The following is a 230,686-nucleotide window of genomic DNA, read 5'->3' as shown; positions in this document are numbered from 1 at the left end:
AAAGGTAACACCAGCGAGGCAATCGCCGGGGCAACAAAGTTACTCAGACCCGCAGACAAGTTATAAATCGAGATGGCTGCACCTTTGTGTTCCGGTTCCAATACCGGGAATACCGCGGTCATCGGAACGAAAGCGGCTACGGTTATCCCCAACATTACTGCCGGGATCAGGGCCGCCCAGAAATTATGGCCGAAATGAACCGGAATATAGTAGAACGCCAGACTGGAAAGGGCACAACCGATACAGCCAAACCAACGCACCTGCCGCATCCAACCAATTTTTTCGCCCAAGATCCCCCACATAATATTGGTGAAAATTGTCACGAAGAAGAACACCGCCCAGATTTGCAGCCATTCAGACATGGTAAAACCAAGTCGGCCAACGAACAGGAGCGGCATAATAACGGCAAAACCAAATAATGACAGGGTGTTGATGATGCGGATTAAACAGGATAAGAAGATGTTTTTATTGGTAAACAGAATAGTGACGGCCCGAGACAACTCTTTGATTTTTTCTTTATTTGAGAGTGATGCTTTAGGGCTGGCAGTGCCAACATTGCGCAGTAATATCAACGCCATCATACCGCCGGCCATGACCCAGACAATGGCAAACCACAACGTACCGGTTTCACCCATCACCGGAATGGTAAAACTGGGCAAATAGCTCCCTATGACACCGATACCGACTGAATACATCGCCCAAAACCAACCCATGGCAGAAGAGAGTTGCTGTTTAGGGACGTTTTGGACAATTAACATAACAAATGAATAGATAAATAACGGATAGGCCAACCCACGAATACCATAGAACAGCAACATTAGTGGATAACTTTTAATGCCTAAACCGAATACCATAAATAAGCAGTGCATGACCACCCACAGCACAAAACCAATCCGCATGGCGCGTTGTGGCGTGATGATCTCTGCAACCACACCAGAGCTCCAGGCGGCAATGGCAGCAGCTAGGCCATAGAGTGTAAACACAAAGGCTGATTGTGCCGGAGAAAAGCCCATATCAGTAATATGTTTGGATAAGAAGGCCATTTCAAATCCATCGCCGCTCATAAAAATGGCAATGGCAATGTAACCCCAGAACAAATTCATTGGCAAACCAAACCAGTGGGTAGGTTTTTTTTGCATAGTAAGTTCCTCTGGCGCTTGAGCGCCGGCTGGTTGAGTTGCTGGTAGGAGCAACGGTTATAGGGACAGAGAAAAAGGGCGATAGGCTCGCCCGGGCTTGTTATATCTTTATTTTTTAGATGGTTATTGCGGCAGTTGTTGGCGTAACTGCCGCTGCTGTTGATAGAGCAGTCGATAGCGTTCAAGGCGGGCAAACAAGGCATCTTGCCGGTTAACATCAGGGATGAAGCGTTGGTCGATTTGTGGTTTGCTGCACACCTCCTGCTCATCACCGCCGCTGGCGAGCCACCCTAAACGTGCGGCACCTAAAGCCCCACCAGCCTCCCCACCGCTGTGGGTGACAATTGGCAGGTTAAGGGTGTCAGCCATCAATTGCCCCCACCACACACTGCGTGCACCACCACCAATCAAGGAGGATTGGCTCAGTTGGGTACCGGCCTGCTGTAACACCGCCAGGCCATCAGCAATACCGAAAGTCACCCCCTCCAGCACGGCATATCCCAGCGCCGCACGGTCTGTCGCATGAGTCATGCCATGAAACGCGCCGGTTGCCAGCGGATCGTTATGGGGGGTGCGTTCGCCTGAAAGGTAAGGCAGGAAAACTGGTGCCAGCCGCTGCTCTGACCGACTGAGTTGCGCCACCTCGGATAGAAGGGTGGTTTCATTGGTTCCCAGCAGTTGGCACAACCAGCGCAGGGCGCTGGCTGCGGTCAGCATGACACTCATCTGATGCCAGCGATGCGGCAAAGCATGGCAAAAGGCATGAACGGCAGATTGTGGATTGGGCCGGTAGCAATCATTAACGGCAAACAATACACCGGACGTGCCCAGAGAGATGAAGCCATCACCAGGATTGATGGCACCAATCCCAACGGCACTGGCTGCGTTATCGCCACCACCGCCAGCAATAATCACTTTATCGGCTAAGCCCCACTCGCGCGCAATATCTGCTTTCAGGTAACCACTGGGTTCATTACCTTCAATCAAACGCGGCATCATATCGCGGGATAATCCGCAGGCAGCCAGGAGAGAGTCCGACCAGTCGCGCCTGGCGACATCCAACCATAACGTTCCGGCGGCATCAGACATATCACTGACCTTATCGCCACTCATCATCCAGCGCAGATAATCTTTAGGTAGCAGTACCGTCGCCAGTTGTGCGAACACCTCCGGCTCATGGCGAGCAACCCACAGCAGTTTCGGTGCAGTAAAGCCTGGCATCGCCAGATTTCCGGCAATCTGATGTAACTGTGGGGCATTGCGGGTCAACTCATCACACTCTTCGGCACAGCGCGCATCATTCCACAAAATAGCCGGTCGCAAGATACGATCCTCGCGGCTCAACAGCACCGCGCCATGCATTTGACCGGAAAGGCCAATCGCGAGGATCTCACCCCAGCGCTGGGGTATTTTATGGCGCAGGCGGCCAATAACCCGTTGTGTCGCCTGCCACCAGTCAGTGGGATTTTGCTCCGACCATAAAGGATGTGGGCGCTGCACGGTCAAGGGTTCGCCTTCACTGGCCAGAATCTGGCCCCGGTCATCAATCACCATGGCTTTAATTTCTGACGTCCCTAAATCAAGTCCAAGATACATAGCAATTCCTTGTCGATGATTAACGGTTAGCAACGAGCCAGGTATTTACCCGGTCAATCGATTGGCGCAGCAGCTGTTCAAACTGGCTGTCACTGGCTAGTGGCCCAAATAGCTTGCTGTCGCGAGCGAACAGACCTACCGGATCAGCTGATTGGAACATGGCATGGACGGCGGCGGCGTCCAGTATTCCGTCCTGGTATTCATACGGCAGGGTGTCCTGATGCCAACTTTCCATAAATACGAAGAATAATGCGGGTAGTATCGCGGTTGCTGCTGGGGTATCACCTCGTTGGTAGCACTCCATCAATGTAGGCGTAATAAATCCGGGAATTTTGGAAAAGCCATCTGCCGCCACCCGTTGGTTGGTGTCACGAATATACGGATTACTGAAACGGTCCAGCACCACATCACGGTAATTGGCAAGATCCAGTGGGCTTGGCGACAGTGATGGGATGACATCCTGAGTCACATAGTCATAGGCCATCTGGCGAATAGCGTCAGTCTGGGTACTTTCATGAATGTAACTTTGCCCAAGCAAGGTGCCAGCCCAGGCAATACAACTGTGACTGGCATTGAGGATGCGGATTTTTGCCTCTTCATACGGCAGAACTGATTCCACCATCTCTACACCCACATTCTCCAATGCTGGGCGTCCGGCAATAAAATCGTCCTCAATAACCCACTGGATGAATGATTCCCCCATAACCGGTGCCAGATCAGCGAAACCGGTTTGTTCCAGCACCCGTGGTGCGATGTCATCAGCGGGGCGCGGGGTAATGCGGTCAACCATGGTATTGGGACTACGGGTTTGACTTGTCACCCAACTGAGCAAGCTTTGCTGGTCGCGAAGTGCGAGGAACTCAAGCAGGCAATGGCGGAAACGCTCACCGTTATGACGCAAATTATCGCAGTTCAGCAAGGTCACTGGCCCGTTCTGCATCTGTTGGCGTTGCAGCAAGATACGGCTGATAGCACCGTATATTGTGCGGCAATCACCTTTGAGGTCAGCCTGGATATCCGCATTATCCTGTTGCAGGTTAAATTGGTTATCCAGGTAGTAACCGCCCTCGGTCACGGTAAAGGAGATAACGCGCGTTTCTGGCAGGCTACCTTGTGCTACCAATTGGCTCAGTTCTTTATCCCAAGGGATGATTTTGCGGATTGATGTGATTTTTTCATATTGACGCTCCCCCCCTGGTGTCACGGTTTCCAAGGTGTATTCGCCGTTTTGGGCTTGTAATGCATTGAGCAACGGGGTCGTGTCATCCCGAATATTAGCCAGAGCAATAGACCAACGATTATCGCCTATGGCCCGTAACCGGTGTAGATACCAGGCTTGGTGAGCACGGTGGAAGGAGCCTGCACCAATGTGCAACCACACTGCATGGGGGGTATTTAGAAAACTGTTCATAAATTATCTCCACAATCACGGTAAGTGTTGGCGTTATAATTTGAGCATAAGCTCTAACGTGGGGCATTTGCTCCGATGGCGTTAGGGTAATGTAACTTTTGCCCGAAAGGTGGGCTTTGGCTCACATAACCGTAAGTAGAGATAAAAATCTGTCAAATAGAGGCGTAAGATAATGACCATGGTGGTTTCACCCCCTATCTCTATTTCAAACAATATTGCGCAGATAACTCATGCAGAAGAGTGATAAGAAGCTGGATCAAGCGGCCAGAGCGGCCTGGATGTATTACGTTGCCGGGCAGACGCAACATGAAATTGCTGATGCCCTGGGGGTTTCGCGTCAGGTGGCCCAGCGGCTGGTGGCGTGTGCTATTGATAACGGGCTGGTCAGTGTCAGCATTGCTCACCCGGTTGGCCGCTGTATGGCGCTGGCCGAACAGGTGCAAAAGCAGTATGGCTTGCATCAGTGTCAGGTGGTCCCCAGCTTGGGGATGGACAGCGCGGGTATCCAACGAGCCATTGCTGTGGTGGGGGCTGAAGTGATGTCGCAATTTCTGCGTCAAGAACAGCCACTGGTCATTGGTGTCGGCTCTGGTCGCAGTTTGAAAGCCGCCATTGATGAGTTACCTGATTTCGAACGTCCTCAGCACAGTTGTGTCTCACTTATCGGCGCTATTGCTGCTGATGGTTCCTGTACACGTTATGACGTCCCGCTGTGGATGGCCGAGAAAACACAAGGACGCTACTTTATTTTGCCCGCCCCTTTGTTTGCTGACAGCGCGGCGGATCGTGACCTGTGGTGTAATCACCGGATTTACCGCACTGTCACTGAGAAAGCAGCTCAGGCTGATGTTACGTTTATCGGTATTGGCTCAATGGGGTATCATTGTCCATTGCATAAAGATGGCTTTATTTCTGCACAAGATGTCGATGTGCTCATGGCCGCGAATGTTGTGGCAGAAATGCTGGGTAATTTCATTGATAGCGATGGTCAGCGCGTCGCCTATGAATTGGATCAGCGTTTAACCAGTGCCAGCTTACGTATTCAGCCAGAAAAACCGGTGATTGCTATCGCAGGTGGTAAGGAGAAACATCAGGCTATTAAAGCGGCGCTCAGGGGGCATTGGGTGAATGGTTTGGTTACGGATGAAGAGAGTGCGATGGCGTTACTGGCATAATCACAGAGAAAAAAGCGCGCCGAAAGGCGCGCAATTAACCAATGACACTACTGGGTAACACGAGGGTAATACAAGGTCATTTTCAGTCGCGCATTGACGGAGACACCCACTTCTGCGCGAAAGTTATCAATTAAGCACTGACAACCTGAGCCAGTAACTGTTTGGCATCAGCTTGTGCTTTGGTCGCCACTTCAGGACCATAAGCAATGCCTTCTGCAAACACAAATTCAACATCGGTAATGCCGATAAAGCCCAGGAACAGACGCAAGTAAGGCACCACCAGATCAGTTGGGGTATCTTTATGAATGCCTCCACGGCTGGTCAGAATAATGGCACGTTTGCCAGTTACCAAGCCTTCTGGACCTTTTTCTGTGTAGCGGAAAGTCACGCCAGCACGGGCAATCAGGTCAAAATAGTTTTTCAACTGCGTCGGGATATTGAAGTTGTACATTGGTGCGGCCATAACTATCACGTCATTGGCTTGCAGTTCAGCAATCAGCTCATCAGACAGTGCCAAAGCCTCTTGTTGGCGCGGTGTTAGCGCGGCATCTGAAGGGCGCAGAGCACCCACCAGTTCACCATCTAACACAGGAACCGGTTGAGCGGCCAAGTCACGTACAGTGATTTCGTCGTCAGCATGGGCTGCTTGCCATTGTTCGACAAAAAAGTCAGCTAATTGGTTGGATTGTGAATAAGTTGCCAGAATGCTTGATTTCAGGACCAGTACTTTGCTCATCGTAATTCCTTAACAGGTAACAGAGACTTAGGCGGTTCGCCCTTTCAATGAGATACACTTTATTAATATTTTTCTATTAGTGATAGCGCAATATTTTGCGTTCTTTGTTCGATTTAATTGAATGATGATAATCAGATAGGAAATTTCCGCCGGGTTACAGCGTAATCCGAGGCTGTGTTACCATATCGGGTAAGGGTTTATCTAATAAAAGCTATGGGTCACTCATCTATTTGGCGTCGAAAATGGGTGTATTGGCAGGTTAAAAATTGATACCGATTAATAAAAAATATCGGCCAATCAAACTCATAGCATAAAATCATTGGGCTGATACCGTAGGTTGCAGCCGCATCGTAACAAGGAACACAGAACGTGAAATCTTCGCTCGCAGCATTATCCACCCAACTCGGTGAGTTGATGCTCCGTGACCAACAACGCCTGCGGCGTCGGCTGCAAGGCGCACGAAAAATTAATAATCCACAGGCCGTAGAGGCGATTAGCCTCGAGCTTGAGGCTGATATAGCAACCGCCATGCAGCGGGTTATTCGTCGTCGAGCTGCTTGTCCGGCGATAACTTATCCTGAAAACTTGCCAGTCAGCCAGAAAAAGCAAGATATCTACCATGCTATTCGTGACCATCAGGTGGTGATCGTCGCCGGTGAAACCGGTTCCGGTAAAACCACCCAGTTGCCGAAAATTTGCCTGGAGCTGGGGCGGGGCGTGCAAGGGGTGATCGGCCATACTCAACCACGTCGTCTGGCTGCGCGCACCGTCGCAAACCGTATTGCGGATGAACTGGATACCTCCCTGGGCGGTTGTGTCGGTTATAAAGTGCGTTTTAACGATCAAGTGGGTGAAAACACGCTGGTTAAGTTGATGACCGACGGGATTTTGTTGGCTGAAATTCAGCAAGATCGTCTGTTGATGCAATATGACACGTTGATTATCGATGAAGCCCATGAACGTAGCCTGAACATTGATTTCATCTTGGGCTATTTGCGTGAATTATTACCCAAACGCCCAGATCTAAAAGTGATTATCACTTCGGCGACCATTGATCCGCAGCGTTTCTCCCAGCATTTCAATAATGCCCCTATTATCGAGGTTTCTGGCCGCACCTATCCGGTCGAAGTACGTTATCGCCCTATTGTGGATGATGCCGATGATGTTGAACGTGACCAACTACAGGCTATTTTTGATGCGGTTGATGAGTTAGGCCATGAAAGCCCTGGCGATATTCTGATCTTTATGAGTGGTGAGCGTGAGATTCGTGATACCGCTGATGCATTGATGAAGCAAAATCTGCCTCATACGGAAGTGCTACCACTCTATGCCCGCTTATCAAACAGTGAGCAGAATAGGGTGTTCCAGTCGCATCATGGGCGGCGCATTGTATTGGCGACCAACGTGGCCGAAACCTCGCTCACCGTACCTGGGATTAAGTACGTGATTGACCCCGGTACAGCTCGCATCAGCCGTTATAGCTTCCGTACTAAGGTGCAGCGGTTGCCTATCGAGCCGGTGTCTCAGGCGTCAGCTAATCAGCGTAAAGGCCGTTGTGGCCGTGTGTCAGACGGTATCTGTATCCGTCTTTATTCTGAGCAGGACTTTCTCTCTCGCCCAGAGTTTACTGACCCGGAAATTCTACGAACCAACCTGGCCTCCGTCATTTTGCAAATGACCTCACTCGGTCTGGGTGATATTGCGGCATTCCCGTTTGTGGAAGCCCCCGATAAACGCAATATCCAAGATGGTGTTCGGTTACTGGAAGAACTGGGTGCGATACAAACTGCCGATAATGGTCATCAACAACTGACCCCGCTGGGGCGGCAATTAGCGCAATTGCCCGTCGACCCTCGTCTGGCACGGATGGTGCTGGAAGCACAGAAAAGTGGCAGTGTCCGCGAATTGATGATCATTACCTCGGCGTTGTCGATTCAGGACCCGCGTGAACGGCCAATGGATAAGCAGCAGGCTTCTGATGAAAAACATCGTCGCTTTGCGGATAAGGATTCTGATTTCCTGGCATTTGTTAACTTATGGGATTACCTGAAAGAGCAGCAAAAAGAGTTGTCATCAGCGCAGTTCCGTAAACTGTGCCGCAGTGACTTTCTCAACTATCTGCGGGTGCGCGAATGGCAGGATATCTACACGCAACTGCGCCAGGTGGTGAAAGAACTGGGTATTCCGGTGAATAGTGTTGCAGCCGACTACCGTAGCGTGCATACCGCGATATTGACCGGTTTGTTATCTCATATCGGCCAAAAAGATGTTGAAAAGCAAGAGTATACCGGTGCTCGTAACGCAAGGTTTGCTATCTTCCCCGGTTCCGGCTTATTTAAAAAACCGCCGAAATGGAGCATGGTGGCTGAGCTGGTCGAAACCAGTCGCTTATGGGGCCGCATTGCTGCCCGCATCGAGCCGGAATGGATCGAACCTTTGGCGCAGCATTTGGTGAAACACCATTATAGTGATCCGCATTGGGAGAAAGCACAGGGTGCGGTGATGGCCAGTGAGAAAGTCACCCTATTCGGTTTACCCATAGTTGCTGAGCGCAAAATCAATTACGGCCCGATTGACCCACCGCTATGCCGTGAGCTGTTTATTCGTCATGGCTTGGTGGAGGGGGATTGGCAAACGCGTCACGCTTTTTTCCGTGCCAATCTCAAACTATTGGCTGAAGTTGAAGAGTTGGAGCACAAATCACGTCGGCGCGATATTCTGGTGGATGATGAGACACTGTTTAACTTCTATGACCAGCGAATTGGTCGCGAGGTTATTTCAGCCCGTCATTTTGATAGCTGGTGGAAGAAAACCAGCCAGACACAGCCAGAGTTATTGAACTTTGAAAAAACCATGCTTATCAAAGATGGCGCGAACAAAGTTAACCCGCTCGACTATCCCAACTTTTGGTATCAGGGTTCGCTTAAGTTACGGCTTTCCTACCAATTTGAACCCGGTACTGACGCTGATGGGGTAACCGTACATATTCCGTTGCCCATCCTTAATCAGATCCAAGAGCAGGGTTTTGATTGGCAGATACCGGGGATTCGGCGTGAATTAGTGATTGCACTGATCAAGTCTTTGCCTAAACCGGTGCGGCGCAATTTTGTCCCCGCGCCCAATTATGCTGAGGCGTTTCTGGCTCGCGTTACCCCGATGGAGGTGGGGCTGCTCGATGCATTAGAGCGTGAACTGCGGCGCATGACGGGTGTGACAGTGTCACGTGATAGTTGGCAATGGGACCAAGTGCCAGATCATCTTAAAATAACCTTCCGTGTGCTCGATGATAAAAATCGTATTTTGCGTGAAGGTAAAGACCTTGCTGCCTTGAAGCTACAGTTACAAGAGAAAGTGCAGGAAACATTGTCCGCCGTTGCCGACGATGGTATTGAACAAACTGACTTACATATCTGGAGTTTCGGTGATCTACCGCTGTGCTATGAGCAGCGTCGTGGTGGCTATGAAGTCAAGGCATACCCGGCACTGGTGGATGAAAAAGACAGTGTCGCTATTCGCTTGTTTGATACAGAATCTCAGCAACAACAAGCTATGTGGCAGGGGACAAGACGTTTACTATTATTGAATATCCCATCCCCTATAAAGTATTTACATGAGAAATTGCCGAACAAATCCAAGCTCGGGCTCTATTTCAATCCTTATGGCAAAGTGTTGGACCTGATTGATGACTGCATAGCTTGTGGTGTGGATAAGTTAGTTGCGCAGTATGGTGGCCCCGCATGGCAAGAGGCGGAGTTCGCTCGACTACAGGAAAAGGTTCGTGCTGAACTGAATGACACGGTGGTTGAGATTGCCAAGCAAGTTGAACAAATTCTGACGACGGTATTCAGTATTAATAAGCGACTGAAAGGCCGGATAGATATCTCAATGGCATTGGCTCTCTCTGATATTAAAGCCCAGCTAGGGGGGCTTATTTATCGTGGTTTCGTGACCAATAATGGTTGGAAACGTCTGCCGGATACACTGCGTTATCTGCAAGCGATTGAGCGCCGATTGGAAAAGCTGGCTATGGACCCGCATCGTGATCGTGCCCAAATGCTACGCGTAGAACACGTGCAACAGATGTGGCAGCAATGGCTGCATAAATTGCCGCCAAAACGCCAGCAAGATGAAGAAGTTAAAGAAGTTCGCTGGATGATTGAAGAACTGCGTGTGAGCTTATTTGCTCAGCAATTGGGGACAGCTTACCCTATTTCTGACAAGCGTATTCTGCAAACTATCGAACAGCTTTCTGCCTGATTAGCGATTAATATCACTCCGCGTTCTAAGTATCATTGATTTAGGCGCGGAGTCTCTTACTGACTAAATTCCTTCCTAATATACCGCTATAAAATTCACTATCTTTATGATTCATCTATTTTTATCTGCATGTCAACTATGTAATAGATGAAACTTGCTGATGTTGATGCGAAGCCTCTCGAGAATTGTAAATTAACTGGGCTGCATGGCCGCGGCGTTATTGCCTCCTTTCTTGAACTCCCGCTATATAGATACTGACAAATCAGACCATTGGGTTAAAGTTTGTCTGCTTTAGGGTCACCATATTTGATTACCTATGGTGAGTTTGATAGAGTTTTTCCAGCGCAGGGATTGCTTATGTATCAAATTTGTTTGTTGAGGTTGGCACAGCGCGAGTTGTTTAAATTACCTGTAGGCATTCAGGCGGCTCTGATTAAAGCTATGGATGAGTTAGAGGCTTATGGTCATGAGTTGCGGGAGCCAGAGGTGCGGGATATTGGGCGCGGGCTAAAGGAGTTGCGGGTTAGTGCTAGAGAGGGGGGCGGGCGTGGTTTTTTCTTTTACCACCTGGGTCGGCAGGTTTACATCATTCATATCTTACAAAAGAAGACGCAAAAGACCCCAAGACGAACACTGATGTTGGCTTATCAGCGGATGAAGGAAATCAAACGGAGATTGCAACCATGAAAAAACAAGATGACTTTGACATTATTTCTTTTGCTGAGATTAAAGCAGATGCTTTAAATCATCCTCAGGTCAAAGAAGCTTACACAGACTTGCAGATTCGCGACGCCATGATGACTGAGCTGAAAGCTGCCCGTCAGCAATGTAATTTAACACAAGAGGAAGTGGCGCAACGAGCAGGGCTGAAAAAACAAAATATCAGTCGTATGGAGAAAGGTATCATTTCTCCCAACCTCACCACGTTGAGCCGTTACGCAGCAGCATTAGGTGGGACTTTTGTTTTCAAATTCAACCAAAAGCCCCATTGTGTCAGTAAGAAATAGGGGATATCCCTCACTCTGTGTATCACTGAATAAAGTGGTCACTTTGCTGCATTTTTAGCGAGCGTTTTTAACCGTTCTCTAATCGCCGTTACCGCCAGGGCGCGGTTATCCGCAAGATAGCGGTCTTTGGCGGCCGGTGCAGAACTTTGAATCGCAATTAAAGACCACGCGTCGCCATTTTTTAGTAATAGTGGGGAACCACTGTCACCTGGCAAGGTATCGCATTGGTGTGAGAGTACGCCCTGTTGTGCCCAACCGGTAACCAGACAGTCTTCATGGCTGTATAAAGTTTCAAGATGATCAAGGGGATAACCCGCTTGAGTTATCTTACGATTAACCAATTTAAGCGCTTGTGTCAGCTCACTTGAGGTTCCATCCCAAAGCGGTAACGGCTTAATCGGGATAGGCTTTGTGTTAGTTAACCGAATAAGTGCAAAATCATAAGCGGCGGCGGCGGGTGGAACTATCCAACCATCGCCATCAGGTTTAAGTTTTTTACCTAATTTGGCATCAACCAGCGTTTCCAGTCGGGTAATCTGGTACTTCCAATGACCATCATGAGACATAAAACGTAAGGCAACCGCGCGATCAATTTTCCCCGGTGGGGTAAGAACGCAATGGCCTGCGGTGAGCGCCAGACGAGGGGAGATTAACGTTGCTGTGCAAAGGTTGCCACTGGTTGTTTCAACTTGCCCGATGGCTTGCCACGGCCACTCCGTACTGTTTGTTATCGCTGTACGGTCATCTTTCCCGAAGAACAACGTGGTTTGATCCGCAATGCTGCTTTCGTCATCCGGCTTGTCAGTGGGGGGAAGGGCTAAAGCCATAGAGATGGAAAGTGGCAACAGACTCAATAGCAATAATGAAGATAAACGCATAAATAATTAGCCTTGCCTTTATTTACTGACCAAAGGTTATCCATTAACACACCTGAGACCTGCTGATTAGACGGCTAATCACAGCTCCACTAGCGCTAACTATAGACATAATAAGTTGTGTCATATGTTGTCAGTAATTGATTTTTCGATAATTTTAGAGCGCTATCGGCCGTTGGTACTATAAATAAAAGAATAATGTGATCAGACCGCAAATAACTAATATGGCTAAAGTGATTTCAAATAAATAATGGCGCAGCATTATCAGCACTCCTAATAAAAAACACCCGGTAAACCGGGTGTCGAGTGAATCGCTGTTGCAGGTCAATCGTGAGAGCCTGTTGTGGCTTTCACAAGTTAAATGCTGCCGCTATTTGGTCACTGGCACTGCGGTTGGAGCAGACTTACTGTGTGTCGCTTTTTTATGGTGTTTTTTGGCCGCCTGTGCTTTTTGCACCGGGGCTGCTTTATCCATTTTTTTCATCGAATCAGTTTTTTTAGCTTTCTTGTGGTGCATGGTTTTAGCCGGTGCATTATGAGCTACTGGTGCTGTAACAACGGGTGCCGCCGGTGGTGCAACGGTGTCGGCGGCTATTGCTATAGATGATACACCCAAGGTTGCAGCAACAATCAGAGCTAATACTGTTTTCATAATTTATTCCTCAGTGTTCTGTTTGTATATCGGCCCCGTTGGGTCGTTATAAAGAGAGTAGAGGAAATATATACTGGCTTCCGTGAGTCATTGGTTTCGGCTTGTAACCGATTGTACAACGGTAATAAACCAGATAAATAACCAACTAAACCACTTATTTTAGTTACAACATACAGCAAGCGTTTTAATAAACTTATCGTCTTATGTAACATCAACGTCGCTTGATAGTGGGATGTAATTTGAGTTATGCAGGGAGAGGGGCGCCCAACCCTAATGAGAGGTTAGGCGCAGACCAACACGCAATAAATTACAAATAGCGCCGCTCTAAATGTTGGCGGAAGTAGCGAGGGTTAAGTGTTTCACCGGTAGCCTTGGTCATTAATTCTGCGGTTGAGTAACGGCTGCCATGCTGCCAGATATTCTGTTGTAACCAGGTGAATAGGGCGCTGAGATCGCCACTAGCGATACTCTTATCCAGCCCCGGAATAGCATCACGGGCAGTTTGGAACAGTTGCGCTGCATACATTGCACCCAATGTATACGTTGGGAAATAGCCAAAAGCACCATCGGTCCAATGGATATCTTGCATACATCCATTACGGTAATTACCCTCAGTATTAATACCGAGGTATTGCTGCATTTTCTCATTCCACAGCATAGGGATATCATCTACTTCGATTTCACCACTGATCAACGCTTTTTCGATTTCATAACGCAATATAACATGGGCAGGATAGCTCACTTCATCGGCATCAACTCGAATAAAACCCGTTTTAACCCGTTGATTGAGAGCTATGAAGTTCTGTTGCGCAAAAGCGGGTTGATCGCCAAATTGGTTTGCTACCAGTGGGCGGATCACTTGTAAGAATTCATTACTACGTGCTAATTGCATCTCAAACAGTAAGCTTTGGGACTCATGGATGGCGGTTGACCGTGCATGGGAAATGGGTTGCCCTAACCATTCACGTGGTAGATTTTGCTCATAACGGGCATGGCCTGTTTCATGCACAATACCCATTAATGAACTGAGAAATTCTTGTTCGTTATAACGAGTTGTAATGCGTACGTCTTGAGGAACACCACCGCAGAACGGATGTACACTGACATCGACCCGCCCGCCGTCAAAGTCAAAACCGAGTACTTTCATCACTTGTAACCCAAGCTGACGCTGTTTTTCCACGTCAAAAGGGCCCTGTGGTATCAGGCAGTTTTCATTGGCTTGTTTAGCCGTCACTTTTTGTAATAGGTCAGGTAGCCATTGCTTAAGATCACCAAATATACGGTCTAAATCGGCACTGTTAGTCCCTGGTTCATAGAGATTAAGTAATGCGTCATAACCCGAGATACCAGCCGCCTGAGAACGTATCGAGGCTTCTTCACGGCTGAGTTTGACCACTTCCCGCAAGTTTTTTGCAAAACCATGCCAATCATTAGCGATACGCTGTTGCCGCCATGCATGCTCACATCGCGCACCTGCCAGTGATTTAGCTTCTACCAGTGCTTCTGGCAGCAGGACTGCATTGTCATAATGGCGACGCATTTCGCATAAATTTGCCTGCGCAATATCATCAAGCGTTTCTTGCTCAGCTTGTTTTAACCATTCACCAACCTGGTTGGCCGTTAATATCTGGTGTTGTAAGACATTTAGCTCCGCCATCGCTTCTGAGCGGGCAAGATTACCTTTCGCTGGCATCATAGTCTGCATATCCCATCCGGCAATAGCCGACAGGTGTTCGAAACGTGCAAGACGGGTAAAGGTTGTACGCAGGTGGTGGTAAGCGGTGGTCATAAAACACTCCAAAGTAAAAGTTAGTGCTTAATCTTGATCAACGGACAGTGAGTAAAGGCTTTTTACCGGCCAACAGAACCGGAAACTGGCACCGCCTAATGAACTGGCATCGACGGAGATACTGCCCTGATAAGCCAGTGCGATGGAGTGAACAATCGCCAAGCCCAGGCCACAGCCTCCTGTTGCCCGGTCGCGACTGGGATCGAGGCGAACAAAAGGCTCAAAAACGCGTGCGCGCTCTTCCAAAGGGATACCAGGCCCATCATCTTCAACTTGCAAGCAGGCGTTGTCACCATCAAACCATAATCCGATACGTAGTCGTTGAGTGGAATAGCGTAGCGCGTTATTAACCAGATTATCTAATACACGCTCCATCAGACGCAGGTCAACAGCACCAAAGTCACCGCGATGGGGGATATCGAGTTCGATTTCCCGATCACTATGGATTAAGCGCATATCCACGACTTTTGCTGTTAACCAGGCGGGTAGGTCGATGGGTTCCAGATTAAGGGAAACCTGCGGGCGGTCCAATCGAGCGTAGGTCAGTAACTCATCAATCAGTGCTTCTAACTGGCCAATATCATGATTTAAAGCCAATTGTTCACTTTCTGTCAGGTTGTCACTCATCGCTAAACGATAACGTAAACGCACGAGCGGTGTGCGGAGTTCATGAGCAATACCATCAATGAGTAATTTCTTGCTAACAATCAGAGTATTGATATTGTCAGCCATTTGATTAAACGCCACGCCTAAGCGGTTTAAACTGGACGTAGGATCAAAATGGGTTCGCTCGTCAAGATAGCCAGCCCCCAGTCGCTGAGCCGCATTCTCCAGTTTCAGGAGGTCTTTCCAGTGCGGGCGCATCCACAAGAATACTGGCAGCGCTAAGGACATACCAATCAGGATTAATAAGGCCAAGTCGAGCAGGCGCATTTGATGCAAATAAAATAAATAGGGGACTGGGCCGACAGCAAGAACGTAGTGACTGCGTGGGATACGTTGCAGGAAAGTATATTCATCATCTAACGCAATAATTTCACCGGCACGCAGGCGTTTATTCAAACGCTCGCCGAGATCTCGTTTATCGAGAGGTTCTATATGCAACTGAAAGGAAAGATTTAAATCCAGTGTAGCAATGGTTTTATTCCAATCCTTCAGGGGAATTTCTCGCAATTCACTGCGCATCAACGAAAGTGAACTTTTCATCAGGTCATCTAATGACTGCCGGCCAGCACGCTCTGCGGTGACTTTGTAAACCAAACCGACCAGCATCGCCATCACCATAAAACAGACGAACAGCAATAAGAAAAACTGAATAAATAGCTTCCTCATTGTTGCACGGACTCCCAGGCATTGGGGGCGAATAAATAGCCTTTATTACGCACGGTTTTGATGCGAAATGGCTCGAAAGCATTGTCATAGAGTTTGCGCCGCAAACGCGAGATGGCAACGTCTATACTGCGGTCCATGCCGTCGTAGCTGACTCCGCGTAAATTTTTCAGTAGCGCTTCACGGTCCATTATTATTCCTGCATGGGTAGCTAACTCCCATAACAAATCAAAATCAGACGTGGATAATGTTATCTCTTCATCATTAAGATTAACTTGGCGGTTTACCGGATCGATACAGAGTAAGCCGAAATGAATCGCATTATGACCGGTAAATGGCGGACTAATGATCTCTTTGCTTTGTTGCTGATTATGCTGGCGAAGATGTAGCCGTAGGCGTGCTAGCAGTACTGCGGGTGGTGTGGTTTTGAGAATATAGTCATTTGCGCCCATTTCAAGCGACAGAATATGGTTCATATCACTGTCAAGCGAGGTCAGAAGCACAATCGGCCCCTCATAAACCGGCCGCAAATCACGACATAGCGTCATGCCATCTTTTCCTGGCAACATGATATCAAGCAATACCAAGTCCGGTTGTTGTTGTTCAATCACCTCCTGGGCAGTATCGCCACGGGGTTCTACAAACACATCAATGTCATGCTTACCCAGATAGGCCGCAATCAATTTTCCGACTTCCGGGTCGTCTTCCACAAAAACAATTTTGGTCATGTTTTTCAGTTTATAAAGGTGCCAGAATTCAGCATAGCGCGCAGTTGACAGCAATACTATGCATGTTATTTATTCCGCTTATCATTAATGCTGATGAGTGATTGCTAGACAACAGGCAAATCATTTCATTATATTAATAAAAGTGATTATATCGTCATCTCTATTTTGTTGCGCCTATCGTTTATATATCAATACTTACGATTAATGAATAGCTGTATCGATCAGCTGAGGACTGAGGGATGAGTGGCGAACACATTGGTGCGCCAGCGCACAGTGAAAAGGTTTGTTTCAATTACACGGAATTTTTAGCCGCATCATGCAAAAAACGGTGGAGTTTTATCGATGCGATTTATGGTGTTATGCCGATATTTGGCATGGTAGTAAAATCGCAGACTGAATCGGAAAAAACACCGCAAGAGCGGCTTAACGCATTGGCCTTACAGGTATTATCTACCCAGCTTAATGACCAAACCAATATTGTTCGCTTGATTCGGCTAGCCGAACAACAGGGCATTACGGTGTTGGATATCCAGTTGCCTTACCCTTTGGAGACTGCTCAACTCGGCGAGATTAAACAAAAATTGCCGGAATCGATAAAATTAAGCCAGCAGGGGGAGTGTTTATCGGTGGATTTGGCGGGGGCAACTAATCATTAGTTAACAGACGATACTCAAACGGGCAAACTGAGGTAACGCGGTCAGCCCATTTGAGATCTTATTTTTCGCCGCTTTTATTCGGGCTTAATGCATCGCGAACCAGGTTGCTGGAATAGTTGCAATCAACACCAGGCCGATAGCCGCTCGCTCCACGGTATTGAGTAATTTCAGCCCTTCATGCCCTTTGCGCGCATAAATAAATACCAATAATCCTGGGGCATATAACAGAACGGACAACAGCAGGTACACTAACCCGGCAGCATAAATTAACCACAAACCATACAAGCACGCGCCACTGGCAGCAACAATCAAACGCCAGTCATGACGTTTTAAGGCGACTTTAAATAAGAAGGCTCCCACGAGGAAATAGGGTACCAGAATCATTTCTGACGCAATTGTTAGTAAGGTATTGTAGTTGCTGCCCGTCAGCCAAATCAGAATCAGAGCCACCTGTACTGCGCAGTTGGTTAACCACAAAGATTGTGCCGGTGCATTGTTTTTATTCTGATGGCGGAACATTTTGGGAAAAGCCCCGTGCTTAGCTGCAACCATCGGCACTTCAGCAGCCATAATGGTCCAGCTAAGATAAGCGCCACACACAGAAATAATGAGCCCAGTGGCAATGATGACTTCACCCCAAGGGCCAATCATCTCGACCATAATTCCAGCCATCGACGGATTACGCATGCCTGCTAACTCAGCCCGCGGCACTACGCCAAGAGACAATAGGGTAATGAGCAAATAAACGCACAGGGCAGAAAGCACGGCTAACATGGTTGCCCGACCCACATCTTTTTTATTGCGTGCGCGGGCCGAAACAACGACTGCGCCTTCCACACCAATAAAGACCCAGAGCGTTATTAGCATGGTGTCCTTAACCTGCTGCCAGACCGGGGTATGCAGCGCGACACCACTAAAATCAAAACTGAAAGTATCAAGGCTGAATGCCAGGCCCGCCAACACAATAAAGCCACCGATAGGCAGCAGTTTTGCCAAGGTGGCGGCCAGGTTAATACTGGCGGCGGTTTGGACACCGCGCAGAACCAGTGCATGCACCAACCATAGCAGGAAGGAGGCTCCCAGCAATGCCTGCCAAGTATTCCCTTCACCGAAGATAATGTGACCCGATTTATCAGTAAAGAAGCTTAATGCAGCAAAAACAATTACTAAGTAAGAGACATTAGCAATAACGGCGCATAGCCAGTAACCCCAGGCTGAGAAAAAACCGATAAGATCACCAAAGCCTTCTTTGGCATAGGTGAATATTCCGCCATCGAGATCAGGGCGCAAGCGCGTCAGTAACAGCATGGCAAACGCCAGGAAGATGATCCCCACGCCGGTAATACTCCAGCCGATAAGCAGTGCCGCAGGGCTGGCAACTTCTGCCATATTTTGCGGTAAGCTGAAGACACCTGCTCCCAGCATTGAGCTAAGCACTAGCGCGGTTAGCGCAGTCAGGCCGAGTTTTTTTTCCAATTATGGATCCTGGTTTTGAAAGTATTAATGAATGGTTACTGACTTGTAAGCAGCATTATATGAGGAAAGATTATCGATAATTGACAGATAATAGCCCCAAATTTTTTGGGAGATTTTACGGAGTGGAACGCGATCATGCAATGATTGGTTATGCGATTTGGGCAAAAAATTATTCAGTCCGTACCAATAAGAAGCAGGACAATAGCAGACACATAAAAAAAGGCAGCACATAGCTGCCCTTACAGTAACGATTTAAGCAAACTTATTTGAACAAGTCAGCGCTAACACTCAGGTTACCACCACTTTGGTTCTGCCACTGGCGAGTCACATGGTAATACTTCGCACCTTTTGCCGCAGCACGTTTAGCCACTTCATGAGATACGTCAGTCATGCTGTTGTAGTGACCGCTAAAGGTAATAGAATCAAACGGCACCATCTGTGCGGCTGTCGTGTTATTCAGCTCCTGAATTTGAGTTCCATCATTCAGGGTGACAGTGTAACGTTTGCCGGTTGATGATTGCGTTTCGAAGAAACGGCCCACATCAGCACTTGGCGTACCTGAAGAGGCAACACCTGGGATTTCAACGTTGGCAGCAGCTGCGCCACCGGCAGCCAGTGCCGCACGGCCAGCATCAGAATCGGCAGGAATAACATCCGGGCTCTGAACAACACGTTTTGCCGCATCTGCTTTATAAACATATGCCGTCACAAACTGGTTGCCGCCTTGGTTTGCATCAACCTGACGCACGATAAAGAAGGAGTATGCCCCTTTCTCTTTTGCCGCTTTTGAAATGGCATCGTTGATATCAGGCTGGCTGCGGAAGAAGCCACTAACAGAAACGGTATCATAAGGCTGAAGCGCGTAGGCTTCTGCTTTTGGCAATTCTTTCACATCATTAAAGACGCGATACTGGGTTTCTTTGCTCACTTCCGCTGCATCGTTATGATAAACATCGGCCGTTACACGCCAGTTGCCGCCATTATTGTTGCTGTTGATATCCTGAATATAGAAGGAGTCTGCACCCAATTTGTCAGCACGGCGGGATACCGCATCCGCTGCTTCATTTATTGCATTAAATCGGCCAGTAATAGTAATGCGATCAAATGGCTTAATGGCTGCTGCTTGCTCAGGCGCGAGTTCTTTTGCCGCTTGTGCAGCAGAAAGCGCGGTGAGTGATAGCAATGCCGATGCGATGATCGTGTATTTCAGCTTCATAAAAAATCCTTTCGCCTTGCGCATTAACGTTGATACGTGCGGAACAATTGATGTGTAACAGAATAGCAGATGATTATTACATGTAATAATGGCGGGTGTCTCAGCAATTTATATGACTTAGTATATCAATTCTGAAGATTAGCCCGCCGGTACTTTACAGCAATAATAGGGATAAGCTTTACGAATAATTGCTTTAACGTCATAAGTGCTGATTATTTACATTTTGCTAACCTGCTGCCGCGCCATTACTGGGCTGCCTCATTATTGTCCGGCTTGTTATTTTGGTGCAAAGTTGCAGGACAAGCCGCTGGTAAATATTATTTTTGTAGTGAATTATAGAGAGTTCTTTCCGCCTGCCAGTTTTAGTGCAAAAACTGCACCAGAAGCACACACAGATATGGATCATCAGTCACATTTTCAGTAGGTTATAGGGAGCTGTAGCAAAGCAGGTTTATCAGTAACCAAATAGAACTGAAGCATACCCAAATTAGTGGGTGTTGCCGGTAGGCTGCAAGCAAACGAATCCCACGTCAGTGGTTCGGGTGAGTGTAGGTCGCTAACGTCCCAGCAACGCCGAGTAAGATGGATATGGCAATACTCATCATCAAAGACAGGTAAAAAGGGAACATTATGCGTATTGGTGTACCAAAAGAGCGGTTGGCCAATGAAGCCCGTGTTGCAGCAACGCCGAAAACGGTGGAACAACTGCTGAAATTAGGCTTCACCGTGGCGATTGAAAGTGGAGCTGGTCACTTAGCCAGCTTCGACGATGCGGCGTACCAGGAAGCGGGTGCCACCATTACGGATACCACCGATGTGTGGCAATCCGACCTTATCCTCAAAGTGAATGCGCCCCTTGAGGAAGAAATTAGCCTGATGCGCGCCGGGAGTACGTTAGCCAGTTTTATCTGGCCAGCTCAAAACCCGGAATTACTGCAAAAGTTAGCGGAGCGTCAGGTAACCGTATTGGCCATGGATTCAGTGCCGCGCATATCTCGCGCGCAATCGATGGATGCGCTCAGTTCAATGGCAAATATAGCCGGCTATCGTGCCATTGTTGAAGCTGCCCATGAATTTGGTCGCTTCTTCACTGGGCAAATTACGGCCGCGGGTAAAGTTCCACCGGCGAAAGTGGTGATTATCGGGGCTGGGGTTGCAGGTTTGGCAGCCATCGGGGCGGCAGGGAGTATGGGTGCTATCGTGCGTGCATTCGACACCCGCCCAGAAGTAAAAGAACAAGTTCAGAGTATGGGGGCTGAATTCCTTGAGCTGGACTTTGAGGAAGAAGCGGGCAGTGGTGATGGTTACGCCAAAGTGATGTCTGACGCTTTTATCAAAGCCGAGATGGCACTGTTTGCCGCTCAAGCTGCTGAAGTGGACATCATTGTTACCACTGCACTGATTCCGGGTAAACCTGCTCCTCGGTTGATCACCAAAGAGATGGTGGCATCCATGAAGTCGGGCAGTGTGATTGTTGACCTGGCCGCGCAAACCGGTGGTAACTGTGAACTGACCGTCGCCGATAAAGTGACAGTGACAGACAATGGCGTAAAAATTATCGGTTATACCGATCTACCCAGCCGTTTACCCACACAGTCATCGCAACTTTACGGAACTAACCTGGTTAACTTGCTGAAATTACTCTGTAAAGAGAAAAATGGTGAGATAGATATTGATTTCGAAGATACCGTGATTCGCGGTGTAACCGTGGTCAAAACCGGTGAAATAACGTGGCCAGCACCGCCTATTCAGGTATCAGCACAGCCTCAGGCGGCTAAAGCTGAACCTATTGTGAAAGAAGACGCCAAGCCTGGCTCGCCATGGCCGAAATACATCATTATGGCACTGGTCGTTGTGTTGTTTGGCTGGTTAGCAAATGTTGCTCCGAAAGAGTTTTTATCTCACTTTACGGTGTTTGCACTGGCGTGCGTAGTGGGTTATTACGTGGTGTGGAACGTCAGCCATGCACTACATACACCTTTAATGTCAGTCACTAACGCCATTTCAGGCATTATTGTTGTCGGCGCATTATTGCAGATTGGCCATGGCGGCTGGGTAAGCTTCTTATCCTTTATTGCCGTACTGATTGCCAGTATCAACATTTTTGGTGGCTTTACGGTCACCCAGCGCATGCTGAAAATGTTCCGTAAAAACTGAGTGGTATAAAACTCGGTGGGTATAAAAATAATGTCACACAAAAATATAGGGGTAACTGATGTCTAGTGGTCTCGTTACAGCTGCGTACATAGTTGCTGCGATTTTATTTATTTTCAGTTTGGCTGGGCTGTCGCGCCACGAAACATCCAAACAAGGTAACACTTTCGGTGTGACCGGTATGGCCATCGCGCTTATCGCCACCATCCTTGGGCCGGATTCAGGTAATGTTGGCTGGATTATCATTGCCATGGTGATTGGTGGCGCAATTGGTATCTATCTGGCGAAGAAAGTCGAAATGACTGAAATGCCAGAACTGGTCGCCATTTTGCACAGTTTCGTCGGTCTGGCAGCCGTTCTGGTTGGCTTTAACAGCTATCTGGATCACGGCCCGGTGGTGATGGACGCGGTGATGGTGAATATCCATCTGACCGAAGTCTTCTTAGGTATCTTTATCGGGGCAGTCACATTCACCGGTTCTATTGTCGCCTTTGGTAAGTTACGCGGGATTATCTCATCCAAGCCACTGATGTTGCCACAACGCCATAAGTTGAATCTGGTGGCGCTGGTTGTGTCATTCCTGCTGATGATTCTGTTCGTCAAAACCGACAGCGTTAGCTTACAAGTGGTCGCGTTGTTATTGATGACGGTGATTGCTTTGGGCTTTGGCTGGCACTTGGTGGCATCTATCGGTGGTGCTGACATGCCGGTTGTGGTCTCAATGCTGAACTCCTACTCCGGTTGGGCTGCGGCTGCCGCAGGTTTCATGTTGAGCAATGACCTGTTGATTGTAACGGGGGCCTTGGTCGGTTCTTCCGGTGCTATTCTGTCTTACATCATGTGTAAAGCGATGAATCGCTCATTTATCAGTGTGATCGCCGGTGGCTTTGGTACTGATGGTTCTTCAACCGGTAATGCTGAAGAAATGGGTGAGTACCGTGAAACCACGGCTGAAGAAGTGGCTGACCTGCTGAAAAATGCTAGCTCAGTTATCATCACTCCGGGTTATGGCATGGCAGTGGCACAGGCACAATACCCCGTCGCTGAGATTACTGCAAAACTACAAGCGCGGGGCATCAAAGTCCGCTTTGGTATTCACCCGGTAGCTGGGCGTTTGCCAGGTCATATGAACGTGTTATTGGCTGAAGCTAAGGTCCCTTATGACGTAGTGCTGGAAATGGATGAAATCAATGATGATTTCCCAAGTACTGATGTCGTGTTGGTGATTGGTGCCAACGATACGGTTAACCCAGCAGCACTTGAAGACCCGCGTAGTCCGATTGCCGGCATGCCGGTGTTGGAAGTATGGAAAGCGCAAAGTGTTATTGCCTTTAAACGTTCAATGAATACCGGTTATGCTGGCGTGCAAAACCCATTGTTCTTTAAAGAAAATACCCAAATGTTGTTTGGCGATGCTAAAGACAGCGTAGAAGCAATTTTACGCGCGTTGTAATTCGTTATTACGAATCGCAGATCAAGGGCCACCTATTCGGTGGCCCTTCTTTTTGATTTAATCAATGGGTGATGTCAGACAAGGGTTATTCAATCTCTTCCAGATCTTCATGACCTTCTATCGGACAGGTAAATCCTTCGGGTTTAATTGCCAGTAAGTCACACTTAAGATGGTCGATCACATGTTCGGTAGTATTGCCAATAAAGGCGGCAGATAGCCCAGTACGCCCCAAGGTACCCAGAACAACCACCCCAGCCCGCAAGTGTTCAGCCAAATCAGGAATAACCTCTTCAGGGAGACCTTTTTCAACATGGGTGAATTTTTCATCAATGCCAAATTGCTGGCGTAATGCTTTCATCGCAACCAAATGCTGACCACGAATTGCATCGTTATAGACGCTCGGGTCAAAATCAGGCAATTCAATGGCGATATTAATCGGGGTTACCGGGTAGGCGCTGATCAGATGCACTGGCGTTTGATTGACATGTTCGGCTAACTCTCTGGTCTCTTTGACCAAACGGAGATTTAGTGGGTCATGGAGTGGATCTTCACTTGAGAGGTTAACGGCCACCAGCGCTGTGGCGCCTTCCGGCCAGGGTTGGTCTTTCACCATCCAGACTGGGCATGGGCACTTACGCAATAAATGCCAGTCGGTTGGGGTAAAAATAATCGACTCCAGGCGGTCGTGTTGATGCGCCATTTTTAACAACAAATCGTGCTTGGCGTTCAGGATTTCCTGAATAATGGCCTCATAGGGCCGATTATGCCATACCACTTTGATTTCAATTGGAATACCGGCATCAAGATAAAAGCGGCATTGCTCGCTTATCCATGCGGAACGTTGGCTGATAACCCCTTTACGCATTGCGGTACGCTCATCAGGCGACAGCAGGGTGGTCATATCATATGACAGATCATAAATAGCCAAAAATGCTTTGATGGTGCCGCCATTGCGCTGCACAAGGTAAACAGCACGTCTTAGTGCAGGTTGATCATCCTGATTGGGGTCAATAGCAACCAGAATATTCTGATACTTTGCCATAGAGTCTCCTTACAAACGTGAATTAACAGTATGTTAGTTAAAGAGTAAACCATGAAAGGGAAACAGGATAGGTGGCTGTGGGAAGCAGACCAATAAATTTTCAAGTTGCAGATTTGCTGGCGGCTTGCGTTACCCGGTCGATCCTCAGACCTGGCCTCTACGAGGCCGTTACTTACCGCCTTCCTGCAACTTGAAATCTATCGGGTATTTATTATTCTGGTTTTGATCAGGTTACAGACTTGGTCTTGGATTACCCGCCAGTTTGGCCAGAGCTTCGGTATTCTCGATAGTAATGTACTTACCTTTCACACTCAGAATATCGCTTTTCTGGAAACGGCCCAGTAAACGGCTGATGGTTTCTACCGTCAGACCTAAATAGTTACCAATATCACCACGGGTCATCGTCAGGCGGAACTCACGTGGAGAGAAACCACGTTGAGCAAAACGGCGAGACAGATTATAGATAAAGGCCGCCAGACGCTCTTCTGCATTCTTTTTGGAAAGTAGCAAAATCATATCTTGGTCACCTTTGATCTCACCACTCATCAGGCGCATCATCTGCTGGCGCAGATTTGGCATTTTGCCGGATAAATCGTCCAACGTATCAAACGGGATTTCACAAACCATGGATGTTTCCAGAGCTTGTGCGAAGCTCGGATGCTGCAAATTGCTGATAGCGTCAAAACCGACCAAATCACCCGCCAGATGGAAACCGGTGATTTGCTCATCACCTTCTTCGGTAATGGTGTAACTTTTAATGGTCCCGGAACGGATGGCATACAGGGATTTGAGTTCATCACCTGCTTTAAACAGCGCCTGTCCTTTCTGAATAGGTTTCTTCCTTTCAATGATATTGTCGAGCTGATCCAGCTCGTTTTCATTTAAGGTAAACGGAATACAGAGCTGGCTAATACTGCAATCCTGACAGTGAATTGCACAACCACCAGACTGGATACGTCGGATTACGCGTTTTTCCGGGATCATAGGGTATTCCCATTAATATTGATATGCGTCAATTTTAACATCTTTTCTTGCGTCTGATAAGAGCAACAATAGTTAGCGTGCTAAAAGATAACCCTCATGCATTAATAACCAGCGTTTTCTCTCCACTCCACCGGCATATCCTGTCAATGCACCTTGTTGCCCAATGACCCGATGACAAGGGACAACAATTGAAATAGGGTTCAATCCATTCGCCATCCCGACAGCACGCGAAGCGGTAGGGCGGTTGATTCGTTTGGCTAACTCGCCATAAGTAATCGTTTCGCCACAGGGGATTTTTCGCAGCTCTTGCCAGACTTGACGCTGAAAATCAGTCCCAGCGGTTTTAACCGGTAAATTATCAATAATGCTCAGGTCACCAGCAAAATAGCGTTGCATACTGTCACTTAGCCCACCGGGATTGCGTTGTTCAACCAATGTAAACGCGCCCGGGCCGTAATGGTTGCCTAGCAACTTCATCAGACGCTCGTAGTGGTCAGTCCAATCGATGGCACGTAGCCGGTTTTCTTGGTCTGCGATCAGTAACAGTTCACCTTGTGGAGTTGCCATCCGATCAATAAAAAACGTTTCCATAAGTCTCCGCTATGCTGCTGCCGTTGGTTGTAGACAGTTTTACCGATAATGATTGCCTGAAATATGGCATCAAAAGATACCTACTGTGGCGATAATCGCATAACCAAGAAAATTTAGGTATAAATTCGGGGTGGGCGAACCCAACATTAGCGGCTAGGATGAGAGCTTATTGATTACGAAAGCCCTTGATTGTGAGTATTAACTGTTGTGACGACTGATACTTACGATTGCCACTTCATGCCAGGGACTAACTCCATGTCAAATATCATTTTGTCTCCTTTATTACGTGATGGCGATCCTCAGTCAGCTGTTATCGAGCGCCCGCACAGCCAATCGCCATTTATCTTACTGGCCGACCATGCCGGTCAACGGATACCGGTTCAACTTGGTGATTTGGGGTTACCCTCAGGAGAAATTGACCGCCACATCGGTTGGGATATAGGTTCATTGGCAACGGCGCGGTTACTTAGCCAGTATCTGGATGCAACCTTGATTCATCAGCAATATTCGCGATTGGTGATTGATTGCAATCGCACGCCGGGAATCGCCAGTTCGATCCCTGAAATTTCCGAGCACACTCGGATCCCGCGCAATATTGGTGTCACCGTAGCAGAGGCTGAAGCGCGCCGGGTTGAGGTATTCCAGCCTTATCATGATTTGATTACACAAACGCTGAATCAACGCCGTGATAGCGGCCAGATGAGTGTGATCCTCTCCATGCACAGTTTTACACCGTCGTTTAAAAACATTGCGCGCCCCTGGCAGATTGGTACCTTGTTTCATCGTAATCCTGAGTTTGCTTTGCAACTGGTTTCATTGTTACAGCAAGAAAGTGACTTGCACGTCGGGATTAACGAACCTTATGCCATGACGGATGCAACAGATTTCACGTTACCCTTCCACGCAGAACAGCGGCAGTTACCTTATGTGGGTATTGAGATTCGTCAGGATCTTATTACGCATCAAGCAGGTCAGGCGCTCTGGGCTAGCCGTTTGGCGCGACTGTTGCCGCAGGTGTTAGCGGCATTGAATTATGCAAAATAAGCAGCAATGCCATTTATTGACATGAAAATTATCGGTTCTGCACCAATTATCAACGCACGCTCATGACCAACAGCCATTAATTGGTTATTATCAGCATAATCATCATTTTTTATTCGCTGCATAATATTAAGGCTGATAATTACGTGGAACCAAAACCTGCGCGCATTCTGATCAGTGCCTGTTTAATGGGAAAACCGGTGCGTTATAACGGCAGTGCCCTGTCTGTTAGCGATGAAATTATTCAACGCTGGCAGGATGAGGGGCGACTGGTCCTTATTTGCCCTGAATTATCCGCAGGTATGCCGGTACCGCGTCCGCCAGCCGAAATTCAGCAAGGTAACGGCGAGGCGGTGTTGCAAGGGCTGGCGCGGGTGATCGAGCAGTGGGGCAATGATGTTAGCCGGGAGTTTTTGCAAGGGGCTTATCAGGCTCTGGAGTTGGCGCAAAAGCACTGCTGCACAGTAGCAATTTTGACCGAAGGGAGCCCATCTTGTGGGAGCAGTCGCATCTATGATGGTCATTTTAGCGGCACCCAGCGCACAGGACAGGGAGTCACCACGGCGTTATTGCGCCGCCACGGAATAACCGTTTTCAGCCATCATCAGCTTAAACAGGCAGATGATTTTTTGCGAAGCTCTTCACAAATCAAGGTTGAAAATTAACCGAATGTCATAAAATCTCGCTATACTGTATGAATGTACAGTTGTGGCGTAAAATCGCATTTTTGGTCACTTCATCTTTCTTGAAACCATTAAGTCGAGGTAGCGATATGACATTTAAGATAGTAGAAAAACAACCGCAGCAAATAGTCAGTATTCGGCTGGTCGGCCCTTATCACGAGACTATCCCGCAAGGCTTTAACCAACTTTCTTCACTCTATACTCAGTACCAAACCCCTGGGAAAGAGTGGTTGGCTCTTTACTGGGACAATCCTGAGACTAATCCTCCTGCTGAGCTACGGGCTGACGTATCCTTGTCTGTGGCTGACGATTATGTGTTGCCCGCAGAACTCAGTGATCAACTACAACTACAAGTGATTCCCGGCGGTTTGTATGCGGTGTATCACACCAGGGTAACGGATGATGATTATGCCAAAGCCTGGAGCGAGTTGTATAACCAGCATCTGCCACAAAGTGGTTATCGTTCGGTAGAAGGTGCGTGTTATGAGGTTTACCTCAATGACGGCATAACCGATGGTTATTTTGATATCGATATCTGTCAATCGGTTGAAAAAGCACAATAATGAGTGGCGGCCGTGTCGGTTGGTGCGGCTGCCTATCGTGGCAACATGGATTCAGGATAGGCGTACCGGCGTATTATCACTTTATCTCAGTGGCAAGAAATAACTGGCTCAACCAGTCACTGAAAATACGTACTCGAGGGGAAAGCTGGCGGTTGTGAGGATACAGGAACGAGACTGGCATCGGGGGTGGTGCGTATTTTGGTAGTATCTCAACCAAGGTGCCGGCGATTAAGTCAGATTCGATATGGTAACGAGGCACTTGAATAATACCCAATCCAAGACGTGCGGCTGCTACAAAGCTTTCTGCACCACTGACTGATAGAACCGTCGGTAATTTTATTTGCTGAGTTTTAGTATATGAAGACGAAGCAGAGGGTAGATATGCGCTTTCTGTTATTACCCTGGAGGACGGTGCTTTATTATAACCTGTTGTTTTATCGCGGCTAAGGGTGCTGTCAGTGCCAAATTCCAGTGGCATCAGGCTACCGGTTGCGCTAGAACGAAAACCTACCATCTGATGACCTGATAATTGGTCCAACCGGAGTGGGGTACCCTGTCGTTGTAAATATTGCGGTGCAGCACAGGTGACTTGTGGCAACAGCGCCACTCGGCGGGCGACCATATCGCTGTCTTGTAAATTACCTACACGTAGCACCCCGTCAATACCTTCTCGAATAAGGTCGACCAAGCGGTCACCTTCACTGATAAATAACTCAATGTCAGGATATTGAGCAATAAAATCAGGTAATTGTGGCAAGACGAAATGGCGGGCTAGCGTGCCCTGTACATCAATTCGTAACAAACCCCGTGGTTTAGCATTGGCAAAGGCCATTTCAGCATCTTCAATATCAGCAATAATACGCAGACAGCGCTGGTAGTAAGCGCCACCATCCAGCGTAGGGCTAACATGTCGGGTAGTTCGCTGCAATAAGCGCACATTTAAACGCTTTTCGAGCTGTTTAATAGCATCTGTCACTGTAGATCGCGGTAGATTTAAATCTTGGGCGGTTTGGGTAAAACTGCGTTGTTCCACTACCCTGATAAATACCCGCATTGCATCAATTCGGTCCACGTGATTGTTTGCTTTATTCGGATAGTGTTAACGAATAATAGATGATTATCCGAAACGATAAAAGTGGCATTCTCTGTTTGCGGGCGGTTAAACATAGCATGCTCCACTTGCTGGATAGCAATCAATGCATCGTCACAAACGATAAAATACACGTCGAGGAGAAAATCATGGTGAATACAACCGGGCAGGTTGCCATTGTAACCGGAGCATCACGGGGTATTGGCGCAGCAATTGCTGAGCGTTTGGCTCAGGAGGGGTATACCGTTCTAATCAATTATGCCCGGAGTGACATTGAGGCGGAAACACTGGTGCGCAAAATTCAACAAGCGGGCGGAAATGCAGTGAGTGCGAAGGGGGATATCAGTGATGCCGCAGCGGTTGCACAGTTATTTTCTCAAGCAGAAGCTGCGTTTGGCGGGGTTGATGTCTTGGTCAACAATGCTGGAATTCTATCTCTCAGTGCCATTGCAGACAGTGATGATGAACACTTTGACCGCCAGATCGCCATTAACCTGAAAGGGAGCTTTAACGGGATGCGTGAAGCGGCAAAGCGTTTGAAAGATGGCGGCCGCATCGTAAACTTTTCAACCAGTGTTGTCGGGCTGAAACTGGAAAAATACGGTGTTTATGCTGCAACCAAAGCGGCGGTTGAAACCATGACAGCTATTCTGGCGAAAGAGTTGCGGGGGCGTAATATCACCGTTAATGCTGTGGCTCCTGGGCCGACGGCAACCTCGCTCTTCCTTGATGGTAAATCACCAGAATTAATTGAAAAAATGGCGAAAATGGCGCCACTAGAAAGATTAGGAACGCCAGAGGATATTGCAGCAGCCGTGGCTTTTCTGGTTGGAAAAGACGGTGGCTGGATTAATGGGCAAGTTTTACGCGCCAACGGTGGCCTGATTTAGCCTGTGGTGAACGCATGGAAAGGTCAGGGGAGCCTGCATTGTCAGAGATAACAATTAATCGCGACTGTCATAAAAACGTCATTCGCTTGTTCTAGTATCCGTTGTAACCAATCAATACAAATTGTATTACTGTTTTACAACAAGGAATTATACCGATGCAGAACCGCGTATCCACTTTGTCCGGCATAGCGTTATCCACTCTGATACTCACCAGTTCATTGTTTACACCGAATGCTGTTGCTTCCGCCACTGGCTTATATGACCGTAGCGCCAAGGGAGATGTCACTCAATTTGGTGGGGCACGACGTTTGACCGGTGATCAGACACAGGCTCTTCGTGATTCGCTTTCCAATAAAACCGTAAAGAATGTCATTTTACTGATTGGCGATGGTATGGGCGATTCAGAAATCACCTCAGCACGTAACTATGCTATGGGGGCCGGTGGTTTCTTTAAAGGAATTGATGCGTTACCGCTGACAGGGCAATACACGCACTACTCATTAGATAAGAAAACGCAAAAACCAGACTACGTGACTGACTCGGCTGCCTCCGCAACAGCTTGGTCCTCAGGTGTAAAAACGTATAACGGCGCGCTGGGTGTTGATGTGTTCGGAAAAGATCACGTCACCTTGTTGGAGTTAGCGAAGAAAGCCGGTAAAGCAACCGGTAACGTTTCAACTGCTGAACTGCAAGATGCCACTCCTGCGGCACAGTTTGCTCACGTAACTGGGCGAAAATGCTATGGCCCGGAGGAAACGAGCGAGAAGTGCAGTAGCAATGCGCTGGAAAATGGTGGGCGCGGTTCAATTACTGAGCAGATGATTGCCGGGCGCGCGGATGTCACATTGGGTGGTGGCGCTAAATCATTCAGCCAAGTCGCTAAAGCTGGTGAATGGAAAGATAAATCTCTGCGTGAACAAGCCCTGGCTCGAGGTTATGTTATTGTCGAAAATCTTGATGATCTGAATGCAATAAAGCAGGCAGACCAACAAAAACCGCTATTAGGGTTATTTAGCCCAGGTAACATGCCAGTACGTTGGCAGGGGCCGAAAGCGTCTTATCATGGCAATTTAGATAAGCCGCCGGTAGTTTGTGAAAACAATGCCGAGCGTACTAAAGATATTCCAACCTTGGCAGTGATGACTGAAAAAGCAATTGACCTGCTGAAACATAACGAAAAAGGATTCTTCTTACAGGTTGAAGGGGCATCCATTGATAAACAAGACCATGCGGCGAATCCTTGTGGTCAGTTCGGTGAAACTGTCGATTTGGATGAAGCAGTACAAAAAGCACTGGAGTTTGCGCGTGCAGACGGTAATACCTTGGTTATTGTGACAGCAGACCACGCGCATTCCAGTCAAATTATTGAAGCAGATGCAAAAGCTCCCGGCTTAACACAAGCGTTAACCACGAAAGATGGCGCAGTTATGGCGATAAGCTACGGCAACTCTGAAGATGATTCTCAAGGGCACACGGGTACCCAATTGCGCATAGCAGCTTACGGACCGCATGCGGCAAATGTGGTTGGTCTAACAGACCAGACCGACCTGTTCTTTACCATGCGTGATGCTATGGCGATTAAATAAGCCACGATACACCTGTTACAACACAATTCGCTGAATAATCCCGGTGCAATAATGGCCGGGATTTTTAGTTTCTGTTAGCCACGATTATATCCATCCTCTAAATATCACTGATTTACATTATCATTTCTTACCAATTGTTATAATAATAACATTTTAATTCATACCAAACTCCTGTCTTTCCCATGCTGCGCACTTCAATTGCTGCGATCTTTGTCACACACATAACATTTGTCAGCTGATAATGTTATTGCAATAACATTGTGTGGTGAAAATTAGAATAAAGGGGTTAACAATGGATATTGCAGTAATTGGTTCCAACATGGTTGATCTGATCACCTATATTGATGAAATGCCGCAAGTCGGGGAAACATTGGAGGCACCGAATTTTGAAATTGGGTGCGGCGGTAAAGGGGCCAATCAGGCGGTTGCCGCTGCCAAGTTAGGTGCCAATGTGATGATGGTTACTCGGGTTGGTGATGATCTGTTTGCGGAAAATACCATAAGAAATCTACAAAAAGCTGGGGTTGATACCCAGTATGTAAAAGCAGTTACAGGGGCCTCGAGTGGTGTGGCTCCGATTTTCGTCGATAAATCATCACAAAATCGAATTTTGATTATCAAAGGCGCTAACAATCATTTGTTACCCGCGGATGTCGATGCTGCTGCTGATGCGCTCAAAGCTTGCCAATTGATTATTCTACAACTCGAAATTCCGCTGGAAACGGTCTACGCCGCTATCGACTTTGCGCGCCAGCACCAGATTAAAGTTATTCTTAATCCAGCCCCCGCATCTAAAGCATTGGATATCGGCTATGCATGTCAGTGCGAGTTCTTTATGCCAAATGAAACTGAGCTGGCGATTCTGACCGGAATGCCAGTTGATAGTCTGGATAACATTTACCGTGCGGGGCGCAGCTTATTGGATAAAGGGTTACATAACCTGATCATTACTTTGGGGCATCGCGGCTCATTATGGATGCACGGTGAACACATTGACCATGTGCCACCGGTTAGTGTCCACGCCATCGACACCAGCGGCGCAGGTGATGCTTTCATTGGTTGTTTTGCTCATGAATATGTCCAGCACGGCAATATATTAAAAGCGATGGAAATGGCTTCTGCTTTTGCAGCCTACAGTGTCACAGGAAAGGGAACCCAACGTTCTTATCCTGATGCGTCGCAATTTATTGATTTTTTAAAGACCCTACACCAAGGAAAATAAAATGCGCCTTAATACCGTTCAACTGCCAGATGGCTATTTAAATAAAACGCCGTTATTCCAATTTATTTTGCTTTCCTGCTTATTCCCGCTATGGGGATGTGCAGCCAGTCTGAATGATATTTTAATTACTCAATTTAAAAGCGTATTTGCACTCAGTGATTTTGCCAGTGCACTGGTACAAAGTGCCTTTTATGGCGGTTATTTTCTGATTGCTATTCCTGCCTCTTTGGTCATCAAAAAAAGCAGCTACAAAGTTGCTATATTAATCGGGTTAACACTTTATATTATCGGATGTATGTTGTTTTATCCTGCCTCCCATATGGCAACATATACTATGTTTCTGGCCGCTATTTTTGCCATCGCTATTGGTTTAAGTTTCCTTGAAACTGCGGCTAACACCTACAGCTCCATGATTGGTCATAAAGACTATGCCACTTTACGGCTTAATATCAGCCAAACTTTCTACCCGATCGGCGCATTGATGGGGATAGTACTCGGTAAATACCTGGTATTTCAGGAAGGTGATAGTTTACACAACCAAATGGCCGCGATGACGCCAGATCAGATTCATGCTTTTCGTCTTACGATGTTAGAACATACATTGGAGCCTTATAAATATCTGATTTTTGTTCTGCTGCTGGTTATGCTGTTATTTGTTATTACTCGTTATCCTCATTGCAAACCACAAGGTGATAGCGGTAAAAAAGTGGTTTCACCGTCATTAAAAGAAACCTTGAAATATTTAGCTGGGAACAGTCGTTTTAAAAAAGGCATTGCGGCGCAGTTCCTCTATGTGGGTATGCAAGTCGCAGTATGGTCCTTTACGATTCGCCTGGCCTTAAACCTGGGCGCATCTAATGAACGAGATGCCTCGAACTTTATGATTTACAGTTTTATTTGCTTCTTTATTGGTAAGTTTGTGGCCAACTTCCTGATGACACGATTTAAAGCCGAAAAAGTGTTAATTGCCTATTCTATTTTAGGTGCATTAACGCTGCTTTATGTCGTAACCGTACCCAACTTTACTGCGGTATATGCAGCCGTATTTGTCAGCGTCTTGTTTGGGCCCTGCTGGGCGACTATCTATGCAGGCACCCTGGATACAGTAGACAACAAATATACTGAAGTGGCCGGGGCCATTATTGTGATGTCGATAGTGGGGGCCGCAGTGGTACCAGCATTACAAGGGTTTGTCTCTGACCATCTTGGTTCAATGCAACATGCATTTTTTGTCTCATTATTGTGTTTCGCCTATGTTGGTTTCTATTTTTGGGGTGAACTGCGCAATAAACAACGGACAAGTGCGGCAACATTGGCAAATAATGAGTCTTAATTGAACCGGGAGTAACAATAAATGACCGCCAAAATAACGCTAATCCGTGAACAGTTCAGTCGCCAGGAGCAAGAGATCTATAGCAGTAGTGATTTTACTGTTATCAGTTTTAAATATGCCTCAGGTATTGAAGCTCTGAAAATTGTTAATTCTCGTGGGTACCTGACCGTTTTACCTTATTACGGCCAAATGATTTGGGATGCGGAATTTGATGGACATAACCTGAAAATGGAAAATATGTTCTCTCAACCTAAGCGCGGAGAGAACATTGTTGATACCTACGGTTGTTTTGCTTTCCATTCGGGTTTGCGCCGTAATGGTTGTCCATCGCCTGAGGACGACCATGTATTACACGGCGAGATGCCTTGTGCTGAAATGGACTACGCTTGGCTCCTTATTGACGGCGACACACTTGCCGTCACGGGCAGTGTGGAATATGTGAAAGGGTTCGGTGATCATTATTGTGCGCAACCGCTGGTTAGGCTCAGGGCCGGTAGCGCGCAGTTCGATATTGAGATGAAGGTGACTAACTTATCCAGTATGCCGATGCCTTTGCAATATATGTGTCATATGAACTACACCTATATTCCTGGGGCCACTTTCCGTCAAAATTTACCTGGTTCAGCACTGAAATTGCGTGAGACAGTGCCGGCACATGTACACCCAACCCCGCAATGGTTGCACTACACCCAACAATTACGGGAAAGAACTCAGGGATTAACCGATTTAAATGAATCGGAGTTTTACGATCCGGAAATTGTATTTTTTGCCGATAATCTTGCGCAATATGTTGATAATGCAGAATTCTTTATGTTGTCCCCGCAAGGACATCGTTTTGTGACTCGTTTTTCCACCGCGCAGTTTAATTATGCTACTCGTTGGATTTTACATAATGGCGATCAGAAAGTGGCTGCATTTATTTTACCTGCAACCTGTCGCCCGGAAGGGTATTTGGCGGCGAAAGAAAAGGGGACGTTATTAATGTTATCCCCAGGAGAGAGCCGCCATTTCAGCGTGACCACCGGAGTGGTTTAATAATGTTGTATGCTGGCAGAAAATAGCTATGTTATTAGCGGGCAAGGACGCCCGCAGAGCCGTTAAGTAAATGCAAAACCACTGAAAACTAAATACGACCGTAAAAAGTCATTCTGGCGGTCTCGGATAGCGCAATATCGGGTTGAGCATTATAGGCTAACACTACCAGCATTCGTGTGACATCCCCTTGGGTCGGCGTGACTCGGTGAATCGCATTTCTTCCACGAAATAGCACTAAGTCCCCCGGTTCAATTTGCAATGTTTTAGGTGTGACCTGTTGGTTTAACAATTGTTCCACTCCTGAGTAATTCATCTCTCCTTTATCGGCATCGCGCATCTCTTCAATATATTCAAAGACGCCACCCGCTTGCGGTTTTTGTACTAATAAGGTGATGGCGAATGATGAATTATCAAAATGCCAACCTAACTCTTGGCCTTGACTGGCATAGTGCAAGTTAATTGAAGAAAGCGAATCGGCGTAAGGGTAGAGTTGTTTTTCATCTAATACGGCACACAAGAAGTCTTGGAAATCTTGCGCATTGTACAGCGTTCGTAATGCGGAATCGGTAGGGATCTCTTCGTCAGTAATACAGCCTTTTGATGAGGTAACCAACCGATTACGGGGATGGTCAGCAGGGAAGGCGGGATCGGCTTTGGTCAGATAAACATTATGCTGATTAGCGGCATAGTAAGCTCGATGCTTATGACTGACGCCTTCTTGTTTAATACTACTCAGCGCGCGGGGCTGCAAGAAGCCTGATAGTACCAAGGCACCGTATGTTTCTAACGTGTTCTTGCACTGTGTGATGAACATAACATCGTTGATTGGGTTGGCTTCCATATTAATAATTTCGCTGAGCTGCTGCATATATCCTCCCAGTAATGCTAAATGTTGCTTGGTTTCTGTTCCTAACTGTATAGGATTAGTTGTAACTGGAATAACAATAAAACGTTACTGTTAGGTTAAGTTTGGCTATCGGTATCAATATAATGCGTTATGGATAAGGGAGGCTGTTATGAATAGTTTGAAGGCTGTTCGTTTGCCAAAGTTAACCGCCATTTTAGCATTCGAGACAGCCGCTAATACCGGCAGTCTGGCCAGTGCGGCGGCCCGGTTATCATTAACGCCAGCGGCGGTTAGCCAGCAAATACGTCAGTTAGAGCAACATCTGGGGATTCAATTATTTGCCCGTTCGAAATCAGGCGTTGAACTGACCTCGCAGGGTAGTGCCTATTTAGCTTATGTACAGCAGGCATTTGAAACATTACGGATGGCCCAACAGAGTATGGCGCGGGATAAAGGCAATATATCATTGAATATCTCAGCACTGCCCGCCCTGGCGAGTCGATGGCTTAATCCGCATCTCAAGCAGTGGTTAGCCCAATATCCCGATGTGGATATTCGGATTCATGCTACTCACGGGGTGGTTGATTTCAATCGTACTGCGGCAGATTTTTATCTGGCTTTTGGTGATGAACATTATCCCCAGCAAGAGAAAGAAATGCTATTTCAGGATTGGGTTTTTCCGGTTGCAAGCCCACTGCTATTAACTACCCCTTGGCTTGATGGTAAACACAACATTATCTACCCAATGATACATGTTGATTGGGGCAAAGAAGGGCAGTTCTTACCTGATTGGCATGAATGGCTGCTGTCAGCAAAATTAGATGAGTGTGTTCCCAACCGAGGGCCAATCTACAACTTAACCTCCATGGCGATTGATTCGGCCGTGGCGGGGAACGGTATTTTACTGGGCCAACAACATTTGATTAAAAAAGAATTAGATGAGGGGTGTTTAATTCAGTTGTCTGAACATAAATTACCCGTTACAAAACCTTATTATCTAATTTACCCCAAGCGAACCCTGGACAAACCAAGAGCGGCGGAGTTTATCCAATGGTTGCATAGTCTTTGCTAGCTGAATGCATAATCAACTGGCATAATTGATTTATTGTGCATTCTGGCCTGTTGTTATGGTGGGCAGATGCATTAAATTAAAACACTGACTTATTATTTAACCTGTAAATTGCACTTAAGTTAAATTTACAGGTTTTCTCTACGGCTTTTTGCCGTGGTTTATTTGTGTAAAAACGGTGTGTGAAAAGAGTTATTTATTAAAAATCGCCATTAAAGGCAGAATAAAAATTACTATTTTAAGATAGGGGCATATAAACCATCGTGGCGAAGAGAAAATCTACCGGTACCGGCTGGGTTATCCTACTAATAGTCGTTTTAGGGCTGATTACCGGTATCCCAAGAGAAGTATGGATTGCACTGAGTGCGGCTATCTTATGCATGTATTTTGTCTGGCAAAATCTTAAAGGGACGAAGCGGTCTGTCGCCTCATCTATTAGCGCGGACATGCAGAAAACTGCAGCGATACCTGATCTTGGCGATTATCCTATTACCCCTTCGCAGCTTGAACCCGAACATAGCATTGAAGGTAGCAGCGCAAATCAGACCCCATCAGTTGATGAAATCAAGAAACCCGCGACTAAAAAACCCGAGACCTCGCGAGGATCTTTAGCCCGCGCTTCCTGGTTACGTCCTGGCGAGTTGGCGGTTGTGGCTGGAATAAATTTACCCGATGGCATGATTTACATTGGTAATAAATACAAAAGTAATCGCACTGGTGCGGAACCTGCATTTATTAACCCATCGATGGATGTGGCAGAACAAGAAATAGATATCTCCTTGCCGCTGATTGATAATGCGCCTGATTACTCGACATGTTCGCCGCAAGCGAGAAGAGCTTATTTACAATGGCTTGCAGATGGGCGTAAATCACCTACTGCGCATATTGGTTACGTCTTCCTATTCTTCTATGGTTTGGAACATCGGATTTTAATCGATGCTGCAATTGATCCGGTAGCGAAAAAAGAACTTCCTATTCTTGAAGAAGAAATTAATCGCCTGCTAAATATTTATGGGAAAAATAACGCATTTAATCATTATGCGCAGAACTTGTTGGTTTATATATCTCGAGTGAATATAGAAGAGAAACTCTATCTCTCTCCCCCCCCATTAACCCGCGAGGCATCAACAGAACTTCCGTTGGCGCTACTGGTTGGTTTAGGGCAGTTGGCTGTTGACCAGCAACCTTTGCCTGCCGCCTGGGCGCTCGCCTGGGGCGAGGCTGATCCGGCGATAAATCAGAATATCTCAATGGCACATTGTGCTGATATTTTCTCCTCACTTTTTCAGCAGCGTTATCGTGAGCAGTATGGAGACGGATTTTTATTACCCATAAATAAAACCAAGCTACTGATATTTTATCGCCCTGCATCTGCGGGATTAATGGGGCAAGAGTTCTTTCAGCAGATGGGGGAACTGCCGAATGTGGCTGTGTGTAAAGCGCATAGGGATAAGCTGAGGCCAATATTTGAATCTTGCCAGCATGACCTGGATATCTATAACCGTTTTGCCAGTGTTAATCCAAAGAAAAAAATGTCACTGGAAGGGCAACTATTACTACCGATGCCGTTGTGGTCAGCAGCATTAAAAACAGAGTTAGAAAGTATCAAAGCGAGAGTGGGTTATGGTTTGTTGATGGTAACGCTGGATGAGCTTTTTCTTCGGCTCAGTACGGCGTGCGACACCAAGCCATTAGAGCGTTTATCCCGCAGTCAGGTTATGGCATTAACCTTTGCATTAGCATCACTGCAAGTGGGTATTGAACCTGATGTCAGAGCAGATAACCGCACACCTGTTTTGCAAGATACTGTGGCACTGTTCCCTATTGAGTCAATGGTGGCTGAATCTGCCACCTTTGCCGCATACCGCGTGACCATGCTTGCGGTGGAGTTGGCTTGCGCAGCGGTGATGATCGATGGGCGTATCGGTGAGCCAGAATCCATGATATTGACCCGACATATTGATGCCTGGGGTTATCTTAGCCCCGGTCAGCGTATGCGGTTGAAAGCTTATCTCCAACCCGGTATCAGGAAAAATAATACCCTACTGGCCCTGAAAAATAATCTTGAGCCGCTCTCGCTGGAGAACCGTCGGGCCATTGCTCGCTTTTTGGCACATTTGATTCAGGTAGAGGGAACCATTACGCCACCAGAAGTGAAATTTCTTGAACGGGTATATAAGCGTTTTGCCTTAGACAGCAAATTGGTTTATAGCGATCTTGATAGCCGTGCAACCCCGATGACACTGAGTCTGCCGTCTCAAGCCGCTGAAGTTATTAATGATACAGACCGTATTAATCTGTTAAAAAATGAAAGCCAGCAATTAGTGGTGTTGCTGGAGAGTCTGTTTGTTACTGAAAATACTGAGGTATCGACTCAGGAAGAGATTAATCCACAATCAATAACAGCAATTAGTGCTAATTTGCCCGATAGCATCGTGACTTTCTTGAAATTATTGATTTCCCGCGACTCTTGGGAAAGAGAAAAATTAGCAGATATCGCGTTAGATATGGAAATCAAAATTGACGACGCGCTGATTGAAATAAACCGCAAAGTATTGTCGGCGTTTGATGCCCCCTTAGTAACCGGTGAAGACGTTATCGCAATAAACCGTGATATATCGGCAGCACTATTAATATGATTAGCCAGGTATCGTCGCGGTGTAACTTGAGCTGAACGCTAATAGTCGCTACCATAGCGCGCCTAATAATGTCAGAGAGATAGTCGTGATGAAATACCAATGGATACTGTTCGATGCGGATGAGACACTATTTCACTTTGATGCATATCAAGGGTTAAAGCTGATGTTTTCTCGCTTTAATGTGGATTTTTCCGTGCAGGATTTCGATTATTATCAATTGGTTAATAAACCACTGTGGGTTGATTATCAAGATGGGAAAATATCCGCCAGCGAATTACAAAACACCCGTTTTGAGATGTGGGCAGAGAAACTGGGGGTGGCAGCTACCCGGTTGAACAGTGAGTTTTTAGTCGCCATGGCGGATATCTGTTCACTCCTACCGGGTGCCCGTGAGTTGGTTGATGCCTTGAGTGGTAAAGTGAATATGGGCATTATTACCAATGGTTTTACCGAGCTACAAACGATACGTTTGGAACGTACTGGTCTGAAAAATGTCTTTTCTCCGCTGATCATTTCTGAACAAGTCGGGGTGGCCAAACCGGATGTGGCTATATTTGAGCATGCTTTCAATTTAATGAATAACCCGGCCAAAGAGCATATTCTAATGGTGGGCGATAATCTGCATTCCGATATTCAGGGTGGTATTAATGCAGGGATAGATACTTGCTGGCTTAATATGCACGGCAGTGTACCGGATGATAATATTGCGCCTCGTTACCAAGTCAGTTCGCTGGCAGAGTTACAGAAATTACTCTTGGCCTAATTAACTTCTTATCTAATTTTAAAAGGCCGTTAACGGTATATTATCGATAACAGCCGGTTATCTATGCTCGTATATTAGTTGCAAGCTTGAAGGTCTGCTATCCAACGTAATTCAATGCTAGTGACAACGTCACCGTTGATTGGCAATTAAGTCTTCTACTTGGTCAAAAATAGGCATTTCAGGCCCGAAGCGGCGCACCTGGAGCACATCCTCCAGTTTCTCCAACTGGCTTATCATTTGCAGTAATCGCTGATCATCCAAGACTTGCAGCCAAATGCGACTTTCGTCACCGCCAGCCAACGGCATACATAAAATTCCCTCGACGTTAAATGCGCGCCGGGCAAATAACCCGCAAATATGGGACATCACCCCGGGGTGGTTGCGTACGGTGAGTAACAGTGTCACCTGCGCAGAAGTCGATAGGTTTGGTGTTGGTTGTCCTGCCATTTGTTGAGTCGTCATATTACTCCCCTCCAATCATATCGATATTTGCCGCACCCGGTGGCACCATCGGATACACTTTTTCATCCACATCAATCAGTGCGTGGATCAATACCGGGCCTGGTCGGTTTAAGGCTTCATGCAAGGCAGCATAAGGGTCGCTGGCTGTGTTGAGGTCACATGTGGAGAAACCAAACCCTTCTGCGATATGGATGAAGTTTGTGCGATACGGGTAGTCGGCTGCAAAAATACGTTTACCAAAGAACAGTTCCTGTTGCTGATGGACTAAACCCAATGATTGGTTATTCATCAAAATAATCTTAACGTTCAGCTGTTCTTCAGCGGCGGTCGCCATTTCCTGAATATTCATCATCAGGCTGCCGTCACCAGAAAAACACACTACTTTTGCCTCTGGTTTCGCCAGTGCTGCACCAATGGCAGCGGGCAGACCAAATCCCATGGTGCCCAGTCCGCCAGACGTTAACCACTGTCGCGGGCGATGCAACGGATAAGCCTGCGCTACCCACATCTGGTGTTGTCCCACATCAGTGGTAATGATGGTGTCATCATCCAGCGCTTCGGCCGCCGCGCGAATCAAACCATAGTGGCACAGTGGGTTGGTGCTGTTGGGTTGATTGAACGGAAATTCGCGCTGCATATCACTGACGGTTGAGCGCCATTCGCTGCGTGAACGAGTTTCAACTAAAGGCAACAGGTGGGTTAATACCTGCTTAATGTCGGCATTCATCGCCAGGTGTGGTCGGCGGATTTTGCCTAACTCAGCCGGGTCAATATCAATATGAATGATGCTGGCATCAGGGCAGAATTGTTCTGCTTTTCCGATAGCACGATCATCAAATCTCGCCCCAAGTACGATCAATAAATCAGCTTGTTGCATGATCAGATTGGTTGAGCGTGCTGCATGCATTCCCAACATTCCCAAGGATAATGGGTGGTCAACGGGCATGGTACCCAGTGCCATTAATGTCATGGTAGTTGGCAGTCCAGCCTGTTCAGCCAGTTGTATTGCTTGTTGGTGCGCCTGCGAACTGACGATTCCTCCCCCCAGATAGAGCACAGGCCGTGCCGCACGGTTGATCATTTGAGCGGCGTGCGCGATAGCTTGTGGGTCTATTGGGCAAGGCTCATCGGCAACGCCTGGTAGCGGCAAACTCTCAAGCTCAATTTCTGCTGTTTGCACATCTTTGGGAATATCAATCCATACCGGGCCGGGCCGTCCAGACTGGGCAATGCGAAATGCCGCTGGGATCACCCGGGGCAATTCGCTGATATCGCGAACCAGATAATTATGTTTGGTGATAGGTATCGATATGCCATAGGTATCAACCTCTTGAAAAGCATCGGTGCCAATCATTGAGGAGGAAACCTGACCTGTAATACACACGAGTGGAATAGAGTCGAGTTTGGCATCGGCAATTGCCGTGACCAGATTGGTTGCCCCAGGGCCGCTGGAGGCTAAGCAGACTGCGGTTTGGCCGGTGGCGCGGGCCATGCCTTGAGCCATAAAGCCAGCACCTTGTTCGTGTCGTGCCAGCACATGGCGAATAATACGGCTTTGTCCTAGAGCATCATACAGCGGTAACGCTGCGCCGCCGGGAATGCCTGCGACCGTGGTAATACCTTGCTGCTCGAGCAAGCGAACTATTAATTGGGCGCCTGTATAACGCATGGTTATATCCTTCATCAGGGCCGGCGGTTAACAGAGTGGGGCTAAAAAGAAACCCCGCTCGGCTGGCGCCGGCGGGGTTTGGGAATCTTTCTGGATTCGGTACCCGTTACGGCGCGCTGCCGACCACCACCACTAGCACGCGTACGACTACCACTGCGTTAACATACGCAGTATTTTGTAGACTGAAGGCGGCAATGGAATAGTTCACGAGGTATCTCATCAATAAGTGTAATAAGCCTTAAAAGATAAACACGATTCGCCAAAAGGCACAAGCAATCAGAATGATAACAATGCAAAAATCTGAGGCGGATCACAACGTTACTGGTGTGGCTGGACGCTGTAGTTAAATATTTATTTGTTTAATTATTTGAAAATTAAGGTAATTAATAGATGTTTGGTTAGCGATTTAGCAAGATAAGGTTTTTTATCATATAGCATGAGGTGTCAGCACTCAGATAGCCTATCAACACAGACTAATCTGCTCTTGTTGATACCCTGTTTAAAATTTAAACATTAAAGTAAAACTCTTGGAGTGTATGGAATAGCCGCTTGATAAGGCATAGAAGGGACTTATGCATAAATCGTTATCTTTGGTTCTCATTGCTGTTATCGCAGGATGTGGTGCGAAACAACCCCCTCCCGAAACGGTCAGCATTGATAATTACACCGCAAATCGTATCACCAGTATTATAGAAGCTAAATTAGAAACAGCACCTTATAGCAATAAGGGTGATGCTATTGCGAATATATCTGCTGAGTTTTTAGGTACACCTTATGAGGCAAATGTACTCATTGGTTCGCTAACGCAACCTGAACAGTTAGTGGTCGATTTCCGTGGATTGGACTGTTTCACCTACCTGGATTATGTTGAAGCCTTGCGAAAATCAGGAAGCAAGGCGGAGTTTGTGCAGCAAGTTATCAGAACAAGATATGTTGATGCTGATGTCAGCTACTTGCACCGAAAACATTTCTTTACTGACTGGTCACAGCGATCCCCTTTAAACGCACAAGATGTTACTGCACAAATAAGCACTCATACCCACACTGTTCTCAAAAATCTGAACCAGAAAAAAGAGGGTGGCGAGTTTATCCCCGGGTTGAGTGCTATTGAGCGTAATATTGTTTATATTCCGGCTGAGTTTATTAATGATGCGGTCGTCGCAGAGTTAAAAAATGGGGATTATATCGGCATTTACACCCCTATTTTAGGTCTGGATGTCACCCATACAGGAATATTTATCAGGACAGCAAAAGGCGCGATGTTCCGTAATGCATCATCAATGAAAGGGAACAATAAAGTTGTCGACTCACCTTTCTTGGAATATGTGAAGAAAACCCCAGGCATTGTGGTACTTAGGGCATTGCCGGTCGGAGATAGTGATTTAGAACCAATGGGTTGAGTTCAGTATGGTGGTATCCGTTATTCCCCCGATTCAACAGGGAATAACGGGTATATTACTGATGGTTTACGGCCTGAATTGCGGATTAATCAGCAAGAATATTGCCGCTAATTGTTCACGATTCTGCAAGTTTATTTCGCTGCTGGCAGAATAACCCTGGTTGTGAATAATCATTTCACCTAAGCCAACCAGCCAATCATAAATATAAAATGCAGTATTATTGGTCGGGGTCAATGCCAATTTGGTTAATCGCTGTGATGCTCCCAACGGCGATACTGATTTAGGTGGTTGGGCAAAAATCTTATGTCCCCGATTAATACGGCTATCAGGGCGCTGGTTTTCCTCTATTTGTAAGAAACCAAGCCAGGCAACAAAATCGCCCAATACCGTCAACGCACGCGATACCTGACGATCGGCTTTGGTTTCACGGTGCAGACCAACTTGCTCACTGTCTGCCAGTATCGTGATTAACTGCCCGGCGATATCCAGTCGGATACTGGCGGTAATCAGTTCTGCAACCAGCAATTCAATCGTGGGTTTGGCAATACCGAGCAGTTCAATCAATGGGCCGTTATCGGGCAGTTGTCGCAGGTGATTTATCCAATAACGCTGCACACTTGCGGCATAGGCTGTTTCATAATCATGGCTTATCGCAGCTGTTATCGTGGTTTGAAATGCCGCGGATACAGGCCTATCACTGAATAAGTCGATATCGATACCGATACTAAAAGGTTCGCTATGGGTCGCTGGGGTGATCAATTCAGCCGCACGGTTTTGCTGTTGTAGATATAAGCCGCGTAACTCATCACGAGAGGGCAGCAGTCGCTCTAATAACTCGCCGTGTAAGCCGGTTCGCGTTTGTAAGGCTTTGAGTAAGGTTTCAGCAATACGTTGTTTCTGTTGCAATTCGCTGTTTGCTGGCTGATACCAGCCTGCAAGCAGGTTATCGGTCAATTCTCGTTGTAACTCATGAAGTTGTTCGGTTATCCGTTCTGTTTTGATATCACGACGGATCTCTTGGGTCAGATAAGTGACCATGCGTTCAACACCACGAGTGTCCAATGCCAGCATGGAGCCCCAGCTATCACCAGGATTACCCACATGACGTTGTACCGCTTCGTCATAATTTTTCGCACCAGCCAACTGTGGGTCTGCGGTAACCCGTTGATCAAAGGGTGTTAATGCCCAGATTAACCCAGGATTGCGACGGGAACGCACCTGCACATTTTCCCCCTGAGTTTGCTTAACCCAATAATCCAGTGCCTTACCGACAGTTTTGACTTCTGAGCGTTTACCCGCCGCATTGCAGACTAATAGCAGGTTTATCTGTTGTTTATCCGTGTAGCGGTCAAGCAAATAGGCATTTTTAGCTTGAGATAGCAAAACGGCCTGCGGATAAGGAGGATGTTCAAGGTATTCTGGTGTATCGAATGGCTCAGTAAAATCAGGGAAATCTAGCAAGTCAATGGATTCAAATACATTTTTACGGGTAGAGGTGGTCAGCGGGATATGTAACTCGGTAGCTAAAAAAGTTAGCTCAGCAAGTGACAACGTCACTAAATCAGTCGTATTGTCATCAACTAAGGGCATAACTTGAATGTGGCTATCCGCGGGTGTGTTCAGAGAATAGAGTGTCGCAACATTCATAACGCCATTGGCGGGCAATAGGGTATCGTCCACTAATACGCTTAATGGTGACAGTACTTGAGTCGCGCCGCCCAGATGTTGCAAAGTATAGGCGAAATGGCGGTAAGCATCGGTCAATGGATGTAATTCTGTCCACAGTAATGAGAACAAAAGGGCACGATCATCAATGCTCAGATAAGGAGCCAGTTCAATGGCCACCGGCCAGAAATGAGTTTCCAGTTTTCTCTGGCGCGGGGCGTCATGACGAACCAGATAATCCCACAGCCCAATGACATCATCACTGCTGATACCTGCATTGGCGATCGGTTGTCTACGCATAACGAGCTGTTGCAGATGGTCAGTAATATGCTGTTCATCCAGCGAATGCTCTCGTCCATCCTGATGACGGGGGTCTTGAGGGTTATCCAGTAGATAAGCACCCACAACTATTTTAGCAATATCCACTTCACTGAGAAGAGAAAGCCGTACCGGATGGCTTTCGTAATGACTAACGGCTTGCTGGCTAAAACGTGTTGCCAGCCCACAGGCCTGATAGCCCGGTTTTATTTGTTGCCAAAAGTCGAGGGTTTTCCCGCCAAGGGTGGTTTCCAAGCGGCCATTTTCATCCGCCGCCAGCGCTGAAATAAGGTGCTGTTTCCCGGCAGATGACTGACCAAAAAAGCCAATGCTCATGCCGGTTAAGGATGTTTCCGTTAGCTGACGTGCTTTATTGCGATGGCGACGCAGTTTGATGGTGAGAAGATCGGCTTCAATATCCAATCGAATGGCGTGTTGGCGCACATTGTCAATCCAATCAATTGTTTGATCAATACCTTGTGTGACCTGCTCAAGCTGGCTATTGAGCTGTTGGGTGATTAATGATTTCATTTTCTAAATACACTCCCACTATCAATCCAATAATGGGTTGATCCTGAACCGTTGCTGGCTAATGTGTTGAGCTTGAGGCGCAGATGATGGGATGGCACACGGCTCCCATCTTGCAATACGGCATCCGCTATCTCAAAGCGCTCCTGACCATCGTCATTCTGCTTGTCACCCTTTGCTAATCTCAGTCTGACATGCAATATGCTGTCACCCGCGACTTTGCGCGCCAGTTCCTGATCAACAATGGATAAGGTATAAAGCGGCGAGGCAGGCCAACGGTCATTATCGAGCTGGCGAAAGCCAAGGCACAACGACCCTCTAACCTGAAAATGAGCGTCGGATGGCAAGGCAAAATTGCTGCTATCCAGATCGATATCGCGATAGTAGACATTCTCTTCTGTCAGTGCGTCGCTGCTGTCTAACATCCCGAGGTAGCGTATGGTCGAATAAGGTTGGAAATCACCGGCTTTAAAGTAAAAACCGGCCAGCCGTAAGTCCAGTGCCAGTAAACATAGCATTGCCCCCACTGCGGCAGTCGATTTTGGGTTATCGATGCGACCATGCTTGTTAAACGGATACCAATCGCTGGTGTGATATCCATCCAGCGAGAGAATACGATTGTTGGGCAGCGGTTGCAGATGGCGAAATAGTGCCTGAATGCCGGGGAAGCGTGAAGGGCGGCCAGTCAATAACAGCACATCACAAGAATAGAGTGATACCACTTCAGACAGTGAACGCAGGTTTTGCGTAATACTCATTCGGTTAGATAAAAACTCACCGTGCAACTTGCTTAGCTTTAATACTAACGGAACCTGCAAAATATCAAACCCGCCAGCATCTGTTGGCAGTTCACGCTGAACTTCGCTGTTAATGTAATCAAGGACTTTCTGTGTCGGTAATTGGGGTAATAGCTCGCCAAAATTAGCGTCTATTTCTGCACTGGCATCCAGGGGATCAAAGTTTTCGTAGGCTTCCAGAATAGCCCGGCCTGCGGGCATAAATATCTGCAATGTGGCTTGCTGACGCAGGGCTGATTGCCCATCCATGCGGCCATCATTGCCGAATAATTTATCCAGCAAGGCATCAGTATTGGTGACGCCAGCTTTCTTAAGGCGAGCCTGGAGGGCAGGTAGAAGATAGAGCTGAATAACATCCAGCAAAATATCATCACCGGCCACTTTAAACCCTTCACGGAATAACAGGCGCGGGCTGATTTTGACATTATTGCCAATACCATCATCCAGCCAATATTGCGTAATTGCCAGGTCGGTGGTGCCACCGCCAATATCGATAGAGGCGATACGTAAGGTTTTCCCGACAACATCCCCAGCTTCCGGCTGTTTATCGGGTCGTGCCATACTGGCAAAAAAGGCTGCGGTACGGCCACCGAAATTAACTTGAGTTTCGTTATACAGATAAACCATCTGACCGCAGGTCGCTTCATCCCATTCCATCTGTACATCGGGTACTGGAACCTGGCTTTTGGCGCGGCCTTGCGTGGATGCAAAGTTATCATCTGCCGGATGCCAACCCATAGATTTCCAAACTAAGGCAATGGCTTCATTCATCCGGCGGCGGAATATCTCGCGCTCCGGTTTTGGCATGGCGGAAGGCAGCGTTAAGATAATGGCGCGTAATTGCCGTGGCGCATTGGCATGGGTCATTTTCAAACGTTGTGCCGCGCTGTTGATTTGCATCAGCGCTTGCGCCAATAGTTCCGACAACATAAATGTCATCAATGAACTACGGCTATAATGTGGTGAAAATACCGGGAGCCGTTCATCTACTGGCACCGTATAGAGCGGTTGGCCGTCATCATTGACCAGATTGGTCAGCGGCAACGCCGTCGCCAGCGGTTCATGTATCAGTGTGGTTTGGGTCTCGTTGAAGCGCCAGCCCGCAGTATAGGTCTCTTCATCCCACAGATAGCGGCGGGGGCTGGAAATGCCGGTAGACCCGTCGGTGCCCAAACGGTGCTGTGCCATACGGCTGGCTTCACGACCAACACGGGTAATCGCAGGCCAGATAAAGGCATCGTCACGACCACTTTCCACCGAAAAATTCTGTTTGCCGAACTTCGCTTGCGCAAATTCAATCCGGCTTTCAAACAGTTCGTTATACAGATAGTGTGGCTCGCTTAAATCACGAATTTGTAATTCGTAAGTCTGTTTCAGGCCATTACTTTCATCGGCATGGTCTTCCACCAAAATGCCGCAGGTATGCGAGTTGCCGACATCGAGGATCAAATCAACATTAACGGTAGGTTCTTGTAGGGTGCTGGTGTTGATTTTGATTTCTGGCACACCAATCTGGCTGCCAAGTAACTCCAGCAAATTAAGATAGTGCGCCTGATATTCGAATTCGCGCAGCGATACACTGATATGCCTTTCGGTGCGTTCTTCCTGTTCTGATGCCTGTTGAACAAAAACTTCCCGCAACCAACCGTCAACCCAGGTTAAATCAAGGAATTCTGCCAATTCTTCATTGTGGTAGGCCAGGGCGAAACTTAATCCAGTTTTGACATCATTTTCATTAGGTGCCAAATACTCATTAGCATCACCTTCAGGATAGACTTTGGTATCAAATGCCATGGTGACACGTAAAGTATTGCCATCTTGATCTGGCGAATCTAGCACTAAAATCTGTACTCTGGCCCAGTTATCAGGCCCATTAACGAAGGTGCGCGGCGGATTAAAACGCAAGAAGGGCAGCGGCAACCAAATCTTGTTCAGCAGTTTTAGCGATTGTTCCAATGGAATACTAAATTCAGGTTTAACAATCTCTGGGGCTGAGCCGGGTACCATTAGCGAATATTTACCATTATGTGGATGGTAATTCAGGCGTAATAGTGGGCCATTAGCACTTTTGCGGACGAATTTATTTGGCAGCTCAGTCTCTAATTGGGGCTTTAAAGCGAAGTCCAGAAACTGAATGCCACTGTCCTGAATAAGCGTAATTTTCTGTTTTAAATCCGTGATCGTTGCCAGCATAATATTATTTAGTCTCACGCTTCATCGTCATTGGAAGGGTCGTATTGGCATCGTAACGGCCTTTGCAATCTGCAATCCCGCTCACGCCTTGTTTGCAGACGATCTCAGGCATTTGATATTTTGAACCATCACTGCACTGCGCCCTATAGCGGCTATTGATTACCAAATTGCCTGACTTCATTACACCAGCAGTGATATTTGCGCGGCAAGTCACGTTATCCCCGTGGGTGATTTTCACCGTACCTTTACCGTTTTTAATTTGATACTTCAGGCTGGGTGCTTTACCGGTTTGGGCGGCTTTAATATCCGGGCTGACACGCCAGTTGCCATTAAGGAATGTAGTCGATCCCACTTTGACGGCATCCGAAGGGAGTATCAGCGCACTTTTGCTCTCAACGGTGGTCGGCAATGCGACGGCGGTCGGTTCCACGATAGCTGACGCAGGCACGACGGTGGCATTATTCAACGGCAGTTGTGATGCAATTGTGGGCTGGATAATTTGAGCAACAGGTGCAGTGGCTACCGGTGCTGACAGGGTTCTATCTTCAGTGGCTGATTTATCTTCAAGGACAGTGGGCTTAACATCCGGGGCGGCAGCGGCATTTTCCGGCATTCCACCACTGAATTGCACTATCAAGGCGATAATTAGCGCCAACACCGGTAACATCCAGCTAAATCGTAGCCAACGTGTTGGTTTTTTTACTGCTTTTGATGGCGGGGTGACCTCTGCGACAGGTTCTGGCAGGGGGGGCAGCAACGTAGTTTCGGCCTGAGGCGCTAACTCAATGACAGCAGCGGCAGGCGGCGTGGGCATTGGGGCCGCAATGGTAGCGATAATAGGTTCAATCGGCTCGTAAGCTTCGCTGGTCTGGCGCAGACAATCGAGTGGGTCAGTGCGTGTTTTTTTATCCGGGCTGACAAATCCCCAAAAGGTCAGTACTGGCTTGCCTGCCACTAAATAAACGTGATTTTGATCGGGGAATTGCATTGTTTTGGCCAACAGTACGCCAAATAACCGCTGTGCGGCGTTATCAGATTTTTGCGCCCGCTGACACAAGTCATTGGCACTTGCCAGACAGGCGGACAACTGCTTAACCGCTGCCTTGCGCTCAACACTGCTGGCTGCCAGCCATGAGGTCACTTTGCCTTCAATGGGGGCATACCAATCTATGCGGTCGCCGCGTTCATTAAGTTGAGGTATGGCCAGACAGTCAGCAATATGTTGCTGTTTTTTAAGGCGTAATGCCTCTCTTATCTGCCGTGCAGAGGCATAAACCGGTTGCCCGTTTTCGCCTAACGCCAGAATGTCGTCCAAACTACCACTGCGTAAAAATGATTTTGCCACGCAAAAGAGACCTTTATAGTGTTGCCCAAGGCAGAAAATAATGTGTTATCTGCGACAACCTATACTTTAGTGTTGGTGAAGGGGAATCAAACGACGGAATAAGTGGCAAAATGTCCTCTTGTTTTCAATGAATGGAGATTTTTGGTGTAACGCGTGTTTGGATATTTGCTCTGTAACGGCAAAATGTTCATTACAGGGCACATTACGTCGATGGACAGTAAAACCGTGTTTTTTACTATGTTTCTGCGTAGGTTAATTGAGTAAGCTAAGCACCGCCTTTACGCGTATTGAAAGGAGATATCTTGAATCAATCACAAAATACCATTCACCTATCAGCCAACGAAGCGATTGATAGGCTTGAGACGCTATACGAGTCAGCACTTGCGGCATTGCGTGATGCTATTAGCGCTTTTATTCGCGATGGCGCTCTGCCGGATGTTGGTGAAAGGGCTAAGGGCTTGTTCTCATATCCACAGCTCAGTGTCAGTTGGGACGGAAGATTCCGCGACCACCAGCGTACCCGTGCTTATGGGCGTTTCTCCCGGACCGGGCAATACAGTACCACTGTTACTCGGCCGACATTATTTCGGGACTATCTGACAGAGCAACTCACCTTGCTTGAAAGTGAGTATGGCGCGGTGTTTGAAGTGACACCGTCACAACAAGAAATGCCATATCCTTTTGTGATCGACGGTTCTGACCTCATTCTCGACCGGTCGATGACGGCGGGCCTTGCTCAGCACTTCCCAACCACGGATTTGGCAAAAATCGGTGATGGCATTACTGATGGTATTGATACTGCCACCGCTGATTTTCCCTTATCGCATTTCGATGCCTTGCGGACTGATTTTTCACTGGCGCGGCTAAAACATTACACGGGCACCCCCGCAGAACATATTCAGCCTTATATCCTGTTCACTAACTACAGCCGCTATGTCGATGAGTTTGTCAGTTGGGCTTGTGAGCAGATTCTCGACCCCGCCAGCCCTTATAAAGCCTTATCCTGTGCCGGTGGCAGCTACATAACGGCTGAAAATGCTGATCCTGAAAAGACCACCTCTGATCTGGCATGGAAAAAACATCAGATGCCGGCCTATCACTTAATTGCAGAAGGGGGTCATGGCATTACTTTGGTGAATATTGGCGTCGGCCCATCCAATGCCAAAACTATTTGTGATCATCTGGCGGTACTGCGGCCTCATGCATGGTTGATGATTGGGCACTGTGGTGGATTGCGTGAAAGTCAGGCCATCGGCGATTATGTGCTGGCTCATGCCTATCTGCGTGATGATCATGTGTTGGATGCGGTGTTGCCGCCAGATATCCCGATCCCAAGTATTGCTGAGGTACAGCGGGCATTGTACGACGCAACCAAAGCGGTGAGTGGCATGCCAGGCGTTGAAGTCAAACAGCGATTGCGCACCGGGACGGTAGTCACTTCTGATGACCGTAACTGGGAGCTGCGTTTTTCTGCGTCAGCACTGCGTTTTAGCTTAAGCCGCGCAGTTGCCGTCGATATGGAAAGTGCCACCATTGCAGCTCAAGGTTATCGCTTCCGGGTGCCTTATGGCACATTGCTCTGTGTTTCAGATAAACCGTTACATGGCGAAATCAAGTTGCCGGGGCAGGCGAACCATTTCTATGAAGGTGCTATTTCAGAGCATTTGCAGATTGGTATTCGGGCAATAGATTTATTGCGCGCGGAGGGTGATCAACTGCATTCACGCAAACTGCGTACCTTTAACGAGCCGCCGTTCCGCTAATCTCATCACGCCATAAACCGGCAAAGTATCAATCGATGTTTTGCCGGTTATGCTCGATGACCATCTTAATAAAATTGTCCCGCACCAAATCAGGAATAGCACTATTCCAGGCAATACCCACTTGCCAACTGAGGGTGTCACCGCTGAGCGCAATAATATTCATCGTCGGGGGCGCGATATGCACCACACTCTGCGGCAGTAATGCCACGCCGAGACCGGCAATCACCAGTGCGAGTATGGTCTGGATATCCTCAACTTCTTGCATCGCTGGCGCGTAGAGTTGATTTGACTGTAAGAACAGGTCAATTTGTGCATTTAGCCCGCGCCCACGCTCGCTATATAAACGCAGTAACGGCAGATGTTTTAACCATTCGTCGAGTGTTAGTGCCTTATCTTGCGGGGTTACCAGCACCAGACGATCGTCAAATAAGGGATGATAATGTAACGGTGCCTTGGGCGGCACTCGAACAAATCCTATTTGCAGTTCACCGTGGGTTAATAATGCATATTGCTGTGCCGAGGGGATATCCTCCAACGTAATGGCAACGCCAGGAAACTGCTCTCTGAATTTGGCGATACAGTGCGGAGCTGTATAGAAAGTCGACAATCCAAAACCTATCGATATAAACCCTTCAATGCCCTTGGCCACTCTGATGGCATGTTGTAGAAAAAAATCAGACTGATTAATCACTTTCTCCGCCTCTGCCAGCAACTGTTGGCCGCCAGGGGTTAGTAGCGCACCATGACGCCCGCGTGAGAACAGATGAAGATTTAGCATCGATTCCAATAAGTTAATCTGCTTGGACAGGGCCGGTTGCGTGATACAAAGCGCCTGTGCAGCTTCATTGTAATTGCCTTTCTGTGCCAGCATAACAAAGGCTTTTAGCAACTTAATATTCACTATTTCATTCCAATTGGTAATCGATAAAGGAAAATCATTCATTATAAAGTTATCAATACGGCTGCTGTAATGCCAATGATAAAAATCAGCGGTAGATGCCCCAGGAGGATAATGTGACTGAATCACCATTGATAACAGCAGCAACCGTGCAGTTCCAGCATCAGGCCAATAACAAACAATATAATCTGTTGGTTATTGAGAAGTTTATCGAGCAGGCAGCCCTGCAAAACATCAAAATATTAGCGTTTCCAGAGATGTGTATCACTGGATACTGGCATGTCCCTAAGTTGACTGCGGTGCAAGTCAATGCATTGGCGGAATCGATAGAAAACAGCCCATCAATCGCCTTGGTTCGTGCGTTAGCAGTTAAATATCAAATGCTTATTGGTGTGGGCCTGATTGAGCGGGCAGATGACGGGCGACTCTATAACGCCTATGTTGCTTGCATGCCTGATGGCACCTTGCACACTCATCGAAAATTGCATGCTTTTGAGCATCCAACCATTAGCAGCGGCGATTCTTACACCGTATTTGACACCCCTTGGGGGGTCAAAGTGGGCATCCTTATCTGCTGGGATAACAATTTGGTGGAGAATGTTCGCGCTACCACCTTACTGGGCGCGGATATATTATTGGCACCACACCAAACCGGTGGAACTCACTCCCGTAGCCCTTATGGCATGAAGCCCATTCCACTCGAACTGTGGCAACAACGTGTTGAACGAAAAGAAGAAATAACCGCGGCAATTCGTGGCACCAATGGCCGGGAATGGCTGATGCGCTGGTTACCAGCCCGGGCACATGATAATGGTTTATTTATTCTGTTCAGTAATGGTATTGGGGCCGATGATGATGAAGTGCGCACCGGTAATGCGATGATACTGGATCCGTATGGCCGCATCATCAATGAAACCTGGGAGGCCGCCGACATGATGGTGTGCGCTGAGCTGGATCTCTCCTTGATCCCACTCAGTACTGGACGGCGCTGGATCTATGGTCGTCGCCCAGAGTTATATACCATTTTGACTGAGCGGCAAGGTTATGAACGGGATGCTATTTCAGCACGTTTTTCCGCTGATGCTCCAGTCCTGAAAAACAGATAGCTGACCGCCAATTTTACAGTCAATACCGGTGAGGCAGGGACTGAAAACACCTGCCTGTATTACCGGCGAATGCCGGTGCCAATGCTGATACTCGATACTCCGCCCGAACCCCCACTCACGCCGACATGACCGGTATTTGCACAGGCAATCAGCAATAGTGTAATCATCACCATGATTAACTTTTTCATTCGGTTTCCTTAGGTTCGCTAGCACGCTACGCGCGCAGAGACAGGAAGGGTAGCTTGCCTGTCTCGGATACTGCCCGATAAGTTATATCAAATAGTATATAGCTAAAGCGGGTTGTCTATGGTTTTCATCTGACAACTGAATAGGTCGCAGAGAGAGTCATATACAGCGTAAATGTATGGCAGTGATAGCTGATTCAACCTGATTGGTAACAGTATCTGTTTAATAATCAGATCAACACTTTTGCCACACTCAATCAAGAGACTCGCCTATGCACTTTACTCAAGCCATTGCCAGACTGCCGGCGGCTACCTGTGGTAGCGGCCAGACCACGTCCCAATTGGGCGCCCCAGATATTGCTGTGACGGGTCACCAATTTTTGGCCTACGTGGATACCTTGCTCCGTCTTGGCCTGAAAGTGACTATTTTACCAGCAGCACCGGCATTCCCTGATGCGCACTTTGTTGAGGATACCGCCGTCGTCATGCCGGAACTGGCGGTGATAACCCACCCTGGGGCACCCAGCCGCCAAGGCGAAGTGGCGACTATCGAGCCGCTATTTACCGACCGCCCGGTTGTTCGAATGAGCGAGCAAGGCCATCTTGATGGGGGTGATGTGCTGTTGGTGGATAAACAATTTTTCATCGGCCTGACTTCACGCACTGATGAAGTAGGGATCAGCGAATTTACCGCCGCGGTCGCGCGCTATGGCTATCGGGTAACGCCAATAGCAGTGAGTGCGGGGTTACACCTGAAGTCGATTGTTAACTATGTTGGGCGTAACACCTTGTTGCTGACCGAGGATTATCAGCACCATCCTGCGTTTTCTCGGTTTAATACCCTTGTTATTCCTGAAGATGAGTCTTACGCCGGTAATACTTTGTGGATCAATGATACGTTGATTACCCCGCAAGGGTATCCTTACACGTTGGCGCAAATTGAAAAGCTGGGAATGCCAATTATTCAACTTGATACCAGTGAATTTAAAAAAATGGATGGCGGCTTGACCTGCCTCTCGCTTCGTTTCTAATCCTTGCGGTTTCTATTACTTGCCAACATTGGGATCTTAACCATGAAAAAGACATTAGCTGCAATATTGACCGGCCTGATACTTTCCGCGCCCGTGGCGGCTCAGACCATTGACACTATTAGCTTTGGTGTCGACGGGGGTTATCCACCTTTTGATGTTCTTTCTCCCAGTGGCGAGATCACCGGCTTTGATATCGATATCGCGAATGCCTTGTGTGAAAACCTGCATGCGAAGTGTGTATTCGTTAAACAACCGTTTGAAAGTATGATCGCGGCACTTAATGCCCGTAAGTTCGATGCAATTATTGCGTCGCTGACCATTACTGAAGAGCGCAAAAAAGAAGTGGATTTCACTGATCGCTACTATCGCAGTGCCGCACAATTGGTGGCGCGCAAAGGCAGCCCGCTGTTACCGGACACCGCCAGCTTGAAAGGCAAAACCGTGGGGGTGCAAACCGGCTCAATCCATGAGACCTATGCGAAAAAGCATTGGGGTGGGCAAGGGGTGAAAATCGTCTCTTATGCCAATCAGGACAATGTCTATCTGGATCTGCTGTCCGGGCGCATCAACGCCTCGCTACAAGATAACATTCAGGCTGCCAGTAGCTTTATTGATACCCCGCGTGGGCAGAAGTTTGCTTTTGCCGGGCCGGTTATCCAAGACGAAACTATCTCATCTGATGTGGGGATCGCCGTCGGTAAAGATAATCCAGCGTTACGCGATGCATTGAATGGGGCAATTAAGGCGATCCGTGCTGATGGTACTTATGACGCCATTCAGAAAAAATATTTCAGCTTCGATATTTACGGCAACTGAGTGCGCCACCATTTTTTGTGATGTAAACCCGCCGGGCCGATGACTGACGCGCCGGCACCGGTTTTTCAGCGACAGGGGCCAATAATGGTAGCCGAATATTTGCCTTTACTGGCACAGGGGGCGGGGTTGTCACTGTGCGTGATGCTGCTGTCACTCGCGGTGGCACTGGTACTTGGGTTGATCAATGCCGTTATCAAACTGTTTGGCCCGCGCTGGTTGCGCTGGATATCAACCGGATACACCACGCTGGTGCGAGGGATTCCTGAACTGGTGATTATGTTGCTGTTATTTTTCGGTGGCGAAATGCTGGTGAATGGGTTCCTCAGTTTATTGGGCGTGGGACCGGTTCGCTTCAACACGTTTATCTCTGGCGTGTTGGCCATTGGTATTGTGTTCGGCGCTTACTACACTGAAACGTTCCGGGGCGCATTTCAAACCGTTGATAGGGGTCAGTTGGAGGCCGCAATAGCTTACGGTATGAGTCCTGCTCAGGTATTCCGGCGCATTATGTTGCCACAGATGCTCAGTTTTGCTATTCCGGGGATCAATAACAACTGGCTTGGTTTAATGAAAGCGTCGGCGTTGATATCCATTCTGGGGTTGGAAGATATGGTGTGGCTGGCTGAACAGGCAGGGCGTGCGACACAAAAACCGTTCTTGTTTTACTTCCTGGTGGCGATGATTTACATGGTCATCACCGCGCTTTCTAGTTGGGGATTCAGTCGGCTTTCACGGCGCTATGCGCTGTCAACCTCTAGTGCAGCGAGGCAAGGATGAATCTGCAAACCATGCTGGAGGCTGCACCGACATTTTTGTATAGCGACGGGTCGGATGTTACCGGGTTGGCCATGACCGCTAAGCTGTTTTTACTGTCCGTGGTGCCGGGTTTATTGTTGGCACTACTGATGGCAGTTGGGCAAGCGTTTGGCCCACGGCCGCTCTCTTGGTTCATCCGCAGCGTAACTTATTTTTTCCGTAGCACGCCGCTCTATCTGCAATTGATGCTGATCTACTACGGTTTGTCACAGTTTGACATCGTGCAGTTGGGTTGGCAGGACGACCAACCATTCTGGCTGCTGTTCCGCGATGCTACTTTTTGTGCCACGCTCGCGCTGGTGCTGAATACCAGTGCTTATGTGGCAGAATTATTGGCGGGAATGATGGTGACGTTTCCACGTCAGGAGTGGGTGGCTGGCGAAGCTTTTGGCATGAGTCAGTGGCAGATTATTCGCCGGTTGGTTCTGCCCGCAACATTGCGGCGCGGTATCCCAGCGCTGAATAACGAGATGGTATTCCTGCTACACGCCACCTCACTTGCCAGTACCGTAACGCTATTGGATATTACCGGCGTGGCGCGCTCGTTCTATGCGGCAACCTATTCACCGTTCATCCCGTTCCTGATGGCGGCGGCGCTCTATCTGTTATGCACTTTTATGCTGATTTACCTATTTTCACGTGCAGAACGGCGCTGGCTGGCTTTTGCCCGTCACGATTAAGTATCCGGTGCGGGCACTGCAGATTTAAGTGCGTTTGATGGTTTGTAATTCCGTCAGGGTGACAATTTTATCGACCCGGAATTTTTTACTGGTCAGCCAACTATCAGCCAGTAACCGGTAGTGTTCCATGTTACGACAGCCAATGCGCACCAGGAAGTCGAAGCTGCCACCGACCAACCAACAGTCCAGCACCTCCGGCGTTTTGCCTACTTCCTGTTCAAATGCCGCCTGCGAGTGCCCATGGTCGGCCAGTGCAATTTGTGCTTGTATAACAAAAGCATGTACAGGTTCCGGCAACTCAATAATAGCGCTGTAACCGCGGATAATACCGGCGCGTTCCAGTAGCCGCACGCGCTCCAGACAAGGGCGAGCGGTTAGGTTTACCTGTTCAGAGAGCTTTTGATAAGAGATGCGACCATCCTGGCTCAGTATTTCAAGGATTTTTTTGTCAATTCGGTCAAGCCGGGCTTTCTTTTCCACAGATAGGACGTCCAATGAAAATCAATAATCATAAGTTACCTGAACATGCCCTGGGTGGGCAGCGTCAATTAACCAGTTTCCATTTCGGCCAGCAAGGTTTTGGTGAGAAAATCTATCTACAAGCTGGCCTGCATGCTGATGAGCTGCCTGGCATGCTGGTATTACATTATCTTAAAAGATTACTGAGTCAGGCGGAACGGCGCGGTGAAATTCAGAGTGAAATAATTATTGTACCGCTTGCCAACCCGGTAGGTATTGCGCAAGTGCTCCTTAATAGTGGTATCGGTCGTTTTGACCTGGGCAGTGGCCGCAATTTCAACCGTGATTTTCCTGATCTGGCGCAAGGGGTACAAACGCGGCTAGCATCGCGGCCGCTCACTGATAGTGTTGGTATACAGCAACAAGTGCGAGTTGCCATGGTTGAGGCATTGCAGGATTTGCCTGCCAGCAGTGAAGTTGCAGCGCTGCGCCAACATTTGTTGCGACTGGCCTGTGATGCTGACCTGGTGCTGGATCTGCATTGTGATGATCACGCTATTTTGCACATGTATGCAGATCCTGCCTGGCGCGAACCGGCAGAGACACTGGCACGTTTTTTAGATATTGGTACCGTATTACTGTCACAAGACAGTGGTGGTGGATCCTTTGATGAGGCTTGCGGCTTGCCATGGCATCGGTTGGCGGCACATTATCCGGCGTTAAAGCTTGAACCGGGTTGCATGGCGGTGACGCTAGAATTACGGGGTCAACAGGATGTTAGCCACGCGTTGGCCAGTGCTGATGCCGAGCGTCTTTATCACTATTTGCAGTACCGTGGCGCAGTCAAAGGGCAACCTTTGGCTATTCCGCAGCGGGAAGTCACCCTGTTGCCGTTTACGGCAGGTGAGATAGTGACGGCACCTGCCAGTGGTATTTTGCTGTTATTACGCCAGCCGGGTGAATGGGTTGGGAAAGATGAAGTGGTGGCTGAAATTATTGATCCGCTCACCGATACGGTAAAAGCGGTTCGTGCTCAGGCCGGCGGCATTATCTACGCCAGCCGGCGGGCACCTTTTGTCACCTTGGGGGCTGAAGTGATGAAAATTGCAGGCAAAACCCCCTACGCAGGTGGCGGGGGGTTAGCGTTGTGATGTTATAGCGCAGCACGATTAATGCTACACACTCAGTTCACGTAACAGGGGGAAAGCCTGTTGGGTCTGTTGTTCGCTGACGACGAACGCGCGTAATTGCTGTGAGTTATCAGTACCACGCGCCACTATCCCCTGCGCTGTCAGGCATATTTCCCAGTGGAGATCCTCGCGGTTGGTTTCGCCAGCGAAATAGAGCGGTAGATCAGGTGTTTTGACTTTAACTAACATCGGCGGCAGGGTGAGACACGCGGCTCCCCCTAGAATATTTTTTGCCAGTGTCATGGCTCCCACTAATATGGGCTGCAAAAATGGCAGTACTTTCCCCTCGACCTCGGCACAATCACCCACGGCAAAGATATCTGGATCAACCGTTTGCAACTGATTATTGACCTTAATACCACGCCCAATATCGAGACCTGCGGCAGCGGCGAGGGCAGTTTCCGGCTTTAAACCAATCGCAGCAATAACAGCATCAACGGTATACGTTTGACCCGCGCGAAGTTCTACTCGCAACCCGTTGGTGACTTTTGTCACACTGAGCAATTCATTATTAAATACCAAAGTAACACCACTCTGGCTGAGGCGTTGTTGTAAGCGGCTACTGATCTCCACCGGTATCACAGCGGCCAGCAAACTGTGTGCCTTATCCACCAACATCACCTGTTTACCGGAACGCTGTAGGTCCATCGCCAATTCCGTCCCGATTAATCCGCCGCCCAACACTAAAACACGCTGTGCCTTTTGCAACCTATCTTGGTGTTGCCGATATTCATTTTGGCTATTGAAGGTAACGATCATCTCGCTACCGGGCACGGCAGGGACTAGCGCTGCCGCCCCGGTAGCCAGCACCAATTTATGATAATTAAATGCCCGATCACCACAAAAAACGCGTTTAGTGTGCCGCTCAATGGCAGTGACCAACATCGCTGTATGTAAAGTAACATTATTTTCTGCTGCAAACTGCTCGGCCGACAGCCGTGTTAGATCGTCAGCGCTCTGCTGACGACTAAATACATGACTTAAATCAGGTTTATTATAGTCCACACCACTGTCAGCAGCGATCATGTGGATTGGCACTTGCGGGTCAAGTTTGCGGATATTTTTAACCACCTGGCGGGCGGCAAAACCTGAACCCACAATAATAATGTTATCTGTCATAACATGCTCCATTACAGTGGATCGAAAACAGATTTGCCCAAGCCACACTCTGGGCAGAGGAAGAAGTCGGGGACATTTTCCCAACAGGTTCCCGGCTTAACCTCTTGAAGAGGTTCACCCAGCGCCGGGTCATATATCCACTGGCAAACACTGCATTGCATTGAAATACCAAGAGAAGGTTGTGAGGGGCTATTCTCACTGTGAGCCTTTTCTTGGGTGAGGGCGATGGCGTCAACCTCAGATGATCGCAGGGTATCCAATGGGTGAAGTGCCCATTCACGGGCAATTTTACGCCCATGCTCACGACACTCTTCTAAAGCATCAGTATCAGGTCGCCATTTCATTTTTAAGGAGAGCGAGATATCAAACCCGGCATCCATCAGGCGAGTTTGAATGCGGTCAACCGCACCGCCAGTCCAGCCAAAGCTGCCAAATGCCGCAGCTTTTTTGTTACGGAAACGTAATCCAGCCAACTCTTCGAGCATCCCCGCGATTTTTGGCATCATGACGTTATTCATGGTGGAAGAACCCACCAAAACGCCTTTAGAACGGAAGACCTGGGTGAGGATTTCATTTTTGTCATGGCGGGCAATGTTGTAGATCTTCACCGCCACACCGGGGTCGGTATCGTGAATACCCTGAGCAATAGCATCGGCCATCATTCGGGTATTATTTGACATGGTGTCATAGAAAATGGTTATCCGGTCTTCCTGATAATCTGCCGCCCAAGCCAGATATTGCGTGACAATTTGGGTTGGATTATCGCGCCATACCACGCCATGGGAGGTGGCAATCATTGATACTGGCAGATTGAAACCAAGAATTTCATTGATTTTTGGTGTTACCAAGCGGCTGAAAGGGGTCAAAATGTTGGCATAATAGCGAGCGCATTGTTCATAAAGCTCGGTCTGATCGACCTCGTCATTAAACAGATGCTCATCACAGTAGTGCTGACCGAAAGCATCATTACTGAACAACACGGCATCACCCGTGATGTAAGTCATCATGCTGTCAGGCCAGTGCAGCATCGGCGTTTCAACAAAGATCAATTGCTTACCGTTGCCGATATCTAAGGTATCGCCGGTTTTAACGGTAATGAAATTCCATTCAGGATGATGATGATGTCCGTTAATTGAGTCGATAGCATTGGCGGTGCAATAAATCGGGGTGTTGGGGATACGCGCCATTAACTCGGTCAATGCACCGGCATGGTCTTCTTCTGCATGGTTGATAACAATATAGTCGAGCGCATTTAAGTCGATCTCTTGTGCTAAATTGGCAACAAAATCTCGATCAAATTTCTGATCAACAGTATCGATCAGAATGTTTTTTTCTTCGCAGATTAAATAGCTGTTGTAACTGGTCCCTTTCAGGGTTTTGTACTCAGTACCATGGAAATCACGCACTTCCCAATCACGTTGCCCAACCCATTTGATATTATTCTTAACTTGAATCGCCATGAACCGTTCCTCAACTAAAATAAATGATTTACCTCACCTTAGAAAGCAAATGGCGTGCCATGATTTATGGTATTGATTTTAATCAGATAAAAATTAAAGTTAGTCATTATGACATTGATGTGTCATTGTCATAATGACTAACACTATGTCGGAATGACAAAATATGAGTTTATCCATTCAGTCACTGGCCAAAATTGCCATTGAGCTACAGGGCGGCTTATCAGGGCAAGATCGTTTTCAGACGTTAGTTAGTAGCTTGCGGCAATTACTGCAATGCGATGCCTCGGCACTTTTACGTTATGAACATCAATTGTTCCGACCCTTGGCCATTGATGGTTTATCACCGGATGTGTTGGGGCGGCGTTTTTCGTTGTCATCCCATCCGCGATTAGAGGCTATTGCCCGGGCAGGGAATGTGGTCCGTTTCCCGACTGACAGCCATCTGCCTGATCCCTATGACGGCCTGATCCCGGGCCATGATGAGCTAAAAGTCCATGCCTGTATTGGTCTGCCCTTGTTTGCTGATCAAACACTTATTGGTGCATTAACTTTCGACAGTATGAACCCGCTGCAATTTGATGGGTTCAGTGATGAAGAGCTTAAACTGATTGGCGTATTAGCGGCCTCGGCGCTGAATAATGCACTTTTAGTCGATGTGTTGGAGAAGCAAGCGCTCCCTACGGTTAGTTCATTAAGCATCCAAAAACAAGCCACACCAAACTCGGAAGACGAGATGATTGGCCTGTCACCGTTGATACTGCAACTAAAACATGAGATAGGGGTGGTAGCAGGTTCAGAACTGAATGTGCTAATCACCGGAGAGACGGGGGTCGGTAAAGAGTTGGTTGCTCAGGCAATTCATCATTTATCACCCAGAGCTGCGAAGGCATTAATCTATTTAAACTGTGCCGCCTTGCCCGAGAATGTGGCGGAGAGCGAATTATTTGGCCATGTGAAGGGGGCTTTCACCGGTGCAATACATGACCGAACCGGTAAGTTCGAAATTGCCGACAATGGCACACTATTTCTTGATGAGATAGGCGAACTTTCATTGGTACTTCAGGCCAAATTACTCCGTGTTATTCAGTACGGCGACTTACAGCGCGTCGGTGACGACAGTACCAAGCGGGTGAATGTGCGTATTATTGCTGCTACCAATTGTGATCTTAAACAAGCAGTTATCGAAGGGCACTTTCGCGTTGATCTGTTTCACCGTTTGAGTGTATTCCCGTTACATGTTCCACCGTTACGGGAACGGAAAGGGGACATTGTTCTGTTAGCGGGATTTTTTGTGGAGCGGATAAGAAAGAAACTGGGGCTTCAGCAGTTGGGCATCCCGGCCGCCACACTTACCCTGCTAGAGAATTACAGTTGGCCCGGAAACGTGCGTGAATTGGAACATGCTATTTATCGTGCTGCGGTATTAGCGCGCGCCTCACAACCGGCGACAGAATCTGCGCAACTGCATGCTGACTTATTTAATATTACAGTCACCACTATACCGGGTATTTCACCGAGATCAGTCAGTGAGGATCAAGGTACCGCGCCTGTAGACCTGCAAGCGGCGACCCGTGATTTTCAGCGGCAGGTTATCATGCAGGTTCTTCAGGATCATGGGATGAATTGGTCGGCATCTGCTCGCGCGCTAAACCTTGACGCAGGCAACCTCCATCGTCTTGCCAAACGGCTCGGCATAAAACGATAGGAGGCCGCCGTCACCAACAGTCCATTTTATCCAACGGTTGGTGACGTGCCTGGGTAAATGAGCATTAACCGGATAAGGAATCAGGATTTTCGGCAATGAAACGTTCGGCATCCTCAACCATCGAATAGGTGCCGACAAAGAAGGGGACTCGTTGATGTAATTGCTCTGGTGGAATATCCAGAATACGATTTAAACCATCACTGGCTTTCCCCCCGGCTTGTTCTGCCAGCACAGCCATTGGATTGCATTCATACAATAAATGGAGTTTGCCGCTCGGATAACTGGCCGTGCTTGGGTAAAGGTATATACCACCTTTCAGCAGGTTACGATGAAAATCCGCCACGAGTGAACCGATGTAACGGGAAACATAAGGGCGGTGGGTTGCCGCATCCTGCTCCTGACAATACTTAATGTATTTCTTCACCCCGGTTGGAAATTTAATGTAATTCCCCTGGTTGATGGAATACATGCTGCCAATTTCTGGATAACGCACTTTTTCATGTGATAAGCAAAAAACGCCGAGGGATGGGTCATAGGTAAATGCATGAACGCCATAACCGGTGGTATAAACCAACATTGTTGATGAGCCGTAAACGACATAACCCGCAGCCACCTGCTGGCTGCCAGATTGCAGAAAGTCCGCCTCGATAGCCGGTTGACCGATCGGGCTAAGCCGCCGGTAAATAGAGAAAATAGTACCAACGGAAACATTAACATCAATATTTGATGCACCATCAAGCGGAGCGATTAAAACGACATATTTCCCCTTTTGTGATTGTGCATCTTCAAATATGACAATTCCCTCTTCCTCAGAAGCGATACCTGCCACTTCCCCACGTGCTTTCAAGGCGGCTTTAAGCTTTTCATTGGCGTATAAGTCCAGTTTCATCGGCACTTCGCTTTCAATGGCGGGCATCCCTGCGGTACCCAGAATATCAAGAAGACCGGCTTTATTGATATCTCGGTGAATAATCTTGGCACCCAATTTAATTGAAGAAAGTAATGCAGTGAGTTCGCCGGTAGCGTGCGAGAATTCTTGCTGCTTTTCGACAATAAATTCGTCTAACGTTTTCATGATACGGTCCCTGAATCTACAGTAGCCATCAGTCCTCTGATGTCAGTTCGGTCAATTTTTCTGTCGGTTTCTTTTGACCAAGCGGGTTATTACCCCAACATTGTTCATATTTCCAACCCGTCAGTTCTTCAATCGTTGCGCGGGGGCCAGCAGCAATGTCAGCTATCGCACCACCGGCCTTAATCCGGGCAATTTCTGCCAACAGAACCATATGACTCTTTCTGTCGAGTTTCATCTGTGTGGTATAAAAAATTGCCACTAATGCCAGCGCGGTTACACCGATGGCAAAGACGCCAACAATCGCCTGAACCGCGGTTTCTGGCTGCACCGACTGACCGGAGACAAAGCCAAATCTGCTGAGTGTCCAGCCCATCGCAAACACAATAACCGAACGAACCATCTTGCCAGCAAATGTCATTGCACCCGCATATAGACCCTCACGCCGACGCCCCGTGAGCACTTCATCTACATCAGCGAGGAAGGTATAAACGGTCCAGGGAATATAGTAAATACCGCCGGTACTCAGACCAAAAACCACGGTGATCGCGAATAATACAATGACAGTGGTCGTGTCAGACCAACCGGTAAAATAGAGCGCGGCATAGGCAAAAACACTGACAATCACCACCTGTAATGCAATACGGAAAGGACGGGCAAAGCCCATTTTCACACAGATACCGATAAAGAATGCGGTCGAGATCAGTTGCATAATCGAACTGAAGCTATTGAGTTGCGACACCAGAACAGCACTTTGGCGTAAACCGAAAATGATAAAGTAGGTGAATGAGGAAGCGAATAACCACTCGGCACCAAATCCAAATAGATACATCCCTAAATGTTTACGGAAAATACGGAGCCGAAATGTTGACGCCATATCAATACACATTTTTTTCAGCGCCTGAAACAAACTACTGGTGGTCTCTTTGACCACTTCACTGGCCGGGCGCTCCCAAGAAGAAACGTACAGGAAGATCATGGCACAACACATGATAGCCCCATATGCGATGCCGGTATAAAGGAAGGGGGCCGGAGAATCCTTGCCATAGAGCGCAATAAATTGCCCTGGAATAAAGGCCGCCATAAAGTTGGCAACTTTTCCGAATATCGCTTTTGATCCCGTCAACTTGGAGCGCTTAGCAAAATCGGTCGTCATCTCTGTGGCTAGCGTTTCGTATGGCACCATGATCGAGGTGTAGATCAATTCAAACATGGCATAGGTTATCAAGTAGTACCAAAAGCCAAAACCACTCACCCAAAGTAGGGGATAGAACAAGACCAGCGGAATACCGATGAGGATAAAGAAGCGACGACGACCAAACATGCGGCCAAGGCGGGTGTTATAAAAGTTATCGGTGATATAGCCCATGATAGGGTTACTGATGGCATCAAGAATGCTGGCCAGAGAGAATATGGCGGCAGCCTCAACGACAGAAAGCCCACAAAACGTGGTATAGAAATACATAAGCCACGCGCCACTGATCGCCAATGCACCACTGCCCAACAGGTTTGCACTGCCGTATGCAACCGTGTGCCTGACGGTTATTTTCTTTTCCATTTGCATCCCTTCATTTAAATGAAACAATGTTTCATATTTATCGATCTTGCGTTTCTTTATAATCCTCTTGCTGTGTTTAAAATGAGATCACGATCACGATCTGGTGGGTTGTATGAAAAAAAACGCATTTTTTATGAATAAATATCTATATCTGAATCTCGCTAGAAGAGTTTCTGTGGCTGGCGGGCGGGGAAGGTGTCGCTCAATAATCATGAGCATTATGCAGAGTTACTATTTTTGTGACTCATATCACAAAAATATTGAAATGCTGTTTTAAAAAAGGTAAGCTTTATTTAGTGATGCAGATCACACAAATAAATCTCAACGCTCTCAGAGGAACAGCCAATGAAACACTTAAATAACATCAGTAAATTGTTTGAAAAACTGGGCGATGCTTACGATGATTTCTGCCAGCGTATTGGCTCTATTGTTTCTCCATTTTGATGGGGTGCAGTAGCTGCAGTCACTCGAGTTAGAAAAAGGCGTAAACCGAGTTTATCGCCTTTTCCTAGTCGAATTGACTTTATCGCTTATGAGCTATAAGTGATCGAAATCTGATGCGTCGTGGCGCTCAGGCAACTGCTCATTTGGTTCTCCCCAGGTCCGATTGACGATACGCCCACGTTGCACGGCTGGTCGTTTCGCAATATTCTCCGTCCAACGTATTAAGTGGGTATAGGATTTCACATCCAGGAACTCCCCGGCTTCATATTGCAAGCCTAAAACCAAATTGCCATACCACGGCCAGATGGCGATATCGGCAATCGAATATTCATCCCCTGCGATATACTCATGTGTTTTGAGCTGAGTATTGAGCAAATCAAGCTGGCGTTTAGCTTCCATGGTAAAACGGTCAATCGCGTATTCGATTTTTACCGGTGCGTAATGATAAAAATGACCAAAACCCCCGCCTAAATAAGGTGCCGCGCCCTGTAGCCAGAATAACCAGTTCAGTGCTTCCGTTCTCTGTGCGTGATCTTTTGGCAGGAAATGGCCGAACTTATCCGCCAGATAAAGCAAAATAGCACCGGACTCAAAAACTCTCACCGGAGTCGGCGTTGAGTGATCCATCAGCGCGGGGATTTTTGAATTAGGATTCACTGCGACAAAACCACTTGAGAACTGGTCGCCTTCACTTATTCGAATCAAGTGGGCATCGTACTCTGCGCCTTTCTCGCCCAGCGCCAATAACTCCTCCAGCAGAATAGTGACCTTCTGACCGTTGGGGGTCGCCATGGAGTAAAGCTGTAACGGATGTTTGCCAACAGGCAGGGCCGCTTCATGACGTGCGCCTGCTGTTGGGCGGTTGATTTTGGACCATACACCGCCACTCTCGTTATTTTCCGTCCAGACCTTTGGCGGCTGGTATTCGTTATCTTTCATCATTGATTACCTTATTTCAGAATGAATACGAACTTAATAATACGCATAGTGATTATGCATCAATAATAAAAGATAACAGGGATAATATTTGTTGTTAAGCGCAGGCATGGACCGGGCACAGTTGGCAGTAGGCCAAAAGAGCATCACCAGTCAAATTTCATACAGTACCTTTGATGCTTCTTCAACTTGCCGCTCCAGCAGTTTGAGCGTTTTGGATAATACGTTTTCTTGTTCTTTGAACCAGTTATCTTTATCGGACAAAGAGGTGACAAGCTGCCAAGAGTCTTCATCCTCTAATGCTTCCAGTTCACGCAACATCACGTCAATTTGATCTCTGACCTGCTTAATTTTTCTGCGTAGCCGTTCAAGATCGTCAATACAGTCACTTGCCATTAGCGGTTCAAACCCACGTTTTAAACTCTCGAGTAACGCGTTAATTGCGGGGAAATCTCCCCGTTGGCGGGCTTGATTGAGCTGGACCATCAGTTGATGTGCTTTCTCTTTAAACTCATCGGCGACTAAATCTGGATGGCAGAGTCGACTGGCTTGCCGCCACAGGCGTTTTAGTTCTTGGCGCTGATCAGCTGACAGTTTTTGCTCATTACTATGCCGCTGTTCGGCATCTTTTTGCTGCTCCTGATAGCTCTCGTACTTCTCTTTCGCTTCTTCCCGAGCTCTACGGGTTGACTCAGTATTGCGGGTACAAAAACCCTTTTCCAGCTCTTTAATTTCCGCCAGCAGTGCGGCGATTAAATCCGTTTGTTGCTGAATCTGTTGTCGTATCTCAATGGTTTCACTCGACATAGCAGAGAGCGCTAACCAGCGCTGTTTTAACGCGGCAAGTTCATCAATGGCTTGAGATATATACTGCTGGCAGTTGCGATAATCGCGTTCCCTGCGCCGGGCTTCGGCCTCCGCTTTACGCAGAGTACATTCCGCCAACTGTTTACGTAACTGGAGGATTTTATTCATCAATGGGCCAAGGCGCACCAGATAGAGATCATTAAAGTCATCCAGCAACTGAACCCGCTCGTTACGTTTATCGATTAACTCGCGTAACTGTTCTTCCAGTGCTTTTAGCTCCATTTTGCAGGCGGCCAATTCAAGGTCTTGCCACTGGGTGACAGCTTGTTTACTCGCCAGCCAGGCTGCAATTGCGTCTAGCGCATGCGTAAATTTCCCTTGTTCAATTTCCATGGCAATAAAAGCCAGCACCGCGTCCTGGGATTCGCTTTTAAGATAAGGCAGTTGTTGTCGGATAATATCCTCATCTTCAAGCTCAATAGCACTTTTAATGATCTCCAGCCGTTTAATGAGTTTTTTCATAAATATTGGATTTGCTGATAGCGTAGACAGGATAGCGACATACTAAACAACAGGTGCAAATTGTTCCAGATTAATAAGAATTTTCTCATTAGAATGGCCCGTTTCATGCCACAAAAGTGACTTTCTTATCATCCAGACCCAATGAGCGGCCAGGGGACATGACTGTCAACACAGAAATTGTAATCGGTGACGATGAAAACAGATATGGTAAAACGAATATATAATTGACTTTAACGCCAAGACTTCTAAGATAACCTCAGTATTCAGTCTTGGAGATTCCATGATTACACTCACGCCATTGCAGCTTTTCAAAAATCTGTCCGACGAAACACGTCTGAATATCATCCTGCTGTTGCGAGAGTCGGGCGAGCTATGTGTTTGCGAGCTTTGTGACACATTGGATGAGTCTCAACCCAAGATCTCCAGACACTTAGCAATGCTGAGAGAATCTGGACTTTTACTCGATCGCCGTGCAGGGAAGTGGATTCACTATCGCCTGTCACCACATATCCCAGCTTGGGCGGCCACGGTGATTGAGCAGGCCTATCTTAGCCAACGAGATAAAATCGTGTTGCTGGCGAGCGGTAATGTAGCCTCGGGCGGTAAGGCAATTTGCCGCTAATACAGTAAAAATTTGCCTAATCATATGTGAATTTTCATATTTGATTGGAAGAGAAAGCAGATAGTAGATAGTAGATAGTAGATAGTAGATAGTAGATAGTAAGTAGGAAGGATGGTCTGGCTCATCTGGCCGCTGATGTTTAATCCATTAAAATTTACCGGGCAGGAGAGAACTCTTGCCTTTCGGGGGCGGTATGTTGTTGGCAGGTGCTATTTTTGTCCTGACTATTGTGCTGGTTATCTGGCAACCCAGAGGGTTGGGAATTGGCTGGAGTGCGATGCTCGGTGCGGGACTGGCGTTACTGACCGGTGTGGTTCACATGGGTGATATTCCTGTGGTGTGGCAGATTGTCTGGAATGCGACCGCGACTTTTATTGCCGTGATCATCATCAGTCTGCTGTTGGATGAATCCGGTTTCTTTGAATGGGCCGCACTGCATGTTGCTCGCTGGGGCAATGGCCGTGGTCGTTTGCTGTTTACTTACATCATCTTATTAGGTGCAGCAGTGGCGGCACTGTTCGCTAACGATGGTGCCGCGTTGATCCTGACACCGATTGTGATTGCGATGCTATTGGCGCTGGGCTTCAGCCGTGGTGCTACGTTGGCTTTTGTGATGGCAGCCGGATTCATTGCCGATACAGCCAGCTTGCCACTTATTGTCTCGAATCTGGTCAATATTGTCTCGGCTGATTTCTTTAATCTTGGATTCACTGAATACGCGGCAGTGATGGTGCCGGTTAACCTGGCCGCCATTGCGGCGACGCTGGTCATGCTGCATCTGTTTTTCCGCCAAGATATTCCTGCCGTTTACGACCTGTCGCTGTTGAAGGCACCAAAAGAGGCCATCCGCGATATCAACACCTTTAAAACCGGATGGTTGGTGCTGGTGCTGCTGTTGGTGGGTTTCTTTGGCCTGGAGCCACTTGGTGTACCCGTCAGTTTGGTCGCCGCCGTGGGGGCGCTGATATTGTTTGCCGTAGCGAAGAAAGGACATGCCATCAACACCGGCAAGGTGCTACGTGGTGCGCCATGGCAAATCGTTATCTTCTCACTGGGTATGTACCTGGTAGTCTATGGCCTGCGCAATGCGGGACTGACTGATTACCTGTCCGCCTTGTTGAATCAACTAGGGGAGCAGGGATTATGGGTGGCTACGCTCGGTACCGGGTTCCTGACGGCGTTCCTGTCTTCCATCATGAATAATATGCCGACCGTGTTAGTGGGGGCGCTATCGATTGATGGCAGCTCTGCCACCGGCGTAATCAAGGAAGCGATGATTTATGCCAACGTCATCGGCAGTGATCTGGGGCCGAAAATCACCCCGATAGGTAGTCTGGCGACCTTATTGTGGCTGCATGTACTGTCACAAAAGAATATGACCATTACCTGGGGCTATTATTTCCGAGTCGGCATTGTCATGACGATCCCGGTGCTGTTGGTTACGCTGGCAGCATTGGCGCTGCGATTATCAATGATGCAATAACTATTGTTTACCCCCCAGAAGGCAATGCCGGCTGGGGTTTCAATGAGAGATTACCCAAATGAGCAATGTGACTATTTACCATAATCCGGCCTGCGGCACATCGCGTAACACGCTGGAGTTAATTCGCAACAGTGGCACTGAGCCCACGGTTATTCTGTATCTGGAAACACCGCCAAGTCGTGAGGTGTTGGTAAAATTGATCGCGGATATGGGGATCACGGTTCGGGCGTTATTACGTAAAAACGTCGAGCCTTATGAGCAATTAGGTCTGGCAGAAAAGACCTTCAGCGATGACCAACTGGTTGATTTTATGTTGCAGCATCCCATCCTGATCAACCGCCCGATTGTGGTCACGCCACTGGGTACCCGGTTGTGTCGACCTTCTGAGGTGGTGTTGGAGATTTTGCCTGATGCGCAACGTGGTTCATTCACCAAGGAAGATGGTGAACGGGTGGTCGATGAACAGGGCAGACGTGTAGATAAATAATCAGACATTCAGCGGGCATTCTCTATTAAATGACGCTGGGTTTCTCAGCAATCGCGTTAATTGCGTCTGAACTGTCAATTTGCTCGATTACGTATGCCAATATAATCGAGCAAATTAGCCTGCTACTTCATATATTCAATAAGCTGTTTATCTTGGGATTCTGTGCAACAAACAGAGCTTCTAAATAGCTTATATAGAATATTCCGATTGTTTTGCAATATCTAATATTGATCGAAGTAATGTCCTGAATCCTGGTTTGTCTGTCCAATTTGGCGCTCCAGAACGCATGTATTCGATAGAGACAATATCGGTAACACTAACGCCGGAGAGCTGTTTTAATGAGTGGTAACCCATACTCTCTAACTTCGCGAGAATGAAATCACTCCCTCCGCTAATCCCGTGTAATCTCTTACGTAACTTAATACTTTCTTCTTTAGAAAACATGATTTTCTTTACGCTATAAGTAAACAATAAGGATCTTCAGATGAAGAAGTAAACGACAAAATATCACGGAACTTTAAATGATAATGCCACTACGATATTTAACATTTTAAATATAAATGAAAGTTAAACGGTTGGTATATTTATTAATTTGAGGATTTACTGCGCCTGAAAGTACCGTTTAGAAAAGTGTTTATAGGTCACGGCTATCATGGTCTTCTACTGGCCTATTATGCTTTAGGGCATATAGAGAGGGTCCAACACCACCATAAAGAACTATTAATCAGTGACGCTAGTTAAATATAATAAAAAAGTTAAATAAATTAAGTCGTATAGCCACATTTTTAACAAATGAAACAATGCTTCAAAACAATCAATGGAAATTTAACGCAAGTCACTCATTTCCAGCAGAAAGGGGCTGACGCTGTCGCGGATTTGATCGCCTCGGCGATTAAACAAAATACGCAGTTAGCATCATTGGCCAGCCAACTGAATTAAGGGGTCATACCCGATGCTCACATCTGTTTTTAACCAAGCATTTGTGCCATATGACTCTTTATTATTACCATCCGAGTGAGTGGGGCCGAAAGCCTATCGATTAGAAAGAAAAGCATCGACGATTAACCTGCTCGATGCTTTAAATTCCGCCTGACTATCTGTTATTGCATCAATTATATAAGGTTGAAATGTTCAGCATTCGCTATTTAAACGGGCATTCTATATTCAATGACGCCGGGTTTCTCAGCAATCCAGTTATACAGTTTTTGAGCCGTCAAATTACTCTCCTGAGTATGCCAGTATAATCGAGCACATTGGCGCTCCTGTGCCTGTCGGTTTACATATTCAATGAGCTGTTTACCAACATGTTTACCTCGGGATTCTGGGGTAACAAACAGGTCTTCTAAGTAACAGAAATCATTGATGGCCCAGCTTGAACCGTGAAAAACATAATGAACGAAGCCAAGAATTTTTTGGCCTTCTCGCGCTACTGCACAATACATCGGGATCTCTGCTGCAAAGAACCGTTTCCATGTTACTAGCGTTGCCTGTTCCGATAACTGAACGTTATAAAATTTCTGGTAGTCCAGCCAATAGGGCAGCCATTTAGCGTAATCATCTACTTGTACTGGGCTCACTGAAATAGTATTTGTATTATCAATCATATCAACCTCTTGCATTCATAAATAGAAATATAAACCTTTAGAGATTGAATCATAGTTTTTATAGTGGTCTTACATAAGGTACACTTTCTTCATTTTTCATGGATCCACTTTACAATGAAAAAGAACGATGCCAACTTCCCCAGTTTATTGCTTAAGAAAGGCGTAATTAAAGAGCAGTTTCATCATGCGCTAAAAGAATTGATCCTCAATGGGCAATTAAGGTCGGGAACTAAACTACCTTCCAGCAGAACGCTTTCTGAAATGATGTCAATTTCCAGGAATTCGGTTATTTCGGGTTTCGAACGCTTGATTGATGAAGGCTATCTAATTACCAAGAAGGGCGCGGGTACTTATGTTTCATCCATTATTCCTGATGAAATGATTCATATACAAGCTACTTCCCAATACCAATGTGCTGATGATAAAAATATCGAACTCAATATTAATCCGCAGATGAAAGTAATGTCTTCAATTTGGGATAAATCCTCACCTTATACCGGACAAAATCGAATATTTAGTATTGGAATAGGGTGTACAGATTTATTTCCTCATGAACTTTGGGGGCGGTTATTAGGGCGAGCGTGGCGGCAGTTTCGCCAGCAGATTGGGCAATTAAATGAACCTTTAGGATTTCAGCCATTAAGGATGGCAATATCTGATTATGTTCGAACCACACGTGGTTTAAATTGTAATGAAGACCAAATACTCATTGTTAATGGGACTCAACAGGCAATGAATTTGGCGGCACAAGTTCTGTTGCAAAGGGGCGATGAAGTTTGGCTGGATGAACCAGGATATGATGGTGCTTTAGGTGCATTTACTTCTATGGGTGCCAAAATTTGCCCTGTAATCAGTGATAAAGACGGTATGGATATTTCCTATGGCATCAGGCGCTGGCCAAATGCCAAAATGATTTTCACTTCTCCTTCACATCAATTTCCCCTGGGCGGAACATTGAGTTTATCGAGGAGGATGGCTTTACTTGACTGGGCGGCTGAAAATAAAACGTGGATTTTTGAAGATGACTATAATAGTGAATTCCGCTATACCGCTCCGCCGATACAAGCTCTTCAGGGGTTGGATAAACAACAACGAGTAATTTATGCCGGAACCTTTTCAAAAATGATGTTCCCCGAATTTCGCTTAGGTTTCCTGGTGATACCGAATAATCTTATTGAGTCATTTAAGCTCGCTAAATACTATGCAGATACGCGTACATCTTATTTAGAACAAGCCACACTGGCCACTTTTATTTCTGATGGTCATTACGCCCGCCACGTGAGACGGGTCAGAAAAGCCTGCTACGAACGTAAAAAAGCAATAATAGACGCCATACAACGATATCTGCCAAATAGTTTTAAGATTGAACCTGCTGATTCAGGTATTCATATTGTCTGCTGGTTATTAGACAATATGAAAGAGCAAGATATTATCGATAAATGTCGTAAAATTGGGCTAGGGGCACAACCACTTTCTCGTTATTGCCAAACAAATTCGCCAGAACAGGCTATTTTATTAGGTTTTGCCGCTCATTCACCTGCGGAAATCGTAGCAGGGATACAGCGGCTGGGCCAAATAATTGCCTAAATAGTTTAGTTAACCACCCCAGCGGCTTCGAAGGTAACTGACTGCTTCTTGGGTCTGTGGTTGGTTGAGGTTATTCTCTCTAAACAGAATCGTTCCGGTGATTTGTGGTACTGACTCGTTCCAATCGAGCTGCTTTTTCAGCTCTGGCACGCCCCCATTATTCGACCATTCAGGCTCATTTTTTGAAGGTTCGCCCACTTTGTACAGGGCAATACCAATATAGAGCCGTGTTTTTGTGGGTTTCACCACGCTAACCCACCATTTGGCTAGCACATCATAACGGGCCACTTGGCGTGAGAAGGGCCAATAAAGCTGCGGAGCAATGTAATCCAGTAATCCCAGTTGTACCCAGAGGCGGGTATCTGCATAAGCTTCATCATATGCTGCCGCTCCTCGCGTGTCGGAACCTGCTGGGTCGTGTGAACGGTTACGCCAGACACCAGAAGGGCTGACGCCGAATTCAACGTTGGGTTTCAATTGCTTGATAGTGCGTGAAACTTGTTGAATAAGTTGCAGAGTGTTGTGCCGTCTCCAGTCCGCTTTTGATTCAAATAATTGACCATACTCTTTGAATGTCTGGCTGTCGTTCAGGGCTGAATCTGCTGACTCGGCATAAAAATAATCATCAAATTGCACACCGTCAATAGGATACTGTGCAACGACTTCGGCCACGATACTGGTGATCCAGTCCCGTACCTCAGGGATACCCGGGTCGAGGACAAAGCGCTCGTTTGCGGTGCGGACCCAGTCGCGATGTAGCACAAATACGCTGGCCGGATGTAGCGACAATGTACGGTTCAGTTCTGTCACAGTAGCCGGCTTGGTATTGACAGATACCCGATAGGGATTGAACCAGGCATGGACTTTCATGCCACGTTTGTGCGCTTCATCCAGCATAAACTGCAGGGGATCGTATCCAGGATCCTCACCAATATTGCCCGTCAGCATATCTGACCATGGCAAAATTTTTGATGCCCACAGTGCAGTTCCATCAGGCTTAATCTGGAAGAACACGGTGTTGATACCGAGAGTTTTTAGCTTATCTAACTTATCGGTCAGTGCTTGCTGCTGCTGGCTGATGCGGATAGCAGAACTGCTGGCATTGACTGACGCTACCGGTGGCCAGTCGAGGCGGGAAACAGTCGCCAGCCAGACACCGCGCACCGGCTCCTGACTCTGCTGAACTTTAGTCACCGAAGGTAGCGGGGTGACTAGCGACCTCGGCGGTTCGGAGGAGCAACTGGCAAGTAAAAGAGTACAAGCGAGAAGTACACCCCGCGGTGTAACTTTAGTTACAGAGTGAAAGCGATGAGAACAGGCGATAATACTCTCCAGTTTTTGGTAATTGCCTGGCAAAGAAACCGACTATCCTCTGCTAAAGTGCAAGCAGCGGCTATGGTCATCAGTGGCAAAAATAGACAATACGGACATTTTGTCCTCTAGTTTGTTTAATTTTTCAATTGTTTTATTTAATTCTTCTATTGATAACTTCTTCTTTATCTTACTGTTAATGGTGTTAAAAGGCATAAACCGGAGCTAAACAGGCCAGTTGAGCCTTAACTAACGCCAGCAGGGATTGTACTTAATATCTGAGTCAGTATTCAATGGTGCCTTATTTATTATTCCTTCGAGCAGAATTATATTCAAATCATCCGATTCTTGTATCCAAATACATGAAATTTGATTTTACTCATTGCTGTGGATACTCGCACATCCTTCCCATAGTCACGTAGACTTGCGCGGATCTTCAGCTAACGAATAGAGGAATTATTTTATATGACGGAAAATATATTTACTAACTTCCCAGACGCCGCGAGACAGGCGGCATCAGAAACTTTCGAAGAGTTGATATCTCAACCAAATGTCCGTATTGAACGCATAATATCAACCGGGCAATCGAGTTCGCCAGATTTCTGGTATTGTCAGCCGCAAAGTGAGTGGGTGATGGTTGTACAGGGATCAGCATGTTTGCATTTTGCAGATGAACCGGGCGTTCGTGAACTACACGCCGGGGATTTTGTTAATATTCCAGCCCAGTGCCGGCATCGGGTAGCATGGACCGATCCGAATGGTCCGACTATCTGGTTAGCGGTGCATTATGGCGAGTTAGTTGATAAATAATAATCTTGGGATAATGGCATAAATAATTTTAGGTTCGCAAACTTCTGCGCTATTTGCCATACATAAGGAAGTGAAATGAAGTATTCATGGTTATCAGCCTTTTTTCTCTGCCATTGCGTTTTTGCATATTGCCCTGATGAGGATTTGCAGGTTACTTTCCAGGGGAAGTTGATTGAATATATCTATCCTGGCCCGCCAAACTGGGAAAGCATTAAAGATGGTGATGAGGCGGTAAAGAATGATTTCCTGCAACTTGAGTTTCCTTTTGGGTGCGACATAGTGACCGATGGGGAAAATATTTCGAACGTACAGCTTATCTTTCTCCGTGAGTCCAAAACCTCATCGAAAGAAGCCAAACACTGGCTGAACAAAAACGTAATAGTAACAGGAAAAACAATGTACGCGCAGACGGGCTGGCATTATACGACAGTTCTGCTGTTGGTCGACGAAGTGAAGGAAATTCTGACGACGTTAACCCCAGTGCAGAAAAAAGATATGTTGGTTCAGTTTTTACAATTCCAGCAGGCGTTGCAAGAGAAGAAGGGGACCGAACTGAAGCCTTATTTTATATTTCCTTTAACAGGTGATACATGGGGGCTATTACCAGATGTTGAGCCGGAACAGCCGGAAACACTCACCGACACGGTATTTGAGCGGTATGCGGTAAAAATCATCGAGAACCTCCAACCGCTGAGTAAGATAATAGTCAATCCGGATGACATGACAATAAACCAATACAGGGTTAATGCATTATCTGCAAAAGAACAAAAGCGCCACTATTTCTCTGATGATAGAGATGGCGTTTTTTATTACAAAGAGAACGGCCAGCGTTATTGGGTTGAAGGTGCTTGCGATACTGTTGCGGGTGGTGAATTCGATGATGACAGTTTAACGTTTTATCAGGGAACTGAGGCTAACAAACAAATACCGGGATTTTCAGAAAACTGTGATGGCGCATCATCATTTACATTTAAGTTAATTGACGGGAAATTGCGTCTGGTGAGTTCATTTACCGCAGGTTAACAGATTAGATTAATACGTGTTGGCGACAGTGCCTAACGATAATGTCGACAGAGGCTGGGGAGTGAATATATGAGAAATCACTCCTGACAACATAACGAACATTCATCAAAATCTGCAATGAACAACAATGAAGATCACAACAAAATAGCGAGGGGCATCATCAAAGGTAACTGACGGATTTGTGATGGTGGCACAGATAACCATGAAGTTATGGGTCGCGCCAATCAATTTAACATAATATACATTATGCGCACCAAGGTGCTGTTAGGTAGAATCTGAGGGTTTAGGCTTTATCATGTATGTGGTTGTTCATTATTTAAATCCCTTCGTTGGTACGCCAGTTCAGGGGAAACTTGCCTGCCCAGGTTGTATATTCAAGCTTCAATCCAGTGTGCTTGCCAAGCTCCTGGCAGTTGTTCCGTACTCACGAACATCTGTACATTGCGCTGGCGTAGTTCACGCTTCATATTTTACGGTCCGTCATTAATTACTCAACTATCTTTGGCTGGGCCTTTTGAGTTATCTACGTTCTACTAAAAACAGCACTGGAATCGTCTTCCAGTGCTGTGGTTGGATCATTGTTCAAATACGATATTAAGGCACTTCACTTTGCTAACGCGACTTCCAATGCAGAAATATCATCAGAGCTGAGTATGGGAATTAACCGGGCTAATTCGTCTTCAGATTTGTCGTAAATACTTAAATTTAGAATGCGTGTTACGACATCTTGTGTAAAACGAAATTTAATAACGCGTGCCGGATTGCCACCAACAACAGCGTATGGCGGAATGTCTTTTGTAACAACACTCCCAGCTGCGATAACGGCACCCTCACCGACCGTAATTCCAGGCATAATCATGCAACGCATACCGAGCCAACAACCATCGTTCAGCACGGTGTCCCCCCGGGGCTGATATGAGTTTTTTATCATACTCATAAATGGATAAAGGCTAATAAAATCAGTACAATGATTGTTATTGCCCCCCATCAAGATAACTGTTTCAGCTGCAATACAGACATAATCTCCGATGATAAGCCGATCTGTATGCCCAAGCGGCTCCCATTCCTGACTGATGGTATCCCCATGCAGGTATCGAACGACTGATCTTTCAAATCCCTGATCCCAGCTATCGCTGTAGTAGCTATGTTGGCCTTTGATTTCAATATTTGGATTTTTAACAGTGAGATGGAGATATTCCACTCTCGACCAATGTTTCTCTTTCATGACTTTTCCCTTTCAAAAAGAAAGCCACGGAACATTTTAATTTCGTGGCAGTGACTACACGCTCAAATAATCACTGCATTCAGTTATTCGGGGATGGAACAACAGCGGACAGAGGTAAAAATTCATATTCATCACGATCTCCTTTTTATCTATTTTAAGCAAATTATCTTATATGTTCAATCTGGCGATGAACCTCGCCCGAATGTGCAAAAATCCTAAAAGCAGCTGATCCACTGGATAAAACCCGCAATGAGAACAATACTTACCTTTCCACTGGAATAAGGCTTCACATAACCGTAAATATTATTGATGAGAGGATACTATGAAATTATTTAAAGCAATGACAACATTAGTTCTTTTAGGGGCATTCTCTTCCGGTGCCATCGCCGCCGAATTGTTAACTAAAGACGAACTGAGTAAAAGCCCAGATCAATACGAAAAAATCGGCAATATTGTTACTGCTGGCGAGTTAGCGCCAAGTGATGCTAAGGAAGAATTGTCTAAAAAGGCTGATGAGCTTGGTGGGGATTACTTTGTTGTAACATCAGCAAATACCAACACAAAAATTCATGCTACTGCTGATGTTTATAAGAAAAAATAACCATGATAGTTTGCTCGGTAATATCAGAATGGGCTGTGAAGTGACAGCCCATTTTATTAGAGGGCAAATCTTCCTGATTGCCTGTTTTTTTGTTACACCGTCACCAATACCCCCCTTTTTAATCCTATTTAGATCCGGTATGCTCGAAATATGTCAGAAAATCTTGTGGATCTGAAACGTGATTCCAGTAGTCAACTTAAATTATCTATTTCAATATAAATCAGTAAATTACCACAACTCATACTGGTGCGAATAATGAGCCAATCGATAGTGCGCAATTCCGCTCTGCCATTATTGGTTGCTGGCGCTTTCTTTATGGAAAATCTCGATGGGACAGTTATTGTCACCGCCATACCGCAGATGGCGACGGCATTTGCAGTACATCCCATTGATATGAATATTGGTATTTCTGCTTACATTCTGACACTGACGGTTTTTATTCCTGCCAGTGGTTGGATTGCCAATCGCTGTGGCGCTCGTAATATCTTTGCTGCCGCAATGATTATTTTCACATTAGCATCAGTGCTGTGTGCATTAAGCACTGATCTGATGACATTTACTGCCGCAAGAATTTTGCAGGGTTTTGGCGGTGCGATGATGGTCCCGGTCGGTAGGCTAATTGTATTACGTAATACGGCCAAACCTGATCTGATCAAAGCCATCGCCACCATTACCTGGCCCGGATTGGTGGCCCCGATACTCGGGCCTCCTGTCGGGGGCTTTATTACTACCTATGCTTCTTGGCACTGGATATTTATATTAAATGTTCCATTGGGGATCATTGGGTTATGGCTTGCATGGCGGTTAATACCGCAGGAGTCGCCACAGAAAGAAACGCCTTTTGATACCCTTGGTTTTCTGTTAACCGGCGCTGCTTGTTTTAGCCTGATGTTTGGTCTGGAATTATTTAATCATCAAAACTTGTCACGCTTAATCCCACTATTCTGTATTGCAGGCAGCCTGATACTAGGTTCACTGGCGGTGTATCATGCAAAACATCAGGTATTCCCATTGGTTGATTTGTGGGCTTTGCAAATAAAAAGTTACAGTGTCACTATCTGGGGTGGAGGTTTATTCCGAATGGCTATTGGTGCCGTTCCCTTCTTGCTGCCGTTGCTATTTCAGATAGGTTTTGGCCTGAGCGCTTTTAATGCCGGTTTGTTAGTGTTGGCGGTGTTTGCTGGTAACCTGGTAATGAAACCTTTTACCTCTGCTATCCTCTATCGCTTTCATTTCCGCCCTACACTATTGGTTAATGGTTTACTCAATGCCGCGACTATCTTTGCCTGTGCGTTTATCACGCCAGAAACACCAACAACGCTGATTATTATGTTGCTGTTTATCAGCGGATTGACGCGTTCAATGCAGTTTACTGCGTTCAATACGCTGGCTTTTTCTGAAGTGCCAGGCCCGAAAATGGCCGGTGCCAATACGCTATCTAATATGGCGCAACAGATGGCAATTGGCCTGGGCATTGCCATCGGAGCCTTAGCGCTGCGGATAGCTGAGTGGTTTCACCCCCATCGCGCAGGCGTGATCCCATTGGAGAATTTCCAGATAGCATTTGTGGTTATCGCGCTGGTCGCATTACTATCGTTAGTAGATACAATAACCCTTAGCGGTGATGCGGGCGATGAAGTACGTAAGAAGCCATCACGACGCTAAAATGTGTAGTGGACTATGCCGGAATAGCTTCCTTCTGTAGTTAAGAGTATGTTAATCATATCAATTATATTATTAGCAACGAAAAATAAGGAATGTGTATGATCGTTTTCGTCACTGGTGCAACCTCAGGGTTTGGTGAGGCAATCGCTCGAAAGTTTATTAGCCACGGTCATCAGGTTATCGCGACAGGTCGTCGTCAGGAGCGTTTGGAAGAATTGAAGGACGAATTGGGTGAGCAGTTACATATCGTACGTTTAGATGTACGGAATCGAGCGGCTATTCAGCAAGTTATCGATGAGCTACCTACCGAACTAAAAGATATCGATCTGTTAGTTAACAATGCCGGTTTGGCATTGGGGTTGGAACCTGCACATAAAGCCAATGTTGAAGACTGGGATACGATGATTGACACCAACACCAAAGGTTTGGTGAATATGACTCGTGCATTATTGCCCGCAATGGTGGCACGTAATGTGGGTCACGTGATTAACATCGGCTCTACTGCCGCCAACTGGCCGTATGCCGGTGGTAATGTTTACGGAGCCACGAAAGCGTTTGTGAAACAATTTAGTCTGGGTCTGCGTGCTGACTTGCACGGTACACATATTCGTGTGACGGATATTGAGCCTGGTATGGTCGGTGGCACTGAATTCTCCGCAGTTCGTTTCAAAGGCGATGGCGACAAAGTCAATAAAACCTACGATGGTGCTAATCCACTGATACCTGAGGATATCGCTGAAGCCGTCTATTGGGTTGCTACGCTGCCAGCACGGGTCAATATTAACTCACTGGAGATGATGCCAGTCAGTCAATCTTTTGCTGGGCTGAGTATTCATCGCGAAGGTTAATATCAGGCGTTATCGGGTAAAATTGGGCTGGGGCTATCACCGCCCCACCCTTAATTTATCCGCCAGTCGCAACAATAATCAGCATGCTTGGCGTCGGGTGTTTTTAATATAAAATTAACTCTGATTTTGAACATTGGGTCTTACAAACTTAGGGGGGATATATAAATCAAAACCTAAGCTCCCACAATACTCTCTAAACATATTTATAGAACCAACGCCGCATTTTTCGTACATTATAGCTAATCTATTTTCTATTGTTCTGTGTGATAAAGAAAGCCTTTTCGCTACCATTTTAGTAGTCATAGGTTGTAATATGAAAAAGATTATCTCAAGTTCTTTTTCGCTAAACAGATCTGTTGGCGGGGTAAGTGTTAATACTGAAGGTGTACGGCGGTCTATATATTGAGAAAGAGAAATAAAATTTAATTTGCTGGCATTTGTTAATGTTCCAATACATTCACCGATTTTATTGTAAATAGGAAACCTGGGTAAATAGTAGGGTTCTAGTATTCTATCTCGGCCATAAAAATTGGTTGAAATAATGGCCACGCGTTTTCCACTCTTTTCCGCTTTTCTATCATTTGCTTGATATTGTTCAGCAAATTCCGCCCAATCAGCCGGACATTCGTTATCTAACCGTCCCTCGATATCAAAACCAGCAGGTAAATTTAAAAAATCCAGACCGGCTTGATTTACGTACACGTAACGCGATTGGCAATCTCTTACAACCCACGGTTCATGGCTGTGTTCCATAATGGAAATCAGCGGAAGTGAATTCAAGGATTTTACGACTAAATTTTTTGAATCCGATGGCTTATTTTTTTCATCCATGATTAGCTCAGCCTCTCAAGTTATTTTTAATAAAAAAAGAATGTGACCATTGAGTGCAACCCTTTAAAGTATACTCAACAGAATCTGCGATATCAAGATGGTCTCGAAGGCGCTTTAGTTATCTATTATTTATTAATCTTAAGTTAATTACCCTCCCTGCCTTAACATTATTTTGGAAAATAATCATAAACAAACCCATTATAATAAATTTAAATATTCATTACTGCATGAAACTTAATGGATGCTATCATATTGAAGTGGTGATTTTAACAAAGTTATTGTAATAAAGATTTTTGTGTTTAGGCATTTTATCTATATGCATACCAAAAGACAAATCAACTAAAAATATAGTCGAAACTTTATTATATATAATATCAATGACTGCGTATTAGTTTTAATTAATATCATCATAATCACATTGAGTACAATAAAGAAAACGAGGGGGCCATCACTGCCCCGCCCTTAATTTACTCGCCAGCCCGCGACAATAATCAGCATCCCAGTCAGAGCGACCCCCGCACCGACCCAATCGAACAGTGAAAGTTTCACGCCATCCACTACCCGTAACCAAATTAGCGCTGTCGCGACATAAACCCCACCGTATGCCGCATAAACACGCCCACTGGCAGCGGGATGCAGTGTCAATAACCAGACAAACATTGCCAGACTGGCCGCCGCGGGCAGTAATAACCAGAGAGGGCCTCCTTTACGTAACCACAAATAGGGCAAGAAACAGCCAATTATCTCAGCCAGTGCGGTAACAAAAAACAGTAACGACGTCTTTAACATGTTCAGATCTCTTGATATTGCCAGCAAGGCAAATGTTTAAAATTAACATTAGGTTACTCTACATATTCCCGACAAACCTGTCGCTGACTGGTTTATATACCGAAAGCAATGATATAATTTTTTATCCGCTGATAGCGTGCCAGTAAACCACATGATGATTTAACATCACCGACTAATAAAGGACTTAAGACGATGAAAATAACTAGCCTGCCACGCCTGACTCGTGCGTTTCTACCGCTAGCTTTGGTTATGCTTGCCTGGCAAACACCGGCCCTGGCACAGGCGACCAATTGCACCCAAGGCAGCACTTGTGTTTCTGTTGGTGGTAGTAATGATTCGATGTCCAAAGAACAGGCTCGCCAAAGCCAACAGCAATGGGATGATACTCATCGCCTGCGCAATAAAGTTAACACCCGGGTTGAAAAGAACTTTGATAAGTTTGATCGGGCTGAAGATGCGAAAGACAACTGCGACCGCAGTGAAAATTTGAACGCCTATTGGGAGCCTAACACGCAGCGCTGCCTGGATCGGCTATCAGGTCGCCAGATTAATCCGTAATGGGTGGCTATGGCTTGAGGTTATGAGAATCTGGACTATCCTTTAGGCACGGCTTAAGAATCAATATGTTAGGCAAGCTATTCATCCACATAAGGATTTTATGATGAAAAAAACGCTTATTATCAGTACATTGTTGTTATCGCTGGCCCCTTTGGCTGCTCTGGCATCTTGTGAAAGTGTGAAAGCAGATATCACGCAGAAGATTATCAATAATGGGGTGCCTGAATCCGGCTTTAAACTGGATATCGTTCCTAATGATCAAGCTCAGCAAACTGGCGGTCAGGTGGTTGGACATTGCGAAAATGACAGCCAGAAAATTGTTTATACCCGCATAACCGACAGCGAGTAATTTCGCCGTCACCGGTCTGGGTGTGCCTTTCGGTACACCCTTTTGTTTTATCAATAATTTATTTCTGCATTTCTCAATTTTTACTGGTCATTCATTTGGTAGCAAGTAACAATCGATGACAAGTAACACACTCTCCGTCAACTTACCTATCAATCACCAAAGTATGGGGTTTACCTCACTATGTCAGTCAGTAGCGTTGCATGAAACGGCCTGCCCACCTGTATTACTATCGCGCCATGCTGCGTCGACTACTGATTTCGATCATGCTGGGTATGATGGCAGCCTTGATTGTTTGGTTATTCCATCAAGCAATGTTGGGCTTGGAGTGGCTGTTATTTGCCCGAACTGATGGCAGTCTGGTAGCCGCTGCCTCTTCTATTACTGGCTGGCGACGCGCATTAACCCCCGCATTAGGTGGTTTGGCCGCCGGTGCTCTTTTATGGGGATACCAGCGTTACCAAAAACAAAAGCCCAGTGCGCCAACTGATTACATGGAGGCCATCGAGATTGGTGATGGCCGGTTAGATGTTTCCGCCAGTCTGGTTAAGTCCCTCGCTTCATTACTCGTGGTCTCCAGCGGCAGTGCGATTGGTCGCGAAGGGGCAATGGTGCTGTTGGCCGCTTTGTTTGCGTCCGTTTTTGCTCAGCGCTATGCCAAACCTAACGAATGGAAGCTTTGGGTTGCCTGTGGTGCCGCCGCCGGGATGGCCAGCGCCTATCATGCGCCGCTGGCGGGCAGTCTATTTATTGCAGAAATTCTGTTTGGTACGTTGATGCTGGCCTCACTTGGGCCAGTAGTGATCGCAGCCGTCAGTGCATTGCTCACTACCAACCTGCTGCACGGTGGCCAGGAAACCCTTTATCAAGTGCAAGCGCTACCATCACCGTGGCCAATACAATATTTACTGATGGCACTATTAGGCTTGCTGGCTGGCTTCTGTGGCCCCTTGTTTTTAAAAGGTATGGCCGCCAGTGGAGATGCTTTCCGCTCGCTGAATCTTTCTCCCCCATTACAGCTTGCGCTGGGGGGGATAATTGTCGGGCTATTATCGCTGATTTTCCCTGAGGTCTGGGGCAATGGCTACAGTGTGGTGCAGTCACTGTTGACAGCTCCGCCAGGGGTTTTATTGATTGCCGGTATATTGATATGCAAATTGTTGGCCGTATTAGCCAGTAGCGGTTCAGGTGCTCCGGGCGGGGTATTCACCCCGACCCTGTTTGTTGGGGCCGCGTTGGGCATGTTGTGTGGGCAGATGTTTGCCTGGTGGCCAGCTCTTGGTGACAATATTGCGTTGTTGATGGCACTAACCGGTATGGCGACGCTATTGGCTGCGACCACTCATGCCCCTATCATGGCGGCATTAATGGTTTGCGAAATGACGGGCGAATACACCCTACTCCCAGGATTACTATTATCCTGTGTTATTTCAACAACAATAGCCCGATGGTTGCGTCCTATTTCGGTATATCATTCACGCTAAAATAGGCAACTAATGCAATAGCGGATAGCCACTATTAATTTAATCAGCCCAAAGGGATAAATAGATGATCAGCCGATCGCCGTCAAATCTAAATATTTCGCCAGCGGCTTCTCTTCTGGATGAGGAAGATAAGGTAATTGCCCTAATTGTGGCGCAGGTAACCGTTCGCGCAGCATAGCAATTGTTTCGGCGTAATGAGCTAATCCGGGATTAATTCGATTTGCGACCCATCCCAATAAGGGTAATCCATCGTTGATAATGGCTTGTGCTGTTAATAATGCATGATTGATGCAACCTAATTTAATTCCGACGACTAAAATAACCGGCAATTGTTCCTGTATCACCCAATCAGAATAGAAACGCTGGTCATTCATCATAACTTTCCAGCCACCACAACCTTCGACCACAACCGTATCGGCTTTGGCGGATAAACGTTGTAATCCTTCGGTCATTGCACCGTAATTAATCAGCGTATCCGTGCAGGCATGGATAACATCCCCTTGCAGCGGGAATGGATTAACTTCCTGATAATCCAGCTTTATAGAGGATGAAGCCTGCAAAATAAGCGCATCCTGATTACGCAACCCTTCAGGTGTCTCTTTACTTTCTGTCGCTACCGGCTTATAGCCTACCGCTGTTCTGCCATTTTGGCTTAAGGCCTGAAGTAAGGCCCGTGACACCACGGTTTTACCGACAGCAGTGTCGGTACCCGTTACAAATACACGCGTTAACATAACAATACTCCGCAATCTGGCCACTTAGACTCAAGTCTTTCCGCCTAACATTAGCGAAATTGGCAACATGGATAAAAGTCTAGGCGATGCCGACAACAGACAGCTTGCGTTAGCGCAAGGTTTTGCCGAACTGAGAGAGGTTTTTAACGGATAACACCAAATAATAGGAGGAATACATCGTACATACCCACTAATAATTAACCCATAATTATTAGTGTTAATACCTTACCCTTGCAGCAACTTCACCAATAATGAACCGTTATATAACGCTTCTTTTACTAATGCAGCTCCTGGCATTGTGCCCTGATTAAAAAATGCTGTTGGTTCAACCAGAATATTCTCACTGTAAGCAGGTAGTGCTTGTTGACGAATACATGACGCAATTGCCGGATGTAGAATAGATGCGGCTTTATTTAATGGGGAACCGACCAGAATTTTTTCCGGGTTAAATAAATTGACCATAATGGCAATAATTCGGCCAACACTGTGGCCAACGCCCAGAATAATATCTTTAGCTAACTGATCGCCCGCCAGCGCCGCATCACATAAAGATTCAACATTCAGTGGAGAACTGTGTAATAGCGAACTCATTGAACCATTTAATCGTTGCTGGGCAATTTCCAGCATATTCTCGATACTGGCAACTGTCTCAAGGCAGCCATGATTACCGCAATAACAGCGCTTGCCGTAGGGATCCACCTGAGTATGACCAATCTCCACTACGCTACGACTACCTGCGTGCAATACCCTTCCGGCAGTGATAACACCAGCACCGACGTTATGATCAATCACCACCTGGATGACATTCTGACAGCCACGTGAAGCACCATACAGTGCTTCGGCCATCGTCCAGGCGCAAATATCGTGTTGTAGATAGACAGGTAATCCCGTGCGCTGTTCCAGTGCTGGGCCAAGCAGCATCTCATCAACATCATAAAACGGCATTTTATGCACAATACCCGCCGGGGCATCAATGATGCCAGGCATAGTAATCGCAATCGCAGTTAACCGCTCAAGCTTGTCTTGATGCCGAATAAAGAATTGATCAACTTCATTGAGAATACGATTAAGTAGCGGTTCAGGATGACTATCCGGTAACGGAATTTGATCCTCAACTACCAGTTTACTGCTGAGGTCACGCAAGGCGAGAGTAATAGAACCGCGACTGATACGCCCAGAGACATAATGCCAAGCTTCGGTATCAAGAACTAAACCAATAGCAGGGCGTCCACGGCTGCCAATATCTTGATATTCGGTCTCTTTTACCAGATGAGCCTCAACCAGTTCCCGCACAATCTTCGTGATACTGGCCGGGGCCAGTTGCGCCCGTTTAGACAGTTCAATACGGGATATTGGGCCGAACAAATCAATCAGCCGATAAACGGCTCCTGCATTGGTCTGCTTGATTTGATCAATGTGCCCAGGCTGTCCATCCGTTATCACTGAACCGGCTCCTTCTCTGCCAACCGAGTATTTTTCGCGCTTCTAAATAAAGATTATCGGCTATGTTGGGGCTTTTAGTATATGGCGTCAACTATTTGATTAGTTATGTGATTTACTGCACATAATCACCGGTTTTCTACGGGTTACTGCTGGTTATTTATACCGAGTCAGTTGGCGGGCGTCGCTTGAGTATCCTTAACCATCAAGCGAATCAACGCTTCTGCTGGGGCGGTTACTGGCCGATGTTTATGATTAACCAACCACACTTCGGTGGTGGCATCAGGTTCAGCCAAAGGTAAATATTTCACCCCATCGACTTTTACTCGGGTAAATGAGGCAGGCAGTATCGACACGCCCAAACCAGAGGACACCAAACCGACGATGGTCATCGCCTCTCCTACTTCTTGCGTAATATAAGGCGTGATACCCGCGCGGGTTAATAGTGCGAGGATTTCATCATACAGGGCGGTACCCACTTCACGCGAAAAGAAAACAAAGGGTTGTTCTGCCAGTGAGCTAAATTTAACACTCCCCAAAGGTAAGGCCGCTAAGGGGCTTTTTTCGTGGACAACGGCAACCAAAGGTTCACGTAACAACAGACGATATTGCAGTGCCTCCGGCAATCGTGTATTGCGCATTACGCCAAGATCAAGCCGCCCATCCAGTAAAGGTTCAATTTGCTGTCTACTGTTAACTTCCCGCATTTTGATATGCACTTGAGGATGCAGTTGCCGGAATGCCTGTAAATTTTTAGATACCGTGCTAATAAAAGGTGCCGATGAAGTAAAACCGATAGTCAGTTCGCCGGATTCTCCGCGATGTAAACGCCCCGCTTTTTCCGCTGCCGAATGCACTTGGGATAAAATTTGGTAAGACTCCTTTAAAAACAAGGTGCCGGCTTGGGTCAGGCTGACATTACGGTTGTTACGTGCCAAGAGTCGGGCACCAATTTGCTCTTCCAAACTCTGAATTTGCTGGCTGAGTGGTGGCTGAGAAATGCGCAAGCGCTCTGCCGCCCTACCAAAGTGCAATTCTTCTGCTACGGCAATGAAATAACGTAAATGTCTGAGTTCAATACTCATTGCGCCCCATTGATATGTTTAAAGTCTCATTTCTAATAATTAATATATTAGACAAAAAACTCAGCTATTTCTATGCTCTTCTCATTAAGTGGCTAAATCGAAACAGACAGTCTTTAATTGGGTTATTGATAAGGAAATACCGTGACCACCTCTTTGCGCACTACGACCACCGTAGCGCCGACATCCGCAGCACATGATGATGCAACTTCGTTAGTTCCGCTTCCCGAGGTTACACGTTTAACTAAACGGCCATATATTCAACGTGGTACACCAGAATTTATCCGTGTGACACTGGCTTTCTTTTCAGCAGGATTAGCTACATTCGCCCTGCTCTATTGTGTACAACCCATCCTGCCACTGTTATCTCAAGACTTTAATATCTCACCTGCGGGCAGCAGCTTATCGCTTTCAGCTGCCACCGGCATGTTAGCGTTTGGCCTGATGTTTACCGGCCCACTTTCCGATGCCATTGGACGTAAGTCGGTCATGGTCGTTGCGCTAATGCTGGCGGCTATCTGTACTTTAATTTGTGCCTTTATGACCAGCTGGCAAGGGATTTTGTTGATGCGGGCATTGATTGGTCTGTCCTTAAGCGGCGTTGCTGCTGTGGCCATGACCTACCTCAGTGAGGAGATTCATCCAAGTTTTGTCGCACTCTCCATGGGCTTGTATATCAGCGGCAACTCCATCGGAGGGATGAGTGGCCGCCTGGTGACCGGGGTGTTGAGTGACTTCTTTTCCTGGCGTATTGCACTGGCGGTTATTGGGTTGTTTGCTTTAGCCGCCGCTTGCATGTTTTGGCGAATTCTCCCGCCGTCTAAACATTTCCGCCCAACGTCGTTACGCCCTAGAACATTGGTTATCAATTTCAAGCTGCACTGGCGTGACCCAGGCTTACCACTGCTGTTTGCCGAAGGTTTTTTGATCATGGGCAGCTTTGTCACCTTATTTAATTACATTGGATACCGCTTATTGGCTCAGCCTTATTATATGAGTCAAGCCGTGGTGGGATTATTATCGATAGTGTATCTGACGGGGTCTTATAGTTCACCGAAAGCAGGTTCGCTCACCAGCCGATATGGTCGTGGGCCGGTATTATTAGCCGCAATAGGTATGATGCTGGCCGGTGTTATTATTACCAGTTTCCCCCCTGTGATTACGATTCTTTTCGGCATGATGATATTTACAGCCGGTTTCTTTGCTGCTCACTCGGTTGCCAGTAGTTGGATTGGGCGCCGCGCTCGTCGTGCTAAAGCTCAAGCCTCATCACTCTACTTATTTTGCTATTATGCCGGTTCTAGCGTAGCGGGAACATTGGGGGGCATCTTCTGGCTTAATTTAGGCTGGACTGGGGTGGTGGGGTTTATTGCGACGCTGCTACTGCTAGCACTGTATGTCGGGCAGCGATTACGTAAATTGCCAGAAGCCGCACGAATTTAATCTTTAATTATCGAGATAAAATCTATTGGACGCCAAACTATAATTTGACGTCCTGTCGCCTATGTATCTATTATTAATATGAAACTTAATACAAGATTACTGCTAGTTAGCGTGTAAATTAAGTATCTAACGTATTTAGGGATTTTACGAAAAATATTTCCTTAATTTATTTTTTCAGGAGAACATATGGCAAGTCACTTTCTTACGCTTTGGGACATACTGGTAACAACGTTTTCAATTTTCTTCTTTATTGCTTACTTACTGATTCTATTTCAAGTCATTTCTGACCTCTTCCGTGATCATGAGTTAGGCGGTTTTTATAAAGCAATCTGGATTGTATTTCTGCTTTTCATCCCGCTCCTCACGTCTCTTTTGTATCTCATTACCCGAGGGAAAGGCATGGCGCAGCGTTATCGCGCTACGGTACAGAAATCGGTATCTGATACCAATGATTATATCCGCCAGGTTGCGGGGAAATCACCAGCAGAACAGATTTCTGATGCCAAGAAATTATTGGATGAAGGCACGATAACTGAAAGCGAATACCAGCAATTGAAAGCTAAAGCATTGGCTTAATATTTGAGCTACCTGCACCCAACAAGGCTATATGTCACTTTGAACGACATTTAGCCTTGTTTATTGCGACCTGCGGCCTGTAACACGGCATCAATTTCCTCGATATGCGGCATTGTTTAAATTTGTTCCCTTCCCCTATTTGATATAACTTACTGTAAACTGCCTGATGAAAATTCTTAACAATTGCCTATCTGCGCCATGTGTTTAGAGGCAAACTTTTCTTCCCACTTGCGAGATTCAGGAATGAAACATTCACCGTTGCGGCGTTCGCTATTATTAGCCGGTCTCACCGTGCCATTGCTCAATTTTACACTACCATCCTGGGCGGCTGGGGCGAAAATGTCATTAGATAATCAACTCGCCGAACTTGAAAAATCGTCAAATGGCCGTTTAGGGCTGGCGTTAATCAATACCGACAAAGGCACCAAAGTTCACTATCGTGGCGGCCAGCGCTTTCCATTCTGTAGTACCTTCAAATTAATGTTGGCCGCCGCAGTGTTGGGTCATAGTCAATCTCAGCCAAATCTACTCAGTAAACACATTATTTATCGTGAAAGTGACTTACTCGATTATGCACCGATTACGCGCAAACATTTAGCACAAGGTATGACAGTTGCAGACCTGTGTGCAGCGACCATTCAGTATAGTGATAACACCGCAGCCAATTTGTTAATCAAACAGCTGGGTGGACTCGAGGCGGTTAACCAGTTTGCCCGTAGTATTGGTGATCAGACATTCAGGCTGGATCGTTGGGAACCTGAGTTAAATACTGCCTTGCCAAATGATCCTCGAGATACCACAACACCTGCGGCTATGGCAGCCAGTGTAAACAAACTGGTATTAGGTGATGCGCTTGCAACCCCACAGCGGGAACAACTCACACAATGGCTTAAGGGCAATACTACCGGTGGGGCCAGTATTCGTGCGGGCGTCCCTACCGATTGGATTGTCGGGGACAAAACCGGCAGTGGTGATTATGGTACGACAAATGACGTCGCGGTGTTATGGCCCGCGAAAGGTGCGCCACTGGTATTAGTGGTTTACTTTACGCAGCTTAAGAAAGATGCCGAATCACGGCGGGATGTATTAGCATCGGCCACTAAAATTGTCTTGGCGCACCTAACCTGATTATCGGTGTGGGGTATTATATTAATGCCCCACTCTCTAGCTAAGATCTGATATTGGTTTTTTAAAAAACACCACGCGTTCCGTTTCTTGGAAACCTAAAGACTGATGCATTTTCTGTGAAGCAATATTATCAATAGCAGTATCGGACGCTAATTCGCAGCAACCGTTTACTCGGCCCCAAGTTTGTACAGCAGTAACTAATTGTGCAGCAATTCCCTTTCTTCGATATGTCTCAGTAACGAATATTCCTTCAAGAAAAACTACCGGTGTATTATCGCAGCCATTAACATAATCATGCCGCAGTGAAGCATCGGCAAATCCGACTATATGCCCGGAATCAGCGATAGCAACAAATGAAATTAGCTTATCGGAACAAAAAATTATGTTTTCACCATCGCGATGGTGCGCGTCACTACCATGATTGGGCCAGAGCTGGGTACGCAGTTTTATCCACCCGGATAGTGTGGTCTGATCTATCTTTTTAATTAACATGATCATCTGCTTTAAAGTGGCGTAAAATTGACACTCAAGATAATAGGTATTAACCCAGCAGTAAATCCACCCTGAAAAATCGCGCTATTGAATCTTTTACCATTACGTATAGATACCCCCTTTATTAATGTTAACAACAGACTTTCATGGTGCTGTTTTTACTGATATAACATAATGTATGTTGTAACTAAAACTGGCTTAATTGGAAAAGATAATGGCCAAGTATGATTTGATTGAACGAATGAATGGCAGTTTTGCTGCACTGGAAATTGCATTAGATTATCTCCACCAGCAACTTAATGCGCTCCCCCTACTCGCAGCCCGTGTATTTTCGCTGCCTGAAATTGAAAAAGGTACCGAACATCAACCTATTGAGAAAATCAGCGTTACCGCAAAAGTCGGTAATGAAGCAAAAGAACTGGGGTTACAACATTACCAGCGGTTGTTTATTCATCATCAGGGGCAAAATGCGAGCAGTAAAGCTGCCCTGCGCTTACCCGGGGTACTGTGTTTCACCGTGAGTGATAAGCAACTGGGGGAATGTGAAAATACTATTGCTCAGATTAATCAGTTGAAAAGTGAGTTGGAACATATCATTACCGTCGAATCTGGCTTACCAAGTGAGCAACGTTTCGAATTTGTACATACCCATTTGCATGGTCTGATTACCTTAAATACTTACCGCACCATTACTCCACTTATCAATCCTAGTTCTGTGCGTTTCGGCTGGGCCAACAAACATATAATTAAGAATGTCACCCGTGAAGAGATCTTGGTTCAACTGAATAAAAGCCTTAATGCCGGGCGCGCGGTGCCGCCTTTTAGCCGCGAACAGTGGATGGAATTAATTAGCTTGGAAATTAATGATGTAAAACGGTTACCTGAAAATACCCGTCTGAAGATTAAGCGGCCAGTAAAAGTGCAGCCTATCGCGCGAGTTTGGTATCAGGAACAACAAAAGCAAGTGCAACACCCCTGCCCTATGCCGTTAATTGCTTTTTGCCAGGCACAATCAGCGGCGGAATTGCCTAAGTTAGGTGAGTTAATAGACTACGATATCAACCAAATTAAGCATAAATATAAGCCGGATGCCAAACCTCTGCGGTTACTGGTGCCAAGGCTGCATCTGTATATCGACGTTGAATAAATAATGCGTTGCCAAGAACAATTCCGGTACTATCTATCGTTCCTTTAGGTACTTAGCCACTCTTTTTATCCGTAAAAAACGCCAGTCATAAGGACCGGCGTTAATTGTTTGCTTGGCCGGTGGTTACTTCATACTACCAACCATATCCTCCGGTTTGACCCATTCATCAAACTGTTCCCCGGTCAGATAGCCTAATTTCAAGGCGGCAGCTTTGAGTGTAAGCCCTTCTTTATGGGCCTTTTTCGCAATCTCGGCAGCTTTGTCATAACCAATATGGGTATTCAACGCGGTAACTAACATCAAAGACTCATTCAGTAACTGCGTTATACGGTCACGATTTGGCTCAATACCCACCGCGCAATGTTCATTAAAACCGCGCATACCATCGGCCAGCAAACGAATTGATTGCAGGAAGTTATGAATCACCAACGGGCGGAAGACGTTCAATTCAAAATTACCGGATGCTCCACCAATATTGATGGCCACGTCATTACCCATAACCTGTGCGCATAACATCGTCATGGCTTCACACTGTGTCGGATTCACTTTGCCAGGCATGATTGAACTGCCCGGTTCATTCTCAGGAATCGCGATTTCACCAATGCCGCAGCGAGGGCCGGAGGACAACCAGCGCACATCGTTGGCAATTTTCATCAATGAAGCCGCAAGTCCTTTTAAAGCCCCATGACCATGAACTAATGCATCACAAGCCGCTAATGACTCAAACTTATTAGGCGCAGTGATAAATGGTTGATGGGTAAGCGCCGCAATCTCTTTGGCTACTCGCACGGCATATTCTGGATGCGTATTCAGCCCGGTTCCTACCGCCGTCCCCCCTAACGCCAACTCACACAGATGAGGAATGGTCGCTTCAATATGCTGCAAGCTGTGAGATAGCATCGCCACCCAGCCCGAGATCTCCTGCCCTAAGGTCAATGGTGTAGCATCTTGCAAATGCGTCCTACCAATCTTCACAATCTCGCGAAAGGCGTCCGCTTTGTGTGCCAGTGTCTCCTGCAATGTTTTGAGTTCCGGTAACAGATGTTGCCGCAACCCGATAACCGCAGCAACATGCATCGCCGTTGGGAAGACATCATTTGAACTTTGGCTTTTATTCACATCATCATTAGGATGCACTAACCGATTGTTTCCGCGCTCGCCACCTAACAGCTCACTGGCACGGTTCGCCAAAACCTCATTCATATTCATGTTGGTCTGGGTACCAGACCCGGTTTGCCAGATAGACAGTGGAAACTCACTCGGATGACACTCTTCCAGAACTTCATCTGCGGCGCGCATGATGGCCTTTGCCCGTTCGGCTGGTAGTAGCCCTAAATCCATGTTGACCTGCGCCGCTGCCCGTTTGGTCTGTGCCAGAGCATGGATCAGTGCCGTCGGCATTTTTTCTTGCGAGATACGGAAATGTTCCAGTGAACGCTGGGTTTGTGCGCCCCATAATTGATTTGCTGGTACATCGATAGGCCCCATAGAGTCTTTTTCACTGCGGGTGGTCGCCATCACGGTCTCCTTAGCATGTAGAACTGAACGGTTGAGGTATGTCATACCAGTCTCACTGGCGACATGACACTATCATGGCACATTTGCTGTTACCTTTATGCGATTGATTCGCATTTATATCATTTTGTGATCAATATTCTCATAACGAGCCTGCGGCTAAAACACACTGCTAATTAGCGCACTCATCCTTGTGACCACTCAGTTCAACCATCAAATCTCGGATCCAACCATGGCCAGCATGACTATGACTGCGCTCATGCCAAACTAAGCTGACATCAAATTGCTCCGCAAGCCAGCCAACCTCAACCATCGTGAATCGATCCGATTGCCCCTGCACTTGCCACAATCGTCGTGGAATTAAAGCCACAAGGTCGCTAGTGGCGACTATCTCAGGAACAAAAAGGAATGACGCTGCCGACATAACAACATTACGTTGAAATCCGAATGCCGCCAGAGCATCGTCTATTGGTGTGGTGAAGCTGCCCCCGGAAGGTGAAACAATGACATGCTCTAGTTGGGTAAAATCTTCCATTGTTAACTTGTCTCTAAGCCCCGGGTGGTCCTTCCGCCCGATGAGTACATAAGTTTCATCGAACAAATGGCGTGCTCTTAGACGCGCATGATAGGCACCTTGTGTAATAACCGCTATATCAACCTCGCCACTGGCCAACTGTTGTTCCAACTGGCTCGGATTATAGTGACGAACGGCAATGCGGACCCCCGGTGATCTTTGCCGTAAGGCCAAAACCAGCGGCATGACGACCGCAGCCTGTATGTAGTCAGTACCCGCAATGGTGACCGTCAGTTGCGCCCGCTCGGGATAAAAATCCTTGTGCGATTGCAGCGTGCGGCGCAGTTGGTCCAAAGACGCACGCAGCGGAGTAAGTAGCTCCAGCGCTTTTGCAGTCGGCGTCATCCCCCGTCGCGCAGGAACCAGCAAAGGGTCGTCAAATACCTCTCTCAAGCGATTCAGTTGCGCACTAACTGCGGGCTGGCTGAGATTAAGTCGCGCTGCAGCCTTGGTTACATTCTGTTCAGCAAGCAAAGCTTCCAGGGTGACCAACAGGTTTAGATCTATCCGTGTGGTATCCATTTGGTGGATTCCTTAATATAAAACAATCGATTTCTCTTATCCCTCAGCCGTCATCATAATGCAAGTTCATGTTGTAGGGATTATCAGGAGACAGTTGATGTTATCGAATAGCAAACCACTCATCACAGTTGTGGGAGCATTGAGTAAACAAGGGCGTAGTGTGGTGCGCACGCTACTAGAGAGTCAGCGCTACCGAGTACGCGCGTTAACGCGGCGGGTAGATTCCCCAGAAGCGCAAGAGCTGGCGCGTCAGGGGGCAGAACTCATGGCAGTACCGCTAGAATTGGGCCATAAAGAGACGTTTGTTCAAGCATTTAAAGGGGCATATGGCGCGTTTCTAATGACGCCCGCTATCACGCCGCAGGCGAGCCACGCGGAAACACACGAAACAGCGTTAGGTAAACAAATAGCAGATGCCGCCGTCGAAGCGGGGGTAAAACATATTGTATTCTCTAGTCTGGAAAACGTAGAAAAGATTACCGAAGGGAAAAAGTGGGTGCCACACTTTACCGATAAGAGCCGGGTTGAGAGCTACATTCGTACACTGCCCGTCACCAGTTCATTTATCTACATGGCGTTTTTTTACACTAATCTGCTTGAGTTCTATCAGCCACGAATGGAAGGAGATACTTTAGTCTTTCCTCTCTATCTACCTGAAGATTTTTGCGCACCTTTTGTCGACCCATTGACAGCGACCGGCCCAGCGGTGTTAGCGATTTTTGATGATAAAGACCTGTACGCGGGCCAATCTTTGCCTGTTATCGGGGAGATCATTTCACCCAAAGAGATGGTTGAAACATTTAGCCGTGTGACGGGGAAAAAAGCCCGCTACAGCTCGGCGTTTACACGTGAGGAGCTGTGTCAACACTTCCCCACATTTTCCAGCATTGGGGGATTAGTGGATGAAGTAATCGGTATGGCTGAGTATACGGTAGAGTACGGTTACTTCCGTAAAGAGCGAGATCTGCTTTGGAGCCGACAAGTAAATCCGGCCAGTTTAACCTGGGAACAATTCCTGCGTACCACTGGATGGCAAGGGCAAGCGCTATCTTTTGCCCGGTGATTTTCGCCGTATTTACCTTATCGGTTTTCTCACTTTCCTAAATAAGGGCGTCGATGTTACGCCCTCTTCGCGACATTAAACGGCGGTAGTGCCCGTTTTCGCTCAATTGGCCCCCCCACCCTCCGATTACTACTTGCAACCCCCGTAGCGCCATTGTTTACTAAGGGACAATTTTATTGGGCGGCAGGGTCAGGCGCGATTAGTCATATAAAATAGCTGATTTGTGTGTAACCCTTAATTTGGCCCTTAACAAACGGCAGAACGTAAACATGCAAAAGATGAAGAATGCAGTGCAAAACTACGCTTGGGGCAGTACCGACGCCCTCACTCAGCTTTATGGCATAGCAAATCCACAGGGGAAACCAATGGCTGAACTGTGGATGGGCGCGCATCCGAAGAGCAGCTCACAGGTGGCAGATGCTAACGGCCAGTGGCATTCATTGCGTGATGTGATCGAACAAGATCCCGATGCTAATCTGGGCCATGATGTTTTCAACCGTTTTGGTGAGCTACCATTCCTGTTCAAAGTACTTTGTGCGGCACAACCGTTATCGATTCAGGTTCATCCCAGTAAAACCGCCGCCGAAATTGGTTTTGCCAAAGAGAATCAGGCGGGTATCCCACTGGATGCTGCCGAAAGAAATTATAAAGATGCCAACCATAAGCCGGAACTGGTCTATGCGCTAACACCCTTTCAGGCTATGAATGGTTTCCGTACACTGGAAGATATTCAGGCATTACTCCACCCCTTAGCGGCAGCGCATCCCGATATCGCCGCATTCCTGCGCGAACCGGATACTGAACACTTAGCGGCCCTGTTTGCCAGTTTACTGAGTTTGGCTGGCGACCCAAAAACGCTCGCGCTGGGAATTTTGAAAGCAGCCTTAAATAACCAGTTAGGTGAACCTTGGGATACCATCCGCAGTATCTCGCGTTTTTACCCTGATGACAGCGGCTTGTTCTCCCCCTTATTGCTAAATGTCGTGACCCTGCAACCGGGTGAAGCCATGTTCCTGTATGCTGAAACACCGCACGCCTACCTCAACGGCGTGGCACTAGAGGTGATGGCAAACTCCGATAACGTATTACGCGCGGGCCTGACGCCTAAGTTTATCGATATTCCCGAACTGATGGCCAATCTGCAATTTATCCCCAAACCGGCTGATACTCTGCTGACCACGCCAAAACAGCAAGGCAACGAACTGGCCTTCCCTATCCCAGTTGAGGATTTTGCTTTTTCACTGCATACAGTAACGGCCGAGACTCAAGTGTTGGCACAACCTAGCGCGGCAATTGTGTTTTGTATTCAGGGTCAGGCTATATTGAAAAAACAGCAGCAGGAAATCACCCTACAACCAGGCGAATCCTGTTTTATCCCGGCGAATGAATCACCGGTTACAGTGCAAGGAATTGGCTCTATTGCGCGTGTTTACAACGCAGACTGAACGAAGTCACTCATTTTGTTGTCAATAACTGGCTTTTTGCTGTCGTGATAGATAGATTCCATAGTCGCAATGGCGGAGTTTTGTTATTACACAGAACTCACGCTTGCCGTTTCAGGATAGTTATCGTCGCAATAATATTTGTGTCCGGTTAATCTATGCCTATATTAATTTGGTGAATACTGTTTTTCAGGCATTCTCTTGGGTGGTTTTTCACCAGCAACTCATTACCGCGTTCAACATAGTGAATTTGGTGTATTAGAAAAGGATGAACAGAACAATGAAAAAATCGTTAGTGGCTGTCAGCGTCATTGTCGTACTTGGCGCAGCATGGACTGGAGCCTCATGGTATACCGGCAAACTGATTGAACAACGGATGGGTGAACTGGTTAACACCGCAAACGGGCAGATCAGAACATTGCTGCCTAAAGCTGGTGTCAAACTCGCCTATACAGATTACCAACGTGGTTTGTTCCGTAGCCAGGTTCGCTATGTGCTGCAAGCAGATAGCAGTGTCGTGGGTGAAAAAGCGTTAAAAGACGGTGATGAAATCGCTTTTATCGAAACTATCGATCACGGCCCATTCCCGTTCGCGCAGTTGAAGAAATTCAATTTGATCCCGAGCATGGCATCGGTACATACCGAACTTGCCAATACCCCTGCATTGAAAAAGCTATTTGATGTTACCAAAGGCCAATCACCGTTTACTGCGGATTCACGCATTTCATACAGCGGTGATACCTCTTCCGCCATTACCTTTATTCCTATCGATTATCAGCAAAATACCACCAGCATGAAATTCTCTGGTGCTACCATTGATGCCGATGTTTCGCGCGATATGCGTAATGTGAAGATGAGCGGTAGCAGCGAGAATATCGTCTTCACCAGCAAAAATCAGTGGGACCAACTGGAACAATTCAGCGTGCAGGGCCTGACGCTGAAAAGTGACAGCAAAATGGGTAAATTTGATCTCAGCATTGGTGATCAGCAAGTCGCTATCAAGCAAATTGGTTTCAGTCTTGATGGCAAAGAGATGGCAACACTGGTTGGCTTTAACCTTAATACCCAATTGGGTGAAACGGATAAAGACCTGAACGGCAAACTGAGCTACACCCTCGATGCATTAAAAATTCAGGGTAATGATTTCGGTTCCGGTAAATTAGCCTTTGCCTTTGACAAGCTTGATGGCCAAAACCTGAAGCAGTTCACCAGCGCGTATAATCAACAAGTGCTGAAAGCCGTTCAGGCGGGTGAAAACCTCGATCCTGTTGCCTATCAAGAGCAAATGACTGAGATGTTAATTGCCAATCTTCCAGGGCTGTTAAAAGGCAATCCAACCGTGAGCATTGCGCCACTGAGCTGGAAAAACGCTAAAGGGGAAAGTACCTTTACCCTGAATGTCGACTTGGTTGATCCGGCGCAGACTAAAGCAAGTGCTGAACCCCTGTTAGCGCAGTCAGTGAAGAAAGTTGACGCAACCCTGACTATCCCGATGGCAATGGCAACTGAGTTGACGACCCAGGCCGCACGCCTGCAAGGCTACAGCCCGGAAGAAGCTCAGAAGCTGGCACAACAACAGGTTCAAGGCATTGCCGCTATGGGCCAGATGTTTAAACTGACCACCACCAAAGATGATGTTATCAGCAGCAGCTTCCATTTTGCTGATAATCAGGTCAATTTGAATGGTCAGAAAATGTCACTGCAAGAGTTTGTTGGCCTGTTTGGTATGTTTGGCGGGGCACCTGCTGAAGAAGACACCGACAGCGCACCAGAAGATATGCCAGCAACCCCAGCAGAACCTGCGGTTCCGGCACAATAGTTGGTGCAATAAGTCGCAGTAATAACACATAAAACGGAGCCTGATGGCTCCGTTTTTTTATCTCTGGGTCCACGCAGTACGCAGGAAGTTGCAATGACAGATAAACTTATGACCGGCCCCAACCCCGACTGCAAGCACCCCCATGGTAGGCTTTGCGCAGGTTTGCTTTATCAAAAATACAACGAACAACCCGAATATTATTATCGGGGATTATACCTATTACGACGATCCACAAGATTCGGAAAACTTCGAGCGCAACGTGCTCTATCACTACCCGTTTATTGGTGACAAACTGATTATTGGCAAATTCTGCGCGCTGGCACGCGGGGTTCAATTCATCATGAATGGCGCCAATCATAAAATTTCAGGTATTTCGACTTATCCTTTCAATATTTTTGGCAATGGTTGGGAGCGCGTCACGCCATCAATGGATGAACTGCCCTATAAAGGCGATACCTGCGTTGGAAATGATGTTTGGATTGGTTATGACGTACTTATCATGCCAGGTGTGACCATCGGCAATGGTGCCATCATTTCATCACGAGCGGTAGTGACGCGTGATGTACCGGCTTATAGCATTGTGGGTGGCAACCCGGCAACCGTGATTAAGAGCCGCTTCCCACCAGCAACGATAGCTAAACTCGAGGCTATTGCTTGGTGGGACTGGCCGATAGAAGATATCAGCCGCAACCTGCATCTGATTACCGCGGGCGATGTCGATGCTTTGGCGTTAATGAATAACCCCCAAGATCAGGCATGATCAAGCAGACCCTCGGCGGATCAATACCGGCGGTAATATGACATTTTGCAGTTGCAGGTCAACACCGGCAATTCGCTGGAGTAACCGCTGCCCGGCACTGTAACCAATTTCTCTGGCGGAACTGGTGATAAAGGTGAGTGGTGGTTCGGTTAATTCGGCTGCCGGCACGTCACCAAAACCAATCAGTGCCACTTGTTGATCCAGATAGGTGTCTACACCAGCACTACCAATAGTCCGACCGGTGCGTAAGATACCAAAGTAAGCCCCCAATGCCACTGATGCCTGATGACAAATGATGGCACTGACATTGGGGTGATAACGTAGCAGCTCTTCTGCCGCATCTGCCGCCGCCTGCTGTTGCCCGTCACATTCAACCACCCATTCAGAACGGAATGGCAGGCCATATTGAACCAACGTGGCGCAGAAGCCTCCCAAGCGCTCTGCCCGCGTCAATGAATGCGAGTGCCCGCCAAGGTAGGCAATTTGCCGGTGACCACGGCCAATCAAAAACTCAGTGGCCATTTTAGCCGCCTGCATATTATCAGGGCGCACGACATCCACACCTTCCAACACATTCGACCGTGCCGCGCAAATCAATGGGATATCATGCTCTGCCGCCTTCTCCTGCAATCCCATCTCACGTTTGGCTCCCCCGCCGAGGACCAAGCCGTCAACACCCTGAGCGATAAGTGTATCGAAGCAACGCAATAGACCTTTGCCCTCCCGACCACTTTGCGTCAGAAACAGCAATTTGCCCTCTGCCTCAATCGCCTCACTCAAACCCGCCGTCATTGCGGCATAAAATGGATCGCCGATATCGCGTACTATCAGGCCAATCACCCCGGACTCGCCACCGCGTAATTGTGCTGCCTGGCGGTTTCGCACATAACCTAACTGTTCGATTGCCTGATTGACCCGGTCAGCGGTTGCCCCAGAGATACGCCCTTTGCCACTTATAGCTAATGAAACTGTCGCCACTGAGACGCCGGCAAACTTAGCCACATCGGTAATTGTGATTTTTTTAATGGTCATACCCGCTGATAAACAAGCCAAGTTAAACGTTTAATCTGATGATTTACTCTAATACAGAAGTAGCATCAGTAATTGTGACACATCACTCATATTATCTGGGTTAAACGTTTTATCTTGTTTAACCTCCAGACAGGGAGGCGAAATAGTCGCCATTTAGCGATAAACACACCGTATTAAGAACCGCGGTGGTTAGAGCAGACATTTTTAACATCAGGCGTTTTGAAAAACAGGAGTCACTATGTCAGCGGTAAAAAAACAAAAAATTACGCTGTGGGAGTTTTTCCAGAGTTTAGGGAAAACCTTCATGCTGCCGGTCGCCTTGCTCTCCTTCTGTGGGATCATGCTGGGTATCGGCAGTTCACTCAGCAGTAAAGATGTCATCACCCTATTACCGGTAATTGGTCATCCTGCCTTCCAGCTACTATTTACCTGGATGAGCAAGGTGGGTTCATTTGCCTTTAGTTTCCTGCCCGTAATGTTTGCCATTGCTATCCCGCTGGGTATGGCGCGCGAAAATAAGGGCGTAGCCGCCTTCTCTGGTTTCGTCGGCTTTGCCGTGCTGAATCTGGCGACCAACTTTTACCTCACCACCAGCGGTGTGTTGCCAACCACCGATCCATTAGTCCTGAAAACCCATAACATTCAAAATATTCTAGGTATTCAGTCGATCGACACCGGGATTCTGGGAGCGGTAATTGTCGGGGTCATTGTTTATTTACTGCATGAACGCTTCAACACCATTCGTTTACCTGATGCATTAGCCTTCTTTGGCGGTACTCGCTTTGTGCCGATAGTGACGACGGTAGTGCTCGGGCTGGTGGGGTTGTTGATCCCGCTGATCTGGCCATTTTTCGCCGCCGGTATCACCGGGCTGGGTCGCCTGATTAACGGTGCTGGCATGTTCGGGCCGATGATTTTCGGCAGTGGCGAACGTCTATTGCTGCCGTTCGGCCTGCACCATATTTTGGTGGCATTGATCCGCTTTACTGAAGCGGGCGGAACCATGGATGTTTGTGGTCACAGCGTGAGTGGTGCACTGACAATATTCCAGGCTCAGTTATCTTGTCCAACCACCACCGGCTTCTCAGAAAGTGCGACTCGCTTCCTGTCTCAAGGCAAAATGCCCGCCTTCCTCGGTGGCCTGCCGGGTGCGGCGCTAGCCATGTATCACTGTGCCAAGCCTGAAAACCGACATAAAATTAAAGGGTTGTTGATTTCTGGTGTTGTGGCTTGTGTGATTGGCGGTACCACCGAACCGATTGAGTTCCTGTTCCTGTTTGTAGCACCGTTCCTGTATTTGATCCATGCGATCCTGACCGGTTTGGGCTTTACTGTGATGGCGTTGCTGGGTGTAACCATTGGTAATACCGACGGTAATATCATTGATTTCGTGGTATTTGGTATTCTGCATGGCACTGCGACTAAATGGTATTGGGTGCCAGTGGTTGCCGGGATCTGGTTCGTGGCGTACTACATGATTTTCCGTTTTGCTATTCAGCACTTCAATATCAAAACACCAGGCCGTGAAAGCGAAACCACCGCTAGCAGCAATGCAGAAAAAGCCACTTATGGCGCTGCAACCGGTAAATCCGGTTATAACTCCCCTGCTATTCTTCATGCGCTGGGTGGTGCAGATAACATTGTCTCGTTGGATAACTGTATTACTCGCTTGCGGATGTCGGTTAAAGATATGAATTTGGTGGATAAAGAGGCGTTAAAAGCCAACCGCGCCATTGGCGTTATTCAACTGAATGACCATAATCTGCAAGTTGTTATTGGTCCACAAGTGCAATCGGTGAAAGATGAATTAGACTCACTGATAAGCAGTACTCAGTTTGCGACGCTTTAGGACGGTAATTCGCTAAGCGCCGTTACCTAAATACCAGTTACATGAAAAATTATACCCAAGGTTATTGGCGTTGCAGGTAGGCCACAGCACATGAAAAATCGGTCGGGAATCGATTTGAGCGTGATTTGCAGCGGCCTCGCCTGAGGCCCAGGGATGGGCCGAGTAACAGGTGCCGAAACTCCCCGCAACTTCAAGGACCAAGGGTATATTTGATAAGCGAGATGCTGATGTTTGATTTCTCCACGCCTGTCGATCGTCACGGCACTTGGTGTACCCAATGGGATTATATTGCAGACCGTTTTGGTGCTGCTGACCTGTTGCCTTTTACCATTTCTGATATGGACTTCCCTACCGCACCGGTGATTCTGCAAGCGCTGAATCAGCGGATAGCCCACGGTGTGTTGGGCTATAGCCGCTGGCAGCATGAAGATTTCCTTGGTGCAATTCGTCATTGGTATCTGCAACGGTTTCATTGTCATATCGATACCTCAATGGCGGTTTACGGCCCGTCAGTTATCTATATGGTCGCTCAGCTAATCCGCTGTTGGTCTGCTCCCGGTGATTTCGTCGTTACCCACACCCCAGCCTATGACGCCTTCTATAAAGTCATTCTCGCTAATCAGCGCCAGCTACTTAGCTGCCCGCTGCACAAAGTAGATAACCAGTGGCAATGTGATATGGCACATCTGGAGGCACTGTTGGCGCGGCCACAGACGAAAGTGCTGCTGTTGTGTAGTCCGCATAATCCAACAGGGAAAGTCTGGACACCACAAGAGCTGGCGCAAATGGCCGAACTGTGTGAACGCCATCAGGTCCGCGTTATCAGCGATGAGATCCATATGGATATGACCTGGGGCAATCAGGTACATACCCCTTGGAGTGAGGTAGGTCAGACCCCATGGGCGCTGCTGACCTCGGGTTCCAAAACATTCAATATCCCCGCCTTAACGGGTGCATACGGTTTTATCAGTGACAGTGAAACCCGTGATATCTACACTCAAATGTTGAAAGGCCGTGATGGACTATCCTCTCCGGCGGTACTGGCCATTGTGGCGCACATTGCGGCTTACCAGCAGGCGCAACCATGGTTGGATGAGCTACGCAGTTATTTGCAAGCCAATCTGGTTTATGTGGCACAGCGCCTTAATGTGGCGTTCCCGGCATTAAACTGGCAGCCACCGCAAGCAACCTATCTGGCATGGATAGACCTACGCCCCTTGAACATTGATGACCATCAGTTGCAAGAGGTGCTGATTGAGAAAGAGAAAGTCGCCATTATGCCCGGTTTTACCTATGGCGAAGAGGGTCGTGGCTTTTTACGTCTGAATGTAGGCTGTTCCCGCAGCAAGGTCGAAGCTGGTATGGATAAGCTGATTAACGGTATTCGTTTTTTGCAGGACAATAGCGACAGTTAAGTAAAACAGTATCGTGTATTACGCCACTTGATGCCTTGAGTGGCGTTTCTCCCCCTCCCCATCTCATCTTTCCCGCTGCCGATAACGTCAATAATCGATATACTACTATCACGCGGCTAGGTTTATCTGTGCTGGACAACCAAATGAAAAAGAAAGAATTTATTGCTCAGGACTTGCTGAGTAAAATGTATCAGTCTGGCGAGAAATTACCTGAGAAATTGCCGCCGGAACGCCAGTTAGCAGAGGAATATGGCGTGTCACGTTTTACCATACGTAAAGCGTTAGAGAAGCTGGCAGCCATTGGTGCCGTGCATATGGTGCAAGGTGCCGGGATCTTCATTAATCCCGGCGTGGGTAATAATCCGCTGGTATATAATTCAATTACCGAAAAGAAATTTAACCAAATCAGTTTTCGTTTAATTAATCTGCATAAACGCCGCCCTGATAATGAAGAACAACAGATCTTTAACCTTAGCGCGGATGATTTTATCTGGGCATTCTCACGTTTGCGTTACATTGATAATCGTAAGGTTCAAATCGAAAATTCGCGCATGCCAGTCGCCGCTTTCCCTGATTTGAACCAAAAAGTCATTGAAAGCTCGATACAGCAATATATTCTCAGCAAAGGCTATCGCCTGTCCCATGCATTAACCCATTATCAGGCGATTAATATCAATAAAGAACAAGCTGAACTGCTTGGATGCAAAAAAGGCATTGCCGCCATGCATATCCTGAACCGAGGCATTTTGCAGGATGGCCGCGTATACACATTCAGTGATATCGTGGATATCGACTATTCCTGCACCTATATTATTCCGTTTAATCAGGATAACCTAAAGTTCCGCCAGAGCTGAATCCGTTCAGACCCACTATGGTGTATGAATTGTTCCGTTCGGCAAACGGCTTTGTGTCCATTCATGAGGCCGATAAACAACCGGGAATTCATCGGCTAAACGAGCATCAAAATCAACACCTATCCCCGCCTGTTCAATTGGGTACAAATAGCCTTCTGTCGGCTGAACGGCGCCCGGAAATACACTCAGGGTATTGGCCGGATAGGCCACGAACTCCTGAATTGCTGCATTGTGCAAATAGATATTTAAATGGGTGTTAACCGCAGCACCAATCGGTGTCATATCTGGCGGGCAATGCCATGCCAGGCGAACCCCAAAACTCTGGCAGAAGCTCCCAAGTTTTAATGCCGGGGTAATTCCGCCAATCTGTGATACATGACAACGCAGGAAGTCAATCCGGCGATTGATTATCAAGTCTTTCCACTCTGCCGGATTGTTAAATAATTCACCCGTAGCAAGTGGTACCGCCGTTTGATTACGGATCTGTTCCAGCCATTCGTTCTGATTCGGCGGCAAAATATCTTCAATATAATAAGGGCGATAAGCTTCTAACTGCCTGGCAAATTGAACCGCTTGTTGTGGGAATAAGCGCTCATGCACATCATGTAAAATATGGAATTGATTGCCGTATTTTTCGCGTAGCGCTTTAAACATCGCCAACGTGTTATCCATATATTGGTCTTGATCGTAGTATGCGCCGATTGTTGGCTGTCGGGTCGCGTGCAGATCCTGAGCATTCCCCCCATAGAACCCCAACTGGCAGCGGATATGCCGATAACCTTGCGCCAGCAAGTTATCCACCTCAACATACAACCCATCCAGTGAGTCACTGGCGGCATGACTATAGGTGGCAATAGCATCTTTAGATTTGCCACCAAACAGTTGGTAGAGCGGCATATCCGCCAGCTTGCCTTTAATATCCCATAATGCCATATCAATCCCGGCAATCGCGTTATTGATCACCGGCCCATTTCGCCAATAGGCATTGACCATCATCATCTGCCACAAGTCTTCAATATTATTCGCGTCACGCCCCAGTAATAGTGGCCGGAGATATTCATCCACCATCACTTTAACGGCAAGGGGACGCTGCTGAAATGTGGCACAACCCAGGCCAACAATCCCTTTATTAGTTTCAATCTTAACCACAACTAAATTATGGCGATCAGGCCGGGTTATCTGACATTCAATGCCAGTTATCAACGTGGGTTGCATGCAATGCTCCTTTACAACACTCAGATTGCGACTCTTCAACGTGGCAACCAATGATGCATGAATTAATAAATTCGTATGACGTATTCGCTAATTTCACCTTATTTACACTGACCTTGTAAACCTAAAATTTAAATGTTTTTTTTGGTTCGTGAATCACGCAAATTACCGCAAAAAACCATACCAATTAATAGAAAAAGCATCTAAGAACACCCTAACCATCGAATAATGTGATGTAACCCATGCTTTATTGGTTTGTTTTTAACTTTCAGTAAACTTATTATCACTCACAGTAAATAAAAATAATGGCTCAGGTGCGAGGGTTTTATGGGAAGGACTGAGGTATGTCAGTTAATAATTAAACTGGTCGGTGGTCAGGATAATATAAATAAAGTCTGGCATTGTATGACACGGCTGCGTTTTGATTTAATTGATGATAGTAAAGTCGAATGGCAGAAAATCAAACAATTGCCAGGTGTATTAGGTGCGCAAAATCAAAGTGATCAAGTACAGATCATTATCGGCCCACAGGTAAATGCCTGGTATCAAGATATTGTTGATAATATGTCACCTGATGAGAATGTTCCCTCAAGCGCGACTACGGCAATAATACCTAAAGCACGGAAAAGTCTGGTTTCACTGTTTATGGATACCGTTTCTGGGGTATTCGGCCCTATCGTTCCGGCGATTGCCGGGGCGGGGATGATTAAAGGCTTACTGGCAGGGTTGATCGCCTTAAAAATCATCTCAGCCAAAAGCGACACCGTGATGATTATCGATTTAATTGCCAGCGGGGTATTCTATTTCCTGCCGTTCTTCCTTGCTGTTTCTGCGGCTAAGATATTTAAAACTAATGAATATCTGGCGGCAGCGGTGGCAGCCTGCCTGATGTATCCCACACTCATTGATGCCGCCAAAGCGCTGGCCACTCATACCCCGGGCGCGGTGAGTGTCATCTATTTTATGGATATCGTGCCGGTATCGGTATTTAACTATTCTGCCAGTGTTATTCCCGTTATTTTCTCAATTCTGGCGCTGAGTTATATTCACCGTTGGGTCGATAAAATTATGCCCGATGTGCTGAAAACAGTATTTACCCCAACGCTAACCCTTTTTATCACCGCATTGGTTTCATTGACGTTTATCGGCCCAGCCGGCATTTATTTAGGCAAACTACTGGCATTCGGTATTCAGGGATTATTTGATATCTCATCGGTATTTGCTGGTTTTATCGTCGGTGCCATTCGCCCGATTGCTATTCTTACCGGAATGCATCACGCCATGACCCCCATTGCATTGCAAAACTTTACCGACAAAGGTTTTGATATGTTAATGCCAATGATGTTTATGGCAAACATGGCCATTGCGGGTTCAACATTTGCTATCTATTTCCATGTCAAAACCCGGCAAGAAAAAACCGTGGTGCTGTCTGCCGCCGTTTCTGGCTTATTGGGCATTACAGAGCCCGCACTGTTTGGTGTGTTAACTAAATACAAAAAAGCCTTTATTGCCACGACGATAAGCAGCTCGATTGCCTCTGCATTTATCGCCTTTTTCGGCGTAAGGCTGTACGGCTATATTTTATCAAGCATATTCAGCCTACCGGCCTATATTGGCCCTTACTTTATCTACATCCTATTGGGTGTCACCTTGTCACTCGGCCTGTCATTTATCCTCACTTATCTGCTGGTAGTACGAACTGAAAAAAGATTGGTCGCAGTTGAATCGCAATAAATAGTTGAAATTAAAGCCGGCATCATGGGCGGGCGATATTGTCTGCCCATATCAATTCGTGATTTATGTCACTTTTTTATGCAACACAGTGGATATTTTCATTCATTTGTTTTTATAATGTTCTGCACTTTACCTACAAGAATCTACTTCTGATAAAAAGTGAGTGCACAGCATGATTGATCCCCGCCTCCCCCTGACCGACATTCACCGCCACCTTGATGGCAATATCCGTGCGCAAACTATTTTGGACCTGGGTCGCCAATTTAATCTGGCCCTACCGGCTGATGAGCTAGCCGAACTGCGCCCGCATGTGCAAATCACTAAAACTGAGCCAGATCTAGTCAGCTTCCTGCAAAAGCTGGATTGGGGGGTTGCGGTTTTGGCCTCACTTGATGCTTGCCGCCGTGTGGCCTACGAAAATGTCGAAGATGCCGCTAATGCCGGTTTGCATTATGCCGAACTGCGCTTTTCACCCTTCTATATGGCAATGAAACACCAATTGCCGGTTGCCGGTGTGGTCGAGGCCGTCATTGATGGGGTGCAGTCCGGTTGTCGTGATTTTGATATTGATATCCGCCTGATAGGGATCCTCAGCCGCACTTTTGGTGAACAAGCTTGTTTGCAAGAACTTGATGGTTTACTGGCACATCGCGAGGGGATTACTGCGTTGGATCTGGCCGGTGACGAACTGGGCTTCCCTGGCGGTTTGTTCCGCAGTCACTTTAATCGCGCGCGCGATGCGGGCCTGCGTATTACCGTCCATGCCGGTGAAGCCGCTGGCCCGGAAAGTATCTGGCAAGCTATCCGCGAGTTAGGTGCTGAACGTATTGGTCATGGTGTGAAAGCCATTGAAGATATCAAATTGATGGATTATTTGGCTGAACACAACATTGGGATCGAATCCTGTCTGACCTCTAATATTCAGACCAGCACCGTCTCTTCGTTAGCCACTCACCCGCTGGCAACCTTCCTGCGCCATGGCGTGATGGCATCGATCAACACCGATGACCCAGCGGTACAGGGGATTGAAATTGCTAATGAATATCACATTGCCGCACCTGCTGCTGGCCTAACAGCACAAGAAATCCGCCAGGCACAACAAAATGGCCTGACGATGGCATTTATCACCGAACAGGAAAAACAGGCACTGCGCGATAAAATCTGTGGCTAAATCGGTCAGGAATTAACTAAAAACGCCGGTATTTCATAGCAGTACCGGCGTTTTTTATTGCAGATCGCAACCGGCTACTTGGTTTCTGCCCGCGCCGCCGACGCCAAAGATTCAGTCGCCTCGGCATGCTCTCTGGCGACGCGTTTCGCGTAACGCTGTGCCAGGACGGCACATACCATCAATTGAACCTGATGGAATATCATCAAGGGTAATACCATCACACCGACTACTGAGGCGGGAAACAACACGTTAGCCATCGGGATACCATTGGCGAGGCTCTTCTTCGATCCGCAGAACACAATGGTGATTTCATCGGCAGTATTGAAGCCCAGCCAGCGGGCTGCCATGGTGTTAATGACTAATACCAGTGTCAATAGCACCATCGAACAGACCAGAATTGCCAGCAGTGACCAACCATCGATTTGATGCCAAATCCCCTGAACCACGGCTTCACTGAACGCGACATACACCACTAATAGAATGGATGACCGGTCAGTGATATTAACCAGTTTTTTATGGCGCTCAACCCATTTAGCTATCAGTGGGCGCGATAAATGCCCAACAATGAATGGCACCATCAGTTGCATGATAATAGATCCTATCGCATGCAACGTGTCGGTATCACCCCCTTGGGTGTGCATCAACATGCCCACCAGCAGCGGTGACAGGAAAACCCCCAAAATACTGGATGCCGAGGCGCTACAAATTGCCGCCGCCACGTTACCTCCCGCCACAGAGGTATAGGCAATAGCTGACTGAACCGTGGCAGGTAACGCGCACAAATAGAGGAAACCCAGATACAGCGTTGGTGTTAACACCCCGGGTACCAACACATTCATTCCCAACCCTAACAGCGGGAATAAGGCAAACGTGCTGAGAAACACCACCAGATGCAGTTTCCAATGCCCCATGCCTGAAACTATGGCGGCGCGGGATAACTTGGCACCGTGCATAAAGAATAATAATGCAATGGCCGCAGTCGTCAGGTGTTCGAACCACACCTTAACTTCCCCTTCACAGGGGAAAATAGAAGCAATAATAACGACCAAAATCAGCACTAATAAAAATTTATCTATCCGTAAGCGTTGTAACCATGACATGCCACTGTATTCCTTCAATATAACCTTGGTTCTTGACGTTGCAGAGGGGGTAGCTGTTTGCGTTGTGCCGCCCATCCTTAGGCCTTGCCTCGGTGAGGCCGCTGCCAGCAGTGTTCAAATCTGCTGGCAGCCTACCTGCAACGCCAGTGACTTTGGCTATCGTTTCTATCAAATAAGCGTATTTAGCAGCAAAATCAGCTTGCTGGCGATACCGGCAGCGTTTTTTTCTGTTGATCAGAGGCAATGCCCAGTTCAATCAATTCCATTACTTTTATCGCTTCCGAGACGGGTACTGGGTTGGCAGCAGTACCTAAAATGGCATCACGGATCCCCGCATAATAAGCAGGATAATTACCCGGCAACGTCAGTAGTGGTTTTTCAGCGAGGATGCCATCATGTGACAGTGTCACTACTCCATCGCGCATATCGTAGCCCCAATCTGCCTGTGGCAAACGTTCACCCGCTTTCAGCCTGTCCTCTTGTGGGTCCAGACCAAATTTGATGTAACTCCCCTGCATGCCGTGCACGATATAACGCGCAGTTTCTGCTGCGGCTAACACCGTACCGTGTAACACCACTCGTTGCCCCGGATAGCTAAGAACCGCATGGAAATAATCAACAGATTGCGCACCAGGGCGCAGCATCCCTAAATCAACATTTAGCGTCTGTGGCAAACCAAACAGTTGTAGCGCCTGATCCAACAGATGTGGACCTAAATCGTACCAAATGCCACTGCCCGCACCGGCTTGTTCACGCCAACGCTGGCGGATCTCCGGGCGATAGCGGTCAAAATGAGATTCAAAATAGACAACATTCCCCAGTGAGCCTTCAGCCAGCAGTGTTTTCAGCGTCAGGAAATCACTGTCCCAACGGCGATTATGGAATACTGAAAGCAATAAGTGGGCCTCATCTGCTTGTTTCTTCAATTCATTTGCTTGTGACAGTGTCACGGTAAACGGTTTATCCACCACCACATGTTTACCGGCAGCCAGTGCTTGCTGAGCCAGCGGGAAGTGAGTGTCATTCGGGGTTGGAATCACGATAAGATCGATTGAAGGATCATCAAATAACGTTTTGGGGTCAGAAACCACCGCCATTGTCGGCCAGTCAGCATGTACTTTACTGGCATCACTACTGGAAACCCCTGCCAGCTCTAGCCCCGGAGTGCCCATAATCAGCGGCGCATGGAACGTTTTGCTGGCATAACCATAGCCCAGTAAACCCACTTTGATTTTTTCAGCCATTATATTTCCTCTCGCGCAGCCTATTTGCCAATTGATATCAGTCGATCAATCGATTTGACACCATGATGATTCCCGCGACAAGAGGTAATTTTTGGCTGAATGTCAGTGGCGAGATTAAATTCGCACAATGGCCTCAGCATTATCTCGCCATTCTGGCTGTCGGAGGCTGCGTTGCGGGTAGTTGGTTTCAATGCTACGACGCCTGAAATCACTGGGGCTGACACCAACACGCTTACGAAAAACGCGGGAGAAATAGAGTTGATCGTCGTAACCCACCACGCGACCAATAGTGGCAATCGGCTCTTGCGTGGTTTGCAGTAATAACTTAGCCCGAATAACCCGCTGGTCTTCACGCCAACGCAATATATTGATACCAACTTGCTCACGAAACAGATGTGCCAAACGTGACGGAGACAGGCAAACATGACGTGCAACTTCGTCAATGCGCAGCTCACCGGCTAAATTGCCGGTAATAAATTGGCACGCTTCAATCACTCGAGGGTCCATAATGCGTTGTGGACTAAGAGGATCTTCTTCCATTGCGCGCAGCAGTAAGCGCTCAAGTAGATTCATACCCAACTCTTCGCCAAAACGCCGTCCTGATTTTTGCGTCTGTTCAATATTGGCAAACAGGCGATCAAATTCCAGTAATAAGTTGTTGTTAGGCAAAGATAACCGCCCAACTTCATGCGTTTTGCTATGCCACTCCAACCAGTCCGCCCAGTATGCCCGTGGCCGGAAATAGACCCAACGGTGATACCAACAATCACTGTTCGGTGAGCGACCATAATAGTGCGATGCCTTCGGGGGAAAGAGCAGCAAATCACCTGGATTGCTGTAAAAGGTATTCTCACCATCAAAAATCTTACCTTGTCCCTTAATGGTCAGATTCAGGATATAGCCCTTCATGCCGCCTGGCCTATCGATAAAAAAATCGAGTGGTCCATCGGCCAGAATCGGGGTTAATCCTGCTACCAGATAGGCATTAAAGGTATAGCCGGGTAACAAGGGATTGGGTTGCGGTTCCTGAACCATTCGATGGTACATTTAGCCTCCTTGGAGTCCTGATCTGATTGGCGTGCAAACGCATGTGCTTATTTCAGTTTATCGGGCAGAATTCACGCTGCCCGATAGTGATTACAGAACTGTGAGCCAGATAGGCTTTTTATGGACTTTTCTGTCACCGTGCAACTTATAGCGTCCGTTTAGCCAACTGTTTGTAACGGTCGAAGATAACCGCTGCCAGCAGGATCAAACCACGGACCACATATTGGGAGAACGGAGAAATATTGAGTAGGTTCATGGCATTTTCCACTGTCCCCAGAATCAAGATACCGGCGATAACATAGGAAATCTTACCAATCCCACCTTTCAGTGACACGCCCCCCAGCACACAGGCCGAGATAACAATCAGCTCATAACCAATCGAAGTCATTGGCTGACCACTGGTCATCCGTGATGCCAAAATGATCCCAGCCGCCGCCGATACCAAACCCGATAAGACAAAAATGATGATTTTAGTGCGAACTACCGGCACCCCCGCCAGGCGCGCCGCATCTTCGTTGCCCCCGATAGCCAGGGTATTGCGGCCAAAGGTAGTTTTGTTTAACAAGAAGCCAAACAAGGCCAGACAGGCAATGGTAATCCAGATAGGGGCTGGCAAACCGAGCCAATTGGTGTAACCCAATGCGAAGAAACGCTCATCCTCGATACCCACCGCTTTACCATCAGAGATGATATAGGCCAGGCCGCGAACAATCTGCATCGTCGCCAGCGTGGTGATCAAGGCGTTAATTTTCAATCTGGCAATCACAAAACCATTGATCAGCCCGCATAGCGCGCCCAGTAACAAACCGGCGCCCACCCCCAGCCACATATTTTCGGTCATATTGATAACAACTGCCGTCGTTACCCCCGCACAGGCAATGACTGAAGCGACGGATAAGTCAAAATCGCCGGATGCCAGACAAAACAACATGCCACAGGCCACCATCCCCGACATCGAGATAGCCAACCCCAACCCTTTCATATTGATAAAGGAGCCAAAGTTAGGCACGAATATCACACAACCAATAAATACCACCGCGAAAACTACCAACATCCCATAGCTATCCCAAATACGGGATAGTCCTAGTCCACTTTTAGCGGGTGTATCTTGTGGTGGTTGCGACTGACTATTGTGTGCTCCACCTTTTAACTCGGTTGATGCCGGGTTCTTCTTATCAGAACTCAAAGTAACGCTGGACATGGATAACTCCTTCACAATCAAGCAACCGCAGACGCGGCATCAGTAGCAATATTCGGGGTGCGTAGCATCGCCAGACTTAACGCCTGTTCTTCAGTGGCAGAACCGTGGTCTAACTCACCAGAGATTGCCCCTTCCCGCATCACCACGATTCGGTCAGCCAGCCCAAGAACTTCTGGCAAATCACTGGACGCAAACAGCACCGCAATACCCTGTTTCGCCAGTTGATAAATCACGTTATAGATTTCATGTTTAGCCCCAACGTCGATACCTCGAGTTGGCTCATCCAACAGGATCACTTTCATATCTTCGGATAACCAACGGCCCAAAATGGCTTTCTGCTGGTTGCCGCCGGACAAATTCATAATCAGTTGTTGAGGGCTGGGTGTTTTGATATTCAAAGACTGAATACGCAGTACCGCATTCTCCTGCTCCCAGCGGTTGTTGATCAAACAGCCAGCCGTCAGTGTTTTGCGCCGTGCACTGATATTGATATTGTCCTGTACCGAATGAACCGGAATAATGCCATCGGCTTTACGGTCTTCCGGGCATAACATGATCCCGGCGGTGATGGCATCGATGGGTGAACGAATCGTCAGTGGCTTGCCATCCAGCAAAACCTGACCACTGCTAAGCCTGGTGCCACCAAACAACCCTTTCAGTAATTCACTGCGCCCCGCCCCCACCAAACCAAACAGGCCAACAATCTCCCCTTGATGGACGGTCAGGCTGATTGGCGATTTCACCCCAATCGCCTTCACCTCTTGCAATGTCAGGCGTTCTGGCCCTATTTCACGCGGCTGATAGCCATAAATATCACCCAAATTGCGCCCAACCATGGCTTGAACCAGCGAGTCGTTATTCACCTGGGTCATATCGTCAAACGTGCGCACATACCGGCCATCTTTAAACACCGTAATGGCATCACTCAGTGCAAAGATTTCTTCCATCCGGTGTGATACATACAAAATGACCCGCCCTTCGGCGCGTAATTCACGGATCACCCGGAACAGTTGTTCTATCTCTCTGGCAGAGAGCGAACTGGTCGGCTCATCAAAAGCAATAATTTTGGCATTACGGGCCAGCGCTTTGGCAATTTCCACCATCTGCCATTGGCCGATGGAGAGATATTTCAGTGGGGTATCGGGGGAGATGTCCAGCCCCAAATGTGAGAGCTGCAAACTGGATTCATAGCGCAATAATTTGCGATCAACCATGCCCATCTTGGTAGGCAATTGGCCCAGATAGATATTTTCTGCCACTGTCATTTCCGGCACCAAATGCAGTTCCTGATAAATGATAGCGACACCGGCATCAAGCGCATCGGTGGTATTGGCAAAATTAGCCACTTTGCCCTTAATGTGAATTTCACCCTGAGTCGGTGAGTAGTTACCGCTGAGAATTTTCAACAAGGTTGATTTCCCCGCGCCATTCTCTCCCATCAGGGCATGGATTTGACCGGCCTGACAGGTAAAACTGATATCATCCAGCGCTTGAACACCGGGGAAACTTTTTCCAATGCCACAAAAAGCCAGATAAGGTGACTGTTCGGCTTCCAGCTCGGCTTGTAACGCAGAATGGAGTGCTGACATGATGGCTTCCTTATAAAGTTTGGGTCGCACGGTACCACCTGTCTGTGTGGTCCATTGGGGCAAGCCGTAGCCTGCCCCCGTGCGCCATAGCGTGTATACCCTTCGAATTTGACGCGGCCAGAGGGTTAGCCGCCACGCCCATGACGTTGGGTATAGCGGAATTACATCAAGCCTTTCTTCTCTAACTCGACTTTGAAGTTATCCCGGGTGATCAGCACCACATCAGTCACTTCAGTAAATTTCGGTGGTTCAACACCTTTGGTCACCCAGTCATTCAGCATCTGGATACTTTTATAACCATGAATATCCGGGCTTGGTAACAGAGAGCCATAGAAACCGGTAGCCTGGCCTTTGGACAGTTCACTGACTGCATCAACGCCATTGATACCAATGCCAATCACATTGGGTGCTTTAAAGCCCTGACCTTCTGTCGCCCGGACACCACCCAACACGGTGTTGTCATTCATGCCGACAATCAGCCAGTTTTTCACTTCAGGATGCTGGACTAACATGGAGTTGGCGGCATCAAATGCCCCAGGGATATCATTGGATTTGGTCGGTACTTTATAGATTTGCTTTTCTGGGAAGCCTGCGGCTTTCAGCGCGTCCATTGACCCACTGGTACGCCGGCGAGCCGTGTCCAGTTCATCAGAGGTGATCGCCATTACCGCCGTTTCACCCGGTTGCCAGCCGCGTTTACTCATCTCTTTCCACAGTTCCTGTCCTTGACGCTCACCAATTTTGGTCGCCGCCATCATGACTAATGGAACACTTTCCATCGGTTTGCCTTTGGCATTCACAAATTGGTCGTCTACTGCGATCACTTTCAGGTTATAACTGCGCGCCTTCGCCTCGATGGCCGGCCCCAGTTTCGGGTCTGGTGTACAGATAACAAAGCCTTTCGCACCACTGGCGGCAAGGCTATCGATAGCATTCAAGGTTTTCTCACCATCGGGCACTGCAATTTTTATCACTTCAAAACCTAAATCTTTCCCTGCTTTATCTGCAAACTTCCATTCGGTCTGGAACCAAGGTTCTTCAGGCTGCTTTACCAGAAAACCCAACTTCATGCTTTCGGCAATAGCTGAATGTGACATAACTGCCGCTAACCCCACCACTGCCAGCGCCTTAGTTAATTTATGCATAGTGTTCTCCGAACTATTTTTGTAGGAAGAGATGATTTTTGTTTATTTAATCGTCAACCACCCAAATCATCTGATTTTTAGTGGAAACGTTATCAATGTTATTTTTCAGTTTTAGTGCGGTTGAATGCTTTATTAAAAGCCACTTAACCTCACCACACCCGGTAAGACGCTGACAGTTTTAACGTTAATTATGCTTTAGAATGTAGAGCGCTATCACATCCAGGGATTACAGTTTATTTATCCATATATTCAGCAAATTTAACCTCTCTCTAACTTTTGACTGACATCACAAAAACACTGTAGGAAGCAGAAAAGTACATACTTCCAGCCATCGGCTCCTCACATCTTGCTGCCACTCACTCCTATGGTTATTGGCAATGAATTCCTGTTTTCTGCAAATGTTAGGAGCAACCACTATGACAACCAGCGTTGTATCGGCGGACCGTCCTTTATCAACCAATAAAGCTATAGCGCTCGGATTAGATTTTGGCAGCGATTCCGTCCGGGTATTGGCGGTAGATTGTCAACATGGCACCGAGATCGATACCGAAGTTGTCTACTACCCTCGCTGGCAGCAGGGCCTTTATTGTCAGGCCGCACAAAACCAGTTTCGCCATCATCCGCTGGACTATATAGAAGCCATGGAACAGGCGATCCGTCAGGTCGTCAGCCGCCTGTCAGAAGAGCAGCGCCTGCAAATCGTCGGGATTGGTGTTGACTCCACGGGCTCAACACCCGCGCCGATTGATGAGCAAGGACAGGTATTGGCACTGCGCCCTGAATTTGCAGATAATCCCAATGCGATGTTTGTGCTGTGGAAAGACCATACGGCTATAGAAGAAGCGGAAGAGATTAATCGCTTATGTCGCAGTGGCGAATTTGCCGACTATTCCCGCTATATTGGCGGTGTCTACTCTTCTGAATGGTTCTGGGCAAAAATCCTGCACGTGACACGCGCCGATGCCGCCGTGCGTGATGCTGCGGTGTCGTGGATTGAGTTGTGTGATTGGGTACCGGCACTGTTATCCGGCACCACCGCCCCACAGGATATTCAACGGGGGCGATGCAGCGCGGGTCATAAAAGCTTATGGCACCCATCATGGGGAGGATTGCCACCGCGTGAATTCCTGGCGGCACTGGATACCCGTCTGGTAGACGACCTTAAATACCCTATGTTTACTGATACCTACACGGCAGAACGGCCGGTGGGTTTAATTACTGCCGCATGGGCTGAGCGTTTGGGGCTACCGACCGGTGTAGTGCTCTCTGGTGGCGCGTTTGATTGCCATATGGGTGCCGTGGGCGCAGGTGCTCAACCTTATACCTTAGTCAAAGTTATTGGTACATCCACCTGCGATATTCTGATTGCCGATGACAAGTTGGTGGGTGAGCGCGCCATTGCCGGTATTTGCGGTCAGGTTGAAGGCAGTGTGGTACCCGGTTGGATTGGTATGGAGGCAGGTCAGTCAGCTTTTGGTGACATGTATGCCTGGTTCAGTCGTTTACTGAGTTGGCCATTACGTCAGGCCGCCTTGGCACAACCCGAATTGCAACCCCAGTTAAAGCAGATTGAATCTACCCTCCTCGCGTCACTCACCGCTGAATGGGCAAAGAACCCTTCACTGGATCACTTGCCAGTGGTATTGGATTGGTTTAATGGCCGCCGTACGCCGAATGCTAATCAACGTTTAAAAGGGGTTATTACCGATCTGAATTTGGGAACCGATGCCCCTACTCTATTTGGTGGTTTTATCGCAGCAACCGCTTTTGGTGCGCGCGCTATCATGGAGTGTTTTGAACAGCAGGATATTCCGGTTGAGAACGTGTTGGCATTGGGCGGTATCGCGCGTAAATCACCGGTTATCATGCAAGTTTGTGCCGATGTGATGAATCGACCGCTGCAAATTGTTGCCTCTGATCAATGTTGCGCGCTGGGAGCGGCAATTTTTGCCGCCGTGGCCGCAGGAATATATCACGATGTCCCTGCTGCGCAGCGTCAGATGGCCTGTAAGATTGAGCGCACTCTGACACCAGATACCAGCCAGGTTGCTCGCTATCAGCAACTTTATCAGCGCTATCAACAGTGGTGTCTGTCAGCAGAACCACACTATATGCCAGTAACCGATACACCTGCGCCAATGACCGAGACGACACACTGATCTTGGCGATCAAACTGATTTATAAATATATTTTTTATAACAATTTATTAAACGGAGTATCAGATGGACGTATTCAAGCAATCAGAAGTGTGGTTTGTCATTGGTAGCCAGAACCTGTATGGCCCGAAAACCCTGCAACAAGTTATGGATAATGCCCATCAGGTGGTTAACAGCCTGAATAGTGAAGCGGGCTTGCCAATAAAACTGGTACTAAAACCGTTGGTGACCACACCGGATGAGATAACTGCACTGTGCCGTGAGGCGAACTATGATACCGCCTGTATCGGGGTAATGACGTGGTTACACACCTTCTCTCCCGCCAAAATGTGGATTGGCGGTTTGAGTATTCTGAATAAACCTTTATTGCAATTCCACACTCAGTTTAATGCTCAGATCCCGTGGGAAACCATGGATATGGACTTTATGAACCTGAACCAAACCGCCCATGGTGGCCGCGAGTTTGGCTTTATCGGCGCGCGGATGCGCCAACAACACAGCGTGATAACCGGTCATTGGCAGGATAAAGCCGCGCATCAACGTATTGGTCAATGGATGCGAGTAGCGGCAGCCAAACAAGAAAGCCAACAGCTTAAAGTGGCACGTTTTGGCGACAACATGCGTGAAGTGGCAGTAACCGACGGTGATAAAGTGGCTGCTCAAATCCAGTTTGGTTACTCAGTTAATGCCTATGGGATCGGTGATTTAGTCACGGTGGTGGATGCCGTTAGCAAAGGTGATATTGATACCTTGGTTGAAGAGTATGAAGCCACTTACCGCTTCACTGATGCGGTAAAACTGAACGGCAATAAACGTGAAAATTTGCTGGATGCGGCCCGTATTGAATTAGGCATGAAGCGTTTTCTAGAACAAGGCGGTTTTAAAGCCTTTACCACTAACTTTGAAAATCTGTATGGCCTGAAGCAGTTACCGGGGCTGGCAGTGCAACGACTGATGCAACAAGGTTACGGTTTTGGCGGTGAAGGTGACTGGAAGACCGCCGCGTTGCTGCGCATTCTGAAAGTAATGGGCACTGGCCTGAAAGGTGGTACCTCGTTTATGGAGGATTACACCTATAACTTCCAACCAGGCAATGATTTAGTGGTTGGCTCTCATATGCTGGAAGTGTGTCCCTCTATCGCCAAAGAAGAGAAACCGTTGCTGGATGTACAACACTTAGGTATCGGTGGTAAAGCCGATCCAGCGCGCTTGATCTTCTCTACACCGGCGGGCCCGGCACTGAATGCCAGTTTAATTGACATGGGGAACCGTTTCCGCTTATTGGTCAACGTCGTCGATACTGTCGAACAACCACACCCATTACCTAAACTGCCGGTAGCCCGTGCTATCTGGCAAGCTCAGCCATCGCTGGCAACGGCTGCTGAAGCTTGGATTATCGCCGGTGGCGCGCACCACACGGTATTCTCTCAAGCCGTCGGGGTGGATGAATTGCGCCTGTATGCCGAAATGCACGGAATTGAATTCCTGTTGATCGACAATGATACGACGCTTCCTGCATTTAAAAATGAAATCCGCTGGAACGAAGTGTATTACCATCTAAATCGCTAAGTTAAGCCGAATACTATTATTTAATCTGTTGATTTAAATAGACCGGGTAATTTAAATAGATCTGATAATTAAATATAACAATTGATTTAAACACCATACTCAGGGGCTTCGGCCCCTGAATTTTATGACAAAATGCCCGCAATGGTAAAAACAAGCAGATCGTAACAACACCGTCTTCCCTGCGCCAAAATAAGCAGCCATGTAAGCTTGGACCGTGCCATCCCTGCCACGAATGCTATATTTTGTGCCAGCCCTCCCACCCGAGCCGACATCGTCGCGGTTTGTTAGCAGTCTGAGGAGCTTAACGCTCTTTTTATGTTTTCAACATCGCAGTCACTGCCGCTAACGTGCTGCCCATAACCAATGAGGTGTGGCCTCTTGTTGTATCGTTGTCTCACTTAACTGTTTATCCAACAAGATATGGCGACAGTGGATTTCCTGCTGTAGCGCCGCCACCAGCTCAGCGGCATGGGACACCACAATCACCTGGGTATGTTGTGCCGCCTGCCCAATCAACCGCGCTAATGGCTGTAACAGATCAACATGCAGGCTGATTTCGGGTTCGTTCAGGATCATCATTTCGGGAGGACGTGGCGATAGCAATGCCGCCACCAGCAATAAATAACGTAAGGTACCGTCTGATAGCTCTGCGACCTTGAGTGGCCTTAACAAACCTTGCTGTGACAACAGCAACTCAAAATTGGGTTCAATAGCCAACGTAGTACCGGGAAAAGCATCTGTAATGGTATGCGTGAGTGCATCGGTATCCCCGATCTCTCTGATCGTTTGTAACGCTGCGGCCAAGTCCGCACCATCACTGGCCAGTACCGGTGTATAAGTTCCCACTTGAAGCTGGCGAGCTGGCGCATGACGGTCGGTACGCAGATTGTCATAAAAACGCCAGGCCCGCATCCGTTCGCGCATAAGCAGAATCTCTGGGGCATCACGGGGGTCTGTGCTGTGGGTCATCATACTGTCATAGGCCGCTAACCCGTGATATGCCTCGCGCCAAATTCCGCGCTCATCACGGATGCGGACCCGCGGGCCTCGCCGCTCAGCAAAAAGCGCATTATTGTTCAGGGTATCGCCACACCACAGGCTTTCAATCTTGATTTCAGGATCCAACGCAAAAAATGACCTGCGCGGTGTGGGGAGACCCAGATCGATAGCATAACCATAGTCCGCGCCAGCAAAGCCCAATTTGAGGCTCACGGGATGATGGCGAGTGGTACCTTCAATCGGTTGTTCTCCTGATTTCATCGACTTGGAAAACGACCCGGGTCCCGCCCAGAGGGTTGATTGTAACCCGCCCTCCGCCGCCAATGATTGGATAACCTGCCCCTGACCAATATCTGATAGCAACCGGAGCGCTCGATAAAGACTGGACTTGCCACTGCCATTTGCGCCGGTAATGACATTCAATTGCCCCAATTCAAGTACCACATCGCGTAACGAACGGTAGCCAGAGATAGCAAGCCGAGTGATCATCATTCTTCCTTCTTCAACAAAAAATCTTAATTTGCGAAACACTGATTATATACACAGTGGTATTAAATGACCCATCTTGTCTTTACCTCGTTTAGGCACTGTTTACGGTTTTGTGATCGGTGTCTTGCATATCGCTGCCGTTTTATTGCCGTTCAATCACTCAATTTAGTGCCACAGAAACCGGTTACAGAAACCGGTTGCATAAATAACGTTTTCCCTAATACACTGAGGATAGAGATTTTATCAAACACCCTTTTTATCCATTACATGAGAGTGATTTTATGTCTGCTTTCCCGAAAAATTTCCTGTGGGGTGCCGCCAGCGCCGCTTATCAAGTTGAAGGTGCCTATGATACTGATGGTAAAGGCCCTTCTATCTGGGACACCTTTGCACATCTGCCCGGTACCACCTATCAGGGAACCAATGGTGATGTTGCTGTCGACCACTATCATCGTTTCCGCGAAGATGTGGCACTGATGGCGGAGATGGGCATGAAAAGTTATCGTTTTTCAATTTCATGGCCGCGTTTGTTGCCAACAGGCCGTGGGGAGGTGAATGCCGCGGGAGTTAAATTCTACAGTGAATTGATCGATGCATTGCTGGAACACAACATCGAGCCGATGATTACGCTCTATCACTGGGATTTGCCGCAAGCCTTGCAAGATGAAGGGGGTTGGGAAACCCGCAGCACCACCGATGCTTTTGAAGAATATGCACGTTTGTGTTATCAGCACTATGGTGATCGAGTCAAGCTCTGGTCAACGTTCAACGAGACCATCTGTTTTATTGGTTTTGGCTATATTACTGGCGGTCATCCGCCGGGCGTCCAGAACCCTGCCCGTGCTATCCAAGCCTGCCATCACGTTTTTGTCGCTCACGCCAAAGCGGTTGCAGCATTTCGTGCCAGCGGTATCGACGGGACAATAGGTTTTGTGAATGTCCTGCAAACCAACACGCCACTGAGTGATTCCGCCGAAGATATCGCCGCATTTCGCTTAGCTGAAGGGATCTTTACCCATTGGTTATATGATCCAGTGTTAAAAGGCGAGTATCCTGCTGAATTGCTGGCACAGACCCAGGCCGTTTGGGGTGTTCCACAATTCGCCCCCGATGATGATGCCCTGTTACGTAACAATATCTGTGACTTTATTGGGTTGAACTACTATAAGCGTGAAACTATTGCTGCCAATAACCAAGAAACGCATCTGACCATGAATACCTCAGGTGAAAAAGGTTCCGGTCATCAACAAGGGAGTGAGTTCGGCTTCAAAGATTTGTTTAAATTTGTCCGCAATCCTAACGGGATTTATACCGACTGGGATTGGGAGATTTACCCACAGGGCCTTACCGAAGGCATCATGAATATCAAGGCGCGCTATGGTGACATCCCTATCTATATCACTGAAAATGGCTTGGGTGCTAAAGACCCAATCATTGAGGGTGAAGTGGTTGATGATGACCGGATTGATTACCTGCGTCAGCATATTGTGGCAATTGAAGATGCCATCAAGCAAGGTGCAGATGTCCGTGGTTACTATCCGTGGTCATTTATCGATCTACTCAGTTGGTTGAATGGCTTCCAGAAGCAATATGGTTTTGTTTATGTTGACCATCAGAAACAACTGGCGCGTCAGCGTAAAAAAAGCTTCTTCTGGTATCAAGGGGTGATTAAAACCAACGGTGACAAGTTGTAATCACGCACTGTATGGCTGGTGATAGCTGGGTGAGAGATTCTCACCCAGCGTTATTTTAAGCGAGATTAATAACCCACAGTCGCGATGCATTACTCAGTTTGTAACCGCCACAACCGTGCATAGGCTCCTTCCTGAGCAAGTAGCGCCTGATGACTGCCTTGTTCCAATACTTGCCCGTTTCCTAATACCAAAATACGATGACATTGGCGCAATGTATTCAATCGATGAGCAATGCAGATGACGGTGCGATTACGGATAATTTCTGGTAACTGGCGCATAATTGCCGCCTCAGATTCATAATCCAGAGCACTGGTGGCTTCATCAAGAATCAGTATTTTAGGATCTGCCATTAGCGCCCTCGCCAGAGCAACTCGCTGCCGCTGCCCGCCAGACAGCATACTCCCTTTTTCCCCCACCTGGGTTTGATAGCCCTGCGGTAGAGCCATAATAAAATCATGCGCCCCCGCCTGCCGGGCAATCGACTCAACCAGGGTATCATCAGCATTAGGCCGGCACTGGCAGATGTTGTCCCGCAGGCTACCAGAGAACAAGATGCTATCTTGCAGTACCACACTCATTTGGCGGCGTAATGCCGTGGCATCGGTAATCGCCAAGTCCTGCCCATCTATCAGAATCTGCCCATGTTGAGGAATATATAACCGCTGTAGTAACTTCGTTAGCGTTGATTTGCCACAGCCGGATGGCCCGGTAATGCCAATAAACTCGCCACCGGCAATATCTAAATTGAGATTTTGTAAAACTTCGGTGGTATCTGATCGATAGCGAAAACGCACCTGTTTAAATGTCAACCGCCCGGAGCACCCATGACTTGATGATAATCCGGTGCAGCCCGGCTCGGTTGGATAATCCAAAATGGTACCAATCCGTTTCAGAGCGACTTGCGTATGGTGGAAATCTTGCCATATCTGAGCCAAGCGTAAAATGGGTTGAGTTACGTAACCCGAAAACATTGAAAAAGCAATGAATTGACCTGGGCTTAACCCCCCTGCCAGTACCAATTTAACGCCAAACCACAACACTATAGCTGAGGTGACTTTATTGATAAGTGTAATACCTTGCTCAGCAATATTTGCCATCCTCATGCCAGCAAATGATGCCCGCACATAGCGAGCTAATGACTGCTGCCAGCTACGATTAAACTGGCTTTCGGTGGCAGTGGTTTTTATCGTTTCCAACCCGCTAATCGCTTCAGTTAAAAACGACGTATTATCTGCACTGGCTTCATATTGACGCTCAACCCGCTGACGTAAAACACCGCCAATGGCCCACCAAAACAGGAGGTAACAGATCAGAGAGAACAGAACTATCCATGTCAGTTGGCTGCTATAACAAAACATCACAATTATAAATGTACCAACAAAGATCAGGTCCAATAACATGGTTAATGCAGACCCGGTCAGAAAACTGCGAATCTGCTCCATTTCTTGTACTTTGGCGATAGTTTGCCCTGTCTGCTGTGCGCCAAAATAAGCCAGGGGCAACCCCAGTAAATGACGATAAAGGCGGGTGTTAAGTTCGGCCCCAACTCGGCTGGAGAGATGTGAGAACAGCCAGCCACGCAAGAAGGTGTAACAGGGTTCGGCAATTGCCAATGCTATCATGGCGCAGCCCAATACCATTAAGCTCCCGACGCCGCGGCTCACTAAGACTTTGTCGATCACCGTTTCAAATAGCATTGGCGTCACCAGCAAAATAGCCTGTAATAACAGTGACACTAAAACGATATTACGTAATTGATGGCGATATTTAGTAATAACCGGAATAAACCAACCAAAGCCAAAAGCGGCTTTTTTCGGTCCCTGTAACTCTGCTTTCGCCAATAAAATAGCCTCACCACGCCACAAGCAGGCCAGTGCCTGCTGGCTTATTTGCTGCTGCTGGCCAGTGGCGGCAAAATAAACCACCGCACCCTGTTCATTCAGCGCCAGTAGTACATACCACTGATTCTCATCACTGAATAAAATAGGCAGCGCCAGATGTTTCAAACGGTCATATGACTGACTGACTTTTCTGGCCCGCAAGCCAATCCAACCGGCACCACGACACAGCGCAATGTAATCTATTTTTTCCGGCGCTAATCCGAGTTGGTGCGCCAACTGCGCAGGCTCAACCGCCAGATCAAAACATGCAGCAGCTCGAGCCAGTGCTGCCAATGGCTGGATGACCTGCGTTGATGTTGAATTATTCATCTCAACGCTCCCTCATGGCTTCGGATTGGTATTCTTGTAATGGGCTGAGTAAGTAATCGATAACCCGCCGCCGGCCGGTTTTAATCTCTACACTGACCGCCATGCCTGCGGATAAACGCACCGACTTGCCTTCAACGCTCAGCCTGTCGCTGTCCAGACGGATCCGGGCCGGAAACACTAAGCCTTGTTGTTGGTCCTCCATCGCATCACGAGAAATATGCTTTACTTCACCCGACAACGTGCCAAATCGGGTATAAGGGAAGCTATCAACTTTCACCTCCACCGCCTGCCCTGGCAGCACAAAACCCACATCCTTATTGAGGATCATGACATCGAGTTCTAACTGATGACTTTCTGGCACCAATACCATTAACGGTTGAGCCGTGGTGACCACGCCGCCCAGAGTATGAATCGCCAATTGTTGAATCACGCCGGTAACCGGTGCGCGTAAGGTCTGTTGGCGCTGCTTTTCCAGCAATTTGATCTGCTCTTGTCGCAATTGGTTGATAACTTCATGAGCTTGATTTAATCGTTCCTGATAGCTCCGCTTCTTTTCAGCTAAATAGTGCAGTCGGGTTTGTGACAGGTGGTGTGCTTTCGCCTGCAAGATAGCCAGTTCATTGTCCAAACGGCTACTTTCAGCCATGGCATTTAGCCATTCCCGCTCTTGTAGCAATAACTCCACATCGGCAATTGACTTGGATTTAGCGAGTGTTCGTAACGCCTGCAACCGTTGATGAATGTTTTTCATTAACGCTTTCTGGTGCGCAATATTAGTCATACCCGCTTGAATATGGGCCTGGTTAACCGCCTGTTCACTCTCCTGGCGCGATAACTCTGCATTGACCTCGTTTACTTCTTTGCGCAAAAGTGCCCTGGCGGTGATGTTCAAATCATCAGGGCTACTTTCAGGGGGAGTAAACATCGCGGCGGGGTTCACTGTCAGCAGCGCCGCCACACGGGCAGCTTCCAGTAAGCGATGCATTAATTGCTGATTGATATTACCCAACTCGGCATCAATACCGATTGGATTTAACTCAATCAACACCTGACCGGCTTCAACTTTGTCACCATCGCGCACATTAATTGCGGCCACCACCCCTGGTTCTAGCGGTTGGATCACTTTCGAATGTTCAGAAACAATCACTTTGCCCTTAGCTGATGCGTGAATATCAAGCCTTCCAACAATCGACCATACCAATGCCAGCAGCAGTGTCAGCGCCAGAAACCATGCGGTGCGCCGTGCCAGTGGTGCCACTGGCCGTTCCACAATATCCAGATAGGCAGGCAGGAAATCATATTCATCACGGGTGCGCTGAGGCGAGAAATGGCGTTGCCAACGGTTCTTTATGGCATTGAACCATGCTGTTCTATACCAATATTGCATCAACTTCATTTTGATTCCTCATGGCTGAAGTCAGCCTGTTGCTGCCACAATCGGGCATAAACGCCATTTAGCGCCAGTAGTTGATCATGGTTAGCCAGCTCAGTAATGCGGCCTTGTGTCATGACACCGATGCGATGGCAATGTCGCACCGTCGAGAGGCGATGGGCAATAGTGATGACAGTACGATTGGCAATAATGCGGGCCATATTTTTCTGTACTTCGGCCTGCGACTCGTCATCTAACGAACTGGTTGCTTCATCAAAAATCAAAATACGGGGATTAGCCAGCAATGTGCGGGCAATGGCAATACGCTGACGCTGACCACCAGAAAGCGAGGCTCCGCCCTCTGACAGCACGGTGTCATAACCTAGTGGCAAGGCGAGTATAAAAGCGTTGGCTCCCGCCAGACATGCAGCCTCGACCACCTCATCCAATGATGCCGTGGGTCGTGAATGGGCGATGTTCTCCCGTACCGTACGGTTAAACAGATAACTCTCCTGCATCACAACCCCTATCTGACGCCGCAACACGTCGAGGGAGAAATGTCCAATTGGGATGCCATCAATATTGATTACACCCTGCTCAGCGATATAGAGGCGTTGTAATAGTCGGGCAACGGTACTTTTACCCGAGCCTGATGGCCCCACCAGCCCGATATGTTCGCCAGCACGCAGAGATAAGGAAAAATCCTGTAGTACCGGGTTTAAATCGGCGCGATAACGGAAAATCACCTGTTGCAACGTGATATCTCCTCGAATCGGGTGGTCAAGTGGCACCGCCCTCACCGACTGCTCCGCAGGTAAGCTCAAAATGTCAGAGACAAGCATTAGCCCCACTTGAGCCCGGATGCTCTGTTGCCACAAATCAACCAACTTACTCATTGGCATCAATGCCTGCACCGCCAACATGTTAAAGGCGATCAGTTGCCCGATACTGAGCTGCACCGACATCACTTGATAAGCGCCCACCACAATCACCACTGCACCAGCCAGTTTTTGCAATAACTGAGCCGCCTGACTACTGAGATTTTGCAGGTTTTGTACCTGAAAATTCGCTTCAGCATAATCACGTGTTTGGGTTTCCCAGCGTTGATGCATTTGGGGTTCCAGCGCCAGACTTTTTACCGTCTCCACGCCAGAGACAGTTTCAGTTAAAAATGCCCCATTTTGTGCGGCACAACCGCACAGGACTTCAACTTTCTGTTGTAATGGCCGGGTGGTCAGCGCCGCTAATAACAGATATAACGGCAATGTGCCTAAAATGATGAGCGTCAGTAGTGGTGAAATGCACCACATGACAATAAACAACACCAGGGTAAAAACCACATCAACACATAGCGTCAGTGCGGATCCCGTAATAAATTCTCTAATATTGTCCAGCTCCTTCACTCGAGCGACAATATTGCCCACATGGCGTTGCTTAAAATAACTTAGTGGCAATTTGATTAGGTGGTTAAATAGCTTGCCGCCCAATAAAATATCAACCCGAGTGGTCGTGTGAGTGAAAATATATTCTCGCAGTAATTTTAATACGACTTCATATATTCCTACCACTAATAGCACAATAATTAACACATCAAGTGTTGTGAGTGCATTATGGACCAGCACTTTATCCATAATAACCTGAAAGAAAAGCGGAGAAATCAAGGCCAGAAACTGTAATAACATTGATAATACTAATACCTGAACCAATGATTTACGGTGGCGCAGTAATACGGGAACAAACCAGCGAATATTGAAACGCGAATGACTACAACAAATGATGACACCACTCCAAATCGACGCAAGCTCTTGATAAGTTATTATTTCTGGCTTCCCGCTATCTGCATGTTGCAGTAGCACCTGCTTTTCATTAATACGTGCCAATAAGATAAATTTGCCTTGCATATCGCGAAAAGCAAGTGGCAATTGTTCTGGTTTAATATTAGTTAATGACTGTTTTATGATTTTGAAGCGGGCTGCTGTGGTACGTGAAAATTGCGCTAAATAGCGCCGCAATGATGCACGTGTTGCCATGGTCCAACAACCGATGGCATTTTTGTGGCTAAAATCCTCAACAGTGTCTGAATTCAACCCCGCCAGACGGAGTAATCGAGCAGCGCAGACCAATGAGGAATGAACGTGGTTTTCCATAGAGTAGATTACCCAAATTATTAGGAACATATAACGCCGGTATCATAGAATGGTTTTTATATATCGTTCATATCGCGTAAGGATTTATAACTTTTGATAACTCAAAACACCTTAGTTTCGTTTTATTTGTGAATTTTAATTCACAGTGGGGCGATATAAATTAGACATGTTAGGCAGCCAATATTAAGAATATCTACGGTAGGACACTTAACCTCGGTCACTTCACATTTATTGATTTGTATCGTCAATTACTCATCGCTTTATGTGATAATTTTGCGGTGATTTATAGCCATAGTGGTTGGCTGCCGCCGTTTTATCACTGATAACAGGACTTTTTCTCGCCATGACACCGACTATGCCTTCGACTGCCGATGACCTCCCCCCTCATTCAGATTTTATTCGTCACCCAGCAATGTTGCCGATCATGCATATTGCTCAGCAATTAGGTGTTAGCACAGATGATGTCATCCCTTATGGGCATCATATGGCAAAAGTTGATATCCGTGCGATCCAGCCTGGTCGTGCGCAAGGCAAACTGATTTTAGTTTCCAGTATCACCCCAACGCCGTTAGGCGAAGGGAAAACCGTGACAACGATTGGCTTAAGTCAGGGGATCAACCGATTAGGTCACCGTGGTGTCGCCTGTATCCGTCAACCCAGTCTTGGCCCGGTCTTTGGTGTGAAAGGGGGCGCTGCGGGTGGCGGTGCTTCACAGGTGCAACCGATGGAGAAACTGAACCTGCATCTCACAGGTGATATCCATGCCATCAGTGCTGCACATAATCTGGCCGCCGCCGCTTTGGATGCGCGGTTGTACCATGAACAACGCTTGGGGCTGGCGTTTAGTCAACAAACCGGATTACCGTTACTGAATATTGACCCGCAGCGGATCCTCTGGCCACGCGTGGTTGATCACAACGACCGGGCGCTACGCCATATTCGTGTGGGGATCGGCGAGAGTACCCACGGTGTGGAGCGGGCAGACCATGTAGAAATAGCCGCTGCATCTGAATTGATGGCTATCTTGGCCTTATCAGAAAACCTGCAAGATATGCGACAACGCATTGGCCGGATTATTTTGGCTCACTCCACCCACGGCGAAGCGATAACCACAACAGATTTGGGCGTCGCCGGTGCCATGACCGTGCTAATGAAAGAGACTATTCATCCAACATTAATGCAAACCAGTGAACACACCCCGGTACTGATCCATGCAGGCCCTTTTGCCAATATCGCCCACGGCAACTCATCGGTTCTGGCAGACCGGTTGGGCTTACAATTAGCGGATTATGTGGTAACCGAAGCGGGTTTTGGTTCCGATATGGGGATGGAAAAATTCTTTAATATTAAGTATCGCCAATCCGGTATTGCCCCCGCTTGTGTGGTTTTGGTGGCGACACTGCGTAGCCTGAAAGCCAATAGCGGCGCCTATGATATTAAACCGGGTCAGCCACTGCCTGCCGAGATCCTCAATACCAATATTCCCTTGCTCAATCAAGGTTGCGCCAATCTGAAATGGCACATCAATAACGCGAAAAGTTACGGTTTGCCGGTGGTGGTTGCGGTTAATCGCTTCCCCGGCGACAGCCCCGAAGAATTGAGATTTTTAGCCGACTATGCTTTATCTGCCGGCGCACTTGCTTGTGAAATCAGTGACGCTTTTGCCCTGGGCGGTGCCGGGACCACCGCACTGGCTCAACAAGTGATAACTGCCTGCGCTCAGGGCGCTGAGCCGACGTTACCCTACCCAGACAGCGCCACACTGGAGAACAAGTTACAGGTTATGGCACAGCGTTATGGCGCCCACGATGTGACATTTACGCCTCAAGCGCGCCAACAAATTGATGAGATAACCGCAGCAGGTTTCGGCCATTTGCCGCTGTGCATCGCCAAAACCCCCCTGTCTATCAGTGCCGATGCCAGCCTGAAGAACGTCCCACATGATTTTGTGTTGCCTGTAACGGCCTGCGCCGTGTCGGCAGGTGCCGGATTTGTTCGTATCTACACTGGAAATATCATGACCATGCCGGGGTTGGGTACCCAACCGGCGTATTACCATATTGATATAGATGACGAAGGACACATTTGCGGGTTAAGCTAGCATCATACAAAGAAGTGATATCGACAGAGGGTTATCACTCCTTATTAATAGATTACTAAGGTTCACTATGTCTCAACCGCAGGAATATCAGCGCATTGGCGGCTGGTTATTGGCCCCACTGGCCTATTTGATCGTCACACTGCTCAGCGCCAGCCTGATGCTAGTACTGTACGCCATGGCCATCTTCACCCCAGAGTCACGAGAGTATCTGGTGACCAACTCACAGGCATTTACCCTACAATGGTATTTCTCGGTGATAACAACCTTAGTGATGTGGGCCTATACATTATGGGTCATCTGGTTGTTTTGCAGCCGCTCACGTCGCCTACCGAAATGGTTTATTCTTTGGTTGTTGTTAACCGTGCTACTGGCACTAAAGGCCTTTGCTTTCTCGCCGATCAGTGATGATATTGCCTTACGCACTCTGGGATGGCCCTTGCTGGCCGCCGCTGTTTTTGTGCCTTACATCAAACGTTCTCAACGCGTGAAGCATACTTTTACCGAACTTTAATGGGATTGCGCACCTTTTCCCCCTAAAATAGCCAGTAAATCGTAATAACCCTGCACTTCATCTGTTGTCGTCAGGCCGCCAATTTTGGATAATAGGCGGCTTTTATTTTTTTAGGCTTCGTAATGACTGAATACCTGCTCCTGTTTGTCGGTACTGTATTGGTAAACAACTTTGTGCTGGTCAAATTTCTTGGCCTGTGCCCGTTTATGGGTGTCTCCAAAAAACTGGAGACCGCTATTGGTATGGGGCTGGCAACTACCTTTGTACTAACATTGGCCTCTGTTTGCGCCTGGATGGTAAACAGCTTTATCTTGCTGCCGCTTGGTTTGGTGTATTTACGCACATTGGCTTTTATTTTAGTCATCGCCGTCGTGGTGCAATTTACCGAATTGGTGGTACGCAAAACCAGCCCGGCACTTTATCGTTTGCTGGGGATATTTCTGCCACTGATCACCACTAACTGTGCTGTGTTGGGTGTCGCGTTGCTTAACGTCAATCAATCTCATAATTTTATGCAATCGGCGGTTTATGGCTTCAGTGCCGCAGCCGGTTTCTCTCTGGTAATGGTGTTATTCGCTGCTATTCGCGAGCGGTTGGCGGTGGCTGACGTTCCTGCGCCATTCCGCGGGTCTTCTATCGCCCTGATTACAGCGGGGTTGATGTCATTGGCCTTTATGGGCTTTACCGGGTTGGTGAAGTTCTAATGATGTCGTTATGGATTGCCGTAGGTGCATTAAGTACATTGGCGCTGATATCAGGCGTGGTGCTTGGTTTTGCTGCCCGCCGTTTTCAGGTTGATCAAGACCCCGTGGTTGAGCAAGTAGAAGCAATCTTGCCGCAAAGCCAGTGCGGTCAATGTGGCTACCCTGGCTGTCGGCCCTATGCAGAAGCCGTATCCTCTCAGGGGGAGAAAATCAATAAGTGCGCGCCGGGTGGCGAACAAGTGATGCTTAAGCTGGCTGAACTGCTGGCGGTTGAACCACAACCTCTAGAGGGTGACGAAGCGGCGGCTCATCCACAGCGTAAAGTGGCCTTTATTGATGAAGCCAATTGTATTGGGTGCACAAAATGTATTCAGGCCTGCCCTGTCGATGCCATTGTGGGTGCCACCCGAGCCATGCATACCGTATTGCCAGACCTGTGTACCGGCTGCGACCTTTGTGTTGCCCCTTGCCCGACAGACTGTATTGAAATGATTCCGGTTGCCACCACCACCGCTAACTGGAAGTGGGATCTGAGCACTATTCCGGTCAAAAATCTTCCCAGCCAGTTAGTGGCCTCACAGATGATTCCAGTGAAAATGATAGATGTGGAGCAACATGTTTAAGCTGTTTACTGCCCGCCAACACGACAATATCTGGGATTTTGACGGGGGTATCCATCCACCGGAAATGAAGTTGCAATCCAGCACGGTGCCAATGCGCATCGCATCCTTGCCTGAGCAAATGATCATTCCGTTGCAACAACATCTGGGACCAGAAGGTGAACTGCGCGTCAGAGCCGGTGAACAAGTATTAAAGGGCCAGCCACTGACCGTGGGCCGTGGCCGCACAGTTCCAGTACATGCCCCCACTTCTGGCACTATTACGGCTATTGCCCCGCATACCACTGCACATCCCTCCGGGTTGGCTGAGTTGTGTGTGCATATTACCCCGGATGGTGCAGACCGTTGGCGTGAGCAACAGCCGTGGGCCGACTATTTACAGCGAGATACCGCGGCGTTACTGGATCGTATTCATCAAGCGGGTATCGCCGGTTTGGGCGGCGCAGGCTTTCCGACCGCCAGTAAATTACAAGGTGGCGTGAACAGTGTTACCACCCTGATTATCAATGCGGCTGAATGCGAGCCTTATATCACCGCCGATGATCGGTTAATGCAGGAGCACGCGCAAGAGCTGGTCGCCGGTATTGATATTCTAAGACACTTGCTGCAACCACAGCAGGTGTTGATTGGCATTGAAGATAATAAGCCCGCCGCCATTGCGGCTTTACAACATGCATTACAGGGCCATGACGAGATCCAGTTGCGGGTTGTACCGACTAAATATCCGTCCGGGGGTGCCAAGCAGCTCACCAAAATCCTGACCGGTAAAGAGGTGCCTTTCGGCAAGCACTCCTCATCGATTGGGGTATTGATGCAAAACGTGGGTACAGTGGTCGCCATTAAGCGAGCGATTATCGACGATGAGCCATTAATTGAACGAGTCGTGACACTCACCGGTGATGCATTAGCAAAACCAAGCAATTTCTGGGCCAGAATTGGGACACCGGTATTGCACTTGTTGAAACTGGCCGGATTTCAGCCTCAGCACCAACCGATGGTGATCATGGGTGGCCCGCTGATGGGCTTTACCTTGCCAAGTTTGGATGTACCGATCGTTAAGATCAGTAACTGTATCTTAGCGCCGACCGAAGCCGAAATGGGGCTATCAGAACCGGAACAAGCTTGTATTCGCTGTGGCTTATGTGTTGATGCCTGTCCAGCAGGTTTATTGCCCCAACAGCTCTATTGGTTCAGTCGAGGTGAAGAACACGAGAAAGCGCGCAATCATAACTTATTCGATTGTATTGAATGTGGTGCTTGCGCCTATGTATGCCCGAGCAATATCCCATTAGTACAGTATTACCGTCAGGAAAAAGCAGAAATCCGCGCCCTCGATCAGGAAAATGCCCGAGCAGCGGAAGCCAAAGCACGTTTTGAGGCCAAACAAGCGCGGCTGGAACGAGAAAAGCGTGCGCGTGAACTGCGCCATAAACAAGCCGCGGTCAAGCTGACTGATGCTGACCAGCAAAAGGTTGAAGCCGCAGTCAGTCGATTAGCCCGCCAGGATAAGAATGCCGACGCGGTTATCAGCGTGACCGCAGGGCAAACACCGGATAACAGTGCCGTCATTGCCGCTCGAGAAGCACGTAAAGCACAGGCCAGAGCACGTCAGGCAGAAAAACAGCTGGCTGTCGCCTCCGATGAGTCAACACCGTCGTCGGTTGATCCGCGCCAAGCCGCTGTAGCTGCCGCCATTGCCCGGGTCAAAGCCAAGAAAGCCGCACAAGCACAGCTTGAATCCGCGGTTGCGACGCATAAAAATGAAGAGTCAGAAGAAGATCCACGCCAAGCCGCTGTAGCTGCCGCCATTGCCCGGGTCAAAGCCAAGAAAGCCGCACAAGCACAGCTTGAGTCCGCGGTTGCGACGCATAAAAATGAAGAATCAGAAGAAGATCCACGCAAAGCCGCTGTAGCTGCCGCCATTGCCCGAGTCAAAGCCAAGAAAGCGGCACAAACTGCTAACCCAGATTAAGACGTAACACACTGAACTGACGCACTGCCACTGCGGCAGTACATCAGTTCGTCAACATCTGATAGTTATAAACCACCGAGATATCACGCATTTTTGATTCGGCGTGACAACTGTCTATCTCAATAACTTCCATTTCGATACCACCACCAAACTCTTCACGCAATTTTGGCAGCACTTCATTAAACAAATAAATTGAGAATTTCACACACTCTTTGGCACTACCTTGGTGGGATATGGAGAGAAACTCCCCCGCCGGAATAGAGATATGATCAACCTCACGCAGCCCCTGGATTTCATGCCGCTTGTCTTTATCAATCGCAGTCGAATAATTCACACTGTTTTGCCCTTGCTGACACTCTTTGGCAGAAAACAGCGAGTACACCCGTTGGCATGAGAAATTAACTTCCTTAAAGAAATCGAGCAAAATTTCATCTTTCATCGCCATACAGGAGGAGTGTTGACCACTACAATGGTTGTGTTCGTCAAAATCCAGCCGCCGTGTAAAGCCCACCAGTTCTCGCGGTGGTAAAGATATCCGTTTGATTTCTGGGGTGTAATTTTCACAAAAACCGAAGCGGGGAATCATCCCTTGCACATCCCAGTGCTCCATTTGACGAAAACTATTTGGGGTAACACCAAAACGCTTCTTAAATGTACGGGTAAAGGTTTGCTGCGAATCGAAACCCAACTCATCAGAGATTTCAATGATAGGACGGCGTGAAATGCGCAATGCAACCGCTGCGCGAGTCAGTACCCGGCCACGTATATAGGAGGCTAATTGTACCCCCACAATACTTTTAAATTTCCGTTGTAGATGCCATTTTGAATATCCAGAAATCTTCGCCACATCGTCCAGTGTGGGCCTCTTTTCTAAATTGATTTCAATCCACTCAATTAATTCTTCTATAAACAATATGTCTTCGTTTATCATCTTATTGTTCTTTAAATATATAATTACAGTGCATACTACATTAATCTATCATTATGCCAACGCTTTTCTCAAATCTAATTTCACAAGTTAATAAATCGTTAACTTACAGTTGATTAGCTACAGATAAAACAAAAACAAACCCATTAAAACAAAGAGTTAAATCTATTTATCTGAGACCAAAGCCTAATACCCTCAAGCCGCGCAAAAACCCGTTCTTGCTATATGTTTGTTATCATCGCGATATAAATTGCAAGTTAAATTTTTAGATTAGCCTGGTTTATTAAATGCTACAGCTTACTTAATATTTCAACGCATTATGGATAATAACCCTATGATTAAGGCGTATTACACTTTGTCTGAATAGGGTAGAATGCGGCACAAATATTATCCCCCTGACGGCTGAGTGTATCGATGCCCGCAAGTATTGACTTGCCAGCGCGATAACTGCGTTTAAGAACTCTGTTAAGCATTCGACATATGGTTGTAATTTCATGAAATTCAGGCCAGCAGCATCGACCCAGAACCAAGGGTTGCAAATAGCCAGTTCCCCTTTTACGCACAATCAACGTAGTACCCGTAGCATCATGCTGCTGGTGATTCTGGCCTGCATTCCGGGCATTATTGCTCAGACCTACTTCTTTGGTTATGGCAACCTGATTCAGGTAGCACTGGCAATGGTTACCGCCATGCTAGCCGAAGGGGCCGTTTTGCAGTTACGCAAACAGCCCGTATTGATGCGGTTACAAGATAACTCCGCCCTGCTCACCGGCCTGCTTCTGGGGATAAGCCTGCCCCCATTGGCCCCTTGGTGGATGATTGTGTTGGGTACGCTGTTTGCTATCGTCATCGCTAAACAACTGTATGGTGGCTTGGGACAAAATCCGTTCAACCCGGCCATGGTGGGTTATGTAGTTCTGCTTATTTCATTCCCGGTACAAATGACCAGTTGGTTACCACCGCTGCCATTACAAGCTACACCGGTGGGGTTTTATGACTCTCTTTTAACTATCTTTACCGGATATACCCACAGTGGCGCTGATATTCATCAACTCCAGATGAGTTATGACGGTGTCAGTCAGGCCACACCGCTTGATAGCTTTAAAACCGCCCTACGCTCACAACCCGTGGCAAAAATTCTGCAACAGCCCATTTTTGCCGCAACGCTGGCGGGGGTCGGCTGGCAATGGATCAATCTCGGTTTTCTGGCGGGCGGCTTATTGCTGCTGTGGCGTAAAGCGATTCATTGGCACATTCCGGTCAGTTTCTTGTTGGCGCTGGCTGGCTGTGCCGCAATCAGTTGGATTGTTGCCCCGCAAAGTTTTGCCCCGCCGATGTTGCACCTGTTTTCCGGTGCCACCATGTTGGGGGCGTTCTTTATTGCCACCGATCCGGTCAGTGCCTCCACCACGCCCCGTGGCCGCCTGATTTTCGGTGCATTAATCGGTATTCTGGTGTGGTTAATTCGGGTGTATGGTGGCTATCCTGATGGGGTTGCCTTTGCCGTACTGCTGGCCAATATTACTGTTCCACTGATTGACCACTATACCCAGCCTCGGGTTTATGGTCACAACCGTGCCGGTAAATAAGGAGCCGTTATGCTAAAAACCATGAAGCGTCACGGCATTACTTTGGCGCTGTTTGCCGCCGGTGCTACCGGATTGACGGCGGTGGTTAACTCACTGACAGAGTCAACCATCGCCCATCAGGCCGCTTTGCAACAAAAAGCGTTGCTGGATCAGGTTGTTCCGGCTGAAAATTATGACAACGATATGCAAGCTGAATGTTACGTTGTCACTGATGCCGCGTTGGGTAACCTGTCGCCTCATCGCTTGTATCTGGCCCGGTTGGCGAATAAACCCGTGGCTGCCGCGATTGAAACCACCGCTCCCGATGGTTATTCCGGTGCTATCCAACTGTTAGTCGGTGCAGATTTCCACGGTAATGTGCTGGGCAGTCGGGTGATAGAACATCACGAAACCCCCGGTCTCGGTGATAAAATTGATATTAGAATCTCTGACTGGATTAGCTATTTCAGTGGCCAACATGTAGCAAGTGAACAAGACAAACGCTGGGCCGTAAAAAAAGATGGCGGTACCTTTGATCAATTTACCGGCGCCACCATTACCCCAAGAGCGGTGGTGCGGGCGGTGAAAAGTACCACGCTGTATTTGGAAACCTTGCCAGCAAGGCTTGATAGCCTGCCAGTCTGTGGAGAACGGCAATGAGTGAAGCAAAAAATCTGTTAGCGCAGGGGTTATGGAAGAATAACTCAGCGCTAGTGCAGCTACTGGGGCTATGTCCGTTGTTGGCGGTCTCCTCTACCGCCACCAATGCCCTCGGTTTGGGATTAGCTACCACGCTGGTATTGGTATGTACCAATACCGCGGTATCGGCTTTGCGCCGCTGGGTGCCAAATGAAATTCGTATTCCAATCTATGTGATGATCATTGCTTCCGTGGTCAGTACCGTGCAAATGCTGATTAACGCTTATGCCTTTGGGTTATATCAATCCCTCGGGATATTTATTCCATTGATTGTGACTAACTGCATTGTGATTGGCCGGGCGGAAGCTTACGCGGCCAAGAACCCGGTGGGGTTATCGGCACTCGATGGCCTGGCTATGGGGCTAGGGGCAACCAGCGCGTTATTTGTTCTGGGATCACTGCGTGAAATCTTGGGTAACGGTACGTTGTTTGATGGCGCAGATATGCTGTTAGGCAACTGGGCAAAAGTGCTGCGTATCGAAATTCTGCATCTGGATAGCCCTTTCCTGCTGGCAATGCTGCCACCAGGTGCCTTTATTGGTTTGGGATTACTGCTGGCCGGTAAATATGTCATTGACGAAAAAATAAAAGCGCGCAAAGCACAAGTAGTAGCAACTGCGCCGCAACTTCAGGATGGAGATGCCGGGAAAGCCTTATGAATAAAGAAAAACGTGTCGCGATTCTGACCCGTCTGCGGGACAACAATCCACATCCAACCACTGAACTGGTCTACACCTCACCTTTTGAACTGCTTATTTCGGTGTTGCTCTCGGCACAAGCCACCGATGTCAGCGTCAATAAAGCCACTGCCAAACTTTATCCGGTGGCTAATACCCCGCAAGCCCTGCTTGACCTGGGTGTGGATGGCCTGAAGGCATACATCAAGACCATCGGCCTGTTTAATACCAAAGCTGAAAATGTGATTAAAACCTGCCGTATTTTGCTGGAAAAACATAATGGCGAGGTGCCTGAAGACAGAGCAGCACTCGAAGCGCTGCCCGGTGTGGGGCGTAAAACGGCCAATGTGGTGTTGAACACCGCCTTTGGTTGGCCCACCATCGCGGTAGATACCCATATATTCCGTGTCTGTAATCGCACTGGCTTTGCTCCCGGTAGCAATGTAGATCAGGTTGAAGCCAAGCTACTCAAGGTGGTTCCGGCTGAATTTAAGCTTGATTGCCACCACTGGTTGATCCTGCATGGTCGCTATACCTGTATTGCCCGTAAACCGCGCTGTGGTTCGTGCATTATTGAAGACTTGTGTGAGTTTAAAGAGAAGGTCTACCCCGAGCATTAATCCACTGACCACGCTCAGTAAATACCTGTGGCGGTGAGCACCGGCCGACGATAAGAATGCTGGTACATCGCGCGGCCACTCTATGCAGTGAGCGCGATACACTTCTGGCGCGTCTCACCGCATGTTATCAACCACGATAAATCCCCTCTATGCCACGATTGCGGTATTCGATTAGACGCCATACCGCCGCGCCACTAAACTTGTGACAAAACAGACTCAAACAGTTAATGATTTTGTTACCTGCTTGAAACAAAAAAGACACCTGCGGCGTATCATTATGAAATTTAAATCAGCAATAAAACCCTATACCGGCGCGGCTGGCGGCTGGGGTTCTCTCGAAGCAACCACCCGCTTTGTCCTGGACAGCAAGCAAGCGTTGAAAAATATTCGCAATTTGTTGCGGGTCAATCAGGTAAAAGGTTTTGACTGCCCCGGTTGTGCCTGGGGCGACGATAATCACAGCACCTTCAGTTTTTGCGAAAATGGCGCTAAAGCGGTCAGTTGGGAAGCGACCCGCAAAGCGGTGGAACCCCAATTCTTTGCCGAACACAGTCTGACCACATTGCGCCAGCAGAGTGACTACTTCCTTGAGTACCAGGGGCGGCTCACCCATCCGATGCGTTATAACCCACAAACTGACCGCTACCAACCCATCAGTTGGGAAGATGCTTTGGCGTTGATCGCTCAGCATATTAATGGATTGGATAACCCCGATCAGTTGGAGCTATATACCTCCGGGCGTGCCAGCAATGAAGCCTCTTACCTTTATCAGTTATTTGGCCGCATGTTGGGGACCAATAACTTCCCGGACTGCTCAAACATGTGCCATGAAGCCAGTGGTACCGGATTAAAGCAGAGTATCGGCGTTGGTAAAGGTACCATTCAGATGCAGGACTTCGAACTGGCCGATGCTATTTTTGTTTTCGGACAAAACCCGGGGACTAACCACCCCCGCATGCTACACAGCCTCCGTCATGCCAAAGATCGCGGTGCACGTATTGTTAGCTTCAATACCTTGCGTGAACGCGGTTTGGAGCGTTTCGCCGATCCGCAAAATCCTCTTGAGATGCTGACACCAAAATCCTCCCCTATTAGTTCTGCTTATTTTCAACCTAATTTAGGTGGTGATATGGCGGCGGTGCGCGGCATGGTAAAAGCCTTATTGGAAACCCATCGCCATCAATTGGCGCAAGGGGAATCAGGTTTGTTTGATCAAGCCTTTATTGCGGTACATACACAAGGTATAGCCGCGTATCTGGCGGCCGTTGATAACACCTGTTGGGCGCAGATCACCCAACAGTCGGGCCTGAGTGAAGAGCAAATTCGCTATGCCGCTGATATTTATCAACATGCCGAGCGCGTTATCATCACCTGGGCGATGGGGATCACTCAGCATAAACATTCAGTGATAACGGTGCGGGAACTGGCTAATCTCCAACTGTTGTTTGGTCAGTTAGGCAAGCCCGGCGCGGGGTTATGTCCGGTACGTGGTCACAGTAACGTGCAAGGTAATCGCACGATGGGCATTGATGAAAAACCCGCAAAAGCCATGCTGGATCGTTTGGCCGACCATTTTGGTTTCACCCCACCACAAAGTGCGGGTCATAACACCGTGGAAGCTCTCGAAGCGATGTTGCGCGGTGAAGTAAAAGTGCTGATTGCCCTTGGCGGGAATTTGGCGGCGGCGGCACCGGATACTGAGCGCACCGCACAAGCATTACGCAGTTGCGAGTTGACCGTTCATATCAGTACCAAGCTAAATCGTAGTCACCTGATTACCGGCACTGATGCCTTGATTTTGCCGACACTGGGCCGCACCGAGCGCGATATGCAAGCCAGTGGTTCACAATTCATTACGGTAGAAGATTCTTTCAGTATGGTGCACGCATCTGAAGGGGTCGGGAAGCCGCTGGCGGATACCCAGCACGCCGAAACCGCCATTGTTTGTGGCATCGCCAATGCGGTTTTCGCTAACAAAAAGGTTAATGGTGCAAAGTTGGACTGGCTGGCATTAGCCGCTGACTACAATCTGATCCGTGACCATATTGCCGCCACCGTACCGGGCTTTGATAATTTCAACACGCGTTGTGATCAACCCGGTGGTTTCTATCTGGGTAGCGCCGCCGCTGAAATGCGTTTTGCTACCCCAAGTGGTAAAGCTGAATTTTGCGCCGCACCCCTGCCAGAGAGTCTATTCCCGCCGATTGCAGGGGGGGCGGCCCCGTTTGTGTTACAAACATTGCGCTCTCATGATCAATATAACACCACCATTTATGGTCTCGACGATCGCTACCGGGGTGTCTATGGTCAGCGAGAAGTTTTGTTCATTAATCCACAAGATTTGGCCGCGTTGGCTTTAGAAGATGGCGTGCTAGTGGAAATAGAAACCTTATGGAATGATGGGATTACTCGTAAAGTCAGTGGATTCAAGTTAGTGAGCTATGATATCCCGCGCGGTAATCTCGCCGCATACTATCCTGAAACCAACCCACTGGTGCCCTTATCCAGCTTTGGTGATCAAACCCACACCCCAACGTCAAAATCAGTGCCAGTGACCATTCGACGCTGGCAACCACCATTGTCACAGCGCATTGCCTGAGTTTGTTAGCTAAAGCCGGCCCTCTGGCTGTTGCCAGGGCTGGCAATCATGGGCAGCGGATATGCCCATACCTTTAACAAGGAATTCCCCTCCAACGTGATATGCCGCTTGCCCGATGGGGCTGATTCGCGTAAAACTGTCAGCCGGATTAAACCCACTCACTACACCATTCACTGGACGATATGTTTCAAGATAACCCGCTGCTGGCGCAGCTAAAACAGCAACTTCACACTCAGACCCCGCGCGTTGAAGGCGTGGTTAAAGGTACTGAGAAAGGCTTTGGCTTTCTTGAGGTAGATGGGCAGAAAAGTTATTTTATTCCGCCGCCACAGATGAAGAAAGTCATGCACGGCGATCGGATTATTGCCACCTTGCACACGGATAAAGATCGTGAAATTGCTGAGCCAGAAACATTGGTCGAGCCATTTTTATCCCGCTTTGTCGGTCGCGTCCAACGAAAAGATGATCGTCTGTCTATCGTGCCTGACCACCCGCTGCTGCGTGATGCCATCCAATGTCGTCCAGCCCGTGAGTTAACCCACGACTTCCAGAACGGTGATTGGGCGGTGGCTGAAATGCGCCGTCACCCATTAAAAGGCGATCGTGCTTTTAATGCTGATTTGACGGCATTTATTACTAATGGTGAAGATCATTTCGTGCCTTGGTGGGTAACATTAGCTCGCCATAATCTGGAGCGTGAAGCCCCGGTTATGGTTGAATCTGCCTTGCATGATAGCACCTTAGTACGCGAAGACCTGACGGCGCTCCATTTTGTTACTATCGACAGCAACAGCACCGAAGATATGGATGATGCGCTGTATGTGGAAGACAACGGTGACGGTTCCCTGTTGTTGACCATTGCCATTGCTGATCCAACCGCCTATGTCGATGAAAACAGTGAGTTGGATTTAATCGCCCGTAAACGTGCATTTACTAACTATCTGCCTGGCTTCAACATTCCGATGCTGCCACGCCACTTGTCTGACAACCTCTGCTCATTGCGGCCAAATGAGCGCCGCCCGGTATTGGTGTGCCGTGTGACTATCGCCGCTGATGGCGCGCTGAGTGATGATATTCGTTTCTCTGCCGCCTGGGTCGAGTCCAAAGCCAAACTGGTTTATGACGAGGTTTCTGACTGGCTGGACGGCAACACCGGTTGGCAGCCACCGGATGCGGATATTGCCGAGCAAATTCTATTGCTGAAACGGGTGTGCGAGGCGCGTAGCAACTGGCGTCAAGAACATGCCCTGGTGTTTAAAGACCGTCCAGATTACCGCTTCCTATTGGGTGAAAAAGGCGAGGTGCTGGATATCATTGTTGAGCACCGCCGTATTGCTAACCGTATTGTTGAAGAGTGCATGATTGCCGCCAACGTCTGTGCTGCTATTGCTTTGCGCGATAATTTGGGCTTTGGCATTTATAACGTACATACCGGTTTTGATCCGGCATTGGTTGAACAGGCAGCGACCGTGTTGCAGGCCAATGGTGTCGCGGCTGACCCACAGGCTCTACTGACCCTACCAGGCTTCTGTGAGTTGCGCCGTCATCTTGATGCGTTGCCAACCCAGTTCCTCGACAGCCGTATCCGCCGCTTCCAGACCTTTGCTGAAATCAGTACCGTTCCTGGCCCACACTTTGGTTTGGGGTTAGAGGCCTATGCCACCTGGACGTCACCTATTCGTAAATACGGTGATATGGTCAATCATCGCCTGCTCAAAGCCATTATTACCGGCCAGCAAGCGGAGAAACCACAAGACGAGATAACGATTCAATTGGCTGAGCGCCGTCGTCTGAATCGCATGGCCGAACGCGATGTCGGTGACTGGTTGTATGCCCGTTATCTACAGCCTCAAGCTGGTACTGATACCCGTTTCGCTGCGGAAATTATTGATGTTACCCGTGGTGGTCTGCGTGTTCGTTTGCTGGATAATGGCGCCGTGGCCTTTATCCCTGCACCGTTTATTCATGCAGTACGTGATGAGATGGTATGCAGTCAGGAAACAGGTACCGTGCAAATTAAAGGTGAAACGGTTTATAGCCAAAGCGATAAAATCGAAGTGCGCATTGCCGAGGTTCGCATGGAAACTCGCAATGTGGTGGCCCGCCCGGTGGTTTGATATTTAGAAAAAACACATTAAGCCGTGGTGATACTCCACATCCCACGGCTTTTTCAATTGCCCCCCTTCAATCCCACTTGATGTTCCCTCCAGTTTAGCGCTGTCAGCGTCACAAAATGTAAGCAAATACTACTGAACGTTACGTTAAAATAATTTATTGATCACACTTTTCACTTTCGCACCTTTTCTTTCACATTAAAGCTCCTATGTTAACTAACGGTTTGTCTCTTTTTTCCAAAACCGGTGCTGATAACTGTTAAATTTTCCTCATAACAAGGAGTCGTTACCCATGAAGAACGTCAAGACTGTCGTCATATGGCTGACCGTGGCGTTAATTGGTGCATTTGCCTTTGCTATGCTGGCACTCAGCCGCGGTGAGCATGTCAATGCCATCTGGTTGGTGATCGCCTCAGTGGCGTGTTACAGCATCGCTTACCGCTTTTACAGCCTATTTATTGCCAAGAATGTGTTTGAGTTGGATGACCGTCGCCTGACACCTGCTGAGCGGCGCAATGACGGCCTGGATTATGTCCCGACCAATAAATGGGTACTATTCGGTCACCACTTTGCGGCGATTGCCGGTGCCGGGCCATTGGTTGGGCCAATTCTGGCCGCACAGATGGGCTTCTTGCCGGGGACTATCTGGATTTTGGTCGGGGTAATGATGGCCGGTGCGGTACAGGACTTCTTGATCCTGTTTATCTCTACCCGTCGCGATGGTCGCTCTCTGGGGGAGATGGCAAAACAAGAGTTGGGCGCTTTTGCCGGGGTTATCACTATGCTGGGCGCGCTGGGGGTGATGATTATCATCTTGTCCGCGCTAGCATTAGTGGTGGTTAAAGCCTTGGCTGACAGCCCATGGGGCCTGTTCACCATTGCAGCGACTATCCCGATAGCACTGTTTATGGGCGTTTATATGCGCTTTATCCGCCCGGGGAAAATCGCGGAAGTATCCTTAATTGGTTTCGTACTGATGATGTCCGCAATTATTTACGGCGGCAATATCGCGGCTCACCCTTATTGGGGACCATTCTTTACTTTACACGGCACCACCCTGACCTGGGTGCTGGTTATCTATGGTTTTATCGCCTCAGTGCTACCGGTGTGGTTGTTGTTGGCACCACGGGACTATCTGTCGACCTTCCTGAAGATCGGCGTCATTATTGGTTTGGCCGTCGGTATTGTCTTTGCCATGCCTGAAATGAAAATGCCTGCCGTCACACGTTTTATTGATGGCAGCGGCCCGGTATTCTCCGGTAGCCTGTTCCCGTTCCTGTTTATTACCATCGCTTGCGGGGCTATTTCGGGCTTCCACGCCTTGGTTGCCAGTGGCACTACACCAAAACTGATTGAGCGTGAAAGTCACACCCGCTTTATCGGCTATGGCGCGATGCTGATGGAATCCTTTGTCGCCATCATGGCGCTAATTTGTGCCTCGGTTATCGATCCCGGTGTCTATTTCGCCATGAACTCTCCGGCAGCGTTGATTGGCACCACAGTAGAAAGCGCCTCTTTGGCCATTAGCAGTTGGGGATTTGTAGTCACACCTGACACCCTGGCCATGATTGCCAAAGATGTTGGCGAGAACTCCATTTTATCCCGTGCAGGTGGTGCCCCCACTTTCGCCGTTGGGATGGCGCATATTATCAGTGAGATATTTAACAGCCGCAATATGATGGCCTTCTGGTATCACTTTGCCATTCTATTTGAAGCCATGTTTATTCTGACCGCCGTGGATGCTGGTACCCGTGCCTGTCGCTTTATGGTGCAGGATTTGGTGGGTGTCGTAGTGCCGAGCCTGGCAAATAACCGCTCATGGTTGGGTAACTTGTCCGGCACCACAGTGGCGGTCGCCTGCTGGGGCTTCTTTGTTTATCAAGGTGTGGTTGACCCATTAGGGGGGATCAATACCTTGTGGCCACTGTTCGGTATCGGTAACCAGATGCTGGCATCGATGGCGCTGATTTTAGGGACTGTCGTCCTGTTTAAAATGAAGAAGCAACGCTATGCTTGGGTAACCATCCTGCCAACAATTTGGCTGTTTATTACCTCAATGACCGCAGGCTGGCAGAAGATTTTCCATGAAAAACCGAGTATTGGTTTCCTGGCTCAAGCGAAGAAATTCTCTGCCGGTGTTGAGCAAGGCGTTCTGATTGCTCCCGCCAAGAGCATTAAAGACATGGAAACTATTGTGTTCAATAACCAGATCAATGCCGCCTTATGTGCCTTCTTTATGCTGGTGGCAGTGACCATGCTGATTTCATCTTTCTTTGTGGTCCGTCGTGCGCTGAAATCCAGCAAACCGACCACCCATGAGACTGAAATTGTCTTCCGTGAGGAGGTTGCTCGTGGCTAATGCAGGCATACCGTTTCGTACCCGAACAGGGTTAGTAACCACGCCGCGCCAGATTACGCGTTGTATACCGTTGGTTTCTGTGGCGGTCCGCCCGACTCATCTGCGGGCTTGGTTGCGCCTTATCGCACACCGCGTGGCACAAAGCTTTCGACTGATGGTGGGAGTACAGGATTACGGCAATTATGTTAATCATATGCGCCGACATCATCCTGACACCACACCGATGACCGAACGGGAATTCCACCGTTACTGTCTGGATGCCCGCTTCCCCAGTGAGGCCGGTAAACTGGGGAAATGCCCTTGTTAAGCTAGCAAGCTGAATCAAAAAGTGACATTGTCACGCCCTGTTGATGTTTCACAGGGCGTTTTTATTTTCCGTTTGAACAGCAGGCACCATCAACTAGCTCAAGATTGGCGAGCCAAATGCGCCCTGCCAATCTTGTTCAAATTGTTCTACTGCCGCTTTTACCGCAGGCGCGCTGATAAGTTGTTCTGCCACATCCACCGGAATGGTGACTGACTGACAGCCCGCCAACAGGCAATCTACTACCTGACGTGGCGTACGGAAACTGGCCGCCAATACTTTCGCGCCCGGGGCATGTAAGGTTAACAACTGCTGTAACTCACGGACCATCGCAATGCCATCGCCGCCTTGTGCATCCAGTCGGTTAACATAGGGTGCGACATATTCAGCCCCCGCCAATGCAGACAGCAGCCCTTGCCCGGCACCATATACGGCGGTACCTAATGTCGGAATCGACATCCCTTTTAATTGTTTGATAGCTGCCAATCCTTCAGCGGTAGCGGGGATCTTGATAACCAAACCGGGGACGCGCTTTGATAGCATGATTGCCTCTGACACCATCAGTTCACTGTCACTGGCCAGCACTTGTGCGAAAAGTTTACCGGTACCGCCCAGAGCATCGCGCAGCGCAGGTAACACCTCCCAGATAGGCTTGCCCGCTTTTGCCAAAATAGTCGGGTTGGTAGTGACACCTTGTAATGGCAGTACGCGCGCCAGGCGTTTTACTGCAGCTACATCTGCGGTATCAAGATAAAGCTCCATAAGAACCTCCGGTTTGGATTATGTAAGCAGCCAGACTGGTTAAACAAATAAACCAGTTAAGCAAATGGATTTACCAACAATCATCAGCCGCAATCATAGACCAATCATGAATCGATAACGTGATCTTGATCAAAATACCTTCATTCGAAAGTAAATTAAACTTCAATCAAAAGTAATGTGTTTTACATACTGCAAAAAATGCGATGATTGCGTTGTAAGACAGAGTTGTGGCTTGCCTCACTTTTCCCTGAGTAACACAGGGTGTTATCCACACTATTTAAGGTATTATTTATCATTATGCTGTTGTTGTGAACCGGCGAATTTTTACCACCCACGTTGGCAGGTTCAATTTTCAGCACACTTTATTATCGGGAATGCCATGAACCCAAGACAGCAAATAATTTTACAGTTGGTAAACGACCGGCAACGTGTCAGTGTCAGTGAATTGGCGCAGGAAACGCAGGTCTCTGAGGTGACAATCCGTCAGGATCTCAATCAGCTAGAGACGAGAGGTTTGCTCAAACGAGTGCATGGTTCAGCCGTCGCTCTTGAGAGTGACGATGTCGATGTTCGCATGATGACTCACTTTGCCATGAAGCAAAAATTGGCCAATCATGCCGCTTCACTGGTCAATGAAGGTGAGACGGTATTTATCGAAAGCGGCAGTAGCAACGCCCTGTTGGCGCATCATTTGGCCCAACGCCCTGGTATCACCTTGGTGACGGTGAGTGGTTATATCGCCAGACAATTGAAAGAGTCTTCCTGTGAAGTGATTCTTCTGGGCGGAATTTATCAGAAAAAAAGTGACAGTATGGTTGGCCCATTGACGCAACTTTGTTTGCGCCATGTGCATTTCAGCAAGGCGTTTATCGGTATCGACGGTTATCAGGCAGATACCGGCTTTACCGGGCGCGATATGTTACGCGCCGATGTGATTAATAGTGTGTTAGCCAAAGGCGCTGAAAATATCATTCTGGCCGATGCATCAAAATTTGGTCAGGTGCATCAGAACTCACTGATGCCATTATCGTCCATCAACCGGGTCATTACCGATAACCGCCTGCCCGCAGGTTATCAGCAGCAATTAATGGCACAAGGCATTCAAGTCGATATCCTCAGCGAATAAGAGCAATAACATTCATAACGGAGTAACAGCAATAATGGCGGACATCACCTTCACGCGTGAACAGACTCAGCGGATGGCACGTAAAATTCAGGATTATCTGGAGCAGAACCTCAGTATTGAGCTGGAAGATTTTGATGCGGAATTTTTACTGGAATTCATCAGTCGTGAGCTGGGCGCGCATTATTACAATCAAGGTATCAATGATGCCATTGCACAGGTCGAAGCAAAAATGCTCGATATCACTGACTCCGTGCTATGGCTGGAGAAACCCGTGCAAGACTGAACACGGGCCATATTGTCGGCTTCTCAACAGGAGGTCCCAACAGCGATTATTGCCCGTAATAGGCATTTTTACCGTGTTTGCGTAAATAGTGTTTATCCAATAATTGCGGTTGCATAGCATCGAGTTGCGGGTTCAATTGGCGTGAGAAAATCCCCATATAAGCCAACTCCTCTAACACAACCGCGTTGTGTACGGCATTATCCGCACTGGTCCCCCAGGCAAACGGCCCGTGTGAATTGACTAAAACGGCAGGCACATCTTCGGGTTTAATACCCCGTTGATGGAATGTCTCAACGATGACATTGCCGGTTTCCCATTCATAGCGGCCAGCAATCTCTTCTTGCGTCATCAACCGGGTACAGGGAATGGTGCCGTAGAAGTAATCTGCGTGAGTGGTACCCCACGCAGGCAAATCTAGCCCAGCCTGGGCCCAAATGGTTGCATGGCGTGAATGGGTATGAACGATGCCGCTAATTTGCGGGAAATTAAGATAAAGCACCCGGTGAGTATCAGTATCCGATGAGGGCTTCTTACTGCCCTCCACCACTTTGCCGGTTTCCAACTCTACCACCACCATATCGTCCAGTGTCATCACGTCATATTCCACACCGGAAGGCTTAATCACCAGTAAACCATGTTGTCTATCGACAGCACTGACATTGCCCCAAGTGAATGTGACCAAATTGTGGCGAGGTAACGCCAGATTGGCGGCCAGTACCTGTTGCTTCAGTTCGTTGAGCATCGTCGTATCCTGAATGACTGAATTTCTCTCATTTTCAGCGCCACAGGTAAGAACCGGTATGGGATAAATGGCTATAAACTGCGTGCAGATCGGCTGGAAAGTACAGTCTGCGAGGTACACATAGCAGAACGTCATATTTTATTTAGCACTGACAATGGGTTAATCGTGCCTTTAGTCTCAGACAATCCCTCATTCCCCGTCTTATCAGATCAAATTAGGACTATTTACCTATTAAATGATTCGCGGATATTTATACTGGTTTCTATTGGTGACAAAACGAGTTTTTAGCATTAATTCTGAATTTAAATCTAAACGACGATTTTTATTCTAAACACTAACAAAATGAGACTTCGGCTAAAATTGCTACAACGCCTATACTTAGTTAGGTAAGTTCAATTTTGCACGGATACATCAGGATAGATAGATTCAAACTATATGACCTGATCTATCCGTACTTAGCCAACGTCAGGAGAATTATGATGATGATAATCAATAAACGATTTGCCACTGCCGCCTTGGCGCTAACGCTGGCCTTGTCCCTGTCTGCTTGTTCTAATATGTCCAAACGTGACCGCAATACCGCAATCGGTGCCGGTGCTGGTGCTGTAGGTGGTGCGGTGTTGACCGGCAGTACGCTGGGGACATTAGGTGGCGCGGCGGTTGGTGGGGTTATCGGGCACCAAGTCAGCAAATAATGTTATCGGTATGACTTGACGTTGCAGGGTGTTAGCTACGCTCACTGACCCGAATCACTTACCTGTGTAAGCTCATCGGGATTCGTTTGCTGGCGGACTACCTGCAACGTCAATTAATTAGGGGAAAACTGATAAATGAAACTATAAATTATTCTCAGCCACCCGCCAGTTTGACTTTCATCCCTTTGGCTTCGAGCAGTTGCTTAAGAAGATCGCGTTTATCTCCTTGAATTTCAATAATGCCGTCTTTAATCGAGCCACCGCAACCGCACTTCTTCTTCAATTCTGCTGCCAGTTTATCCAGCACCTCATCACTGCCATCAACACCGGTAATCAGGCACACGCCCTTTCCTTTACGACCACTGGTTTGGCGCTGAATACGAACAATACCATCCCCTTTTGGCCGCGCAGGTTTTAGCTCAGGCTCACTGATACGCCCCGAGTCAGTTGAATACACCAAACGGCTATTATCATTCGTCATTATGCCACCTTGCTCAATGATGCCAGAATCTCACTCAGTGTTTTTTCTGGGTCAGGAGATTGGGTGATCGGACGCCCGATAACCATATAATCCACCCCAGCAGAGACGGCTTGCTCAGGAGTCATGATACGGCGCTGATCACCGGCCTCACTGCCCTGCGGGCGAATACCTGGGGTAACCAGTTTAAAATCAGCACCACAAACCTGCTTGAGGCGCACAGCTTCATGGGCAGAGCACACCACCCCATCTAAACCGCAATCCCATGTCAGTTTCGCTAACCGTTCGGCATGTTCTGCCGGGCTAATGTTAATACCAATATCACGTAAATCTTCGCCATCCATGCTGGTAAGTACCGTAACAGCAATCAATAGGGGTGCCTGGTGCTCATAAGGCAATAAGGCTTCTTTGGCGGCAGTCATCATGCGTGCACCACCACTAGCGTGGACATTGACCATCCACACCCCAAGCTCAGCTGCCGCGCTCACCGCCTTAGCGGTGGTGTTGGGAATGTCGTGAAATTTCAGATCAAGGAAAACCTCAAAACCACGCGCATGCAGATCACGGACCAACTGAGGGCCATATAAGGTAAACATCTCCTTGCCCACTTTTAACCGGCAATCTTGCGGATTAACCCGATCAGCAAAGGCTAACGCAGCGTTTTTATTGGCATAATCCAGCGCGACAATGATCGGAGAAGATATCGGGCCACTGTTATTAGTTTTAGTTGCAGACGTCATTTTTAAGCCCTTTTCAGTCAATAAGTAATGATAACGCACATATTCTACAGGCTGCTCTACTGAAATTACAGCTATCGGGCGACACCAATGCTTGCTGTTTATGGGTCGTGATTGCCGCAAAGGGTCAATTTACGTCAAGCAGTGAGATTGTGCTTACCTGCCATTAAGTAAATCAGCTTCAAGAAACGTAAATTCTCAATCAAATATTTTGATTTAGATGCTCAGTTGTTTGTGATTCTCATTCAATATTAATGCTGTATCATTCACTCCATCGCCAGACAGTAATTGTCTACTGAATAAGTAAAAAATATTAATTATTCAATATAATAAACTAGAAACTGGAGTTTCACATGAAAAGCATTAAATTCATCGTCCCGGCATTAATTCTGTCTCTCGCATCATTTGCTAGCGTCGCCGCCACTCAAATACAGACTAATCAATCAGCAGGATTGAATGAAATTGGCGTAATTTCTGCCAGTAATGCAACTACCTTGACCGAGTTAGAAAATGCATTGGCGCAGCAAGCCAAGGCTGCCGGCGCAAAATCTTTCCTGATAACTTCTGCGACCGGCAATAACAAAATGCACGGTACCGCCATTATCTATCGTTAATACCCGTCTCTCCGGTTAACGCTTTATCTCCTTCTAAGAGCGCATTGGCGCTCTTTTTGCCGTGGCCAATGTGAATTTTTTGTGACAGTTGTGTTATCCCCTAGACAGTTTCGCTTCCCTCGCTTAGCTTGGTATTTCCTCCTAAGTTAAAGGTTATATGATGAGCGAAATATCTACCTTAACCATTAAAATCCCTCTGGAATTAAAAGAGAAAATCAAGGCTGCTGCCTTAGAAAAACAGTTTTCCCTGAGTACCGAGGTGTGCGAAAGATTAGAAAAGAGCTTTGAGGTTGATGTTAAAAGTAGTAAAGCCAGCCGCAAAGATGCCAAGTTGCATCAAGGTGAGATTGATAGCCAAGGTGTAGAAGAGATTTCAGAGCAGCCGTTAAGCCAAAAAGAGTTGAAGAAACTGCGACAATTATTGAAAGACGGTGTGAAAGCGCCTCAGAAGAAAAAATAAAGATAACACCACAATACTTCATCAAAAACTATCGGGTGGCTCAGGTCACCCGATGACTGTCGCGCTACCTCTGACAATAGAAACGTTTACTGCCCATCCAATCCCCGGATCGGCTTAACCGAGGCCCAGGCTCGGCATGATGGACAGTGCCAGTACAGAGAGTGCGCGGTAAAACCACATTTATGACAGCGATAACGGGGTTTGGTCCGAATCTGTTCTCCTACCATGTCTCGCAGCAACAGCAAGCTCTCTTTCGCTCGCCCTTCTTCTGCATCTGCCAGGTGATAATCCATTAATCGATAGAAAACACGCATGGTGGGATGGCGTTGTAACTGGCGGTTGATATAGGTTTGTGCCACATCACGGCCTTCATGCTGCTCCAGTATTTCTGCCAGCATCAGTTCAGCCGTAGCACCCGTATTATCTTCAACGCAGCGTTTGAGGAAATTCGCCCACGCCTCGGGCTGTTGTAGATGTTGGTAGCAATCGCTCAACATAGGTAATGCCTCGCTGACCACTTCCTTATCCTGCTCCAGCACACGCTCCAGCGCCTCTACGCCCTTGGCATATTCACCCTTGGCAATATGCACCCGACCTTGCATGATGGAGACACGGGCGCACTGCTTATCCGCAATAGCCGCTTTCTTCAGCAACCCCATTGCTTTCTCTAAATCATCACTCCCCATGGCTTGCAGCGCCAGTTCGCAATAGAAATGCGCTATCTCCAGCCGCTGATTATCTTTGCCCATCTTGACCAGTTTTTCCGCCACTTCAATCGCGTTGTTCCAATCACTGGTGGCCTGATGAATAACCAATAACTGCTGTAGAGCCCCGAGCCGAAAATCTTGCTCTTCAACCAATTGATTGAACATATCCTCTGCCCGATCATATAAACCCGCGGCCATATAATCACGACCAAGTTGCTGAATTGCCAGCAATCGTTGTTCAAAGGTCAGAGAAGCACTTTCCATCAACGCCTGATGAATGCGGATAGCGCGGTCAACTTCACCACGAGAACGGAACAGATTCCCTAATGTCAGATGCGCTTCAACGGTCGAACTGTCTTCTTTCAACATCTCAAGAAACAGATCAACCGCTTTGTCCTGCTGATTAGAGAGAAGGAAGTTAACCCCTGCCACATATTCACGAGACAGACGGTTAGCATCCTGTTGCTTATCCTGCTGAGCGCTTCTACGCCCCATATACCAGCCATAGGCGGCAGCGACGGGCAACAGCAGAAACAGCATTTCTAACATAGAAAATTATTCCTTGCTGACAGCAGGTGTGGAAACAGCCGCACTGGATTCAATAGGCTGCTCTTGCTGTGACTCAAGACGTTTAATTTTCCGCTCTGCGCGCCCCAGTAAAATTCGAACTCGCAGATAAAAAAGCCCACAAATAACCCACCCAAGTACCAAGCCCGCCGCAAAAAGCGTTGCCAATAACGTAGATACCCGATATTCGCCCTGAGCCAATAAATAGTTAAAGGTAACGACTTGATCGTTATTTGCCCCTAACGTGACTGAAATCACGAAAATCACCAGTACTAACAAAAAAATCAGCAAATATTTCACGTTTTTTCCTAAAGGCCGAATCAACCTGATGAATTATGCCAAAAATGTGGCGCCCTTACTTGATAAATTAGCACTTCCTTACCCAGCAAAGAAACCCTGCACCAAGATAAAGCGCCGATTGGGCACCTAATTGATATTATTTTAAGCGACTGGGCTGAGAATAATAACTAATCACTCAATTTTCCTCATGCTCACGTTTTTCTATCTCGCGCTGTTCCTGTGGCAAAATGGCTAACGAGCCGAACCAACGTTGTACTAAGCTACACACAATGGCGACCAATAACCCGCTGATAAGTGCTGCGGCTACCAGATCCCGTGGCCAATGCATGCCTAATACCAACCGGCTCATCATGACACCTTGCGCCCATATCATTAGCAAAATGACGGTTTTATAATGTCGCCGTGGCCACAATATGCCTACCGCCAACAATGCCCAACTGGCAGCAAAAACCGTGTGACCTGAGGGGAAAGCGAAGCCAGTTTCAAACTGCCAATGACTGCTCAACCACGGCGGAATAATGGTTTGGCTCTGTAGTTGCTGTTTGACCAACTCACTGCGTTCAGCACGGGGAAGCGAATAGAAAAAGCGATTATCAATATGATGTTCTGCCTCAAGCCAGACGACAAATGGACGAGGTTCTTGTACCTGCTCTTTAATCAGTGATTTTATACCCTGACCGACAAGAATTACGCCGCCCATCAGGACCAACAAACCCATCGCGGGTTTAATCCGAAACCGTAGGCACCATAAAAACCAGCAACTGAGCAACGCACTGGTCAAGATTCCCCATGGCGCAGTGACCGTTTCAGTCACCCAGAACACACTTTTCAACCAAACATTATTACTGCCGGGTTGCCACTGCCAACCAGAAAGCCAGATAACAAGGGTGGGTAAGAGTAAGATAAGTGTTCCGACAGTGATTCGTTTCGCTATATTCCACATCTGGGGCCCTTGGTTACACATAATGTCTATATCGTCTTTTCCATGGTGATAGCACAAATTGTACAGCAGCTATAACCACACAGTATAAGTCCCATTAATCATTGATAACATAAACAAAATTATGTTATTACCCCAATATGTTCTCGTCAGACATTTTCTCTTTCCTTTTCGCTGCTTTGTTGAACAGCAGTGAGCCAAAAGTTATGGCAATATAGCTAATAATGATCGCAGAGAAATTTTTTATTTAACCCTATGCCCTAAGATGAAGGGATATAACGGGTTAAAGCGGGTATCCACATCAGGATGCGCGATAACATCCTTAAGGTCTGAAGTTATAATATGAACAGTAAGATGCAGCTTAAACGTGTAGCAGAAGCCAAGTTACCGACGCCTTGGGGTGATTTTTTGATGGTCGGTTTTGAAGAGTTAGCCTCTGGCCATGATCATCTGGCCTTAATATTTGGTGATATCAGTGGTGATAAACCAGTGCTCTCCCGTGTTCATTCTGAGTGCCTGACAGGTGATGCTTTGTTTAGCCTGCGTTGTGACTGTGGTTTTCAGTTAGAAGCCGCATTGGCGCACATTGCCGAAGAGGGGCGCGGTGTGCTGATTTATCATCGTCAGGAAGGCCGTAATATTGGTTTGCTGAATAAGATTCGCGCTTACGCATTACAGGATAAGGGCTTTGATACGGTGGAAGCTAACCATCAACTCGGATTTGCCGCCGATGAACGTGACTTCACCTTATGCTCAGATATATATAAATTACTGGGCGTCAAAGCCGTGCGCTTGCTAACCAATAACCCGAAGAAGGTTGAGATTCTCTCCGAGGCGGGGATCAATATCGTTGAGCGGGTGCCATTGATTGTCGGGCAAAATCCCAAGAATGAACAGTATATGGCCACCAAAGCGGCCAAAATGGGCCATCTGTTGACCAAATAATTAGCCGCGTTCAAGAACAATAAAGGGTGGCTTCTCAGCCACCCTTTTTATCGAACCAGTATCGTAGTGACACTGTCACTAATGGTTATACCATGCTAATAACGACAGCATTCTAATAACTACAGCATTTTGCGGATAACGTAATGCAAAATGCCGCCATTTTCGAAATAAACCAATTCATTACCTGTATCTATACGGCAGTGGGTATCTACTATTTGTTGCCGCCCGTCAGCATAGGTTATCGTCACCGCCACCTTTTGCCCTGGGGACAGTTTTTGTAACCCACTGACGCTAATGGATTCATCACCCGTCAGCCCCAAAGTTTTGCGATTAACCCCTGCTGGGAACTCGAGGGGCAAAATACCCATCCCAATTAGATTGGAGCGATGAATACGTTCAAATGACTCAGCAATCACTACCCGCACACCCAGTAGCCTTGGCCCTTTAGCTGCCCAGTCACGACTCGAACCGGATCCATACTCCTTACCGGCAATCACCGCCAATGGCACATTCTCCTGCTGATAGCGCATAGCAGCATCATAGATAGCCATCTCATTTTGTGACGGAATATGACGAGTGACACCCCCTTCAACCCCCGGGACCATCTCATTACGGATACGGATATTGGCAAACGTCCCACGCATCATCACTTCATGATTACCACGACGGGAACCGTAGGAGTTAAACTCTTTAATCTCGACCCCACGATCACGTAAATAGCGGCCCGCAGGGCTATCAAGTTTGATATTACCGGCGGGAGAAATATGGTCGGTGGTGACAGAATCGGCCAAAATCGCCAAAATACGTGCATGGTGAATATCCTCAACCGGATCAGGCAACGCTTTCATATCACTAAAGAAGGGAGGCAAACGGATGTAGGTGGAATCGCTCTGCCAGTCATAGGTTGGTGTGCTATTAACCTGAATCGACTGCCACTCCTCATCGCCATCAAATACGGCGGCATATTCCTTACGGAACATCTCAGTTTTAACCTCTTCGACAGCTTTAGCGATTTCAAATCCGCTAGGCCAGATATCCTTTAGATAAACCGGCTTGCCGTCAGGGTCGTTACCGAGCGCCTCTTGTGCCAAGTTGACATTCAAATTACCGGCCAGAGCATAAGCCACCACCAGCGGCGGCGAAGCCAGCCAGTTGGTTTTGACTAAAGGATGAATGCGCCCTTCAAAGTTTCGGTTACCGGACAGCACCGCACCGACGGTCAAATCCCCGACTTTGATGGCATTTTCTATTGGATCAGGCAATGGGCCAGAGTTACCAATACAGGTGGTACAACCATAACCCACCAGATTGAAGCCCAAATTATCCAGATAAGCGGTTAATCCGGCGGCATTGAGATACTCAGTCACCACTTTAGAGCCTGGTGCCAGCGAGGTTTTCACCCACGGTTTGGTTTTTAGCCCCTTCTCTGCCGCTTTTTTAGCTAACAGACCGGCTGCCATCAGTACACTAGGATTTGAGGTGTTGGTGCAGGAGGTTATCGCGGCAATTACCACCGCGCCGGGCGCCAACTCGTGCGTTTTTCCCTCCAGCGTGAAGCTAACATGGTCAACTTTATCTTTTTTGCTATTGATTTCCAGTTCTTCAAACGCTTTAAAAGCTAAAGGCACTTTGGGTAAAGCGACCCGGTCTTGTGGCCGCTTTGGTCCAGCCATACTGGCTTCCACCGTGCTCAAATCCAATGAGAGCTGGCTGGTGAATATTGGCTCGTCACCAGGATGACGCCACAGCCCCTGTGCTTTACTGTAGCCCTCAACCAAGGCTATCTGTTCATCACTGCGGCCACTTAAGCGCATATACCCCAGCGTTACGTCATCCACCGGGAAGAAACCACAGGTCGCACCAAACTCCGGCGACATATTGGCTATAGTCGCGCGATCTGCCAGTGGCAAATCAGCCAGGCCATCACCATAAAACTCAACGAATTTGCCTACTACCCCGTGTTTTCGCAGCATTTGCGTTACGGTAAGCACCAAGTCCGTGGCAGTGATCCCTTCACGCATCTTACCGGTCATTTTGAAGCCGACTACATCGGGAATCAGCATCGAGACCGGTTGGCCCAGCATCGCGGCTTCCGCTTCAATCCCACCAACCCCCCAACCGAGTATCCCTAAGCCATTGATCATGGTGGTGTGGGAATCGGTCCCCACTAGCGTATCAGGGTAAGCAACCTCCCGCCCCTGCTGCTGTTCATGCCATACCGTCTGCCCCAAATACTCAAGGTTAACCTGATGGCAGATCCCGGTACCCGGCGGCACCACACGGAAACGGCTAAAGGCTTTCTGCCCCCAACGCAAGAAGATATAACGTTCGTGGTTACGTTCCATTTCGAGCCGGACATTCTCGCCAAAGGCGGCTTTATCACCAAACTCGTCAACAGTGACGGAATGGTCGATAACCAAATCTACCGGTGACAATGGGTTAACCTGTGCCACATCGCCCCCCAGCCGTTTGACTGCTTCACGCATCGCAGCCAAGTCCACTACCGCCGGTACCCCGGTGAAATCCTGCATTAATACCCGCGCGGGCCGATAAGCAATCTCCCGGCTGGCATGCCCGGTGAGCTGCCAATCGACAATGGCTTTTAAATCCTCCTCTTGAACCTGTTCGCCATCCAGATGACGCAGTAGATTCTCCAGCAACACTTTCAGTGATTTCGGCAGTCGGTCAATATCCCCCAGCACTGCCGCCAGTTGCGGCAGGCTGTAGTAGTGATATTCGTGATTAAGAGCGACCAACTTGGCCATACTCGTTTTTCGCAGATCCAACGACATAGCGCCTCCATTGTTTCTTATAAGTGTTCTAAAACAGCATTCATCTCAACAAGGCTATTCCCTTGAAATTATGAGGTCTGAATTAAATATAACACAAAGAAACATTAACATTTTGGCAACAATGGCGATTGCTGGTAGCGATAGGTGTAAACGATGGTGATGGCCAATGTGTGTCAATTACTAAAATGACAAATCGCGATAATAATGGTCCCATTCAAGATCATTGTTTGCCGATTGCTCAGATCCATCATTTATTGCTTCAAGACGTTGAGTGAATTTAACCATATTACTTTCTATTTCCGTAAGATTTGCAGCGGACTTTTCTGTATCAATTTCTATTTGTTTAAGATCTTTTTTATGTATATCTTTCTTAATAACGTCAGATAATTTATCTAGCATTTGTTCAATTTTGTTCTCACTACACTTAACTAATTCTTTGTTTATATAATTAGTTACTCCATTAAACTCGTTATTAATGGATTGCAAGAATTGATTAATATCATCTGGTTGTTCTGGTTGTTCTGGTTGTTCTGGTTGTTCTGCTTGTTCTACTTGTTCTTCATCCACTCTATTTTCTATTATGCCATCAGCAATGCCAACCTGATTTTTATTTAAAAAACTCACCTCGACATATTCTGTTATATCTACCTCAGATTGAATATTTGCCAACGCAGAACCATTCAAATGGAATAAATTCCTTAACCAATCTAAAAGTGCCTGCATTACCGTTCTGGAGTCCAGAGTCTCTTCTAACGCCTTAGAGCATTGAGGGAAATATTCAATAGAAATTAAAGGGTTTTCATCACGTAATTGACAGTTTTTATCAAACAAAAACGCACCCGTCAATTTAAAATGATTACAGTTATTTTCACTGTGGATCACCTCATAATGCATGTTCACACCAGATTGACCATTCCCCTCAAAGCAGAAAGTTGGGTGATAATCAGCAGGCAGATCACATTTTAGTGCATTGTTGAAACCTATCATCCTTTCTGCCAATGACGTTTCAGCCAAAGAACTCAGTAACTTGTGCAGGTTTGTGCCTTCATAATTGTCCGATGAATTAACCCAGTCATTTTTACATAAATAATCTAATGCCTGATTAATTCCATCATTTTTTCCTAAAGAAAACTGTCCCTCACCAATTTTCATATTAAAATCTTTATTTTCGCCATGGGTATAATCACAACTTAGAACAATATTATCAACCGTTTTATTTTGTAACTGACAAGATGTATAACTCATATACTCCCCTAAAAGTATTTACTGAAAAAAACCATTATTTTCATAAATAAATTAACAGGAGAGGTGACTATTGGCTTTTGAATTTTTACTTATTAGTACTATTATGGAAAAGCCATCGCTAAAAAGAGATGGCTTTTATTTCTTTATAAATCACTTCGTCGGCAGTTTTATATCTTTAAACATCGCTTCAATATCTTCATTAGAACGCAAGGCAACCGCTTTATCCACCACATCACGGGTCAGATGTGGGGCGAAACGCAGAATAAAGTCATACATATAACTGCGCAAGAAAGTGCTGCGGCGGAAACCAATTTTCGTGGTGCTGTAGGTAAAGATATCACGGGCATCAACTATCACCAGATCAGGATCTTGGATCGGATCAACTGCCATACTGGCGATAACCCCCACACCCAGCCCTAATCGCACATAGGTTTTAATCACATCGGCATCTGTCGCGGTAAACACAATGCGCGGTGTCAGGCCAGCACGATTAAATGCAGTATCCAGCTCAGAACGACCAGTAAAACCAAAGGTATAAGTCACAATCGGGTATGCTGCCAGCTCTTCAATGCTGACGTGGGTTTTACCTGCTAAAGGATGATCAGGCTTCACTACCACAGCACGGTTCCAGTGATAGCACGGCAACATAATCAGGTCGTCATATAAATGCAGCGCCTCCGTGGCAATAGCGAAATCAGCGCTCCCTTTAGAAACCGCTTCGGCTATTTGGGTCGGCGAGCCTTGATGCATATGAAGCGACACACGCGGGTAGCGCTCGATAAAACCTTTAATCACATTCGGCAATGCATAACGCGCCTGAGTATGGGTAGTGGCTACATACAGCGAACCTTTATCAGGATAGGTATGTTCACCGGCAACGGCTTTGATAGCATCTACTTTGGACAAGACTTCACGGGCAATACGGATGATTTCCAGCCCTGCGGGGGTCACCTGCGTGAGATGTTTGCCACTGCGGGCAAAAATTTGGATACCCAGCTCATCTTCCAGCATGCGGACCTGCTTACTGATCCCCGGCTGCGAGGTATACAGTCCTTCTGCGGTGGACGATACGTTAAGGTTGTGATTGACCACCTCAACAATATAACGGAGCTGCTGCAATTTCATATCGATACCATCCTAGGTTGAACACTGTGGGAACGCCACAGTTTGGTATATCGGTATCACCCGGTATGCCGAGAAGTTATTAACTAAAACCCGTAAACTGCATGGTGCGAAGCTGGTCAATATTGACCTTATAATAACATTAGGTGATAAGAAAATATTTTATATAACTACTATATCATTTCATCGCTAACTGTATATACCCTTCGGACCTGGTATTACAGTACATCAGCCTAAAAATAATAGTATTTTTTTGATAAATGCAGACAGTAGCCAAAGTGTAATAACTTTAGCGGATTAACTAAGACTATAAAGCACTTGAGTGGATTAGCCCAATAAAAAAACCAGCCATTGAGGCTGGTTTTTTTTGTGCTACCAGAGCACCGCACTATAGGCTTAGGTGTACTCTAGGCTTAAGTGTACTCCGATCGATTTAACCACTTATTTTTTCGCTTCAACCCATTTTCCATCGATATAGAAAGCAGACCAACCCGTGGCTTTGCCATCTTTCTCGGATGAAACATACTGTTGTTTGGTTTTACGGCTAAAACGTACCATGGTTTTATTACCTTCTTTATCCGCCACGGGCGCATCAGCCAGATAACGTAATTTTTCAGGTAAACGATCTTTGAAGCGAACTAACTCTTCGACTAACGGCGCACGGGTTTCGCGCGACTTAGGGAAGGTATTCGCAGCCAGGAACACGCCTGCAGCACCGTCTCGCAACACGAAATAGGCATCTGACTTCTCACAAGGCAGTTCTGGCAACGGTACCGGATCTTCTTTAGGTGGCGCGACTTCACCACTGCGCAAGATTTTACGGGTATTCTTACACTCGTCATTGGTGCAGCCCATGTACTTGCCAAAACGCCCCATTTTCAGATGCATTTCAGAACCACATTTCTCGCACTCAACAATCGGGCCTTCATACCCTTTGATACGGAACTCGCCCTCTTCTATCTCATAACCATCACACGCAGGGTTATTACCGCAAACATGCAATTTACGTTGGTTATCGATGAGATAGCTATCCATTGCCGTACCACATTTCTGGCAACGGCGGCGGGCGCGTAATGCGTTAGTTTCCGCATCATCACCCTCAAGGATATTGAGAATCTCAGCTTCGGGTACCAGATTGATCGTGGTTTTGCAGCGCTCTTTAGGTGGCAATGCATAACCAGAACACCCAAGGAACACACCGGTACTGGCGGTGCGAATCCCCATCTGACGGCCACAGGTTGGGCAGTCGATGCTGGTCATCACCATCTGATTCGGGCGCATACCGCCCTCTTCAGGATCTTTCTCTGCTTTTTCAAGCTGCTCGCTGAATTCGGCAAAGAAACCATCCAGTACAGCTTTCCACTCGGCCTGATCGTTGGCAACCTGATCCAGGCCACTTTCCATGCGCGCGGTAAAATCGTAATTCATCAATTCGCGGAAGTTTTCTTCTAACCGGTCAGTAACGATTTCACCCATTTTCTCAGCATAGAAACGGCGGTTTTCTACTCGCACATAACCACGATCCTGAATGGTCGAAATGATTGATGCATATGTGGATGGACGGCCAATACCCCGTTTTTCCAACTCTTTTACCAGTGATGCTTCGCTGTAACGTGCTGGCGGCTTGGTGAAGTGTTGGCTTGGGATAAGTTTTTGCAAATCCAAATCACTGCCCACTTCAATTACCGGTAAAGTGCGGTCTTCATCGCCTTTACGTAGCGCAGGCATCACCTTAGTCCAACCATCAAAGCGCAGAGTACGCCCTTTCGCCCGCAGTTGGAAATCGCCAGCCTGCACGGTCAACGTGGTGGAGTCATACTTAGCTGGTGTCATCTGGCAAGCCACAAACTGACGCCAAATCAGTTGGTACAGCTTCTGGGCGTCGGCTTCCATATCTTTTAACTGCTCAGCAATCACACTCACATCTGAAGGGCGAATAGCTTCATGCGCTTCTTGCGAATTTTCTTTGCTGCTGTACTGATTAGGCGCTGATGGCAGATACTTATCACCGAAATTGTCGCCAATATAATCACGCACCATGGTCAGCGCATCCTGACTTAAATTGGTGGAGTCAGTACGCATATAGGTGATATGACCTGCTTCATACAAGCGCTGCGCCATCATCATGGTTTTTTTCACACCAAAACTCAGACGGGTACTGGCAGCCTGCTGCAAGGTGGAGGTAATAAACGGCGCGCCGGGCTTGCTACTGGTCGGTTTATCTTCACGATCCAGCACCTTATAGCGCGCATTTTCCAGTAATTTCAGTGCAGCATGCGTCTGCTCGCGATTTACCGGTTTAAACGGCTTGTCATGGGCATGGGTGACTTCCATTTGAATCGGAACTTCACCTTTCGCCAGCAAGTCAGCATGCAGCTCCCAGTACTCTTCGGGAACGAATGCTTTGATATCCCGTTCACGCTCAACAACTAAGCGCACTGCCACTGATTGCACTCGACCGGCAGACAGGCCACGAGCAATTTTTTTCCAGAGCAGCGGGGAGACCATATAACCCACAACCCGGTCCATAAAGCGACGAGCTTGCTGGGCATTAACCCGGTTGATATTCAATTCACCCGGTTGATTAAACGCCTGCTGGATGGCGTTTTTGGTGATTTCGTTGAAAACCACACGGCTAAAGCGCTTATCATCACCACCAATCACTTCCCGCAAATGCCAGGCAATTGCCTCTCCTTCGCGGTCAAGGTCGGTTGCGAGATAGATGTGGTCAGCGTTTTCGGCTAATGCTTTCAGCTCGGCAACCACTTTTTCTTTGCCGGGCAAAATTTCGTACTGCGCTTTCCAGCCATGATAAGGATCGACGCCCATACGGTTCACTAACGCAACCTTTTCGTCTTTCTTTACTTTAGTCTTGGGCTTGTCGGTTTTCTTGGCTTTATCTTCAGTTGAGTTAGCGCTCTTCTTACTGGCTGATCCACTGGTCGGCAAATCACGAATGTGACCGACACTGGACTTAACCACGTAGTTATTCCCTAAGTATTTATTAATAGTTTTGGCTTTTGCCGGGGACTCAACTATTACGAGGGCTTTACCCATAATGACCTTTACCTAAATTATTTCTTCTAAAAGAAGGTTTTTATCTTGCCGTACCGCGGCATTCTGAATCTCTTTTTTATATTGCGGTACTTTCTCAGGAGATCAACCTGTTTTTTTGATCGGAGCCATAAATGCGCCTGCCGAGTCTTACCTGACGACCCCTCGATCCCTCAAAATTTTTGCCTACACCCAGCACTACAGCAGCGAATTCTGCCTCATGGCGTCAACAAAACCTTCCACCTAATAGTATAAAATCCCACACTGTACCTGATAAAAAGCGCTACGCAACCTAATTAGCGAGGAATATGAATTTATCCAATCACGGCGACAAAACAGCCAGAGGCTCGAATAAACCTTAGCCGGTTTGCGAACAAATGCTAACCCGCAGTACAATAGTGAGAGAAATTACATTGTAGTAAGGAGATATAATGCACGGAAACACAGCACCGATTGAGCGTAATAAATTATTGGCAGAGGCTAATGAGATTATTCGCCAGCACGAAGATTATATGCATGGGATGCAGGCAACTGAGGTTGAGCAAAAAGGGCCAGTATTGGTATTTCGCGGCGAGTTTTTCCTGGATGCAGACGGTTTACCGACAGCGAAAACAACCGCAGTATTTAATATGTTTAAACATTTGGCTCATGTTTTGTCAGCTAAATACCATTTAATCGATTAATTGCCGGTGACTCCTCCCATTATTACATGGCTAGTTTAGCCATTGAGCCACAAATAACAGGGGGCTAAGCCCCCTGCCTTCCTTCACTAAAAACCCTATGCTCTCAGATTATAAAAGGGGTTTTTCGCCGCGCTGCCACCAGCGTAATAATAGACGGTCAGCACTTTCTGCCGCGCTGCCGGTAAAACGATCCATCAGACGTTTGCGTCGTGAATAACGCACGCCAATAACCTCATGATTATCCATTTCGGCAATCAATAAATCATCACTGGTACCAATGGCATCAACCAACCCTTTCTCTTTGGCTTGGGTACCAAACCAGTGTTCACCGGTCGCAACCGTATCGATGTCCAGAGAGGGCCGCTGTTGCTGTACGAACTGTTTGAATAACAGGTGCGTTTCATTCAGATCTTCACGGAATTTCTCGCGCCCTTGTTCAGTATTCTCACCAAATAATGTCAGTGTGCGTTTAAACTCACCTGCAGTATGCAGTTCTACATCAATATCATTCTTTTTTAGCAAGCGGTGGAAGTTCGGGATTTGGGCCACAACACCGATAGAACCAATAATGGCGAATGGTGCACTAATAATACGATCAGCCACACAGGCCATCATATATCCCCCACTGGCAGCTACTTTATCGACCGCCACCGTCAGGCGAATCCCTTTATGGCGCAAGCGCTCCAATTGCGAGGCGGCTAAACCATAACCATGTACTACGCCACCAGGGCTTTCGAGTCGCAGCAGCACTTCATCTTGCGCGCTAGCAACCGCCAGAACCGCAGAAATCTCTTCACGCAACGACGTCACTTCATGTGCATCAATGCTACCTTTAAAATCAATTACATATAGGCAGGGTTTTACCGCTGCCACCGCACCGGCTTTGGCGCGCTGTTTCTTCAGCTTTTGATCCGCTTTTTGCTGCTTCTTAAACTCTTTGCTCCAGTTTTTTTGTTCTGCATGACTCATGCGCGCCAGCCGCATTTCCCGCTGAATTTCCTTATATTGCTCACCCAGATCAACCAGATTCAATTCACCCCGTTGCCCTTGTTTTCTCATCCCTTGGCTGACAACCAGTAACACTACCGCACCAATGGCGACCACAATCGTCACTACTTTGGCTAGAAACAGTCCGTACAGAGAAATTAACTCCACAAATACCGCCTTTATTCATCTGCTATTAGAGAGATACCTGCATTCTAGCGAACCCGTAAGCTGCCGTCTTGCGCAAATGAAAAATTGCATTGGTTTCGCTTAAATATAAGAATGTAAGAGATATCGCGGCATGCCTGAATAAAATATCCGCCGCCAGTAAGAGGAATAATTATGCATTATCAACCTAAAGACGATCTGCTCAATAACCGCACTATACTGGTGACGGGAGCAGGCGATGGTATTGGTCGCGAAGCGGCACTGACCTATGCCTGTTTTGGTGCTCGCCTGGTGTTAGTTGGCCGGACTGAAAGTAAATTAATAGCGGTACAGCAACAGATAGCTGAGGCTCAAGGGTTGCCCGCTTTAACACTGCCACTTGACCTATTACATGCAACGCAACAAGATTGCCAGCAGCTAGCAGACACCCTAAGTCAGCATGTTTCTCATCTGGATGGTGTGTTGCATAATGCCGGTTTATTAGGTGATATCGTTCCGATGGCAGAGCAAAATATAGCCGTCTGGCAGGATGTGATGCAAGTGAATGTAAATGCGACATTTATGCTTACCCAGGCACTTTTACCGCTACTATTGAAATCCCACAGCGCCTCGCTGGTATTCACCAGTTCTAGCGTGGGTCGCCAGGGTCGTTCCGGCTGGGGCGCTTATGCCGTATCCAAATTCGCCACCGAAGGCATGATGCAAGTGCTTGCAGAAGAATATAAACACAGCAATTTGCGGGTGAATTGTATTAACCCGGGCGGCACCCGAACTCAGATGCGGGCATCCGCCTTCCCTGACGAAGATACAACTAAATTAAAAACACCTGCTGATATTATGCCGCTATATCTTTATCTCATGAGCGATGATAGCCGCAGAAAAACCGGCATCAGTTTCGATGCACAACCCGGCCGTAAAGCCGGCCCCGCAGAATAAAGGAACATGTTATGTCTGAAGAACGCCACCAGCAGCGCCAACAAAAAATAAAAGAAAAGGTTGAATCACGGGTTGCGGCAGCACAAGAAACACGCGGTATCATGATTGTTTTTACCGGTAACGGTAAAGGCAAGACCACCGCAGCATTTGGCACTGTGACCCGTGCGGTCGGGCATGGTCTGAAAGCGGGGGTGATTCAGTTTATTAAAGGTGAATGGCCTAACGGTGAGAAAAACCTGCTGCAACAGCATGGGGTCGAATTTCAGGTTATGGCGACTGGTTTTACCTGGAATACTCAGAATAGAGAAACTGACACTGCCGCCTGCCAAGGTGTTTGGCAGCACGGTTTGCGCATGTTGGCAGACCCAAGCCTGGATTTAGTGGTGCTGGATGAACTGACTTATATGGTCGCCTATGACTATCTGCCACTTGATGAGGTGATCACCGCCCTCAAACAGCGCCCTGCCCATCAAACCGTGATTATTACTGGCCGTGGCTGCCACCGCGATTTGTTGGAAATGGCCGATACCGTCAGTGAATTACGCCCGGTCAAACATGCTTTTGATGCCGGAATTAAAGCACAACAAGGTATTGACTGGTAATTCGCCGTATTCATGCAAACCAATGAAATGCCGCAGAGGCAATATCTGCGGCATTTTTCGCTATATATAATGAGATCTAAACTTACGGCCCCTATTGGCAAACTCAGTTTTCCAAATTACTTCTCTAGAGGGATCATGGGTATTTTTGACGGGGTCAATGTCCCAATGGCGGGGGTTAGTGTTGCCATCCCAGGGACCACTTGGCTTGACGACTGCGCTTGGTGTTGTGTGCTGCCAAAATAGCAGATTGTTTTCAATGGTTCAGGGAGCGAGCCACAGGTGTTTTCGCAATTGTCGCCATAGTGAGAGTGAGGCCCAGCACAAGCATAAGTTACAGATGAGAATCCGGTGCCGACGACAAATAAAATAGCCGCGCTGGTAGTTAACAGAGACTTTTTCATATTAATGCTCCTGAGATTTTAAATCCGAGGGGTATTCCCCAAGAGCAATATAGTCACGCCGAATATTTAGCGACTAGCGGTATCTCATCGTGGTTGATGATATGTATATGCTGTAAAACCATTTATTATAGAAATATAATACTACCCAATAGATGGGTGATGATTTTTTATACTTTAGGAAGCAACTCAATAGCTGAGGAAGGGATGTGAAGGCTTAACATCAATGATGGGGAGAAAATGATCCCTCCCCATTAGACAAATTACCCGCGCTTGTTAGATCCGCGTCGAGCCGTCGTTGCTGCTGGCGCTGCATTACCCGTATTTTGACGAGTAGAACTTTTACGAGCAGAACCTTGACGACCCGCGACCTGACGGCCAGCAACTTCAGTATGGCGTTTAACCGCACGACGGATTTGATTGGCTTTAACCCGGCGTCGGTCTTTCTCAACCGGCAGTTTACTGACAGTTTCAGAATCCAATTCGACCAACTCACGCAAGTAGTTGGTTGCCTTCAGATCCAATTCGGTCCAGCCACCCCGAGGCAGGCCCTTCGGCAAATTAATATCACCATAACGCACACGAATCAGACGGCTAACCTGCACGCCAACAGCTTCCCACAAGCGGCGAACTTCACGGTTGCGCCCTTCGGTCAACGTAACGTTATACCACTGGTTAATCCCCTCTCCGCCTTGGAAGCTAATGGTGCGGAAAGCCGCTGGACCATCTTCCAACTGCACGCCACGGCTAAGTTGTTTGATTTTTTCGTCATCGATTTGACCAAACACCCGCACGGCATATTCGCGTTCAACTTCACGGCTTGGGTGCATCAGACGGTTGGCAAGTTCACCGTCAGTAGTGAACAATAATAAACCTGACGTATTAACGTCCAGACGGCCTACCGCCACCCAGCGCGAACCGCGCAGTTTAGGTAAACGATCGAATACTGTTGGGCGACCTTCGGGATCATTACGGGTACAGAGTTCACCTTCCGGCTTGTAATACGCCAGAACACGGCAAACAGCCTCTTCAGATTCTTTAATAGAAAGAAGATGACCATCGAGGCGAATTTTGGTGGCCTGAGTGACTTCAACACGATCACCCAGCGTTGATATTTTACCATCAACGCTGACACGGCCTTGTTGGATAATGGTTTCGATTTCCCGACGCGAGCCATGACCGGCACGTGCCAAGATTTTCTGTAATTTTTCACCCACAATTTTATCGCCCTGCGGTTTAGGGCTTTGTGGCTTTGAGTTTGGTAATTTTTGGTTTTCTGACTTCTCGCTCATTGAGCAACCTCTAATGTCGCCTTCACAGGCGTCGAGTTATATATTGTAATCAATAAGTTAAGCTCACAATCAAGCAAAACTCACTGATTGTAATACATTTTAGAACACAGCATGGCGCACTAAAAAGGGTGCAGGCGGACTCACACGCTGGTTCGTGACCCGACATATTACACTAATTTCACACTCAAGGATTCAAAAAGTGTCTGCCCTCTCTTTTACTTGCTCAGAGATCTACAGTGCCATGGCCAAAATGGATAAAAATCGTGCAATACAAGAATAATCCTACACCGATCGGATGCTTGTCTGATTATTTTGTGATCTAAATCAATTTAAACTGTACTCCATCAACTGCCATCTGCAGTGTTAATTCCAACTCGATAAGGCGAGTTTAAACCCGATTAAAAACCAAGCCTTTCTTTTCTCAATTTCTCGTCTCTTATTTCTATTTCGTTTTCTTATTTCGATTTTATCTTTCTTGTAATCATTATTATCACCAGGATGTATTCATCTATATGAAACCTATTACAATCCAAAAATTAAATATTATTACCCGCTGCCTGATGGCAACGTTAATGACCGGTGCGGCCTCTAGTGCTTATGCTATTGAGTGTAACGACCCCGCCAGAACATCGACTGATAGTGCCTGTACGGTCACTACAGCCTCAAGTACTGATATTATTGGCGCATTGGCGGAGGGTTCAGAGAGTACCGATGCCTCCGGGTATACTGTTACTGTCGATACGCCCGTATCCGCCACATTGCAATCTATTCTTGGCGGGTCTGCTGATGCTGTCGCATCAACGTCTAACGTAAGTAATACTAACGCGGTTATAAGCCGTGCTGATGCTAATGGGGCAAGTAATAATAATACCGTTATCGTTAATAATGGTTTATTTAATGGCGATATTTATGGCGGTTATGCCAGTGCCGATGCCAATAGCGATGCCATGGTAAGCGCTATGGCGATAAATCGCATTGCCGAAAGTGATGTCTATGCAAACGCCAGCAGTAATATGAATACGATTATTATTAACAATGGTGTGTTCAAGAGTGATATTTACGGCGGTTATTCTGTTACCAATGGCAATGCTTTTGCAAACGCCTACGGTACTGACAGTATCGCCAGAAGTTTGGTTGATGCACGCGCAACCAGTGATACCAACAACATTACAATTAATGGCGGTTCGTTTAATGGCCCTGTCCATGGTGGATATGCCTATACCAATGTGTTTGCTTTTGCCTATGGCACTAACAACGTAGATAAAACTCAGGCAAACGCCAGCGCCTCAAGCAGTGGCAATACCATTGTTATTAATGATGGTTCATTTATCGGTTCCATTTATGGTGGCTACGCAGAAGCCATCACCATGATTGACCAAATAACCCCAGGGGAAAGTAGCAGTATCAGGGTAAAAAGTAATACCAACACTCTTACGCTGAATGGCGGTGTATTCAGTGGCCTTATTTATGGCGGCTATGCATCAAGCTTTGGTGGCGCGCCAACACCTGAGAATGCCACGGCAATCAATAACACCATTACGCTGTCAGGCACTCCGGTGTTTAACGCCAATAGCAGTGAAATATGGGGGGGGTATGCGGATATGTTCGACGGTATCGCAACCTCATATGGTGATGCTTTCAGCGGCAATACCTTTAACTTTGCCGCTAACCCTATCACTCTGAATAAGATGGGTAATTTTGCCTTTTATAATTTTTATCTCAACAACAATATTAAAAATAATGATGTTTTGATTGCGTTGACTAACGCGGCCAATATCGACAATGCGGCTATTGCAGTGACCGGTATCAGTAAGGACAGCGGCCTGGTCAAGGGTGATGCTATTACGCTTATCTCAAATGTCACTGGGGGTGAAGCGACGTTAAATAACACGCAAAAAGTCACGATGGGTACGGCAAAACTGGCTGATATCAGAGTGTATCGGGAAAATGATGCAGTAAAAGCGTCGTTAGATGACGTAACTCAATTAAGCCGGGAAAGCAGCCCGACTACCGGTTTTGAGGTAAATCCACAGACTAAAGCCTATTTGGAAGGCCGTCTGCCAGGCATGCTGTTGATCAACCAAGGCAGCGACCTGCTTGCCGGGTTAGATACCGCACAGCTCAAGCGTGATGACAATGAGGTGGCGCTATTTGGTCTGACCTCCGGCAGCAAGAGCCGTTACAACACCGGTTCCCACATTGATATGGATAGCTTTGCTTTGACCACCGGCATCACTAAGAATCTGGGGCAACTCACCCTCGGTGGCCTGTTTGAAGCCGGCTGGGGTAGCTATGACGCCTATAATGATTTTAGCGGATTGGCCAGTGTAAAAAGTAACGGAAATGTCGACTATAAAGGTGCTGGTATTATTGCCAACTATGCATTCACTAACGCTATTTACCTCAACAGTTCTCTGCGTGCAGGCCGCGTATCCAGCGATTTCTCTTCTGCTGATTTCGGTGTGAATGGCGGGGTTGCGAGCCATTATGACAGCGCGTCACCTTATGTCAGCGGGCAGCTGAAAACCGGCTATCGCTATGCCATGACACCGGCGGTGAAACTAGACACCCATGCCAGTATTCTGTCGACTCGAGTAGGTAGTGACAGCGTCACTAATTCCCAAGGTGAGAAGCTGACGTTTTCGGCGTTGAACTCACAGCGTGTTAATACCGGCGTTACTGTCACCTATCATGCCACACCGAAACTGGATGTTATCAGCGGGGTTGCCTATGAATATGAATTTGATGGTAAAGCCAAGGGGACTATCGATGGGGACAATATCGATTCTGCTGGCGTTAAAGGGAGCACGGGCATTGCTGAAGTGGGCATTCGCATTACGCCGACTAAAGAAAAGAATCTGTCTATGGACCTGAAACTGTCAGGTTACAGCGGAAAACGCGAAGGTGTAGCTGGCGGGCTTAGTGTGAAATATGCCTTCTAACACCGGCGATTGAGCATGTCATCTGGGTTGGATAGCGGTACCTTTCGGTTATGCCGTATCCAACACCCCAGATATAAAGATATTTAGCGGAACGGTGTGGCGTCCCCCGCTCCTTCACGAATAACTTCAGGAGAGGAATCAGTCAGGTCAATAACTGTAGTGGGTTGCTGCCCTAATGAACCGCCATGGATGATTAAATCCACTTGCTTACCGAGATGGTCTTTGATCTCTTCCGGGTCGGATTCAGCAAAGTCATTACCCGGTAGCATCAATGTCGTCGACATCAAAGGCTCGCCTAATACATCCAGCAACGCCAGCGCAATAGGGTTAGAAGGCACACGTAAACCAATAGTTTTACGTTTGTCATTCATCAAACGCCGAGGAACTTCTTTCGTCGCCTTCAATATAAAGGTGTAATTACCCGGGGTATTATTTTTGATCAGTCGAAACGCTGAATTATCAACATATGCATAAGTCGATAACTCCGACAAATCACGGCACACCAGTGTGAAGTTATGATTACCATCTAATTGGCGGATTCGGCAAATACGTTCCATTGCCGCTTTATCTTCTAAACGGCAGCCAAGGGCATAACCAGAATCTGTCGGGTAAACCACCACCCCGCCCTTGCGTAACACATCAACACTTTGGTTGATCAGTCGCGGCTGAGGGTTTTCCGGGTGTATATAAAAAAATTGACTCATGACACTACCTCATCATTCAACGTTCGCGTTAGCTGGCTCTACAGGCCAATCACGCCATACTGGTTCCACCCCTGCGGGCAGCCACAATTTGCGGCCCAATTCAATCCAGGCGCAAGGCTGATGGAAATCAGATCCCTGGGATGCCAGTAAATTATAGTCGCGCGCATACTGTGCAAGCTGCGCTCGTTCATGGGGGGCTTGTTGGCACTGGGCAACTTCCATGGCATCACCGCCATGTTCGGCAAAATGGGCTAATAAACGTTTCAACCATTTGGCGGTTAAATCGTAACGACCCGGATGCGCCAGTACCGCTTGCCCACCAGATTGCTTAATTGCTTCAATAGCTTGTTCTATTGTACACCATTGTGCGGGGACATAACCGGTCTTGCCTTTGGCTAAATACTTTTTAAAAACCTGCCCAACGTTACTCGCTAACCCCAATTCCACCAGATAGCGGGCAAAATGCCCACGGGTTACCTGTCCGCCCCCCGCCAAGCGGTTAGCTCCGTCCCAAGCACCGGGAATCCGCGCTTTTTCCAGTCGCGCGCTTATTTCCTGCGCCCGAATATAGCGATAGTTGGACTGCTCACTCAATAATTTGCCAATACTGGCATGCTGGGTATCAATACCTAATCCCACAATATGGATCTCGTGATTTTCCCATAATGTAGAAATTTCCACCCCAGGGATAAGCCGTAGTGCCAATTGTTGCTGGGCAATGGTGGCGGCGGCTTCAGCCAACCCTGCGGTGGTATCGTGATCGGTAATAGCCAAAACACCTACCCGCATCTGTGCTGCTCTTATTACCAGTGCCGAAGGGGTTAACAAGCCGTCCGACGCAGTGGTATGGCTATGCAAATCATAAAGTGTAAAGGCCGTTGATGTGGCGGCATCGGCCCTATCAGATAAGGTGGTGTTATCAGTCAAAACAGGTTTATTTATCAAAATGGTCTTATTAACCAAAACAAAAATCCGAAAAAGCGTGGCGGGCTATCATACCTGTTAATAACACACTAACGTTAATCAAACTTAGTCGTGCTCTGCCACCGTAGCGAAATTAAAGTGAAATAGATAACCGCACAGACTTTGTTAGAAAACAATCAATCAAGGGTTGACATTTAACTCATGAACCAGTTAACTAGTACACAAGTTCACGGAGTACTTAAACGTCTGAGTTAACAGCAAGTGAATGTAGCTAACCCCCTGCGGCTTCAAGGGCAAGGGGAATAAACTGAATGCAATCATAGAGAGTAGTGACTGATAATGAAAACTTCCCTGATTTCCTTACTGCGTTGGTGGCACATCTCCCTCTCTCGGGCGATGTAATCACGCATATCAGTCACCAGACAATGCAGATTGCTTCAGCCCGCTAATAGCGGGCTTTTTTATGGTCAGATTTCGGCGTAATCACTTTTCAGGAAAGATAAATGATGCAAACTTCGCGCCCCACATTACAGTTACTGAGCACCCCGGCGTGTTACCGCGATGACCCAACCGCGCTGTTTCACCAGCTCTGCGGCGCACGACCAGCCACTCTGCTGCTTGAATCCGCAGAAGTGACCAGTAAACAGAACTTAAAAAGCCTGCTGATTATTGATAGTGCTTTACGTATTACCGCCCTTGAGCAGAAAGTCACGATTGAAGCACTCAGTCGCAATGGCGCGTCGTTATTACCGCTGTTAGATGCTGCGTTACCGCCACAAGTAGAGATTCAAGTGCGCCCGAATGGCCGTGAATTAACCTTCCCTATTATTAACGAAGTGCAAGATGAAGACTCTCGTTTACAGTCATTGTCGGTTTTTGATGCGCTACGTTTGCTACTAAAACTGGTCGATGCACCCGTAGCTGAGCGGGAAGCCGTATTCATTGGTGGTCTATTCGCTTACGATTTGGTGGCGGGTTTTGAAAATTTACCCCCGCTGCGCCAGGACCAACGTTGCCCGGATTTCTGCTTCTATTTAGCCGAAACCTTGTTGATATTGGATCATCAGCATCGCTCGACGCAGTTGCAAGCCAGTCTGTTTACCGCCGACGCTAGCGAGCATTTGCGTCTGACCCAGCGGTTAGAACAAGTTAGCCACCAGCTACAGCAAGCACCACAACCGATCCCGGCCCAGTCAGTGCCTGAGATGGCGTTACGGTGTAACCAATCAGACGCCGAGTACGGTGCAGTGGTGGCCCAATTACAGATAGCAATCCGAGAAGGCGAAATTTTCCAGGTTGTTCCTTCACGCCGTTTCTCACTGCCTTGCCCCTCACCACTGGCGGCATACCAAACATTGAAAGACCATAATCCCAGCCCGTATATGTTCTTTATGCAGGATAACGAATTCTCCCTGTTTGGTGCTTCACCGGAAAGTGCGCTGAAATATGACGCCACCAACCGCCAGATTGAGATTTACCCGATTGCCGGTACCCGCCCGCGTGGCCGCCGTGCCAATGGTGAATTGGATCGCGATTTAGACAGCCGTATTGAGCTGGAGATGCGCACTGACCATAAAGAATTGGCTGAACATCTGATGCTGGTAGATTTAGCCCGTAATGATTTAGCCCGCATCTGCGAGCCGGGTAGCCGCTATGTGGCCGATTTAACTAAAGTTGACCGCTATTCCTTTGTGATGCATTTGGTCTCGCGCGTAGTGGGCACGCTGCGTCAGGATCTGGATGTACTGCATGCTTATCAAGCCTGTATGAATATGGGCACCCTGAGCGGCGCACCGAAAGTCCGCGCTATGCAATTGATTGCTGGCAGTGAGGGCGCACGTCGGGGCAGTTACGGTGGCGCGGTGGGTTACTTTACCGCACACGGCGATTTGGATACCTGCATTGTTATCCGCTCAGCTTATGTCGAAGACGGTATCGCCACGGTCCAAGCGGGGGCCGGTGTGGTGATTGACTCCATTCCACAGGCCGAAGCCGATGAAACTCGCAATAAAGCACGTGCGGTTCTGCGGGCAATTGCTAGCGCACACCATGCCAGGGAGATCTTCTAATGGCTGATATCTTGCTGCTCGATAATATTGACTCCTTTACTTACAACCTGGTGGACCAATTACGTTCCAGTGGCCATCGGGTGGTGATTTACCGTAACCAAATCGCCGCCGATACCATTATCGCCCGCTTGCAACAACTCGAACAACCGGTGCTGATGCTCTCGCCCGGTCCTGGCACACCGGCACAGGCGGGGTGTATGCCCGAATTATTGCAACGTTTACGCGGCCAGTTGCCGATTATCGGTATTTGCCTTGGCCATCAGGCCATTGTCGAAGCTTATGGCGGCCATGTAGGACAGGCAGGAGAGATACTGCACGGCAAAGCCTCGGCCATTGAACACGATGGACAAGCTATGTTTGCAGGCATGCCGAATCCGCTGCCAGTAGCCCGCTACCACTCATTAGTGGGCAGCAATATCCCAACAGAATTAACTGTTAACGCCCGTTTTGGTGAGATGGTCATGGCGGTGCGCCATGACGCACATCGGGTGTGTGGCTACCAATTTCACCCGGAATCTATTTTAACCACCCATGGTGCCCGTTTGCTTGAGCAGACGCTGGACTGGGCATTATGCCCTCCACACATGAAGCTGTAGCGGTGTTAGCTACATTCGTTACTCGCATGCTGTCACCTGTAACACCATGTTCTTTGGGTAGGGTGTAATTAAGGACTATAAGATGCAAAACTTATTATTATCAAAAGAATTATTATTGGAAAAACTGTTTCAGGCTAAATCCCTGACCCAAGCGGAAAGCCAAATCCTGTTTAGCTCTATCGTGCGAGGTGAACTGGAAGCGAGCCAATTGGCGGCGGCGTTAATCAGTATGAAAGTACGCGGTGAAACGCCTGCCGAAATAGCTGGCGCCGCGCAAGCCTTATTGGCGGATGCACAGCCCTTCCCGCGCCCGGATTACCTGTTCGCCGATATCGTTGGTACCGGGGGTGACGGCACTAACAGTATCAATATCTCTACCGCCAGCGCCTTTGTTGCCGCCAGTTGCGGCGTAAAAGTGGCCAAGCATGGCAATCGCAGTGTTTCCAGCCGTTCCGGTTCATCAGACTTGCTGGCCGCATTTGGTATTCGCCTGGACATGAGCGCGGAACAATCCAGATTAGCCTTGGATGAGTTAGGAGTTTGTTTCCTGTTTGCCCCGCAGTATCACACTGGCTTTCGCCACGCGATGCCGGTTCGCCAGCAGTTGAAGACCCGCACCCTGTTTAATGTGTTGGGGCCATTAATCAATCCGGCTCGCCCGCCGTTGGCGCTGATTGGTGTTTACAGCCCTGAGTTGGTATTACCCATCGCGCAAACCCTACAAGTGTTGGGTTACCAGCGTGCTGCGGTGGTACATGGTGGGGGAATGGATGAAGTGGCGATTCATGCACCGACTCAGGTGGCTGAGCTGAATAACGGCAGCATCGAAAGCTATGAATTAGCACCGGAAGATTTTGGTCTGAACCGTTATTCACTGGGCGCATTACAAGGCGGCGCACCGGAAGAAAACCGTGACATTTTAGCACGGTTGTTACAAGGTAAAGGTGAACCGGCACACGCCGCAGCCGTTGCGGCTAACGTGGCGTTATTGCTGAAGTTGCACGGTCAGGAAAACCTGCGCCATAACGCACAGCAGGCATTGGAAATGATTCACAGCGGTCAGGCTTTTGACTGTGTTACCGCTCTGGCGGCGAGAGGATAAATCATGCAGGAAACTGGGCTTAATAAAACCGTGCTCCACCACATTGTGCACGATAAGGAAATCTGGGTTGCCGCTCGGAAATTGCAACAGCCTCTGGCTAGTTTTCAAAACGATATTACCCTGAGCCAGCGCGACTTTTATCACGCGCTGCAAGGCAGTAAGACCGTTTTTATTCTGGAATGTAAGAAGGCATCCCCGTCCAAGGGGGTTATCCGCGAAAACTTTAATCCGGCAGACATTGCAGCAGTTTATAAAAATTATGCATCGGCCATCTCGGTATTAACCGATGAAAAGTACTTCCAAGGCAACTTTGATTTCTTACCACTCGTCAGTGCTGCCGTCACTCAGCCGGTGCTGTGTAAAGACTTTATTATCGACGCCTATCAGATTCAATTGGCGCGTTTTTATCAGGCTGACGCCATTTTACTGATGCTATCGGTGCTCGATGATGACAGCTATCGCCAACTGGCCGCCGTAGCACACAGCCTGAATATGGGGGTGTTGACCGAGGCCAGTAATGCTGAAGAACTGGATCGGGCGATTGCATTAGGTGCCAAAGTGGTCGGTATTAATAACCGGGATCTGCGTGACTTGTCGATAAGCCTTGATCGCACCCGCGAACTGGCCCCACGGCTGCCAAAAGGTGTCACGGTTATTAGCGAATCAGGTATTAATAATTACCAACAGGTGCGCGAACTGAGTCACTTTGCCAACGGGTTCCTGATTGGCAGCGCGTTGATGTCTGAACCCGATCTCAATGCTGCGGTGCGCCGTGTGTTACTCGGTGAAAATAAAGTCTGCGGCCTGACCCGCGCTCAAGATGCCGCCGCAGCTTATCAAGCAGGTGCCGTCTATGGTGGTTTAATCTTTGTTGGTAGTTCGCCGCGTTATGTGGATATCGCCAAAGCACGGACTGTGATTAGCGGCGCACCATTGAAGTATGTTGGCGTCTTTCGTGATGCCAAAATTGAAACTGTGCAGCAAACAGCCGAGCGCCTGTCGCTGGTGGCAGTGCAGTTGCACGGGCAAGAAGATCAGAGCTATATCAATCAACTGCGCGCGATACTGCCTGCCAGTTGCCAAATTTGGCAGGCGTTGCGTGTTGACGATAGTGTACCGCAACGCAACTCACAACATGTCGAGCGTTATGTTCTGGACCACGGCAACGGTGGCACCGGTCAACGCTTTGACTGGTCATTACTGGCCGGTCAACCGCTGGATAATGTACTGCTGGCGGGTGGGCTAAGCGCTGATAACTGTTGTGCAGCAGCCCAACTGGGTTGTGCCGGTCTTGATTTCAATTCCGGTGTAGAAAGTGCCCCCGGCATCAAAGACTCACAACTGATCGCCGCTGTTTTCCAGACGTTACGCGCTTACTGATGGATAATTTTTGGCTAACTTTATTCATGATTCATGGACACACTTTAGTCACCCCATAGGACAGAAAAATGACCACACTTAATCCTTATTTTGGCGAGTTCGGTGGCATGTATGTGCCGCAGATTTTGATGCCAGCATTGAAGCAACTGGAAGAGGCTTTTGTCAGTGCTCAACAGGACCCTGAGTTCCAGGCAGCATTTCAGGATCTGTTAAAGAACTATGCTGGTCGCCCGACCGCGCTAACCCTGTGTCAGAATTTGACCGCCGGGACAAAAACCAAGTTATACCTGAAACGTGAAGACCTGCTGCACGGCGGCGCGCACAAAACCAATCAGGTTTTGGGTCAGGCCTTATTGGCCAAACGCATGGGTAAAACCGAAATCATTGCGGAAACCGGCGCAGGTCAACATGGGGTAGCGTCAGCACTGGCTTGCGCCCTGCTCGGCTTGAAATGCCGTATTTACATGGGTGCCAAAGATATTGAGCGCCAGTCACCCAACGTGTTCCGTATGCGCCTGATGGGGGCTGAAGTGATCCCAGTGCACAGCGGTTCTTCCACCTTGAAAGATGCCTGTAATGAAGCACTGCGCGATTGGTCTGGCAGTTACGAAACCGCCCACTATATGTTGGGAACCGCAGCAGGCCCACACCCTTACCCGACTATCGTGCGTGAATTCCAACGGATGATTGGCGAAGAAACCAAAGCGCAGATGTTAGCCCGGGAAGGCCGTCTGCCGGATGTGGTGCTGGCATGCGTCGGTGGCGGCTCGAATGCGATTGGTATGTTTGCTGATTTTATCGATGAGCCAGGTGTTGCTCTGATTGGTGTTGAGCCGGCAGGGCTGGGTATTGAAACCGGCCAGCACGGTGCACCACTCAAACACGGTAAAGTAGGCATCTATTTCGGCATGAAATCGCCGATGATGCAGACCAGTGACGGCCAAATCGAAGAATCTTACTCAATTTCTGCGGGATTAGACTTCCCATCCGTAGGGCCACAGCATGCTTATTTAAATAGCATTGGTCGTGCTGATTATGTTTCCGTTACCGATGACGAAGCACTGGATGCCTTTAAAGCGCTGTCATGCAAAGAGGGGATTATTCCAGCACTGGAATCCTCCCATGCCTTGGCCCATGCCTTAAAAATGATTAAAGCGTCGCCGGAAAAAGAACAGATATTGGTAGTGAATCTGTCCGGGCGCGGTGATAAAGACATTTTCACCGTTCACGATATTCTGAAAGCACGGGGAGAGATTTAATGGAGCGTTATCAGCAACTTTTCAATCAGTTGGCAGCCAAAAAAGAAGGTGCATTTGTTCCTTTCGTACAGCTAGGGGATCCAACACCGGCTCTATCTTTAGAGATTATTGATACATTAATTGCGGCAGGTGCCGATGCGTTGGAGCTGGGTATACCATTCTCTGATCCACTTGCAGATGGCCCAACCATTCAAAATGCAGCATTGCGTGCTTTTGCCGCTGGCGTGACACCCGGTATCTGCTTTGAAATGCTGGCGGAAATCCGTAAAAAACACCCCGCTATTCCCATCGGCCTGCTGATGTATGCAAATCTGGTATTCCACAATGGAATCGATAGTTTCTACCAGCGTTGTGCTGCTGTCGGTGTCGATTCAGTGCTCATTGCTGACGTACCTTTTGAAGAGTCAGCCCTGTTCCGCGCAGCGGCACTGCGCCATGGGATTGCGCCTATCTTTATCTGCCCACCCAATGCGGACGATGATTTACTGCGCGAGATAGCTTCTCATGGCCGTGGTTACACCTATCTATTGTCACGTGCGGGTGTCACCGGTGCTGAGAATCACGGTCAGCTTGCGCTAAATCATCTGATTGATAAACTGCGTGAATATAATGCCGCCCCAGCACTACAAGGTTTTGGTATTTCACAGCCAGCACAAGTGAAGACCAGTCTGGCAGCCGGTGCGGCCGGCGCGATTTCAGGCTCCGCGATTGTAAAAATTATTGAAAATAATGTCTCACAGCCCGCAGAGATGTTAGCCCAGTTGTCGCGTTTTGTGACTGAAATGAAAGCGGCAACTCGCGGCTAATCTCACCACCAGCGCCTGATTGTCGGTTCAGATCAGGCGCTATATTCGCTCGAACTTCTCGCCTGCCACGCTATATATCTGCTGCAAATTTGAATTAACACTATTCATAACCAATAATTATGTAACGCCCTAAGCATTTCTTTACATTTTGGATGCGATGAGTGATCAGTAGCACGACGTCAATATGTGTTTATAACGCTTTCAACAAGTTATTTTTTTCGTAATGTCCTGTTAAATTATTGGCAAACATGGAGAGTAATTTATGAAGCTTTTTAAGACCCTTTCAGCTTTATGTATTGTAGTAATCATGGCAATGGCAGTAGCAGCCTGTGCACCAACACCTAAATCTGAAGGCACAGGTGGATACCTGGATGATACTGTGGTGACCACCAAGGTAAAATCGGCGTTACTGGGTGAGAAGAATCTTAAATCTACTGAAATCAGTGTTGAGACCTTTAAAGGACGGGTCCAGTTAAGCGGCTTTGTTAGTTCGCGTCAGGATGCAAACCGTGCAGTACAGATCACCCGTACCGTACCTGGGGTGAAATCTGTTAGTGATAGAATGCAAATCAAATAATCCCCTGTTCGGAGGCGCCCTTCGCGCCTCCTTTGTCACCGATGAGTGAACTCAGCCCCTCTGTAGCGGCAAGGACGAAGGGTATTGCCCAAAGTTATTGCCGTTGCAGGTAGGCAGCCAGCAAACGCATCCCGATGAGCTGACTCAGGTCAGTGATTCGGGTAAGTGAGTGCAGCCAACACCCCTGCAACGTCAAGAACAAAGGGTAATTAGAAACGATAGCCCGCGCCAAACATAAACACCCATGGATCAAGACGGGTATGAATACTTTGCTCTTCACCCCCGGCTTTGAATTTCACGTCAGTTTCGATATTCATCCACCAGACCGACATATTCAGCATCCAGTTTTCACTGACCATGTAGTCCATACCCGCTTGCCCGGCAATGCCCCACGAATCTTTAACACTTAAATCCGTCAAACCGGCACCTTGCCCTGTGTTATTAAATTTCTCATCAAAGAAGGTGGTGTAGTTCAGGCCGATACCCAGATACGGGCGCAGTTTGTCTTGCTTATCGCGGAAATAGTATTGCGCCATTAAGGTTGGCGGCAATTGCTTAACTTCAGCAATGGTACCGGTTGCCTCCAGCCCAATTTTATGGCGGAACGGCGTGGCAGCCAGCAATTCTACACCGATGTTATCAGTAATCAGATAGCTGAAGGTCAGCCCTAACTGAGTATTGTTATCCGCTTTGAAGGAACCGTAACCTAATACATCATCAGACCCGGCATTTGGTCTGACAGTTGCTGTCCCTGCCCGGAAAATATAATCGCCTGCTTGATGCGCGCTTGCCGCAGTGGGAGCCAGAGCGGCTACAGCTAACAATGCCAAAGTGACTTTTTTCATTATCCATTCCATTTGTAGGTATATTCGCGAGCAAAATATACCCATAAATGAGTATTCATGATCCAATCGAGATCACATCTTTGGTAACAAATTAAATAAATCCTATTTTATGTAAGGTTATTTAATTCATTAATAATATTGAAATTGATCTGGATCATAAAAACCATTTAGCCGCAAATTGTGCTAACAGCCATTGATGAAAAATGGAACCGTTGTCATGCTGCTATGCTTGGATGTTGTATGTGTGAAATCGCGATCGGTTGGCTGTTTACTTTGTAAGGAGCAGTAGATTCAAGATGAACGCTGAAATTAATCCGTGTCAAAACTGTGGTGCGTGTTGCGCCTATTTTAGAGTGTCGTTCTATTGGGCTGAAGCCAAAGAGGGAGGCGGTACAGTGCCCAACGCCATGACCGAACAAGTCACACCCTTTATAAGCTGTATGTCCGGTACTAACTGTAAATCCCCCCGTTGCAGTGCACTTCAAGGTGAAGTCGGTCACGCTGTTTCCTGTACAATTTATGGCGACCGCCCACCACCCTGTTATGAATTTGAACGCTCAGGGGATGCCGGAATTCATAATCCGCACTGTGACCGCGCCCGTGCGCACTATGGGTTACCACCGTTAGCTATTGATAACGTCGAGGTAATCAGATTAGAAGAAATCACTGCTAGATTAATGACAGGATCCCACAGCGCCTCATAACAAGGTATAATCATCGGCTAGCGCTATTTTTTCGATCCCAAGGAGCTTTCATGCCTATCACGGCTAACAGTTTATACCGTGACAGTTTTAACTTTTTACGTAATCAACTGCCGGCAATCCTGCTGCTGGCTTTACTGACTGCGTTCATTACCGTCATGCTGAATCAGGCATTTATCCCTGATGCTGAACAACTGGGTATTTTAAGTGCTGCGGACGGTGATATTGCGTCATCAGCAAGTGTCAGTATCAGTGAGATAGTATCGCAGATGACACCGGAGCAGCAGATGGTGCTGCTTAAAGTCTCTGCGGCGGCGACCTTTTCTGCCTTAGTCGGTAACGTGTTATTAGTCGGTGGAATGCTAACCCTGATTTCTATGGTATCGATGGGCCGTCGGGTCAGTGCATTGCAAGCTATTGGTATTTCAGTACCGATCTTGCCTCGCTTGCTGCTGCTGATGTTTATCGGTACTTTGTTGATTCAGTTAGGATTAACAATATTTATCGTGCCTGGTGTGGTCATTGCTGTCGCGTTATCACTCTCACCGATTATCGTGACCACAGAGAAAATGGGGGTTTTCTCGGCCATAAGAGTCAGTATTAAATTGGCATTTGCCAATGTGCGGTTAATCATCCCTGCGATGATGCTGTGGATAGCGGCCAAATTGATTCTGTTGTATCTGGTAAGCCACCTGACTATTTTGCCAACACCGATTGCGACTATTATTTTAAGTGCGCTTAGCAATCTGGTTTCTGCATTATTGCTGGTGTATTTGTTCCGTTTATATATGTTGTTGCGCCCTGCCACTCCAGCGGAGTAAGTACCCCGCCAAGTAAAAGCAAAAAGGGCCATTACGGCCCTTTTTGTTCATCAATGATTGATACCTATGCACTAACTTCAGGCTCGGCACCTATCTCTGGTTCTTGTTTCTCTGCCACCCGCTGCTTACTTTGAATCAGTTTTAGTGCCAGATAGAGATCCGGTACCAGAATTAGGTCATTATCCTGACTTTTCAATTGATTAACTCTAAACCAGCGTGTTAGTTCGGTACGTCTTCCCGCCAGTATCAACTTAATATTGCGTTGCTTCAGGTCACGTTTAAGCTCATCAATCGCCGATAGAACACTGATATCGGCATAGGTAAAACTGGCGACCGCATCAATAACCACCCAATCTGCCTGATGGGGTGTGCTGTCAACTAAATTCAAAATCCGCCGCTTAAAGTACGCCACGTTAAAATAGGTCAGAGGTGAATTAAAACGATAAATCATCACGCCGGGTACAGGTTTGATCCCATTGCCGCTACGCATTGAATGGATCATACCATCAGCATTAACCCCTAATAACTGTTCTGTTGGGCGGAATACCGTGCGCAGGAACTGCAATAGCCCCAACAGTACCGCCAATCCGATACCACTAATCACGCCGACCAATACTACGCTGACAAAAGTAAATATCGCTAAATAGAAAGCCTGAGTATTACGTTTACGTAATTGCCATAAACTCCTGAATCCCAGTAGTGACCAGGCAGCATAAATCAGCACCACGCCCAGCGCTGCGATTGGGATAAATTGCAACGGTCGGGTTAAAAATAGCAACACCATCGCAATCATCAACGCAGCAATAATAGAAACCAACTGGCTTTTGCCATTATTGGCGTCATTTACGGCTGTACGGGTACTGGCCCCACTGATAGCAAAACCTTGTGATAGCGCTGAAACAATGTTGGTAATACCCAAGGCGCGCAGTTCTACATCGGCATCCACCTCATAACCATTTTTGGCGGCAAAACTACGCGCGGTCAGCATCATGCTAACAAAACTGACCACGGCCAGGTTAAGTGCCGGGATAACCATATCGCGCAGCAGGCCGGGTTGGAAATCAGGCCAATGCACCATTGGCAAGCCACCATCGAACCCGCCAACCACCGCCACGCCAAATTGCTGCATATTGGCAGCCCAGGAAACAAAGGTCGCCATGACGATCGCCAACAGCGGTGCAGGCCAGTTTGGCCGTAACCACTTAACACCATACAGCACCACAAAAGTCAGTAGTGAAATGGCGACGGTGGGCAAATGGCTATTAATCAAATTATGGGGTAATGCCAGTACCCGCTCAATCAGTTGTGGGGGGCGGGTCATAAAACCAAAAACCTTACCGAGCTGATCGACAATAATGGTAATTGCCACCCCATTAAGTAACCCGGTCAATATTGGCCGTGATAATAGATCAGCCAAAGCCCCCAGCTTGAAACGACTGGCCACCAGACACCATGTGCCCATCATCAATGTCATCATGATGGTGAGCTGCCAATGCACCTCACTGCTCCCCGCAGCCAGCGGCGCGACCACCGCGGCAATCACCGCACAAGTTGCCGCATCAGGTCCGACGATTAATTGTCGCGATGAACCAAAGAAAGCGTAGGCAATCATCGGCAAAATACATGAGTACAAACCAACAGCGGCACTAACCCCCGTCAATTCAGCATAAGCAATAGCAATAGGTAATGCGACTGCGGCCACGGATAGACCCGCCCTGACATCGGGTTTGAGCCATTCACGTTCATACGCCATCAATTGGGTCAAACCCGGCATCCAGTACCGAAGTGATCTTCTCTGCATATTTACTCCACAACACCTAACCCAATAATTATTACTCATCATGCTGGGTTAACGCACTACTGGCAATATGCTGACAAAATCTGTTACTTGTTTATCGTAAGTTTCTGCAAATTCCACTGGCAGAGCGCGCATTCCGACGGATAATTAAGGATAATAGTATTTTACCGCTGGTACCCTCACACCACTGAATCCGGTATAGTCGGGCTGTGTACAAATGATGGATTGATTCATGAAGCAACTTTTAGATTTTCTCCCACTGGTCGTATTTTTCGTTTTCTACAAGATGTATGACATTTTTGTCGCCTCAGGGGCGCTGATTGTCGCGACACTACTCGCGTTAGCCTTTACCTGGGTTAAGTACCGTAAAGTAGAAAAGATGACATTAGTTACCGCTGTTATGGTGCTGGTATTCGGGACCTTGACGCTCACATTCCACAGCGACTTATTCATTAAATGGAAAGTGACGGTGTTATATGCACTGTTCGCTGTTGCTTTGTTAATAAGCCAATGGGTTATGAAAAAACCATTGATTCAGCGCATGCTGGGTAAAGAGCTAACGCTACCAGATGCGGTATGGTCAACACTGAATATGTCATGGGCGCTGTTCTTCCTGGCTTGTGGCCTGCTGAACATTTATGTCGCATTCTGGTTACCGCAAGATATTTGGGTAAACTTTAAAGTCTTTGGTTTAACCGCACTCACCCTGATATTCACATTGATCAGTGGCGTTTATATTTACCGACATATGCCGGAAGAACAGAAAAAGTCATAATCTTAAATAATAGCTCCCAACGTCATTGAGACTGCAAACAGGCATCGCCCTGCGGCCTCAATGACGTTGGTATATTTGCGCTTATTGAAATTTCAGTGAGCCATTCCAGGTGAATAGATTTACTTTTAGAAGTAGGCAGAGATGACTCAGGAACAATTATCACCTCGCGGTGAGCAATCATTACCTAATGGTGAATTGGTACTTCGTACCCTTGCAATGCCCGCAGACACTAATGCTAATGGTGATATATTTGGCGGTTGGTTAATGTCACAAATGGATATTGGCGGAGCCATTCAGGCCAAAGAGATAGCTCAAGGGCGAGTTGTCACTGTTCGGGTGGATGGGATGACCTTCCTCAAGCCAGTCGCTGTGGGCGATGTGGTTTGTTGCTATGCCCGCTGTATTAAAACCGGCCGTAGCTCAATTACCATCAATATTGAAGTGTGGGTGAAAAAGGTCTCTTCTGAGCCAATCGGGCAGCGCTATCGTGCCACTGAAGCGGTATTTACCTATGTAGCGGTGGATGATGCCGGTAAAGCCCGTGCGCTACCTAACGGCAGAGGGAATTTCGAGGTTGGCGCAACGCAATAATCGTTGGCCGAGCTTGTCCTGACGCAAAAAAAGGGTCGCCCTGTATAACAGCGACCCTTTTCTTATTATGATATTTGCTGATTACTCAATAGCAGACTGAGTAACACCATAATAACCTTAGTTCATTTCCATATTGCCGCCGATCTTGAACACAATGGTGGTGACATAATCTTTAGCCGCAACCGCTTCAAATCGCCATTTACGCATCACTTGCTTCACCTCACGCTCAAAGGTATTACGCGGCGTCGCTTCCAAAACGCGCACATTAGTGACACGACCATTTTCGTCAATATCGTATTGGACCTTAACCTGCCCTTCGACCCCCAAAGCCAGTGCCCTTGCCGGATAAGTTGGCTTCGCCTTACTCAAGGCTCTTGGCCCAGCAGTGGTTGATGCCCCCGGAACTGACGCTTTCGGCGCGGCTTTTACCGGCGCATTATTGGCAACCAGTGCTGGCTCATCAGATTTGAACAGCTTGTCATCCGGTGGTGCTTCGGTCTTTTTCACTACCGGCTTTTTAACTTCTTTTTTCACCGGTTTAGGCTTGGGCTTTGGTTTCGGCTTCACCGGTTCAGGAATCGGTACAGGAACAGGTTCTGGCAACACCTCAGGCTCTGGCGGTGTTTCTTCAACGGGTTCCGGTTCGGCCTGTGGCTCCGCCGCCGCTGGTTGTGGTGCGGCAAAGGTGGCTATATTGACCATCGTAACGGCCAGCGGTGCATCCTCTATTTCAGGTTGTACCTTCATTTGCTCGACAGAAACGTACAGTAATGCCGCAACTACGCTGCCATGTAAACCAACTGAAAATACGATTGGCCATGTAAGCCGTCGACCCAGGAAAAATTTATTTAGCTGCATAATAATTCAATGTCCTCTAATGCAGCTAAGTGTAAATGCAAATAGCAATCATATTCAATAAGCAAGCGCAAACAATCTTCCTCAACAGCCTTAAATGATGCTTTAAACGGCAATATCAACCAAATAATACTTTCTCGTTACGCTTAGTTATCATTTTATTTCATTATTAACTACCGGTGTATTCATCTGAGAATTTTAGATGTCGCCCTTTCTGCACCTTATTGAATTTATGGATAGAACATGGTGTTATGGCGCAACGAATACAAATCATCATATTGAGGTATATACCCTACATAATTCGAGTTGCAGGAAGGCTGCCAACGCAGATGCAGCTTGCAGTATGAGGGGTATGATAATTTTAAAGGTGAAACATGCTTTATATAATCTTTGCAACGGATGTTCCTGATTCACTTGATAAGCGCTTATCCGTTCGCCCTGCACATCTGGCCCGCCTGCAAGTATTGCAGGATCAAGGCCGCCTACTGACAGCAGGCCCGAACCCAGCCATTGATAGCGCAGACCCTGGTGCTGCCGGATTTACTGGATCGACTGTTATCGCCGAGTTTGCCTCGCAACAAGAGGCTGAACACTGGGCGGAACAAGACCCTTATAGCGCGGCTGGTGTGTATCAGTCGGTTATTGTAAAACCCTATAAACGGGTATTCTGAATCACTACAGATGTCTGACATCTATCCAACCATAGACAAAATCGGTTGCATGTAGCCATCTCGTCCGGCGATTACATGTATTTAATTATCTTTACTTATAATTACTGAGAATCATTGTCTAATCAGATATCGATTTTTCTATCGTGACGTTGAGTCATTTTGTTAAATGCGGAGATGAAGACTATGCAGTGTCCAGTATGCAAAGATACCCAACTGGTGATGTCTGAACGTAAGAGCATTGAGATCGATTATTGCCCTAACTGCCGTGGTGTATGGCTGGATCGCGGAGAACTGGATAAAATCATTGAAAAATCGGCTGAAAGTACACCGACATCAACATCAGCGCCATACTCTGACACCAGAGAACGTGAACGCGATAATCACGGATATGCAAAACCTAAACACTACAAAAAGAAAAGTTTCCTCTCAGAGTTATTTGATTAACCACGCAGATTGTTTTGCGCTGTGGTGGTAAACAATAGTCAACTTAATCATACGCCTGAATACAGGCGTATTTGATTTTATACTACCAGCCAGAACAAAGACGTTAACGCCGCCTTAAGCTTTGTAGTGCTTCAGCCAATGCTCTTCGCATGCCTCAACGGCTTTATCCAGCATATGCGCCGGTGCTTTTAAAATCATATGGTCTTTTCTTACCCAAACCGGATAAGTGTGTTTGCCAGCAGCAATGACTTGCTCAGAATAAATAGCAGCATGGTATACCAGCTCAGATTCTTCACAATAAATCTCGTACTTATAAAGTGCGGTGCTAACTTTTAAATCCCCGAAGAATACTGTTTTAGCTAATTTATATTGAGACATGAACTATAGCCTTTACCGAAATAGGGACTCTATCATCCACTCATCAGCCAGATATAACTGTGATATCCACTACAAAAAGTACCCTAAGTTGATGTCCTATCGGAAAAATTTAGCTTTATTCTAGCGACAACTTCTCCACCTCAATCAACGGAAATGAACTAAATAGATAACCTTGCATGGCATCCACCCCGAGGTCAGATAACTGAGTAAGCTGTTGATGAGTTTCTACCCCCTCAACTATCACGCACTGGCAGTGCTCACGAAGTCGTGTCAGCAGGTTATCGAACGTGGCACTTCCCCCCCATTGCCAGTAAAAGTGCTTATCAATTTTGACACATTCAAAGAACCCACTGGCAACGGCCGCCAGGTGAGCATTACCGCTACCAAAATCGTCCAACCATAATGAATATCGTTCAGCCAGCTTACTTAATAGTGTGTTCTTCGGCCCATCACTGAGATTGGGAAAACTCTCCATTATTTCTAGCCGGATAAAGGGCATCATAGCTAATAATGATATGACGTCTTCGTCATACAGCACCGTTTGAGCCATATCAAAATCTATATTAATTGAGAGTATTATTTGTTGGTCAATAAACCATTTCTGCTGTGATTTTACCGCACATAATTGGTCAAACAGCAGCTTAGCCTTCATTTGAGCATTAAGTTGATGAAGGAAGCGCTCAGTATAAATAGGCGATTTAAAAGAGACCGTTGTGAACCGACTCAATAACTCCACAGCAAATAACTTACCATTCTGCCAGTAAACTGGTTCACAGATAAAAGTGCAATCAACTGCAATGTTTAGCCTGCTATCCACAGTAAAACCCTTTTATTTGATTAGAACAGCAGTATTGATCAATTGATAAAATTGATCAATTTTTTATTATTGATCACTAAAAACGATATAAGAGATTGCCAAAAGTAGCAACCACTCTGATCAACCCATTGATAGATAAGAAAGTATTATTTAATCGTGATGATTATCAATGTTATTATTTCATAATCATTTATTTCATAGGAGAATGGTCGCTTCGAACAACCAAACAGTAACACCCCTGAAACTGAATGATTAGAACGAAGCGACCTAATATATATGGTAGCGCGATGTCATTCTGATGTGAAATAAACTTATAAATGACTATTCTGCACCTTTTATTATTAGTAGTAACATCAGAATTATCGCATTTTGATAATTTAGGATAGGAGTGATTTTTCTGCGAAGAAAAACACTATTTAAAGTAGAAAATATCATTCCAGAATTTAACGCCAGCAACAAATTATTGACAAATTCATCTGCAACAGCCCAGTTCCGGCCAGTATAATATGAGATATTTTGTGGTGGGAAGTTAATAAAAGCTCAGTGTTTACTATGATTAAAACAAAAACAGCCTCATAAAGAGACTGTTTTTATTACTACCACAGCGGACTACCATTCATAAGCCACAGTGAACAATAGCGCCCGACGATGCTGATGCTCGTGGAGCTGCCTGACACAATAGATATGGCGATAGCGCCGTGATTGACCTTCAAGCCAGCGATTTCTTCGGCGCTGATTTTGCCGCAGCATACGCCAACGGCCCACCTCATTCTTACTCCGTCTCATGAAACAATTCTTCCAAAGCTGAGAACTGGGCTATTATAAACCTTTCATCTTGTGAGCCAAGCCGCTGCACGGCGAAATCGCGGGTTTAGTCCAAATAGCTTATTTAGCTCAGCGTGGAAAGATCAAAAAAATCCCGTTAAATATTTAATTACCCGTTGCAAGTCCTTTAGCTTAAAAGATTTTATCCAGTAATATATCTGATTAAAGGTTTCGCCTTTGCAATACTGTGCGTACACTCTTTAGTGACCGTTTGTGAACAGGACTTCCGCCCTTATGACAACATTTTATACCGTAATCAGTTGGCTCTCGGTTTTTGGCTATTGGTTGCTTATTGCCGGGGTAACATTGCGTATTCTGATGAAACGCAGAGCCGTTCCTTCGGCGATGGCATGGCTGCTGGTTATTTATATTCTGCCGTTAGTTGGGATAATTGCGTATCTCTCATTTGGTGAACTTCATCTCGGCAAACGCCGTGCTGAGCGAGCAAAAGCGATGTGGCCATCCACTGCTCGCTGGTTAAGTGAACTGAAAGACTGCCAACACATTTTTGCCACTTCAAATAGCGAAGTCGCTACCCCATTATTCCAGTTATGTGAACGCCGCCAAGGCATCAGCGGCGTTAAAGGTAATCAATTACAGTTATTGACCACCACCGATGACACATTAAAAGCACTGGTACGTGACATTGAACTGGCCCGTCACAATATCGAGATGGTGTTCTATATCTGGCAGCCTGGTGGCTTGGTTGATCAAGTTGCCGAATCGTTAATGGCGGCAGCGCGCCGCGGTGTTCATTGCCGATTAATGCTGGACTCCGCCGGTAGCCAACAATTCTTTCGCACCCCCTATCCGGCGATGATGCGCAATGCTGGGATTGAGGTGGTCGAAGCACTCAAAGTCAATGTGTTCCGGGTCTTTCTGCGCCGAATGGATTTGCGTCAACACCGTAAAATTGTGTTGATTGATAATTATGTTGCTTATACCGGTAGCATGAATATGGTTGATCCTCGGTTTTTCAAGCAAGATGCCGGCGTAGGTCAATGGATCGATATGATGGCACGGATGGAAGGCCCGGTGGCCACCACCATAGGTATCGTATATGCCTGCGACTGGGAGATTGAAACCGGCAAACGTATTCTACCCCCGCCGCCTGATACTAATATCATGCCGTTTGAAGAAGAGAGCGGTCATACCATTCAGGTTATCGCCTCTGGCCCTGGATTCCCTGAGGAGATGATTCATCAGGCATTATTAATGGCGGTGTATGCAGCCCGTGAGCAGTTAATCATGACGACGCCGTATTTCGTGCCTAGCGATGACCTGCTGCATGCCATCTGTACCGCAGCACAACGTGGTGTTGATGTCAGCATTATTGTTCCTCGAGACAACGACTCGATGATGGTCCGTTGGGCTAGCCGGGCATTCTTCTCTGAATTGTTGGAAGCGGGCGTTAAAGTTTATCAGTTTGAAGGTGGCCTATTGCACAGCAAAAGTGTGCTGGTCGACGGTCAACTAAGTTTGGTTGGCACGGTCAATCTGGATATGCGCAGCTTATGGTTGAACTTTGAAATCACGCTGGTCATTGATGATGATGGTTTTGGTGCAGATTTGGCGCAAGTTCAGGACGACTACATTGCCCGCTCGGTACTGTTAGATGGTGAATTGTGGAATAAACGCCCTCTCTGGCATCGCGTTACTGAACGATTATTCTACTTTTTCAGCCCGTTACTGTAATAACTGAGGCGGCTGGTGGTAAACCTATTGTAGATTCTCTGAGTTATTGACTTCAGATAGCATAATAATTGTAAAAGCGGCATAGAGAATGTTTTAATGAGCGCAATCTGCAAATAACAAATGGGAATCGGCAAATGGACCAGAATAGACAAGAGCCAAGCTTAATGGATCTCAATAACCGCCTGACTGAAGATGAAACACTGGAGCAGGCTTACGATATCTTTCTGGAGCTGGCGGGGGACAATCTCGATCCGGCAGATATTTTATTGTTTAACCTTCAGTTTGAAGTGCGTGGCGGTGCGGAGTTATTTGATCCAGCCGAAGATTGGCAAGAACATGTCGATTTTGATTTAAACCCTGATTTTTTCGCCGAAGTTGTTATTGGCCTTGCTGATAGTGATGGTGAAGAGATTAATGATGTATTTGCGCGAGTTCTTCTGTGCCGCGAAAAAGACCATAAACTTTGCCATATTTTGTGGAAAGAGTGATCGTTACACGTCCCTTCCCCCATGGCTGCTAATACCGTAATCATAACAACCCCCGTCATTTCTCTGACGGGGGTTTTGCTTTTGGACAATCACTATCAGAATGTTATAGCGGATCGACTTTCAGACAAGATACCGCGTGGCGGAAGCTGCCCTCTAACAGTGGGCGGGTTTTCGCACACTCCGGCCCGGCAATCGGACAACGAGTGCGAAATACACAGCCTGATGGCGGATTAATCGGTGAGGGCAGTTCCCCCTCCAGTAGCTGAATTACTTTCGCCCTTTCTTTGTCAGGATCAGGGATAGGTACCGCCGACATGAGCGCCTTGGTATAGGGATGTTGTGGATTATGATAAACCTCATCGTAGGTCCCAAGCTCCACTGCGTGGCCTAAATACATCACCAGAACCCGATCAGAAATATGCTTCACCACAGCTAAATCATGGGCGATGAATATTAGTGACAAGCCCATTTCGCGCTGTAATTGCTGCAACAGGTTCACCACTTGCGCCTGAATTGACACATCAAGAGCAGAGACCGGTTCATCACAGATAACCAGCTTCGGTTCAAGAATCAATGCACGAGCAATACCAATACGTTGACACTGCCCCCCCGAAAATTCATGGGGATATCGGTTGATTAAGTTAGGCAACAAGCCAACCTTAAGCATCATTGCTTTAACTTTATCTTTGATTTCTTGACGCGACATTTTGGGATGATAAGTTCGCAGCGGCTCAGCGATGATTTCACCGATGGTCATTCGCGGGTTTAATGAAGCCAGTGGATCCTGGAATATCATCTGAATATCACTACGGGTCGCGCGCCATTGTGCATCACTCAGGCTCAGCAAATCTTTACCTAACCATGAAACACTGCCACTGGTCGCTTTCACCAAACCAATAATGGCACGGGCGAATGTTGATTTGCCACAGCCAGATTCGCCAACCACACCTAAGGTTTCGCCTTCATACAAGCGCAATGTTACGCCATCAACGGCTTTTAGTGTTTTTGATGGCTGCCAGAACCATTGTTTGCCATCCTGAATATCAAAATGGACTTTTAGATCAGCCACTTCTAGCAATACTTTCTTCTCAGTCATGGCATTCATACTAGTTCCCCTACTGGCTTATAACAGGCACGTAAACGGCCATCACCAAAATGCTCCAATGGCGGGGCCACACCACAGCGATCCATGGCATATTGGCAACGCGGTTGGAATGGGCAACCTTTCGGCAAGCGCAATAAATTCGGCGGATTACCCGGTATCGTCATGAGAGATTCGCCTTCAGCATCAAGACGAGGAACCGCATTCAGTAGACCAATAGAATAAGGGTGACTTGGGTGATAAAACACATCGCGGGCCTGACCATACTCCATCGTCCGCCCTGCATACATCACCAGAACTTTATTGCAGATTCCGGCAACGACGCCAAGGTCATGGGTGATCATGATAATCGCGGTATTGAATTCATGCTTTAGCTCATTCAGCAACGTCATGATTTGTGCTTGAACGGTGACATCAAGTGCCGTTGTTGGCTCATCGGCAATCAATAATTTAGGGCGGCACAACAGCGCCATTGCAATCATTACCCGCTGACGCATACCACCAGAGAACTCATGGGGATACATGCGCATGCGCTTACGTGCTTCTGGCATTTTTACCGCATCAAGCATGCGAATTGACTCTTCAAATGCTTCGCTTTTACTCATCTTTTTATGCAGTTGCAGCACTTCCATTAGCTGCTCACCAACACGCATATAAGGATTCAACGAGGTCATTGGGTCTTGGAATATCATCGAGATTTCCTCAGCCCGCAAACGGTTTAACTGTTTTTCCGGCAGATTTAAGATTTCGCGGCCATTAAACTTTGCTGACCCCCCTATCCGGCCATTACTGGCCAGCAACCCCATCAAAGCAAAAGCTGTTTGCGATTTCCCTGAGCCAGACTCACCTACAATGCCTAATGTTTCACCCGCACGCAGATCAAAATTAAGGGCGTTAACTGCCGTTACATCACCATCTGGCGTACCAAAAGTCACGGTTAAATCTTTTACATCCAGCAGGATATTTTGTTCCAACTGTCTATTTTGTTCCAACAATCTATTTTTTTCCAACAATGCCGATTGCTGAACAGCAGACCGATTATCAATAGTCGTCATAGTGCTACTCCTCAGCGATCTTTCGGATCGAGGGCATCACGCAAGCCATCGCCGATAAAGTTGAAACAGAACAAGGTCACTACCAGAAAACCGGCAGGGAACATCAGCAACCATGGCGACACTTCCATGGAGTTGGCGCCATCACTTAGCAATGCGCCCCAACTACTCAAGGGTTCTTGAGTGCCTAAGCCAAGGAAACTCAGGAAAGATTCAAACAAAATCATACTGGGAACCAGTAAAGAAGCGTACACCACCACCACACCCAACACGTTCGGAACGATATGGCGCAATACGATATTACGTGTGGAAACACCGCCCACCAATGCGGCCTCAATAAACTCTTTCCGTTTCAAACTTAATGTTTGTCCACGGACAATACGCGCCATATCCAGCCAGGACACCATGCCAATCGCCACAAATATCAATAGAATATTCTGGCCAAAGAAGGTCACTAACAGAATAACGAAGAACATGAAGGGGAATGAGTTAAGAATCTCCAACAGGCGCATCATCAGTGAATCGACTTTCCCGCCGAGATAGCCCGATAAAGAGCCATACAAGGTGCCGACAACCACAGCAACCAACGCCGCAGCCACCCCCACCATCAATGAGATCCGACCACCAATAGCAACACGAACCAACAGATCCCGACCAGAAGAGTCAGTACCAAAGTAGTGCCCGGACTCAATATTCGGGGCGGCTGACATCATGCCCCAGTCCGTGTCCGAATAAGTAAACTGCGCTAACATCGGCGCCAAAATAACAAATAGGGTAATTAACATTAGGATCACCAAACTGGTGATCGCCGCGCGGTTATGAACAAAACGACGGCGGGCATCCTGCCAAAGGCTGCGCCCTTCAACTTCCAGTTTTTCACTGAAAACTTCCAGAGCTTCGCTATTTTTATTGCTCAACATAATTGGCGTGCTCCAGTGCTAGTAACGGATTTTAGGATCGATAACGGCATACAGCACGTCAACAATCGCATTGAATAAAATAGTCAAAGCGCCGACTAAAATGGTCAAACTCAGCACCAAAGAGTAATCGCGGTTTAACGCTCCGTTGACAAACAACTGACCAATGCCCGGCAAACCAAAGATGGTTTCAATAACCATCGAACCGGTGATAATCCCTACAAACGCAGGCCCCATATAGGATAAAACAGGCAACAACGCCGGTTTTAATGCATGGCGTAATACGATGGTCCGCAGTGGTAATCCCTTCGCCCGCGCCGTACGGATAAAGTTAGAGTGAAGAACCTCAATCATTGAGCCTCGGGTAATACGCGCAATGCTGGCGATATAAGCCAATGACAGCGCGACCATCGGCAAAATGATAAACTTCGGCGCTCCGCCATTCCAACCACCACCCGGTAACCATTTCAATATAATGGCAAAAACCAACACCAATAAGGGGGCGACCACAAAACTCGGGATGACCACCCCAGTCATGGCAAAGCCCATTACCGTATAATCCCATTTGGTATTTTGATTCAGTGCCGCAATGACCCCAGCACTAACCCCTAATACTACTGCGAGTAAAAATGCTGCAAAACCAAGCTTCGCAGAGACGGGAAACGATGCAGACACCAGATCGTTCACAGTGTAATCTTTATATTTAAACGAAGGCCCAAGATCGCCATGCGCAAGTTGACCCAAGTAGTTGAAATACTGTTTATAAACTGGGTCGTTGAGGTGATATTTTGCCTCAATATTGGCCATGACTTCAGGAGGAAGATTACGCTCGCCAGTAAACGGACTCCCTGGGGCGAGACGCATCATAAAAAATGAAATGGTTATCAAAATAAAAAGTGTCGGAATCGCTTCCAGACAGCGGCGTAGAATAAATTTTAACATTGCCTGTACCTTTAGCCTCTTACTGCGACTTTATATTATCAACGCAATAAGGGCAGCACGCTAATTCAGCGGCTGCCCTTAATATATTAGTGCTTGATAATATAAAGATCTTTAACGTGCATATTATCCAGTGGGTCTTTACCGGTATATCCACCGACATAAGGTTTCACTAAGCGGGCATTCACATAGTAGAACAACGGCACAATAGCAGAATCTTTATCCAGCAATACCTCAGCTTGTTGATACAAACCGGCACGCTCTTTTTCAGATTTTACTTTCAGCGTATCTTGGATCAACTTATCAAAGGCTGGGCTCTTATAATGCACCGTGTTATTGCTGCTGTCAGATAGCATCATGTTCAGGAATGACGACGGTTCGTTATAGTCAGCACACCAACCAGCACGCGCGACATCGAAAGTGCCTTGATGGCGGGTATCAAGGAAGGTTTTCCATTCCTGATTTTCCAGCTTAACGTCAACCCCCAGATTTTTCTTCCAAATAGATGCTGCCGCAATAGCCAATTTCTTGTGTAGATCAGAGGTGTTATACAACAGGTTAAATTTCAGTGGCTTATCTTGTGTGTAGCCAGCTTCAGCCAGCAACTTCTTAGCCACTTCATTACGTTTTTCCTGGGTCCAGCCAAACCATTCTGGTGGGGTCAATTCTGCGCCGCTGGTGTACGGAGGCGTAAAGCCATAGGCAGGTAAATCACCTTGGTTTTTCACTTTGTTCACGATGATATCGCGATCCATACCCAGTTTCAGTGCTTCACGAACGCGTGCATCGGTGAATGGCGCTTTTTGGTTATTGATTTCGTAATAATAGGTACACAGATACGGGTCAACATGAACTTCTTGTGGGATCTCTTTTTTCAGTTTCTGGAATAATTCAATCGGCATGTTGTTATAGGTCATGTCGATCTCGCCGCTGCGGTAGCGGTTAACATCAGTCACTTCAGAAGAGATTGGCAGGTAAGTAACCTGATTGATAACTGTTTTCGCATTATCCCAATAGGTTGGGCTGCGTTCTAACACAATACGTTCGTTAACGGTCCAATCTTTTAACTTATAGGCACCATTACCGACAAAATTCTGTGGCTGAGTCCACTTCTCACCAAACTTCTCAACCACAGTTTTATTAACTGGGGACATGGATGGATGAGCTAACAGTTTATCTAAATAAGGAACAGGTTCGGTCAACGTGACTTCCAAAGTATGGTCATCTAACGCTTTTACACCCAAGGTATCAGGTGATTTTTTGCCGGTAATAATATCGTCGATATTCGCGATATGGGCATATTGTACATAACTCGCATACGGAGAAACTGTTTTAGGGTCCGCCAGACGTTGCCAGCTATAAACGAAATCATGTGCTGTTACAGGGTCACCATTTGACCATTTAGCATCTTTACGCAGATGGAAAGTCCAAACTTTAAAGTCTTTGTTATCCCAACTTTCAGCGACACCAGGCAGAATCTTGCCGTTTGGATCGTTAATAACCAACCCTTCCAATAAATCGCGCGAAATATTGGATTCAGGCACACCTTCAATTTTATGCGGATCCAGTGACTGAGGTTCGGAACCATTATTGCGAACTAAAACCTGTTTCTCGGCCAGTTGTACACCTGCCGGCACATTGGCGGCAAAGGCAGTTCCCACAGCCATCATACCCATAGCAGCAGCGATACCTGCGGCCAGGAAAGTTTTCTTTGTGATGTTGGTCATGCTGATATCTACTCCAGATTTTATTATTGCGTCGCTCAGAGACTGAGCAAGCTTCACCTTTAAAAGGTATCTTTAAATCACATTGCGCGGGGAACGAACCCGGCCATGTAATGCCCTATATGTATTAGCATCAGACTAAAATCGGTACTGTGCTATACATCCCTATTACCTTGTCTGTCTCTTATTTGCTGTCATGCCACCACGATTTTCGCTTGTGAACAATTGACATATAAGTCTGTTTTGCTGCGATAAACTTTTATTACTTAATTTTTACTACAACTTACGCATATAAAGATTTTTTAAATCGACTAAATCTTGTGGGTCTTTACCGGTAAATCCGCCGACAGTCGGCCGAATAAGTCGAACACTGACTCGATAATAGACCGGCACCATTGCAGAATCTTTATCCAATAAGTTCTCTGCCTGTTGATATAAAGCAGCGCGCGCCTCGACACTCGAGGTCGTTAGCGTTTTAGCCAACAGCGCGTCGAATGCTGGATTTTTATAGAAGAAAGTATTATTGCTGCTATCCGATAGCAGCATATTCAGAAAAGCAGTCGGCTCATTGTAGTCACCACACCATGTCGCCCTGGCAACATCAAATTGCCCTTGATGGCGACTTTCTAGAGAGGTTTTCCATTCTTGATTCTGCAAGGTAACGGTGGCACCCAGGTTTTTCTGCCACATAGAGGCAGCGGCAATCGCCTGCTGCTTATTTTGATCTGAGGTGTTATAAAGCAACGTAAACTTTAATGGATTTTGGGCATTGAAACCGGCCTCGGCAAGCACTCTTTTCGCCTCCGCATTGCGTTGTTCTTGAGTCCAGTTGGCCCATTCTGGCAATGCGAAATTCCCCCCCGCCGTAAATGTCGGGGTAAAGCCATAGGCAGGGATCTGCCCTTGCCCCATAATTTTAGTCGCAATAATGTCGCGATCCAGCGTTAATTTAATTGCCGTTCTCACTCTGACGTCAGTGAATGGTGCTTTTTTATTATTAATTTCGTAATAGAAAGTACAGAGGTATGGGCTGATATGAACCTGCGATGGCAGATCCTTTTTCATTTTGGCAAATAAATTTGGGGGAATGGCACTGTTAGTCATATCGATTTCACCGCTGCGATAGCGATTAATATCACTGACTTCTGACGTTATCGGTAAAAAAGTGGCCTTATTGATGACCGTTTCGTTGTTATTCCAGTAAGTCGGGCTACGCGCCAGCACAATCCGCTCATTAACCACCCATTCTTTTAACTGAAAAGCGCCATTACCGATAAAATTTTGTGGTAGAGTCCATTTATCACCATACTTTTCAACAGCCTCACGCTTAACCGGCTTCATCGAGGTGTGAGATAACATGCTGATAAAATAAGGAACCGGCTCCGTTAGCGTCACTTGCAAGGTTTTGCTATCTAATGCCTTAACACCTAATTCATCCGGTTTTTTGGTCCCTTTCAATACCTCGTCAACATTCTCAATTTGAGCATACTGCAAATAACTGGCATAAGGTGAACCCACTTTAGGGCTAGCCAAACGCTGCCAACTATAGACAAAATCCTGAGCAGTGACCGGAGTTCCATCACTCCACACCGCGTTATCTCGCAAATGGAAGGTCCAGACTTTATAACCGTCATTATCCCAGCGCGTGGCAACTGCCGGAATTATATGCCCATTAGCATCATTGCTCACCAGACCTTCTAATAAATTCAGAATAATATTGGTTTCAGGAATGCCTTCAACCTTATGTGGATCTAATGAGGCAACCTCGGAACCATTATTAATGGTAATACTCTGATCTATCGCTAATGCCACACTGGCCGGAACTGCCGCCGCCATTGATACCGCCGAAAATGACAAACCCAGAATAGCGCCAATTATTGCCAGTGGTGGTTGCTTAAACTTTATTTGCATTTCAAACCGCCCTTTTACGAGATTTTGTGATGTTTTTCTCAAGGTTTACGTCAATCTGCTGCCCACAACGACTAGCAATAACTATTCCAAAAATCAAAATTCGGTTTAGTTTCATTAAAAAACAAGAAATCTCTTGTCGGGAAGTTGCCCGAAAACTAACAGAACCCGAAATCTGACGCCAATAAATTTTACAGAAATGTTAAGCAATTCTCTTTTCTATAGAGTAACTAACGATATTACCTATCTTAATTAGCCGCCTAAGAAATTATCATCTCTATGATTTAACTCAAAAAAAATCATTTAAAATTTAAATTCACGGCAAAAAAAATGTCAAAAAAGCCGTTCTAGAAACATAAAGTTAACATTAGCACTAATGCCAGAATAAACACCTACTGATTACAGCGTAATCACTAATAACACCTAGATAAATTCCGCACAAGCCCTACAGAATGATGTGAGCATTTTAACAACAAATAGCGTATTTAGTTTACTCTGAGGGTCACTGAATGATTTATTAAAGATGAGTAAATAAGCCTTAAGCCAAATTATCTTTATAGAGATAGCATTATTGCAGCATTTAAGTGCAATAGATTAAATTACATACATATTCTGCACTAAATTAATGCTTAGATATTTAAATATCAGGCTGAAAAACAGCAAAGGTCACCCGTAATAATACCGGTGACCTACATACCGTGGGATATGGGGATAGATTAAAGTAATCCGGGGAAAATCGCTTTGATACCGGTGACAATAAACTCGATGCCTAATGCCATCAGCAATAACCCCATAATACGCGTTATAACGTTTATACCGGTTTGCCCTAACAGCCGAACCAGCAGCGGAGCCGCCCGGAATAGCAACCAGCAACAGAACGCAAACAAGGCCACAGCCACCGTCAAGCCTAACAAATTCTGCCAGCTGTGATAGCGGGAACTCCAAACAATGGTTGAACTGATGGCACCTGGCCCTGCCATCAGTGGCAATGCGAGTGGCACAACACCGATACTTTCACGGACCGCCGTTTCGGTTTTTTCCTGCTTGTTCTGCTTATCCTCACCGAGTTTGCCGCTGATCATCGACATCGCAATGCTAACGACCAGAATCCCACCGGCAATACGGAATGAGTCGATGGAAATACCAAAAATTTTCAGAATGGCATCCCCCAAGAACAAGGATATCCACAAGATAATCGCCACTGACAGATTAGCTGTCAGGTTAGTTTTATCCCGCCCAGCCGCTGCCTGATAGCTGGTCATACTGATAAATACCGGCAATATACCTACCGGGTTTACCAGTGCAAATAAGCCAACAAAAAACTTGATGTAACCTGAAAGGTCCAACAATGATTGACTCACACATCACTCCGCGCAATAGCTGATAAAAACGTCACAGATAACAGGCCATTATAATTTAATGCCCCAAGACAACACACCTTATGGCCCGTGCCTGGAAAATTCGCGACAAAAATAATGTCGCTACCATGCAGAATGGCACCTGCATTATTCAAGCCTCTGACCACAGTTCTTTTCACTAAAAATCACCCTTAGGGCGCTCTTCTACAGATGTGCGCGCTAATGTAATGGAATTAGTCATAGGAATCTATGTAATAAAACAGCATTTATACAAGGTAAATTTTTACCGTCTAAAATGATAACTCTTGTTAATGCCCTGTGGTGTTAATGAAGCTTTAACGTCATGAATTATCAATTTATTCATGTTAATGATAATTACTCTCAACAAATAATTGCTGAATGGTGTCAGCTTGACGATTTTGTGATTTAAATCACGAAAAACATACCTAAGAATAGTTAAGCTCTGAGCAGTGGTAGAGAGTAAGTTCACTAAGAAACAGAGTATAAAGGTTGAAAATGATATTTTCCCCCTCATCTTATTCTTAGTGGAACAAAAGCTCTTTCAGTAAATCAGCGGTAAAAAATGGCAAAGTAAGCTATAAAACTAGCTCTATTTGACCTTACGGCATACTAGAGCCTGACTATACTAGTTGCTTCAACAGCTCATTTACTAAAAGAGTTTAACATTATCAGGAGAGCATTATGGCTGTAACGAATGTCGCTGAACTTAACGAGCTAGTAGCACGCGTCAAGAAAGCCCAGCGCGAGTATGCCAACTTTACTCAAGAGCAGGTTGATAAAATCTTCCGTGCCGCAGCTCTGGCTGCAGCGGATGCCCGTATTCCCCTGGCCAAACTGGCGGTAGAGGAATCAGGTATGGGTATTGTTGAAGATAAAGTGATCAAGAATCACTTTGCTTCTGAATACATCTACAATGCCTACAAAGATGAAAAAACTTGTGGCATTTTAGAAGAAGATAAAACCTTCGGTACAATTACTATCGCTGAACCTATTGGTTTAATCTGCGGTATCGTACCAACAACTAACCCGACTTCTACCGCTATCTTCAAGGCATTAATTAGCCTTAAAACGCGTAACGGTATCGTATTCTCTCCACATCCACGTGCTAAAGACGCAACCAATAAAGCTGCAGATATCGTGCTTCAAGCCGCTATTGCCGCAGGTGCGCCAGCAGATATTATTGGTTGGATTGATGCGCCAACAGTTGAGTTGTCTAACCAACTGATGCACCACCCTGACATTAACCTGATTCTGGCAACCGGTGGCCCAGGCATGGTTAAAGCAGCTTACAGCTCAGGTAAACCGGCTATCGGTGTTGGTGCGGGTAACACTCCTGTTGTGGTTGACGAAACCGCTGATATTAAACGTGTTGTTGCATCTATCTTGATGTCAAAAACCTTTGATAATGGTGTGATTTGTGCCTCTGAACAATCTATCATCGTGGTTGATTCAGCTTACGACGCAGTTCGCGAGCGCTTCTCTTCCCATGGTGGCTACCTGTTACAAGGTAAAGAGCTGAAAGCAGTTCAGGATATCATCCTGAAAAATGGCGGTTTGAACGCCGCTATCGTTGGTCAGCCAGCAACTAAAATTGCTGAAATGGCTGGCATTAAAGTTCCTAGCAACACCAAAATTCTTATCGGTGAAGTTAAGGTTGTTGACGAGTCAGAACCATTTGCTCACGAAAAACTGTCGCCTACTTTAGCGATGTATCGTGCGAAGAGTTTTGAAGACGCAGTTGATAAAGCGGAAAAACTGGTAGAAATGGGGGGTATCGGCCATACATCTTGCCTGTATACCGACCAGGATAACCAACCTGCACGCGTTAAGTATTTCGGCGATAAAATGAAAACCGCCCGAATTCTAATCAACACCCCTGCCTCTCATGGTGGTATCGGTGACCTGTACAACTTCAAAGTGGCGCCATCTCTGACGCTAGGTTGTGGTTCATGGGGTGGTAACTCCATCTCTGAAAACGTTGGGCCGAAACACTTGATCAACAAGAAAACTGTGGCTAAGCGAGCAGAAAACATGTTGTGGCATAAACTACCGAAATCTATTTACTTCCGTCGCGGCTCTCTGCCTATCGCGTTGGAAGAAGTGGCAACTGACGGTGCAAAACGTGCCTTCATCGTGACTGACCGCTATCTGTTCAACAACGGTTATGCCGATCAAATCACCAGCGTGCTGAAATCTCACGGTATCGAGACTGAAGTCTTCTTCGAAGTAGAAGCGGACCCTACCCTGAGCATCGTGCGCAAAGGTGCCGAGCAGATGAACTCCTTCAAACCAGACGTGATCATTGCGCTGGGTGGTGGTTCACCGATGGATGCTGCCAAAATTATGTGGGTCATGTACGAGCACCCTGAAACCCACTTCGAAGAATTGGCATTACGCTTTATGGATATCCGTAAACGTATTTACAAGTTCCCGAAAATGGGTGTGAAAGCGAAAATGATCGCGGTAACCACCACATCAGGTACCGGTTCAGAAGTGACGCCATTTGCGGTAGTTACCGACGATGCCACAGGCCAGAAATATCCATTGGCTGACTACGCATTGACTCCAGACATGGCAATCGTTGATGCCAACCTGGTTATGAATATGCCTAAGTCTTTATGTGCCTTCGGTGGTCTGGACGCAGTAACTCATGCTCTGGAAGCTTATGTTTCTGTATTGGCGAATGAATATTCTGACGGCCAGGCTCTGCAAGCGCTGAAACTGCTGAAAGAATTCCTGCCAGCCAGCTACAATGAAGGTGCTAAAAACCCAGTGGCTCGTGAGCGTGTGCATAATGCCGCAACCATCGCGGGTATCGCTTTTGCTAACGCCTTCTTGGGTGTCTGCCACTCAATGGCCCATAAACTGGGTTCTGAGTTCCATATCCCGCATGGCTTAGCCAACGCCATGTTGATTTCTAACGTTATTCGCTATAACGCGAATGACAACCCAACTAAGCAGACTGCTTTCAGCCAATATGACCGCCCACAAGCGCGCCGTCGTTATGCTGAAGTTGCAGATCATCTGGGTCTGAGTGCTCCGGGCGACCGTACTGCACAGAAAATTCAGAAACTGCTGACTTGGTTAGATGAAATCAAAGCAGAGTTGGGTATCCCAGCATCAATTCGTGAAGCTGGCGTTCAAGAAGCTGATTTCTTAGCTAAAGTAGACAAACTGTCTGAAGATGCGTTTGATGACCAGTGTACCGGTGCTAACCCACGTTACCCGCTGATCTCTGAGTTGAAACAGATTTTGATGGATACTTATTACGGCCGCGAATTTAGCGAAGAACTTGACCGTGAAGAAGTTGCTGTTACAGCAGCTCCGGCACCAAAAGCTGAAAAGAAAGCCAAGAAATAATAGTAATCTTAATGTGTAACCCCCATTTATAGCTGGGGGTTACACAACAGAAGATATAGCCCCCAATTGCCATTGCTGTTGGGGGTTTCTTTTTATAAGCACATTTAAAAACATTTGGTATATAACCGCTCAAATCGCCATAGTCCGCTCCTACGGACCACGCATCTAATCCCCCTGACTAATCTCAATACGGCTCGCCACATCGCCACCAACCCCTGCTATACCCAAGCTAATGCGTTATAACGTCATCCCCCGAATCGACTATGGGTTAAGGAGACATTAGGATCAACATCGTGTCTTTTATTAATTTTGTAAGATTGTAGAAAATGTGGCGATAAAACCAAAATAATGACCCAGTCCAGGATATAGCGTTAAACCAAGGCTTTTCACCCCGCATAAATACGATGGATAAAGCTGTATGGCTTCATATGACGTAAACTCAGCAAAAGGTTAGTTACCCCACAGCTTCAATAAGAAATCCCGTGAGGCATCCTTGGTGGACAATGAGTATCTAGGAAGGATTTTGGAGAGAAGCCGCTTTAATCGCCTCTTTATAATGGCGGCGACAAACAGAAACGTAGCTTTCGTTGCCACCAATAACGACTTGTTCGCCGTCATGCACAGCTCTGCCCTGTTCGTCTAACCGCAGCACCATGTTTGCTTTGCGGCCACAATGACAAATTGTTTTCAGTTCAACCAATTTGTCAGCCCACGACAACAAGTATTTGCTACCGGGAAATAGTTCACCGAGAAAATCGGTACGCAAACCGTAACACAATACCGGGATATGCAGTTCATCCACCACCTGACACAATTGCTGAACTTGCTCTTTGGTCAAAAATTGGCATTCATCTAGCAAAATACAATGAACGGGCTTTTCCTGATGCTCAGTGGCAATAATGGATAATAGTGAAGTTCCACTATTATAAAGCAGTGCCTGCGAGGACAGGCCAATACGCGAACTGACAGTCCCGACACCAAAGCGATTATCTATCTCTGCTGTAAACACCAAGGTACGCATGCCCCGCTCTTGGTAGTTATAAGAAGACTGCAACAGCGCGGTGGATTTCCCTGCATTCATCGCAGAGTAATAAAAATAAAGTTGAGCCATGGGCCCGTAACTCCAGTGGTATAATAAATGGTCACAATGACAACGAGTACCAAGTTTATCATAAATTCAGACTTTACGAGGAGCAGACTACTTCTCTATATTACTGTTTTCTATATTAAGTAATGGTAGCGTTAATGTAGCTGCCGACACTTTCATTTGAAGCACCTTGCTATTATTAGGTACATTACATGACCAATCTCACAATATTGATACAGCGAACGTATGCTGCTTGAACATTAACCAGATTAGGTGCGTGGGATAGCAATAGGGTTGGATAGGATGTACCGCGATTGGTTCATTAATGATACAAGTAATGTATTACCATGGTTAATTGGTAAAATAGTGATAACAAATATTGTCAGAACCTGATAAATCCAATACAGCATGCTTTTTTTACCTTACTCAACCTTTCATCGCAGCTATATCAATATCGCACTTTTTGCATGATCAGTTATTGCACACGCTAGCACGATAAGTCGTCTATTTTTGCTTTATTGATATAAAGCAAACTTATAACTTAGTGAGAAAATCATGTTTTCGCGTAGGGTCATTAGCGAGCAAAATGAACTTTTACGTTAAAAACACTACGGAGAATAACAAACCGCCATCGCTTATTAGTAGCAAGCAGCAACTTTTCGCTAATAAAATACGTAAATTCGAGGATGCTAATCAAATTGGCTATTGCAGAAATTAAAATAGCACTCTATTATTATCCAGACGCCCCCCCACCAATTATAATTTGAGACCAGGACAATGAGCGAAGCGTTAAAGATTCTTAACAACATCCGTACTCTGCGTGCACAAGCGCGTGAATGCACTCTTGAAACTTTAGAAGAAATGCTGGAGAAGCTTGAAGTGGTCGTTAACGAACGCCGCGAAGAAGATTCTCAAGTACAAGCTGAAATTGAAGAACGCACACGTAAATTGAGCCAATACCGTGAAATGCTTATTGCAGACGGTATTGATCCAAATGAACTGCTGCAAACTATGAGTGCAACTAAAGCTACAACTAAAGCTAAGCGTGCTGCACGCCCAGCTAAATATAAGTATGTAGACGAGAATGGCGAAACTAAAACCTGGACAGGCCAAGGCCGTACTCCAGCAGTGATTAAGAAAGCCATTGAAGACGAAGGTAAATCACTGGATGATTTCCTGCTGTAATAGTATTAGTTAATTTACTATTATGATAAAAGTACCCTCCTATTATACGGGGGGTATTTTTTCACCTCCTCCTTGCCCTGCAATCATAGTTGAAATCCTTATCAATGCGGCTGTTGAATTAACATACAATTGCCAAGGAGCACCTAACCTAAACATATCGCATTCGATAAATACCCCTTAGTTATCACTGTGCTTGTAAAGCTATAAGAATGCTCTGCTAATTTATAACAATACAATAATCGATATAACTGACTAAATTTCCCATAATATTGTGATATATGAGAATCTTGGAGTGAAAGAGTTGTGTCACCCCCGCCCTACGGCATGAAGATTGAGCACAAAACAGAAACTAATTAAGTTTTGTACCCAACACATAAAATCATCTTTAGTACTTATTACGCTCGATTAATCGATGTACCCCGACCAATCCCATAATAGGTAAAACCTCGACTATTTAACCGTTCTGGATCGTACAAATTACGCCCATCAAAGATAACCGGCTGTTTTAATCGGAGCTTGATCATATCAAAATCAGGTGCTCTAAAATTCTGCCACTCAGTACAAATAATCAGAGCATCCGCCCCTTGTAGCGCTGATTCTTTTGTCCCCATTAACTTTAGGTCATCCCTTGCACCATAAATGCGCTGAGCTTCATCCATTGCCTCTGGATCATAAGCTTGAATAATAGCGCCAGCACGCCATAAAGCCTCCATCAAAATCCGACTGGGGGCCTCTCGCATATCATCTGTATTGGGTTTGAATGCTAATCCCCAGAGTGCAAATGTTTTCCCTGCAAGCTGCGAATCAAAATGGTATTGAATAAATTCAGTTAACTTACACTTTTGTTCGTTATTGATTCTCTCCACTGCACGCAACAGTTGTGGCTGATAGCCACAATTTTCTGCGGTACGAATTAATGCTTGGATATCTTTTGGAAAACAGGAACCACCATAACCACAACCAGAATAAATAAAATGGTAGCCAATGCGTGAATCTGAGCCAATACCTTGGCGTACTTTTTCGATATCTGCACCGAGCCGCTCTGCAATATTAGCGATCTCATTCATGAAACTGATTTTTGTCGCCAACATACCGTTTGCTGCATATTTGGTCAGTTCTGCACTGCGGACATCCATAATTAACATGCGGTCATGATTTCTGTTGAATGGCTCGTATAGTTCGCTAATTAAATCAATCACACCATTATCATCAGTATCAATTCCGATAACGATACGCTCAGGCCGCTTACAGTCAGCAACAGCAGCGCCTTCTTTTAAGAATTCAGGGTTCGATACCACATTGAAAGCTATATCTTGTCCGCGTTGCTGTAAAATCGCTTTAATCCTTTGCTGCACTTGATCCGCGGTACCCACTGGCACAGTTGATTTATCGATAATAACTTTAGGCGCATCCATATATTTCGCAATAGTGCTGGCAACGTCTAACACATATTTAAGGTCAGCCGCACCATCCTCATCAGGAGGAGTACCAACCGCAATAAACTGAATCGTACTATGAGCAACACCGGCTTCGGCATCTGTTGAAAATCGAAGCCGGCCCTCGTCATAGTTTTCTTTTACCAATGGCGCTAATCCTGGTTCAAAAATAGCGACACGGCCTTTTTGCAGGTCGGAAACTTTGTTTGCATCGATATCTATACACAGGACATCATGACCAACTTCGGCAAGTACTGCTGCCTGAACCAGTCCTACATAACCGATACCAAAAACCGTCACTTTCATTCAATCAATCCTCAAGTTGGAATTCGATAAGAGACACACTGCCGACCATTATCAGGACCTAACCTTAATTTAGCCTGAGGTAGCCAACCTTATTGCCAGCGAATAATAAAAGTTGACTGAAAATTTTCAGCCACAAGTAAGGAGGAAAGTATATCAACCGATATTTCTTACATCTCGGGCATACTCATTGATTGAAACAAATGAGGTTTATTTCGTAGATTCGTTATAGAACCATTGAGACTTGGCGGGCCATAGCAGTGAATAAGTGAGCAAGATACATAAATTACGTGAACTATTTATTGAGTAATACTTTCAAAATATAAACTATTCATCGGCTGAAAGCATCAACCTCAATCGACTCCCTCCTCCCCATACCTGGCATTGCCATGCTTCACAACGCTGACTAATTTGATTTAAATGTGCGGTTTTTAACGTACCTAAAGGCACACCATTACTAAGTTGAATCTGATTTTTACCCGCACTAACATTCGCGTGAAGACCTGCCGAAACCAGAATTAAATTTTTATATTCCACATGATAATAACCAACGAGCAAAGGAAACTGCCCATCCAAATGAGTACGTCTTAGTAGCTGGTTAACTTGTTTAAGTAACGTTGACATCTGCGGCAAACGCTGTTGTTGGTGTGCCAAATGTTCTTGAAGAATCCCGTTAAATAACACGCGTAATAATAGTGCGGCTAAAATTCCGTTATCCCCGGCGCGGGTGACATCCAGACAATAAAATGCCAGGTCCTTATCTGACAATGCAGCGATATCAAGGACTAATCCCGGTTTCTCAACCATCGTTAACTGCCGGTAATTTACCCGACAGTGTGCAATGGTTTGCTGTGCCGGTGGTTGCAATTGCTTAAGTAACTGCGCTGCATCATGAGGATTCTTACGTAATGCATCCCAATCCTGGATAAGTTCTGTCTCTTCAATTGCATGAGAGGTAAACAGTATGGGATAAAGGCATGCCAGCACCGCTTCACGTAGCCGATTTAAATCCACGATCGGTTTCAACAGTACGTCTTTCACGCCCATACGCATGACTTTAGCAATGTCAGCCATCTTATCAGTAGCCGATATAACTAAAATAGGGATCTTTACTCCTTGTATGAGTAAACGCTCAACAAACTCGATCCCTCCCATCTTAGGCATAGCGAGATCGCAGAGTATCAGGTCAGGTGATTGGACCTTAATCTGCTCTAACGCCTCCAGGCCATTTTCTGCCTGCTGGACTGCCGCGCCGAGTGCCCTTAGAAACTCAGTGATTACCGTACGGAAGACCGTTTCGTCCTCGACGACTAAAATATTTTTACCTGCTAATGGTTTTTCCATGCACTGCTTCTCTTGCTAACCTTAAACGTAATAGTGGCCCAAAATGACTGTTTGTGCTTGTCTGAAATTGTTACGTACTACTTTACTCACACACATTTGTTACTCATCAGCCCCTTACCAAAGGACGTAACTGCTCTATATTTTTCTCCACAGCCAATTGTCCAGCGGCAATCGCTTCATCCGCCCGATGGAAATCCAGCATTGATATTTGTGGGCAGTAGGGCTGGATCAACACATCGGGAGGATCTCCTGCCATACGATTACGTTTTAGTCTGTTCTCCAATACCTGTATTGAGGTAGACATTATTTCCATGGCGCTGGGAACGGCCATCGTTGGATTACCTGACATATTGGTTATTCGTGCTTTTAAGCGCAGATGCCAACTTGCTGGCATCTGCGGGGGGTTACCTTCAGGAGATGATTGTGAGGAAAACAGATCTTGCCGAATCAGATGTGCATCATGTTGCAAATCAACGGCAATCACGATGTCAGCGCCCATTGCTCTTGCCAAAGAAATAGGAACAGGATTGACTACTGCACCATCAACCAACCAATAGCTACCGAAGCGGACAGGAGAAAGCAATCCAGGCATGCTGCATGAAGCCCTAATTGCCTGTTTAATATCCCCCTCAGTAAGCCATAACTCACGGCCCGTCGTTAAGTTGGTTACAACAGACCCAAAGGGCAATTTACATTCAGCAATGTCCTGCACTTCAATTATTTGGTTTACAGCATTAAAAACCCGCTCACCCCGCAGTAATCCGCCACGACGCCAGGAGAAATCCATCAGTCGAATAACATCCCAATATTTAAACGAGCGAACCCAGCGCTCCATCACATTCATGTGATCACTGGCATACGCTGCACCAACCAAGGCACCAACCGAACAACCGGCAACAATATCAACTTTGACGCCCATTCTCTCTAGCGCATTAATGACCCCGATATGTGCCCATCCCTTCGCGGCACCCGCGCCAAGTGCCAGTCCAATCTTAATTTTTCTCATTTTTATTTCGTCCATTTTCGATCAATTTGGCACTTTACCGCTCAACTAAATAAATCAGACTCTGGTTTTTGTTATCGACACTGCCGCTTGACTCTTAACGCTAGCAGGCTACAACTTAGCGTTCACTCAGAGGAAAAATCCATATTTACTCGCCAGTGCTATAACCCTACTGATTGAACTATAGTTAACATTTATCCTTCTGGTAAATTGATACAAATAGTTTACATTTCATTACTAAGATATAGGCTATAAGTTGAAGGATATACTGTGAATATTGAAATATGCCAAACCGATCTATTTAATCCAGATCTTATTGCATTAATTGCTCAATTAGATGCGTATCAAGAAGCACTCTATCCGGCTGAAAGCAATCATACAGAGTCGATTGCGAGTATGGCTCAGAAAAAAACATTCGTTTATATTGCAACACGACAAGGTCGCGCTGTGGGATGCGCCATTCTTTTCCAACCTGAAAGTACCTATCCTGAGATTAAGCGCGTTTTTGTCATCCCTGACTGCCGAGGTCATGGCATTGCGTCAATGCTAGTTACAGCACTGCTCGAAAAATCTATCTCTTTGAATTTAAAATATGTTTATTTGGAGACAGGGATTCATCAACCTGAAGCAGTAAAACTGTACCAGCGATTAGGCTTTGAATTTACGTCTGAATTTGGTTGTTATCAATACGACCCACTTAGCTTCTATATGGTAAAAACAGTGGCTAGTTGTCACTCAGTAAAAGATAAAACAGAGAGGTAGCATTCAGTTCATTCAGTAACCGTTGCTATTTTGACTTTATTGCTTTGACACTCGACATAACACAGCAAAATAGCCACTATAGTAGTGGCTATTCAGAGTAAATATTCGGAGTTAAGACAAATTAAAAGATTTAATATTATCTAGTAATATAAGATTCACTAAATAGATAATCGCATTACATGCTGTCATTTCACCGTTAGCTCTCGTGGGCTATAGTGTTATTAACTATAACTCGACCTTTCTCAGAATATTATGAATTCTTACGGATTATTTAGGAAATAATTAACCGTTAATAGTACCAAATGAGACACTCATTTTTTCGAACATAGCGATAACTTTATTGATCAGTTTCATGGGTTGCTCCTGTAAACATCATTATTTTTATGTGATACACATCACAGTTATTAAATTACTCCATAATGAAACGCCGGTCAACTATTTTTGTGAGCAACATCACAAAACTTAAGTTCACCCCCTATCCTGCGCAAAATTATCAACTTTGAACCTCATCACGTGATTAGGTAAGATAAGGCCCTATTTGCCCCTATTTGATTGCCCGCCCTCTTCTGTTGCTGACCATTCATTCGCAGATAAGATGGCATTATTGGTTTTTCGGAGAAATTTTGTCAGAACAGTGCCCATGTGGCAGCAGCTTTGAATATCAACGATGCTGTGCGCCTTATATCCTTAACACGCAAGTTGCGGCCAAACCTGTAATACTGATGCGCTCACGCTACAGCGCCTATGTAAAAAAGGATGCGGACTATCTGATTAAAACCTGGCATCCAGACTGCAAGGCACAAGAATGGCGAGATGGAATAATTCAAAGCTTCACCAATACTGTATGGCACGGATTAACAGTTATTGCAGAAACTACTGGCAGTCATGATGACGAAGCCTTTGTTGAGTTCATTGCCCGCTTTACTGATCCAAATAATATGCAGATAAGCACAATGCATGAACGTTCCCGCTTCCTTCGAATAAAAGAACACTGGTACTATATCGACGGAGTCCGGCCGTCGGTGGGTAGAAATGATATCTGTCCTTGCGGTTCAGGGAAAAAATATAAGAAATGTTGCGGGCATTAACAGTAAAATCGTTTCATTACTGACCGTAGCATCAAACATTTACATAACATCAAGTACTGTTAAGACAGGATTTACCACCTTATGCCACACCAGAATGTACAAAAGAAAGTGTTACGCACTATATGCCCTGACGCTAAAGGCTTAATCGCAAAAATTACCAATATTTGTTACAAGCACCAGTTGAATATCGTGCAGAATAATGAATTTGTTGATCATCTGACTGGCCGCTTTTTCATGCGTACAGAGCTTGAAGGTATTTTTAACGATACTACCCTGCTGGCAGACTTAGATGATGCTTTACCCGAAGGCACCAATCGCGAATTACATACCGCAGGGCGTCGCCGTATTGTTATTATGGTCACCAAAGAAGCACATTGCCTCGGCGACTTATTAATGAAGAGTGCCTATGGTGGTTTGGATGTTGAAATTGCGGCGGTGATTGGCAATCATGATGCACTACAGAATCTGGTGGAGCGCTTTGATATCCCTTTCCATCTCATCAGCCACGAAGGTTTGACTCGTGATCAACATGATCAACGTCTGATTGAGCAAATTGAACAATACCAACCAGACTACGTGGTTCTGGCCAAATATATGCGCGTGCTAACACCAGCCTTTGTTCAACGCTTCCCTTACCAGATTATTAATATCCACCACTCATTCTTGCCTGCATTTATCGGTGCTCGCCCTTATCACCAGGCTTATGAGCGGGGGGTGAAAATTATTGGTGCCACGGCTCACTATGTAAACGATAGCCTGGATGAAGGCCCAATCATCATGCAAGATGTTATTCACGTCGATCATTCGTACACGGCAGAAGATATGATGCGAGCCGGGCGAGATGTGGAAAAAAACGTTCTGAGCCGTGCTCTGTATCGTGTTTTAGCACAACGTGTTTTTGTTTACGGTAACCGCACCGTTATCCTGTAAGCGCGCAATAAACAGATGTTTTTTGCCCAGATAAACATCGTCAAGAACAAAAAAGCACCGAACAACTTATTTTTTTCATTTCAAGTCTTTACAGGGGCGCTTCATTTGATATGATGCGCCCCGCTTACCAAGACAGTATTGATAAGCAGTTAGGCCAGTGGTGGGGTTCCCGAGCGGCCAAAGGGAGCAGACTGTAAATCTGCCGTCATCGACTTCGAAGGTTCGAATCCTTCCCCCACCACCATTTTTACCTTGAACTTTAAACTTATTCGCAGATTAATAAATCGAGATAAGCACTTAAGGGGAAGGTAAGAACCTTCGACAAGGTTCGCGCCGAGCGTAGCGAGACAACGACGCACAGCGGCGGCCCGAAGGGTGAGGAACGAAGTGACGAATAATCCTTCCCCCACCACCATTTTTACCTTGAACTTTAAACTTATTTGCAGATTAATAAATCGAGATAAGCACTAAAGGGAAGGTAAGAACCTTCGACAAGGTTGCATCACAGATACGGCCAAGTATCTTAGTAATAAAAACCACAAATTCAGTGGTGGGGTTCCCGAGCGGCCAAAGGGAGCAGACTGTAAATCTGCCGTCATCGACTTCGAAGGTTCGAATCCTTCCCCCACCACCATCTCCTAGAGTTATTCCAACCCAATAAAAACAATAAAAATCAAAGATATTGCCATCGGGGAAGGTAAGAACCTTCGACAAGGTTCGCGCCGAGCGTAGCGAGACAACGACGCGCAGCGGCGGCCCGAAGGGTGAGGAACGCAGTGACGAATAATCCTTCCCCACCACCATCTCCTGGAGTTATTTCAACCCAATAAAAACAATAAAAATCAAAGATATTGCCATCGGGGAAGGTAAGAACCTTCGACAAGGTTCGCGCCGAGCATAGCGAGACAACCGGCTAATAGTCTAGATAGTTTTATACCATCGTATGAATGTACTCAATAAGTCTATTTAATACACTTGAATGTGAGCGTGATTTATAAAAATATAATTTATTCTCACTTTCAAAACTGGCTAAATTTATAAAATCCAGTTTAGAATCACCATTAAAATCATCCATTATTGAATCTGTAATACATATATAGCGACCAGAGTAAATAAAGTTTAGGCAACAAGCCAGATTATCCACCTGTCTGACACTAACCTTATCATGTTGTTTTTTAACTGATTCTTCAAGATTCTTAACAAAGTCACTTCTATATAGTGTCGGGTTGCACAACCAAACATTTTTGTGGAGAATATTTATAATATCTTGACTTTCATTTATTATATCTTTGCGTCCATAGATACCGAAACCACTGTCTGGCACTTCGTTTAACAACGTAAATCTTTCGCTAGAGATTTTTTCTGATGACAGGATAAGTGAATTTCCATCATAGTCTCCAATTTCATCAATATTTTCATAGTAAAATTTAATTATATTAGCTTGAATGTTATTCTTCTCTGCCTCCCGATAGAGTTTCGTCAAGTTCTCACTTTTCCCCCAGTCGTAGTAAATATTGATGACATTCGATACGTGTCCAGTAAGGTGTTTTTTTGTGATTTCTTTTTCTTGCTGATATAAATCTTTTAGATCATTATATAAAATCTCACCATCCCTTGTTAAACTCATACCAAATTTCTCTCTTTTAAAAAGCTTTTTCCCTATTATATTTTCAAAGTCTTTGATCGACTTTGCTACCGGAGGTGTAGTCCTGTTCATCACCCTTGCGGCCTTACTCAGCGAGCCATTTTCGACTACGGCCATAAAAGCCTCTAGCTTTCGAGATAGAAACATAATTCACTAATCCTTTGCGTAAAAATTTATCAGAAAAAATGACAGGCATGTCAACATGCACAAGGCTAGCTGTAGATAACATTCAACATTAAATAAGTTTATTATATAAATTGCATTTAAAATAATTGAAAGGTAAATTATAAAAATTTATTACTGCGTAGAAATTAATACTTTGATGTCGTTTTTTTACGAAAAAACTGTAAGACTCTGTCTATTAGCATCTCAACATTACACATATTTCTAACAGACAACCATTCGTAGTTCTATGATATTTAATAACTATTTTTTATCCACCCCGTTACAAAATCAGTTAACATACGTAGCTGGAATGGGATGACTCTGGTAGCTAAAATTAATAACTCCATTACAAAGAATAAAAAAACGATATTTTCACCCTTTAACTTTCAAGGTGGTTATCCCCTAATAACCCTGCGCTACATTCACAAAAAATATATAACTTGAATTTATAATTAATATTTATAAATACAAAAACACCGTTCGTGTTATATTTTAATAGTGGCCACCTCCAGATGATTAATTTAAAGAATAAATAGACATCTGAATGGAAACTTAAATTTTAATAACTATAAATGGCAAATAGAATTACTAGCCAAATTCATTGGTATTATTTTATTTCACTTTCGTTATCAACCGATATTATCTAATTTCTTTATTCTTTACCCGTGCGTTACATTTTTATTCAGTATCTGCTAATATCTGAAATCATTTTTATCGAATAAACGGTGCTAACCATGAAGTTTGTCTCTTTTAATATCAATGGCCTACGTGCTCGACCACATCAACTAGCGGCGATAATCGAGCAACATCAACCAGAGGTTATCGGCCTTCAGGAAACGAAAGTACATGATGATATGTTTCCCCTTGAGGATGTCAGTCAGCATGGTTACCACGTTTTTTATCATGGGCAAAAAGGTCATTATGGTGTGGCGCTGTTAACCAAAAATGAACCATTGGCTGTTCGTCGTGGCTTCCCTACTGATGAAGAAGATGCTCAACGTCGTATTATAATGGCTGATATTGCAACGCCAAATGGTCCTCTCACTGTTATTAATGGCTATTTCCCCCAAGGAGAAAGCCGTGATCACCCCATAAAATTCCCAGCAAAAGAGCGTTTTTACGCTGACTTACAACAATATCTGGAACAACAACTTTCAGCAGATGCTCAGGTACTGATTATGGGGGATTTAAATATTAGTCCAACTGACCTGGATATTGGTATTGGTGAAGAGAGCCGTAAACGTTGGCTGCGCACAGGTAAGTGTTCATTTCTGCCTGAAGAGCGTGCCTGGCTGGAGCGTTTACAAAACTGGGGGCTGGTTGATACATTCCGTGCAGCTAATCCTGAGTGTAACAATCAATTTTCGTGGTTTGATTATCGCTCCCGTGGTTTTGATGAGAATAGAGGCCTGCGTATAGATTTATTGTTGGCAAGTCAGCCACTGGCTGCCCGCTGCGTTGCGACAGGAATTGATTATGCGATTCGCGGCATGGAAAAGCCCTCAGACCACGCACCAGTATGGTCTGAATTCGAACTCTGATAACGTCAGTGGTAGTCCTGGCAACACAGGCCTACCACTGGCAAATACGCGACCAAAGCTGGATAAACAAAAAATGATTGATGTTGTCGCCGCCATTATTGAACAAAATGGTAAGATTCTGCTGGCTCAGCGGGACTCATGCCGTGATCAGGCCGGTTTGTGGGAGTTTCCTGGAGGGAAAGTCGAGGCGGGAGAGAACCAACCTCAGGCGCTGATACGTGAACTGACCGAAGAGTTAAATATTGAGGCATCAGTGACCCGATATATCGCCACCAATCAATGGGATTCAGATAAACAGACCATCAGATTGCATGCCTGGCTCGTTGAGAGTTTCAGCGGCAAGCTAGCATTGCATTGTCATTCCGCAGTGGTCTGGCTGGCACCAGAGGAGGCTTACCGTTACCCCCTGGCACCCGCCGATGTTCCGCTTTTAGATGCGTTTATTGCCCAGAAACGTTAGCCTGTTACCTGGTCAACCGCTTCCAAATCAATGGATTGGTACCGATCACACTGCTATCACGCACACACTGCAAGACCTCACCTTCAACGCGCAATACAGCACCTTCAGAATAATTCTGATTTTGATAGACACAACAGCGAGTGCACGGATTATTATTCGTGTTGCGATTTGATGAGTTATTCCATATTTCAGGTGGCAAAGGAACAACAACATCGACATTGTTACGATTAGCCATCGCCGCAGTAGAAATAAGCGAGGCAAAACCAATACAACCTAGCAATAACAATATTCTCATGACTTATTATCCTTGGTTTTGGACGGTGCTTTTTTACGTTTCTTTATCGCCCCAGACGGTGCAGCTGGCAACCCACGAAATACCTGAGGTGAGCGATTTTGTTTTGCCTGACTGATTAAATCTTGCAATGTTGCCACCAGTGGCTGCATGAAGTCCTGATAGCGGCAATTTTTCTCACTGATTTGTGTCAGTGTCGATTCCCAATGGGCCGTCATATCGGGCCGTGCAGCAATATCAGGCAGCGCATGAATCAATGCTCTTCCCGCAGGGCTTGCATGAATATAACGCCCTTTTTTGAATAAAAAAGTACGTTTGAAAAGTAGCTCAATAATCCCAGCTCGTGTTGCCTCAGTACCCAAGCCATCCGTTGCGCGTAACACTTTTTTCAGCTCTTTATCCTGCACAAACCGCGCGATTCCGGTCATCGCTGATAATAAACTGGCATCGGTAAATGGTCGTGGCGGCTGAGTTTGCCGTTCAACAACCTCACCCCGTTCACACAATAATTCAGCACCTTTCTCCACCACCGGCAACGGCGAGCCTTCATTTTCTTCATCACGCTCTTTGCTACCAAGCAAGGTACGCCAACCCGCCTCCGCCAGAAAACGGGCCTTAGCGACAAACTTGCCGCCAGCAATATCGAGCTCAATGACACATTTACGAAATTGTGCATCTGGGCAAAATTGCATCAGATACTGCTGTGCTACCAATCGGTAAACTTTGCCTTCATCAGTGGTTAGATTCACCTTACTGGCCCGTGCTGTTGGGATAATGGCATGGTGGGCATCGACTTTTTTGTCATCCCAGCAGCGATTACGCCGATCACTGTCCATTACCTCTAACGGCAATAAGTCAGCCTGATGAATGCTGATGGCATTCAATACCGAATGACGCCCAGCGAAATGCTCTTCTGGTAGGTATCGGCAATCTGAACGCGGATACGTAATCAATTTGTGCGTTTCATATAAACGCTGACAAATATCCAGAACTTGCTGGGCGCTCAAACCGAAGCGTTTAGCGGCTTCAATCTGCAATGTCGAAAGGGAAAAGGGTAACGGTGCGGTTTCTGATTCCCGTTTATCATTATAGGAGGTTACAAATGCAGGCTGACCCGTGATGCGATTAACCACATGTTCAGCCAGTGGCCGATGCAACAAGCGCCCTTCTTCATCCTGATATGACTCGCAAGAATCACTCGGCTGCCATAGGGCAATAAAACGCTCATCCGCAGGCGTGACAATATGGGCTTTAACTTCGAAAAAGTCTTTGGGAATAAAATCTTCAATTTCTTCGTCACGGCGGACAACCAAGCCTAATACCGGCGTTTGTACTCGCCCTACTGACAAAACACCATCATAACCTGCATTGCGCCCAAGAATAGTATAGGCACGGGTCATATTGATGCCATATAGCCAATCGGCTCTGGCGCGGGCCAATGCCGAAACACATAACGGGATAAACTCGCGGTTATAACGCAAACGCTCCACCGCACGCTCCACTGCCTGCGGGTTGAGATCGTTAATCAGGCAACGGCGGACATTTTGCCGCTTCTCTGCCACCAAATCGAGGTAATCCAATACTTCATCAACCAACAGTTGCCCTTCGCGGTCCGGGTCACCGGCATGCACCACTTCGTCGGCCTGTTGCAAAAGTTGTTTGATAACATTCAATTGTTTACTGACCGAGGGCCGAGGCTGTAGTTGCCATTTTTCAGGAATAATAGGTAAATCAGCTAACGACCAACGTGCATAGCGGCTGTCATAAGCATCAGGTTGGGCCTGTTCCAGCAAGTGACCCACACACCAGGTCACCATTTGATCACTGCCACAGGCAATAAATCCATCGCCTCGACGATGCGGCTTTGGCAAAATATCGGCAATCGCCCGCGCCAAACTGGGTTTTTCAGCAATAAAAAGTCGCATCATTCACCGCAAAAATGCATCAAAGAAAAGGTCATTCTGTAATCTCAATCAACGCCCGGCGGTTATCCACAGAGCTCAACTCGCCAATAGAACTGAGCGTCATACCGTGCTGAGCCGCAATAGCCTGCACCTGAGCCTCCGCTTCAGGCAATACGGCTAACAACAAACCACCGGAAGTCTGTGGGTCACACAATAACGTTTTCTGTAACTCGGTCATCTCGCCGATCAGGTGGCCATAACTGTCAAAATTACGCCCAGTTCCCCCCGGCACACAACCCGCAGCAATATACTCTTCAACCGCCGGTAAGCGCGGTATAGCCGAGAAATGTAATTTGGCCTGAACACCAGAACCTTGACAAATTTCGCTTAAATGCCCTAACAGGCCGAACCCGGTAACATCGGTCATGGCAGTGACACCGGCAATACTGGCAAAGTCCGCCCCTGATTTATTCAACTGACACATGGTTTCTGTTGCTACCCCTTGATGTTCAGGTCGCAACTTACTTTTCTTTTCTGCCGTCGTCAGAATACCAATACCCAGCGGCTTGGTCAGAAACAGCTTACAACCAGCCTGCGCGGCACTGTTTTTCTTAACCTGCTCAGTGCTGACGATTCCGGTGACCGCCAGACCGAAAATCGGCTCAGGTGCATCAATGGAATGCCCCCCTGCCAGAGAAATACCGGCCTGCTGGCAAACATAGCGCCCGCCCTCGATAACCTGTTGGGCAACTTCAGGTGCCAGTTTATCTATCGGCCAGCCCAGGATGGCAATCGCCATAATGGGTTTACCGCCCATCGCATAGATATCACTGATAGCATTGGTGGCTGCAATTCGGCCAAAATCAAAGGGATCGTCAACGATCGGCATAAAAAAGTCGGTCGTGCTGATGATGCCAACACCGCCGCCAATATCATAAACTGCTGCATCATCACGCGTTTCATTCCCCACCAACAGCCGAGGGTCAAGAAGCTTCTGCTGATCGGTATGCAATATCTTATCCAAAACTTTGGGCGAAATTTTGCAACCGCAGCCCGCTCCGTGGCTGTATTGGGTAAGACGTATCGCTGGCGGTGTCATAACACTCTCCCGTGTGATGGTCAGTAATAAGCAGTTTATTGAGGAATTATGCTCGTAGGACTAGTATCCAGACTGCCTATGGTAGCGCCTATGGCGTGGCTTGGTAAGTAGAGGCCGCTGTCGGGCAGATAGGTTGGTCACAAAGCAGACGAAAACACAGCTTAGTTCCTATAAAAGTGCATAAGCTGTGATGTTCAAGACGGCCCCAAGCGATTTGCTTCTTCGCTGCCGCCTTGAAGCCTATCGATTATAGACCATATAACTATCAGAAATAGCTCACAAAAGTGGTGTGATCCAGTGGAGTCACTTTCGTCGCTGACTTCAGTTGTGGTGTGCCGAGATAAAGGAAGCCGACGATTTCATCTTGTTCACGGCAGGCAAACCCCTGACGAACCACGGGATGATGGGTCCAGGAACCGGTACGCCAGATACCATTAAAACCTTGAGCCAGCGCAGCCATTTGCATTGCTTGTACCGCGCAACCGGCGGAAACCACTTGTTCCCAATTGGGCACTTTGGGGTTTTCAGTGACATGGGCAATAACGGTAATAATTAGCGGCGCACGAAACGGTGCTTGTTTCGCTTTTTCCAATACCGCGTCATCAGCCCCATCATGTTGCACTGCCTGTTGTAACAATTGACTAAAACGTTCCAGCCCCTCATTTTCAATCAAAATAAAGCGCCATGGCTGCAATGTGCCATGGTCAGGTGCCCGCATGCCCGCATGGATAATATGATCCAATGCCTCACCCGTTGGCGCTGGGGTGGTCAAACGGGACGCCGAACGGCGGTTAAGTAACAGTTCTAACGCATCCATCATTCTCTCCTGATAACGATTTTCATTTTCAGCACGGTAGCATAAGTTGTCGTTTTGTTGCCAGTGTTGACCTTTCGGCTAGGCTTAACAGTGATTTAAAGCTGACATTTGTTCGTCAGGTCATTAGGATAACCGTACTTGCCCGGTTTTGTTGGAGATAACATGCGCACTTTGTGGCGAATTATTGCTGGCTTTTTCAAGTGGACCTGGCGTCTGCTTAATTTCGTCAGGGAATTTATTCTTAATCTGTTCTTAATACTGTTAATTTTAGTCGGTGTGGGTATTTACCTTCAGTTCCAAAGTAAACCAGCAGAACCGGTTAAAGGCGCGCTGCTGGTAAATTTAAGTGGCGTGGTGGTTGATCAGCCCGCAGTAAACAATAAACTACGTCAACTGGGGCGTGAGTTCTTAGGGGCATCCAGTAATCGCCTACAGGAAAACTCGCTGTTTGATATTGTCGAAACTATTCGTCTGGCAAAAACCGATAACAATATTACCGGTTTGGTGCTGTCACTGAGTGATTTTACCGGTGCCGACCAACCTTCATTGCAATATATAGGTAAAGCGCTGCGGGAATTCCGTGACAGCGGTAAGCCAATTTATGCAATTGGCGATAGCTATAATCAAACCCAATACTATTTAGCCAGCTTTGCTAATAAAATCTATCTATCGCCACAAGGGGCGGTCGATCTGCATGGTTTCGCCAGTAATAACCTCTATTACAAATCGTTGCTGGAAAAACTTAAAGTCACCACGAATATCTTCCGGGTTGGCACCTATAAGTCCGCGGTTGAACCGATGATTCGTGATGATATGTCACCGGCTGCACGTGAAGCAGACAGCCGCTGGATTGGTGGATTATGGCAAAATTATCTTACTGCGGTTGCTGCCAACCGGCAGTTAACGCCAGAGCAACTGTTCCCAGGTGCCGCGGGTGTTATCAGTGGGTTGCAAGCCGCTGGCGGTTCTCCGGCAAAATATGCGCTGGACAATAAACTGGTGGATACATTAGCGTCACGCCCGGAGGTAGAAACCGAGTTGGTTAAAACCTTTGGTTGGGATAAAAAGAATAACGACTTTAATTACGTCAGTATTTATGACTATCAACCGGTACCTACACCACAGCAGGGCGAGCAGATAGCGGTTATTTTTGCTAACGGCGCCATCATTGATGGTCCGCAAACTCCGGGCAACGTGGGTGGCGACTCGCTGGCAGCACAGATTCGCCAGGCGCGTTTAGATCCAAAAATTAAAGCCGTAATTCTGCGAGTAAATAGCCCTGGGGGCAGTGTCAGCGCCTCTGAGTTGATTCGTTCAGAATTAGCGGCGTTACGCGCAGCCAATAAACCCTTGGTGGTATCGATGGGGGGAATGGCGGCATCGGGTGGATATTGGATCTCCACACCCGCTAACTATATCGTTGCCAGCCCGAGCACCCTTACCGGCTCGATTGGTATTTTCGGCGTGATTAATACCTTCCAAAATTCACTGGAAAGTATTGGTGTTCATACTGACGGCGTAGCCACGTCGCCATTAGCCGATATTTCGATTACTAAAAACTTGCCGCCTGAGTTTTCGCAGATGATGCAAATCAATATCGAAAATGGCTACAAGACCTTTATTGACCTGGTCGCGACTTCACGCCATAAAACCCCTGAACAAGTGGATCAAATCGCACAGGGCCATGTGTGGCTTGGGATTGATGCTAAAAGTAACGGTCTGGTGGATCAGTTAGGTGACTTTGATGACGCGGTGAAGAAGGTCGCGGAGCTGGCGCAACTGAAAACCTGGCAGTTGAATTGGTTTGTTGATGAGCCGAGTCTTAGTGACTTGATTTTCGGCCAAATGAGCGCATCGGTACAAGCTATGTTACCAGCCGCGATTCAGGCTTGGATACCTGCCCCGCTATCTGCCATGGCGCAAGCCGTGCAAGAGCAGCCAAGTTTACTCAGTACATTGAATGACCCGCAGAATCGCTATGCGTTATGCCTAACCTGTGGTGATGTCCGCTAGAAAATTAATCAAAATACTCCGCCCGGCACCCGCCGGGCTTTTTTTCCTCGTCAGTCTCCCTATAATTCACCCATCTTATTCAGTACTACTTTTCAGGCTCTCATGCTCATGCAGAAGAAATCTATTTATGTTGCCTATACTGGCGGTACCATCGGTATGCAGCGCTCGGAACATGGATACATCCCCGTATCCGGCCATCTGCAACGCCAACTTGCGCTGATGCCTGAGTTCCATCGCCCCGAAATGCCTTATTTCACTATCCACGAATATGCGCCATTAATTGACTCCTCAGATATGACACCCGAGGACTGGCAGCATATTGCCAACGATATTGAGCAAAACTACGGCTTATACGACGGCTTTGTTATTTTACATGGCACAGACACCATGGCATTTACAGCCTCGGCCCTGTCATTCATGTTTGAAAATCTGGCCAAGCCGGTGATTGTTACCGGCTCTCAGATCCCGTTGGCAGAGTTGCGCTCTGATGGGCAAACCAACTTGCTTAACGCCCTCTATCTGGCCGCGAACCACCCAGTGAATGAAGTCAGTCTGTTCTTTAACAACAAATTATTCCGTGGCAATCGCACCACTAAAGCCCATGCTGATGGTTTTGATGCTTTTGCCTCGCCGAATCTGTCGGTACTGCTTGAGGCAGGTATTCATATTCGGCGTATGGCGTCGGTCGAGTCACCAGCCAATAATGGGCCATTGATTGTTCATAACATCACCCCTCAACCGATTGGTGTGGTGACTATTTATCCTGGGATATCAGGCGCGGTGGTGCGCAACTTCCTGTTGCAGCCCGTTAAAGCCCTGATTTTACGTTCTTATGGTGTGGGAAACGCACCACAAAAAGCCGAGTTACTGGATGAGTTAAAAAATGCCAGCGAGCGAGGTATTGTGGTAGTGAATTTGACACAATGTATTTCCGGTAGAGTCAATATGGAAGGCTATGCAACCGGTAATGCACTGGCCCACGCTGGTGTTATCAGTGGCTTTGATATGACGGTCGAGGCCGCACTGACAAAACTACATTATTTATTGAGTCAATCTTTAACCCCTGAAGACATTCGCCGGTTAATGCAACAAAACCTACGTGGTGAACTCACTGACACTAACTGATCCGGTGGAATATCAATGAATGCGGCACTGCTTTTAATTGATTTACAAAATGACTTTTGTCCGGGAGGGGCGCTGGCTGTTGCTGAGGGTGACCAGGTTATTGCCATTGCCAATCAAGCTATTGATGCCTGCCTTAGCAAAAAGATACCTATTATTGCCAGCCAGGATTGGCACCCTGCCGGACACCGCAGCTTTGCCATCAATTCAAATGCGGAATCGGGTACCGTAGGTGAGCTGGATGGGTTACCACAAGTTTGGTGGCCAGTGCATTGTGTGCAAAATGAGCCAGGGGCTGCCTTACATCCGCAATTGAAACAACACGCAATTGATGCCACGTTCCGTAAAGGCCAAGATCCTGATATCGATAGCTACAGCGCTTTTTTTGACAATGGTCGGCGAGCCAAAACCCCTTTGGATGAGTGGCTACGGCAGCAAGGGATAGACCGTTTGTTCATTATGGGGCTGGCAACTGATTATTGTGTGAAATATAGCGTCTTGGATGCATTAGCTCTGGGTTATCAAACAACGGTCATCAGTGACGGTTGTCGCGGGGTCAACCTACAACCGCATGACAGTCAACACGCCCTAAATACGATGCATAAAGCAGGGGCAAGCTTACAAACACTGGCACAGTGGCTGGCTGAAATGGATTCAGCAAGCAAATAACCGGCAATAAAAATAGCACCAACGGAGCCTCACTCGGCTCCGTTGATTTTGATAAATCTTGTGGGTAACAGCCCTATTCTGGCTTCAGCTTTACCAATGTTGGCTGGCTGAATTGCTGTTTCAATTCTTGCTTGGTTTTCATCACAATTTGGCCATCAGTGCCAATGCTCATATGCTGAGCATCCTCATTGTGACGGGCTTGCCATAGCATTACCATTTGCAGACTATTCTCTTTCTGCTCAGGTGTCAGTGCCACACCATCCGGCCATTTACCCAGCTCAACCGCTTGCATCAAGCGTTGGTAAATTTCAGGTGTCATCACTGAAATCAGGTCTTCAAGCTCCATCAAAGTATCCTTAACAAAACGAATAATAAGCTGAATCGATTTTTCAACATGCATAATCGCTGAGTATCAACCGGCAATCTGCTCGCCATTCTGGTCATCAACAAAATTCAATGACGCCGAGTTCACGCAATAGCGCTCGCCCGTAGGCTGCGGCCCATCGGGGAAAACATGGCCTAAATGAGCATCACAATTACCACAACGAATTTCAACTCGAACCATATTATGTGAATTATCATCAATATAGCGAATAGAGTCATCTTTGATCGGTTGGTAAAAACTCGGCCAACCACAGCCTGAGTCAAATTTCGACTCTGAGATAAACAAAGGTTGATGACAACACAGGCACTCATAGATGCCATCGCGTTTGTTATGCAGCAATTTGCCACTAAACGGGGCTTCTGTCCCGCGCTGT

At 47.1% G+C, this 230,686-nt stretch carries 198 protein-coding genes, 2 tRNA genes, 2 other RNA genes, 1 pseudogene and 1 other annotated feature (2 of these 204 only partly in view); of the genes and pseudogenes, 108 read left to right on the top strand and 95 right to left on the bottom strand.

All coding sequences use genetic code 11. The annotated features are described in order from the left end of the window. The 3 genes from Q2T71_RS10825 to dalD all read right to left on the bottom strand — a co-directional run. Nucleotides 1–1,139, bottom strand: the 5' portion of a protein-coding gene (locus Q2T71_RS10825) for an MFS transporter (RefSeq protein WP_372559080.1). It extends 175 nt beyond the left edge of the window; 1,139 of the gene's 1,314 nt are visible here — the first part of the coding sequence; it begins with the start codon at nt 1,137–1,139; its stop codon lies beyond the left edge, outside the window. A 123-nt stretch (nt 1,140–1,262) separates the two neighbouring features. Beyond that, nucleotides 1,263–2,735: a xylulokinase gene (xylB, locus tag Q2T71_RS10820; RefSeq protein WP_372559079.1), complete on the bottom strand. Its 1,473-nt coding sequence runs from the start codon at nt 2,733–2,735 to the stop codon at nt 1,263–1,265. Between the two features lie 19 nt (nt 2,736–2,754). Continuing rightward, nucleotides 2,755–4,146, bottom strand: a complete 1,392-nt coding sequence (gene dalD, locus Q2T71_RS10815; protein ID WP_372559078.1) for a D-arabinitol 4-dehydrogenase — start codon at nt 4,144–4,146, stop codon at nt 2,755–2,757. Nucleotides 4,147–4,376: 230 nt separating this feature from the next. Here dalD and Q2T71_RS10810 point away from each other — a divergent pair, with 230 nt between their 5' ends. After that, the gene (locus Q2T71_RS10810; RefSeq protein WP_372559077.1) at nt 4,377–5,321 is read left to right on the top strand and encodes a sugar-binding transcriptional regulator; all 945 of its coding nucleotides are present in this window, start codon (nt 4,377–4,379) and stop codon (nt 5,319–5,321) included. A gap of 130 nt (nt 5,322–5,451) precedes the next feature. On the opposite strand, the gene azoR is transcribed toward Q2T71_RS10810, so the two are convergent. Next, nucleotides 5,452–6,057, bottom strand: a complete 606-nt coding sequence (gene azoR / locus Q2T71_RS10805) for an FMN-dependent NADH-azoreductase (RefSeq protein WP_083158789.1) — start codon at nt 6,055–6,057, stop codon at nt 5,452–5,454. Nucleotides 6,058–6,426: 369 nt separating this feature from the next. On the opposite strand from azoR, the gene hrpA reads away from it, so the two are divergent. The 3 genes from hrpA to Q2T71_RS10790 all read left to right on the top strand — a co-directional run bounded on the left by hrpA (nt 6,427) and on the right by Q2T71_RS10790 (nt 11,321). Then, nucleotides 6,427–10,314 carry an ATP-dependent RNA helicase HrpA gene (gene hrpA, locus Q2T71_RS10800; RefSeq protein WP_372559076.1) on the top strand — a complete coding sequence of 1,296 codons (3,888 nt, stop codon included), beginning with the start codon at nt 6,427–6,429 and terminating at the stop codon, nt 10,312–10,314. Nucleotides 10,315–10,671: 357 nt separating this feature from the next. Further along, nucleotides 10,672–11,001, top strand: coding sequence for a type II toxin-antitoxin system RelE/ParE family toxin (locus Q2T71_RS10795; protein WP_372559075.1), 330 nt, complete (start codon nt 10,672–10,674; stop codon nt 10,999–11,001). After that, a complete protein-coding gene (locus Q2T71_RS10790) occupies nt 10,998–11,321 on the top strand; it encodes a helix-turn-helix domain-containing protein (RefSeq protein WP_372559074.1) in 324 nt (107 codons plus the stop codon). The genes Q2T71_RS10795 and Q2T71_RS10790 overlap by 4 nt, the downstream gene beginning before the upstream one ends. Nucleotides 11,322–11,359: 38 nt before the next feature. Here Q2T71_RS10790 and Q2T71_RS10785 read toward each other — a convergent pair whose 3' ends face one another. From Q2T71_RS10785 to rstA, 5 genes are all read right to left on the bottom strand, one after another. Further along, on the bottom strand, nt 11,360–12,199 hold the full coding sequence (locus tag Q2T71_RS10785; RefSeq protein ID WP_372559073.1) for a serine protease: 840 nt from the start codon (nt 12,197–12,199) through the stop codon (nt 11,360–11,362). Between the two features lie 367 nt (nt 12,200–12,566). After that, on the bottom strand, nt 12,567–12,848 hold the full coding sequence (gene asr, locus Q2T71_RS10780) for an acid resistance repetitive basic protein Asr (protein WP_372559072.1): 282 nt from the start codon (nt 12,846–12,848) through the stop codon (nt 12,567–12,569). A gap of 307 nt (nt 12,849–13,155) precedes the next feature. Next, nucleotides 13,156–14,637, bottom strand: a complete 1,482-nt coding sequence (locus Q2T71_RS10775) for a carboxypeptidase M32 (protein WP_372559071.1) — start codon at nt 14,635–14,637, stop codon at nt 13,156–13,158. A 27-nt stretch (nt 14,638–14,664) separates the two neighbouring features. Beyond that, a complete protein-coding gene (gene rstB, locus Q2T71_RS10770) occupies nt 14,665–15,969 on the bottom strand; it encodes a two-component system sensor histidine kinase RstB (RefSeq protein ID WP_372559070.1) in 1,305 nt (434 codons plus the stop codon). Continuing rightward, complete coding sequence (gene rstA, locus Q2T71_RS10765; protein ID WP_372559069.1) at nt 15,966–16,694, bottom strand: two-component system response regulator RstA; 729 nt, start codon at nt 16,692–16,694, stop codon at nt 15,966–15,968. The genes rstB and rstA overlap by 4 nt, the downstream gene beginning before the upstream one ends. A gap of 239 nt (nt 16,695–16,933) precedes the next feature. On the opposite strand from rstA, the gene Q2T71_RS10760 reads away from it, so the two are divergent. Then, a complete protein-coding gene (locus Q2T71_RS10760) occupies nt 16,934–17,350 on the top strand; it encodes a hypothetical protein (protein ID WP_372559068.1) in 417 nt (138 codons plus the stop codon). Between the two features lie 84 nt (nt 17,351–17,434). Here Q2T71_RS10760 and Q2T71_RS10755 read toward each other — a convergent pair whose 3' ends face one another. Both Q2T71_RS10755 and ydgH read right to left on the bottom strand, forming a co-directional pair. Continuing rightward, nucleotides 17,435–18,826 carry an amino acid permease gene (locus tag Q2T71_RS10755; RefSeq protein WP_372559067.1) on the bottom strand — a complete coding sequence of 464 codons (1,392 nt, stop codon included), beginning with the start codon at nt 18,824–18,826 and terminating at the stop codon, nt 17,435–17,437. A gap of 262 nt (nt 18,827–19,088) precedes the next feature. Further along, nucleotides 19,089–20,042: a DUF1471 family protein YdgH gene (gene ydgH, locus Q2T71_RS10750; protein WP_083158798.1), complete on the bottom strand. Its 954-nt coding sequence runs from the start codon at nt 20,040–20,042 to the stop codon at nt 19,089–19,091. Nucleotides 20,043–20,672: 630 nt separating this feature from the next. Between ydgH and pntA the strand changes: the two genes are divergently transcribed. Continuing rightward, nucleotides 20,673–22,199 carry a Re/Si-specific NAD(P)(+) transhydrogenase subunit alpha gene (gene pntA / locus Q2T71_RS10745; RefSeq protein ID WP_372559066.1) on the top strand — a complete coding sequence of 509 codons (1,527 nt, stop codon included), beginning with the start codon at nt 20,673–20,675 and terminating at the stop codon, nt 22,197–22,199. 58 nt (nt 22,200–22,257) lie between these two features. Beyond that, nucleotides 22,258–23,649, top strand: coding sequence for a Re/Si-specific NAD(P)(+) transhydrogenase subunit beta (gene pntB, locus Q2T71_RS10740; protein WP_372559065.1), 1,392 nt, complete (start codon nt 22,258–22,260; stop codon nt 23,647–23,649). A gap of 85 nt (nt 23,650–23,734) precedes the next feature. On the opposite strand, the gene uspE is transcribed toward pntB, so the two are convergent. From uspE to ogt, 3 genes are all read right to left on the bottom strand, one after another. Next, nucleotides 23,735–24,691 carry a universal stress protein UspE gene (gene uspE / locus Q2T71_RS10735; RefSeq protein WP_083158802.1) on the bottom strand — a complete coding sequence of 319 codons (957 nt, stop codon included), beginning with the start codon at nt 24,689–24,691 and terminating at the stop codon, nt 23,735–23,737. Between the two features lie 231 nt (nt 24,692–24,922). Beyond that, nucleotides 24,923–25,675 (bottom strand): FNR family transcription factor, encoded by a 753-nt coding sequence (locus Q2T71_RS10730; RefSeq protein WP_004390269.1) that lies wholly within the window; start codon nt 25,673–25,675, stop codon nt 24,923–24,925. A 72-nt stretch (nt 25,676–25,747) separates the two neighbouring features. After that, entirely contained in the window at nt 25,748–26,266 is a 519-nt protein-coding gene (gene ogt / locus Q2T71_RS10725) for a methylated-DNA--[protein]-cysteine S-methyltransferase (protein ID WP_372559064.1), read from the bottom strand. A 255-nt stretch (nt 26,267–26,521) separates the two neighbouring features. Between ogt and Q2T71_RS10720 the strand changes: the two genes are divergently transcribed. The 3 genes from Q2T71_RS10720 to sbmC all read left to right on the top strand — a co-directional run bounded on the left by Q2T71_RS10720 (nt 26,522) and on the right by sbmC (nt 28,553). Next, entirely contained in the window at nt 26,522–27,310 is a 789-nt protein-coding gene (locus tag Q2T71_RS10720; protein ID WP_372559063.1) for an N-formylglutamate amidohydrolase, read from the top strand. A gap of 143 nt (nt 27,311–27,453) precedes the next feature. Further along, a complete protein-coding gene (locus tag Q2T71_RS10715) occupies nt 27,454–27,972 on the top strand; it encodes a DUF523 domain-containing protein (RefSeq protein WP_372559062.1) in 519 nt (172 codons plus the stop codon). 107 nt (nt 27,973–28,079) lie between these two features. After that, nucleotides 28,080–28,553: a DNA gyrase inhibitor SbmC gene (gene sbmC, locus Q2T71_RS10710; RefSeq protein WP_372559061.1), complete on the top strand. Its 474-nt coding sequence runs from the start codon at nt 28,080–28,082 to the stop codon at nt 28,551–28,553. A gap of 76 nt (nt 28,554–28,629) precedes the next feature. On the opposite strand, the gene Q2T71_RS10705 is transcribed toward sbmC, so the two are convergent. Beyond that, on the bottom strand, nt 28,630–29,625 hold the full coding sequence (locus tag Q2T71_RS10705) for a LysR family transcriptional regulator (RefSeq protein ID WP_372559060.1): 996 nt from the start codon (nt 29,623–29,625) through the stop codon (nt 28,630–28,632). Between the two features lie 167 nt (nt 29,626–29,792). Here Q2T71_RS10705 and Q2T71_RS10700 point away from each other — a divergent pair, with 167 nt between their 5' ends. From Q2T71_RS10700 to Q2T71_RS10680, 5 genes are all read left to right on the top strand, one after another. Then, nucleotides 29,793–30,533, top strand: a complete 741-nt coding sequence (locus Q2T71_RS10700; protein ID WP_372559059.1) for an SDR family oxidoreductase — start codon at nt 29,793–29,795, stop codon at nt 30,531–30,533. 155 nt (nt 30,534–30,688) lie between these two features. Then, nucleotides 30,689–32,119 (top strand): alkaline phosphatase, encoded by a 1,431-nt coding sequence (phoA, locus tag Q2T71_RS10695; RefSeq protein WP_372559058.1) that lies wholly within the window; start codon nt 30,689–30,691, stop codon nt 32,117–32,119. A gap of 292 nt (nt 32,120–32,411) precedes the next feature. Continuing rightward, the gene (rbsK, locus tag Q2T71_RS10690) at nt 32,412–33,341 is read left to right on the top strand and encodes a ribokinase (protein ID WP_372559057.1); all 930 of its coding nucleotides are present in this window, start codon (nt 32,412–32,414) and stop codon (nt 33,339–33,341) included. Between the two features lies 1 nt (nt 33,342). Then, a complete protein-coding gene (fucP, locus tag Q2T71_RS10685) occupies nt 33,343–34,674 on the top strand; it encodes an L-fucose:H+ symporter permease (RefSeq protein WP_372559056.1) in 1,332 nt (443 codons plus the stop codon). A 21-nt stretch (nt 34,675–34,695) separates the two neighbouring features. Next, nucleotides 34,696–35,709, top strand: a complete 1,014-nt coding sequence (locus Q2T71_RS10680; protein ID WP_372559055.1) for an aldose 1-epimerase family protein — start codon at nt 34,696–34,698, stop codon at nt 35,707–35,709. A gap of 88 nt (nt 35,710–35,797) precedes the next feature. Here the strand turns inward: Q2T71_RS10680 and Q2T71_RS10675 are convergent, their stop codons facing one another. Continuing rightward, nucleotides 35,798–36,577: a 2OG-Fe(II) oxygenase gene (locus Q2T71_RS10675; protein WP_372559054.1), complete on the bottom strand. Its 780-nt coding sequence runs from the start codon at nt 36,575–36,577 to the stop codon at nt 35,798–35,800. A 148-nt stretch (nt 36,578–36,725) separates the two neighbouring features. On the opposite strand from Q2T71_RS10675, the gene Q2T71_RS10670 reads away from it, so the two are divergent. From Q2T71_RS10670 to yjjG, 3 genes are all read left to right on the top strand, one after another. After that, complete coding sequence (locus Q2T71_RS10670) at nt 36,726–37,628, top strand: LysR substrate-binding domain-containing protein (protein WP_372559053.1); 903 nt, start codon at nt 36,726–36,728, stop codon at nt 37,626–37,628. Between the two features lie 260 nt (nt 37,629–37,888). Next, nucleotides 37,889–40,264 carry a TerB N-terminal domain-containing protein gene (locus Q2T71_RS10665; protein WP_372559052.1) on the top strand — a complete coding sequence of 792 codons (2,376 nt, stop codon included), beginning with the start codon at nt 37,889–37,891 and terminating at the stop codon, nt 40,262–40,264. 88 nt (nt 40,265–40,352) lie between these two features. Further along, nucleotides 40,353–41,027, top strand: a complete 675-nt coding sequence (gene yjjG / locus Q2T71_RS10660; RefSeq protein WP_083158814.1) for a pyrimidine 5'-nucleotidase — start codon at nt 40,353–40,355, stop codon at nt 41,025–41,027. Between the two features lie 129 nt (nt 41,028–41,156). Here yjjG and ilvN read toward each other — a convergent pair whose 3' ends face one another. The 3 genes from ilvN to ivbL form a co-directional block, all read right to left on the bottom strand. Further along, a complete protein-coding gene (gene ilvN, locus Q2T71_RS10655; RefSeq protein ID WP_372559051.1) occupies nt 41,157–41,489 on the bottom strand; it encodes an acetolactate synthase small subunit in 333 nt (110 codons plus the stop codon). 1 nt (nt 41,490) lies between these two features. Then, on the bottom strand, nt 41,491–43,158 hold the full coding sequence (ilvB, locus tag Q2T71_RS10650; RefSeq protein ID WP_193784659.1) for an acetolactate synthase large subunit: 1,668 nt from the start codon (nt 43,156–43,158) through the stop codon (nt 41,491–41,493). A gap of 106 nt (nt 43,159–43,264) precedes the next feature. Further along, nucleotides 43,265–43,366 carry an ilvB operon leader peptide IvbL gene (gene ivbL / locus Q2T71_RS10645; RefSeq protein ID WP_372559050.1) on the bottom strand — a complete coding sequence of 34 codons (102 nt, stop codon included), beginning with the start codon at nt 43,364–43,366 and terminating at the stop codon, nt 43,265–43,267. 364 nt (nt 43,367–43,730) lie between these two features. Between ivbL and Q2T71_RS10640 the strand changes: the two genes are divergently transcribed. Next, nucleotides 43,731–44,558 carry a DUF1460 domain-containing protein gene (locus Q2T71_RS10640; protein WP_083158817.1) on the top strand — a complete coding sequence of 276 codons (828 nt, stop codon included), beginning with the start codon at nt 43,731–43,733 and terminating at the stop codon, nt 44,556–44,558. A gap of 66 nt (nt 44,559–44,624) precedes the next feature. Here Q2T71_RS10640 and Q2T71_RS10635 read toward each other — a convergent pair whose 3' ends face one another. From Q2T71_RS10635 to Q2T71_RS10625, 3 genes are read right to left on the bottom strand one after another with little or no spacing between them, the layout of a single operon-like run. Continuing rightward, nucleotides 44,625–47,072, bottom strand: a complete 2,448-nt coding sequence (locus Q2T71_RS10635; RefSeq protein WP_372559049.1) for a putative virulence factor — start codon at nt 47,070–47,072, stop codon at nt 44,625–44,627. Further along, nucleotides 47,069–50,059, bottom strand: coding sequence for a virulence factor SrfB (locus Q2T71_RS10630; RefSeq protein WP_372559905.1), 2,991 nt, complete (start codon nt 50,057–50,059; stop codon nt 47,069–47,071). The genes Q2T71_RS10635 and Q2T71_RS10630 overlap by 4 nt, the downstream gene beginning before the upstream one ends. Before the next feature lie 4 nt (nt 50,060–50,063). Next, entirely contained in the window at nt 50,064–51,404 is a 1,341-nt protein-coding gene (locus Q2T71_RS10625; RefSeq protein ID WP_372559048.1) for an SrfA family protein, read from the bottom strand. 302 nt (nt 51,405–51,706) lie between these two features. Here Q2T71_RS10625 and Q2T71_RS10620 point away from each other — a divergent pair, with 302 nt between their 5' ends. Continuing rightward, complete coding sequence (locus Q2T71_RS10620) at nt 51,707–53,167, top strand: AMP nucleosidase (RefSeq protein ID WP_372559047.1); 1,461 nt, start codon at nt 51,707–51,709, stop codon at nt 53,165–53,167. A 28-nt stretch (nt 53,168–53,195) separates the two neighbouring features. On the opposite strand, the gene Q2T71_RS10615 is transcribed toward Q2T71_RS10620, so the two are convergent. Further along, nucleotides 53,196–54,068 (bottom strand): LysR family transcriptional regulator, encoded by an 873-nt coding sequence (locus Q2T71_RS10615; protein WP_372559046.1) that lies wholly within the window; start codon nt 54,066–54,068, stop codon nt 53,196–53,198. A gap of 113 nt (nt 54,069–54,181) precedes the next feature. Here Q2T71_RS10615 and Q2T71_RS10610 point away from each other — a divergent pair, with 113 nt between their 5' ends. Then, nucleotides 54,182–55,171, top strand: coding sequence for a nitrilase family protein (locus Q2T71_RS10610; RefSeq protein WP_372559045.1), 990 nt, complete (start codon nt 54,182–54,184; stop codon nt 55,169–55,171). 59 nt (nt 55,172–55,230) lie between these two features. Here Q2T71_RS10610 and Q2T71_RS10605 read toward each other — a convergent pair whose 3' ends face one another. Then, the gene (locus tag Q2T71_RS10605) at nt 55,231–55,359 is read right to left on the bottom strand and encodes a hypothetical protein (protein ID WP_265331623.1); all 129 of its coding nucleotides are present in this window, start codon (nt 55,357–55,359) and stop codon (nt 55,231–55,233) included. Between the two features lie 269 nt (nt 55,360–55,628). Here Q2T71_RS10605 and Q2T71_RS10600 point away from each other — a divergent pair, with 269 nt between their 5' ends. From Q2T71_RS10600 to Q2T71_RS10585, 4 genes are all read left to right on the top strand, one after another. Beyond that, nucleotides 55,629–56,387, top strand: coding sequence for a dimethylarginine dimethylaminohydrolase family protein (locus Q2T71_RS10600; RefSeq protein ID WP_372559044.1), 759 nt, complete (start codon nt 55,629–55,631; stop codon nt 56,385–56,387). A gap of 42 nt (nt 56,388–56,429) precedes the next feature. Further along, the gene (locus Q2T71_RS10595; RefSeq protein WP_083158824.1) at nt 56,430–57,203 is read left to right on the top strand and encodes an ABC transporter substrate-binding protein; all 774 of its coding nucleotides are present in this window, start codon (nt 56,430–56,432) and stop codon (nt 57,201–57,203) included. An 84-nt stretch (nt 57,204–57,287) separates the two neighbouring features. Continuing rightward, nucleotides 57,288–57,980 carry an ABC transporter permease gene (locus tag Q2T71_RS10590; protein ID WP_372559043.1) on the top strand — a complete coding sequence of 231 codons (693 nt, stop codon included), beginning with the start codon at nt 57,288–57,290 and terminating at the stop codon, nt 57,978–57,980. Then, nucleotides 57,977–58,699 carry an ABC transporter permease gene (locus Q2T71_RS10585; RefSeq protein WP_083158825.1) on the top strand — a complete coding sequence of 241 codons (723 nt, stop codon included), beginning with the start codon at nt 57,977–57,979 and terminating at the stop codon, nt 58,697–58,699. Before Q2T71_RS10590 ends, Q2T71_RS10585 begins: the two co-directional genes overlap by 4 nt. Nucleotides 58,700–58,723: 24 nt before the next feature. Here Q2T71_RS10585 and Q2T71_RS10580 read toward each other — a convergent pair whose 3' ends face one another. Then, complete coding sequence (locus tag Q2T71_RS10580) at nt 58,724–59,179, bottom strand: Lrp/AsnC family transcriptional regulator (protein WP_372559042.1); 456 nt, start codon at nt 59,177–59,179, stop codon at nt 58,724–58,726. 14 nt (nt 59,180–59,193) lie between these two features. On the opposite strand from Q2T71_RS10580, the gene Q2T71_RS10575 reads away from it, so the two are divergent. Next, nucleotides 59,194–60,309 (top strand): succinylglutamate desuccinylase/aspartoacylase family protein, encoded by a 1,116-nt coding sequence (locus tag Q2T71_RS10575; RefSeq protein WP_372559041.1) that lies wholly within the window; start codon nt 59,194–59,196, stop codon nt 60,307–60,309. A 24-nt stretch (nt 60,310–60,333) separates the two neighbouring features. Here Q2T71_RS10575 and norW read toward each other — a convergent pair whose 3' ends face one another. Beyond that, complete coding sequence (norW, locus tag Q2T71_RS10570; RefSeq protein ID WP_372559040.1) at nt 60,334–61,467, bottom strand: NADH:flavorubredoxin reductase NorW; 1,134 nt, start codon at nt 61,465–61,467, stop codon at nt 60,334–60,336. 11 nt (nt 61,468–61,478) lie between these two features. Continuing rightward, nucleotides 61,479–62,927, bottom strand: coding sequence for an anaerobic nitric oxide reductase flavorubredoxin (gene norV / locus Q2T71_RS10565; protein ID WP_372559039.1), 1,449 nt, complete (start codon nt 62,925–62,927; stop codon nt 61,479–61,481). Between the two features lie 163 nt (nt 62,928–63,090). Between norV and norR the strand changes: the two genes are divergently transcribed. Beyond that, nucleotides 63,091–64,632, top strand: a complete 1,542-nt coding sequence (gene norR / locus Q2T71_RS10560; RefSeq protein WP_372559038.1) for a nitric oxide reductase transcriptional regulator NorR — start codon at nt 63,091–63,093, stop codon at nt 64,630–64,632. 64 nt (nt 64,633–64,696) lie between these two features. Here the strand turns inward: norR and fbp are convergent, their stop codons facing one another. The 4 genes from fbp to Q2T71_RS10540 all read right to left on the bottom strand — a co-directional run bounded on the left by fbp (nt 64,697) and on the right by Q2T71_RS10540 (nt 69,971). Beyond that, the gene (fbp, locus tag Q2T71_RS10555; RefSeq protein WP_372559037.1) at nt 64,697–65,707 is read right to left on the bottom strand and encodes a class 1 fructose-bisphosphatase; all 1,011 of its coding nucleotides are present in this window, start codon (nt 65,705–65,707) and stop codon (nt 64,697–64,699) included. A gap of 28 nt (nt 65,708–65,735) precedes the next feature. Further along, a complete protein-coding gene (locus tag Q2T71_RS10550; protein ID WP_372559036.1) occupies nt 65,736–67,262 on the bottom strand; it encodes an MFS transporter in 1,527 nt (508 codons plus the stop codon). Between the two features lie 537 nt (nt 67,263–67,799). Beyond that, nucleotides 67,800–68,645, bottom strand: a complete 846-nt coding sequence (gene yghU, locus Q2T71_RS10545) for a glutathione-dependent disulfide-bond oxidoreductase (RefSeq protein WP_372559904.1) — start codon at nt 68,643–68,645, stop codon at nt 67,800–67,802. A 150-nt stretch (nt 68,646–68,795) separates the two neighbouring features. Continuing rightward, a complete protein-coding gene (locus Q2T71_RS10540; protein ID WP_372559035.1) occupies nt 68,796–69,971 on the bottom strand; it encodes a DNA repair protein in 1,176 nt (391 codons plus the stop codon). A gap of 280 nt (nt 69,972–70,251) precedes the next feature. Between Q2T71_RS10540 and Q2T71_RS10535 the strand changes: the two genes are divergently transcribed. The 3 genes from Q2T71_RS10535 (at nt 70,252) to arsC (ending at nt 72,563) form a co-directional block, all read left to right on the top strand. After that, nucleotides 70,252–70,593 (top strand): metalloregulator ArsR/SmtB family transcription factor, encoded by a 342-nt coding sequence (locus tag Q2T71_RS10535; RefSeq protein ID WP_102970408.1) that lies wholly within the window; start codon nt 70,252–70,254, stop codon nt 70,591–70,593. A 193-nt stretch (nt 70,594–70,786) separates the two neighbouring features. Then, on the top strand, nt 70,787–72,076 hold the full coding sequence (locus Q2T71_RS10530; protein WP_372559903.1) for an arsenic transporter: 1,290 nt from the start codon (nt 70,787–70,789) through the stop codon (nt 72,074–72,076). A 58-nt stretch (nt 72,077–72,134) separates the two neighbouring features. Continuing rightward, nucleotides 72,135–72,563 carry a glutaredoxin-dependent arsenate reductase gene (arsC, locus tag Q2T71_RS10525; protein ID WP_372559034.1) on the top strand — a complete coding sequence of 143 codons (429 nt, stop codon included), beginning with the start codon at nt 72,135–72,137 and terminating at the stop codon, nt 72,561–72,563. 1,145 nt (nt 72,564–73,708) lie between these two features. On the opposite strand, the gene Q2T71_RS10520 is transcribed toward arsC, so the two are convergent. After that, on the bottom strand, nt 73,709–74,167 hold the full coding sequence (locus tag Q2T71_RS10520) for a GNAT family N-acetyltransferase (protein ID WP_372559033.1): 459 nt from the start codon (nt 74,165–74,167) through the stop codon (nt 73,709–73,711). Between the two features lie 114 nt (nt 74,168–74,281). Between Q2T71_RS10520 and Q2T71_RS10515 the strand changes: the two genes are divergently transcribed. After that, on the top strand, nt 74,282–75,754 hold the full coding sequence (locus Q2T71_RS10515) for a PLP-dependent aminotransferase family protein (RefSeq protein WP_372559032.1): 1,473 nt from the start codon (nt 74,282–74,284) through the stop codon (nt 75,752–75,754). Between the two features lie 9 nt (nt 75,755–75,763). Here the strand turns inward: Q2T71_RS10515 and Q2T71_RS10510 are convergent, their stop codons facing one another. Then, nucleotides 75,764–77,077, bottom strand: coding sequence for a glycoside hydrolase family 10 protein (locus Q2T71_RS10510; protein WP_372559902.1), 1,314 nt, complete (start codon nt 77,075–77,077; stop codon nt 75,764–75,766). 453 nt (nt 77,078–77,530) lie between these two features. Here Q2T71_RS10510 and Q2T71_RS10505 point away from each other — a divergent pair, with 453 nt between their 5' ends. Then, nucleotides 77,531–77,875, top strand: coding sequence for a cupin domain-containing protein (locus Q2T71_RS10505; RefSeq protein ID WP_372559031.1), 345 nt, complete (start codon nt 77,531–77,533; stop codon nt 77,873–77,875). Between the two features lie 75 nt (nt 77,876–77,950). Continuing rightward, nucleotides 77,951–78,898: a DUF4431 domain-containing protein gene (locus tag Q2T71_RS10500; protein ID WP_372559030.1), complete on the top strand. Its 948-nt coding sequence runs from the start codon at nt 77,951–77,953 to the stop codon at nt 78,896–78,898. Nucleotides 78,899–79,502: 604 nt separating this feature from the next. Here Q2T71_RS10500 and Q2T71_RS10495 read toward each other — a convergent pair. Further along, nucleotides 79,503–80,123, bottom strand: coding sequence for a CatB-related O-acetyltransferase (locus Q2T71_RS10495; RefSeq protein ID WP_372559029.1), 621 nt, complete (start codon nt 80,121–80,123; stop codon nt 79,503–79,505). Between the two features lie 322 nt (nt 80,124–80,445). Between Q2T71_RS10495 and yahO the strand changes: the two genes are divergently transcribed. The 3 genes from yahO (at nt 80,446) to ydfG (ending at nt 83,237) form a co-directional block, all read left to right on the top strand. Beyond that, nucleotides 80,446–80,724: a DUF1471 family periplasmic protein YahO gene (gene yahO, locus Q2T71_RS10490; RefSeq protein ID WP_372559028.1), complete on the top strand. Its 279-nt coding sequence runs from the start codon at nt 80,446–80,448 to the stop codon at nt 80,722–80,724. Between the two features lie 255 nt (nt 80,725–80,979). After that, nucleotides 80,980–82,389, top strand: coding sequence for an MFS transporter (locus tag Q2T71_RS10485; RefSeq protein ID WP_372559027.1), 1,410 nt, complete (start codon nt 80,980–80,982; stop codon nt 82,387–82,389). Between the two features lie 98 nt (nt 82,390–82,487). Beyond that, nucleotides 82,488–83,237: a bifunctional NADP-dependent 3-hydroxy acid dehydrogenase/3-hydroxypropionate dehydrogenase YdfG gene (ydfG, locus tag Q2T71_RS10480; RefSeq protein WP_050085366.1), complete on the top strand. Its 750-nt coding sequence runs from the start codon at nt 82,488–82,490 to the stop codon at nt 83,235–83,237. A gap of 114 nt (nt 83,238–83,351) precedes the next feature. On the opposite strand, the gene Q2T71_RS10475 is transcribed toward ydfG, so the two are convergent. Together Q2T71_RS10475 and Q2T71_RS10470 are read right to left on the bottom strand one after the other, a co-directional pair. Then, the gene (locus Q2T71_RS10475; RefSeq protein WP_372559026.1) at nt 83,352–84,068 is read right to left on the bottom strand and encodes a helix-turn-helix transcriptional regulator; all 717 of its coding nucleotides are present in this window, start codon (nt 84,066–84,068) and stop codon (nt 83,352–83,354) included. 462 nt (nt 84,069–84,530) lie between these two features. Further along, nucleotides 84,531–84,857, bottom strand: a complete 327-nt coding sequence (locus Q2T71_RS10470; RefSeq protein ID WP_372559025.1) for a YnfA family protein — start codon at nt 84,855–84,857, stop codon at nt 84,531–84,533. A gap of 192 nt (nt 84,858–85,049) precedes the next feature. Between Q2T71_RS10470 and Q2T71_RS10465 the strand changes: the two genes are divergently transcribed. The 3 genes from Q2T71_RS10465 (at nt 85,050) to clcB (ending at nt 87,245) form a co-directional block, all read left to right on the top strand. Then, on the top strand, nt 85,050–85,415 hold the full coding sequence (locus Q2T71_RS10465; protein WP_083158844.1) for a DUF1283 family protein: 366 nt from the start codon (nt 85,050–85,052) through the stop codon (nt 85,413–85,415). A gap of 103 nt (nt 85,416–85,518) precedes the next feature. Further along, nucleotides 85,519–85,764, top strand: a complete 246-nt coding sequence (locus Q2T71_RS10460) for a DUF1161 domain-containing protein (protein WP_372559024.1) — start codon at nt 85,519–85,521, stop codon at nt 85,762–85,764. Between the two features lie 200 nt (nt 85,765–85,964). Next, the gene (clcB, locus tag Q2T71_RS10455) at nt 85,965–87,245 is read left to right on the top strand and encodes a voltage-gated ClC-type chloride channel ClcB (protein ID WP_372559023.1); all 1,281 of its coding nucleotides are present in this window, start codon (nt 85,965–85,967) and stop codon (nt 87,243–87,245) included. 68 nt (nt 87,246–87,313) lie between these two features. Here clcB and bioD read toward each other — a convergent pair whose 3' ends face one another. The 3 genes from bioD to Q2T71_RS10440 form a co-directional block, all read right to left on the bottom strand. Continuing rightward, a complete protein-coding gene (gene bioD / locus Q2T71_RS10450; RefSeq protein WP_372559022.1) occupies nt 87,314–87,979 on the bottom strand; it encodes a dethiobiotin synthase in 666 nt (221 codons plus the stop codon). Nucleotides 87,980–88,204: 225 nt separating this feature from the next. Beyond that, a complete protein-coding gene (gene mlc, locus Q2T71_RS10445; protein ID WP_083158848.1) occupies nt 88,205–89,422 on the bottom strand; it encodes an ROK family transcriptional regulator Mlc in 1,218 nt (405 codons plus the stop codon). 167 nt (nt 89,423–89,589) lie between these two features. Next, nucleotides 89,590–90,504: a LysR substrate-binding domain-containing protein gene (locus Q2T71_RS10440; RefSeq protein WP_372559021.1), complete on the bottom strand. Its 915-nt coding sequence runs from the start codon at nt 90,502–90,504 to the stop codon at nt 89,590–89,592. A 141-nt stretch (nt 90,505–90,645) separates the two neighbouring features. Here Q2T71_RS10440 and Q2T71_RS10435 point away from each other — a divergent pair, with 141 nt between their 5' ends. The 3 genes from Q2T71_RS10435 to bla all read left to right on the top strand — a co-directional run bounded on the left by Q2T71_RS10435 (nt 90,646) and on the right by bla (nt 93,648). Beyond that, complete coding sequence (locus Q2T71_RS10435) at nt 90,646–91,944, top strand: MFS transporter (protein WP_372559020.1); 1,299 nt, start codon at nt 90,646–90,648, stop codon at nt 91,942–91,944. Between the two features lie 186 nt (nt 91,945–92,130). After that, nucleotides 92,131–92,520, top strand: coding sequence for an SHOCT domain-containing protein (locus tag Q2T71_RS10430; RefSeq protein ID WP_083158851.1), 390 nt, complete (start codon nt 92,131–92,133; stop codon nt 92,518–92,520). Between the two features lie 243 nt (nt 92,521–92,763). Then, nucleotides 92,764–93,648, top strand: a complete 885-nt coding sequence (bla, locus tag Q2T71_RS10425; protein ID WP_372559019.1) for a class A beta-lactamase — start codon at nt 92,764–92,766, stop codon at nt 93,646–93,648. A gap of 36 nt (nt 93,649–93,684) precedes the next feature. Here bla and aac(6') read toward each other — a convergent pair whose 3' ends face one another. Next, nucleotides 93,685–94,140, bottom strand: coding sequence for an aminoglycoside 6'-N-acetyltransferase (gene aac(6') / locus Q2T71_RS10420; RefSeq protein ID WP_372559018.1), 456 nt, complete (start codon nt 94,138–94,140; stop codon nt 93,685–93,687). Between the two features lie 214 nt (nt 94,141–94,354). Between aac(6') and tus the strand changes: the two genes are divergently transcribed. Then, complete coding sequence (gene tus / locus Q2T71_RS10415) at nt 94,355–95,287, top strand: DNA replication terminus site-binding protein (protein ID WP_372559017.1); 933 nt, start codon at nt 94,355–94,357, stop codon at nt 95,285–95,287. A 123-nt stretch (nt 95,288–95,410) separates the two neighbouring features. Here the strand turns inward: tus and fumC are convergent, their stop codons facing one another. Beyond that, nucleotides 95,411–96,805: a class II fumarate hydratase gene (gene fumC, locus Q2T71_RS10410; protein ID WP_372559016.1), complete on the bottom strand. Its 1,395-nt coding sequence runs from the start codon at nt 96,803–96,805 to the stop codon at nt 95,411–95,413. Nucleotides 96,806–96,974: 169 nt separating this feature from the next. Then, a complete protein-coding gene (locus Q2T71_RS10405; RefSeq protein ID WP_372559015.1) occupies nt 96,975–97,898 on the bottom strand; it encodes a LysR family transcriptional regulator in 924 nt (307 codons plus the stop codon). Between the two features lie 97 nt (nt 97,899–97,995). Between Q2T71_RS10405 and Q2T71_RS10400 the strand changes: the two genes are divergently transcribed. From Q2T71_RS10400 to vat(F), 4 genes and pseudogenes are all read left to right on the top strand, one after another. Beyond that, entirely contained in the window at nt 97,996–98,961 is a 966-nt protein-coding gene (locus Q2T71_RS10400) for an NmrA/HSCARG family protein (RefSeq protein ID WP_372559014.1), read from the top strand. Between the two features lie 269 nt (nt 98,962–99,230). After that, nucleotides 99,231–100,406, top strand: coding sequence for a mannose-6-phosphate isomerase (gene manA, locus Q2T71_RS10395; protein ID WP_372559013.1), 1,176 nt, complete (start codon nt 99,231–99,233; stop codon nt 100,404–100,406). Between the two features lie 277 nt (nt 100,407–100,683). Then, complete coding sequence (locus Q2T71_RS10390; protein WP_372559012.1) at nt 100,684–102,222, top strand: YdgA family protein; 1,539 nt, start codon at nt 100,684–100,686, stop codon at nt 102,220–102,222. A 93-nt stretch (nt 102,223–102,315) separates the two neighbouring features. Continuing rightward, nucleotides 102,316–102,982: pseudogene (gene vat(F) / locus Q2T71_RS10385) on the top strand (streptogramin A O-acetyltransferase Vat(F)). On the opposite strand, the gene malI reads toward vat(F), so the two are convergent. After that, nucleotides 102,983–104,014 (bottom strand): Mal regulon transcriptional regulator MalI, encoded by a 1,032-nt coding sequence (gene malI / locus Q2T71_RS10380; RefSeq protein WP_083158862.1) that lies wholly within the window; start codon nt 104,012–104,014, stop codon nt 102,983–102,985. A gap of 238 nt (nt 104,015–104,252) precedes the next feature. Here malI and malX point away from each other — a divergent pair, with 238 nt between their 5' ends. The 3 genes from malX to Q2T71_RS10365 all read left to right on the top strand — a co-directional run bounded on the left by malX (nt 104,253) and on the right by Q2T71_RS10365 (nt 108,132). Beyond that, nucleotides 104,253–105,863 (top strand): maltose/glucose-specific PTS transporter subunit IIBC, encoded by a 1,611-nt coding sequence (malX, locus tag Q2T71_RS10375; RefSeq protein WP_372559011.1) that lies wholly within the window; start codon nt 104,253–104,255, stop codon nt 105,861–105,863. Nucleotides 105,864–106,090: 227 nt separating this feature from the next. Then, nucleotides 106,091–107,278: a MalY/PatB family protein gene (locus tag Q2T71_RS10370; RefSeq protein WP_372559010.1), complete on the top strand. Its 1,188-nt coding sequence runs from the start codon at nt 106,091–106,093 to the stop codon at nt 107,276–107,278. 143 nt (nt 107,279–107,421) lie between these two features. Further along, on the top strand, nt 107,422–108,132 hold the full coding sequence (locus Q2T71_RS10365) for a GntR family transcriptional regulator (RefSeq protein WP_372559009.1): 711 nt from the start codon (nt 107,422–107,424) through the stop codon (nt 108,130–108,132). 15 nt (nt 108,133–108,147) lie between these two features. Here Q2T71_RS10365 and Q2T71_RS10360 read toward each other — a convergent pair whose 3' ends face one another. Continuing rightward, the gene (locus Q2T71_RS10360; protein ID WP_372559008.1) at nt 108,148–109,347 is read right to left on the bottom strand and encodes an enolase C-terminal domain-like protein; all 1,200 of its coding nucleotides are present in this window, start codon (nt 109,345–109,347) and stop codon (nt 108,148–108,150) included. Nucleotides 109,348–109,671: 324 nt separating this feature from the next. Between Q2T71_RS10360 and Q2T71_RS10355 the strand changes: the two genes are divergently transcribed. After that, the gene (locus tag Q2T71_RS10355) at nt 109,672–111,078 is read left to right on the top strand and encodes a PTS transporter subunit EIIC (RefSeq protein WP_372559007.1); all 1,407 of its coding nucleotides are present in this window, start codon (nt 109,672–109,674) and stop codon (nt 111,076–111,078) included. A gap of 172 nt (nt 111,079–111,250) precedes the next feature. Then, a complete protein-coding gene (gene add / locus Q2T71_RS10350) occupies nt 111,251–112,249 on the top strand; it encodes an adenosine deaminase (RefSeq protein ID WP_372559006.1) in 999 nt (332 codons plus the stop codon). A gap of 74 nt (nt 112,250–112,323) precedes the next feature. Here add and Q2T71_RS10345 read toward each other — a convergent pair whose 3' ends face one another. The 6 genes from Q2T71_RS10345 to Q2T71_RS10320 all read right to left on the bottom strand — a co-directional run bounded on the left by Q2T71_RS10345 (nt 112,324) and on the right by Q2T71_RS10320 (nt 119,575). After that, entirely contained in the window at nt 112,324–113,349 is a 1,026-nt protein-coding gene (locus Q2T71_RS10345) for a bile acid:sodium symporter family protein (protein ID WP_372559005.1), read from the bottom strand. A 194-nt stretch (nt 113,350–113,543) separates the two neighbouring features. Further along, nucleotides 113,544–114,593 carry an oxidoreductase gene (locus Q2T71_RS10340; protein ID WP_372559004.1) on the bottom strand — a complete coding sequence of 350 codons (1,050 nt, stop codon included), beginning with the start codon at nt 114,591–114,593 and terminating at the stop codon, nt 113,544–113,546. Between the two features lie 114 nt (nt 114,594–114,707). Continuing rightward, the gene (gene araC / locus Q2T71_RS10335; RefSeq protein WP_083158871.1) at nt 114,708–115,640 is read right to left on the bottom strand and encodes an arabinose operon transcriptional regulator AraC; all 933 of its coding nucleotides are present in this window, start codon (nt 115,638–115,640) and stop codon (nt 114,708–114,710) included. A 145-nt stretch (nt 115,641–115,785) separates the two neighbouring features. Continuing rightward, nucleotides 115,786–116,841 carry an L-arabinose ABC transporter permease AraH gene (gene araH, locus Q2T71_RS10330; protein ID WP_372559003.1) on the bottom strand — a complete coding sequence of 352 codons (1,056 nt, stop codon included), beginning with the start codon at nt 116,839–116,841 and terminating at the stop codon, nt 115,786–115,788. Between the two features lie 17 nt (nt 116,842–116,858). Next, on the bottom strand, nt 116,859–118,430 hold the full coding sequence (gene araG, locus Q2T71_RS10325; RefSeq protein ID WP_372559002.1) for an L-arabinose ABC transporter ATP-binding protein AraG: 1,572 nt from the start codon (nt 118,428–118,430) through the stop codon (nt 116,859–116,861). A gap of 161 nt (nt 118,431–118,591) precedes the next feature. Then, nucleotides 118,592–119,575 (bottom strand): arabinose ABC transporter substrate-binding protein, encoded by a 984-nt coding sequence (locus Q2T71_RS10320; protein WP_083158872.1) that lies wholly within the window; start codon nt 119,573–119,575, stop codon nt 118,592–118,594. 416 nt (nt 119,576–119,991) lie between these two features. Between Q2T71_RS10320 and Q2T71_RS10315 the strand changes: the two genes are divergently transcribed. Together Q2T71_RS10315 and araA are read left to right on the top strand one after the other, a co-directional pair. Next, nucleotides 119,992–121,734: a ribulokinase gene (locus Q2T71_RS10315; protein WP_372559001.1), complete on the top strand. Its 1,743-nt coding sequence runs from the start codon at nt 119,992–119,994 to the stop codon at nt 121,732–121,734. Between the two features lie 63 nt (nt 121,735–121,797). After that, nucleotides 121,798–123,300, top strand: a complete 1,503-nt coding sequence (gene araA / locus Q2T71_RS10310; RefSeq protein ID WP_083158873.1) for an L-arabinose isomerase — start codon at nt 121,798–121,800, stop codon at nt 123,298–123,300. Nucleotides 123,301–123,642: 342 nt separating this feature from the next. Here araA and Q2T71_RS10305 read toward each other — a convergent pair whose 3' ends face one another. Continuing rightward, on the bottom strand, nt 123,643–124,788 hold the full coding sequence (locus Q2T71_RS10305; RefSeq protein ID WP_372559901.1) for an AAA family ATPase: 1,146 nt from the start codon (nt 124,786–124,788) through the stop codon (nt 123,643–123,645). Nucleotides 124,789–125,069: 281 nt separating this feature from the next. Between Q2T71_RS10305 and Q2T71_RS10300 the strand changes: the two genes are divergently transcribed. After that, nucleotides 125,070–126,482 carry a GH1 family beta-glucosidase gene (locus tag Q2T71_RS10300; RefSeq protein WP_372559000.1) on the top strand — a complete coding sequence of 471 codons (1,413 nt, stop codon included), beginning with the start codon at nt 125,070–125,072 and terminating at the stop codon, nt 126,480–126,482. Between the two features lie 89 nt (nt 126,483–126,571). Here the strand turns inward: Q2T71_RS10300 and Q2T71_RS10295 are convergent, their stop codons facing one another. The 3 genes from Q2T71_RS10295 to Q2T71_RS10285 are packed head-to-tail and all read right to left on the bottom strand — an operon-like array spanning nt 126,572 to nt 132,211. Further along, entirely contained in the window at nt 126,572–128,692 is a 2,121-nt protein-coding gene (locus Q2T71_RS10295; protein WP_372558999.1) for a type I secretion system permease/ATPase, read from the bottom strand. A gap of 1 nt (nt 128,693) precedes the next feature. Beyond that, nucleotides 128,694–130,088: an HlyD family type I secretion periplasmic adaptor subunit gene (locus Q2T71_RS10290; protein ID WP_372558998.1), complete on the bottom strand. Its 1,395-nt coding sequence runs from the start codon at nt 130,086–130,088 to the stop codon at nt 128,694–128,696. Beyond that, on the bottom strand, nt 130,085–132,211 hold the full coding sequence (locus Q2T71_RS10285) for a peptidase domain-containing ABC transporter (RefSeq protein ID WP_372558997.1): 2,127 nt from the start codon (nt 132,209–132,211) through the stop codon (nt 130,085–130,087). Before Q2T71_RS10285 ends, Q2T71_RS10290 begins: the two co-directional genes overlap by 4 nt. A 343-nt stretch (nt 132,212–132,554) precedes the next feature. Between Q2T71_RS10285 and Q2T71_RS10280 the strand changes: the two genes are divergently transcribed. From Q2T71_RS10280 to rsxC, 5 genes are all read left to right on the top strand, one after another. Then, a complete protein-coding gene (locus tag Q2T71_RS10280; RefSeq protein ID WP_372558996.1) occupies nt 132,555–134,312 on the top strand; it encodes a formate--tetrahydrofolate ligase in 1,758 nt (585 codons plus the stop codon). A 67-nt stretch (nt 134,313–134,379) separates the two neighbouring features. Next, nucleotides 134,380–134,823, top strand: a complete 444-nt coding sequence (locus Q2T71_RS10275) for a DUF2569 domain-containing protein (RefSeq protein ID WP_372558995.1) — start codon at nt 134,380–134,382, stop codon at nt 134,821–134,823. A gap of 122 nt (nt 134,824–134,945) precedes the next feature. Beyond that, the gene (rsxA, locus tag Q2T71_RS10270; protein ID WP_013649928.1) at nt 134,946–135,527 is read left to right on the top strand and encodes an electron transport complex subunit RsxA; all 582 of its coding nucleotides are present in this window, start codon (nt 134,946–134,948) and stop codon (nt 135,525–135,527) included. Then, the gene (rsxB, locus tag Q2T71_RS10265) at nt 135,527–136,150 is read left to right on the top strand and encodes an electron transport complex subunit RsxB (protein WP_083158881.1); all 624 of its coding nucleotides are present in this window, start codon (nt 135,527–135,529) and stop codon (nt 136,148–136,150) included. Before rsxA ends, rsxB begins: the two co-directional genes overlap by 1 nt. After that, nucleotides 136,143–138,119: an electron transport complex subunit RsxC gene (gene rsxC / locus Q2T71_RS10260; protein WP_372558994.1), complete on the top strand. Its 1,977-nt coding sequence runs from the start codon at nt 136,143–136,145 to the stop codon at nt 138,117–138,119. Before rsxB ends, rsxC begins: the two co-directional genes overlap by 8 nt. Nucleotides 138,120–138,162: 43 nt before the next feature. Here the strand turns inward: rsxC and Q2T71_RS10255 are convergent, their stop codons facing one another. Continuing rightward, on the bottom strand, nt 138,163–139,050 hold the full coding sequence (locus tag Q2T71_RS10255; protein WP_083158883.1) for a helix-turn-helix domain-containing protein: 888 nt from the start codon (nt 139,048–139,050) through the stop codon (nt 138,163–138,165). A gap of 491 nt (nt 139,051–139,541) precedes the next feature. Here Q2T71_RS10255 and rsxD point away from each other — a divergent pair, with 491 nt between their 5' ends. From rsxD to Q2T71_RS10215, 8 genes are all read left to right on the top strand, one after another. Beyond that, complete coding sequence (rsxD, locus tag Q2T71_RS10250) at nt 139,542–140,636, top strand: electron transport complex subunit RsxD (RefSeq protein ID WP_372558993.1); 1,095 nt, start codon at nt 139,542–139,544, stop codon at nt 140,634–140,636. A gap of 9 nt (nt 140,637–140,645) precedes the next feature. After that, nucleotides 140,646–141,275: an electron transport complex subunit RsxG gene (rsxG, locus tag Q2T71_RS10245; RefSeq protein ID WP_372558992.1), complete on the top strand. Its 630-nt coding sequence runs from the start codon at nt 140,646–140,648 to the stop codon at nt 141,273–141,275. Then, on the top strand, nt 141,272–141,973 hold the full coding sequence (locus Q2T71_RS10240; protein ID WP_083158885.1) for an electron transport complex subunit E: 702 nt from the start codon (nt 141,272–141,274) through the stop codon (nt 141,971–141,973). Before rsxG ends, Q2T71_RS10240 begins: the two co-directional genes overlap by 4 nt. Next, on the top strand, nt 141,970–142,611 hold the full coding sequence (gene nth / locus Q2T71_RS10235; protein ID WP_372558991.1) for an endonuclease III: 642 nt from the start codon (nt 141,970–141,972) through the stop codon (nt 142,609–142,611). Before Q2T71_RS10240 ends, nth begins: the two co-directional genes overlap by 4 nt. Nucleotides 142,612–142,888: 277 nt before the next feature. Next, the gene (locus tag Q2T71_RS10230; protein ID WP_372558990.1) at nt 142,889–145,210 is read left to right on the top strand and encodes an FdhF/YdeP family oxidoreductase; all 2,322 of its coding nucleotides are present in this window, start codon (nt 142,889–142,891) and stop codon (nt 145,208–145,210) included. A 182-nt stretch (nt 145,211–145,392) separates the two neighbouring features. Continuing rightward, entirely contained in the window at nt 145,393–147,327 is a 1,935-nt protein-coding gene (locus Q2T71_RS10225) for an exoribonuclease II (RefSeq protein WP_372558989.1), read from the top strand. A gap of 289 nt (nt 147,328–147,616) precedes the next feature. After that, entirely contained in the window at nt 147,617–149,683 is a 2,067-nt protein-coding gene (locus Q2T71_RS10220) for a carbon starvation CstA family protein (protein ID WP_372558988.1), read from the top strand. After that, nucleotides 149,676–149,990 (top strand): CstA-like transporter-associated (seleno)protein, encoded by a 315-nt coding sequence (locus tag Q2T71_RS10215; protein WP_372558987.1) that lies wholly within the window; start codon nt 149,676–149,678, stop codon nt 149,988–149,990. Before Q2T71_RS10220 ends, Q2T71_RS10215 begins: the two co-directional genes overlap by 8 nt. Nucleotides 149,991–150,083: 93 nt before the next feature. Here the strand turns inward: Q2T71_RS10215 and fsa are convergent, their stop codons facing one another. Further along, a complete protein-coding gene (gene fsa / locus Q2T71_RS10210; protein WP_083158891.1) occupies nt 150,084–150,749 on the bottom strand; it encodes a fructose-6-phosphate aldolase in 666 nt (221 codons plus the stop codon). Nucleotides 150,750–151,128: 379 nt separating this feature from the next. Here fsa and Q2T71_RS10205 point away from each other — a divergent pair, with 379 nt between their 5' ends. Continuing rightward, nucleotides 151,129–151,875 (top strand): DNA-binding transcriptional regulator YciT, encoded by a 747-nt coding sequence (locus tag Q2T71_RS10205; RefSeq protein ID WP_372558986.1) that lies wholly within the window; start codon nt 151,129–151,131, stop codon nt 151,873–151,875. 34 nt (nt 151,876–151,909) lie between these two features. Beyond that, a complete protein-coding gene (locus Q2T71_RS10200) occupies nt 151,910–152,158 on the top strand; it encodes a DUF2164 domain-containing protein (protein WP_005191610.1) in 249 nt (82 codons plus the stop codon). Nucleotides 152,159–152,204: 46 nt separating this feature from the next. Here the strand turns inward: Q2T71_RS10200 and araD are convergent, their stop codons facing one another. Continuing rightward, nucleotides 152,205–152,900 carry an L-ribulose-5-phosphate 4-epimerase gene (gene araD / locus Q2T71_RS10195; protein WP_372558985.1) on the bottom strand — a complete coding sequence of 232 codons (696 nt, stop codon included), beginning with the start codon at nt 152,898–152,900 and terminating at the stop codon, nt 152,205–152,207. Between the two features lie 479 nt (nt 152,901–153,379). On the opposite strand from araD, the gene osmB reads away from it, so the two are divergent. Then, nucleotides 153,380–153,595, top strand: a complete 216-nt coding sequence (gene osmB, locus Q2T71_RS10190) for an osmotically-inducible lipoprotein OsmB (RefSeq protein WP_083158894.1) — start codon at nt 153,380–153,382, stop codon at nt 153,593–153,595. A 154-nt stretch (nt 153,596–153,749) separates the two neighbouring features. On the opposite strand, the gene yciH is transcribed toward osmB, so the two are convergent. Further along, on the bottom strand, nt 153,750–154,076 hold the full coding sequence (gene yciH, locus Q2T71_RS10185) for a stress response translation initiation inhibitor YciH (RefSeq protein ID WP_372558984.1): 327 nt from the start codon (nt 154,074–154,076) through the stop codon (nt 153,750–153,752). Beyond that, entirely contained in the window at nt 154,076–154,813 is a 738-nt protein-coding gene (gene pyrF / locus Q2T71_RS10180) for an orotidine-5'-phosphate decarboxylase (protein WP_372558983.1), read from the bottom strand. Before pyrF ends, yciH begins: the two co-directional genes overlap by 1 nt. Nucleotides 154,814–155,163: 350 nt before the next feature. On the opposite strand from pyrF, the gene Q2T71_RS10175 reads away from it, so the two are divergent. Beyond that, the gene (locus Q2T71_RS10175) at nt 155,164–155,424 is read left to right on the top strand and encodes a YdgH/BhsA/McbA-like domain containing protein (RefSeq protein WP_372558982.1); all 261 of its coding nucleotides are present in this window, start codon (nt 155,164–155,166) and stop codon (nt 155,422–155,424) included. 160 nt (nt 155,425–155,584) lie between these two features. Beyond that, complete coding sequence (locus Q2T71_RS10170; RefSeq protein WP_193784662.1) at nt 155,585–155,884, top strand: hypothetical protein; 300 nt, start codon at nt 155,585–155,587, stop codon at nt 155,882–155,884. 86 nt (nt 155,885–155,970) lie between these two features. On the opposite strand, the gene lapB is transcribed toward Q2T71_RS10170, so the two are convergent. The 3 genes from lapB to pgpB all read right to left on the bottom strand — a co-directional run bounded on the left by lapB (nt 155,971) and on the right by pgpB (nt 158,401). Further along, a complete protein-coding gene (gene lapB, locus Q2T71_RS10165; protein ID WP_083158899.1) occupies nt 155,971–157,140 on the bottom strand; it encodes a lipopolysaccharide assembly protein LapB in 1,170 nt (389 codons plus the stop codon). Between the two features lie 6 nt (nt 157,141–157,146). Further along, a complete protein-coding gene (locus Q2T71_RS10160; RefSeq protein ID WP_005191595.1) occupies nt 157,147–157,458 on the bottom strand; it encodes a LapA family protein in 312 nt (103 codons plus the stop codon). Nucleotides 157,459–157,633: 175 nt separating this feature from the next. Next, nucleotides 157,634–158,401, bottom strand: a complete 768-nt coding sequence (gene pgpB / locus Q2T71_RS10155) for a phosphatidylglycerophosphatase B (protein WP_372558981.1) — start codon at nt 158,399–158,401, stop codon at nt 157,634–157,636. A 351-nt stretch (nt 158,402–158,752) separates the two neighbouring features. On the opposite strand from pgpB, the gene ribA reads away from it, so the two are divergent. Beyond that, nucleotides 158,753–159,343, top strand: coding sequence for a GTP cyclohydrolase II (gene ribA, locus Q2T71_RS10150; protein ID WP_083163652.1), 591 nt, complete (start codon nt 158,753–158,755; stop codon nt 159,341–159,343). Between the two features lie 119 nt (nt 159,344–159,462). Here ribA and acnA read toward each other — a convergent pair whose 3' ends face one another. The 4 genes from acnA to topA form a co-directional block, all read right to left on the bottom strand. Further along, a complete protein-coding gene (gene acnA, locus Q2T71_RS10145) occupies nt 159,463–162,135 on the bottom strand; it encodes an aconitate hydratase AcnA (protein WP_372558980.1) in 2,673 nt (890 codons plus the stop codon). 180 nt (nt 162,136–162,315) lie between these two features. Further along, a complete protein-coding gene (locus tag Q2T71_RS10140; protein ID WP_372558979.1) occupies nt 162,316–163,380 on the bottom strand; it encodes a hypothetical protein in 1,065 nt (354 codons plus the stop codon). Between the two features lie 150 nt (nt 163,381–163,530). Then, the gene (cysB, locus tag Q2T71_RS10135) at nt 163,531–164,505 is read right to left on the bottom strand and encodes an HTH-type transcriptional regulator CysB (protein ID WP_372558978.1); all 975 of its coding nucleotides are present in this window, start codon (nt 164,503–164,505) and stop codon (nt 163,531–163,533) included. 438 nt (nt 164,506–164,943) lie between these two features. Further along, entirely contained in the window at nt 164,944–167,559 is a 2,616-nt protein-coding gene (gene topA, locus Q2T71_RS10130) for a type I DNA topoisomerase (RefSeq protein ID WP_083158916.1), read from the bottom strand. Between the two features lie 428 nt (nt 167,560–167,987). Between topA and Q2T71_RS10125 the strand changes: the two genes are divergently transcribed. After that, entirely contained in the window at nt 167,988–168,239 is a 252-nt protein-coding gene (locus Q2T71_RS10125) for a YciN family protein (RefSeq protein ID WP_083158917.1), read from the top strand. Between the two features lie 108 nt (nt 168,240–168,347). On the opposite strand, the gene sohB is transcribed toward Q2T71_RS10125, so the two are convergent. Then, complete coding sequence (sohB, locus tag Q2T71_RS10120; RefSeq protein WP_372558977.1) at nt 168,348–169,394, bottom strand: protease SohB; 1,047 nt, start codon at nt 169,392–169,394, stop codon at nt 168,348–168,350. A 171-nt stretch (nt 169,395–169,565) separates the two neighbouring features. Between sohB and Q2T71_RS10115 the strand changes: the two genes are divergently transcribed. Continuing rightward, complete coding sequence (locus Q2T71_RS10115; protein WP_372558976.1) at nt 169,566–170,327, top strand: YciK family oxidoreductase; 762 nt, start codon at nt 169,566–169,568, stop codon at nt 170,325–170,327. A gap of 11 nt (nt 170,328–170,338) precedes the next feature. Then, entirely contained in the window at nt 170,339–170,929 is a 591-nt protein-coding gene (gene cobO / locus Q2T71_RS10110; RefSeq protein ID WP_145606056.1) for a cob(I)yrinic acid a,c-diamide adenosyltransferase, read from the top strand. A gap of 116 nt (nt 170,930–171,045) precedes the next feature. Here the strand turns inward: cobO and Q2T71_RS10105 are convergent, their stop codons facing one another. Both Q2T71_RS10105 and rluB read right to left on the bottom strand, forming a co-directional pair. Next, on the bottom strand, nt 171,046–171,330 hold the full coding sequence (locus Q2T71_RS10105; protein ID WP_372558975.1) for a hypothetical protein: 285 nt from the start codon (nt 171,328–171,330) through the stop codon (nt 171,046–171,048). Between the two features lie 260 nt (nt 171,331–171,590). After that, nucleotides 171,591–172,619 (bottom strand): 23S rRNA pseudouridine(2605) synthase RluB, encoded by a 1,029-nt coding sequence (gene rluB, locus Q2T71_RS10100; protein WP_372558974.1) that lies wholly within the window; start codon nt 172,617–172,619, stop codon nt 171,591–171,593. 512 nt (nt 172,620–173,131) lie between these two features. Here rluB and Q2T71_RS10095 point away from each other — a divergent pair. Then, the gene (locus tag Q2T71_RS10095; RefSeq protein ID WP_372558973.1) at nt 173,132–175,561 is read left to right on the top strand and encodes an autotransporter domain-containing protein; all 2,430 of its coding nucleotides are present in this window, start codon (nt 173,132–173,134) and stop codon (nt 175,559–175,561) included. 83 nt (nt 175,562–175,644) lie between these two features. Here Q2T71_RS10095 and Q2T71_RS10090 read toward each other — a convergent pair whose 3' ends face one another. Together Q2T71_RS10090 and Q2T71_RS10085 are read right to left on the bottom strand one after the other, a co-directional pair. Next, entirely contained in the window at nt 175,645–176,265 is a 621-nt protein-coding gene (locus Q2T71_RS10090) for an L-threonylcarbamoyladenylate synthase (protein WP_005191561.1), read from the bottom strand. Between the two features lie 12 nt (nt 176,266–176,277). After that, nucleotides 176,278–177,192 carry a PHP domain-containing protein gene (locus Q2T71_RS10085; protein WP_372559900.1) on the bottom strand — a complete coding sequence of 305 codons (915 nt, stop codon included), beginning with the start codon at nt 177,190–177,192 and terminating at the stop codon, nt 176,278–176,280. Between the two features lie 336 nt (nt 177,193–177,528). On the opposite strand from Q2T71_RS10085, the gene trpL reads away from it, so the two are divergent. From trpL to Q2T71_RS10045, 8 genes are all read left to right on the top strand, one after another. Further along, nucleotides 177,529–177,591, top strand: coding sequence for a trp operon leader peptide (gene trpL, locus Q2T71_RS10080; protein ID WP_002227930.1), 63 nt, complete (start codon nt 177,529–177,531; stop codon nt 177,589–177,591). Then, nucleotides 177,553–177,654 (top strand) — a sequence feature (Trp leader region). Its footprint overlaps the gene before it by 39 nt. A gap of 41 nt (nt 177,655–177,695) precedes the next feature. Further along, nucleotides 177,696–179,258, top strand: a complete 1,563-nt coding sequence (locus Q2T71_RS10075) for an anthranilate synthase component 1 (protein ID WP_372559899.1) — start codon at nt 177,696–177,698, stop codon at nt 179,256–179,258. Then, entirely contained in the window at nt 179,258–179,854 is a 597-nt protein-coding gene (locus Q2T71_RS10070; RefSeq protein WP_083158925.1) for a gamma-glutamyl-gamma-aminobutyrate hydrolase family protein, read from the top strand. The genes Q2T71_RS10075 and Q2T71_RS10070 overlap by 1 nt, the downstream gene beginning before the upstream one ends. 82 nt (nt 179,855–179,936) lie before the next feature. Continuing rightward, entirely contained in the window at nt 179,937–180,956 is a 1,020-nt protein-coding gene (trpD, locus tag Q2T71_RS10065) for an anthranilate phosphoribosyltransferase (protein WP_372558972.1), read from the top strand. A 3-nt stretch (nt 180,957–180,959) separates the two neighbouring features. Further along, nucleotides 180,960–182,336 carry a bifunctional indole-3-glycerol-phosphate synthase TrpC/phosphoribosylanthranilate isomerase TrpF gene (gene trpCF / locus Q2T71_RS10060; protein ID WP_372558971.1) on the top strand — a complete coding sequence of 459 codons (1,377 nt, stop codon included), beginning with the start codon at nt 180,960–180,962 and terminating at the stop codon, nt 182,334–182,336. Nucleotides 182,337–182,404: 68 nt separating this feature from the next. Next, nucleotides 182,405–183,595, top strand: a complete 1,191-nt coding sequence (gene trpB / locus Q2T71_RS10055; protein WP_372558970.1) for a tryptophan synthase subunit beta — start codon at nt 182,405–182,407, stop codon at nt 183,593–183,595. Continuing rightward, the gene (trpA, locus tag Q2T71_RS10050; protein WP_372558969.1) at nt 183,595–184,401 is read left to right on the top strand and encodes a tryptophan synthase subunit alpha; all 807 of its coding nucleotides are present in this window, start codon (nt 183,595–183,597) and stop codon (nt 184,399–184,401) included. Before trpB ends, trpA begins: the two co-directional genes overlap by 1 nt. 262 nt (nt 184,402–184,663) lie before the next feature. Further along, a complete protein-coding gene (locus Q2T71_RS10045) occupies nt 184,664–184,978 on the top strand; it encodes a BON domain-containing protein (protein ID WP_083158929.1) in 315 nt (104 codons plus the stop codon). A 209-nt stretch (nt 184,979–185,187) separates the two neighbouring features. On the opposite strand, the gene ompW is transcribed toward Q2T71_RS10045, so the two are convergent. Then, complete coding sequence (ompW, locus tag Q2T71_RS10040) at nt 185,188–185,823, bottom strand: outer membrane protein OmpW (RefSeq protein ID WP_372558968.1); 636 nt, start codon at nt 185,821–185,823, stop codon at nt 185,188–185,190. Between the two features lie 296 nt (nt 185,824–186,119). Between ompW and Q2T71_RS10035 the strand changes: the two genes are divergently transcribed. Both Q2T71_RS10035 and Q2T71_RS10030 read left to right on the top strand, forming a co-directional pair. Next, nucleotides 186,120–186,527 (top strand): YkgJ family cysteine cluster protein, encoded by a 408-nt coding sequence (locus tag Q2T71_RS10035; RefSeq protein WP_372558967.1) that lies wholly within the window; start codon nt 186,120–186,122, stop codon nt 186,525–186,527. A 50-nt stretch (nt 186,528–186,577) separates the two neighbouring features. Further along, nucleotides 186,578–187,345 carry a YciC family protein gene (locus Q2T71_RS10030; protein WP_372558966.1) on the top strand — a complete coding sequence of 256 codons (768 nt, stop codon included), beginning with the start codon at nt 186,578–186,580 and terminating at the stop codon, nt 187,343–187,345. A gap of 64 nt (nt 187,346–187,409) precedes the next feature. On the opposite strand, the gene Q2T71_RS10025 is transcribed toward Q2T71_RS10030, so the two are convergent. After that, nucleotides 187,410–189,146 carry a SulP family inorganic anion transporter gene (locus Q2T71_RS10025; protein ID WP_372558965.1) on the bottom strand — a complete coding sequence of 579 codons (1,737 nt, stop codon included), beginning with the start codon at nt 189,144–189,146 and terminating at the stop codon, nt 187,410–187,412. A 229-nt stretch (nt 189,147–189,375) separates the two neighbouring features. Here Q2T71_RS10025 and Q2T71_RS10020 point away from each other — a divergent pair, with 229 nt between their 5' ends. Continuing rightward, nucleotides 189,376–189,918 (top strand): septation protein A, encoded by a 543-nt coding sequence (locus tag Q2T71_RS10020; protein ID WP_083158934.1) that lies wholly within the window; start codon nt 189,376–189,378, stop codon nt 189,916–189,918. A gap of 141 nt (nt 189,919–190,059) precedes the next feature. Beyond that, the gene (gene yciA / locus Q2T71_RS10015; RefSeq protein WP_050110472.1) at nt 190,060–190,509 is read left to right on the top strand and encodes an acyl-CoA thioester hydrolase YciA; all 450 of its coding nucleotides are present in this window, start codon (nt 190,060–190,062) and stop codon (nt 190,507–190,509) included. Between the two features lie 117 nt (nt 190,510–190,626). On the opposite strand, the gene tonB is transcribed toward yciA, so the two are convergent. Further along, entirely contained in the window at nt 190,627–191,367 is a 741-nt protein-coding gene (gene tonB / locus Q2T71_RS10010) for a TonB system transport protein TonB (RefSeq protein ID WP_372558964.1), read from the bottom strand. Nucleotides 191,368–191,738: 371 nt separating this feature from the next. On the opposite strand from tonB, the gene Q2T71_RS10005 reads away from it, so the two are divergent. Both Q2T71_RS10005 and Q2T71_RS10000 read left to right on the top strand, forming a co-directional pair. Next, nucleotides 191,739–192,035, top strand: a complete 297-nt coding sequence (locus Q2T71_RS10005; protein ID WP_083158936.1) for a YciI family protein — start codon at nt 191,739–191,741, stop codon at nt 192,033–192,035. A 183-nt stretch (nt 192,036–192,218) separates the two neighbouring features. After that, nucleotides 192,219–192,479, top strand: a complete 261-nt coding sequence (locus tag Q2T71_RS10000; protein ID WP_083158937.1) for a zf-TFIIB domain-containing protein — start codon at nt 192,219–192,221, stop codon at nt 192,477–192,479. A gap of 114 nt (nt 192,480–192,593) precedes the next feature. Here the strand turns inward: Q2T71_RS10000 and Q2T71_RS09995 are convergent, their stop codons facing one another. From Q2T71_RS09995 to Q2T71_RS09985, 3 genes are all read right to left on the bottom strand, one after another. Then, on the bottom strand, nt 192,594–192,857 hold the full coding sequence (locus tag Q2T71_RS09995; protein ID WP_083158938.1) for a hypothetical protein: 264 nt from the start codon (nt 192,855–192,857) through the stop codon (nt 192,594–192,596). 115 nt (nt 192,858–192,972) lie between these two features. Then, a complete protein-coding gene (locus tag Q2T71_RS09990; protein WP_372558963.1) occupies nt 192,973–193,674 on the bottom strand; it encodes an EAL domain-containing protein in 702 nt (233 codons plus the stop codon). 609 nt (nt 193,675–194,283) lie between these two features. Then, nucleotides 194,284–194,460 carry a YciY family protein gene (locus Q2T71_RS09985; RefSeq protein ID WP_071843552.1) on the bottom strand — a complete coding sequence of 59 codons (177 nt, stop codon included), beginning with the start codon at nt 194,458–194,460 and terminating at the stop codon, nt 194,284–194,286. Nucleotides 194,461–194,733: 273 nt separating this feature from the next. Here Q2T71_RS09985 and cls point away from each other — a divergent pair, with 273 nt between their 5' ends. After that, the gene (cls, locus tag Q2T71_RS09980) at nt 194,734–196,194 is read left to right on the top strand and encodes a cardiolipin synthase (protein WP_083158940.1); all 1,461 of its coding nucleotides are present in this window, start codon (nt 194,734–194,736) and stop codon (nt 196,192–196,194) included. A gap of 164 nt (nt 196,195–196,358) precedes the next feature. After that, nucleotides 196,359–196,682, top strand: coding sequence for an HI1450 family dsDNA-mimic protein (locus tag Q2T71_RS09975; protein WP_372559898.1), 324 nt, complete (start codon nt 196,359–196,361; stop codon nt 196,680–196,682). Between the two features lie 103 nt (nt 196,683–196,785). On the opposite strand, the gene oppF is transcribed toward Q2T71_RS09975, so the two are convergent. The 7 genes from oppF to Q2T71_RS09940 all read right to left on the bottom strand — a co-directional run bounded on the left by oppF (nt 196,786) and on the right by Q2T71_RS09940 (nt 205,685). Next, the gene (oppF, locus tag Q2T71_RS09970; RefSeq protein ID WP_372558962.1) at nt 196,786–197,787 is read right to left on the bottom strand and encodes a murein tripeptide/oligopeptide ABC transporter ATP binding protein OppF; all 1,002 of its coding nucleotides are present in this window, start codon (nt 197,785–197,787) and stop codon (nt 196,786–196,788) included. Further along, the gene (locus Q2T71_RS09965; RefSeq protein ID WP_372558961.1) at nt 197,784–198,839 is read right to left on the bottom strand and encodes an ABC transporter ATP-binding protein; all 1,056 of its coding nucleotides are present in this window, start codon (nt 198,837–198,839) and stop codon (nt 197,784–197,786) included. The genes oppF and Q2T71_RS09965 overlap by 4 nt, the downstream gene beginning before the upstream one ends. A gap of 11 nt (nt 198,840–198,850) precedes the next feature. Continuing rightward, entirely contained in the window at nt 198,851–199,759 is a 909-nt protein-coding gene (oppC, locus tag Q2T71_RS09960) for an oligopeptide ABC transporter permease OppC (RefSeq protein WP_083158943.1), read from the bottom strand. A gap of 15 nt (nt 199,760–199,774) precedes the next feature. Continuing rightward, on the bottom strand, nt 199,775–200,695 hold the full coding sequence (gene oppB / locus Q2T71_RS09955) for an oligopeptide ABC transporter permease OppB (protein ID WP_083158944.1): 921 nt from the start codon (nt 200,693–200,695) through the stop codon (nt 199,775–199,777). Between the two features lie 86 nt (nt 200,696–200,781). Next, entirely contained in the window at nt 200,782–202,419 is a 1,638-nt protein-coding gene (gene oppA, locus Q2T71_RS09950; RefSeq protein ID WP_372558960.1) for an oligopeptide ABC transporter substrate-binding protein OppA, read from the bottom strand. A gap of 273 nt (nt 202,420–202,692) precedes the next feature. After that, the gene (locus tag Q2T71_RS09945; RefSeq protein WP_372558959.1) at nt 202,693–204,327 is read right to left on the bottom strand and encodes an ABC transporter substrate-binding protein; all 1,635 of its coding nucleotides are present in this window, start codon (nt 204,325–204,327) and stop codon (nt 202,693–202,695) included. A gap of 713 nt (nt 204,328–205,040) precedes the next feature. Then, nucleotides 205,041–205,685 carry a YchE family NAAT transporter gene (locus tag Q2T71_RS09940; protein ID WP_050101351.1) on the bottom strand — a complete coding sequence of 215 codons (645 nt, stop codon included), beginning with the start codon at nt 205,683–205,685 and terminating at the stop codon, nt 205,041–205,043. A 699-nt stretch (nt 205,686–206,384) separates the two neighbouring features. On the opposite strand from Q2T71_RS09940, the gene adhE reads away from it, so the two are divergent. Continuing rightward, entirely contained in the window at nt 206,385–209,063 is a 2,679-nt protein-coding gene (gene adhE / locus Q2T71_RS09935) for a bifunctional acetaldehyde-CoA/alcohol dehydrogenase (protein ID WP_372558958.1), read from the top strand. A 511-nt stretch (nt 209,064–209,574) separates the two neighbouring features. Here adhE and Q2T71_RS09930 read toward each other — a convergent pair. Then, entirely contained in the window at nt 209,575–210,174 is a 600-nt protein-coding gene (locus tag Q2T71_RS09930; protein ID WP_372558957.1) for a thymidine kinase, read from the bottom strand. A gap of 753 nt (nt 210,175–210,927) precedes the next feature. Here Q2T71_RS09930 and hns point away from each other — a divergent pair. After that, a complete protein-coding gene (hns, locus tag Q2T71_RS09925; protein WP_083158951.1) occupies nt 210,928–211,335 on the top strand; it encodes a histone-like nucleoid-structuring protein H-NS in 408 nt (135 codons plus the stop codon). Nucleotides 211,336–211,730: 395 nt separating this feature from the next. Here the strand turns inward: hns and Q2T71_RS09920 are convergent, their stop codons facing one another. From Q2T71_RS09920 to rssA, 3 genes are all read right to left on the bottom strand, one after another. After that, complete coding sequence (locus Q2T71_RS09920; protein WP_083158952.1) at nt 211,731–213,077, bottom strand: UDP-glucose/GDP-mannose dehydrogenase family protein; 1,347 nt, start codon at nt 213,075–213,077, stop codon at nt 211,731–211,733. 324 nt (nt 213,078–213,401) lie between these two features. Beyond that, complete coding sequence (gene rssB / locus Q2T71_RS09915; RefSeq protein ID WP_372558956.1) at nt 213,402–214,418, bottom strand: two-component system response regulator RssB; 1,017 nt, start codon at nt 214,416–214,418, stop codon at nt 213,402–213,404. Between the two features lie 106 nt (nt 214,419–214,524). Next, nucleotides 214,525–215,424 (bottom strand): patatin-like phospholipase RssA, encoded by a 900-nt coding sequence (gene rssA, locus Q2T71_RS09910; RefSeq protein WP_372558955.1) that lies wholly within the window; start codon nt 215,422–215,424, stop codon nt 214,525–214,527. Between the two features lie 267 nt (nt 215,425–215,691). On the opposite strand from rssA, the gene Q2T71_RS09905 reads away from it, so the two are divergent. The 7 genes from Q2T71_RS09905 to Q2T71_RS09875 all read left to right on the top strand — a co-directional run bounded on the left by Q2T71_RS09905 (nt 215,692) and on the right by Q2T71_RS09875 (nt 219,004). Then, complete coding sequence (locus tag Q2T71_RS09905; RefSeq protein WP_372558954.1) at nt 215,692–216,183, top strand: GNAT family N-acetyltransferase; 492 nt, start codon at nt 215,692–215,694, stop codon at nt 216,181–216,183. A 623-nt stretch (nt 216,184–216,806) separates the two neighbouring features. Beyond that, the gene (locus Q2T71_RS09900) at nt 216,807–217,271 is read left to right on the top strand and encodes a YchJ family protein (RefSeq protein WP_083158956.1); all 465 of its coding nucleotides are present in this window, start codon (nt 216,807–216,809) and stop codon (nt 217,269–217,271) included. Nucleotides 217,272–217,352: 81 nt separating this feature from the next. Further along, nucleotides 217,353–218,201, top strand: a complete 849-nt coding sequence (purU, locus tag Q2T71_RS09895; protein ID WP_025378136.1) for a formyltetrahydrofolate deformylase — start codon at nt 217,353–217,355, stop codon at nt 218,199–218,201. A 159-nt stretch (nt 218,202–218,360) separates the two neighbouring features. Continuing rightward, a tRNA-Tyr gene (locus Q2T71_RS09890) sits at nt 218,361–218,445 on the top strand. Nucleotides 218,446–218,489: 44 nt separating this feature from the next. Next, nucleotides 218,490–218,616, top strand: a non-coding RNA gene (locus tag Q2T71_RS09885) — RtT sRNA. A 134-nt stretch (nt 218,617–218,750) separates the two neighbouring features. Continuing rightward, nucleotides 218,751–218,835: transfer RNA gene (locus Q2T71_RS09880), tRNA-Tyr, on the top strand. A 43-nt stretch (nt 218,836–218,878) separates the two neighbouring features. Then, a non-coding RNA gene (locus tag Q2T71_RS09875) (RtT sRNA) lies at nt 218,879–219,004 on the top strand. Nucleotides 219,005–219,132: 128 nt separating this feature from the next. On the opposite strand, the gene Q2T71_RS09870 is transcribed toward Q2T71_RS09875, so the two are convergent. Continuing rightward, nucleotides 219,133–219,993: a LysR family transcriptional regulator gene (locus Q2T71_RS09870; RefSeq protein ID WP_083158958.1), complete on the bottom strand. Its 861-nt coding sequence runs from the start codon at nt 219,991–219,993 to the stop codon at nt 219,133–219,135. Nucleotides 219,994–220,745: 752 nt separating this feature from the next. On the opposite strand from Q2T71_RS09870, the gene xthA reads away from it, so the two are divergent. Together xthA and Q2T71_RS09860 are read left to right on the top strand one after the other, a co-directional pair. Then, complete coding sequence (gene xthA, locus Q2T71_RS09865) at nt 220,746–221,552, top strand: exodeoxyribonuclease III (RefSeq protein WP_372558953.1); 807 nt, start codon at nt 220,746–220,748, stop codon at nt 221,550–221,552. Between the two features lie 73 nt (nt 221,553–221,625). Beyond that, nucleotides 221,626–222,012, top strand: a complete 387-nt coding sequence (locus tag Q2T71_RS09860) for a pyrimidine (deoxy)nucleoside triphosphate diphosphatase (protein WP_372558952.1) — start codon at nt 221,626–221,628, stop codon at nt 222,010–222,012. Nucleotides 222,013–222,016: 4 nt separating this feature from the next. Here Q2T71_RS09860 and Q2T71_RS09855 read toward each other — a convergent pair whose 3' ends face one another. The 4 genes from Q2T71_RS09855 to Q2T71_RS09840 form a co-directional block, all read right to left on the bottom strand. Beyond that, the gene (locus Q2T71_RS09855; protein ID WP_372558951.1) at nt 222,017–222,307 is read right to left on the bottom strand and encodes a DUF1496 domain-containing protein; all 291 of its coding nucleotides are present in this window, start codon (nt 222,305–222,307) and stop codon (nt 222,017–222,019) included. Continuing rightward, nucleotides 222,304–224,229 carry a DNA topoisomerase III gene (locus Q2T71_RS09850; protein ID WP_193784666.1) on the bottom strand — a complete coding sequence of 642 codons (1,926 nt, stop codon included), beginning with the start codon at nt 224,227–224,229 and terminating at the stop codon, nt 222,304–222,306. The genes Q2T71_RS09855 and Q2T71_RS09850 overlap by 4 nt, the downstream gene beginning before the upstream one ends. A 31-nt stretch (nt 224,230–224,260) precedes the next feature. Beyond that, nucleotides 224,261–225,307: a selenide, water dikinase SelD gene (selD, locus tag Q2T71_RS09845; protein ID WP_083158962.1), complete on the bottom strand. Its 1,047-nt coding sequence runs from the start codon at nt 225,305–225,307 to the stop codon at nt 224,261–224,263. 265 nt (nt 225,308–225,572) lie between these two features. Continuing rightward, nucleotides 225,573–226,124, bottom strand: a complete 552-nt coding sequence (locus Q2T71_RS09840) for an NAD(P)H nitroreductase (protein ID WP_372559897.1) — start codon at nt 226,122–226,124, stop codon at nt 225,573–225,575. A 162-nt stretch (nt 226,125–226,286) separates the two neighbouring features. On the opposite strand from Q2T71_RS09840, the gene sppA reads away from it, so the two are divergent. From sppA to pncA, 3 genes are all read left to right on the top strand, one after another. Beyond that, complete coding sequence (sppA, locus tag Q2T71_RS09835; protein ID WP_372558950.1) at nt 226,287–228,137, top strand: signal peptide peptidase SppA; 1,851 nt, start codon at nt 226,287–226,289, stop codon at nt 228,135–228,137. Nucleotides 228,138–228,245: 108 nt separating this feature from the next. Next, entirely contained in the window at nt 228,246–229,262 is a 1,017-nt protein-coding gene (gene ansA / locus Q2T71_RS09830; protein ID WP_372558949.1) for an asparaginase, read from the top strand. A gap of 15 nt (nt 229,263–229,277) precedes the next feature. After that, nucleotides 229,278–229,928, top strand: a complete 651-nt coding sequence (gene pncA, locus Q2T71_RS09825; RefSeq protein WP_372558948.1) for a bifunctional nicotinamidase/pyrazinamidase — start codon at nt 229,278–229,280, stop codon at nt 229,926–229,928. A 73-nt stretch (nt 229,929–230,001) separates the two neighbouring features. On the opposite strand, the gene Q2T71_RS09820 is transcribed toward pncA, so the two are convergent. Together Q2T71_RS09820 and msrB are read right to left on the bottom strand one after the other, a co-directional pair. Next, nucleotides 230,002–230,274, bottom strand: coding sequence for a YeaC family protein (locus tag Q2T71_RS09820; protein ID WP_083163662.1), 273 nt, complete (start codon nt 230,272–230,274; stop codon nt 230,002–230,004). Between the two features lie 66 nt (nt 230,275–230,340). Next, a protein-coding gene (msrB, locus tag Q2T71_RS09815; protein ID WP_372558947.1) for a peptide-methionine (R)-S-oxide reductase MsrB crosses the window boundary here: on the bottom strand, nt 230,341–230,686 show its 3' portion. It continues 68 nt past the right edge of the window; only the last 346 of its 414 coding nucleotides appear in the window; its start codon lies off the right edge, out of view; its stop codon occupies nt 230,341–230,343.

This window comes from Yersinia sp. 1652 StPb PI (assembly GCF_041538345.1).
Classification (GTDB): Bacteria; Pseudomonadota; Gammaproteobacteria; order Enterobacterales; family Enterobacteriaceae; genus Yersinia; species Yersinia enterocolitica_E.
This window is presented reverse-complemented; position numbering and strand designations above follow the sequence as displayed.

Bases quoted from the DNA above. Each gene is read 5' to 3' on its own strand.
- Q2T71_RS10500 (WP_372559030.1), top strand. From the start codon at position 77,951: ATGAAGTATTCATGGTTATCAGCCTTTTTTCTCTGCCATTGCGTTTTT.
- Q2T71_RS10140 (WP_372558979.1), bottom strand. From the start codon at position 163,380: ATGAGTTATACATCTTGTCAGTTACAAAATAAAACGGTTGATAATATT.
- asr (WP_372559072.1), bottom strand. From the start codon at position 12,848: ATGAAAACAGTATTAGCTCTGATTGTTGCTGCAACCTTGGGTGTATCA.
- sbmC (WP_372559061.1), top strand. From the start codon at position 28,080: ATGACATTTAAGATAGTAGAAAAACAACCGCAGCAAATAGTCAGTATT.
- acnA (WP_372558980.1), bottom strand. From the start codon at position 162,135: ATGTCGTTGGATCTGCGAAAAACGAGTATGGCCAAGTTGGTCGCTCTT.
- Q2T71_RS10675 (WP_372559054.1), bottom strand. From the start codon at position 36,577: ATGCAGCAGCTCAGCGAAATTATTAATATGGAAGCCAACCCAATCAAC.
- Q2T71_RS10300 (WP_372559000.1), top strand. From the start codon at position 125,070: ATGTCTGCTTTCCCGAAAAATTTCCTGTGGGGTGCCGCCAGCGCCGCT.
- tonB (WP_372558964.1), bottom strand. From the start codon at position 191,367: ATGCAGCTAAATAAATTTTTCCTGGGTCGACGGCTTACATGGCCAATC.
- Q2T71_RS10090 (WP_005191561.1), bottom strand. From the start codon at position 176,265: ATGAGTCAATTTTTTTATATACACCCGGAAAACCCTCAGCCGCGACTG.
- ydgH (WP_083158798.1), bottom strand. From the start codon at position 20,042: ATGAAGCTGAAATACACGATCATCGCATCGGCATTGCTATCACTCACC.
- Q2T71_RS10225 (WP_372558989.1), top strand. From the start codon at position 145,393: ATGTTTCAAGATAACCCGCTGCTGGCGCAGCTAAAACAGCAACTTCAC.
- ilvB (WP_193784659.1), bottom strand. From the start codon at position 43,158: ATGCGTTATACAGGCGCCCAATTAATAGTTCGCTTGCTCGAGCAGCAA.
- Q2T71_RS10630 (WP_372559905.1), bottom strand. From the start codon at position 50,059: ATGCTGGCAACGATCACGGATTTAAAACAGAAAATTACGCTTATTCAG.
- norV (WP_372559039.1), bottom strand. From the start codon at position 62,927: ATGGCGATTCAAGTTAAGAATAATATCAAATGGGTTGGGCAACGTGAT.
- Q2T71_RS10025 (WP_372558965.1), bottom strand. From the start codon at position 189,146: ATGCAGAGAAGATCACTTCGGTACTGGATGCCGGGTTTGACCCAATTG.
- tus (WP_372559017.1), top strand. From the start codon at position 94,355: ATGGCCAAGTATGATTTGATTGAACGAATGAATGGCAGTTTTGCTGCA.
- araA (WP_083158873.1), top strand. From the start codon at position 121,798: ATGGACGTATTCAAGCAATCAGAAGTGTGGTTTGTCATTGGTAGCCAG.
- araG (WP_372559002.1), bottom strand. From the start codon at position 118,430: ATGTCAGCACTCCATTCTGCGTTACAAGCCGAGCTGGAAGCCGAACAG.
- rstB (WP_372559070.1), bottom strand. From the start codon at position 15,969: ATGAGGAAGCTATTTATTCAGTTTTTCTTATTGCTGTTCGTCTGTTTT.
- oppB (WP_083158944.1), bottom strand. From the start codon at position 200,695: ATGTTAAAATTTATTCTACGCCGCTGTCTGGAAGCGATTCCGACACTT.
- ilvN (WP_372559051.1), bottom strand. From the start codon at position 41,489: ATGACGACTCAACAAATGGCAGGACAACCAACACCAAACCTATCGACT.
- rsxD (WP_372558993.1), top strand. From the start codon at position 139,542: ATGAAATTCAGGCCAGCAGCATCGACCCAGAACCAAGGGTTGCAAATA.
- yahO (WP_372559028.1), top strand. From the start codon at position 80,446: ATGAAATTATTTAAAGCAATGACAACATTAGTTCTTTTAGGGGCATTC.
- arsC (WP_372559034.1), top strand. From the start codon at position 72,135: ATGAGCAATGTGACTATTTACCATAATCCGGCCTGCGGCACATCGCGT.
- clcB (WP_372559023.1), top strand. From the start codon at position 85,965: ATGAAACGGCCTGCCCACCTGTATTACTATCGCGCCATGCTGCGTCGA.
- oppF (WP_372558962.1), bottom strand. From the start codon at position 197,787: ATGAATGCCATGACTGAGAAGAAAGTATTGCTAGAAGTGGCTGATCTA.
- Q2T71_RS10205 (WP_372558986.1), top strand. From the start codon at position 151,129: ATGAACCCAAGACAGCAAATAATTTTACAGTTGGTAAACGACCGGCAA.
- rbsK (WP_372559057.1), top strand. From the start codon at position 32,412: ATGGATATTGCAGTAATTGGTTCCAACATGGTTGATCTGATCACCTAT.
- Q2T71_RS09860 (WP_372558952.1), top strand. From the start codon at position 221,626: ATGATTGATGTTGTCGCCGCCATTATTGAACAAAATGGTAAGATTCTG.
- Q2T71_RS10475 (WP_372559026.1), bottom strand. From the start codon at position 84,068: ATGGATGAAAAAAATAAGCCATCGGATTCAAAAAATTTAGTCGTAAAA.
- Q2T71_RS09850 (WP_193784666.1), bottom strand. From the start codon at position 224,229: ATGCGACTTTTTATTGCTGAAAAACCCAGTTTGGCGCGGGCGATTGCC.
- xylB (WP_372559079.1), bottom strand. From the start codon at position 2,735: ATGTATCTTGGACTTGATTTAGGGACGTCAGAAATTAAAGCCATGGTG.
- Q2T71_RS10465 (WP_083158844.1), top strand. From the start codon at position 85,050: ATGAAAATAACTAGCCTGCCACGCCTGACTCGTGCGTTTCTACCGCTA.
- Q2T71_RS10365 (WP_372559009.1), top strand. From the start codon at position 107,422: ATGAAAAAGAAAGAATTTATTGCTCAGGACTTGCTGAGTAAAATGTAT.
- Q2T71_RS10275 (WP_372558995.1), top strand. From the start codon at position 134,380: ATGTCTCAACCGCAGGAATATCAGCGCATTGGCGGCTGGTTATTGGCC.
- Q2T71_RS09965 (WP_372558961.1), bottom strand. From the start codon at position 198,839: ATGACGACTATTGATAATCGGTCTGCTGTTCAGCAATCGGCATTGTTG.
- Q2T71_RS10485 (WP_372559027.1), top strand. From the start codon at position 80,980: ATGAGCCAATCGATAGTGCGCAATTCCGCTCTGCCATTATTGGTTGCT.
- Q2T71_RS10340 (WP_372559004.1), bottom strand. From the start codon at position 114,593: ATGGCTGAAAAAATCAAAGTGGGTTTACTGGGCTATGGTTATGCCAGC.
- manA (WP_372559013.1), top strand. From the start codon at position 99,231: ATGCAAAAGATGAAGAATGCAGTGCAAAACTACGCTTGGGGCAGTACC.
- Q2T71_RS10000 (WP_083158937.1), top strand. From the start codon at position 192,219: ATGCAGTGTCCAGTATGCAAAGATACCCAACTGGTGATGTCTGAACGT.
- Q2T71_RS10070 (WP_083158925.1), top strand. From the start codon at position 179,258: ATGGCTGATATCTTGCTGCTCGATAATATTGACTCCTTTACTTACAAC.
- Q2T71_RS10470 (WP_372559025.1), bottom strand. From the start codon at position 84,857: ATGTTAAAGACGTCGTTACTGTTTTTTGTTACCGCACTGGCTGAGATA.
- Q2T71_RS10390 (WP_372559012.1), top strand. From the start codon at position 100,684: ATGAAAAAATCGTTAGTGGCTGTCAGCGTCATTGTCGTACTTGGCGCA.
- cobO (WP_145606056.1), top strand. From the start codon at position 170,339: ATGTCTGAAGAACGCCACCAGCAGCGCCAACAAAAAATAAAAGAAAAG.
- Q2T71_RS10680 (WP_372559055.1), top strand. From the start codon at position 34,696: ATGACCGCCAAAATAACGCTAATCCGTGAACAGTTCAGTCGCCAGGAG.
- Q2T71_RS10590 (WP_372559043.1), top strand. From the start codon at position 57,288: ATGGTAGCCGAATATTTGCCTTTACTGGCACAGGGGGCGGGGTTGTCA.
- Q2T71_RS10700 (WP_372559059.1), top strand. From the start codon at position 29,793: ATGGTGAATACAACCGGGCAGGTTGCCATTGTAACCGGAGCATCACGG.
- Q2T71_RS10495 (WP_372559029.1), bottom strand. From the start codon at position 80,123: ATGAAAGAGAAACATTGGTCGAGAGTGGAATATCTCCATCTCACTGTT.
- trpB (WP_372558970.1), top strand. From the start codon at position 182,405: ATGACCACACTTAATCCTTATTTTGGCGAGTTCGGTGGCATGTATGTG.
- Q2T71_RS10430 (WP_083158851.1), top strand. From the start codon at position 92,131: ATGGCAAGTCACTTTCTTACGCTTTGGGACATACTGGTAACAACGTTT.
- malX (WP_372559011.1), top strand. From the start codon at position 104,253: ATGTCAGCGGTAAAAAAACAAAAAATTACGCTGTGGGAGTTTTTCCAG.
- pyrF (WP_372558983.1), bottom strand. From the start codon at position 154,813: ATGACGTCTGCAACTAAAACTAATAACAGTGGCCCGATATCTTCTCCG.
- oppA (WP_372558960.1), bottom strand. From the start codon at position 202,419: ATGACCAACATCACAAAGAAAACTTTCCTGGCCGCAGGTATCGCTGCT.
- Q2T71_RS10115 (WP_372558976.1), top strand. From the start codon at position 169,566: ATGCATTATCAACCTAAAGACGATCTGCTCAATAACCGCACTATACTG.
- cysB (WP_372558978.1), bottom strand. From the start codon at position 164,505: ATGAAATTGCAGCAGCTCCGTTATATTGTTGAGGTGGTCAATCACAAC.
- Q2T71_RS10105 (WP_372558975.1), bottom strand. From the start codon at position 171,330: ATGAAAAAGTCTCTGTTAACTACCAGCGCGGCTATTTTATTTGTCGTC.
- Q2T71_RS10240 (WP_083158885.1), top strand. From the start codon at position 141,272: ATGAGTGAAGCAAAAAATCTGTTAGCGCAGGGGTTATGGAAGAATAAC.
- Q2T71_RS10035 (WP_372558967.1), top strand. From the start codon at position 186,120: ATGAACGCTGAAATTAATCCGTGTCAAAACTGTGGTGCGTGTTGCGCC.
- azoR (WP_083158789.1), bottom strand. From the start codon at position 6,057: ATGAGCAAAGTACTGGTCCTGAAATCAAGCATTCTGGCAACTTATTCA.
- Q2T71_RS10775 (WP_372559071.1), bottom strand. From the start codon at position 14,637: ATGACCACCGCTTACCACCACCTGCGTACAACCTTTACCCGTCTTGCA.
- Q2T71_RS10370 (WP_372559010.1), top strand. From the start codon at position 106,091: ATGTTTGATTTCTCCACGCCTGTCGATCGTCACGGCACTTGGTGTACC.
- yghU (WP_372559904.1), bottom strand. From the start codon at position 68,645: ATGAAAGATAACGAATACCAGCCGCCAAAGGTCTGGACGGAAAATAAC.
- ogt (WP_372559064.1), bottom strand. From the start codon at position 26,266: ATGGAAACGTTTTTTATTGATCGGATGGCAACTCCACAAGGTGAACTG.
- Q2T71_RS10030 (WP_372558966.1), top strand. From the start codon at position 186,578: ATGCCTATCACGGCTAACAGTTTATACCGTGACAGTTTTAACTTTTTA.
- Q2T71_RS10505 (WP_372559031.1), top strand. From the start codon at position 77,531: ATGACGGAAAATATATTTACTAACTTCCCAGACGCCGCGAGACAGGCG.
- Q2T71_RS09855 (WP_372558951.1), bottom strand. From the start codon at position 222,307: ATGAGAATATTGTTATTGCTAGGTTGTATTGGTTTTGCCTCGCTTATT.
- pntA (WP_372559066.1), top strand. From the start codon at position 20,673: ATGCGTATTGGTGTACCAAAAGAGCGGTTGGCCAATGAAGCCCGTGTT.
- uspE (WP_083158802.1), bottom strand. From the start codon at position 24,691: ATGGCAAAGTATCAGAATATTCTGGTTGCTATTGACCCCAATCAGGAT.
- Q2T71_RS09995 (WP_083158938.1), bottom strand. From the start codon at position 192,857: ATGTCTCAATATAAATTAGCTAAAACAGTATTCTTCGGGGATTTAAAA.
- Q2T71_RS10095 (WP_372558973.1), top strand. From the start codon at position 173,132: ATGAAACCTATTACAATCCAAAAATTAAATATTATTACCCGCTGCCTG.
- Q2T71_RS10175 (WP_372558982.1), top strand. From the start codon at position 155,164: ATGAAAAGCATTAAATTCATCGTCCCGGCATTAATTCTGTCTCTCGCA.
- Q2T71_RS10005 (WP_083158936.1), top strand. From the start codon at position 191,739: ATGCTTTATATAATCTTTGCAACGGATGTTCCTGATTCACTTGATAAG.
- fbp (WP_372559037.1), bottom strand. From the start codon at position 65,707: ATGAAAACGTTAGACGAATTTATTGTCGAAAAGCAGCAAGAATTCTCG.
- Q2T71_RS10795 (WP_372559075.1), top strand. From the start codon at position 10,672: ATGTATCAAATTTGTTTGTTGAGGTTGGCACAGCGCGAGTTGTTTAAA.
- Q2T71_RS10170 (WP_193784662.1), top strand. From the start codon at position 155,585: ATGAGCGAAATATCTACCTTAACCATTAAAATCCCTCTGGAATTAAAA.
- yciH (WP_372558984.1), bottom strand. From the start codon at position 154,076: ATGACGAATGATAATAGCCGTTTGGTGTATTCAACTGACTCGGGGCGT.
- rluB (WP_372558974.1), bottom strand. From the start codon at position 172,619: ATGAGCGAGAAGTCAGAAAACCAAAAATTACCAAACTCAAAGCCACAA.
- ansA (WP_372558949.1), top strand. From the start codon at position 228,246: ATGCAGAAGAAATCTATTTATGTTGCCTATACTGGCGGTACCATCGGT.
- pncA (WP_372558948.1), top strand. From the start codon at position 229,278: ATGAATGCGGCACTGCTTTTAATTGATTTACAAAATGACTTTTGTCCG.
- Q2T71_RS09985 (WP_071843552.1), bottom strand. From the start codon at position 194,460: ATGAGACGGAGTAAGAATGAGGTGGGCCGTTGGCGTATGCTGCGGCAA.
- Q2T71_RS10345 (WP_372559005.1), bottom strand. From the start codon at position 113,349: ATGTCATGGTTACAACGCTTACGGATAGATAAATTTTTATTAGTGCTG.
- sppA (WP_372558950.1), top strand. From the start codon at position 226,287: ATGCGCACTTTGTGGCGAATTATTGCTGGCTTTTTCAAGTGGACCTGG.
- hns (WP_083158951.1), top strand. From the start codon at position 210,928: ATGAGCGAAGCGTTAAAGATTCTTAACAACATCCGTACTCTGCGTGCA.
- Q2T71_RS10285 (WP_372558997.1), bottom strand. From the start codon at position 132,211: ATGGAAAACCACGTTCATTCCTCATTGGTCTGCGCTGCTCGATTACTC.
- Q2T71_RS10670 (WP_372559053.1), top strand. From the start codon at position 36,726: ATGAATAGTTTGAAGGCTGTTCGTTTGCCAAAGTTAACCGCCATTTTA.
- Q2T71_RS10810 (WP_372559077.1), top strand. From the start codon at position 4,377: ATGCAGAAGAGTGATAAGAAGCTGGATCAAGCGGCCAGAGCGGCCTGG.
- rsxB (WP_083158881.1), top strand. From the start codon at position 135,527: ATGATGTCGTTATGGATTGCCGTAGGTGCATTAAGTACATTGGCGCTG.
- purU (WP_025378136.1), top strand. From the start codon at position 217,353: ATGCCACACCAGAATGTACAAAAGAAAGTGTTACGCACTATATGCCCT.
- fsa (WP_083158891.1), bottom strand. From the start codon at position 150,749: ATGGAGCTTTATCTTGATACCGCAGATGTAGCTGCAGTAAAACGCCTG.
- araD (WP_372558985.1), bottom strand. From the start codon at position 152,900: ATGCTCAACGAACTGAAGCAACAGGTACTGGCCGCCAATCTGGCGTTA.
- pntB (WP_372559065.1), top strand. From the start codon at position 22,258: ATGTCTAGTGGTCTCGTTACAGCTGCGTACATAGTTGCTGCGATTTTA.
- phoA (WP_372559058.1), top strand. From the start codon at position 30,689: ATGCAGAACCGCGTATCCACTTTGTCCGGCATAGCGTTATCCACTCTG.
- topA (WP_083158916.1), bottom strand. From the start codon at position 167,559: ATGGGTAAAGCCCTCGTAATAGTTGAGTCCCCGGCAAAAGCCAAAACT.
- Q2T71_RS10640 (WP_083158817.1), top strand. From the start codon at position 43,731: ATGCATAAATCGTTATCTTTGGTTCTCATTGCTGTTATCGCAGGATGT.
- pgpB (WP_372558981.1), bottom strand. From the start codon at position 158,401: ATGTGGAATATAGCGAAACGAATCACTGTCGGAACACTTATCTTACTC.
- Q2T71_RS10595 (WP_083158824.1), top strand. From the start codon at position 56,430: ATGAAAAAGACATTAGCTGCAATATTGACCGGCCTGATACTTTCCGCG.
- Q2T71_RS10045 (WP_083158929.1), top strand. From the start codon at position 184,664: ATGAAGCTTTTTAAGACCCTTTCAGCTTTATGTATTGTAGTAATCATG.
- Q2T71_RS10535 (WP_102970408.1), top strand. From the start codon at position 70,252: ATGATTACACTCACGCCATTGCAGCTTTTCAAAAATCTGTCCGACGAA.
- selD (WP_083158962.1), bottom strand. From the start codon at position 225,307: ATGACACCGCCAGCGATACGTCTTACCCAATACAGCCACGGAGCGGGC.
- Q2T71_RS10575 (WP_372559041.1), top strand. From the start codon at position 59,194: ATGAAAATCAATAATCATAAGTTACCTGAACATGCCCTGGGTGGGCAG.
- Q2T71_RS10550 (WP_372559036.1), bottom strand. From the start codon at position 67,262: ATGGAAAAGAAAATAACCGTCAGGCACACGGTTGCATACGGCAGTGCA.
- Q2T71_RS10075 (WP_372559899.1), top strand. From the start codon at position 177,696: ATGCAAACTTCGCGCCCCACATTACAGTTACTGAGCACCCCGGCGTGT.
- Q2T71_RS10315 (WP_372559001.1), top strand. From the start codon at position 119,992: ATGACAACCAGCGTTGTATCGGCGGACCGTCCTTTATCAACCAATAAA.
- rssA (WP_372558955.1), bottom strand. From the start codon at position 215,424: ATGAGAAAAATTAAGATTGGACTGGCACTTGGCGCGGGTGCCGCGAAG.
- Q2T71_RS09870 (WP_083158958.1), bottom strand. From the start codon at position 219,993: ATGTTTCTATCTCGAAAGCTAGAGGCTTTTATGGCCGTAGTCGAAAAT.
- Q2T71_RS10280 (WP_372558996.1), top strand. From the start codon at position 132,555: ATGACACCGACTATGCCTTCGACTGCCGATGACCTCCCCCCTCATTCA.
- add (WP_372559006.1), top strand. From the start codon at position 111,251: ATGATTGATCCCCGCCTCCCCCTGACCGACATTCACCGCCACCTTGAT.
- Q2T71_RS10400 (WP_372559014.1), top strand. From the start codon at position 97,996: ATGTTATCGAATAGCAAACCACTCATCACAGTTGTGGGAGCATTGAGT.
- Q2T71_RS10200 (WP_005191610.1), top strand. From the start codon at position 151,910: ATGGCGGACATCACCTTCACGCGTGAACAGACTCAGCGGATGGCACGT.
- trpCF (WP_372558971.1), top strand. From the start codon at position 180,960: ATGCAGGAAACTGGGCTTAATAAAACCGTGCTCCACCACATTGTGCAC.
- Q2T71_RS10255 (WP_083158883.1), bottom strand. From the start codon at position 139,050: ATGATAAACGAAGACATATTGTTTATAGAAGAATTAATTGAGTGGATT.
- rsxG (WP_372558992.1), top strand. From the start codon at position 140,646: ATGCTAAAAACCATGAAGCGTCACGGCATTACTTTGGCGCTGTTTGCC.
- bla (WP_372559019.1), top strand. From the start codon at position 92,764: ATGAAACATTCACCGTTGCGGCGTTCGCTATTATTAGCCGGTCTCACC.
- Q2T71_RS09840 (WP_372559897.1), bottom strand. From the start codon at position 226,124: ATGGATGCGTTAGAACTGTTACTTAACCGCCGTTCGGCGTCCCGTTTG.
- Q2T71_RS10220 (WP_372558988.1), top strand. From the start codon at position 147,617: ATGAAGAACGTCAAGACTGTCGTCATATGGCTGACCGTGGCGTTAATT.
- dalD (WP_372559078.1), bottom strand. From the start codon at position 4,146: ATGAACAGTTTTCTAAATACCCCCCATGCAGTGTGGTTGCACATTGGT.
- yjjG (WP_083158814.1), top strand. From the start codon at position 40,353: ATGAAATACCAATGGATACTGTTCGATGCGGATGAGACACTATTTCAC.
- Q2T71_RS10295 (WP_372558999.1), bottom strand. From the start codon at position 128,692: ATGAATAATTCAACATCAACGCAGGTCATCCAGCCATTGGCAGCACTG.
- Q2T71_RS10585 (WP_083158825.1), top strand. From the start codon at position 57,977: ATGAATCTGCAAACCATGCTGGAGGCTGCACCGACATTTTTGTATAGC.
- lapB (WP_083158899.1), bottom strand. From the start codon at position 157,140: ATGTTAGAAATGCTGTTTCTGCTGTTGCCCGTCGCTGCCGCCTATGGC.
- fucP (WP_372559056.1), top strand. From the start codon at position 33,343: ATGCGCCTTAATACCGTTCAACTGCCAGATGGCTATTTAAATAAAACG.
- Q2T71_RS10305 (WP_372559901.1), bottom strand. From the start codon at position 124,788: ATGATCACTCGGCTTGCTATCTCTGGCTACCGTTCGTTACGCGATGTG.
- rssB (WP_372558956.1), bottom strand. From the start codon at position 214,418: ATGGAAAAACCATTAGCAGGTAAAAATATTTTAGTCGTCGAGGACGAA.
- Q2T71_RS09975 (WP_372559898.1), top strand. From the start codon at position 196,359: ATGGATCTCAATAACCGCCTGACTGAAGATGAAACACTGGAGCAGGCT.
- Q2T71_RS10355 (WP_372559007.1), top strand. From the start codon at position 109,672: ATGGGAAGGACTGAGGTATGTCAGTTAATAATTAAACTGGTCGGTGGT.
- ompW (WP_372558968.1), bottom strand. From the start codon at position 185,823: ATGAAAAAAGTCACTTTGGCATTGTTAGCTGTAGCCGCTCTGGCTCCC.
- Q2T71_RS10520 (WP_372559033.1), bottom strand. From the start codon at position 74,167: ATGATTGATAATACAAATACTATTTCAGTGAGCCCAGTACAAGTAGAT.
- Q2T71_RS10290 (WP_372558998.1), bottom strand. From the start codon at position 130,088: ATGAAGTTGATGCAATATTGGTATAGAACAGCATGGTTCAATGCCATA.
- rsxC (WP_372558994.1), top strand. From the start codon at position 136,143: ATGTTTAAGCTGTTTACTGCCCGCCAACACGACAATATCTGGGATTTT.
- Q2T71_RS10605 (WP_265331623.1), bottom strand. From the start codon at position 55,359: ATGAAAAAGTTAATCATGGTGATGATTACACTATTGCTGATTGCCTGT.
- Q2T71_RS10460 (WP_372559024.1), top strand. From the start codon at position 85,519: ATGAAAAAAACGCTTATTATCAGTACATTGTTGTTATCGCTGGCCCCT.
- araH (WP_372559003.1), bottom strand. From the start codon at position 116,841: ATGTCCAGCGTTACTTTGAGTTCTGATAAGAAGAACCCGGCATCAACC.
- norR (WP_372559038.1), top strand. From the start codon at position 63,091: ATGAGTTTATCCATTCAGTCACTGGCCAAAATTGCCATTGAGCTACAG.
- Q2T71_RS10760 (WP_372559068.1), top strand. From the start codon at position 16,934: ATGAGTGGCGAACACATTGGTGCGCCAGCGCACAGTGAAAAGGTTTGT.
- norW (WP_372559040.1), bottom strand. From the start codon at position 61,467: ATGACAGATAACATTATTATTGTGGGTTCAGGTTTTGCCGCCCGCCAG.
- nth (WP_372558991.1), top strand. From the start codon at position 141,970: ATGAATAAAGAAAAACGTGTCGCGATTCTGACCCGTCTGCGGGACAAC.
- Q2T71_RS10720 (WP_372559063.1), top strand. From the start codon at position 26,522: ATGTCAAATATCATTTTGTCTCCTTTATTACGTGATGGCGATCCTCAG.
- rsxA (WP_013649928.1), top strand. From the start codon at position 134,946: ATGACTGAATACCTGCTCCTGTTTGTCGGTACTGTATTGGTAAACAAC.
- cls (WP_083158940.1), top strand. From the start codon at position 194,734: ATGACAACATTTTATACCGTAATCAGTTGGCTCTCGGTTTTTGGCTAT.
- Q2T71_RS09920 (WP_083158952.1), bottom strand. From the start codon at position 213,077: ATGAAAGTGACGGTTTTTGGTATCGGTTATGTAGGACTGGTTCAGGCA.
- Q2T71_RS09820 (WP_083163662.1), bottom strand. From the start codon at position 230,274: ATGGAGCTTGAAGACCTGATTTCAGTGATGACACCTGAAATTTACCAA.
- Q2T71_RS09945 (WP_372558959.1), bottom strand. From the start codon at position 204,327: ATGCAAATAAAGTTTAAGCAACCACCACTGGCAATAATTGGCGCTATT.
- Q2T71_RS10020 (WP_083158934.1), top strand. From the start codon at position 189,376: ATGAAGCAACTTTTAGATTTTCTCCCACTGGTCGTATTTTTCGTTTTC.
- Q2T71_RS10540 (WP_372559035.1), bottom strand. From the start codon at position 69,971: ATGAAAAAACTCATTAAACGGCTGGAGATCATTAAAAGTGCTATTGAG.
- Q2T71_RS10600 (WP_372559044.1), top strand. From the start codon at position 55,629: ATGCACTTTACTCAAGCCATTGCCAGACTGCCGGCGGCTACCTGTGGT.
- Q2T71_RS10320 (WP_083158872.1), bottom strand. From the start codon at position 119,575: ATGCATAAATTAACTAAGGCGCTGGCAGTGGTGGGGTTAGCGGCAGTT.
- Q2T71_RS10530 (WP_372559903.1), top strand. From the start codon at position 70,787: ATGTTGTTGGCAGGTGCTATTTTTGTCCTGACTATTGTGCTGGTTATC.
- Q2T71_RS10515 (WP_372559032.1), top strand. From the start codon at position 74,282: ATGAAAAAGAACGATGCCAACTTCCCCAGTTTATTGCTTAAGAAAGGC.
- Q2T71_RS10360 (WP_372559008.1), bottom strand. From the start codon at position 109,347: ATGCAACCCACGTTGATAACTGGCATTGAATGTCAGATAACCCGGCCT.
- Q2T71_RS10635 (WP_372559049.1), bottom strand. From the start codon at position 47,072: ATGAAATCATTAATCACCCAACAGCTCAATAGCCAGCTTGAGCAGGTC.
- Q2T71_RS09930 (WP_372558957.1), bottom strand. From the start codon at position 210,174: ATGGCTCAACTTTATTTTTATTACTCTGCGATGAATGCAGGGAAATCC.
- Q2T71_RS10785 (WP_372559073.1), bottom strand. From the start codon at position 12,199: ATGCGTTTATCTTCATTATTGCTATTGAGTCTGTTGCCACTTTCCATC.
- Q2T71_RS10405 (WP_372559015.1), bottom strand. From the start codon at position 97,898: ATGGATACCACACGGATAGATCTAAACCTGTTGGTCACCCTGGAAGCT.
- bioD (WP_372559022.1), bottom strand. From the start codon at position 87,979: ATGTTAACGCGTGTATTTGTAACGGGTACCGACACTGCTGTCGGTAAA.
- yciA (WP_050110472.1), top strand. From the start codon at position 190,060: ATGACTCAGGAACAATTATCACCTCGCGGTGAGCAATCATTACCTAAT.
- Q2T71_RS10440 (WP_372559021.1), bottom strand. From the start codon at position 90,504: ATGAGTATTGAACTCAGACATTTACGTTATTTCATTGCCGTAGCAGAA.
- adhE (WP_372558958.1), top strand. From the start codon at position 206,385: ATGGCTGTAACGAATGTCGCTGAACTTAACGAGCTAGTAGCACGCGTC.
- osmB (WP_083158894.1), top strand. From the start codon at position 153,380: ATGATGATAATCAATAAACGATTTGCCACTGCCGCCTTGGCGCTAACG.
- ydfG (WP_050085366.1), top strand. From the start codon at position 82,488: ATGATCGTTTTCGTCACTGGTGCAACCTCAGGGTTTGGTGAGGCAATC.
- trpA (WP_372558969.1), top strand. From the start codon at position 183,595: ATGGAGCGTTATCAGCAACTTTTCAATCAGTTGGCAGCCAAAAAAGAA.
- fumC (WP_372559016.1), bottom strand. From the start codon at position 96,805: ATGGCGACCACCCGCAGTGAAAAAGACTCTATGGGGCCTATCGATGTA.
- ribA (WP_083163652.1), top strand. From the start codon at position 158,753: ATGCAGCTTAAACGTGTAGCAGAAGCCAAGTTACCGACGCCTTGGGGT.
- Q2T71_RS10730 (WP_004390269.1), bottom strand. From the start codon at position 25,675: ATGATCCCGGAAAAACGCGTAATCCGACGTATCCAGTCTGGTGGTTGT.
- Q2T71_RS10125 (WP_083158917.1), top strand. From the start codon at position 167,988: ATGCACGGAAACACAGCACCGATTGAGCGTAATAAATTATTGGCAGAG.
- trpD (WP_372558972.1), top strand. From the start codon at position 179,937: ATGCAAAACTTATTATTATCAAAAGAATTATTATTGGAAAAACTGTTT.
- Q2T71_RS10790 (WP_372559074.1), top strand. From the start codon at position 10,998: ATGAAAAAACAAGATGACTTTGACATTATTTCTTTTGCTGAGATTAAA.
- araC (WP_083158871.1), bottom strand. From the start codon at position 115,640: ATGTACCATCGAATGGTTCAGGAACCGCAACCCAATCCCTTGTTACCC.
- Q2T71_RS10230 (WP_372558990.1), top strand. From the start codon at position 142,889: ATGAAATTTAAATCAGCAATAAAACCCTATACCGGCGCGGCTGGCGGC.
- rstA (WP_372559069.1), bottom strand. From the start codon at position 16,694: ATGACCAAAATTGTTTTTGTGGAAGACGACCCGGAAGTCGGAAAATTG.
- xthA (WP_372558953.1), top strand. From the start codon at position 220,746: ATGAAGTTTGTCTCTTTTAATATCAATGGCCTACGTGCTCGACCACAT.
- malI (WP_083158862.1), bottom strand. From the start codon at position 104,014: ATGACCATTAAAAAAATCACAATTACCGATGTGGCTAAGTTTGCCGGC.